The organism is Solwaraspora sp. WMMD791, assembly GCF_029581195.1.
In the GTDB taxonomy this organism is placed as follows: domain Bacteria; phylum Actinomycetota; class Actinomycetes; order Mycobacteriales; family Micromonosporaceae; genus Micromonospora_E.
Window position 1 is genome coordinate 2306652 of record NZ_CP120737.1, and the last position, 230686, is coordinate 2537337.

The window sequence follows — 230686 nt, forward strand, 5'->3', positions numbered from 1 at the left end:
CACCGACATCGCCGACCGGATGCGGTCGATGCGTGAACACCTGCGCCACCACGACATCCGAGCCTGGGTGCACGGCTACCTGACCTCGCTCGACCGGACCGGTTCGCTCGCCGCCCGACTCACCGCCTGAGATCGCACGGCACCGGGCGGGCCCGCGCGGCACCGGCTGAGCCGCGTGGGCTCAGCCGGTGCCGGCGTCCAGCCAGTCGAGGATCGCGTCCACCGGCTCGGTCCAGCGGGCGTCGAGCATCAGGTCGTGTCCCATGCCGGGAAAGAGCAGCGGCGCCCCGCCGAAGCGCCGGGCCACCCGGTTCAGGGCGGCCACCGGCACCACCTGGTCGTCCGGGCTGCCGAGCACCAGCACCGGCGGATCGCCGACCGGCGGTTCGAACCGTTGCCGCGCCAGCAGCTGCCACTGGGCACGCGCCGAGGCGGAGCCGAGGCGGTCCACGTACGACTTGGCCACCTCGTCGGCCAACTCCCGGCTGAACAACTGGCGGGCCCGCAGCCGCAGCCCGGCACCGAACAGCGCCGGTACGGTACCGAACGGGTGCCGCCGCAACGCCGTACCGAGCAGGGGCCAGCCGCTGAGCACCGGCGCGGCCAGCACCGCCGCCCGCGCCGGGTAACGGGCCAGCGCGTGGGCCACCACCAGCGCCCCGGCGCCGTGCCCGACCAGCACCGCCTGGCGGGGCAGTCCGGCGGCTGCCTGCACGACGTCGTGGACGTACGCCCGCAGGTCCGCCCGGGGTGCCGGGGCGCTGGCGCCGTGCCCCCGCAGGCTCACCGCGGCGGCGGGGAAGCCCCGCTCAGCGACCCGGTCCAGCCAGTGTTCGGCGAACACCCACGCGCCGTGGCCGAACCCGGCAACGAACAGCAGCGGTGGCCGACCCTCGTCGCGCAGCACTTCGCCGTGCAGCACCTCACGGCGGACACCCGGGACCGGGTCGGCCCACTCCCGGGTACGCAGGATGCGGGTGGTCGGCGGACGCGGGCTCACCGGGCCGACACCTCCAGACTGTCCAAGGACGATTGCAGGGCACCCAGGTAGCTACGGTGGCCGACCTCGAACCAGTGCCGGGGCGAGTCGTCGTCGCACACCGCCACGTCGTGCCAGTCGCGGCCACCGGCCGCCGACAGCCGCTGGGTCAGCGCGGCGGCGCCCGCCGGATCCGCCGTCCGGGCCCGCAGCCAGCGGGCGAACAGCACGGCCTGCCAGTGGACCAGCGGGAAGATCCCGATGTCCGGCTGTGGCAGGCCGACCACCGACAGGGTCGGCCGCTCGGGTGCGAACAGATGCAGGTGCAGCCGGGGCCGCCCGTCCGGACCGGCGCCGAGCAGCCCCGGGTCGAGGAAGTCGAACCGCGGCCGGTAGCCGGTGGCGAGCACGACCAGATCGGGGTCGATCTCACTGCCGTCGGCGAGTTCGACGGTGTGGCGGCGGAATCTGGCCACGTCCGGCACCGGTGCGACGGTGCCGTGCCCGATGTGGTGCACCAGCTGACTGTTGACGATCGGATGGGTGGCGAGGACCTGGTGGTCCGGTGCGGGTAGCCCGAAGCGGGTCAGGTCCCCCACGGTCAGCCGGAGCACCCGGTGGCGGATCCACTGCCGCAGCCAGCGCGGCAGCGGCAGCGCCGACAGCCGGGCGTGCAGTTGGTCGAGGGGTCGACCAGAGACGTACTTGGGCAGGTACCAGTAGCCACGCCGGGTGGAGTGCCAGCACCGCGCTCCCTGCTGGCCGGCCTCCACCGCGATGTCACAGCCGGTGTTGCCGCCGCCGACCACCAGTACCCGGCGGCCGCGCAGTTGCGCGGCGTCGTGGTAGGCCGCGGCGTGGATCACCTGACCGGTGAAGTCGGACAGTCCATCGTAGGACGGTTCGTGCGGGGCCCAGTTGTGCCCGTTGGCGACGACCACCGCCGCGTACCGCTGGGTGCGGCTGGCGCCGCTGCCGCCGGTGCTGCGGGTGGTCACGTCCCACCGGTCGCCCTCGGCCGGGGTGACCCGGACCACCTCGGTGCCGAACCAGATGTGTCGGCGCAGGTCGAAGTGGTCGGTGTAGCGCTGCAGGTAGTGCAGCAGCTGGCTGTGGTGCGGATAGTCAGGCCAGTCGTCCGGCATCGGAAAGTCGGGGTACTGGCTGAACGGCTTTGACGAGATCAAATGGGTGCTGGCGTACACCGGGCTGCGGTCGTGGCGCCAGTTCCAGGCACCGCCGACGCCGGTTTCCCGCTCGTAGCAGTCGACCCCGAACCCCTGTTCCCGCAGATTCTTCACCGCGCACAGCCCGCTGGCGCCCGCACCGATCACACAGACGTTCTCGCTCTGCTCGGAGATCGAACGGTCGTCACGCCAGTCGGCGGCACCGGCGGCGGGGTGGGCGCGGTCAGCAGAATCAGGCACCGGCAGTCTCCTTCGTACGGCTGCGAAATCCTGCCGGTTAGCCGCCCCGCTTGTCCAGCCCCGTCCCCGGTCCGGCGAGTACCAGATCGGCGACAACCGGGAAATGGTCGCTGGCCCGGCGGGCCGCCGGGGTGTCGACCACCGTGGCGGCGGCGACCCGGATCCGGGGGTCGACGAAGATCGCGTCGATCCGCCGCCGGGGCCCGGCACACGGGAAGGTGCAGATGTCGCCGGCACCGCCGATCACCGCCGCGTCGGTCAACCCGGCCGCGACCTCGCGCCAGACCGGCGAGTCCGCCCCGGCCGCCGGTGGCGTGTCGTTGACGTCCAGGCCCAGAATCAGCGGGTCGTCGACGTCGGCACATGCCTGCCGCAGCAGGCGGGCCTGCGCGGGGCGTTCGGCGGGGTCGGTGGACAGGTGGGAGCCGACGACCACGAACCGCGCCGGGCCGACGGCGCAGCGGGCGAAGACCGCCGCGCGCAGGTGCCGGCCGGGGGTCAGCGGGAACCGTACGGTCCAGCTGTCCAGCACCCGGACCCGCAGGCTGGTCAGCAGCAGGTTGCCCATCCCCGGCAGGCCGCCGGCACCGACCACCATGGCGAACGAGTCGGCCAGCGCCGCGCTCCGGCTGCGCCAGCGCCAGCGCCGGGGTGCCTCCTGCAGGATCGCCACGTCGGGTGCGACGGACCGGACCACGTCGGTCAGCGCGGCCCGGTCGTCACGTTGGCCGTGGATGTTGTACGTCAACACCCGCAGCCGCGGTTCGCCGCTCACAACCGTCGGGCGAGGTCGGCGGCCCCCACCACACCGGCTGTGTTGCCCAGTTCGGCCGCCCGCACCTCGGCGACCGGGATCCGGACCCGCTGAGCCAGGGCTTCGGTGTAGGCCCGCTGGGCCGGGCCGAGCAGCAGGTCGCCGGCTTCCACCACGCCACCGCCGATGACCATGACCTCGGGGTCGAGAATCTGGGCGAGGTCGGCCAGTCCGATGCCGAGCCATCGGCCGATCTGAGCGAACGCCTCGCAGGAGACCGGGTCACCGGAACGCGCCGCCGCCGTCACCATCGGGCCGGTCACCGCTTCGGCGTCGCCGCCGGCCAGGGCGAGCAGAGCGCCGGCCCGGTCCGGTTCCTGGCGGGCCCCGGCCCGGGCGAACCGGACCAGGGCGTTGCCGCTGGCGTACTGCTCGATGCAGCCGTGCCGCCCGCAGCCGCAGAGGTGGCCGTCGGGTACCGCGAGCATGTGGCCGAGTTCGGCGGCGATGCCGTGGGCCCCCCGGATCAGCTCGCCGCCGTAGACGATGCCGCCGCCGATGCCGGTGCCGACGGTGAACATGACCATCGAGTCGGTGGCGTGCCGGGCGGCACCGTACCGGAACTCTGCCCAGGCGGCGACGTTGGCGTCGTTCTCGACGGTGACCGGCAGGTTGACCGCCGCGCTGACGTAGTCGCGCAGCGGTTCGTTGCGCCAGGCGATGTTCGGGGCGAACAGGACCGTGGAGCGCAGCGCGTCGATCCAGCCGGCGGCACCGATACCGACGGCGGTGACCGGATGCGTCGCGGCCAGCTCCAGCACCACCTCGACGATCACGTCCCGCGTCTTGGCCACGTCCTCGGCCGGTGTGTCGTGCCGGGTCTGCGCCACGACCTCCCCGTCCGGATCGACGACGCCGCCGGCGACCTTGGTTCCGCCGATGTCGACTCCGATGGTCAGCGTCACCGCTGCCGCTCCCCTCTGCTGTGTTCCTCGCGCGCCGGTTGTGGCACCCGGTCGGGTCCCTCGACGTGGCGCACCCGCCGGCCCGGTGGGGCCGGCCCGGGTCGCCGTGGTCGGTGTGGGCCTATCCCGGCAGTCCGTGCTCCGGCGCGGCGGGGTCCGACCCGTCCCCGTCGACCGCGTCGGCGCGCGGGTCCCGGGCCGCCACGTCGGCACCGCCGCCGCGGCGCTCGACCGGTGGTGTGTCCGCCCCGGCGACGTCGACGGGGGCGTTCGTAGCGGCTGACCAGACGTCCCGATCACCCGCTGAGTCCGAATCATCCCCGGTGCGGGTGGCCCGGCGCCACACCTCGTCGTCCGAGGTGGTCCGCCCGGACGGGGGATCGTGCTCGTCGCCGCGGGTGTTCCTGACCTGCGGATCGACGCCCGCCGGCGCGGTCGGACCCGGCTGCGGGCCGGTGCCGGTTCCGGCCTCGGCCGCGTCCGGGGCGGTCTCCCACGCACCGGGAGCGGTCTGCTCCGGGGCGGGAGCGGCCTTCCCCGGATCGGGCGAGGTCTGCTCCGGGGCGGGAGCGAAGGCGCGCAGCAGGCTGGCCACCCCGGCGGCGAAGTCACCGGCACCGGTGGCGAGCCGTTCGGCCAGCTCCGGACTCGGGTCACGCAACGCCGTGATCGCCCGGCAGATCGGGCAGATGCAGCAGGCCGGCTCACCGGTGGCCAGTGGGCCGGTGGCACCGCCGAACAGGTCCCGGAGCATGCCGAGCCCGGCGGCGCCGTGGCGCTGCCCACGTGCCGCCAGTTGCGCCATCGCCAGGGCTGTCGCCACCAGGCGTTCCGCCTCGGCGCGTGCCGAGCCGGGATCCGATCCCGCCATCTGCCGCCCCCTACCCGGCTTCCGCCGCGCCGAGCTGCTCCACCCGGCGCTTCAGCTGCGTCAACGCCGCGTCCATGATCATCTTTTCGGCCTTGCGGCGGAACATGCCCAGCATGCCGACGGAGAGGTCGACCTCCAGGGTGTAGGTCACCGTCGTGGTGCCGTCACCATTGTCCTCGATCTCGTACGAGCCGTCCTGGCGGCGCTGCATCCGCGACGGTTGCGCCAACCGCCATTCGATCCGGGAGATGTCCTCGGCGTACTCGTAGATCAGCGTGTACTCGTCGGCGAGCACCCCGGCGTCGAGCACGAAGAAGACCTCGCGGGCGTAGCCGTCCTCGTACTCCTGGCGCACCTCGACCCGCTCCAGCGCCTCGGTCCATTCCGGGTACCGCGCGAAGTCGCAGATCACCGCCGTGACCCGGGACGCGGGCGCGGTGATCACGATCGACTTGGTGGAGGACTCCGCCATGTGGGGCAGGCTACCCGGTGCCGGGCCAAGATCAAGCCGGCGGCCGGCAACGACAGCCACCAAGGTGCGCGTCAGGCAGCCGGCGCAGGTCGTCCGCCGGCCCGGTAGGTTTCGGGTAGCCGGATGCCACACCCGCAGGTCCGGCCCACTCGAGTCCCCCAGCGCAAGGGAGTGCAGGTGCGCGAGTTCTCCGTACCACCGGTCGTCACCGTCGGTGAAGCCGCCAACCTGACCGACCCGGTCTGGGACAACGCCGAGCAGGCCCCGGACGCGGTGCAGTTCACCCGCCCCGGGCCGACCGGGTACGTCGACGTGACCTGCCGACAGTTCCGCGACGAGGTGGTCGCCCTGGCCTGCGGCCTGATCGGGGCCGGCGTGCAGCCGGGTGACCGCGTCGGGCTGATGAGCAAGACCCGGTACGAGTGGACCCTGACCGACTACGCGATCTGGTCGATCGGCGCGGTCACCGTGCCGATCTACGAGACGTCCAGCGCCGAACAGGTCGCCTGGATCCTGGCCGACTCCGGCGCGGTGGCCTGCGTACTGGAGACCAACGCGCACGCGATCACCCTCGCCTCGGTCCGCGACCAGCTGCCCGCGCTGCGCGAGGTCTGGCAGCTGGACACCGGCGGCGTGGACGAGATCGTCGCGCGCGGCGCGACGGTCGACGCCGCCCAGGTGGACCAGCGTCGACGGGCCCGGCATGCCGGCGACGTCGCGACGATCATCTACACCAGCGGAACCACCGGACGGCCGAAGGGCTGCGTCCTGACCCACCGGAACATGTACGCCGACATCGCCAACGCGATCCCCGGTCTGCCGAACCTGTTCCACGAGGGTGCGTCGACCCTGTTGTTCCTGCCCCTGGCCCACTCCTTCGCCCGGTTGATCCAGATCGGCGCGGTGCATGCCCGGGCCACGATGACCCACGCCGCCGACCCGAAGAACCTGGTCGCCGATCTGGCCCAGGTCCGACCCACCTTCGTACTGTCCGTACCACGGGTGTTCGAGAAGGTCTACAACGCCGCCAAGCAGCGTGCCCACGGCGACGGCAAGGGTGCCATCTTCGACCGGGCCGACCGGGTGGCGGTCGCCTACAGCGAGGCCCTGGACGCCCCGGGTGGCCCAGGGTTCGCGCTGCGGGCCCGGCACGCCCTGTTCGACCGGCTGGTCTACCGCAAGCTGCGGGCCGCCCTCGGCGGCCGGTGCCGCACCGCGATCTCCGGTGGCGCACCGCTGGGCACCCGGCTGGCGCACTTCTTCCGGGGCGTCGGAGTCACCGTCTACGAGGGGTACGGCCTCACCGAGACCTCACCGGCGGTCTCGGTGAACCTGCAGCACGCGATCCGGATCGGCACGGTGGGCCGACCGCTGCCCGGGGTCAGTGTGCGCATCGCCGACGACGGGGAGGTGCTGATCTCCGGTGACCTGGTGTTCCAGGGCTACTGGAACAACCCGGAGCAGACCGCTGAGGTACTCACCGAGGACGGCTGGTTCCGCAGCGGCGACCTGGGCCGGCTCGACGGTGACGGGTTCCTCAGCATCACCGGCCGCAAGAAGGAGTTGATCGTCACCGCCGGCGGCAAGAACGTCGCGCCGGCTGTCCTGGAGGACCGGGTACGGGCCCACCCCCTGGTCAGTCAGTGCATGGTGATCGGTGACCGCAAGCCGTTCATCGCCGCGCTGGTCACCATCGACGAGGAGGCCTGGCCGGGCTGGCTGGAACGCAACGGCCACCCGGCCGGGCGTACCGTCGCGCAGCTGTGCGACGACCCGGCGCTGCGGGCCGAGATCCAGCAGGCCGTCGACGACGCCAACCGGGCCGTCTCCGCCGCCGAGTCCATCCGCCAGTTCCGCATCCTGAGCCAGGACTTCACCGAGTCCACCGGCGAGCTGACCCCGTCACTGAAGGTGAAGCGGGCCGTCGTGCTGACCAACCACGACGCCACGATCACCGAGATCTACGGGAGCTGACTACCATCCGTCACGTGTCCGCATCGACGTCCGACGTGCCCCGCCCGCATCCACTCGCGGTCGTGGCCCGCCTGGTCATGCTCGCGCTCGTCGCCGTACTGATTCTGATCACCACCCGGGACGTGGCCGAGCTGTGGTGGGTCGCGTTGCTCGCGGTCGCCGGTGTCCCGGCCGTCGTGGCGCCCCGGCACCCGGTCGTCGCCCCGGTCGGACGGGTCGCCGAGGTGATCGTCGTCGGCCTCGCCACCAGCGAGGTGGCCGCCGCGGCGAACGTCCGCGGCGCGATCGGCGCCGGGCTGGGCGCGTCGGCGATGCTGCCGTACCTGTCGGTGCCGTTGACCGTGGCGGTGCTGCAGCGGCGGACCCGCCAGGCCGCCGGGCTGCTCGCCGTGGCCGCCGGCACGCTGGCCGTCTGCGGGCTGCTCACCGTGATCGACGGTGAGCGGCAGATCACCCAGCTGGGCTACGTGGCGGTCAGCGCGCAGTGGCTGATCCTGGCCAGCCTCGGCATCCTGGCCGCCGGCACCCTGCAACAGGTGATGCAGGCGCGCGGTGACACCAAGCCGGCACCGTACGCCGAGGCCACCCGGCTACTCACCCAGCTGCGCAGCGTCGCCCGGCAGCTGCCCGGTGCCACCCTCGACCCGGGCAGCATCTCCGAACACCTGATCGAGGAGCTGCGGACGGTGGCGCCGACCGGGCGTACCGCCGTGCTGTCCGGCAGTGGCGGTGGCCGGCTGGTGGTCCTGGCCCAGGCCGGGCTGGAGCGGGTGGACTGGGAGACGACGCTGGACGCCGACTCCGCCATCGCCGATGCCTGGGCCAGCCAGTTGCCGCAGACGGCGGCCCGGTCGCAGGCCCGGTCACATCCGGGTGGGGACGTCTCGGCGCTGGTGGTCCCGCTGGTGGCCGGGGTGCGTACCGTCGGCCTGGTGATCCTGGAGACGGACAGCGCCAACGCCTACCCGCCCCCGGTGGTGGCCCGGATCACCGCGCTGACCCGGCCTGCGGCGCTGCGGCTGGAGGCCGCCCTGCTGTTCGACGAGGTCCGCTCGCTGGCGACCAACGAGGAGCGGCAACGGCTGGCCCGGGAGATCCACGACGGGGTCGCCCAGGAGTTGGTGATGGTCGGCTACGGCATCGACAACGCGCTGGCCACGCTGCCGGACGGCGCGGACGAGACGGCCGAGGATCTGCGGACGCTGCGCGGCGAGGTCACCCGGGTGATCACCGAGCTGCGGCTGAGCCTGTTCGAGCTGCGCAGCGAGGTCGACCGGCACGGCGGGCTGGCCGCCGCGATCGCCGAATACGCCCGTACCGTCGGCTCGTCCGGCCGGCTGCGGGTGCACCTGTCGCTCGACGAGTCCGGCGCCCGGCTGCCGGCGGCGACCGAGGCGGAACTGCTGCGGATCGCCCAGGAGGCGATTACCAATGCGCGCAAGCACGCTGGCGCGGCGAATCTCTGGGTCACCTGTGACATAGACCCCCCCTATGCGCAAATAGAAGTGTCGGATGACGGTCAGGGGATCGCTGACCAGCGTCCGGACGGCCGCTACGGTCTTGCGATCATGGCGGAGAGAGCGGAACGTATCCGGGGCCGGTTGGAGATCAGGCCACGACACCCGAGCGGAACGACCGTGGCGGTGGTGCTCGGAACCTCGCCCCGGCGCGATAGCGTGCGCGATAGCGTGACAGCATCAGAAGGGGAGTAGCCAGAGCATGACCACCAGCCCCACACCGACCACCCGGACCAAGGTCCTGCTTGTCGATGATCACGACCTCATCCGCAAGGGCCTGCGGCACGCATTCGAGCGGGACCGGCAGTTCGAGGTCGTCGGTGAGGCCGCGACGGCAGCGGAGGGCGTGCGCCAGGCCGGCGCGCTCCAGCCCGATGTCGTGATCATGGATTTGCGACTGCCGGACGGCAGCGGACTCGAAGCGACACGGGCGCTGCGCAAGTCGAGTTCCACGATGGGCATCGTGGTGCTCACCATGTACGCCGGTGACGACCAGTTGTTCGGGGCACTGGAGGCCGGCGCCAGTGCGTTCGTGCCGAAGACCGCGCCCGCGGACGAGGTCGTCGCGGCGGCACGGCACGCGGCCTCCTCCCCCAGCGCGTTCACCGCCGCCGACCTGGCCGAGGCGATGAAACGCCGGCTCGCGCCGTCGGGTCCGCAGCTGTCGCCCCGCGAGGGCCAGGTGCTCCGGCTGCTCGCCGACGGGATGAGCGTGGCGGGCATCGCCAAGCAGCTGTTCGTCAGCGAGTCGACGGCGAAGACGCACATCTCCAAGCTGTACGAAAAGCTCGGGGCGGCCAACCGTGCCCAGGCGCTGATGACCGCGCTGCGGCTGGGCCTGTTGGAGGCTCCGGACGCACCGAAGTTCTGACTCCGGTCACGTGGTGCCGGCGACGGGTGGGCCGGCCCACGTCACCAGGGGCCCTTGGTCGGGCGACGATCGTCGCAGTTCGGGCGGTCTGGATACCACGGCATCCAGCGGGCAGAATTACTACCGCTGCCAGCCAGGCATCAAACGCCGATTGAGGGACAAAGGGGCAGAAATGGATCGCCCGCACTGGGTATCGGAGGACATCGACGTCGAGCGACCCAGCGTCGCCCGGATGTACGACTACTACCTCGGTGGCTCGCACAATTTCGCCGTCGACCGGGCCGCCGCCCAGGCGATGATCGCCGCCGTTCCGGACGCACCACTGATGGCCCAGGCGAACCGCGCCTTCCTACGGCGGGCCGTGCAGTTCCTCGTCGACGCCGGCGTCCGTCAGTTCCTCGACATCGGATCGGGGATCCCGACCGTCGGCAACGTTCACGAGATCGCGCAGCGACTGGCCCCCGAGTCACGGGTGGCCTACGTCGACGTCGACCCGGTCGCGGTCGCCCACAGTCGAGAGATCCTCGCCGGCAACGATCAGACCACGATCCTGCAGGAGGACCTGCGCAACCCGGAGCGGATCCTGCACGATCCACAGGTGCGCAAGCTGCTCGACTTCGACCAGCCGATCGCGGTGATGGTCGTCGCCGTACTGCACTTCGTGCCGGACTCCGACGACCCCGCCGGCATCCTGCGCACGCTGCGCGACGCGCTCGCCCCGGGCAGCTACCTGGTCCTGTCCCAGGCGAGCGACGACGGCCGCAGCGACGCCGAGCGACGCGAGGCCGACGAGATCTACCGGCGCACCGACAACCCGCTCAATGTCCGTTCCCGGACGGCGTTGACCAGCCTGTTCGCCGGATTCGACCTCGTCGAGCCCGGTGTCGTGTGGGTGCCGCAGTGGCGGCCGGAGACGCCGGACGCCGCCGAGGACGCCGAGCGTGCCGTCTTCATGGGCGGGGTGGGCCGGCTCAGTGGCTGACCGGTCCGATCCGCCGGGCATCGCCGCCGTGGCCCGCGCCTGGGCCAAGGCGGTGACGGGGACCAGTTACCTGCCGATGACGCAGGCTCAACTGGAGGAGTTCCTCGCCGGCCTGGCCCGCCGGCTCGTGGCCGCGCTGCGCGCCGAGCCGTTCAGCGTCCGGCCCGGTCACCAGGTCGGGGTCGAACTGGTCGCCGCCCACATCGCCTCGGCGGAGGGGCTCGGTCGTACCGTCGAGGTGCTCGACCTGCGGCTGCTGCGCGACCTCGACGTCGACCACCCCGACGGCCGCGACCGGATGGCGCGGCTGCTCGGGGCCATCGCCACCGGGTACGCCCGGGCACTGCGCGACCGCACCCTCGACGAGCAGGAGACGATCCGGCGGGCCGCCCTGGTCGCCCGGGCACAGGCCGAGACGGCACTACGCGACAGCGAGGCCCGCTACCGGCACCGCGCCACCCACGACCCGCTCACCGACCTACCCAACCGCAGCCTGTTCACCCAACGGCTGGACGCCGTCTTCGCCGCGCCGGGCGCGGCGACGCGCCGGCTCGGGGTGTGCTTCGTCGACCTGGACGGCTTCAAGGTCGTCAACGACACGCTCGGGCATCACATCGGCGACCTGCTGCTGACATCGGTCGCCGACCGGCTGCGCCGCGGCGTCGGAGATCACCTGGTCGCGCGGATCGGTGGCGACGAGTTCGTCATCCTGGTGGCGGACACCACCTGTACCGACGACGCGCTCAAGGTCGCCGACGCTGCGCTGGCCGCGATCAGCCAGCCGGCCGTCGTCGAAGGGCACGAGTTGCGGGTGACCGCGAGCATCGGCATCGTCGAACGGCCGGTGGCCGGCACCACCCCGAGCGAGGTGATGCGCGCAGCGGACGTGACGCTGCACTGGGCGAAGTCGGCCGGCAAGGGTCGGTGGGCGCTGTTCGACCCGGTCCGCAACGAGCAGCAACTCGCCCGGTACGCCCTGTCCGCAGCCATGCCGGCGGCCCTGGACCGAGGTGAGTTCTTCCTCGACTACCAGCCGCTGGTCTCGCTGACCGGTGGCGCACTGCTCGGCGTGGAGGCGCTGGTCCGCTGGCGGCATCCGGAGCTCGGAGTGCTCGGGCCGGACCGGTTCATCGCGCTGGCCGAGGACTCCGGGCTGATCATCCGGCTCGGCGCCTGGGTCCTGGCGGAGGCCTGCCGCGAGGCCCGGCGGTGGCTGGACCGCAGTCCCGGCGCCCCGTTCGTCAGCGTCAACCTGGCTGTCCGGCAGGTCAACGACCCGCACCTGGTGCAGTACGTCACCTCGGTGCTGGCCGACACCCGGCTGCCCGCAGACCGACTCCAGCTGGAGATCACCGAAAGCACGTTGATGAGCACCGCCGACGGTCCGGTACGGACCCTGCGGGAGCTCGCCGCCCTGGGGGTCCGCATCGCCATCGACGATTTCGGCACCGGGTACTCCAACCTGTCGTACCTGCGGTCCCTGCCGGTGCAGGAGCTGAAGCTGGCCGGCAAGTTCGTCGAAGGGCTACGGGTACCGTCCAGCAGCAACCGTACCGACGAGAGCATCCTGCTCACCCTGGTGCGCCTGGCACACACCCTGCAGCTGACCGTCACCGCCGAGGGCGTGGAGACCGCCGGGCAGGCGGAACGGCTGCGGGCGATCGGCTGCGACGCCGCACAGGGCTGGCACTTCGGCCGCCCTGGCCCGCCGACCGACATCACCGACCTGCTCGGCTGACGACCGTTCCCTGGCCGGCGGACCGGCCCGGGCCTGGCGGCGGACCGGCCCGGTCAGCCGGCCAGCAGCGAGGCCAACCGAGCGGCCTGGGTGTCCCAGCGCCATTCACGCTCCACCCAGGCCCGACCGGCGGCACCCATCCGGCGGGCGAGATCCCGGTCACGCAGCAGGTCGGTGAGCCGGTCGGCGAGCTGGGCCGGGTCGCGGCCGTCCACCACGTACCCGGTCTCACCGTCGCGGACCGCGTCCGGCGCTCCGCCGGAATCGCCGGCCACCACCGGCAGACCGGTAGCCGACCCTTCCAGGTAGACGATGCCGAGCCCCTCGACGTCGAGGCCGCCGCGACGGGTGCGGCACGGCATCGCGTAGACGTCCCCGGCGGCGTAGTGGGCGGGCAGATCCGCCCAGGGCACCGCGCCGGTGAAGACCACGTCGTCGCGCACCCCGGCCCGCGCGGCGAGTCGCGTCAGCCGGTCCCGGTCCGGGCCACCACCGACCACCAGCAGCGCCGCACCCGGCACCCGGCTGCGCACCGACGGCCACGCCCGGATCAGGGTGTCCTGCCCTTTGCGGGGCACGAGCCGGGAGACGCAGACGACCACCGGCCGGTCCGACAGCCGGTGGCGGCGTCGCACCGACGTGCCGTCGACCCCCGGGTGGTAGGTGTCGGTGTCCACCCCGGGCGCGAGCCGACGCAGCTCGGTCAGCCCGCCCACCGCGCGGTCGAGCCGGACCCTGGTGTACTCCCCCAGATAGGTCACCACGTCGGTGGACCGGGCGATCCGGCGCAGCATCGACCTGGCCCCGGGCAACGCCGCCCAGCCCACCTCGTGACCGTGGGTCAGGGCCACCACCCGGTGGATCCCGCCGCGTCGGCGCAGACCCGCGCCGAGCAGCCCGAGAGGTGCTGCCGCGCCGAACCATACGGTGTCACAGCCCCGGGCCCGAGCCAGCGCGGCGGTCTCGCGGGCCACCGCCGGGGTGGGTAGCAGCATGCCGGTCGGGTTGCGGACCACCTCGAACGGCTGCTCGGCGTCGAACCCGGCCGCCCCGGCGTAGCTGGACGCGTAGACGACCACGCTGGACGCCGGCTGGCGCAACGCCAGGTTGTGCACGAACGACTGGATGCCGCCCGGTCGGGGCGGGAAATCGTTGGTGACCAGCAGGACCCGGTTCATCCGCCCGCCCCGTCGGCGGCGGCCGCCCGGGCTGCCGCCATCCGTTGCACGGTGGACGGATGGGTGGCCGAGTAGAGGTACTCCCAGCGCGGCGGATCCGGATCGGCGAGGTTGACCGCCGACAGCCGACGGTGCACCGCCTCGTACGCCGCCGGATCGCCGTGCAGCGTCACCGCGTGGGCGTCGGCCCGCTGCTCGATGCGACGCGACACCAGCGCCTGCGCGGGTGTGGCCACCAGCCCGGCGACCGTGACCAGGGCCAGCAGCAACGCGACCGCACGCGGCTCGGCGATGCTGGCCGCGCCGGAGGCCCGCACCAGCGGGCCGACGCCGCCCAGCAGATAGATCCCGACCACCGCCGTGGCCGCGCCGAGGGCGCCGAGTGTGGTGCCGGTGAGCACGTCACGGTCCTTGGCGTGGCCGAGTTCGTGCGCCACCACGGCCGCGACCTCGACCGGCGGCGCCTCCCGCAGCAGGGTGTCGTAGACGACGATCCGCCGGGTCGGCCCGAACCCGGAGACGTAGGCGTTGACCGCCCGGGTCCGCCGGGACGCGTCGGCCACCAGCACGTCCCGGACCGGTACGCCGTCGCGCTCGGCCAACGCCAGCAGTTCGGCCCGCAACGGGCCGGCCGGCATCGGGGTGAACTTGTTGAACACCGGCTCGACCAGCACCGGCAGGATGAACGACATGAGCACCACCAGCCCAGCGGCACCGGCGGCGGCGAGCGCCCACCACCAGCGCGGCGCGAGCCGGGTGATCGTGTAGAAGCCCAGCAGCGCGACGGCCGCGATCACCGCGCCGACGGCGTACGACTTGACCAGGTCGACGGCCCAGCCGGACCAGCCCTGCGTGGCGAGGCCGTACTCGGTGAGGATGCGGTGCCGCCAGGCGGCGAACGGCAGGGTCGTCAGATCGGCGAGCAGCACCACCAGCAGGCCACCCAGCAGCGCCTGGGCCGCCCAGTGGCCGCCGAACGGCCGACCGGCGAGCTCCACCAGTCGGGCACCGATCGGGGTGAGCCCGAGCAGCAGCGCGACGACGAGCCCGGTCACCAGCGCCGCGTACCGGTGGGGACGCAGGGCCGCACGGAACGCGCGGCCCCGCTCGACCTGGTCGGTGGGCAGGTCCCGCAGCGCGGCCAACTGCTCGGACCGGGGCACCGACGGCTGATGCCAGGGCACCAGCACCGCGGCGGCCACCGCGACCGCGACCAGCAGGACGATCAGGGCGAGCAGCGCCCAGGAACGAGGGGACATGTCCACAACCTCCCGGCAGCCGCTTGCCGGTCATCCTAGGCCGTGCGGGTCGGGGTGCCGGTGGCGACGCACTCAGGCGGCCCGTCTTCGCCGCCGTGGCCGCTGCTGCTGGCGGCCGCGGGCCGACCTCGGTGCCACTGCCAGCACCTCGACGTCGAAGCCGGCGCGGGCCAGCACCTCGATCGCGTAGCGCTCGCCGGCGTCGAGGGCACCCAGCTCGTCCGGGGTGTCGAGCAGCGCGCTGACCAGGCAGCCGTCACAGGCTGTGCCGCGGGCCACCGTACAGCTGCCACAGTCGATGATCATCGTTGACCTCTCGTGTCGACGGACGGGGACGGTCGGCGGCGGTGGCCGGCCCCCGTGCCACGGACCGCTGCCGGCCCGGCCACCGCCAGTGACATCGACGATAGGCAGCGGGTACGACATTCCCGGCCGACACTGTCGGTCGTCCCTCGTAGCCTGTGCCCGCGCGGCCGCACCGGCCGTCGTCCATCCAGTCGGACGGGAGTTCCTCATGTCCAGCACGCCCACCGGTGAACGGGCCGATCTGCTCGCCACGATCCGCACGCACCGGTCCTTCCTGCGGTACACCACCAATGGTCTCGACGACGCGGCCGCCGCCGCCCGGAGCACGGTCAGTGAGTTGACCATCGGCGGCATCGTCAAGCATCTCGCGGCCACGGAGCAGAGTTGGATGCGCTTCGCCGTCGGCGGCGCGGCGGAGATGGAACGCGACCAGGTCGACTGGCTCGACCAGCACCGGATGCACCCCGACGAGACCCTCGCCGGCCTGCTCGACCGGTACGCCGCCGTCGCCGCGCACACCGACGGGCTGATCGCCGACCTGCCCGACCTGGACGCCGCGCATCCGCTGCCACAGGCACCCTGGTTCGAGCCCGGGGCGAGCTGGTCGGTCCGGCGGGTGGTGCTGCACATCATCGCCGAGACGGCACAGCACGCCGGGCACGCCGACATCATCCGCGAGGCGATCGACGGGCAGAAGACAATGGGCTGACCCCGACGCGTCGGCCACCAGCTCCGGTCAGGAGCGGGCCAGCCGGCGCAGCAGGGAGTCGGCGCCCATCGGGTACGCACCGTGTCGGCGGACCCCGTCGGCCACCTCCCGGTCGGAGGAGACCACCACGATCGCCCGCCCCGACGGTTCGGCCCGGACCAGCCGGCGGATCAGCTCATCGGCGGTCTCGCCCTTACGAGAGAACAGCACCCGCACCCCGCGTGGGGCCGGCGGCAGTCCGTGCATCCGCTCCGCGCCGTCGAAGACCACGGTCACCTCGTCACCGGTCTGGGCGGCGATCCCGCCCAGACCGGTGATCAGGCGCTTGCGCTGCTGCTCCAACGGCATCTCACCGAACCCACGTTTCGTCACGTTGTAACCGTCGACGATCAGATGTGCCCGGGGCAGCGCGAGCAGGTCGTCGAGGCGGGCCGGGTCGTCGGTGTCCCGGGCCCGGGTGGTCGTCGCGGCCGCCGGCCGATCGGTGAAGGTGTCCGCCACGTAGTCCGCCGGCAGCTTGTCGGCCGGATCGAGCGCCAGCTCCCGGCGCAGCCCCTGCGCTGCCTGACCGATGGTCTCCAGCAGCAGCCACAGCCGGGCGTCGTCGACCGCCCGGTTCTCCTTGGCGAGCTGGCGGGCGGAACCGGCCGACAGTTCCGCGTCGGCGAGCTTGGCCCGCAGCCGGCGCAGTTCGGCGTCGTGGTCGGCAGCGGCGCGGGCCGCCCGACCACGTTCGGTGGCGAGCAGTTCGGTGGCCCGCCGCTGCTGTGTCTGGCTCTCCCGTAACGCGCGGGCCAGCAGCCGGGACTCCTCGCGTAGCTGGCCGAGCTCCTCGCGGACCCGGGCCAGCTCGTCGCGGAGTTTGTCCGCCTCGACCCGGGCGACGGTCCGGTCGTGTTCGGCCCGGTTGGCCCGCGCCTCGGCCTCGCGGATCGCCGCGGCGACGGCGGCGCTGTCGGCCTCCGCCCGTACCGCCGCTCCGGCCGCCGCGACCAGATCCCGCCAGCCGGCCGGTCGCATCAGGTAGGCCAGCGCCGCGACCTCGACCGGGTCGGCCGCCCCCGGGGTGACCCCGGCGGCGATGGCCTCGCCCAGCTCACCGGCGTCGGCCAGGGCCCGGGCGGCAGCCCGCTGGCGAAACGACGGATCGTTGGTGAGCTGGGCGGCGATCAGGCCCGCGCCGTAGCGGGCCCGCCGGTTCGGCGCGAACTTGGCGACCTTGCGCAGCGGAGGTGGCAGCTCGTCGGCCGGGATCTCCGGTAACGCGGCAGCCGCGAAGGCCACGATCCGGGACCGCACCCCTTCCGGCAGGACCGGCTCGGGAGGCGGTACGGCACCGTCCGAGGGTGCGGTGGTGGGCGAGTTCTGGGCGCCGGTCGTCGGCGCCGCCCCCTCGGGACGAGCGTCGGTCGGATCCGGTGCGGCCATGCACCCCAGTCTCCCACCGGTGGCCCGCCGCGTGCCCGACAGGAAGAATGATCTCTCTGGGTCGATCGGATCGTTACCAACGGTACGGATGGGGTCGGTGTGTCGTACCCGCGCCCTACGGTGTGGGCCGTGGTGACCCCCGACCCCGTTCCCCGGCCCGGCTACACGCAGGGCACCCTCGACGCCCTGCTGGACGACCGACAGGCGGTGCCGCTGCGGGAGACCACGTTCGTGGTGCTCGACCTGGAGACCACCGGCGGCGCACCGGACGGTGGCGGGATCACCGAGATCGGCGCGGTCAAGGTCCGTGGCGGCGAGGAGCTGGGGGTCTTCGCCACCCTGGTCAACCCCGGGCAGCCGATTCCGCCGTTCATCACCGTGCTGACCGGCATCACCCAGGCGATGCTCGTCCCCGCACCCCCGATCGAGCAGGTGCTGCCCAGCCTGCTGGAGTTCCTCGCCGACGCCGTGCTGGTGGCGCACAACGCGCCGTACGACGTCGGGTTCCTCAAGGCCGCGTGCGCCCGGCACGGCTACCGCTGGCCGACGCCGACCGTGCTGGACACCGTCGCGCTGGCCCGGCGGGTGCTCAGCCGCGACGAGGTGCCCAACCGCAAACTCGGCACCCTGGCCGGGTACTTCCGCACCGCCCACCAGCCCACCCACCGGGCCCTCGCCGACGCCCGGGCCACCGTCGACGTGCTGCACGGGCTCATCGCCCGGCTCGGCGGCCATCAGGTGACGACGATCGGCGACGCGGTCGAGTTCAGCCGGGCCGTCAGCGAGGTGCAGCGCCGCAAGCGGCACCTCGCCGAGGGGTTGCCCCGTACCCCCGGCGTGTACATCTTCCGGGCCGCCGACGACCGGCCGCTCTACGTCGGCACCTCCGGCGACATCGCCACCCGGGTCCGCAGCTACTTCACCGCCGCCGAGCGACGCGCCCGGATGTCGGAGATGCTGGCGGCGGCGACCCGGGTGGAGGCGGTCGAGTGCGCGCACCGGCTGGAGGCGGAGGTCCGCGAGCTACGGCTGATCGCGGCGCACGCGCCGCCGTACAACCGTCGGTCGAAGTATCCCGAGCGGGCGGTCTGGCTCAAGCTGACCGACGAGCCCTACCCCCGGCTGTCCACCGTACGGTCGACGTCGCCGCAGGACACCGTGCTCGGGCCGTTCGCGTCCCGGCGCGCGGCGGAGCTGGCGGCGGCCGGCATCCACGACGCGCTGCCGCTGCGCCAGTGCACCCACCGGCTGTCCACCCGGACCCGCTTTCCGGCCTGCGCCCTGGCCGAGCTGGGCCGCTGTCCGGCCCCCTGTGAGCACCGGATCGACCCGGACGGGTACGCCGAGGCCGCCGTCCATCCACTGCGGTCGGCGATCACCGCCGACCCACAGGCGCTGGTGGACACCCTGCTCGCCCGGATCGACGGCCTTGCGGCGGCGCAGCGCTACGAGGAGGCGGCGGTGGTCCGTAGCCGACTCACCGCTCTGCTGCGGACCACCCTGCGGATGCAGCGGTTGACCGCGCTGAGCGTGATCGCGGAGCTGGTCGCGGCCCGGCGGGCCGCCGACGGTGGCTGGGAGCTGGCGATCGTCCGGCACGGCCGGCTCGCCGCCGCCGGTGTCTCGCCGCCGCGGCAGCACCCGCGGCACACCATCGACCTGCTACGGGCGACCGCGGAGACCGTCCTGCCCGGGCACGGGCCGACCCCCCGGGCCAGCGCCGAGGAGTCCGAACGGATCCTGTCCTGGTTGGAGCCGGCGCAGACCCGGCTGGTCAGCGTCACCGGCGGGTGGGCCTCACCGGTACGCGGTGCCGGCCGGTTCCACCAACTGCTGGTCAAGGCCGAGGAGGCCGCGCGGACGACGGGCGGTGGTTGACGGACGGGTCAAAGACTCGACCGATCGCCCACCCGCAAGTAGCCGATAGTACGACGCTCGCTCGCTTAGGCTGTTAGAGAAGTGCAGTCCTGTCAGCCAACGCCCGATTCGTGGCGTGCGGCCCCGGGCCGGGCGACCGGCCGGGGCGGTGGGTGAGGAGGTGTCTCCGCGTGGACGTCGACGCCGGTCCCGGCGCCGCCATCGGACGTTTCCTGCCCACCGCGACACCCCTGTCGGCCCGACTGCGCGCCTGGCTGTCCTGGTCGCCCGGTGCCCCTGACCCGGTCGCCGAGCTGATCCGCATCCACCGGTCGATCCATCCCTCGGCCGACGCGACCGTGCTGCGTCGCGGCTACCAGATCGCCGACAGCATGCACGCCGGGCAGTACCGCAAGAGCGGCGAGCCTTACATCACGCACCCGCTGGCGGTCGCCGAGATCTGCGCCGGCCTGGGCATGGACACCACCACACTGGTCGCCGCCCTGCTGCACGACACGGTCGAGGACACCACGTACGACCTGCCCACTCTCGCCGCGGACTTCGGCGACGAGGTCGCCCATCTGGTCGACGGGGTCACCAAGTTCGACAAGGCGTTCTACGGCAAGGCCGCCGAGGCCGAGACCATCCGCAAGATGATCATCGCCGCCGCCAAGGACGTCCGGGTCCTGGTCATCAAGCTCGCCGACCGGCTGCACAACATGCGGACCCTGGGGGTGCGCTCCCCTGCCTCCCGGGCCCGGATCGCCAAGGCCACCCTGGACGTACTGGTGCCACTGTGTGACCGGCTCGGCATCCAGAAACTCAAACGCGAACTCGACGACATCGTCCTGTTCCACCTCGAGCCGGAGGCGTACCAGCGCATCGAGGAGCACCTGGCCAACCGGCCGGGCTGGGCCGAGTACCTCGACGACGTCTGCCGGCAGGCCCGGGTCGTGCTGCGCCGGGAGAAGGTGACCGCGAAGGTCGACCCGCGCCCACGGCACCGCTACTCGATCTGGAAGGACACCGTCTCCGGTGGCCACCAGGCGCCTTTCGACCTGCCCCGCATCGAGGTCGTGGTGACCGGCCCGGACACCGACTGCTACGCCGCCCTCGGCGCGGTCCACTGCCGGTGGCGGCCGGTGCCGGGCAGGTTCAAGGACTTCATCGCCTCCCCCAAGAACAACCTCTACCGGTCGCTGCACACCACCGTCATCGGCCCCGGTGACCGCCCGGTGGAGGTGCTGATCCGGACCGAGACGATGCACCGCTCCGCCGAGTTCGGCATCGCCGCCCCGTACCACTTCCCGACCCCGGGTCGTAGCAGCGCCGCGACCCGCGCCGACGAACTGGCCTGGCTGCGCCGGGCTCTGGACTGGTCACAGAAGACCACCGACGCCGATCAGTTCGTCCACTCGTTGCGCTGCGATCTGGTCGACGCGCAGATCCAGGTGTTCGCCGAGGGCCGCCCGATCGTGCTGCCGGCCGGGTCGACCCCGGTGGACCTGGCGTACGAGTTGGACCCGACGAAGGGCGCGCACTGTCTCGCCGTACGGGTCAACGGCCGGTTGGCCCCGCTCGCCTCGGAACTGACCGACGGCGACGTCGTCGAGATCTTCACCGAGACCGACGACCCGACCGCCGGGCCCCGGCCGGACCCGCCCGGCCCACGCCGGGAATGGCTGGGCTTCGTCAAGTCGCCGCAGGCCCAGATGCAGATCAACCGGTGGTTCGCCGAGCACTCCGAGCCGGGCATCAGCATCGCCGACAAGGTGCGGCTCGGCCGGGCCACGGTCAGCCTGATCCTGCGCAAACACGACCGGGCACTGTCCAACGACAAGCCGCTGCGCCAGCTCGCCGAGCGGCTGAACTACCCGGACATGGAGACGTTGCTGGTCGCCGTCGTGGACCGGACCATCGCGCCGGAGACGGTGGTCGAGCAGCTCATCGAGATGGTCGACAAACCGAGCTGACCTGACCAGGCGGCAGCTACCGGCTACCTCTAGCCTGGTCCGTATGATCACCCGCCGATCGCCCGCGCGCGCACTGCTGTACGGCGTGTTCTACCGCCTGCCGCACCCGGTCCGTCGGCGCCTGGTACGGATGGCCGTACCCAAGTACATCGTCGGCGCGGTCACCCTGGTGACCGACTCCGAGGAGACCGACCACGGGGCGGGGCGTCTGCTGTTGCTGCGCCAGCCGCCGGGGCGCAGCTGGTCGCTGCCCGCCGGTCTGCTGCGTCGCCGGGAGGAGCCGATCGTCGGCGCGGCCCGGGAGCTCGCCGAGGAGACCGGCATCGAGCTGCCGGCGCATCAGCTGCGTCCGGCGTCGCCGAACGCGGTGGTGCACGCCAAGGGATGGGTGGACGTCGTCTTCGAGGTCGCCGTACCGGCGTCGCGGACCGAGCTCGTCGTCGACGGCGCCGAAGTCTACGAGGCGGCCTGGCACCGGCTCGACGCGCTGCCCCGGCTCACCCCGGCGACCGCCCGGCTGCTGGCCTACTACGGCATGGGGCCGCTCGCCGAGCCGGCAGCGGTCCCGGAGTCCGCGCCGCCCGGACAGGAGTCAGCGGAGCCGGAGCCCGCGCCACCCGGACGGGAGTCAGCGGAGCCGGAGTCCGCGCCACCGTCGGAGTCGCGGTGACCGGGTCGTCGCCGGCCGACCCCGACCAGGTCTGTGCGCTCGTCCTGGCCGCTGGCGAGGGCCAGCGACTGCGACCGCTGACGACGGTCCGACCGAAGGCGTTGTGCCCCGTCGGTAACGTACCGCTGCTGGACCGGGCACTGCGGCGCGTCGGGGCGCTCGGCCTCGTCGGCCCGGCCCGGGTCGCGGTCAACGCCTGCTATCTCGGCGAACAGGTGGTGGCACATGTCGGCGACCGCGCCCACCTGTCCGTCGAACCCGGTTCGCCGCTGGGCACCTCCGGCGGCGTCGGCCGGCTCCGGAGCTGGATCGACGGCCGTGGCGTCCTGGTCGGCAACGCCGACGGTTACCTCGCCCATCCGGACGCGCCACCCGGAGCGGACATCGCGGCGCTGCTCGACGGCTGGGACGGCGACACGGTACGGCTGCTCGGTCAACGGCTGACCGATCCCGCCGAGACAGGCGGATTCGCCGGACACCGGTTCGCCGGGTTCTCCCTGCTGCCCTGGCGGTACGTCAGTCGGCTGTCCGCCGAGTTCGGCAACCTGGTTCGTACCGTGTGGCGACCGGCGGAGGCAGCCGGCGAGCTGGAGGTGGTCACCTTCGACGGGACGTACCTGGACACCGGGACGCCGCGCGACTACCTGGCAGCCAACCTGCACGCGGCCGGGGACGCCAGCCTGGTCGATCCGACAGCGACGGTCACCGGCCTGGTGGACCGGGCGGTGATCGGCGCGGGCGCCGTGGTCCACGGCTCGGCGGTACGGTCGGTCGTCTGGCCAGGCGCCCGGGTGGCCCCAGACGAGCAGTTGACCGGCACGATCCGGGTCGGTACCGACCTGACCGTCTCCGCCGGTTGACCCTGCCCGAGCCGGCACAACGGATGCGGAACCCGGTGCCGAACCCGGTGCGACACCGGCGCGGGACGCCGCTCGGGACCGGCCGGGGGGCGGACGACTAGCATCAGCAGCAGGGCGGGCGTCGCCCGCTGAGGGACGGAGGACCCGGTGATCACCGCGATCGTGCTGATCGACTGCGCAACGGATGCCATCCCCGAGGTCGCCGAGACGCTCGCCGACCTGCCCGGGGTGAGCGAGGTCTATTCGGTGGCCGGGCACGTCGACCTGATCGCCATCGTGCGGGTGCGCGAGTTCGACCAGATCGCCGAGGTGATCGCCGGTCGGATCTCCAAGGTGCCCGGGGTGCTGAACACCGAGTCGCATCTGGCGTTCCGGGCCTACTCCCAGCACGATCTGGAGTCGGCCTTCGCGATCGGGCTGGCTGACGCGGACTGACCCGGCCCCGGCCCTGGTCCAGCCAGCGGCCGCCCGCCCGCCCGACCCCAGGGCTACCCGGCGGTAACATATTTCCGTACGCTGGTCGGGTGACGGAATCCGGACCGGTCGCCGCATACCAGCAGGACCATCTCGATCGCGGCGCCGACCGCCTCGGTCTGCATCTCTACCCGGAGCCCGATGGGCGGCCCGACGCGCCGGCCGTGGTGATCTGCCCGGCCATGGGCGTGCCGGCCCGCTACTACCGGCCGCTGGCGGGCGCATTGCGGGACGCGGGACTCGCGGTCGTCGTCGTCGACCTACGCGGCACCGGGTCGAGCACCCCGCCGGCCAGCCGCGCCTCCCGGTACCGGTACGCCGATCTCGTCGCCGACGTCGGCGCGGTCCTGGAGTCGCTGAAGTCCCGGCTCGACGGCCGGACCCGCCTGCTGCTCGGCCACTCGCTCGGCGGCCAGGCCGCGCTGCTGCACACCGCGCTCACCGACGGCGTGGCCGTCGACGGGCTGGCCCTGGTCGCGGTCGGGCTGCCGTACTGGCGGGTCTACCCCGGCCGGACCGGGTACAGGGTGCTGCCGATGACCCAGACCGTGGCGCTCGCCACCGAACTGCTGGGGGTCTGGCCCGGCTGGGGCTTCGGCGGCCGGCAGGCACGCGGGGTGATCCGGGACTGGGCCTACACCGCCCGCGTCGGCCGACTGCCGCACATCGACGGGGCGGACCCGGCACCGGCACTGCGGCGGATGCGGACCCCGGTGCTCGCGGTGAGCATCGAAGACGACTGGCACACCCCGCCGCAGACCCTCGATCACCTCTGTGGGTTTCTCGACGCGGCTCCGGTCCGGCGTGAGCACGTCACGGCAGCCGAGGCGGGTCGCCGGATGGATCACTTCACCTGGGTACGCAGCCCGGTGCCGCTGGCCCGGCGGATCGCCGCGTTCGCCGACGGGCTGCCCCGGTGAACCAGGCCGCCGGTTCACCTACCTGACCGGCGCGCGCTGGCTGGACGACGCGTCGCGCCCGCCGAACCGGAGTTCGGCGGGCGCGACGCGTCGGTCCTGTCGGTCGATCAGCGGCTGCCGCTGCTGATCTCCTCCCGGTCGTCCTGATCGGCGGCGGTGACGCCGGCCGGCTCCTCGGCCGGGTCGAGCGGGACGTGCGGCGGGGGTGCCGCCTGCACCGGCTTCTCGATCGGGAAGAAGAAGCCCTTGACCGCCGGGCCGAGCGCGCCGAGTCGGTTCATCTTCTTCGGCACCACCCAGCCGACGTAGTCCAGCTGGCCGTGGCCGTGCTCGTCGGTCGGGCCGAGCGGCTGATGCACCTCGACGAACCGACCGTCCGGCAGTCGCCGGATGATGCCGGTCTCCACGCCGTGCGCCAGGACTTCCCGGTCGTGCTGCTGCAGACCGAGGCAGATCCGGTAGGTGACGTAGTAGGCCAGCGGTGGCAGCAGGATCAACCCGATCCGGCCGGCCCAGGTCATCGCGTTCAGGCTGACGTAGAACTTGTCGGCGAAGACGTCGTTGCCGCCGGAGATGGTCAGCACGATGAAGAAGGTCACGGCCATGGCGCCGACGGCGGTCCGGGCCGGAACGTCCCGCGGCCGCTGCAGCAGGTTGTGGCTGGCCTTGTCCTTGGTGTAGCGCGCTTCGAGGAACGGGTACGCCAGAGAGAGCATGACCAGGATGCCGGGGAGCACCACGGTCGGCCAGAACAGCGGCGGGATCACGTACCCGTCACCGATCGGGATGGTCAGCTCCCAGGCCGGCATCAGTCGGGTGCTGCCGTCGAGGAACATGACGTACCAGTCGGGCTGGCTCGCCGCCGACACGACGGCGGCCTCGTAGGGACCGAACAGCCAGACCGGGTTGATCTGGAACACTCCCGCCATCAGGGCGACCACCCCGAAGACGATCATGAAGAAGCCGCCCTGCTTGATGGCGTAGCGGGGGAACATCCGCTCGCCCACCACGTTGGTGTTCGTCCGCCCCGGGCCGGGCCACTGGGTGTGCTTCTGTTTGAAGACCAGGCCGAGGTGGACGCTGATCAACGCCACCAGCAGACCCGGGATGAGCAGCACGTGGGCGATGTAGAACCGGCTGATGATGATCGTGCCGGGGAACTCGCCGCCGAAGATCGACGAGGTCACCCAGGAGCCGATCACCGGGATGGAGAGCATGATCGCCGAGGCGATCCGCAGGCCGGTGCCGGACAGGCCGTCGTCTGGCAGCGAGTAGCCGGTGAACCCCGCCAGGAAGCCGACCCAGAACAGCAGCGAGCCGACGATCCAGTTGGCCTCCCGCGGCTTGCGGAACGCGCCGGTGAAGAAGACCCGCAGCATGTGGACCACGATCGAGGCCATGAACAGCAGCGCACCCCAGTGGTGCATCTGCCGCATGATCAGACCACCCCGGACGTCGAACGAGATGTCCAGCGTCGAGGCGTACGCGGCCGACATGTGCGCCCCGCGCAGCGGTGCGTAGCTGCCGTCGTAGGTGACCTCCTCCATCGACGGGTCGAAGAAGAAGGTCAGGTAGACACCGGTCAGCAGGACGACCACGAACGAGAAGAGCGCGATCTCACCGAGCAGGAACGACCAGTGGTCCGGGAAGACCTTGTTCAGCAGCTTGCGTAGCGGGGTCGCCGCCTGGAACCGGTCGTCGATCTGCCCGGCGGCCTTGCCGGGCAGCGCCCGGGCATCGAACTTACGGCGTTTCATGGCCGCTCCCAGAAGTCGGGCCCGACGATCTCGGTGTAGTCGGAGGTGGCGACGAAGAAGCCCTCGTCGTCGACGGTGATGGGCAGCTGCGGCAGCCGACGGCTGGCCGGCCCGAAGACCGGCTTGGCGTTGTCGGTGATCAGGAACTGCGACTGGTGGCACGGGCAGAGCAGCCGGTTGGTCTGCTGCTCGTACAGGCTCGCCGGGCAGCCGGCGTGGGTGCAGATCTTCGAGTACGCGAGGTAGTTGCCCCACATGTAGTCGGACTTGCCCTCGGCCTCGTTGTTCTCCCGGGCGGTCTGTGCGTCGTCGGCCCGCAGGTGGATCAGCAGGGTCGGCGAGTCGGCGTACCGGTTCGTGTGCCCACCGGGGATGCCGGGGAAGACGGTCATCTGGCCGCCGGCGCTGACGTCCTCGGGCCGGATCGGCGAGCCGTCCTCCCGGGTCAGCCGGACCAGTTCGGTCCCGCCGCCGGCGGTCTCGACCGGCGCCCACCCGGTGGTCGCCATCTGGTTGTCCTCGTGCGGGTTACGGATCAGACCGCCGACCAGTGGTGCGGCGGCGACCGCGGCGACCGGCGCCAGACCGGCCAGCAACGACACGCCGAGCAGCGGCCGGCGCTTCACGCCCAGCTCGTCGGCCATGTAGGCCAGCGTGCTGCCGGTGATCTTGCGATCCTCGGCGCTGGACGGGCCGTCGTGGCGGTCCTGGATCGCGACCTCGTGCGGCAGCAGCTTCTTGCCCCAGGTGAGGATGCCGACGCCGATGGCGAGCAGGGTCAGCCCGAGGCTGACCCCGAGCAGCGGGGTGTAGTACTTGCTCATCCCGGTGCCGAGTTCGTACTGCCAGGGCCACCAGATGTAGACCACCAGGAACGCGGTCGAGGTGAGTCCGGCGAGCAGGAACAGTGCGGCGACGAAGCGACTGATCCGACGTTCCGCCCTGGTGCCGGGCACCGGGAACGGCGGCTCGTAGTGCACGATCTCGATGTCGTCCCGACGGGCACCCTCACGAAGCACGTCGAACGAGGTCAGCCGGGGATCGTCCAGGCTCACCGGCTCCGGCTGCGCACGGTGCGCGGTGCTGGTCTCGATGCTCATGACTTCCCCGCAATCCACAGGCTCGCGAAGACCAACGCGGTGATGCCGACCAGGAAGACGGCGATGCCCTCGGTCACCGGGCCATACCGGCCGAGCGTGGCCAGGCCACCCGGATCCTGGTCGGCCTTGAGCCCGTCCTGGACGAAGGCGATGATGTCGCGCTTCTGTTCCGGGGTGAGCTGGTTGTCGCCGAAGACCGGCATGTTCTGCGGGCCGGTCAGCATCGCGGCGTAGATCTGCCGGTCGGTCGACGGGGCCAGGCTCGGGGCGAACTTGCCAGACGACAGCGCGCCACCGCCACCGCTGAAGGCGTGGCAGGAGGAGCAGTTGATCCGGTAGAGCTGGCCGCCGACGGCGATGTCACCGCCGTTGCGCAGTATCTCGCCGTCGGGCAGCTGCGGACCGCCGCCCAGTTCCTGGATGTACTGGCCGAGCTGGCGGATCTCCTCTTCGGTGTAGACCACCGGCTTACGCTCGGCCTGGGCCTCCTGGCGGGCCATCGGCATCCGGCCCGTGCCGACCTGGAACTCCACCGACGCCGACCCGACCCCGATCAGGCTGGGTCCGCGCCCCTCGACGCCCTGGGCGTTGCGGCCGTGGCAGGAGATGCAGCTCTGGTCGAACAGCGCCTTGCCGTCCTCGGCGGCCCGGGACAGCTGGGGGGTGTCCTGCGCCTGCAGGCCCGGCGCGAACACGGTGTACACACCGCCGGCCAGGAACAGCGCGACGAGCAACCGGACCGCGGTGCCCACCCGGCGGCGGCCCCGGCCGCGTGGCGTGGCCCGCCCGCTGCGCAGCCGGGCGAGGAGACCGCGGGAGCGGTCGGCTCGCCGGTCGGCGGGGGTGTCAGATGTCATGGCCTGTAGTCCTTAACGGTTTTGCGACCTGTCTGAAGGTTGCGACACGGCGTCAGCACTGAGCGTGACCGCAAGTCGATCATTGCAGCCAGTAGATCATGAGGTAGAGGCCGATCCAGACCACGTCGACGAAGTGCCAGTAGTAGGACACGACGATCGCGGAGGTGGCCTGCGCCGGGGTGAAGCGGCCCATCGTGGAGCGGATCATGTAGATCAGGAAGGCGACCAGCCCGCCGGCCACGTGCAGCCCGTGGAAGCCGGTGGTGAGGTAGAACACCGAGCCGTACCCGTCGCCGTTGATCTTGATGCCGTGGTGGACCAGCTCGCGGTACTCGTTGATCTGCCCCAGCAGGAAGATCAGGCCCATCACGAAGGTGATGGTGAACCACCGTCGCAGCGCGTGCACGTCGCCCCGCTCCGCCGCGAACACCCCGATCTGGCAGGTGACCGAGGACGCCACCAGGATCGCGGTGAACACCGTCGCGTACGGGATGTTCAACGAGACGGTGTGCTTCTCCCACATGCTGTAGTCCGCCGCGCGGATGGAGAAGTACATCGCGAACAACGCCGCGAAGAACATGAGTTCGCTGGAGAGCCACACGATCGTCCCGACGCTGACCATGTTCGGTCGGGTCAGCGAGTGGATCCGGCTCTTGTCAATCGCTGGGGCCGCAGTCACGCGGTCATTATTGCTGCCGGTCAGCGCCCACGAACGGCGGGGTGGCAAACCCGACCCGGTAGCGGGCCGGATGACGCCGGCCGGGTGCGTTGACATAGCCTCGACGACGTGGCAGACGGGGAGCTGATCGTCGCTGTGGAGCAGTTCACCGTCTCCGCGTTGTTCACCGAGATCCAGCTGAACAACTGGCTGGCGCTCGGGCTCGTGGTCGCCGCCGGGCTGTACCTCTACGGCGTTCACCGGCTGCGGCTGCGCGGGGACCGCTGGCCGGTGTCCCGGACCGTGCTGTTCATCGGCCCGGGCCTGGGCGGCATCGCGGCGGTCACGGTCAGTGGACTGGGCGCGTACGACACCACCCTGCTGTCGGTGCACATGGTCCAGCACATGGTGCTGTCGATGATCGCGCCGATCTTCCTGGCCCTCGGCGCGCCGGTCACCCTGGCGCTGCGGACGCTCGCCGGCGCTCCACGGCGACGGCTGCTCGCCGTCCTGCACAGCCGGTACGTGCGGGTGATCACGTTCCCGCTGGTCGCGTTCGGCCTGTTCGTGATCAACCCGTTTGTGCTGTATTTCACTGATCTGTACCGGTTGACCCTGGAGAGCACCCTCGCCCACGAGTTCGTACACGCGCACTTCATCATGACCGGCTGCCTGTTCTTCTGGCCGCTGGTCGGGCTCGACCCGCTGCCCGGCCGCTGGCCGTACCCGGCGCGGGCACTGCTGATGGTGCTCTCCGTACCGTTCCACACCGTGCTCGGGCTGACCGTCATGCAGAGCACCACCCTGTTCGGCGGCGACTGGTACCCGTCCCTCGGCCTGGCCTGGGCCGACCCCTGGACGGACCAGAAGGTGGCCGGCGGCGTGCTGTGGGCCGGTGGCGAGTTCGTCAGCGTCACCATGCTCGCGGTGCTCGTCGTGCAGTGGATGCGCCAGTCCGAGCGGGAGGCCCGGCGCATCGACCGCGACCTCGACCGCCAGGAGGCCCGGCGCAGCCGCGACACCGAGGAGAGCCGGCCACCGGTACCGACCACGACCGTGCCGGACGGTACGATCGGCGCGCAGCTACGAGGTGGGAGTCGAGCGAGAAGATGACCGAACGCGTGCACACCGTCCTGCTCTACAGCGACGACCCGCAGGTGCGGGACCGGATGCGTCTGGCCGTCGGCACCCGACCCGCCAGCGACCTGACGGTCGAGTTCGTCGACGCCGCCGACTACGCCGAATGCATCCGGCTGGTCGACGAGTACGAGATCGACCTGATGCTGCTCGACGGTGAGGCCACCCCCGGCGGCGGGCTCGGCATCGCCCGACAGATCAAGGACGACCGCGCCGACTCGCCGCCGACCTGCGTGGTGATCGCCCGGGCCGCCGACCGCTGGTTGGCCGCCTTCGCCGAGGTCGACGCCACGCTGATGCACCCGCTCGACCCGGTGACCACCGGGCAGACCGTCGCGGGCATGCTCCGCCGGCGGGCCGGCAAGCTACCGGCCGCCTGAGCCGCACCCCCGGCGGCCCGCGTACCCGCCTGTCCCGACCCGCCGCACCACCCATCCCCATCGCACCTGGGAGGCCCCCATGGGTGACCGGTCCTGGCCGAACCTGCTCCACGCGCTGATCGCGGGCGAGCAACTCGCCACCGCCGACACCAGCTGGGCGATGGGCGAGATCATGGCGGGCTCTGCCACCCCCGCCCAGATCGCCGGGTTCGCCGTCGCGCTGCGCGCCAAGGGCGAGACCCCGGCGGAGCTGGTCGGGCTGGTGGAGGCGATGCTCGCCAACGCCGTACCGGTCGGTCTGCCGGACGCCCTACGCGGGCAGGCCGTGGACGTGGTCGGCACCGGCGGCGACCGGGCGCACACGGTGAACATCTCCACGATGGCCGCGCTCGTGGTGGCGGCCGCCGGTGCCCGGGTGGTCAAGCACGGCAACCGGGCCGCGTCGTCCTCCTGCGGCGCCGCCGACCTGCTGGAACACTTCGGCATCCCGCTGGATCTGGGCCCTGAGGGGGTCACCCGGTGTGTCACCGAGGCCGGCATCGCGTTCTGCTTCGCCGCCCGGTTCCACCCGGGGATGCGCCACACCGGCGTGACCCGGCGGGAGATCGGCGTACCCACCGTGTTCAACTTTCTCGGCCCGCTGACCAACCCGGCGCGGCCCAGGTCCGGCGCGATCGGTTGCTTCGACGCCCGGATGGCGCCGGTGATGGCGGAGGTGTTCGCCGCCCGCGGCGACACGGCGCTGGTGATGCGCGGTGACGACGGGCTCGACGAGCTCAGTACCGCCGCCCCGACGCAGGTCTGGTTCGCCGCCGACGGCCGGGTCCAGGCGATGGTGGTGGATGCCGCCGCCGACCTCGGAGTGGCCCGTAGCGCACCCGGTGACCTTCGTGGCGGGGATGTCCGCTTCAACGCCGAGGTGGCCCGTCGGCTGCTCGCCGGCGAGACCGGCCCGGTCCGGGACGCGGTCCTGGTCAACGCGGCGGCCGCGCTCGCCGCGCACGCCGTACAGACCGGTGCCGCACCCGCCGACGCGCTGCTGCTCACCATGCGCGCCCAGCTGAACCGCGCCGCTGAGGCGATCGACGACGGGGCGGCGGCGGCGCTGCTGGACCGCTGGGTGCAGGTCGCCCGAGCCGCCCACGACACGACCGGCTGACCGACGGACGCCGCCGGCCGACCCGCGAGGCCATCGACTGTTCCCGGTGTGGCCGACGGGGCCGGGGAGCCTGGGGTGGCATTTTCACAGCAAGTTACGTGGATATTCCCAGTTACGCCCCTTTTATCCGCCAAGTCGGTGACGTAACGTAACCGCTGACCGCAAGGACGCGGCCTCCACCGCCCCCTCCCCCCTTGAGGTCAGCGATGCTGCGGATCTTCCTTACCGCACTGATCGTCCTCGGCGCACTCTTCCTCGTTTCCCTGCTGGTCGCCTTCGGCTACGGCCTGCTACGCCCCGAACGGGTCCGCCGCCGCGATCGGACCGCCGGCACCGGCCATCCGCGCTACGGCCCGGTACGCCACGATCAGGTCGCCATCCTGATCGCCTGCCGCAACGGGGCCGGCACCATCGCCGCCGCGGTGACCGCCGCCCGCCGTACCGGGGCACCGGTCTTCGTCGTCTCCGACGCCTCGACCGACGACACCGCCCGCCGGGCCGCCGACGCCGGCGCCGAGGTGCTCGACCTGACCACGAACGTCGGCAAACCGGCCGCGCTGCACGCCGGCTACCGCCACTTCCGGCTCGGTACGCGGTTCCGGGCGGTCGCGATCCTCGACGACGACGTGATCATCGCCGAGAACTTCGTCACGGAGACGCTGGCGACGATGACCGACCAGGTCGCGATCGCCGTCGGCCACAACGTCACCTGGTGGCCACGCGAGCACCGGTGGAACCCGTGGCTGGCCAAGCGGGCCTACAGCTACTGGAACTACCAGCTCTTCCTGCGCCGAATCCAGAGCCACTTCAACGTGATGAACTGCATTTCCGGCTCCAACTCGCTGTACCGGGTGGAACTGCTCGACCGGGTCCTGCCGCAGCAGCCGCCGTACATCGTCGACGACACGTACTGGGTGCTGGAGACCCACCGTCGTGGACTCGGCCGGGTCGTCTACGCACCCCGCGCCACCGCGCTGCTGCAGGACCCGACCACGCTGCGGGACTGGTACAAGCAGAACCTGCGGTGGCTCTGGGGCACCTTCCAGGGCATCCTCGGTCACCGGGTGGGCCGGCGGGTCAGCACCTTCGACTACGCCTACGTGCTGCTGATCCTGCACTGGGCGCTGTACGTGCTCGGCGCCCCGGTCACGCTGTGGGTCCTGGCCAGCGCCGGACCGGGCCTGGGCACCGGGCTGCTGCTGCTCGCCGCCGGTCAGGGCATCTGGGTGGCGTTGGCCGCCTGGCGGCTGCGCCACCCGCAGCTGCTGCTCATGCTGCCGCTGATCATGGTCGCCGACCTGATCTACCGGGTGATCTTCGTCCACGCGGCGGTGAAGGCGGTCCGGCAACCCACCGTCGACCGCTGTGTCTGGTCCTCACCAGAGCGAATCGGCAGCCCCGCCACCAGCGTCCCGGCCACCGCCGGCACTGTCTGAACCGTTGCCGTACGAACCGCTACCCCCTCGAAGGAGGTGAAACATGTCCGCCAGCCAGGACCTTCCGGTCACCGGGGCGCCGGCCGCCGCCCTCGGGCTGATCGGCGCGCTCTCCCTCGCCATCGGTACGGCGCTGGTCACCGTCGCCCGCTGGGGTGCCGCGCTGCGTCGCCGCCGGGACCGGTGAACCAGTTGTCGGTGTCAGTGCTCGGCGGTACGCCGGGTGCCTGTGTAGTACTCGAAGAGCAGGCCGGCCGCTGCCGCCGTCACCGACACCAGACCGAAGATGATCAGCCACCACTGCCAGAAGACCAGGCCGAGGCCGGCGATCGTGGCGGCCAGCGCCACCCCGAACGGCCAGTAACTGCCGGGGCTGAAGAAGCCGACCTCACCGGCGCCGTCGGCGACCTCGGCGTCCGGCCGGTCCTCGGGCCGCAGATCGATGCGGCGGGACACGAACCAGAAGAACCCGCCGCACATCGTGCAGAGCATAAATGACAGGAACAGAGCGGTCGCGCCGATCCACTCGACGTACCCGAGCTGGAACGCCGTCCAGGTCGGGTAGACCCAGGATGCGACGAACAGGAACGCCGCGACGACGGCGAAGATCCGCCATTCGGTCCTCATGCCCGGCCCCTCAGTTTTCCGCGCCCTGGGCGCTCGCGTTGCCGAAGTTCTGCGCGTCCCGCTTGGTCTCGAACGGGAAGGTGGTGACCGCGTACGGCTCCTCCCCGATCGCCTGCAGCGCATCCTGGGTGGAGGCACCGCTGCGCTTCTCGTCGATGAAGCGGTCGTACTGCTCCGGACTGACCACCCGCATCTCGAAGTTCATCATCGAGTGGTAGGTGCCGCAGAGTTCGGCGCAGCGGCCGACGTAGGCACCGTTCTGCTGAATGGTCACCTCGAACTGGTTGCGGATGCTGCCCGGGAAGACGTCCCGCTTGAACAGCAGCTCCGGCACCCAGAACGAGTGGATCACGTCGGTGCTGGTCTCCTCGAACCGTACGGTCCGCTCGGAGGGGACCACCAGCACCGGAATGATGTCCGACGAGCCGACCGTCGAGGCGATCGTGTTGGCGTCCTCGCCGACCCCGTCGCGGTAGTTGAACTGCCAGTTCCATTTGAAGGCGACGACCTCGACGGTGACGTCCGGGTCCTCGCTGAGCCGGTCGACGTCGGTCTGCACCACGGCCGTGTAGTAGAACAGCACCGACACGACCAGGATCGGGGCGATGGTGTAAAGGAACTCCATCGGCATGTTGAACCGGGTCTGCACCGGCAGTTGGTCGCCCCGCTTGCGGTAGCGGATGATGCACCAGAAAATCAGGCCCCACACGAAGACACCGACGGCGAGCGCCGCGATGACCGACCCGATCCACAGGTCGTACATCTGGTTGGCCTGCGGGGTGATGCCGCCCTGCGGCCAGCCGAAGCCGTCGAAGGCCGCCCCGACGTCACAGCCGGTGAGCAGGGTGAGCAGTGCGGCACCGCCGAGGCCGAGCCCGGCCACCCGCTGCGGCCGGCTGCGCCGACCGCGCCCCTGCCCGGCCCGTGCACGCTCACCGGCGCTGGGCCGTACGCCCGCGCGCCGCGCTGCTGAATCCCTTGCGACCACCTGGTCCTGCCTCCCTGACGGCGTCACCGATGCCACCCTGAGCGCCAGCGCGCGAGCGCCGGGCACGTGTGGCGACATCAGCGACCAAAGGCGTCACCGACGGTCGCAGATTACTCGACCAGTCACGCCGAGATTGGCGAGGGGTCTCGTTTGTCACCTGCCACGACTGCCGACGGTCGTCGAGGTGAGGCGTACCGTCGAGGACTGTGAGCTATCTCGACGCCGCGACCGCCGCGCCGCTGCACCCGGTCGCCCGCGAGGCACTGACAGCGGCGTTGGCCGACGGTTGGGCCGATCCGGCCCGGCTCTACTCTCAGGCCCGCCGGGCAGGTCAACTGCTGGACGCGGCCCGCGCGGCCACCGCCGAGACGCTGCGGGTCCGCGCCGACGAGATCTCGTTCACATCCAGCGGTACGGTCGCCGCGCACGCCGCCGTGCTCGGCGGTCTCGCCGGGCGGCGCCGGGTCGGCCGGACCCTGGTGCACTCGGCGATCGAGCACTCGGCGGTGCTGCACGCCGCACGGCACCACACCGACGCCGGCGGCGAGGCGGTGTCGGTGCCGGTGGACCGGCTCGGCCGGCTCGACCTGGCCGAGTGGTCGACGGCGGTGGCCCGGCCGGGGGTGGCGTTCGCCGCCCTGATCAGCGCCAGCCACGAGGTGGGCACGGTCCAGCCGGTCGCCGAGGCGGCGCGGGTCTGCGCCGCGCACGGGGTGCCGTTGTACGTCGACGCCGCCCAGTCGGTGGGCCGGGTCCCGGTGCCCGAGGGCTGGTCGGTGCTGTCGGCCAGCGCCCACAAGTGGGGCGGGCTACCGGGTGTCGGGGTGCTGGTGGTCCGCAAGGGCATCCGCTGGGAGTCGCCCTATCCGGCCGACGAGCGCGAGTCCGGCCGTACGCCCGGGGTGCTGAACCTGCCGGCGGTGGTGGCCTCGGCGGCGGCCCTGCGCGCGGTGGCCGCCGAGGCCGACGCGCAGGCCGCCCGGCTGTCGGCACTGGTGGACCGGATCCGCGCGACGGTCGCCGCGACCGTACCGGACGTGGAGGTGGTCGGCGACCCGACCGACCGGCTGCCGCACCTGGTCACCTTCTCCTGCCTGTACGTCGACGGCGAAGCGCTGCTGCACGCCCTGGACCGGCGCGGGCACGCCGTCTCCTCCGGTTCGTCGTGTACCGCGTCGACGCTGCGCCCGTCGCACGTGCTGGAAGCGATGGGCGTGCTGTCGCACGGCAACGTACGAGTCTCGCTGCACCGGGACACCACCGAGGCCGACGTGGACCGGTTCCTGGCCGACCTGCCGCAAGTGGTGGCCGACCTGCGGGCCGAGGCCGGGGTGGTCGGGCTGTGACCAGCGACGAGGCGGTAGCGCGGCCCTCGGGTGACGTGGCGGTGGAGACCGTCGACTGCCTGGGCCAGCGCTGCCCGTTGCCGGTGATCGCGCTGGCCCGGCGGCTGCCGCAGCTGCCGGTCGGATCGGTCGTGCGGGTGCTGGCCGACGACCCGGCCGCCGCCCTGGACATCCCGGCCTGGTGCCGGATCCGTGGTCAGGAGTTCGTCGCCGCGTCGACCGTCGCCGGCTCCCCCGCCTTCGACGTCCGCCGCACCCACTGACGTCCGCCGCCTGACGTCCGCCGCATCCCTTGGCGGACGCCACGGGTCGACCGACTGCCCGGACACCTACTACGACTTGGCGGTATTCCTGTGAGGAATGATTATGGGTCTTGTGTTGTTTGTGTGGGTCGGTTCTGGATCGTCATCTGGGTAGTTGTGGTCGGTGGCCGCCGAGGCTGAGCATGGCGAGGGCGATCAGTGCGTGGGGTGAGTGGAAGCCGAACGCGATCCGGGTGATCAGCCGGATCTTGGCGTTGACTGACTCGATGAGTCCGTTGGACAGTTGGTGTTCGATCGCGGCGCGGATCGTGTCGCGGTGGCGTGTGATCCGGCGTTGGAGTTCGACGAAGGCGTCGATACGGCTGCGGCGGGCCCACTCGATCCACCTGTCGAGGGCTTCGAGTGCCGCTGCCGGGCTGTCCTTGGCCATGGCGAACACGGCGCGGAGGCCTTCCTTGAGGGCCCAGGCCCGGTACAGCTGGGGCTGGGTCCTGGCGATCCAGTCGAGTTTTGCCTTCTGTGCCTCGGTGAGGTTGTCCGGGTTCTTCCACAGGGCCCACCGTGCGTTCTTGAGTGTGCGGGCGTCGCCCCGGGCGGTGTTGCGTCGGCCGGTGCCGCGTCCGGCGGCCTGGTTCCACGCCTGTCGGCGTACCAGGTCCAGCGCTTCGGTGGCCCAGGCCACGACGTGGAACGGGTCGGCGCACCGCACCGCCTGCGGGCAGCGGCGGGTGACGACCTTCGCGATCGTGTCGGCGCCGTCGGCGGACACGTGGGTGATGGCCGCGGCGCGCTGCTCACCGAGCTGGTCGAAGAAGGCGTGCAACGTCGCGGCGTCCTTGCCCGGCGCGGCCCACACCAGTCGGCCGGTGTCGTGGTCGACCACGACGGTCAGGTACCGGTGACCCTTCTTGTAGGCGATCTCGTCGATGCCGATCCGACGCAGCCCGGCGAACCGGTCGGTGACCTCGCCGGTGTCGGCCCATACCCTGGCCACGATCGCCCCGACGGTGCGCCAACCGACGCGCATCAGCTGACACACCGTCGATTTCGCGGTGCGCACCGCCAGCCACGCCACGGTGGCGTCGAACGCCCGGGTGTGTCCGGCGTTGTGACGCGCCCACGGCACCGCCGCGACCACCACGCCGTGCTCGGCGCAGGACACCCGTGGCGCGTCGGCCTCGACGACCGCCCTGACCGTGCCCAGATCCAGAGCCCGCCACCGCCGCCGCCCGTGACCGGCGTCGAAACCCGGACACCGCCGGCCGCAGTACGGACACCGCCGCCGCGCCCCTCTACGCACCCGTACATGGACCACCAACAACGCGTCTTCGTCGTCGAACTCGACGTCCTCCACCACCGCCCGCTCGACGCCGAGCAGAGCAGCCCATACGCTGACAGAACGCACGCCGTTCCCCGCCTTTCCCAGTTCTGACCTTCGACAAGCCAGAACCTAGGCAGGGCAACGGCGTGCGCCACCAACGCCGCGCCGAACCACCCACAGACACAACACAAGATCCATGATTATTCCTCACAGGAATACCGCTGGGATCCGTACCTGCCCCGGGCCGGCGGCACCTGCCCCGGGCCGGCGGACGTGCGAAGATGGCGGGCGTGAGTGCAGAGAACGGGTGGAGCAAGCTGCTGGAGTCCAACCCAGGGCACTCACAGTGGTACGTCGACCGGTTCCGGTCGCTGGCGCGCGACGGTGCCGACCTTGACGGTGAGGCGCGGCTGGTCGACGCGATGCTGCCGCGTACGGCACGGGTGCTCGACGCAGGCTGCGGTCCCGGCCGGGTCGGCGCGGCGCTGGCCGCCGCCGGTCACGACGTCGTCGGCGTCGACCTGGACCCGGTGCTGATCGACGCCGCCCGGCAGGACCATCCGGGCCCACGGTGGCTGGTCGGCGACCTGGCCGAGCTGGACCTGCCCGCCCAGGGCATCGCCGACGGCTTCGACGCGATCGTCAGCGCGGGCAACGTCATGACGTTCCTGGCCCCGGACACCCGCCGCGAGGTGCTCCGCCGGATGCGGCGTCACCTGCGCGACGGCGGCCGGATCGTGGTCGGGTTCGGCACCGACCGGGGCTACCCGGTCACCGAGTTCCGCGCCGACGTACGGGCCGCCGACCTGGCCGAGGATCTGCTGCTGGCCACCTGGGACCTGCGTCCGTACCGCGACGACTCCGATTTCCTGGTCGCGGTGCTGCGACCGGCCTGACCCTCGAGCAGTCAGGTCAGCTCGCGACCGTCGGGCGGGTCGACCCACACCAGTCGTACGTCGCGGAGCTTTCCGTACAGCCGCAGTGCTCCCTTGATGCCGCTGAACGGGTTGGGCAGACCGCCGTTGGTCGGCACGACCACGGCTTCGTCGTCGAACGCCAGCCCCCATCCGAGCACCTGACTGTCCTCGCTGCTCTCGGTCTCCTCGCAGATGGCGAAGCGCGCCGGCACCTGCTCGAGTGCCAGATGCGTCATCATCATCTGCCGGAGCCCTACCGACGTCTCCGACTGACGTCCTACCTCGTTGAGCTCCACATCAACCTCCCGCGAACGTGTATGGATACGTATAGGTTAGCGGCTACATGCTCGCCGAGCTAGACTTATCCTGATACTAATCCCAGGGATGGCGACGATGGACGATCAGATAGATCCACTTGCGCTACGTTGGCTGCTCGGCGTGGAGCTGAGTCGGCATCGGCGAACGGCACAGCTCAGCCTCAGCGAGCTCGCCACGACAACCGGAATCGGCAAGCCGAAGCTGGGCCACATGGAATCCGGCCGCTACCACCAAGCGCCAGGCGACGTCCAGCTCGTCCTAAGGGCTTGCGGGGTGCCGCCGGAGTCTGTCGAGCAGCTGGTGGCACTGGCCGACGCACGCGCAGACGCCAAGCCCTGGCTGAGCCGCTGGGCCGATCTGATTCCGGACTTCCTCAGGACGTACGTCGGTTTGATCGGCATGGCCGAACGACTCTTCACGTTCGAGCCGATGATAGTGCCAGGGCTGCTCCAGACAGGCGCCTACGCTCAAGCGCTGACCGTCGCCAACGGATTCTTCCGGCCCGACCAGGCACAGTCGTTCGCCGAGTTCCGGCAGGCAAGGGCGAGCAGGCTGGCCGCCCGGCAGGAACTGGTCTTTCACACCGTGATCGGTGAAGCTGCCATCCGTACGCTGGCGAACGACCCGTCGACTCGCCAGGCACAGCTGGAGCATCTGATCGACGTGTCTCGCGGCGGACGAGTCACCGTGCAGGTGCTTCGGCCCGAGGATGGCCCGCATCAGGCCACCGCCATCGGGCAGTTCGCGCTGCTCGAGTTCGGCCATGGCATCCGGCCGGTGGCCTACACGGAGCTTCTCGACGACGCTGTGTTCGTACACGACCTCGATCGGGTCCGCACCTACCAGTGGGTTGCCGACAATCTCCGCAAGCTCGCGCTCCCGCCAGCCGAGACGCTCAGCTACCTACAGGCAGAGCTGGCTCGGTAGGCCGTGTTCCAAAGGTCATTGGTCCGACGACGGACGGCCGGAAGCCAAACTCTGTCTCAGTCTGACCCCTGCGGGATCAAAATCGGATCTGTCGGGTCACAGGATGAACCCGGAGAACGGTGATGGCGACGGTCCCCGATCACGCTGTGCTCGACTGGGTCGCTGGAATGATCGGCGGCGACGCTACCGTCCGGGTGGTGCGCGGACTGCGGGCAGGCGACAATCCGTGGCTGCTGCGGATCACGCAGCGCGGCCGTACCACCGAAGCGGTGCTCAAGACGGTCGACCCGGCGCGTCCCGCCCGGCTATTCACCGAGATCGCCGCGCTCCGCCTCGCTGAGGAACAGGGTGTAGCGGCACCGAGGATCATCGGATACGACACCGGCGACACAGGATCTGGGAGCGTCGCGCTCCTGCAGACCGTTGTGCCTGGTCGTAGTGCGATACCGATCGAGCCGACCGCCGCCCGGCTACGGGCCATGGGCGCGGTGGCAGGGGCCCTACGCACCATCGCCGTCGAGCCTTCGCCGCAGTTGCCGGTACGCACCCGACCGATCGCGGCCCGGGACTTCGCCCGGGAACGGGCCGTCGGCACCGACCGTACGACCCCGCTGCTGCGCTACGCCGACGAGCGGATCCGGCGGCACCCGGTGCCGGTCGGCGATCTGGTACTGGTACACGGCGACCTGTGGCAGGGCAACCTGATGTGGACCGGCGACGCCGTCACCGGGCTGATCGACTGGGATATGGCAGAAGTCGGCGACAACGGCATCGACCTGTCCGCGCTGCGGCTGGACGCGGCGCTGATGTTCGGCGGGAACGCAGCTGACCAGGTTCTCGCCAGCTGGGCCGACGTCACCGGCGTACGCCCGCAGTCACTCGCCTACTGGGACGCGGTCGCAGCGCAGAACCTGCCCAGTGATCTGGCGCTGTCTCTCGCCACGATCCACGTCCAGGGCCGCCACGACCTGTCGGCGGCGACCCTCAACGCCCGCCGCGACGCCTTCCTCACCGCCGCGCTGAACCGGCTGGGATAGCTGGCCGACCAAGCTGAAGATCAATGTGAGCGCTATGGGTGTCAACCAGCGTGGATGAGACCATGGTGCTCACATTGATCTTGGCACTGACCCACGACGGTCACGTCACGCTGGCAGCCGAGCTGCTACGTACGTCAGGCCGGCAGGAAGGGGCGGACGTCCTCGGCGGCGGCGTCGCCGTACGAGTCGGCGAGACGCTTGAGGAAGATGTCCGGCTTGACGTCGTACTCCTGCGGGCCGGTGGTCTCCAGCACCAGCGCGGCGACCAGGCAGCCGACCTGCGCCGCCCGCTCCAGGCCGAGGCCCCAGCCGAGGGTGGCGAAGAAACCGGCCCGGAACCCGTCACCGACGCCGGTCGGGTCGTCGGCGACGACGTCGCGGGCCACCGGTACGTGGATCCGCTCGATGCCCCGGCCGGTGATCTCCACCCCGTCGGCGCCGAGCGTGGTGACCCGTACCGTCACCAGGTCGAGCAGCTGGTCGCCGGTGAGGCCGACCTTGCTCTCCAGCAGCGACCGCTCGTACTCGTTGGTCAGCAGATACTCTGCCCCGTCGATGAGTTGGCGGACGTCCTCGCCACTCATCCGGGCCAGCTGCTGCGACGGGTCGGCGGCGAACCGGTAGCCCCGGTCGCGGCACTCGGCCGAGTGGCGCAGCATCGCCTCGGGGTCGTTGGCGCTGACCAGCACCAGGTCGAGCCCGCCGACCCGGGCGGCGACCGGGGCCAGCTCGATGTTGCGGGCCTCGCTCATCGCACCGGCGTAGAACGAGGCGATCTGGCACAGGTCGTCGTCGGTGGTGCAGACGAAACGGGCCGTGTGTGCCAGCTCGCTGACGTGCACCGAGTCGCAGTCGACGCCGTGGCGTTCGAGCCAGGAGCGGTAGTCGGCGAAGTCGACCCCGACCGCGCCGAGCAGCACCGGCCGCAGGCCGAGCTGGGCCATCCCGAAGGAGATGTTCGCCGCCACCCCGCCCCGACGCACCACGAGGTCGTCGACGAGGAACGACAGGGAGACCTTGTCCAGCTGGTCGGCGATCAGCTGACCGGCGAACCGGCCCGGGAAGTGCATCAGGTGGTCGGTGGCGATCGAGCCGGTGACGGCGATCTTCATGAGGGCCCTCGTGTGTCGGGGGTATGAAAAACGTGCGTCGGCCAGCTTACCGGCACGGGGGCCACCAGAACCCGTACCAGTCTCAATTCAGCACGATCAGCCACGCGCGACCGTCCGGTGCCGGCGGACCGGCCCGGACGGTGACGCGACCGGCGGGATCAGTGGAAGGAGTCGCCGCAGGCGCAGGAGTTCTGCGCGTTCGGGTTGTCGATCGTGAAACCCTGAGCGTCGATCCGGTCGGCGAAGTCGATCTTCGCGCCGGTGAGGTACGGGGCGCTCATCCGGTCCACCACGACCTCGACGCCGCCGAAGTCGCTCACGACGTCGCCGTCCAGCGACCGCTCGTCGAAGAACAGCTGGTACCGCAGGCCGGAGCAGCCGCCGGGCTGGACGGCGACCCGCAGTCGCAGGTCGTCGCGGCCCTCCTGGTCGAGCAGGGCCTTGACCTTCTCGGCCGCCACGTCGGTGAGGACGATGGTGGTCGAGGCGGCGGTGTCGGCCGTTTCGGACTGGGCTGATGTGCTCACGAGTTGGTCTCCCCTGCGACGGTGCGAATTCGTCCGTATCAGGTAACGCTAACCGGCCCGGCGGCGATTCCCAATCCGGCACCGACAATCCGTCCGCGGCGAGCCACCCGGATCACACTCCTCATGACCGGACGGCCGGTCAGCGGCTCCACTGACCGGCCAGGCGGGCGGCGATCCGGCGCAGTCCTTCGGCCGGGCGGGCAAGCGCCTGCTCCAGCCCGCCCCCGGTCTCCCCGCCGAAGTGGTCGACCAGGGCGTACGTCTCGGTGACCCCGGCTGCGGCGGCCTCCCGCCGGCCGGTGGCCACCTGGCCGGCGAGTACCACGCAGGGCAGCCCCCGGTCCCGGGCGGCACCGGCCACCCCGGCGACCACCTTGCCGCGCAGCGACTGGTGGTCGAACGATCCTTCGCCCGTGATCACCAGGTCGGCGGCGTCCAGCGCGGCGTCCAGCCCGATCAGCCTGGTGACCAGCGCGATGCCGGATTCGCAGCGGCCGCCGAGGGCGAGCAGGGCGGCCCCGAGGCCACCGGCGGCGCCGGCTCCGGGCAGCGCCGGCAACTGCGGCGGGCAGCCGGGCAGGCCGGCGACCAGGACGCTGGCGAAGCGTTCCAGGGCGGCGTCGAGCAGCAGTACGTCGCCCCGGTCGGCGCCCTTCTGCGGCCCGTACACGTTGCTGGCACCGTGCAGGCCGGTCAGCGGGTTGTCGACGTCGGTCGCCGCGACCAGTTCGACGCCACGCAGCCGGGGTGAGCCCTCCAGGGACTCGGCGGCGGCGAGCGCGCCGCCGCCGTACGGCAGGGCGTAGCCGGCGGTGTCCAGCGGGGTGACGCCGATCGCGGTGAGCATGCCGGCCCCGGCGTCGTTGGTGGCCGAGCCGCCGAGCCCGACGACGACCCGGCGGGCCCCGTGCTCGACCGCCGCGAGCAGCAGCACACCCAGCCCGTACGAGGTGGTGTGTTTCGGGTCACGCTCGGCCGGGGTCAGCAGGTGCAGGCCGCACGCCTGGGCGCTCTCCACGTACGCGGTCGGCGTAGCCGGGTCGTCGACCAGCAGGATCTCTCCGTCGACCGGGCGGCCCAACGGGTCGAGCGTCGGTACGGCGACCCGCCGCCCGCCGGTCGGCCCGGCCAGGGCGTCGACGAAGCCCGGTCCCCCGTCGGACAGCGGCAACCGCGTCAGTTGGTCGTGGGGTGCCTGGTCGTGCCAGCCGGCGGCGACGGCGTCGGCAGCTTCGACGGCGGTGAGGGTGCCGGCGAACTTGTCCGGACAGATCAGGACCCGCATGGTCTGGCAGTGTGGCAGGCCACACGCTGGCTGGTCGCAGGCGGGCGGACCTGTGCGAGCATGGATCTCGTGACTTCGACGTGGGTTGAGCCGTCCAGCACCGCGACCGCCCTGTTGCTGCTCGGCCGGGGCGCCGACCCGGCGACCGAGCGCGGCGTGGAGTGTCCCGGTGACCTGCCGGCGCCGAGCGACCCGGGCCTGGTCGCCCGGGCCACCGCCGCCAAGGCGGCGCTCGGTGACCGGGTCTTCGTCCTCGGGCACCACTACCAGCGCGACGAGGTGATCCAGTTCGCCGACGTCACCGGCGACTCGTTCAAGCTGGCCCGGGAGGCCGCCGCCCGGCCGTCGGCGGAGTTCATCGTGTTCTGCGGTGTGCACTTCATGGCCGAGAGCGCCGACATCCTGACCAGCGCCGCCCAGCGGGTGATCCTGCCGGACCTGGCCGCCGGCTGTTCGATGGCGGACATGGCGGTGCTGGGTCAGGTGGAGACCGCCTGGGAGGCGCTGGCCGACGCGGGTGCGGCCGACTCGACGGTGCCGGTGACGTACATGAACTCGTCGGCGGACATCAAGGGGTTCGTCGGTCGCAACGGCGGCGTGGTCTGCACCTCCTCGAACGCCAAGCGGGCCCTGACCTGGGCGTTCGAGCGGGGTCAGCGGGTGCTGTTCCTGCCCGACCAGCACCTGGGCCGCAACACGGCGGTGCTGGAGATGGGGCTGGACGCCGACGACTGTGTGCTCTACGACCCGCACAAGCCCGGTGGTGGGCTGACCGCGCAGCAGTTGCGCGAGGCGAAGATGGTGCTCTGGCGGGGGCACTGCTCGGTACACGGCCGGTTCACCCGCAGCAGCGTCGACGAGGTACGGATGCGGGTGCCCGGCGTGAACGTGCTGGTCCATCCGGAGTGCCGCTACGAGGTGGTCACCGCCGCCGACCAGGTCGGGTCGACGGAGTACATCATCCGGACCATCGAGGCGGCCCCGGCCGGTTCGGCGTGGGCGGTCGGCACCGAGCTGAACCTGGTCCGCCGGCTGGCGCTGGCCCACCCGGACAAGCAGATCATGTTCCTTGACCGGGCGGTCTGCTACTGCTCGACGATGAACCGGATCGATCTGCCGCACCTCGTGTGGGCCCTGGAGGAGCTGGTCGCCGGCCGGGTGCCGAACCAGATCACGGTCGACGAGCGGACGGCGCACTTCGCCCGGGTCGCCCTCGATCAGATGTTGGCACTGCCCTGATCGGATGCACGACACCACAATTCGGTCACTGAAAGTAATGTAGAACCTACATTTACGTACCGTCGTTCCCGAATTCGTGCCAATCGCAGCGCTTGCGGGATCCCACTCTCATCACAGAGCGCTATGCTGCCCCAGGCGACGAACGGGCAACGCGGATTTTCGATGCCCTTGGCGCGCAGCCGGTGACCGGTTGCGTGCCCGAGGGCCACCGACCGCCGACCCCGTACGCGGCACCGGCGGTTTCGCCCACCGCCGACCGGGACACATTTCTCCCCGCACAGCCGGGCAACCGCTCCACCCCATACGACGGCAGCATCGACGCGCTGGAGGTTTCGTTGACCGACGACGTCCTGATCGTGCATGGCGGCACTCCGCTGCACGGACAGATCCGGGTCCGAGGTGCCAAGAATCTCGTCTCCAAGGCGATGGTGGCCGCCCTGCTCGGTGACGAGCCGAGCCGGCTGTACGACGTGCCGCGGATCCGCGACGTCGAGGTCGTTCGCGGCCTGCTCGAGCTGCACGGGGTCAAGGTCAGCGACGGCGCCGAGGACGGCGAACTGCTGCTGGACCCGGCCAACGTGGAGAGCGCCTCCTTCGACCAGATCAACGTGCACGCCGGTTCCAGCCGGATCCCGATCCTGTTCTGCGGTCCGCTGCTGCACCGGCTCGGCCACGCCTTCATCCCGGACCTCGGCGGCTGCCACATCGGCCCGCGCCCCATCGATTTCCACATGCAGGCGCTGCGCGAGTTCGGCGCGGTCGTCGAGAAGACCCCGCAGGGGCTGCACCTGACCGCCCCGAACGGGCTGCACGGCACCAAGTTCGAGCTGCCGTACCCGAGCGTCGGCGCCACCGAGCAGGTGCTGTTGACCGCGGTGCTCGCCGACGGGGTCACCGAGCTGCGCAACGCCGCGGTCGAGCCGGAGATCATCGACCTGATCTGCGTCATGCAGAAGATGGGCGCGATCATCAAGGTGCACACCGACCGGGTCATCGAGATCCACGGAGTGCCCCGGCTCGGCGGCTACTCGCACCGGCCGATCCCGGACCGGATCGAGGCGGCGAGCTGGGCGGCGGCGGCGCTGGCCACCGGCGGCGACGTCAACGTGCTCGGCGCCCAGCAGGCCGACATGATGACCTTCCTGAACGTGTTCCGCTCGGTCGGCGGCGCCTACGAGGTCACCGACGCCCGTCCGCCCCGGGTCGGCAGCACCGGCCAGGAGGGTGGCATCCGCTTCTGGCACCCCGGCAACGAGCTGCGGGCGGTCGCCCTCGAGACCGACGTGCACCCCGGCTTCATGACCGACTGGCAGCAGCCGCTGGTCGTCGCGCTGACCCAGGCCCGGGGGCTGTCGATCGTCCACGAGACGGTGTACGAGCAGCGGCTGGGCTACACCGAGGCGCTCAACACGATGGGCGCGACGATCCAGGTCTACCGGGAGTGCCTGGGCGGCACCCCGTGCCGGTTCGGCCGGCGCAACTTCAAGCACTCGGCGGTCATCGCCGGCCCGAGCAAGCTGCACGCCGCCGACCTGGTCATCCCGGACCTGCGGGCCGGGTTCAGCCACCTGATCGCCGCGCTCGCCGCCGAAGGCACCTCGCGGGTGTACGGCGTCGACCTGATCAACCGCGGCTACGAGGACTTCGAGGCCAAGCTGGCCGACCTCGGCGCCCACGTGGAACGCCCCTGAATCCCGACGATCTTGCGCTTATCGAGGGACATTCGCGACAAATCTTCTCGATAAGCGCAAGATCGTCGGAGCAGGACGCCGGCCGTACGGGTGCAAGGTGCGGCTGACGTCCCTGGTTGGCTACCCTTCACGCGTGCCGTCGCTGTTTCGCCGCAAGTCCGCCGATGTCGTGGAAGCCGACCGACCGGAGGACGACCTCCCCGCGCCCGAGGAGTCCGGCTCGGACCGTCCCCGGGGCTACACGCCGAGCAAGAAGGAGCTCGGGGTGGTCACCCCGAAGCGCCCAGCTGCCGGCCGTCGACCGGCCGGAGACGCGAAGCCGCTGACCAAGCAGGAGGCCCGCGAGCAACGGCGGGCCCGGCGGGCGGCGATCTCCGAGGAGTTCCGGCGGGAGGGCGGCCCCCGCGACCGCGCCCCCGAACGGGGACTCGCCCGGGACGTGGTCGATTCCCGCCGTACCGTCGGCACCTGGTTCTTCGGCGGTGCGCTGCTGGTGCTGATCGGTTCGGGACCGACCATGCCGCCGGCGGTGCAGCTGGGCTCGAACCTGCTCTGGGTGACCCTGGCGCTGGCGGTCGTGGTCGACTCGGTGCTGATCTCCCGCCGGATCCGTAAGCTGGTCCGGCAACGGTTCCCGAAGTCGACCGAGCGGATGGGCGGCCTGTACTTCTACGCCATCATGCGGGCGATGACGTTCCGGCGGATGCGGACCCCGGTGCCCCGGGTGCAGCTCGGCGACAAGATCTGACGGTTCCACCCTGGCTCGACGGCACGCCCCGACCCGGATACGCCCGGCTCACGGCACGCCGAGCAGCCGCAACACCGCCGTGGTCGCGGCGGCGGCCACCACCACCAGCACGAACGGCGCGCGCCGCCACGCCAGGACCACCCCGACCAGCACACCAACGGGGCGGGCGTAGCCGGCGAATCCGGCGGCCTCGGTCAGTGCGGCGGTCGCGGCGAGCGCCGCCAGCAGGGTCGCTGCGGCGATCGGCAGCAGCCGGCGCAGCGGGGCGGACAACGTCAGCCGGTCGGCCAGCAGGACGCCGGTCACCCGGAAGGCGTACGTGCCGACGGCCAGCGCCAGCACGACGGCGATCACCGTCGTGGTCATCGTCGGCTCCCGTCCGGTACGGCCGGGCGGCGACGGCTGCCGGGTAGGGCGAGCGTCGCCAGCCCGACGAGGGCGAGCAGGACCGGCAGACCGGCGGGCAGCACCGGGGTGGCGAGTACGGCGACCCCGGCGCCGGTCAGCGCACACCGGCGTACGGTCGGCTCCCGCAGCGCCGGCAGCAGCAGGGCGAGCAGGCCGGCGGGGAACGCCGCGTCCAGGCCCAGGGCGGCCGGGTCGGCAACGGTGGTGCCGAGCCCGACGCCGAGCGCCGTGCCGACATTCCAACAGACGAAGATCGCCGGCGCGGTCAGCCAGAAGCTGCGGTGTCGCCGGGCCGGGTCGGGCTCGGCGAGCGTGAACGCGACCGCCTCGTCGGTGAGCAGGTGGCTGCCGACCAGCCGCTGCCACCAGCGGTCCCCGACGACCGGGGCGACGGCGAGGCCGAACGGCAGGTGCCGGGCGTTGAGCAGCAGGCCGGCCGCGACCGCCGCCACCGGAGCGCCGGCGGCGAGCAGGCCGATCGCCATGAACTGCGACCCGCCGGCGAAGACCAGGACCGACATCGCCACGGTCAGCCAGCCGGGCAGGCCGGCGGCGGTGGCGATCGCACCGAACGAGGCACCGACGGCGGCGATCGCCACCGCTACGGCGGCGACGTCGCGCAGCCGGGTCGGGCCCGCCACCGTTCGGTGTTCCGGCTTCATGTTCGGCATAATGAACAGACCGCGACCTGTTCGTCAAACCGAACACGAAGACCGATGGAGCGTACGTGTCCTCCGAGACCTCCCCACTGGCGGCGATCCCGCACGCCGTACGCCGGGAACGGGACCGGGCCGGCCTGTCCCTGACCGAACTGGCCCGGCGGGCCGGCATCGCCAAGTCGACGCTGTCGCAACTGGAGTCCGGCAGCGGAAACCCCAGCGTGGAGACCCTCTGGTCGCTCGCGGTCGCCCTCGGGGTCCCGTTCAGCCGGCTCGTCGAGCCCCCCACCCCGGCGGTCCGGGTCGTCCGTGCCGGCGACGGCCCAGGGTTACGCTCCGAGCACTCCGACTTCGTCAGCACCCTGCTCTCGGCGGCGGCCGGCGCGGTACGGCGCGACCTGCATTTGGTCCGCGCCGAGCCCGGCACCGCCCGGGTCGCCACCGCACATCTGCCCGGCAGCGTGGAGCATCTGGTCGTGGCGACCGGACGACTGCGTACCGGCCCCGTCGACCAGCCGGTCGACCTCGACGTCGGCGACTACGTCAGCTTCACCGCCGACCAGCCCCACCTCTACCAGGCGATGACGGCCGGGACCTCCGCCGTACTGATCATGGAGTACCGGTAGGTAGACCGGCGACGGCGACCGGACATCCAGCAGCAAAGAACACTGTTTCGATTCAGTCCGGGCGGTTCGGTAGCGTCGACCGAGCCTGCGCGGCTACCCTCCATCCGCAACCATGCTGCCACCGGGCCGGGGGACTCAATCGGGTTGCCACGGTTGCCGAGCGAGTATTGCGACGAGGTGACATCGCCGTGAGCGAGCCACGTGAACCGTTCACAGGGCTCCCGCCTGCCCGGCGACCGGCATGGACCACCGCTGTTCTCGACGGGGTGCGGGCGTGACGGAAGGCTACTTCGACCGCCGCTGGCAGTCCTGGCGATGGGACGACGACGGGTCCCCGGACGACGCTGACCGCACCGCCGGAGACCGTACCGTCGCCGCCTGGGACGACGACGACCGGTGGGAGGCGATGCGTCGGGCCCGGGACCGCCGTCCCGAGGAGCCGACCTGGGTCACCGACCCCACCAACGAATGGGTCCCGCTGCCGGGCCAGCGCTACCCCGGCGACCAGTCGTCGCGCCACCGCCCACGCCGTGACCCGGACCCGCCGCATTCACCGGCGGCCGGCGTCGGCCGAGCGACCGTGTACCAGCCGGGCCCCGGCCGGGGTCGACCGGGCGTCGAGGATCCGTCCGAGGAGTACCGACGCCGGGAAGCAGCCACCCGCCGCCCCGACGACGCTTTCCGCCAGCGGCCGCACCCCGACGACGTCTTCCACCGGCGGCCGCACCCCGACGACGTCTTCCATCAGCGCGGACCGACCCCGGACCGGTACCGTGGCGCACCACCGCCCGACCGTGGCGCACCACCGCCCGACCGTGGCGCACCACCGCCCGACCACGGGCAGCGACGTGGGCCGGCGGAGCCGTACGCCGCCCGTCGGCTCACCGAGCCGGGCCGACGCCCCGATCCGCAGCCAGGTCGCGAGCCGCAGCAATGGGACAGGCCACGGGAACGTCCAGCGGAGAGCCCACGGCGCGACGACCGTACCCGCCACCAGCCGGACCCCCGGGACGAGCAACCATGGTGGCCGGCCCGGCACACCGAGGCGGCCGGGCCGCCGGCGCGCCCTGAACCTGCCCGCCCGCAGCCGGCCGAGGTCTACCGGGCGATGCCGGCGACGCCGCCGCCTCCCGCCCGGCAGACCGCACCGCAGCGCCCACCGGCGCCACCGCGCGAACAGCTACCGCCAGCGGCACGGGCGACCGCCCCACCGATCGGGCGGACCGACGGTCCCGAACGCCGTCCCACGCCGCCACCGCCGACCAGACCGGTACCGGCCCGGCCCGTGCCCACGGCGCCCGACCAGACCGGCGAGCAGTTGCCAATCCCGGTCTCCGCGCCGGCCGGTCCGCCACCGGAGTTCCGGGTCAGCACGGCGACCGGTGAACATCCGCAGATCCGAGCGGTACGCCGGGAACAGGCAACGGACGCCACCTACGTCGTGCGGGCCAAGCCCGAACCACGCCACGCTCCCCCGCCCTACATCGTGCGTGACCAGCCGGAGCGCGAGGCGCCACCGCCAGTGGTGGTACGCCGTGCCGAGCCCGCGCCGACGCCGACATCGGCACCACCCGCCGCCGAGGCACCCGTACCCGTGTCTGCGGTGCCGCCCGTGGCCGAGCCGCCGGCACCGCCCGTGCCGGTCTCTGCGGCGCCGGCGGTTGCCGGCGCGGAGGCCGACAGCCGCGAACGGGTCGAACATGAGCCGGCGCGGCACCCGGTCGACGACGACCTCGACGCCGACGGCACGACCGGAGCCGACGGACACCGGCGTATCGACGAAGACCGACAGGTCGAGAGCGAGCAGTCGCCGGACGAGCAGCCAGCGGCGAGCCCGGACACGGTCCTGCCGGTCACCGGTACGGCGGCCGGAGCCGCCACCGCCCTCGGCGCACCGACCATGCTGGCACCGCTGGTACGCCCGGACGAACCGACCGCCGACGGCGCCACCGACCAGGCCCGGCCGCCCGCCGACCCGCCGTCGCCGGCCGAACCCGCGCCGGCCGATCCGGAGCAGGTGCTGTCGGCGTACCGGTGGCGGTTCCACCACGAGACCCTGCGGGAGCTGGTGGAGGATCCCGACGATCTGCGGGCGATCCGGGACCGGCTGACCGAGAAGATCGCTCCGGCGACCGACAACGCCACCCGGGCCCGGCTGCTGAGCCTGCGCGCGGTGGTCTCCCGCATCCTCGGCGACCTCGGCAAGGCGCTGGCCGACGCGAAGCTGGCGCTGGCCCACGCGGAAGCCACCGGCGAACTGCGACGGATCGCGATCGCCCAGGCACGGCTGGCGCACGTACTGCAGTGGCGCGGCGACTTCGCCGAGGCGGACCGGTTGTTCGAGGAGGCCAACTCGGCCGAGCTGCCCGACCGGTTGCGGGCCACCATGCACGAACACGCCGGTCGGTCCTGCTACGACCAGGGCCGCTACATGGAGGCGTGCAACCACTTCGAGCGGGCGTTGGAGCTGCGCAAGGTCGAGGACCCGGACCTCATCGCCCGCACCGAGCTGGCGTTGGACGCGGTCTTCGCCAAGGTCGCCGAGAACGGCTGGGGGCCGTATCCACGCCAGCGGGACGAGATCCTCCAGCTGCACCGGGCGCCCCGGCCGACCTTCAGCGACCAGGCCCAGTGCTGGGGGTACGCCGACGCCGACGGTGAACTGGTGATCGCCCCTGCCTTCGCTGACGTGCAACCGTTCCACGAGGGTGTCGCCTGGGTACGCCGCCCCGAGTCCCGGTTCTGGGAGCTGATCGACGAGTCCGGAGCGATCCGGATCGCCCAGACCGCCGGGTACATCAGTGTCGGCTCGTACTCCGACGGACTCGCCTGGGTGACCGCCGACGGCACCGGCAGCTGGATCGCGATCGACCAGGACAACACCGTGGTGATCGGGGCCGGGTTCGACGACGTACGGCCGTTCCGTCGAGGTGTGGCAGTGGTCCGCCGGGGCGGCTGGGGTGCGGTCGACAAGACCGGCCGGCTGCTGCTGCCCACCCGGTACGGCGGATTCCCGACCGCGTTGACCGACGGCCGGTACATCGACGGATTCACCGACGAGGGCCTGGCGATCATCGACGCCGGCGGGCGCAAGGGGGTGGTGGACCGGTCCGGACGGGTGATCGTGCCGCCGGTGCATCCGGCGATGGCGATCCATCCGGTGGCGTTCCTCGTCGCGGTGCCCAGCGGCCGGTGGGGGGCGTTGGACCGACGTGGTGAACCGCTCATCGACCCGGTGCATCCGAGCCGGGCAGCCGTGATGGACGAGATCGACCGGCTGTTGGCGGACACCAAACCGGTGCTGTGACGTGCGTCGCCGGGTAACCGGACAACCGGTCCGCCGCCGGCACCGCGAGATCGATTTACCGCTGTACGTGCGACGGAGCGTGCAGCCGGAACGCGAACCGACGACTAGGGTTGGGCCATGGAATTCCGACACCTAGGCCGCTCCGGCATGCTCGTCAGCGAGATCTCCTACGGAAACTGGATCACCCACGGATCGCAGGTGGAGGAAGAGGCCGCCCACGCCTGCGTACGGGCCGCGCTGGACGTGGGCATCACGACCTTCGACACCGCGGACACGTACGCCGGCACCAAGGCCGAGGAGGTGCTCGGCCGGGCGCTGCGCGGTGAGCGGCGCGAAGGCCTGGAGATCCTCACCAAGGTCTTCTGGCCGACCGGCCCCGGCCCCAACGACCGGGGGCTGTCCCGCAAGCACATCATGGAGTCGATCAACGGCTCGCTGCGCCGGCTGCAGACCGACTACGTCGACCTGTACCAGGCGCACCGCTTCGACCACGCCACCCCGTTGGAGGAGACGATGGAGGCATTCGCCGACGTCGTGCACTCCGGCAAGGCGCACTACATCGGGGTGTCGGAGTGGAACGCCTCGCAGATCCGGCAGGGCCACGCGCTGGCCCGCGAGCTGAAGATCCCGCTGGTGTCGAACCAGCCGCAGTACTCGATGCTGTGGCGGGTGATCGAGGCGGAGGTGGTGCCGGCCAGCGAGGAGCTCGGCCTCGGGCAGATCGTCTTCTCGCCGCTCGGCCAAGGGGTGCTGACCGGGAAGTACCAGCCGGGCCAGCCGCCACCGGCCGGTTCCCGGGCCACCGACCAGTCCGGCGGTGCCACCTTCATCTCCCGGTTCATGACCGACCAGACACTGAGCACCGTGGCGCGGCTCAAGCCGCTGGCCGAACAGGCCGGCCTGACGATGGCGCAGCTGGCCGTCGCCTGGGTGCTGCAGAACCCGAACGTCTCGTCGGCGATCATCGGCGCGACCCGCCCCGAGCAGGTGCGGGACAACGTCAAGGCCAGCGGCGTCCAGCTGGACAGCGGCCTGCTCAAGGCCATCGACGAGGTGCTCGACCCGATCGTCGAGCGGGATCCGGGCAAGACGGTGAGCCCGGCCAGCCGGCCGTGACGGTCCGGCAGTGACGGTCCGGCAGTGACGTGCGGTGGGGCCGGGCGGGCCAACGGGCCGGCCCGGCCCCGCCCGGCGTCGACCACAGCACAGGAAGTTCCGGGGTCAGGTCACTGCGTGGCCGGCAGCAGGCTCATCCGGTACTCCGACCGGTCGTCCTCCAGCAGCTCGACGGAGGCGACGCCCGCCGCCGCCAGCTCCCGCCAGGTCTGGCCGATCCAGGACTCGGCGTCGGCCTGGGTGCCGAACGTCTCGGCCGGTCCCTGCGCGGGCTGGCCGTCCGCGTCCTCGTACCGCCAACTCCATGGCATCTCGCTGCTCCCCTCGGCGATGGACGCTCGCAAGCCTAGCCGCGACCGCTGACATGCGGCCGTACCGGTGACGTGGCCCCCGCGTCGTGACCGCCCGGCCGCCACCCCGCCCGGCTGGTCGCGGTGGTGGGCGCGCGCCGTAAGGTACGGGCATGTCCGTTGACGGGTGGAAGTCCGTGCTGGTGCTCGGTGGAATCCGGTCCGGCAAGTCCGGGTACGCCGAATCCCTGGTCGCCGACACGCCGGGCGTACGGTACGTAGCCACCGGCGCGGTCGACCCGGCCGACCCCGAGTGGCTCGCCCGGGTCGAGGCGCACCGGGACCGCCGGCCGTCGCAGTGGAGCACCGACGAGGTCGCCGGGCATCCGGCCCGCCTGATCGAGCTGATCGGCGCGGCACGGGCGGACGAGACACTGCTCGTCGACGACCTTGGCGGCTGGGTCACCGGGTTGCTCGACCCGGCACATCAGCCGGCCGACGACCGGGCCACCATCGACGAGCTGGTCGCCGCGGTCCGGGCGAGCGCCGCGCGGCTGGTGCTGGTCAGCCCCGAGGTCGGGTTGGCGTTGGTGCCGACGACGCCGGTGGGACGGGCCTTCGCCGATGCGCTCGGGGTGACCAACCAGGCGGTGGCCGGGGTCTGCGACACGGTGGTCCTGGTCGTCGCCGGCCAGCCGGTGCGAATCCGGTCGGCCGCGCGGGTCGTCCCCGCCGCGACCGTCCTCACCCCGACGGTCGCGGAGGCCACCGACACACCCGCTGAGTCCACCGCCACCGCCACCGCCACCGCCGCTATCGCCACCACCGCTATCGCTGCCACCGCTATCGCTGCCACCGCCGTCGCGGCCGCCGCTGAGCCCGCCACCACCCGTGCCACCCTCGCGCCGCCCCCGATCACGCCGGGCATGACGCTGCCGATGCCGGCCGAGCGGGTACGCACCGCCGCTGTCGAACGCCTCGGCACGCTGGACCAGCCCGGGGCCGGATTCGGCGGGTTGGCACGGGTGATCGGCTTCGCCGCCGCCACCCAGGACACCCCGACGCCCCGACCGTGGGAATCCGTACGCGTGGTGCTGGTGCACGGCGACCACGACGGCGGGGTCGCCGCTGGCGACAGCCCGCAGGAGTCGGCCCGCCGCGCCGAGCAGGCCCGCAGCGGCGACGGCGCACTCGCCCGGCTGGCCGCCGCCGCCGGCGCGGACGTCACCGTGGTCCACGCGCCGGTCGCCGGCCCGATCGAGGACGGCCCGGCGCTGCCCGCCGACGAGGTCGAGGCGGCGCTGACCGCCGGCTGGACCGTGGCCCGGCAGGCCGCCGACGCCGGGGTGTCGGCGATCCTGCTCGCGGCCTGCGGCGCCGGCGCGGCCGGTGCAGCCGCCGCCGTGCTCGCCGCCACGACCGGGGCGGAACCGGCGGCGATCCTGGGGCGGGTCGTCGGACCCGGCGCCCGGATCGACGACGCCGCATGGATGTCGCGGTGCGCGGCGGTCCGTGACGCGCTGCACCGCACCCGCCGGGGCACCCGGGGTGCCCACGACGTGCTGGCCGAGTACGGCGGCGGCGACATCGCCCTTGCCACCGGGCTGCTGCTCGGCGCGACCGCGCACCGGATCCCGGTCCTGTTGGACGGACCGGTCGGGGTGGCCGCCGCGCTGGTCAGCCGCGACCTGGCCGGTCAGGCACGGCACTGGTGTCTGCTGCCGGACCACGGCCGGCACCCGACCGTCCGGCACGCCGCCGACGTTCTCGGGCTGACCCCGGTCGTCGACCTGCACCTCGACCTTGGCGAAGGCACCGGGGCGTTGGCCGCGCTGCCGCTGCTGCGCAACGCCCTCGCCCTCGCCGGTGGCCTCGGTGGGCATCCGGGGATCGACACCGCCAGCGACGGTGACTCCGATACCGACGGCGACGGCGACACGTTCGAGGTCACCCCGTTCGTGGAGCCGGAACCGGCCGGCCCGGGACCGACGGACGGCGTCCCGGCCCGGTGACCGGCGGTCGGTCGACCGGGGTGCTGCCCCGGCTGACCGCCGGGGTCCGGCTCGCCGTGACCACCTTCACGGTGCTGCCGATGCGGCCCGCACCGGTGGATCGGTCGACGGCCACGGTCGCGATGGCCATCGCGCCGGTGCTCGGCCTCGGGCTGGGCGCAGGGCTCGGGCTGGCCCTGCTCGCGCTGTCGTCCGTCGGGCTCCCGGCGCTGGTCGCGGCCGCGGTGGTGACCGGGCTGGCCGCCGCGTCGACCCGGGGTCTGCACCTGGACGGACTCGCCGACACGGTCGACGCGCTCGGCTCGCACCGCCCACCCGCCGGCGCGTTGGAGATCATGCGCCGACCGGACATCGGCCCCTTCGGAGTGGTTGCGCTGGTCGTGACGCTGCTGACGCAGGCCGGTGTGCTCGCGGCCGTCGCGGCGGACCGTGACTGGCCGCCGGCGCTGGCCACCGTCGCCACCGCTGTCGCGGCTGGCCGGCTCGCGGTGACCTGGGCCTGCCGGCACGGGGTGCCGGCGGCGCGGCCGGACGGGCTCGGTGCGATGGTCGCCGGCACCCAGGGGCGGTCGACCGTCGTGGCCGGGACGCTGCTGGTGCTGGCCGTCGCGACGTTCGCCGTACCCGGCCGGCCCTGGCAGGGGCCGCTGGCGGTGCTCGCGGCACTGCTGGTGTGGCTGGTGCTGACGCGGCATCTGGTACGCCGGTTCGGCGGGATCACCGGTGACGTGCTCGGTGCCGGAGTGGAGATCACCACCACGCTCGGCTACCTGGGCATGGTGACCGGTGGGTAGTCCGGCCGTGGCCGGCGGCCCGGCGGAGTAGCGTTCAGCTGTCCAGTTCGCACCACACCAGAGACGTACGACCCGGGGAGCGTTGATGGCCAGCTCGGATGACCTGTTGCTGCCGGTCCCGGTGCCGGAGTCACTCACCGCCACCTACCTGGTCCCGGTGCCCCCGGGCGCGACGGCACCGCAGGCCCCGGCGTCCCTCGACCGGCTCGGGGACCGGCTGACCTCACCGGTGGGCGAGCTCGCCCGGCAACTGCTCGGCGGCCCGCTGCTGAGCGTGCAGTCCCGGGCCGTCGACGAACTGCCCGATCTGCCGTCGGAACTGCTGGCCGCGTTCGGCGCCACCGGCGGGCAACTGGCCCGGCTGCGCGACGCGCAGCGGTGTCTCGTGGTGCAGGCCAGTTTCCGGCCCGGCTGGCCGCCGGCGCACGAGTGGGGTGCCCGGGCGGTCGCCGCAGCCCTGGCCGACGCGCTCGAGGTCGACCTGATCGACCTGTTCGGCCTGCAGTTTCTGACCCCGACGGACGCGGTGCGGTCACTGCCTGACGCCGAGGGCCGGATCCGGCTGGTCGACTGGGTCCTGGTCCCCTACTCCCCCGACGAGGGCGGACTCTGGTTCACCACCAAGGGGCTGCGCCGGTTCGGTCTGCTGGAGCTACAGGCGCAGCAGGTGCCGTCCCGGTACGTCCGCGCCTGGGGCGCGATCATGACCGGGGTCGGCCGGCGGCTGCTGCGGATCTGGACCGAGGCACTCAGCGAGCCGGAGCCGCCGGCGTTCGTCCAGTTGCCGGTGCACCTGCCGGTGACCGGGCACGACATCGCGGTCGCGTACGGCAATCAGGACCGGCACGACTCGGCCGGCTCGGCGCTGCTGCGGATCGCCCTGGATCCGTCGACCGATCCCGACGCCGACTCGTTTCTCACGCTCGGACCGCCGCAGCACGCCGACGAGCAGGACCCGACGGCCTACTTCGCCCGGATCTGCGGGGAGCTGTTCGGCGCCGGCCAGCCCGAGATCCACTACGCGCGCCCGAGCGACGCGATGGCCAGGGCGGTCGCGTCGGCACGCCGCTCCCTCGGCGAGATCCGCGCCCGGTTCCTGGCCGATGCCCTGCCCGCCGGGGGCCGGCTGCTGGTCAAGTACGGGCTGGCCGCCGCCGACGGTCACGAGTACGTCTGGGCGGGCGTCACCGGCTGGCCCAGCCCGGGTCGGATCGTCGCCGCCAGCACCGTCGACGCCGTCAGCGACCCGTCGGTACGGGTGGGCAGCCCGGTCGAGGTCGACGCCGCCGACGTGGTCGACTGGGCGCTGCTCGACGGCACCCGGATGGTCGAGGGTGGTTGGACCGAGACGGTGCTGGACTCCGGCGACGGCACCGGCGGCGTCGGCCGACGCTGAACCCGCGCCGACCGGCCCGGCCCGGCGGGCGCGGCGGACGCCACCGACCTGTCCGACGGCAGGCGGCGGGTCAGCGTACCGACGAGGTGACGAACGGCGGCGTGACCACCTCCATCGGTGCCCGCCGCCCGCGCACGTCGACCTGGACCTCGACCCCGGCGGCGCTCACCGCCGCCGTGTCCAGCAGCGCCAGCCCGATGCCGACCTTGCCGGTCGGGGAGAACGTGCCGCTGGTCACCTCGCCGACGGGTACGTCGTCGCGCAGCACCGCCATCCCCGGCCGGGGAATCGCCCGCTGCGTCGCGCGCAGCCCCCACAGCAGCCGGGACGGCCCGGCCTGCTTCTCCGCCAGCAGCGGCACGCGGCCCCAGAACTGTGGCTTGCGCCAGCCCACCGCCCAGCCCAGCCGCGCCTGGACCGGGGTGATCCGCGGGGTCAGGTCCTGGCCGTGCAGGGCGTAACCCATCTCGGTGCGCAGCGTGTCGCGGGCGGCCAGGCCGCAGGCGCGCACCGGCACCGGGGCGTCGGCTGCCAGCACCGCGTCCCACACCTGCCCGGCCTGCGCCACCGGCACCACCAGTTCGTAGCCGTGCTCGCCGGTGTACCCCGTCCGGCAGACCACCACCTCGGCGCCGGCGAGCCGGCCGGTGACGAAGCTCATGTACGCGTGCCCGGTCGGCAGCCCCAGCCCGGCCAGGAGGTCGGCACTGGCCGGACCCTGCACCGCCAGGACGGCATGGTCGGTGTGTTCATTGGTGACGGTGATCCCGCCAGGGGCGGCGGCCCGGAGCCGGTCGACCACGGTGGCGGTGTTCGCCGCGTTGGGGATCAGGAAAACGTGGTCGTCGGCGTACCGGTAGGCGATGATGTCGTCGATGACACCGCCGGTGTCCTCGTCGCAGCAGAGGGTGTACTGGGCCGCCCCGGCCGTGATCCGGTCGAGATCGTTGCTCAGACACGTGTTGACGAAGGTGACCGCGTCCGGGCCGGTGATCCGGGCCTTGCCGAGGTGCGACACGTCGAACAGACCGACCGCGCCGCGGACCGACTCGTGCTCCCGCAGCACGCCACCGCCGGCGTACTCCAGTGGCATCTGCCAACCGCCGAACTCCGCGAACTTCGCGCCGAGGGCGACGTGCCGGTCATGCAGGGGCGACCGGCGCGGGGTGCCGCCGCCGGTCGAGGTCAGCTCGGTCATAGGTCGCAACTTACCGGCGGCCCCGGCTGTGGTTAGCATCGGCGGGACATCACCCCGTCCGGCGATCATGTGGCGCCGGAGACCGACCCGCTGGCCGCTCACGAATCGGCCGGCCCTGCCGCCGGAGACGCCGAGTGACATCATCCACCACCACCCTGGACCTGGTCGACACCGATCCCGCCGAGCTGGCCGTCGACGCGCTCGTCATCGGCGTACACAGTCAGGACCGGTCCGACGCCGATCAGGGCGACCCCGCGGCGGGGCCCGCCCTGCTGCTGGCGACCGGGGCGGAGAGCATCGCCGTCGCCTTCGAGGGCCGGCTGACGCAGACCCTCGCGCTGCTCGGGGCGACCGGCGCGGCCGGTGAGGTGATCAAACTCGCCACGCTCGGCACGGTGGGTCCGCCGCTGCTGGTCGCGGTCGGGCTCGGCCCGGAGCCGGTCGGGGCGGCACCGGCCGCCGAGACGCTACGGCGGGCGGCGGCGGCAGCGGTCCGGGCGCTCGCCGGCACCTCGCGGGTCGCTCTGGCCCTGCCGGTGCCCGACGACGCCGACGGGCCGGCGGCGCTGCGTGCGGTCGCCGAGGGTGCCCTGCTGGGCAGCTACCGGTTCGCCGGCTACAAGACGGGGCCGCAGCCGGGGCGGCGGGCCCCGGTGGCGTCGGTGGTGGTGCACGTGACGGACGCCGGCGACGCGGCGGCGCAGGCCGAGGTGGCCCGCGCGAGGGCCGTGACGGCTGCCGTGGTCGCCTGCCGGGACTGGGTCAACGCCGCGCCGAACGAGTTGCGGCCACCGCAGTTCGCCGAGTCGGTCCGGGCGGCGGCCGACGCCGCCGGGCTGACCGTCGAGGTCCTCGACGAGCAGGCGCTGGCCGACGGCGGGTACGGCGGCATCCTGGCCGTCGGTGGCGGTTCCGCCGCCGCGCCCCGGCTGGTGGTGCTCTCCTACACGCCGCCGGGCGGCGCCGGGCCGGACGCGCCCCGGGTGGCGCTGGTCGGCAAGGGCATCACCTTCGACACCGGTGGTGTGTCGATCAAACCCGCCCAGGGCATGTGGGAGATGAAGTCGGACATGGCCGGCGCGGCGGCGGTCGGTGCGGCGATGCTGGCGATCGCGGCGCTGCGGCCCGCCGTGGCGGTCACCGCCTATCTACCGATGGCGGAGAACATGCCTTCGGGTACGGCGTACCGGCCCGGCGACGTGGTCACCATGTTCAACGGCAAGCGGGTGGAGGTGCTCAACACCGACGCCGAGGGCCGGATGGTGCTCGCCGACGCGATGGCGCGGGCCTGCGCCGACGGTTGCGACTACCTGTTGGAGACGTCGACGCTGACCGGCGGCCAGGTGGTGGCGCTCGGCAAGCGGATCGCCGGGGTGATGGGCAGCACCGAGCTGTGTGAGCGGGTCCGCGTCGGCGGCGAGGTGACCGGTGAGCCGATGTGGCCGATGCCGCTGCCCGACGACGTACGCAAGGGCATGGAGTCGGAGGTGGCCGACATCTGCCAGGTGAACTCGTCGATGGACCGGGCCGGCCACATGCTGCAGGGCGGGGTGTTCCTGCGGGAGTTCGTGTCCGACGGGGTGGCCTGGGCGCACCTGGACGTGGCCGGGCCGGCGTACCACTCCGGGGAGCCGACCGGTCACTGGAGCAAGGGTGGCACCGGTGTGCCGGTGCGGACGCTGGTGCAGGTGGTGGAGGACATCGCGGCGAACGGCTGAGGGCGGGCCGGGCGCGGACCGGTAGACCGGTCCGCGCCCGGCCGCAACCGACGAGCGGGGTTCAGCCGGAACCGACCGGCGGGGTTCAGCCCCGGTCCGCGGGGTTCAGCCCCGGTCGGCGCGTTTGCGCCGCTCGTTGAAGTCGCGCATCCGCTGCGGGTAGCCGACCAGCGCCACGTCGTAGATCGGGATCGCCATCTTGTGGGCGAACCGGCGGGCGGCCTCGGGGCCGTCGACCCGGCGGCGGGTCCACTCACCGTCGTGGGCGATGAGCATCACGGTCGTCTCGGTCACCGTGGTACGCGGCTCGATGAACGCCTCCACACCCCGGCGGCTGCGGATGAACTCCTCGAGATGGCCGAGGTCGGCACGATTCGCCGGCCGTCCTCCCGGCGCCTGACTCGACTGCTTGCGCCGACGGAACCACGCCACCGGTGATCGCCTCCCCAACTGTCGTGCGGCCCCGGGGCCGGGCACCGCGACACCGCCCCGAGCGCTCGTGCACATCGACCGACACGGCAAGCCTACGTTGCGGCCACGTGTCCTTGGGCACCTCGTTGAGCGTTCAGACACTACAAGTGACAAGATGGCCGGGGAAAGTCTGCCCGTTCCATGGGACGACGAATGGGACGGCCCTCCTGTGCAGCGACGCGACCTGGGAGTGAACTGTGAGTGAGCCGAACGGCGGGACCTTCGACCTGGTCATCCTCGGCGGCGGTAGTGGCGGCTACGCGGCGGCCCTGCGGGCCGTGCAGCTCGACCTGTCCGTAGCGCTGATCGAGAAGGACAAGGTCGGCGGGACCTGCCTGCACCGTGGCTGCATTCCCACCAAGGCGCTGCTGCACGCCGCCGAGGTGGCCGACACCGCGCGGGAGTCGGAACAGTTCGGTGTCAAGGCCGACCTGGTCGGCATCGACATGGCCGGCGTGATCAGCTACAAGGACGGCGTGGTCGGGCGGCTGTACAAGGGCCTCCAGGGCATGATCAAGTCCTCGAAGATCACCTACGTGGCGGGCACCGGCCGGTTGGTCGGGCCGGACACCGTCGAGGTCGACGGGGCCCGGTACACGGGCCGCAACGTGATCCTGGCCACCGGTTCCTACTCGCGCACCCTGCCGGGCGTCGAGGTCGACGGTGAGCGGATCCTCACCAGCGAGCACGCGCTGGAGCTGGACCGGGTGCCGACGTCGGCGATCGTGCTCGGCGGCGGGGTGATCGGCGTCGAGTTCGCCAGCGTCTGGCGGTCCTTCGGCGTCGACGTGACCATCGTCGAGGCGCTCCCCCGGCTGGTCGCGGCCGAGGACGAGGAGTCGTCGAAGGCGCTGGAGCGGGCGTTCCGCAAGCGCGGCATCGCGTTCAAGACCGGCAAGCCCTTCGAGAAGGTCGAGCGCACCGAGTCCGGCGTCCGGGTGACCATCGCCGGTGGCGAGACGCTGGAGGCGGAGCTGCTGCTGGTCGCGGTCGGTCGCGGCCCGGTGACGGCCGACGTCGGGTACACCGAGCAGGGTCTGAAGATGGACCGCGGCTTCGTGCTGACCGACGAGCGGCTGCGGACCAACCTGCCGAACGTCTACGCCGTCGGTGACATCGTCCCGGGGCTGCAGCTCGCGCACCGCGGGTTCCAGCAGGGCATCTTCGTCGCCGAGGAGATCGCCGGGCGCAACCCGGCGGTCATCGACGAGAATGGCATTCCCCGGGTCACCTACTCGGACCCGGAGCTCGCCTCGGTGGGGTTGACCGAGGCGAAGGCCAAGGAGCAGTACGGGGCTGACAAGATCAAGACGTACAACTACAACCTCGGCGGCAACGGCAAGAGCCAGATCCTCAAGACCACCGGTTTCGTCAAGCTGGTCCGGGTCGTCGACGGCCCGGTCGTCGGCCTGCACCTGGTGGGCGCCCGGGTCGGCGAGCTGATCGGCGAGGCGCAGCTGATCTACAACTGGGAGGCCGACCCGGCCGACGTCGCACCACTCGTGCACGCCCACCCGACCCAGGGCGAGGCACTCGGCGAGGCCCACCTGGCCCTGGCCGGCAAGCCGCTGCACGCCCACGCCTGACTAGAGGAGTCTTGTAGATATGCCGGTATCGGTCACCATGCCCCGGCTCGGCGAGAGCGTCACCGAGGGCACCGTCACCCGCTGGTTGAAGCAGGAAGGCGACCGGGTCGAGGTCGACGAGCCGCTGCTGGAGGTCTCCACCGACAAGGTCGACACCGAGATCCCCTCACCCGCCGCCGGTGTGCTCAGCCGGATCGTGGTGAGTGAGGACGAGACCGCCGAGGTGGGCAGCGAGCTGGCGGTCATCGCCGGGGAGGGCGAGAGCGACGGGCAGAGCACGTCCGAGCCGGCCGCGCAGGCCGAACCGGAGCCCGAGCCGGAGCAGCCGGCCGCGCAGCCGCAGACCGCGCAGCCGCAGGCCACGTCGGCACCGGCCGCGCCGGCACCGGCCGCTGGTGGCGATGCCACCCCGGTCACGATGCCGGCGCTGGGTGAGAGCGTCACCGAGGGTACGGTGACCCGCTGGCTCAAGCAGGTCGGCGACTCGGTGGAGGTCGACGAGCCGCTGCTGGAGGTCTCCACCGACAAGGTCGACACCGAGATCCCCTCACCGGTCGCCGGCACGCTGCTCGAGATCAAGGTGGCCGAGGACGACACCGCCGACGTCGGTGCCGCGCTCGCCCTGATCGGCAGCCCGTCCGGTGCCGCCACGCCGGCCGAGCAGCCACCTGCCGCACCGCAGCCGCAGGCCGAGCCCGAGCCGACCCCGGCCGCCGAGCCCGCGCCCGAGCCGGCGGCCCAGGCGGGCGCTTCCTACGCCAGCCCGGCACCGGCAGCCGAGACCGCCGCCGCGCCGGCACCGACCGGACCGACCGGACCGCCCGCACCGCAGGCCCCGCCGGCACCGGCCGCCGGGTCGGCGAACGCCAGCGCCAACGGCGACGGCGGTGGTTACGTCACCCCGCTGGTGCGCAAGCTCGCCGCCGAGCAGGGCGTGAACCTGGCCGACGTACGGGGCACCGGCGTCGGTGGGCGGATCCGCAAGCAGGACGTGCTGGCGGCCGCCGAGGCGGCCCGGGCGGCCGCCGCGCAGCCGGCGGCACCGGCAGCAGCCGCGCCAGCGGCCAAGCCGGAGCCGAGCCCGCTGCGCGGCCGGACCGAGAAGATGACCCGCACGCGGAGCGTCATCGCCAAGCGGATGTACGAGTCGCTGCAGAGCTCGGCCCAGCTGACCACGGTGGTCGAGGTCGATGTCACCAAGATCGCCCGGCTGCGGGCCAAGGTGAAGGCCGACTTCCAGGCCAAGCACGGCGTCAAGCTGTCCTTCCTGCCGTTCTTCGCGCTCGCCGCGGTGGAGGCGCTGCGTACCTACCCGGTGGTCAACGCCTCGATCGACATGCAGGCCGGCACCATCACCTACCCGGAGGGCGAGCACCTGGGCATCGCCGTGGACACCGATCGGGGCCTGCTGGTCCCGGTGATCCGCGACGCCGGGGACCTCAACCTCGGAGGGCTGGCCCGGCGGATCGCCGACGTGGCCGAGCGGACCCGGACCAACAAGATCGGCCCGGACGAGCTGTCCGGGGCGACGTTCACCCTGACCAACACCGGCAGCCGGGGCGCGCTGTTCGACACCCCGATCGTCCCGTCGCCGCAGGCGGCGATCCTGGGCACCGGGGCGGTGGTCAAGCGGGCCGCCGTCGTCACCGATCCGGAGCTCGGTGAGGTGATCGCACCACGGTCGATGGTCTTCCTGGCGTTGTCCTACGACCACCGACTGGTCGACGGCGCGGACGCCGCCCGCTTCCTCACGGCGGTCAAGGACCGGCTGGAGTCCGGCGCGTTCGAAGGCGAGCTGGGCCTGTCCTGAGCACCGTCTGATCCACCGTCACCGAGGGCGCCGGCCAGTCTGGCCGGCGCCCTCGCACGTCGTCACCAGCCTTCGACGCGGGCGATCGGCAGCGGTCACCAGCCGGCCGTCAGGCCGACGTACACCTTGATGGGCCACACCGAGTGTCGCCCGGCCGGCGACGGATCGCGCCTACCCGCATCCGCCGGCGGCCCAATAGGCGAAGATGTCGGTATGCGCATCCTTTTGGCCGGCGCGTCCGGCTTCCTCGGCACCCGGCTCGCGGCCCGGCTGCGCGCCGACGGGCACGACACCGTGCAGCTGGTGCGCCGACCGGCGCGCGGCCCGGCGGAGGTCACCTGGTCGCCGTCGTCGGGGCAGCTCGACCCGGCGGCGTTCGACGGCGTCCGGGCGGTGATCAACCTGGCCGGGGCCGGAGTGGGCGACAAGCGGTGGACCGACAGCTACAAGGCGTTGATCCGGTCCAGCCGGGTGGACAGCACCGGTACGCTCGCCACCGCCATCGCCGCGCTGCCGGCGACCGACCGGCCCGCCGTACTGCTGAACTCCTCCGCCGTCGGCTGGTACGGCGACACCGGCGACCAGCCCGTCGAGGAGGACGCCCCGGCCGGGGAGGGTTTCCTGTCCGACGTTGCCCGGGTCTGGGAAGCGGCGACCCGACCGGCGGAGGACGCCGGGGTACGGGTGGTACGGCTACGGACCGGGCTGCCGCTGCACCGCGACGGCGGGCTGCTCAAACCGCAGTTGCTGCCGTTCCGGCTCGGTCTCGGCGGCCGGTTGGGCAGTGGCCGGCAGTGGGTGCCGTGGATCGCGATGCAGGACTGGTTGGCGGCGGTCGTCTTCCTGCTGGAGCGCGACGACGTCGCTGGGCCGGTCAACGTGGTCGGACCGAATCCGGTGACCAACGCCACGTTCGGCACCGCGCTCGGCGCGGCGGTGCACCGGCCGGCGGTCATGCCGATTCCGGCGTTCGCGCTGCAGATCGCCCTGGGCGAGTTCGCGGTCGAGGCGCTGCGCAGCAGTCGGGTGCTGCCCGGGGTGTTGACCGGGGCCGGCTTCACCTACCGGTACCCGCAGCTGGCAGGGGCGCTACAGGCCGCTCTGCACGACGACTGAGCGGCCGGCGGCCAGTGCGGGCAGCAGGTCGTCGCCGATGGCGGTGACCAGCTCGCCGGTGGCGGCCGGCCCGACGCCCTCGACCATCAGCAACTGCCGGTGCACGCCGGTCGCGGCGGCGCTGGCGGCCAGCGCCGCCGCACATTCGACGGCGTCGCCGATCGGATGGATTCGCAGCAGCTGGGCGACGTAGGCGTCGAGGTCGCGGTGCGTCGGTGGCGAGCCGTCGATGCGTACGTACTCCCGGGTGGTGGCCAACCACGGTGGGAGGCCGCGCCGCAGCTGGCGCAGCGCGGCGGACCGGTTGTCGGCGAGCCCGATCAGGTGGACCGAGGCGTGCGGCACCGTCGCCGGGTCGTGGCCGTGGTCGGCGGCGACGTCGGCGTACCGGGCCAGCAGCGCGGCCTTGGCGGCGTCATCGTCGTGGACGCCGAGCAGCAGGGGCAGCCCCCGGGCAGCGGCGAGGGTGACCGTCGCGGGTGACGTCGCGGCCACCCAGATCGGGACCGGCCGGGCGGGCCGGGGCACCACCGGCACCGCACGGAAGTCGAAGAACTCGTCGGCGGCGGCGACCGTCGTCGCACCGGACAGCCAGCGTCGTAGCAGGTCCAGGGAGGTCTCGAAGCCATGCTGGTAGCGGTCCAGGCCGGTGCCGAAGACCTCCAGGTCGACCCAGGGCCCGCCACGGGCGACACCGAGCCGGAACCGGCCGCCGGAGACCGTGTCCAACAGGACCGCCTCCTCGGCCAGCGCGACCGGGTGCCGGTTGGACAGTACGGCGGCGGCGGTGCCGACGGTGATCCGGTTGGTGGCGCCGAGCAGGTAGCCGGCCAGGGTGGTGGCCGACGGGCACTGTCCGTAGGTCAGGAAGTGGTGTTCGGCGAGCCACACGCCGCCGAGACCGGCTGCCTCGGCGGCGCGGGCATAGCCGACGGTGGCCGGCAGTCCGTGGGCCGCCAGCAGGAACAGGTCCACTGCGGGCGGTCGCGGGCCGCCGGCCGCCGGCGAGGTGGTCGGATCAGCAGTCACGCAGCTCGGGTGACTGGTTGCGGATCTGCGCGACCGGGGAGATGAACCGCTGGTAGGTCTCGCCGCCGACGGCGGAGAGCTTGAAGGCGGCCACCCGGTGGCAGTTCTGGAAGGCCAGTTTGACGCCGAAGTGCCGCTCCAGGCCGCCCCGGATCGCGTCGCTGGCCAGGGCCCGCAGCAGCTGACCGCGTTCGGCCTCGCTGGGCGGCGGCACCGCGTGGTCGGCGAACTCGGCCGTGGTGCCCTGGGCCTGGGCGGCCACCTCGGACACCACCGACCAGGCGTACGGCAGGGACTGGCGTACGCAGTCGACGAACTCGGCGTCGTCGATCTGGCCGGCTTCGGCCCGCTCCAGCAGAGCGGCGGGTACGTCGAGGGACATGCTTTCTCCTCACGCAGACGGTCAGCGGACCAGGAGGTCTGGCCCGAGAACGAACTCCGGGTCGACCTGGCCGGCGAGGTCCTCGCCGACCCGGTCGTTGGCCCAGGCGGTGGCGTTGCGCAGGTGGAACTCCACTGCCTGCCGGGTGTAGCTGGCCCAGTCCTTCACACAAGCATCGACGGTTGTACGCATCGTGTCCAGTGCGTCACGGTTGGTTGGCTCCATCGCGGTGATCGGCTGGTGTCGACCGCGTTCGGCCGCCTTGACGAACGCCGACCGGCCGATCCAGGTCAGCAGGTCGTCGCCGACGTGTTCCCGCAGGAAGTCCACGTCCGACTCGTCGTCGATCTTGTTGCCGACCACGTGCACCCGTACGCCGTAGTCGCGGGCGTAGCCGACGTACTGCCGGTAGACGCCGACGCTGCGTACGGTCGGTTCGCAGACCAGGAAGGTCGCATCGAAGCGGGTGAACAGCCCGGAGGCGAACGAGTCGGCGCCGGCGGTCATGTCCACGACCACGTACTCGCCAGGGCCGTCGACCAGGTGGTTGAGCAGCAGCTCGACCGCGCCGACCTTGGAGTGGTAGCAGGCCACCCCGAGGTCGTCGGTGGCGAACGGCCCGGTGACCGCCAGCCGGATGCCGGCGACCTCGCGTACCAGCGCGTCGTAGATCGGATTGGCCCCGGCCACGGTGAGCAGCCGGGAGCCGCGGCCGGGCGGGGTGGTCTTGACCATGGCGGCCGCCGAGCTGATCCGGGGGTTGTCCCCGCGCAGGTACTCCTTGATGTCGGCCATGTGGTCACCGAGCGCCGGCAGCAGCACCGCTTCGTCGTCGCTGGCCCCGAGGGCGGCGGCGAGATGCTGGTTGATGTCGGCGTCGATGGCCAGCAACGGCGACGGCCCGCCGTCGACCCCGACCGCCGTGGCCGCCAGATGGCGGGCGAACAGCGCCGCGAGGGTGGTCTTGCCGCTGCCGCCCTTACCGACAAAACAGATCTTCACCGCAGGTCTCCCAAACATCTCAACAGGTACGCTTACATTGGAAGTCATTTCCAATAACTTCGTCAAGTCCAGGTACGGCACGGGCGTGTCGGGCGAAATTGGTAATCTCCGCCGGTGCCGACCGCCCCGTCCCCGCTGCCCGACACCGCCGCGTCCGACCCGCCGGCGACCGACCGCCGTGCCCGGCCGGCGCTGCCCCGGCTGACCGGTCGACGCGCCGACCTGGCCGTGATGGTGGTCGCGCTGACGCTGGCCGGCTGGGTCACCAGCGGCCTGTGGGCCGCGCCGAACGACCGGGCGATCACCGTCAACTCCAGCGACCAGGCGCTGTTCGAATGGCTACTCGGCTACGGAGCGTACGCGCTCACCCATGGCGAGAACCCGCTGTTCACGTACCTGCTCAACGCCCCGGACGGGGTCAACCTCGCGGTCAACACCTCGATCACCGTCTACGCGGTGCTGTTCGCCCCGCTGACGTTCCTGATCGGACCGCCCGCCACCTTCCTGGTGATCCTCACCCTGAACCTGGCCGGCACCGCCGTCGCCTGGTACTGGCTGCTGTCGCGGCTGCGGACCGGATCCAGCGGCACCGGCACCGGGGCCGGCGACACCGGTACGCCGTTCGTGCCGTCCCGACTGGCCGCCGCCGTCGGCGGGCTGTTCTGCGGCTTCGCCCCGGCGATGGTGTCGCACGCCAACGCCCACCTCAACTGGACCGCCGGCTGGCTGGTGCCGATCATCGTCTGGCGGGTGCTCGCGCTGCGCGGCCGATCCGGCGCCGCTCCCCTGGCCAGTGGCGGCTGGGCTCGCAACGGCCTGATCCTTGGCGCGCTCGTCGCCGCCGCCTTCTCCATCGCCGCCGAGGGCCTGTTCTTCACCGCCCTGGCCTGCGGAGTCTTCCTCGGCGTCTGGGCGCTGGACCGCAGCCGCGCCGCCGAGGTCCGCGACGCGCTCCCCCGGCTGCTGCGCGGTTTGGCGGTCACCGCGGTGGTGGCGACCAGCCTGCTGGCGTACCCGCTGTATCTGCACTTCCTCGGGCCGCAGGTGTTCCACGGCACCGGCTTCGACGCCCGGATCCACAGCGAGGACCTCCTCGCCTACGGGGCGTTCCCGGAGCGGTCGCTGGCCGGGGTGGCCGGGCTGGGCACCTCGCTGGCCCCGAACGAGACCGAGGAGAACAGCTTCTTCGGCGTACCACTGCTGGTGTTGACCCTCGCCTGCCTGGCGCTGCTCTGGCGGGCCGCCGACCCCGGCCGCCGGGCCACCCTACGGGCCCTGGCCGGCACCGCCGCCGTGTTCGCCGTGCTCTCCCTCGGCCCCCGTCTGAAGATCAACGGAACGATCACCGACATCCCGTTGCCGTACGCCCCGTTGGCCGGCGCACCGGTGTTCAACGCCGCCCTGCCCGCCCGGTTGGCCATGGTCGTCACCCCGATCGTCGGCATCCTGCTGGCCCTGGCGCTGGACCTGCTCCGGCAGCGGCGCGCGACGGGCGCGAGCACGCCGCGCCGGCTCCGGCTGTGGACCGCCGGGTACGTCGTGGCACTGCTGCCGGTGGTCCCGGTCAGCCTGCTCACCGTCGAGCGCGAACCGGTCCCGCAGTTCATCACCAGCGGCCAGTGGCGTGACCACGTCAGCCCGGGTGGGGTGCTCGCCCCGGTCCCGTTCACCCTCGACGTGCTGCCCGACGGGCAACGCTGGCAGGCGTACGCCTTCGCCCACCGGCAGGGCGAGTTCGCCATCCCGTCGGGCTTCTTCCTCGGCCCCGGCGGGCCCGACGGCCGGGGCCGGATCGGGCCGGTCCCCCGCGCCACCGACGCGCTGCTGCACGAGGTCGCCCGCACCGGCGTGGTGCCGCCGGTCACCGACGCCGACCGGGCCGCCGCCCGGGCCGACCTGCGCTACTGGAACGCCGAGGTGGTGGTGCTCGCCGACCGGGTGCACGGGGCGAAGTTCCCGGTCGACGCCGACGCCCTGCTGAGGGTCACCACCGACCTGCTCGGCCCGCCGCAGCGGGTCGCCGACGTCTGGCTCTGGCCGGCACCCGACGGCGGCTGGTGACACGATCGGCGGCATGGGCGCCCGGCAGCGGTACGGGTGACCGCCGGCGACGTGGTGAGCCGGGCCACGGATCGGCCCGACCGGCGGGTAACGCACTACGCTGGACGACGTGACCAGCACCGTGTCCCGTCTGCGAAGTGTCCGCGCCGGAGTCGTCGACTACGGCACCGCCTGGCAGGAGCAGCGCCGGCTGCACGCCGCAGTGGTCGCCGGTGAGGAGCCGGACACCGTGCTGCTGCTGGAGCACCCCAGCGTGTACACCGCCGGCAAACGCACCGAGCCGTGGGACCGCCCGGTCGACGGCACCCCCGTGGTCGACGTCGACCGGGGCGGCAAGATCACCTGGCATGGCCCCGGTCAGCTGGTCGGTTACCCGATCGTGCGGCTGCCGGAGCCGATCGACGTGGTCGCCTACGTCCGCCGGGTCGAGCAGCTGCTGATCGACGTCTGCGCCGAGTTCGGGCTGGCCGCCACCCGGCTCGACGGCCCGAACCACAGTGGTGTGTGGGTGCCCGCCGACGAACGCGGGCCGGCCCGCAAGGTCGCGGCGATCGGCATCCGGGTCGCCCGCGGGGTCACCCAGCACGGGTTCGCGATCAACTGCGATCCGGACCTGACGGCGTACGACCGGATCGTGCCGTGCGGCCTGCGCGACGTCGGCGTCTCCTCGCTCACCGCCGAGCTGGGCCGACCGGTCACCGTGGCCGACGTCCTGCCGGTCGTCGAGCGGCACCTGCCGACCCTCGGGTGAGCCAACTCACCGCCGCGGCGGCGTGAGCGGGGTCGCCCACGCACCCCCGCCGACACCGGTCGGCGTAGGCTGACAAGGGTGACCATTGCTCCGGAGGGACGACGTCTACTGCGCCTGGAGGCCCGCAACGCCGAGACCCCGATCGAGCGGAAACCACCGTGGATCAAGGTCAAGGCGACGATGGGGCCGGAGTTCACCCAGCTGCGCGGTCTGGTGCAGCGGGAAGGGCTGCACACCGTCTGCCAGGAGGCCGGCTGCCCCAACATCTACGAATGTTGGGAGGACCGCGAGGCCACCTTCCTGATCGGTGGCGACCAGTGCACCCGCCGCTGCGACTTCTGCCAGATCGACACCGGCAAGCCCGCCGAGTTCGACGCCGACGAGCCACGCCGGGTCGGCGAATCGGTCGCGGCGATGGGGCTGCGGTACGCCACGGTCACCGGGGTCGCCCGCGACGACCTGCCCGACGGCGGGGCCTGGCTGTACGCCGAGACCGTCCGGCAGATCCACGCCCTGCAGCCCGGCTGCGGCGTCGAGTTGCTGATCCCCGACTTCAATGGCGACGACCAGCAGCTCGACGAGGTCTTCGCCGCCCGACCGCAGGTGCTCGCCCACAACGTCGAGACGGTGCCCCGGATCTTCAAGCGGATCCGCCCCGGCTTCCGCTACGACCGGTCCCTCGACGTGCTCACCCGGGCCCGCGCCGCCGGCCTGGTGACCAAGTCGAACCTGATCCTCGGCCTCGGCGAGGAGCGCGACGAGGTCTCCCAGGCGTTGCGGGACCTGCACGACGCCGGCTGTGAGCTGATCACCATCACCCAGTACCTGCGCCCCACCCCGCGCCACCACCCGGTGGTGCGCTGGGTCAAGCCGGAGGAGTTCGTCGAGCTACGGGCCGAGGCCGAGCAGATCGGCTTCGCCGGGGTGATGAGCGGCCCGCTGGTGCGCTCGTCGTACCGGGCCGGGCGGCTCTACCAACAGGCGTTGCGCCAACGCGAGGTCCAGCCGACCGCCGGCTGAACCGACTCGCGTCCGCCAACTAGACTGCCTCGCATGGCGAAACCCCAGGAGAAGGTGTCGTTCGGCCAGCGGCTGAAGCAGATCGGCATGGTGTTCTCGTTCACCGCCAAGCGCGACAAGTGGTTCGTGCCGCTGGCGGTGGCCGCCGTCGTGCTGCCGCTGGCGGTCACCGTGCCGGTGGTGCTGGCCTGGGGTTGGATGTGGCTGCCGATCGGCATCCTGCTCGCCCTGCTCGCCCTGCTGATCGTACTCAACCTGCGGTCGAACACGGCGATGATGAACGTCGCCGAGGGGCAACCGGGTGCGGCCGCCTCGCTGTTGGAGAACATGCGGGGCGACTGGCGGGTGACGCCGGCGGTCAGCTCGACCACCCAGATGGACATGGTCCACCTGGTGATCGGGCGTCCCGGGGTGATCCTGCTCGCCGAGGGCAACCCGCAGCGGGTCCGTGGCCTGCTCGGCCAGGAGAAGCGCCGGCTGGCGAAGGTGATCGGCAGCGCCCCGTTGTACGACTACGTGATCGGTACCGACGAGGGCGAGTTGTCCATCCGCAAGATGCGGATGACCCTGGCCCGGTTGCCCCGCAACCTCACCGGCCGCGACGTCAACGCCCTGGACAAGCGGCTGTCCGCGTTGTCGGCCCGGCCGCAGCTGCCCAAGGGCGCCATCCCGAAGAACATGCGCCCGCCCAAGGGGGCGTTCCGGCAGAGCCGGGGGCGCTGACCACCTGAACAGGGAAGGATCCCGATGGGCCAGGGCGTGCACATGCAGGAGCTGCCGGGCATCGGCCGGCGCTACGACGTCGATCTCGGTTCCAGCAGTCGGCGGGTGTCGGTGGTCGTCCGCCGCGACGGCACCCGCGACCTGTACGTCTTCACCTCGCGCTCGGACGAGCCGACGGCCGTGCTGGAGCTGACCGAGGAGCAGGCCCGCAAGGTCGGCGCGTTGCTCGCCGGCACCTTCTTCGAGGCGTGAGTCCGGGCCGTACATGCACGCTGACCTGATCGGCCTGGGCGCACTGGTGCTCATCGCCGGGCTGCTCGCCCGAGGCGGCCGCCGGCTCGGCCTGCCCACCGTGCCCTTCTTCATGCTCGCCGGGATCCTGCTCGGTCCCGCGACGCCCGGCCCGGTGCTGATCGAGCACCCCGAGGACCTGGCTCTCCTGGCCGCGCTCGGGCTGGTGCTGCTGCTGTTCAGCCTCGGCGTGGAGTTTCCCGTCGAGCAGGTCCTGGCCAGCGGCCGGCGGCTCTTCGTCGCCGCCGGCAGCTACATCGGGATGAACGTCGGTGCCGGCCTGGGACTCGGTTTCGCCCTGGGGTGGGGCACCGCCGAAGCCCTGGTGATCGGTGGGGCGCTGGGCATCTCCTCGTCGGCGATCGCCACCAAGCTGCTGATCGAGCTGCGCCGGCTGACCAACGCCGAGACCCCGGTGATCCTCGGCATCATCGTCATCGAGGATCTGTTCCTCGCCTTCTACCTGGCACTGCTCACCCCGGTACTGGCACCGTCGGGGTCCGCAGCCGGGCTGGTCGTCGACATCGCGGTCAGCTTCGGTTACCTGCTGCTGTTGTTCGCGGTGGCCCGTTTCGGGGCCCGACTGATCGGCCGGCTGATCGGCAGTCACGAGGACGAGATCCTGGTGATCCTGGTCGTCGGGCTGGTGCTGCTGGTCGCCGGAATCTCCGCCGAGGTCGGGGTCTCCGACGCGATCGGCGCGCTGATGATCGGCCTGGTCATTTCGCGGACCACCGTACGGGAGCGGGTCGAGCGGCTGACGCTGCCGCTGCGGGACCTGTTCGCGGCGGTCTTCTTCGTCGCGTTCGGGCTGAGCATCGACGTCGGCGAGCTGGGCGCGGTGGCGGTCCCGGTGGTCGTCGCCGTGCTGATCACGGTGACGGTGAACGTGACGGCGGGGCTGGTGACGGCGGCGCTGTTCGGGTTCAACCACCGGGGCGCGGCCAACGTGGGGCTCACCGTACTGGGCCGGGGTGAGTTCTCGCTGATCCTGGCCACGCTGGCGTTGGCGGCCGGGCTGGACGCCCGGCTCGGGCCGTTCATCGCCCTCTACGTGCTGGTGCTCGCGGTGCTCAGTCCGCTGCTGGCGGCCCAGTCGCGCTACCTGGCCCGGGTGTTCCCGGACCGGCTGCTGCGCTCGCGCTGGCGGTACGTGCGGGAGGAGACGATGAGCACCGCCTGCCGCCACCTCGACCGGGTGGCGGTGACCGAGACGGACACCCGCGAGTGCGCGTACTGCGCGGAGACCGGCGACGACTGGGTGCAGCTGCGGATGTGCCTGACCTGCGGCGCGGTCCGCTGCTGCGACGATTCGGTGAACAAGCACGGTACGGCGCACTTCGCCGAGACCGGGCATCCGCTGATGCGTTCGTTGGAGCCGGGCGAGGACTGGTGGTACTGCTTCGAGGACCGGGTGCTGGTCCGTCAGCCGACCGGCCAGGGCGATCGGGCCGGATCAGCCCGGGACGGTGAGGACGACCGAGCCGGCGGCGCGGTCGTGTAGGCCCCGGCGACGCTCGTCCATGATCAGCGGCGGGATCACCAGGGCGAGCAGCAGTCCGCGCAGCAGGGCCCGGGGTACGCCGATCCGGCCGCCGTCGGCGTCGGCGACACACCGGATCCGGGCCAGCCACATCCCGGGCGTCTGGGCGAACAGGCCGAGGAAGATGCCGTACTCGGCGATCAGCACCACGACGGGCGGCCAACCGGATCGGGCCGGGTCGGCGAAGAGTCCCGAAATGAGCACACAGAGTAACCAATCGATCACCAGCGCTCCGGTCCGCCGGAGCAGACTGGGGACCTGCCCGTCGCCGGTCACCGGGCCCCGGGCCGACCCACCGGCGGGTGTGTTTGCGCTTGCCGCCACGCTGTCCCCCCTCGCGATACCCACGAACGGCCAGAGTAGTCGGGGCCATCTGCCGTATCCTGCGGGGGACGATTGGCCGGGATCACGCTCCGCACGTGACGTAACACGGCGGAAACATTAGAGACATGGTGGGGCAACCCCACGGCCATAGCGTCGCGACCAGCATAGCCATCAGTGCGACGTGCCAGGAGGACGTGTGTTCGCCAATCCCGAGGAACTACTGCGGTACCTCAAAGACGAGGGCGTGAAATTCGTCGACGTACGATTCTGTGACCTGCCCGGCGTGATGCAGCACTTCAATCTGCCGGTCGAGTCCGTCGACGAGGACTTTTTCACCACCGGCCTCGCCTTCGACGGGTCTTCGATCCGTGGTTTCCAGGCGATCCACGAGTCGGACATGCTGCTGCTGCCGGATGTCGCCACCGCCTTCATCGACCCGTTCCGGATCGAGAAGACGCTGGCGTTGAACTTCTTCATCCACGACCCGTTCACCCGCGAGCCGTACTCCCGCGACCCGCGCAACGTGGCGAAGAAGGCCGAGTCGTACCTCGCGGCCAGCGGCATCGCCGACACCGCCTACTTCGGCCCCGAGGCGGAGTTCTACATCTTCGACTCGATCCGTCACGAGACCTCGGCGAACCAGGCCTACTACTACATCGATTCGATCGAGGGTGCCTGGAACACCGGCCGCGAGGAAGAGGGCGGCAACCGCGGCTACAAGACCCCGTACAAGGGTGGGTACTTCCCGGTTCCGCCGGTCGACCACTACGCCGACCTGCGCGACCAGATCGTCCGCAAGCTGATCGACACCGGCTTCACCGTGGAGCGCTCGCACCACGAGGTCGGCACCGCCGGCCAGGCTGAGATCAACTACAAGTTCTCCACCCTGCTGCACGCCGGTGACCAGCTGCAGCTGTTCAAGTACATCGTGAAGAACACCGCCTGGGCCGCCGGCAAGACCGCGACCTTCATGCCGAAGCCGCTGTTCGGCGACAACGGTTCCGGCATGCACACCCACCAGAGCCTCTGGCTCAACGGTGAGCCGCTGTTCTACGACGAGACCGGCTACGCCGGCCTGTCGGACACCGCCCGCTGGTACATCGGCGGACTGCTGCACCACGCGCCGTCGCTGCTGGCCTTCACCAACCCGACGATCAACTCGTACCGCCGGCTGGTGCCGGGCTTCGAGGCGCCGGTCAACCTGGTGTACTCGCAGCGCAACCGCTCCGCCTGCACCCGGATCCCGGTCACCGGCAGCAACGCCAAGGCCAAGCGGGTCGAGTTCCGCGTGCCGGACCCGTCCGCCAACGTCTACCTGGCGTTCTCGGCCATGCTGATGGCCGGTCTGGACGGCATCAAGAGCAAGATCGAGCCGCCGGCACCGATCGACAAGGACCTGTACGACCTGCCGCCGGAGGAGTGGGGCGACGTCAAGCAGGTGCCGGGCTCGCTGCCGGCCGTGCTCGACTCCCTGGAGGCCGACCACGACTTCCTGCTGGAGGGTGGCGTCTTCACGCCGGACCTGATCTCCACCTGGATCGACTGGAAGCGCGCCAACGAGGTCGACCCGGTCCGCCTGCGGCCGACCCCGCACGAGTTCGCCATGTACTACGACTGCTGATCCGGCAGTTCGCGGCGGGGCCGGGTGCGAGCGTGACGCTCGCACCCGGCCCCGCCGCCGTTCCCCCGCCAGCCCTCCCCGCGCGGCCCCTCCCCGACGATCTTGCACTTATCGACGGACAATTCCGACAAATCTCCTCGATAACTGCAAGATCGTCGAGGAACGGGTGGCGGTGCGGACGATGAGAACGGCGAGCAGACCGCACATCGCGACCGTACCGGGCGCCTTGGTCATAGCCGCGACCCCCGAGCCGTCCGGCAGCACCAGAAAACAGCTCACCGCCGCCGGCAGCACGAACCACCGGGTGCGGTACGCGGCGGCGGCAAGCAGCGCCAGCGGCCACACCAGATACCACGGGTAGAACACCGGGGCGGCCAGCACCGTTGCGGCCAACGCGACTCCCGCCCCGTACACCGCCAGCCCCCGGTCACGCACCGGCAGGTACCGACCGTCGACCCGGCTGACCGGCGCACGCCACCGGGCCACCGGCCCACTGCCCCGCCACACCCACCACCACAGAGCCACCAGGAACGCGGCGAGCAGCACCAGCGCCGACATCCGCACGACGCCCACCGCCTGCGGCGCGCCGCCGACCCCACGGGCCAGATAGTCGATCAGCAGACCGACGGCGGTCGGCGGCGACGTCCACTGTCGAGAGTCACCGCTGCGGGTCAGCCCGACCACCCAGCCCCACCCCGACCCGACCAGCAGCGACGTCGCCACGACCGCCACCACGACCCCGGACAGCACCGCCGCACCGGCCCGCGCCAGGGCGGCGGGTCGGCGCGCGCCGCTGACCGCCAGCACCACCGCGAACGGCACCACCACCAGTGCCGTCACCTTCACCGCCACCGCGAGGCCCAGCAGCACCCCGGCGGCCGCCGGGACCAGCACCGCCGCACCGCGAGCCAGCGCCCCGGCAGCGGGCCGGCCGCCGGCGGCGTCCGGCGGTACCGGCCGGGCGACGAGCAGCCACAGCCCGGCCACCAGCAGGCCGACCATCAACGCGTCGTTGTGCGCCCCGGAGACCAGGTGCACCAGCACCACCGGACAGCCCAGTGTCAGCCACAACGCCCGCCCGCCTGGCAGGCCACAGCGCCGGGCCAGCGCGGGCAGGGTGAGCGCCACCAGCACCAGGCCGGCCACGGCCGCCGCCCGCAGGATCAGCACCGTGCCGGTCAGGCCCAGCCCTGCGGCGGCGGCGAGTCCGGCAAGCACGATGAAGACCGGACCGTACGGCGCCGGGGTGTCGCGCCACAGCGGGGCGACCGCGTCGAGCCAGGGGCAGCCCTGCCCGGCGACGCCGGCGTACGGGTCTCCACCGGTGTGGTACGTCCACCCCTGGCAGGCGTACGAGTAGACGTCCCGGCTGGCCAGCGGCGGGGCGAGCAGCAACGGCACCGCCCACAACCCGACGGTGACCAGCGCCCAGCGCGCCGACGGCACCCCGTGCCGCGCCGACCACCACGCCCAGACCAGCGCGGCGGTGCCGACGGCCCAGGCGAGCACGCTGAGCACCCCACGCCCGCTGGTGAACACCGCCCAGCCGGCGGCGGGCGGGTCGGGGGTCGCGCCGCCGAGCACGGCGGCCAGCGCCAACCCGACCGCGCCGAACAGTCCGATCCAGCGGACGAGGTGGTACCGCGCTCCGGTGACCGGGGCGCTCTCAGGCACCGAGGACCCGTTCGGCCGCCGCCCGGCAGCGGCGGGCGGTCCGCAGGTAGCCGTCGAGGAACTGGCCGGCGTCGGAGGCACCGAGCAGCCGCACCACCCCGGCCAACTCCGGTCCGTGCCGGGGCAGCTGGTCGCTGGCCCGGCCCCGGACCAGCATCAGCGCGTCGCGGACCCGGGCGGCGAGGGTCCAGCCAGCCCGCAGCGCGGCGGCATCGGCCGCGTCGACCAGTCCGGCCTCGCGGGCGGCGGCCAGGGCGACCAGGGTACGGGTGTCGCGCAGCGCCGGCACCGCGTGTGCGTGCCGCAACTGGGTCAGCTGTACCGCCCACTCCACGTCGGCCAACCCGCCGCGCCCCAGTTTGGTGTGTGTGGCGGGATCCGCGCCCCGAGGCAGCCGCTCGGTCTCCACCCGGGCCTTGATCCGGCGGATCTCCACGATCTGCTCCCGGCTCAGCCCGCCGGCGGGATAGCGCACCGGATCGGCGACGGCGAGGAACTCCGCGCCCAGCGACGTGTCGCCGCAGACGAACCGGGCCCGCAGCAGCGCCTGTGCCTCCCACACCTTCGACCAGCGGGCGTAGTACTGCGCGTACGCGGCGAGGCTGCGCACCAACGGACCGTTGCGGCCCTCCGGACGCAGATCGGCGTCGACGCCGAGCGGTGGGTCGGGAGCGGGCATGCCGAGCAGCCGGCGCAGCTCCTCGGCGACCGCGCGGGCCGCGGCGCTGGCCTTGTCGTCGGCCAGGCCGGCCGGTGGGTCGTAGACGAACAGCACGTCGGCGTCGGAGGAGTAGCTCATCTCGTACCCGCCGAGGCGTCCCATCCCGATGACGGCGAACCGCAGGCCGGCCGGCGGGGGTACGGTCGCGGTCGCCACCTGCAGCGCGGCGGCGAGCGTACCGTCGGTGACCGCCGACAGCCCGGCACCGATCGCGGCGATGTCGAGCGGACCGGCATCGTCGCGGTCCGGAGCCAACGACCCGGCGCTGCGCAGTACGTCGGCACAGGCCAGTCGGAGCAGTTCCCGCCGGCGCAGGGCACGCACCGCGCGGACGGCCTGCACCGCGTCGGCCGGTTGTCCACCGCCGGTGCCGAGGTGTCGGGCGGCCACGGCGGTGAACCCGGCCGCGAGCTTCGCCGCGTCCTGCGGGGCCAACTCGGCGTCGACGGCGAGCATCCGCAGCGCCTCCGGCTCGCGGGCGAGCAGGTCGGCGACGTACCGGGACAGGCCGAGGGTACGGGCGAGCCGGCCGGCGACCGGGCCTTCGTCGCGCAGCAGCCGCAGGTACCAGGGGGTGCTGCCGAGTTTGTCGGAGACCTGGCGGTAGCTGAGCAGGCCACGGTCGGGTTCCGGGGCGTCGGCGAACTCCTGCAGCAGCACCGGCAGCAGAGTGCGTTGGATCGCGGCGGTCCGGGAGACCCCGCCGGTGAGCGCCTCCAGGTGCCGCAACGCCCCGGCCGGGTCGGCGAAGCCGAGGACCTCCAGGCGACGGCGGGCCGCCTGCGGGGTCATCCGCAGCGATTCGGCCGGCACCCGGGCGACGGATTCCAGCAGCGGCCGGTACAGCAGTTTGGCGTGCAGCCGGCGTACCTCGGTGGCGTGGCTGACCCACTCGGCCCGGAACGCCTCGACGGCGGACGCACCCGGCGTCGGGGTGTAGCCGAGGGCGTGCGCCAGCCAGCGCAGGGCGGCCGGGTCAGCCGGTACCGTGTGGGTACGCCGCAGCCCCTGCAGTTGCAGCCGGTGTTCGACGCCGCGCAGGAACCGGTAGCCGCGCAGCAGCGCCTCCCCGTCGGCCCGCCCGACGTAGCCGCCGGCGACCAGGGCGCGCAGCGCCGGCAGGGTGCCCGGGGTGCGCAGCGTCTCGTCGACCCGGCCGTGCACCAGCTGCAGCAGTTGGACGGCGAACTCGATGTCGCGCAGGCCGCCGGGGCCGCGTTTGATCTCACGCTCCAACTCCCGGGGCGGAACGTTGTCGATGATCCTGCGGCGCATGGCCCGGACGTCCTCGACCGCCTCGGGCCGTTCGGCGGCGTGCCACACCAGCGGCGCGAGCAGCCCGATCCACTCCTGTGCGAGGTCGCGGTCACCGGCCGCCGGTCGCGCCTTGAGCAGCGCCTGGAACTCCCAGGTGCGGGCCCACCGCTGGTAGTACGCCAGGTGGCTGGCGAGGGTACGCACCAGCGGCCCACGGTTGCCCTCGGGTCGCAGCGCGGCGTCGACCGGCCAGGCCACCAGCCCGCAGATGTGGATCAGCCGGGTGGCCAGCGTGGTCGCCACGGTCAGGTCGGCGTCGTCAGCGGCGACGAAGATCACGTCCACGTCGGAGACGTAGTTCAGCTCGTTGCCGCCGCACTTGCCCATCGCCACCACCGCCAGGCGCGGCACCGGCGTGCCGGCCGGCAGTTCGGCCACGGCGATGTCGTAGGCGGCGCCGAGCGTCGCGTCGGCCAACGCGGACAGGGCCGCCATCGTCTGTTCCAGACCACGCCCGCCGGTCAGGTCGGCGGCGGCGATCCGCAGCAGGGCCAGCCGGTACGCCCGGCGTAGCTCGGCGATCGCCGGACCACCGGTCGGTGCCGGACCACCGCTGGGCCCACCGGACGACGCCGACCCCGGGTCGAGGCTGCCGTCGGCGCAGGGGGCGACCCCGTTGCGGCCGGTGGCCAGCTCCGCCCACTGCTGCGGGTTGGCGACCAGGTGGTCACCGAGGCTCGACGACGCCCCGAGCACGGCGATCAGCCGCCGGCGCAGCCCGCCGTCGGCGTACAGGGCGGCCAGCACCGGCGAGACGGTGGCGTCGCTGCGGTGCCGCTGCTCCGCCTCGACGAGCCGGTGCAGCTGCCGCAGCGCCAGATCCGGATCGGCGGCCCGCGACAACGCGGCGAGCAGTTCGCCCGCCGGCGGGTCCACCGGCTGCTGGGCGGTCACGTCCCACAGTCGCAGCCCGTCCGGGCCGAGCAGGTCGTCGGCCCGGACGGTGCCGGTGCCGGTGACGTCGAAGCCGTACCGGGCGAGTCGGCCGGCGGCGCTGGTCGGTCTGCTCATCGGTGCCCTAACCGCCGAGCAGTGGCAGGGTCCGGGGGGCGTCGGCACCCGGCAGCTGGCCGAGGGCGAGCGCGGCGAACCGGGCGGCGAACGGCTGCCAGACGTCCTCGATGTCGCCGAGCACCTCGACGCAGGCGTCCACCACGACGTCGGCGGGCAGCCGCAGCTCGGCGAGGACGGTGGAGCCGGTGGCCCAGCCGCTGATCATGTCGCGGTCGCACTCGATGTGGAACTGCAGCCCCCAGGCCCGGTCACCGAGCCGGAACGCCTGATGCGGGTAGTGCGTGGAGGCGGCCAGCAGCACCGCACCGTGCGGCAGCTCGGTGATCTCGTCGACATGCCACTGCAGCACGTCGGGGGCGAGCGGCACGTACCGGAACAGCGGGTCGGTGCCGGCGGCGTCCCGCTTGCCGACCAGGGCCGGCCCGATCTCCGGCCCGGCCGCGCTGCGTTCGACGGTGCCGGCGTGCGCGGTGGCCAGCAGGTGGGCACCGAGCCCGATCGCCAACGTCGGGATCCGCTGGCGGACGGCCTTGCGTAGCAGTCCCTCCACCGCCGGCAGCCAGCCGGCGTCCGGACCGGGGTCGACCGCGCTGGGCCGACCACCCAGTACCACGACGGCGGCGTACCCGGCCGGGTCGGCGGGGACCGGGTCGTCGGCGTACGGGCGGTGCACCTCGACGGGCAGGCCGGCCTCGGTGAGCCACTCCCCCAGCCGTCGCAGGTCGTCGGTCGGGTCGTTCTCGATCACCAGCGCGCTGCCCACGGGTCGAGGCTATCCAATCGGCGGCGGGTACGGCGGCAGGTGGTGCCCGGCGCCGCCCTGGTCGCCACTCGTACGATCCCGCCGGCGCCCGCGCGTACCCTGACCGGGTGACCGGTCTGCAGTCGGCGGGCGGGGTGTCGCGCCCGCCGGCGCTGCGCCCCGGTGACGAGGTCCGGGTGGTGGCGCCGGCCGGCCCGGTGGCGGCGGAGCCGGTCGAGCGGGGCATGGCGGTCCTGGCCGGGTGGGGGCTGCGGCCCCGGCTGGCCCGGCACTCACTGAGCCGCCACGGTTACCTCGCCGGCACGGACGAGCAGCGGGCCGCCGACCTCGTCGAGGCGCTCGCCGACCCGGCGGTGCGCGGCGTCTTCTGCACCCGGGGCGGCTACGGCAGCCAGCGGATCACCGAACGGATCGACCCGGCGGCGGTACGCCGGGATCCGAAGGTCGTCTGCGGCTACTCCGACGTGACCGCGCTGCATCTGGCGCTGTGGCGGACGGCCCGGTTGGCGAGCCTGCACGGCCCGGTCGTGGCCTGGGACGACCAGCGGTGCCCGGCGGAGTCCGCCGAGTCGCTGCGGGCGGCGGTGATGGACGCCGCGCCGACGGTCGTCGCCCGCTTGTCGCGGGAGGCGAGCGCACCGGTCGTCGTACCGGGCCGGGCGAGCGGCACGTTGCTCGGCGGCAACCTGTCGTTGCTGGCCACCTCGGTCGGTACGGCGGACCTGCCCGACCTGTCCGGCGCGATCCTGCTGATCGAGGAGATCGGTGAGCCGCCGTACCGGGTGGACCGGATGCTGACCCAGCTGCGCCGCAGCGGCGTGTTGGCCGGCCTGGCCGGGGTGGCGCTCGGGCAGTTCACCGGCTGCGCCGACCGGCAGGGGGTCGACGTCGCGCAGGTGCTCGGCGAGCGGCTGGGCGATCTCGGCGTCCCGGTGCTCGGTGGGCTGCCGCTCGGGCACGGGCAGACACCGCATACCGTCGGCCTCGGCGTGCCGGCCACGCTGGACACCGTGGCCGGCACGCTGACGGTCGAGCCGGCGGTACGGCCGGTCTGAGCCGGTGGTGACGCAGTCGCAGGCTCAGGTGACGCCGGCTCAGGTGATGCAGGCGCAGACGATCAGCGCGGCACCGAGGTGGGAGGCGGCGCTGACCAGGGCGGCCGGGTGTGGTTCGTCGGAGCAGATCACCACGCCGAGCCGGCCCGGGGTCAGCCAGTCCAGCACGACGAAGGCCAGCGCCATGACACCCAGGCCGATCAGCCCGAACAGGATGGTGGAGGCGAGTCCCTTCACGAACGACGGGTAGCTGGTGAGAATCGCGGTGAAGACGATCCCGGCCACACCGAGCTGGTTGGCGGCCAGCAGCAGTCCGGCGTTGGCGTTGCGCTGCACCCAGATCAGCTCCCGCAGTTTCCCGGGAGTCAGCCAGTCCACCACCACGAAACCGGCGGCCATCAGCGCGATGCCGGCCACCCCGAACACGATGCTCTGCCAGGCTCCGGTGAGCAGATCCTCCAACACGCGACGTCCCTCCCCCTTCCGCCGCCGGGGCGGCGGCGGTGTCGGGAGGGACGATAGCGGCCCCGCGCCAGCCCTGGCGCGGGGCCGGTGTCAGAGCGCGCCGAGGTAGCGTCGACGCTCGTACGGGGTGACCTCGCGGCGGTACTGCTCCCACTCGGAACGCTTGTTGCGCAGGAAGAAGTCGAAGACGTGCTCGCCGAGCACCTCGGCGACCAGCTCCGAGCGGGCCATCACCTCGATCGCCTCGGAGAGGTTCTCCGGCAGCGACTCGTACCCCATCGCCTTGCGCTCGGCCGCCGACAACGCCGACACGTCGTCCTCGGAGCCGGGCGGCAGCTCGTAGCCCTCCTCGATGCCCTTGAGGCCGGCACCGAGCATGACCGCGAAGGCCAGGTACGGGTTGGTCGCCGAGTCCAGCGACCGGACCTCGACCCGGGCCGAGTTCGGCTTGCCGTACGCCGGCACCCGCACCAGGGCGGACCGGTTGAGGTGCCCCCAGCACACGTACGCCGGGGACTCGGTGATCCGGTCCGGCAACGCCTGCGGGAACAGTCGCTTGTAGGAGTTGACCCACTGGTTGGTGACCGCGGTGTACTCGGGGGCGTGCACCAGTAGGCCGGCGATGAACGCCTTGGCGACCTTGGAGATCTTCATCGGGTCGCTGGCGTCGTGGAAGGCGTTGCGCTCACCTTCGAACAGCGACAGGTGGGTGTGCATGCCGCTGCCGGGCTGGTCGGTGAAGGGCTTGGGCATGAAGGTCGCCGCGACGCCATGCGACAGGGCCACCTCCTTCACCACGTGCCGGAAGGTCATGATGTTGTCGGCGGTGGTCAGCGCGTCGGCGTAGCGCAGGTCGATCTCCTGCTGGCCGGGGGCGACCTCGTGGTGGCTGTACTCGACCGAGATGCCGATCCGTTCCAGGGCCAGCACCGCCTGGCGGCGGAAGTCGCGGGCCACCGCGTGGGTGGTGTGGTCGAAGTAGCCGCCGGAGTCGACCGGCACCGGGGTGGAGCCGTCGGTCGGGCTGCTCTCCAACAGGAAGAACTCGATCTCGGGGTGGGTGTAGAAGGTGAAGCCCTTGTCCGCCGCCCGCGACAGGGCCCGGCGCAGCACGTGCCGGGGGTCGGCCCAGGACGGCGTACCGTCGGGCAGCAGGATGTCGCAGAACATCCGGGCGCTCTCGCCGCTGACGCCGCCCTCGAAGGGGAACACCTGGAAAGTAGTGGGATCCGGCATGGCGACCATGTCGGACTCGAAGACCCGGGCGAAGCCTTCGATGGCGGATCCATCGAAACCGATGCCTTCTTCGAATGCTGCCTCGAGCTCAGCCGGCGCGACCGAGACGCTCTTGAGCGTGCCGAGCACGTCGGTGAACCACAACCGAACGAAACGGATGTCGCGCTCTTCCAGAGTACGGAGCACGAACTCCTGCTGACGGTCCACGTCTACCCCTCGTGACACTGGTCTGCCCGGACCGGTTCCATTCTCCGCGCTGGTGCCCTCCAGCGCAGGACCAGGTGCTGTCGGCTCCCACCTGAGCAGCCCAGTCTTTCCCGACCTCGTTACGCCGACGTTACGGGACCGCCTCGGTCAGGCACGTGCCGGGGCCGACCCACAACCCACACTGTTCCGGCGCGTTAGTCCCAATCGGCACGAAAGGGGATATTAATGCAACGGCAGCACCGCGTACCGAGGGATTCCCGTACGGTGACCAGCTGGTCGGCGCTGACCCGGTACGCGATGAGTCGCTCCGCCCTCGGCGGCGGGCTCGCCGCCGGGCTGGCCGTGGGCACGATGGTGGGCGTACCGCCCGCCGCACCGCCCGACACCACCCCGGCCGCCGCGCCGCCGCGGGTGGTCGCCACCCAGCCTGATCTCGGTACCGTCCTGCTCGCCGCCGCCGATTTGCCGGCCGGCTACCGGCCCGTCGCCGCGGCCGACCCGGCCTCGGCCGACGACGGGCGCGGCACGACCCCCACCGCCGACGGCGACGTCGGCACCGGCTGCCGCCGGCTGTTCGAACGCCCCTGGTCGTCGGCCGACGATGGCGACCGACCAGCCACTGATCAGCTCGTGGCCCGGTACCAGGGCCCCCGCGGCGCGTCGCTGCGCCAGTCGCTGACCCTGCTGGACCCGGCGGCGGCGGGCGCCGCCGCCGCCGACTGGGACAGCGTCGCCCGCCGCTGCGTCAGCTTCGCCGCCCACCTCGACGACGGCACCCCGGTGACGGTCCGGGTGCACCGCCGGGAACGGGTGCCGGTCGGCACCGCCTGGTCGCTGCTGGTGAGCGTCACCGACCGGACGGGTGTCGGCAACGGCCCGCAGACCGGCTATCTCGCGCTGGCCCACGACGGCGGCCTGCTCGCCACCGTGCGCCACCTCGGCCCGATCGGCGCGGTCACGCCGGGTGACGCCGCCGCGCTGCTGACCCGGGCCACCGCCAAGGTGGATCCGGCGGCCCCCCTGCTGCGGCACACCGCCGGGTGACCCGGATGCGGCGCCCCGACGGCCTGTCCGCCGGCGGCGTGACCCCAATGACGCCGCCCGCCGGCGGCGTGATTGAGTGCCGCACCGGTGGGGGAAGATAGCCTCATGCCGACGCTGCGCATCGCCCTCGCCCAGGTCAACCCGACGGTTGGCGACCTGTCGGGCAACGCCCGGCTGGTCCGCGACACCGCCCGTACGGCGGTGGAGGCAGGCGGGCAACTGATCGTCTTCCCGGAGATGATGCTCACCGGCTACCCGGTGGAGGACCTGGTGTTCCGGGAGTCGTTCGTCGCCGCCTCCCGGGCCGCCCTCGGGCGTCTCGCCGCCGACCTCGCCGCCGACGGCCTCGGCGAAGTGCCGGTGCTGGTCGGCTATCTCGATGCCGACGGGCCGGCGGCGATCAGCGCCGAGGCCGACCCGGGGCGTGGGCCACGCAACGCCCTCGCGGTGTTGTACGACGGCGGCGTGGCCGCCACCTACCTCAAGCACCACCTGCCCAACTACGGCGTCTTCGACGAGGACCGCTACTTCGTGCCCGGCACGGCGCTGACCGTCGTGCGGGTCGGCGGAGTAGACGTGGCGTTGACCATCTGCGAGGACCTGTGGCAGGCCGGCGGTCCGTTCACCGCCGCCCGCCGGGCCGGCGTCGGCCTGGTGGTCACGGTCAACGGATCGCCGTACGAGTTGGACAAGGACGACGCCCGGCTGCCGCTGGTGCGTCGACGTGCCGCCGAGGCCGGTGCCACGGTCGCGTACGTCAATCTCGTCGGCGGCCAGGACGAGCTGATCTTCGACGGCGATTCGATGATCGTCGCGGCGGACGGCACGCTGCTGGCCCGCGCGCCCCAGTTCGTGGAGCACCTGCTGCTGCACGACCTCGACCTGCCGGCCGCCGACGCCCCGGCGCAGGACGTCGGCGCCAGCACCGCGACGACCGACGCCGGGGAGGCTGCCGCCGAGGACGGGATGAGCATCGACCGGGTGACGATCGGTGGCCCGCTGCCGGTTCCGGGCGGTGCCCCGGCGCGTGGTGGGATCGCCGCGCCGCTGACGGCCGAGGCGGAGATCTGGTCGGCACTGGTACTGGGCCTGCGCGACTACGTCCGCAAGAACGGCTTCTCCTCGGTGGTGCTGGGGCTCTCCGGTGGCATCGACTCGGCGGTGGTGGCGACCATCGCGGTGGACGCGCTCGGCGCGGACCGGGTCGTCGGGGTGTCGCTGCCCAGCCAGTTCTCCTCCGAGCATTCCCGCGCCGACGCCGCCGAACTGGCCAAGCGGACCGGACTGGACTACCGGGTGGAGCCGATCCAGCCGATGGTCGACCCGTTCCTGGCCAACATCTCGCTCTCCGGCCTGGCGGTGGAGAACCTGCAGGCCCGGGTGCGCGGGGTGATCCTGATGGCGTTGTCCAACCAGGAGGGCCACCTGGTGCTGACCACTGGCAACAAGAGCGAGCTCGCGGTCGGCTACTCCACTTTGTACGGTGACTCGGTCGGCGGCTTCAACCCGATCAAGGACGTGTGGAAGACCCTGGTGTGGAAGCTGGCCCGATGGCGCAACGACGACGCCATCCGGCGCGGCGAGGAACCGCCCGTCCCGGAGAACTCGATCGCCAAACCGCCCAGCGCCGAGCTGCGCCCCGGGCAGCTCGACACCGATTCGCTGCCCGACTACGCGGTGCTCGACGCGGTGCTCAGCGGGTACATCGACGGCGACGCCGGCCGGGACGACCTGATCGCCGCCGGGCACGACCCTCAGCTGGTGGACCGGGTGCTGCGGATGGTGGATCTGGCCGAGTACAAGCGCCGGCAGTCCGCGCCCGGTTCCAAGATCTCCATCAAGGCGTTCGGCCGGGACCGCCGGCTGCCGATCACCAACCGGTGGCGGGAGCCCGGTGACGGCTGACACCCGGATGAGGTGTGAATTCCTGCACTGAAGCCTCTACGCGTCGGTGCGGGCGGTGGCACGATCGGTGCGTACCCCGGGGACCGCGACCGCGGCCACGAGGGTGAGAGGAGACGACGATGTCCCGATCGATGCCAGGTGCCGAGCCCACCGAGGTGGTCGCGCTCTACGGCGGCCCGGTCAGCCGCCGGGTGCGCACCCGTGACCTGATCGCCGCGAAGGAACGTGGCGAGCGGTGGGCCATGCTGACCTCGTACGACCAGTACACCGCCGCGATCTTCGACCAGGCCGGCATTCCGGTGCTGCTGGTCGGCGATTCCGCGGCGAACAACGTCTTCGGCCACGAGACGACCGTGCCGGTCACCGTCGACGAGCTGCTGCCTCTGGTCCGGGCCGTGGTCCGGGCCACCCGGGGCGCGCTTGTCGTCGGCGACCTGCCGTTCGGCTCCTACGAGGAAGGGCCGACCCAGGCGCTGCGGACCGCGGTGCGGTTCATGAAGGAGGGCGGCTGCGGCGCGGTCAAACTCGAGGGCGGCCGGCGGGTCGCCGACCAGATCGCGGCGCTGACCGGGGCCGGCATTCCGGTGATGGCGCACGTCGGTTTCACCCCGCAGCGGGAACACACCATCGGCGGCTACCGGGTGCAGGGCCGTGGCGACGCCGCCGACGAGGTGATCGCCGACGCCCACGCGGTGGCCGAGGCCGGCGCGTTCGCCGTGGTGCTGGAGATGGTGCCCGGCGAGGTCGCCAAACGGATCACCCACGACCTGGCGGTACCGACGGTCGGCATCGGCGCCGGCCCTGAGACCGACGCGCAGGTGCTGGTCTGGCAGGACATGGCGGGGATGCGCTCCGGGCCGACCCAGCGGTTCGTCAAGACCTACGCCGACCTGGCCGGGGTGCTGGCCGACGCGACCCGCCGGTACGCCGACGACGTCCGGGGCGGTCGGTTCCCCGCCGCCGAGCACACCTTCTGACCGTGGCGGCGGGGCCGGGGAACCGGCCCCGCCGCGACGATCTCAGACCTCGGTGATCCGTACCCCGGAGTGGGTCTTGTACCGACGGTTGATCGCGATCAGGTTGGCGGTCAACGCCTCGATCTGGTGGGCGTTGCGCAGCCGGCCGGCGTAGATGCCCCGCATCCCCGGGATCCGGGCGGCCAACGCAGCGACCACCGCGACGGCGTCGCGATCCTCGGCGCAGATCAGCACGTCCAGGTCGATCCGCTCGATCGCCGGATCCGCCAGCAACGGTGCGCTGACATGGTGGAACGCCGCGCAGACCCGCGAGTCCGGCAGCAACGCGGCGGCCTGCTGTGCGGCGCTGCCCTGCTCGACGGGCAACGCGTACGGCCCCTGCTTGTCGAATCCGAGCGGGTTCACGCAGTCGACCACGATCGTGCCGACGAGCTGATCACGCAACGCGACAAGGGTGGCCTCGTGCCCTTCCCATGGCACCGCGATGACCACCACGTCGGAGTCGGCGCAGACCTCGTCGTTGCCGGCCCCGCTGATGGTGCCGGCGGGCACCCCGGGCAGGGCGGCGATCTCGGTAGCGGCGGCGGCGGCGCGGGCCGCGTCACGTGAGCCGATCCGCACCCGCTGGCCGGCCCGGGCGAACCGGTACGCCAACCCGCGCCCCTGGTCGCCGGTGCCGCCGATGATGCCGACCGTCAGCCCCGTGACGTCGGGCAGTGTGCTGGCGTCGTATCCCATCAGGCCATCCTCGCCCATCGGAGCACGTCGTGGGTGGTCCCGTGACGCGTTCCACCCGCGCTGACCAGGAGCATGACGGGAGCCTAGCCGGTGCCGTCCGGCGCGTCGGCGGGTGCGTCGGCCGGATAGCGGAACAGCACCTGCCGGCTGGCCGGATCGGCCGTCACCAGCCTGACCCGGACCCGCTCGCCCACCGGCGGTGCGCCGGCGCACCGGGCGATGACGGCCGGTGCGTCGAGGGCGACGGTGGCACGCGGCGCGCGGGTCGCGGTACCCGGGTCGGCGTCCAGCACCGCGACGTCGAACTCGGCACCGAGGCGGTGCTGCAACAGCACCGCCTCGGTCAGGTCGACCGCCGCGCGGGCGGCGGCGCCTGCGATCCGGTCGGTGCCGGCCATCACCTCCGGTAGCCGGGGCAACGCCTCGACGACCGCCGCCGGGACCTCCCGCCCTGCGGTCACCGCCAGACACACCTCGGTGGCGTACCGGTCGGCCAGCCGCCGCAGCGGCGCGGTGACGTGCGCGTACGGTGCCCCGACGCCGCCGTGGCCGGTCTCGGCCGGCGGCTCACCGGCGAAGGCCGTGTACCGGGCGCCCCGCAGCAGTTCGGCGGCGTGGTCGAGGAACGCGGCTCCGCGCGGCTGGGCCGGGTCGACCCCGGCGGTCACGTCACCGACGGCCGCGCCCGGTGGCCACCAGACGCCGAGGGCGTGGGCGGCGGCCCGCAACCGGCTCACCGCCGCCGGCTGCGGCGCGGGCATGGTACGCAGCAGTCCGGTCCCGGACCGCAGCATGATGTCGGCGGCGGCCATGCCGGTCAGCAGCGAGATCTGCGCGTTGTGTTCCTCGATCGGCAGCGGCGGTCGCAGCACGAGTCGCCAGCCGTCGCCGTCGGACTCGACGTCCTGATCGGGCAGCGGCAGGGTCACCGCGCCCCGGGCCACCGCCCGCGCGGTCAACAGTTCGCCGATCTCCGGCAACAGCGCGATCGGTGCGGCGAGGTCGGCGAGCCGGCCGGCGACCAGCGCGGCATGCGCCGACGGGTAGTCCAGCTGGGCCCGGCTACGCACCCGGGCCCGCTCCAGCCGGGTGTCCACGAGATCACCGTCCGCGGTCAGGTCGAGGGTCCAGACCACGGCGGGCCGTACGGCGTCGGGCAGCAGGCTGGCGGCACCTTCGCTCAGGCTGGCCGGGTGCAGTGGGATCGCACCGTCGGGCAGGTAGATGGTCTGGCCACGACGCCAGGTCTCGGCGTGCAGCGGGCCACCGTCGACGACGAACGGGGTGACGTCGGCGATGGCGTACCGGATGCGGAAGCCGCCACCGGGACGGCGGGCCAGGCACATCGCCTGGTCCAGGTCGCGCGACCCGGGTGGGTCGAGGGTGACGAACGGGACGTCGGTCAGGTCGGTGTCCGGCAACGGTACGCGGGCCGCCGCCGCGTCCGCCTCACGCTGCGCCGCAGGCGGGAACGCCGTGGGCAGTTCCAGCTCGCGGCGCAGCGCGCCGAAGTCGATCCGGGGCGCAGTCAGACGTGGGAGCGGCACGGATCATTCCTAGCAGTTCGCCACCACCGACGGTACGGGCGCTGCCGGTGCCCCACCGGTAGCGCCCGTACCGATGTCGACGCGGTCCGGGACGGTCAGCGACCCGCCTTGCGGGCGGTCTGCGTACCAGCCTTCTTGGTGGTCTTCTTCGCGGTCGTCCGGCTGGCCGCCGCCTTCTTTGCGGTGCCCCGCTGCGCCGGGGTGGCGTTCTTCGGCGAGGTGACCTGCTGCGTTCGACCGGCAGTGCGTGCCACCGCGCCGGCGACCTTCTTCCCCGCCCGGCCGGTGGTGCCCTTTGCCGGGGTCGACGTGCTTTTCGCGGTCGTCGACCGCTTGGCCGTGGTGGACTTCGCGGTGGACTTCCGGCCGGTCGTGGACTTCGCCGTGGCCCGGCTGGTCGCCGGGCCGGTGGCGGTCGACTTCTTCGCCGGAGCGGTCTTGCGGGCGGACGTGCTCTTCGTCGCCGCGTTCGCCTTCTTGGCGGGCGCCGTGGTCTTCTTCGGCGCCGTCTTCTTGGCGGTCGCCGTGGTCTTCTTCGGCGCCGTCTTCTTCGCGGCCGCCGTGGTCCTCTTCGGCGCCGTCTTCTTCGCGGCCGCCGTGGTCCTCTTCGGCGCCGTCTTCTTCGCGGCCGCCGTGGTCCTCTTCGCAGTCGCTTTCTTCGCGGCCGCCGTGGTCCTCTTCGGCGCCGTCTTCTTGGCGGTCGCCGTGGACTGTCCCGTGGTGGTGCGTTTAGCCGCGCCGGTCGACCGCGCGGACGTCGTTCTCGACGAGGTGCCGGTGCTCGACGCCCGCCGAGCGGCGGGGCGGGTCGTGGCCTTGGTGCCAACAACCATGTCTTTCTCCTCCTTGCGGACTTCCTGTGGGTTTGTCTCCTTCGGAGACAATGGAGTCTCCGGATCCGACCCGATCGGGACGGACCGGCCTAGCCCTGCTCCCCAGTCCAGCGGGCGTTCTCGGCGTCCCACTCCTCGTTGCGCTCCGACACCCGCTGCAGCGCCTGCTCAGCGTCGGCCTTCGAGGCGTAGGGACCGAGCCGGTACTTGGCGGCACACAGATCCGCCCCGGACTCCACGCGCTGATGACGCAGGCACCAGTAGTACCCGCCATCAGGTCCGCTGTCGCTCATGAGAACACTGTGCACGGAAAATCAACCAAGCGCCACCGTTTCGCTCAAAAAAATGCTATGTCTCCACGGTGGATCGATTGCATTAGAGCTGCTCAACTTCGGTGGCGAATGATCGATACGACGGATAATGCTTGCCACACAAGGGATTCACTGTGCTGCCGCCGATCATCCGCCAGTGGTAACCGACCCCGGGCAGGGAGAACTGTCATTGTCGGCGACACACCGGGATCACCGGCGACGCGCGCCGCCGAAGCCGGGGCGGGCGCGTCGCCGGGTCACTTCGCCTGGTCGAGCAGCCGGCGCAGGCCGTGTCCGTCCTCGACGGTCACGTCCGGTACGCCGTCGGGCAGCCCGCGTTCCCGCGCGGTGCGCTCCGACACCATCAGTACGGCGGCGCCGGCGCCGGCACGCCGGGCACACGGAACGTCCCGGGCCGGGCTGTCGCCGACGAACCAGCAGCGCTCGACCGGTACGCCGATCGCCTGCGCCGCCAGCCAGGCGACCTCCGGGTTGGGCTTGCGTACCCCGGCCTCGTCGCTGTAGATCTGCACGGCGAACCGGTCGCCGAGACCGACCTCGGCGAGGAAGTCGCGGTGCGCGGCGCCGCACAGCGTGTTGCTGACGATCGCCAGCGGCAGGCCGGCCTCGGCGGCGGTGGTCAGTGCCTCGCGGATCCCGGGACGGACCGCCCAGTCCGGCCGCCGGGTCCACTGGTAACTCAGCGGGGTCGCCTGATCCAGTACGGCGTCACGCGCCTCGGCCGGCCAGCCGACGGTGATGAACTCCTGCCACACCTGCCGGTGGCCGTACTCCCGTGGGCGGTCCTGCTCGCCCACCCGGTCGCGCCAGGCGGCGTACGCGCGCCGCCCGTCGGTCAGCGACCGGGTGATGGCCTCGACGGTCATCCGGTCGCCGGTCAGCTCCCGGAGTCGGTCGACGAGTCCGGTCGGCTGCGGGGATCGGGCCGGGGCGTCGACGAGGACGCCACCGAAGTCGAGCAGCAGGGCGTGGGGGGTAGGCAGCATCCTGCAATCATCGCGGCTGCCGGCCAGCGACCACAGTGCCGGCAGCGCCTACTGGAACTGGAAGGGATGTTTACGCAAACATCGTCTCCACTGATAGTGTCAGCGCCACTACCGGCACCGGCGTCGAGGGTCCGGCCGCTGGCGATCGGTCGCCGGCCGCCGGCGTCGACCGATGAGAAAGGAACGGAAGGAATCCGATGAGCCCTTCCCGCCCCGACCCGTCACAGGGCGACACCGAACCGCCGGCCGGCTCCGCCGGTGACGACCGGCCCCGGGTGCGGCGCCGTCGGGTCTCCATGGCCGACGTCGCCCGGCTGGCCGGTGTCTCCGCGCAGACCGTGTCCCGGGTCTCCACCGGGCATCCAGGCGTCGTGGCCAGCACCCGCGAGCAGGTGATCGCCGCCATGCGCCAGCTCGGCTACCGGCCCAACAGCGCCGCCCGCGCCCTCAAGTACGGCGAGTTCCGCACCATCGGCGTCATCACGTTCACGCTCTCCACCACCGGCAACAGCCGGACCGTCGAGGCGATCGCCACCCACGCCGCCGCAGAGGGGTACGTCATAACCCTGATCCCGGTCGCCGCACCCACCCAGGACCGGGTCCTCGGTGCCTTCACGCGGTTGGGCGAGCTCGCGGTCGACGCCGTCATCGTGATCATGGAAGTGCACCTCCTCGACGCCAGCACCATCGTGCTGCCGCCCGGTGTGCACGTCGTGGTCGTCGACTCCGACGCCGGGCAGCGCTACCGGGTCGTGGACACCAACCAGGCCGACGGCACCCGGCAGGCCGTCCGGCACCTGCTCGACCTCGGGCACCGTACGGTGTGGCACGTCGCCGGCCCGCCAGAGTCGTACGCCGCCGAGCGCCGCGCCGCCGCCTGGCGGGCCACCCTGGTCGACGCGGGCCGGGACGTACCGCCGCTGCGGCGGGGCGACTGGTCGGCCGGGACCGGCTACCGCATCGGCCTGGAGTTGGCCGAGGAGCCGGACTGTACGGCGGTCTTCGTCGCCAACGACCAGATGGCGCTCGGCGTGCTGCGGGCGATGCACGAGCGCGGCCGGGTGGTGCCGCGCGACGTCAGTGTGGTCGGCTTCGACGACATCGCCGAGGCCGGCTCGTTCATCCCGCCGCTGACCACCGTCCACCAGGACTTCGCCGAGGTCGGCCGGCACTGCGTCGAGGCGGCGCTGCTGCAGGTCCGCACCGGCACCACGCAGACCGGCACCACGTTGGTGCCGACCCATCTGGTGGTCCGGGCCAGCACCGCCGCTCCACCCCAGACACACCGACCAGCACCGCCGCCCTGACCAGCACCGGGACAAGGTGCGCCGACGGCGCGCTGACCGGGTCCCACGCCCGGTCAGTGCGCCGCCGGCACCGCCCGTACCGCGACCGCCCGGGGCGGTAGCGTCCGTGCCGGCCCGACCACCGGCTCGCCGGGCAGGTCGGTCAGCGGCACCGGCTCGTCGGTCCGGTTGATCAGGAACCGGTACTGGCCCCGGACCGCCAGCTCGACCCGGCCCCGCAGGTGCTCCGGCAGCTCGCTGCCGACCCCGGCAGCGCTGGCGAACCGGGCCAGGACGTCGACCAGCCCGGTGGCACCGAGCCGGGTCGAGACGTAGCCGGCGGAGCCGGCCCCGACCGGCCGGCGGGTGATCGCCGGGCGGCCGGCGTACTCGCCGCTGCGGTACGTCGCCAGCACCTCGACCTGCGGATCGGTCACCGTGATCCGGTCGGTCCACAGCGTCGCGGGCGCGCCGGTGTCCAGCAGCACCTGCTCGCCGTCGGACAGCGGACCGAACTCCTCGACCCGCACGCCGAGCAGGTCCCGCAGCGCCCCCGGGTAGCCGCCGAGCCAGATGTGGTCGTGCTCGTCGACGATGCCGGAGAAGTAGGTGGTCACCAGGTGACCACCGGCGTCGACGTAACCGCGCAGCCGCTCGGCGAGCGCCGCCGGCATCAGGTGCAGGATCGGGGCGACCACCAGGTCGTAGCCGCCGAAGTCGGCGGCGGCCGGCAGTACGTCGACCCGGATGCCGAGGGTCAGGAACGCCGAGTACCAGTCGAGCGCCTCCTGCTTGTAGCGCAGCCGCGACGTCGGGTGGGAGTCCTGCTCGCAGGCCCACCAGGACTCCCAGTCGAACAGGATCGCCGCCCGCGCCGGGGTGCGTGGGGTGCCGGCGACCCCGGACAGGTCGGACAGCGTACGGCCGAGCGCGGTCACGGCCCGGAACAGGTCGCTGTCGCGCCCGGCGTGCGGCAGCATCGCCGAGTGGTACTTCTCGGCGCCGGCCGCCGACTGACGCCACTGGAAGAAGCAGATTGCGTCGGCGCCGTGCGCGACGTGGGTCAATGAGTCGCGGGCCAGCTCACCGTCGCGTTTGGCCAGGTTGACCGGCTGCCAGTTGACGGCGCTGGTGGAGTGTTCCATCAGGAACCAGGGTCGGCCGCCAGCCAGGTTGCCGGTCAGGTTGGCGGAGAAGGACAGTTCGTCGAGCGCCTGCGGTCCGGGGTGCACGTAGTGGTCGTTCGCGACGAAGTCGACCTCACCCGCCCAGTCGGCGTAGTTCATCCCGGACGACTCCCCCATCACCATGAAGTTGGTGGTGACCGGCACGTCGGGGGTGACCGCCCGCAGGATGTCGCGTTCGGCGCGCAGGTGTTCGCGCAGCGCGTCGGAGGAGAACCGTTTGAAGTCGAGTTGCTGGGTCGGGTTCGGGTACGACGCGGCCTGCCGGGGCGGCAGGATCTGGCCGAAGTCGGTGTACCGCTGCGACCAGAAGGCGGTGCCCCAGGCGTGGTTGAGCGCGTCGATGTCGCCGTAGCGGGCCCGCAGCCACGCCCGGAACGCGTCGGCGGCGTCGTCGGAGAAGTCGTAGACGTTGTGGCAGCCGAGTTCGTTGGACACGTGCCAGGCGGTCAGCGCCGGATGGTCGCGGTACCGCTGCGCGATGGCCCGGACAAGGGCCAACGCGTACGCCCGGAAGACCGGTGAGGTGGGCCGCCAGTGTTGCCGGGCGCCCGGCCAGATGGTGGCACCGTGCCGGTCGACCGGCAGGATCTCCGGGTGGGCGGCGGTCAGCCAGGGCGGCGGTGACGCGGTCGCGGTGGCCAGGTCGACGGCGATGCCGTTGCGGTGCAACAGGTCCATGATGTCGTCGAGCCAGGCGAAGTCGAACTCGCCGGGGCCGGGCTGCAGCCGCGCCCAGGAGAAGATGGCCAGCGAGACGATGTTCACCCCGGCGGCCCGCATCGCCGCCACGTCGTCGTCCCACACGTGTCGGGGCCACTGCTCCGGGTTGTAGTCGGCGCCGTAGCCGATCCGGGGGCCGCCGGTGCCCGGCCAGCGCAGCCAGCGGTAGTCGACGCCGAATGCCACGTACTTCTCCTCGTCGGTCGGGGGGTGGGAACGCCGGGGGCCCGGCACCGCCGTCGCGGCGGTGCCGGGCCACGCGGGTCAACTGATGGTGAAACCCTGGTCGGTGCCGTACGTGGCGCAGGTGTCACGCCAGGCGGCCAGCGCCTCGGTCAGCGGGGTGTCCGACACGTACGCCTGCCCGACGGTGTCGTTGAACACGCTGTTGGCGTAGACCTGGAACGGCAGGTAGGACCAGCCCTCGACGACGTTGCCGGCCGACTCGGCGAAGATCTCGTTGGCCTTCTGTCCGCCGAAGTAGGCGAACTCGGCGCCGAGGAACTCCGGCGACTCCAGCTGCGCGGTGGTGGCGGGGAAGGCGCCGCCGTCGACCCGGATCTGCACCCCGTCACCGGCGTTGGCGTAGTCGATGAAGCCGTAGGCGAGGGCCTTGTTGGTCGCCGCTGACGGGATGGCCAGCGAGCTGCCGCCGTTCTCCGCGCTGGCGGTGCCGCCGGCCTCCCACTGCGGCAGCGGGGCGACCTGCCACTTACCGGCGCCGTCGGCGACGCCGGAGATCAGGTTGGCCGGCATCCAGGCTCCGGTGGCGAGGCTGGCGATGGTGCCGTTGGCCAGGCCCTGGTACCACTGGTCGCTCCACGAGCTGACCGGGGCGAGCAGGTCCTCGCTGATCAGCTGCTGCCAGGTGGCGGCGAAGCGGGCCGAGCCGGGGTCGGTGAAGTCGATGCCCACCGAGGTGCCGTCGACCTGGAACGGCTGACCGCCGGACTGCCAGATCAGGCTGGTGGTGAAGCCGGCGTCACCGACGTCGTTGGTGATGTACACCTGCGGGTCGGCCTGGTGCAGTTTGCGGGCGGCCTCGACGTACTCGTCCCAGGTGGCGGGGACCGCGATGCCGTGCTTGTCGAAGACCTCCTTGTTGTAGAACAACGCCATCGGGCCGGAGTCCATCGGCAGGCCGAAGATGCCGCCGCCGGTGTTCACCGACGACCACGGCCCGGGGGTGAAGGTGCTGGAGAGCGTGTCGGCTCCGTACGCGGTGAGATCGGTGACCGACTCGGCGAGGGCGAACTGCGGCAGCGCGTAGTACTCGATCTGGGCGACGTCGGGCAGTCCGTCACCGGCGGCGATCGCGTTCTGCAGCGCGGTGTACTGGTCGTTGCCGGTGCCGGCGTTGACCAGGTTCACCTTCACCTTGGGGTACTTGGCTTCGAACCCGGTGACGACCTCGGTCAGGGTCGGCTCCCAGGCCCAGACGGTGATTTCACCGCCGGCTTCGAGGGCCGCGGTCACGTCGCTGGCCGAGACCTGGTCGCCGCCGTCGCCCTGGTCGGCGTCGCCGGAGCCGCAGCCGGCCAGGGCCAGGGTGGCCGCCGCGGCGGCCGCGACCGCCCGCAGTGTGGTGCCTTTCATGAGTGTCCCTTTCACAGGTGATGGGGGGGGTGGTCACTCCTTGACGCTGCCGGCGGCCAGACCCGACTGCCAGTAGCGCTGCAGGAGCAGGAACGCCGCCAGCAGCGGCAGGATGGTCAGTAGCGACCCGGTGATGACGAGGTGGAACACCGGCTGCCCACCAGCGGTGGCGGCCTGTTCGTTCCAGGCGTTGAGGCCCAGCGTCAGCGGGTACCAGTCCGGGTCCTTGAGCATGATCAGTGGCAGGAAGTAGTTGTTCCAGGTGGCGACCATGCTGAACAGCGCGACGGTGACGATGCCGGGGGCCAGCAGCGGCAGGCAGATCTGGAACAGGGTGCGGAACTCGCCGGCCCCGTCCATCCTGGCGGCCTCCAGCAGCTCGTCCGGGATGGCCTCGGCGGCGAACGTCCACATCAGGTAGAGACCGAACGGGGTGATCAGCGACGGGATGATCACCGCCCACGGGGTGTTGGTCAGGCCGAGCTGGCTGAACATCAGGAACGTCGGTACGGCCAGCGCGGTCCCGGGCACGGCGACCGCGCCGATGACGATCGCGAAGACGGCCTTACGGCCGACGAAGTCGAACTTGGCCAGCCCGTACCCGCCGAGGGTCGCGAGCAGGGTCGCGCCGCCGGCACCGGCCGCCACGTACAGCAGGGTGTTGCCCAGCCAGCGCAGGAAGATCCCGCCGTCGTAGGTGAGCGTGTCGACGACGTTGTCCCACAGCGCGAAGTCGTCGGCGAACCACAGGCCGAACGAGGAGAACAGGCCCTGCTGCGACTTGGTGGCGTTGATCAGCAGCCAGGCGAGCGGGATCAGGCTGTACACCAGCACGATGCCGGTGAGCAGGGTCAGGGTGACACTGTGGCCGGGCCGGCGCACCCTGGTGGTGGCGGACATCAGCGTCCCTCCCGCATGCCGCGTAGCTGGACGACGTACGCGATGGCCATGGTGATCAGGCCCATCACGATCGCGACGGTGGCCGAGTAGTTGTACTGCTGGCCGGAGAAGCTCAGCGAGTAGGCGTACAGGTTGGGGGTGAAGTAGGTGGTGATCGCGTTGGGCGCCAGGTGCTGCAGGATGCTCGGTTCGTTGAACAGCTGGAAGCTGCCGATGATGGAGAAGATGGTGGCGATGACCAGGGCGCCGCGGATCGCCGGCAGTTTGATCGACCGGATGACCCGCAGCTGGCTGGCGCCGTCGACTTCGGCGGCCTCGTAGAGGGTGGCCGGCACGACCCGCAGCGCCGAGTAGAAGATCACCATGTTGTAGCCGACGAACTCCCAGGTGACGATGTTGCCGATGGCGACCAGGACGAGGTCGGGGCGCAGCGGGTCGGGCAGCGCGACCCCGAACGCGTCGTTGATGTTGCCGATCAGGCCGAACCGGTCGCCGTACATGAAGCCCCACATCAGGGTGGCGACGACGGCCGGTACGGCGTACGGCAGGAAGATCGAGACCCGGAAGAAGCTCTTGCCGTGCAGCCGGCCGCTGTCGATGGCGAGCGCGACGAGCAGCGCGATGGCCAGCATGATCGGCACCTGGACGACGAGGAAGAGGCCGACGCGGCCGAAGGCGGACCAGAACTGGGGGTCGGTCAGCGCCCGCTGGTAGTTGTCCAGGCCGACGAAGGAGTTGCCGCCGATCAGTTGCCGGCGGTACAGGCTCAGATAGATCGAGTAGCCGATCGGCGCGATGAACACGAGCGCGAAGACCAGCATGAACGGACCGACGAACTGCCAGCCGGCCAGGGGACGTCGCCGGCGGGGCCGGCGGCGGACGCCACCGGCGGTGGCCGTCCGGGGCGGTGTCGGTGGGGTTGCCATTGCGTTCGACCTCGGGTCACGTCGGTAATGTTTGCGCAAACATCGAGGCCTGATGGTGGCACCGGGGCCGACCGCCGTCAACCCCACAGCCGCGTCGACCTTGCCCGGACGGCAGCCGCGTCAGCCCGGCCCGGACCGCAGCCGCGTCAGTCTTGCCCGGACGGCAGCCGCGTCAGTCTTGCCCGGATCGGCTCCGCGTCCGGATGCTGCAGGTCGTCGAGGATCTCCACCGCCGCCGACCACCACCGCCGTGCGGCCAGCAGGTCGCCGATCTGCGCCCCGATCTCCCCCAGGCTGCTCAGCACCAGTGCCTCCAGGTGCCGGTCCCCCAGCCCACGGAACAACGTCAGCGCCTCCTGGTAGCAGGCGGCCGCCTCGTCCGGATGCCCGAGATGCTGGTACGCGTACCCCAGGCTGTGCCAGGTGCTGGCCAGCCCCGGCCGGTCGGCGAACCCCTGCAGCACCTCCAACGCCCGGCCGCACCAGCTGAGTGTCTCGGCGTACTCACCGAGCCGGGCGTGCTGCCAGCCGACCACGTTCAGCGCCTTGCCCGCCCCCCGCAGGTCACCGGCCGCCTCGTACAACTCGCACGCGGTCCGCCCGTGCGCCAACGCCTCCCGGTGGCGCTCCTGCCGCTCCCGCAGCAGGGCCAGGTTCATCTGGGTGAGTCCCTGCCGCGCCAGGTCGCCGCGCCGCTGCTCCACCGTCAACGCCGCCAGCAGATGGGTCTCGGCCTCGGCGTGACAGTTCGTCCGGGTGTACGCCCGGGCGATGTTGCGGTGCGCCGCCGCCTGCGCCGCCGTGTCCGCCAGCCGCCGCGCCACCTCCAGTGCCGCCTGCTGCATGACCAGCAGATCCTGCCAGTGGCCCTGCCGGTCCAGGAAGGTGTAGGTCACCTGGGACAGCGTCACCGCCGCCGCGTCCAGCCCGGCCGCCAACGCGACGTCGAACATCGCCACCAGCACCGATTGCTCGGTGGCGAACCAGGCCAGCGCCGCGCCGGCGTCGGTGAACCGCTCGGCGCCGACCCCGGACCCCACCGGCTCCGGCGGCGACGGCACCGGGTTCGGCTGTAGCACCCGGTCGGCCTGGTACGCGCTGTGCGTGTAGTGGTCGACGAGCCGGCGTACCGCCGCCGCCCGGTCCGCCGCGCTCTCCGACCGACGGGCCTGCTCGGCCGCGTAGACCCGCAACAGGTCGTGCAGCCCGTACCGGCCGTCGGCCAGTTCGTCGAGCAGGTGCGAACGGACCAGTTCACCGAGCACCCGCCGAACCTCGGCGGCCGGCCTGCCGGCGAGACTCGCCACCGCCGGCAGACAGATCGTCGGGCCGGGATGGTTGCCCAGCAGCCGGAACAGCTGCGCCGCAGCTGGGCTCAACGCCTCGTACGACCAGGAGAACACCGACCGTACGCCGAGCTCCGGGTCGTCGGCGGCGAGCGCGTCGAGACGTTCGCCGGCGGTCCGCAACTCGGCCGCGAGCGCCGCCAACGGCATCTGCGGCGCGGTCGCGGCCCGGGCGCCGACGACCGCCAACGCCAACGGCAGCCCGACGCACCGGGCCACGATCTCGTCGACCGCGTCCGGCTCGGCGGCGCAGCGCGCCGAGCCGACCCGATGCCGCAGCAGCTCGGCCGCCTGCGACCCGTCGAGCAGGTCCAGCGTCACCGGGAATGCGCCGTGCGCGGCCACCAACCCGGTCAGCTGGTTGCGGCTGGTCACCACGACCAGGCACCGGGGCGCGCTGGGCAGCAGCATCCGCACGTGCCCGCTGTCGCGCGCGTTGTCCAGCACGATCAGCATCCGCCGCCCGGCCAACGTGGTCCGCAGCAACGCCGTACGGGCGTCGAGCTGCACCGGCACCCGGGCCGGTGGCACCCCGAGCCCGTCGAGCAGCAGCCGAAGCGCGGTAGCCGGCTCGGTCACCGCACCGTCCGGGTCGAAACCCCGCAGGTTGAGGTAGAGCTGGCCGTCCGGGAACCGGTCGGCGACCTGGTGCGCCCAGTGCACCGCCAGGGTGGTCTTGCCCACCCCGGCGGTGCCGCTGACCGCCACCACCCGTACCGCACCGGCACCCCGGCCGTCGTCGGTGGCGTCGGCGAACTCGGTCAGCCGGGCCAGTTCGGCCCGGCGGCCACTGAACCGGGCCAGCGCCGGTGGCAACTGCCGTGGCACCGCCCGGTCTGGGCCGCCGATGCCCGCACCGTCGCCTGCGCCCGCACCGTCGCCTGGGCCCGGATCGGCGCCTGGGGCAGCGCCGCCACCGGCCGCGACCGCGACCGGCAGCGGTACCTCGACGCCGCGGCGCTGCTCGTCCACCCGGTCCCGGGCGCTGGCCAACGCCCCCCGCTCGATCGGGCTCGCGCCGAGCAGGCCGACCAGGACGTCGAAGCGGTCCGTCGGCGGCAGCGTCTTGCCGGTGAGGTACTCGGCGACGGCCGTGTGCGACCAGCCGGCGCGGGCGGCCAGCAGCCGGTACGACAACACCCGGTGGCCTTCGCGGCGGGCATGCCGACGCCGCAGGGCACGCAGCAGGCCGGCAAGGTCGTCGACGGTACGGGCGGCGGCGGCGTCACGCAGCAGGCGGTCCGGTGGTCGGGTGTCCACAGCGTGCACCATCGCGACTCGCACGATCCTCCACCGACCGACGTCACGGCGGCGACCTGACGGCCCCCGCTCCACAACGGATGTTAGTCGATGTACGCCGATGTACGGAGATGAACGAGATCACGCCCACAGCGGTCCGCCACCCGGCACCCTGTACGGAGAACAGCCCCGACACCGTACAGGAGGGACGGTTCTGGCCCGCGCATCGTTGCGCCGGCCGGCCGTCCCGGCCGTGCTCGACGATCAGGGAAGGACACTGCGATGTACTGGTCCAAGCGCACCATCCGGTAACTGGCCGACCCCGCCGAACCGTGCCACCGTCGCGGCCCGACGCCGCGGCGACGACCGACGCCGCCACCATTCACCGGTGGCGTCGGCTGGATACGTTCAGGCGGCGGGTGACCGGACGGGGCCCCGGTCACCCGCCCAGCTGCCCGACACCACCGGGCGTCGTTGACATCGTGACGGCGACGACCCGACCCGGTGTGAGGTGGCGATGCGTGAGTCCCTGCCGACGAGGCGCGGTTCCTGGTGGATCCGCTGGCGGGACTGGATTCCGCTGGGCGCGCTGACCATCGTGGTGCTCGCCGGTGGGCTGGCGCAGCTGACCGGTCACCGCACCCTCGCCGACGCCACCTGGGCGACGACGACGCTCGCCGCGCTGGTGGTAGCGCTACGCTGGACCGTCCAGTCGGTACGACGGCGACGCATCGGCGTCGACGTGATCGCCGTACTGGCGCTGATCGGTGCGCTGCTGGCCGGTGAGCCACTGGCCGGCGCGGTGGTGGCGCTGATGCTGGCCTCCGGGCACACCCTGGAGACGTACGCGCAGCGGCGGGCCCACCGGGACCTGCAGGCGCTCGTGGCACACGCACCCCGTACCGCGCGCCGACGGGCCGCCGACGGCACCGTGGACGTCGTCGCCGTCGACGACGTCGCCGCCGGCGACCAGCTCGTCGTCGGCCCCGGCGAGGTGGTGCCGGTCGACGGCGTCGCCGAGGATCCGGCCACCTGCGACGAATCGGTGGTGACCGGCGAGTCGCAGCCGGTGCAGCGGGCCGCCGGGGACCGGATCGCCAGCGGCGTGGTCAACGCCGGCTCCGCGTTCGGCCTGCGGGCCGTCGAAACGGCGAAGGACAGTACGTACGCCGGGATCGTGCGGATGGCCGCCGAAGCCGGTGCCGGCAAGGCCCCCACGGTCCGCCTCGCCGACCGGTACGCCGCCGCCTTCGTTCCGTTCACCCTGGCGCTGGCCGGCGCCGGCTGGATCGTCTCCGGCGAGTTCGTCCGCGCCGTCGCGGTACTGGTCGTCGCCACTCCCTGCCCACTGCTGCTGGCCACCCCGATCGCGGTCGTCGCCGGGCTGTCCCGCGCCGCCCGCCGAGGCGTCCTGGTCCGCGACGGCGGCGCGCTGGAGCAGCTCGGCCACGCCCGTACCCTGCTGGTCGACAAGACCGGCACGTTGACCACCGGCCGGCCGGAGACCGCCGACGTCGTCACCGGCTCCGACGGCGGTGACGCGGCCGAGCTGCTGCGCCTGGCGGCCTCGGTCGAGCAGCTCTCCCCGCACATCCTGGCCGGCGCGGTGGTCCGCGCGGCACGCGAACGCGGCCTGCGGCTCGTCGCCCCGACCGAGGTGACCGAGGATCCCGGCCGGGGCGTACAGGGCCGGGTCGACGGCCGGACGGTACGGGTCGGCCAGCCCGACGACCCGCTGCCGGACTGGGCCGGCGCGGTCCGGGACCGGGCCGAAGCCGACGGGCTCTCGACGGTGTGGATCACCGTCGACGATGTACCCACCGGAGTGGTTCTGCTGCGCGACCCGGTGCGACCCGACGCGGCCGACACGGTCAGCCGGCTGCGGCAGGCCGGCTTCACCCGGCTGGTCATGCTCACCGGCGACCGGCCGGAGGTCGCCCGGCAGGTCGCCGCGCGGGTCGGGGTCGACGACGTCGTGGCACGCTGTTCGCCGCAGGAGAAGACCACCCGGGTACGCGAGGAGTCCGCCCACGCGGTCACCGTGATGGTCGGCGACGGGGTCAACGACGCACCGGCACTGGCCGCCGCCGACGTCGGAGTCGCGGTCGGCGGGACCGGGGCGAGCGCGGCGGCCGGGGTCGCCGACGCCGTGCTCGCCGTCGACGAGTTGGGCCGGCTGGCCGACGCGGTCGACATCGCCCGCCGGTCCCGGCGGATCGCCGTGCAGAGCGCCGCCGTCGGCATGGGCCTGGCCGTGGTGGCGATGGTGGTCGCCGCGTTCGGCCTGCTGCCGCCGGTGGCCGGCGCGTTCACCCAGGAAGGCATCGACGTCGCGGTGATCCTCAACGCGCTGCGCGCCCTGCGCCCCGGCCGCCGCCGATCCAGCACGCCGTCACCTGGCATGCCGTGACCCAGGTCGGGCGGTGATCCCGGATCAGGCCGCCAGCAGGTCAGACAGCGCCGCCATGTGCGGCACCCGATCCCGGTGCTGCCGGGCCTGCAGCACCAGATTGGCCACCACGAGTGACGGGTCGACCTGCGGCACACTGATTCCGAGGTGCCGACCGACCCAGGGGGCGACCTCGCTCCACCGGTAGAACAGCGTGCCGTCGCGGGCCGGATTGACCGGCGGCGGGAACCCGCCTGGGCCACGTTCACCCGTGACGTAACGGCGGATCGATTCCCGGCTCTGCCCGACCCGCTGCGCGATGTCCGCCAGCGTCACCAGGTCCTGGTCGATCAGCCGCAGCGCGGTGAGGCCGACCGACTCGACGGCCCGGACCGCTGTCGCGATCGCATCCGCGATGGTGGCCGCATCCCGGTCGAACTCCGCGACGGGGAGTCCGCCGTCGACGCCGAAGGCCGCGTCGTCACATCCGGCGGCGAACAGGGCGTCGATCTCGTCGTCGGTCGGACTTCGATCGAGCACGAGGGTGAAGGTATATAGGTGGTGGGACATGGACGTAGTGCGGTTCATAGGGGTGCCTCCGGGGGTGGGTGTCCTGCAGCCTAGCGAACGGCGGTGCACTTTTGCACCAGCGTCGGCGATCGATCGGCTGGCGCGGCGGCGGTAGCCTCGGGGCGCGTGGACGCCGACGCGATCATGTCACTGCTGAGCAGGGTGTACGCCCCAGCCAACAGCTACGTCGACGACGCCGGGCGGCACTCCCACCGCGTACCGTCGACGATCCCGGCGCACGCGCTGGCCGCGCTCGCCGCAAACGGCCTCGCCCCGAACACCTTCCGCCGGTTCGACCACGACGACGCGGTCACCGGCCTGCGCCGGCTGGCTGCCGCCGTACCGGAGCGGGCTGCGGCTGACGCGTTCGTCGCCGGGCTGGGCAGCGCGTCGCCGCGTTGGCGGGCGGTGCTGCCGGCGTGGGCACTCGGCACCACGGTGCCGGCGCATCCGGGCCCGACCGACGGCCGCCGCTGCGACATCTGTTTCCTGACCGCCGACACGATTCTCGACACCACCCTGGCCTGGTGGCAGCGGGCCAGGTCCGGGGCGCCGCTGCCCGGCGACGTCTGCGGCTACCTGCTGGCACTGGAGTCGGCCACCCCGCCGCTGCCGGCGCCGCAGCCGTACGACGTCTGGGTGCTGCACGAGATCCTCGACGTGATCCGGTCGCTGCCGGCGACGACCCGGGCCAGCGGGGCGGCGCAGGCACTGCGGGCCGCCGGGCTGCTGCCCGGAGCCGACAAGTGGACCTACCGGTCGCTGCTGGAGGATCTCGCCTTCGTCGGGGTGCTGCAGACCCCGGAGCATCCGGGGATGCTGACCGCGTTCACCACCGCCCGGCAGCGCGACCAGCGGCCCAGCGTACGGGTCGAGGTGGACGCGCCGCTGGCGTTCTGGCGGGCCGCCGACGGGGTGACCGAGCCGCTGGTGCAGCGGCTCTTCGGGCACCTGCCCAGGCCGGCGGAGCGGCCATCCGCACCAGCTACCGCCGCACCGGCACGGCGGGCACGGCCCGGCACCCGGACGGCGCCGCTGCCGGCCGCGCTGCGCGGCGAGCCCCGCGCCGGTGACCTGTACGCCGTACGCTGCCGTGAGGACGCCTGGGTGCTGGCGTACTGCCATCGGATCGACGACCGGGGCGGCCGCCGCTACGGCCTGGTCGAGTACCTCGACGGGGTTTTCACCGCGCAGCCGACCGCCGCCGATGTGGACGCCACGGTCGACCGGCGGTTGCGCGGCCGTGGGCCGGACCGCTGGCAGATGTGGGCGTCACGGTTGGACGCCACCACCGGCGTACGCCGCATCGCCCGCGACGTCGCCGCTCCCGCCGATGACCGGCCCGCTCCAGATCGGATCGGCAGCGGTGCGGCGAAGGACCTCGCGCATCTGGCATCGTGGTGCTTCCCGGACATGTGACTGGATGGAGCATCCCGTGCGTGTGACCCGTACCGTTGTCGCGACCTGCCTGATCCCTGCGGCGCTCGCGCTCGCCGCCTGTGGTGACCCCGAGTCCGGGGCGCAGCCGCCGACCGGCGGGCCGCCGACCGCTGCCAGCGCCGACCCGACCGACGCCGGCTCCGACGCCCCCGGCGACGGCGGTACGGCGGCCTGCGCCAGCGCGGACCTCTCCGTCGACGTGACAATCCAGGACGCTGGGCTGGCCCTGCTGGCGCTGACCAACTCCTCGTCGACGCCGTGCCAGGTCGACGGATGGGCAACGCTGGCGTTCGAGCGGGCCGACCGCAGCCCGGTGGAGGTCGACCAGGAGCAGGTGGAGCAGCCGGGGCCGCCGCTGGCAACCGAGTTGGATCCGGGCGAGTCGGCGTTCGCCGGGGTCAAGTGGGCCACCTGCGAACCGGCGTTGCCCGACTGCGCGGTGGTGACCACGGTCCTGGTCGGTGCCCCCGGCGACAACGCCACGGTGGTGGCCCGGGTCATCGGCATCGACGGCAACGAGTCCGTCGGCGAGCTGCCGGTCGCCGACGTGCAGATCGGCTCGATCCAGCCGTCCACTCAGGGCGTCGTGGCCTGGTAGGCCGAGCTCAGGACCCTGCTCCCCGCTGACGCACGCGGATCGCGTCGCGGGAGGCGGTCACCGTGCGGCGCAGTTCGTCGAGGTCGACGTCGACCAGCTGCCCGGCCGCCTCACGGATCCGGCCGGCCACCACGACGGCGTCGATGTTGCGGGCGTCGGCACCGAGGACCAGGGTGCCGACCGCGTCGTTGAGCGGCATCGTGTTGACGTCGCCGGCACCGCCTGCCGCGATGTGCAGGCCGGGGCCGACCGCGACGATCACGTCGCCGCCGAGCAGCAGGTCGGCCGCCTCGACCTGCTGGCCGGCAACCCGCTGGCGGACGCGTTCTACGCCGACTTCACCGAGCCGGACAACATCGTCCGGATGACCTTCCTCGATCCGGCCGGGTCCACCTTCTCGCCGACTGGCAGCGCGCCGCGCACGCCTGCGTGGCGATCTCCGGCTCGCGCTGGGCCACGACCCACAGGACCGGCGGGTGCACGAGCTGGTCGAGGAGGTGAGCGCGGCCAGCCCGGAGTTCCGCCGGCTGTGGCAGCGCAACGACGTACGGGGCAAGACCCACGAGGCGCAGACGTTCCGGCACGGCTCGGTCGGCGAGTTGACGTTGACGTACCACGTCTTCGACGTGCGGGGTGCCGCTGGTCAGCAGCTGATCGTGTGTTGCTCGGCAGCCTGGCCGTGAGCAACTGGTTGTCGTGATGGACGACGATCAGGTGCAGCACTGGCAGGACCATCGCGCCGCCGGCAACACCGTCGTGCTGCGGGCCGACCGGCGCAAGCTCGACGAAACCTGGCGGCGCAACGACTGGTACGTCGGCAGCGCCGCAGTCGCACTCGTGACCGTCGGCAGCACCAACCTCGCTCTGACCCTCACCGGCCTCGGCCGGGCCACCACGTTCCTGCTGCTCAGTGTGCTGCTGTTGATTCTGGTCGGCGTCCTCGGGCTCGGGCTGTTCATGCGCCGACGGGTGCGCCGCTACCGCACCGCCGGGGATCGGTTCATCAGCGTCGACAGCGCCGGGATCACCCTGGCCGGCGTACCCACAGTGCCATGGGACGGCATGCTCGGCGTACTCGTCTCGCAGGATCCGCCGCCGCAGCACACCAGCCGCTACCGGCGCTGGGTGCACGAGATGACGTTCCGGGCAGGTGGGTCGCGTACGGTCATGGTGGTCGGCATCCGCGAACCACGCCGCTACCGCGACGCCGCTACCGGCTCGCTGCGCAGCTGCGTCAACTCCTCCGGTGGGCGGTTCGGCATGTTGATGGTCGAACCCGACGTGGCCCTCGACCAGCAGACCATGGTGCGGTTACGGGAGGCGCTGCAAGCTGGCGCGACAGTGGCCGGCGTACCCTTCGAGACCACACAGGACGCGCGTCGGGTCGGATCCGCCACGTACGCCATGCTGCAGGGCAACCGCCTCGAACCTGCCCCGTGACGCCCGGCCGGGCCGATGGACCGGTCAGGTCGAGCGGCGCGGCGGCGGATGGCCGGTCGGCGGAAACCAGTCGATCAGGTTGGCGAGCGCGACCATGGCTTCGATGCCGTGCCCCTGTCGCCAGGCCCGGTCCGCGAGCTGGCACATGATCTCGTGGAACTCCCGCTCCCCTGGCGTGTAGTCGCCGGCCCAGCCGGCGGGTGGGCCGACCGGCCCGACCCACCCGCCGCTGCCACCGGCGTCGCTGGTGCTCACCGCTGTCTCCGACGGATCTGCCGTAGCCCGTCGCGTTGCACGAAGATCTCCCTCCGCTCGACGGCCGCACCGTCGCGGTCCAGCACGTAGCCGCCCAACCAGACCCAGCCGACGTAGGTCCAGCGTGTGTCGACGGCGATGACCCTGAACCGGAAACCCCGGTCACCGGCGAACTGGACGCTGGCGGCGGCCCCGATCAGCAGCACGTCACCCGGCTCAGGTGCCGGGGTCGATGTCGAGTTCACCGACGTACGGCAGTCGGGCCTGATCGCTCTGCCATTCCCGCAACGCCTGCTTGAGCAGCGACAACTCGTCGACGAGTTGGGCGATGCTCTGATCGCGGCGGCGTAGCTCGGCGGCGACCTGGGCGACGTACGCCGCGACGTGCCGTGGGTCGAGGCCCCGCCAGCGGGTGCGGAACCGCACCCGGGTCACCTGCTCGGCGGTCAGCGACACCGGTGCGACGTCCCCCTCGTACGTCTCGCCGTTGACGCTGACCATCGGCGGCCGGTGCCGGCCGGACGACCTGGTCACAGCACTTCTCCGTCCGGTGGCGGCGGCGGGCCGGGCCAGGTCAACCGGCCGCACCACGGACACCATCTGACTTTCACTTTGAAGGCGAACAGTCCGGCCAGGAATCCCAGCAGGACCGCGCCGATCAGCGCACCGATTTCCACGAGGACCTACCCCCTCTTCAGGTGGGGGCGCCGGCCGGCCTCCTTGCCGCGACGCCGGCCGGCGCCCAGGTGGGTGGGGATGTGCGAGGCGACGAGGCGGTACGCCGACTTCGGGTCTGCCGGCCCGGCTCTCGCAGCCAGAGACAGATTGACATCTCTGACGTACGGCTACAAGGCTTCAGTGTAAGTTTTCTCCCAGACGTCCGACAGTGTGGAGACAGGTCTTGAAAGTTGCGTGGATGAGAGGGAGACTGCCTTTCGGCCGATCCGAAGAGGATCCTGAGGAGGTCTACATGTCACGAGCAAGCGGACCAACGATCGCCCGATGGCAGCTCGGCAGGCAGCTCAAGACCGCCCGCGAGGCGGCCGGCTTCACCCAGCTCGCCATCGCCGAGGTGCTCGCCTGCAGCGAATCGAAGATCTACAAGATCGAGGCTGGTGACGTCGGCGTCGGCCGTGGCGACCTGATCGTCATGCTCGACCGCTACGGCGTCACCGACGAAGATCGCCGCACCACCATCTTCGACCTGCAGAAGCAGGGCAAGCAGCGCGGCTGGTGGTCCAAGTACGGCAATCTCCCGATGAACTACAGCATGTACGTCGGCCTCGAAGGCGCCGCCCGCGAGGTGCGCAACTTCGAGCTGGCCATCGTCCCCGGCCTGCTCCAGACCGAGGAGTACGCCCGAGCCGTCGTCGAAGCTGCCTGGCCGGACAACCCCGGTGAGGTGGACCGGCGGGTCGAGCTACGGATGGCGCGCCAAGCGTGCCTCACCGACGACCCGCCGCTGAAGTTCTGGGCCATCGTGGACGAGGCCGCGCTGCACCGACGTACGGGTGGCAACGCGGTGATGCGCCGGCAGCTCGACCATCTGGCCGCGGTGAGCACCCAGCCGAACGTCATGTTGCAGGTACTGCCGTTCAGCGAAGGGCACCATCCCGGCACTACTGGGTCGTTCTCAATCCTGGACTTCGACGAGGACGTGCACAGCCCGGTCGCGTACGTGATCAGCCCAGCTGGCGACGTGTATCTGGAACGCCCCGAGGACATGAATCGGGTTACGCTTACCTACACCCACCTGCACGCGGCGGCGCTCAGCCCAGGCAAGTCCCGGGACCTGATCGCCGCGATCGCCAAGGACTTGGCGTAGACCAGAAGGAGGGGCGCGATGGACCTGGCCCGCGCCGTGTGGATCAAGAGCAGCCGCAGCGACTCGAACAGCCAGTGCGTCGAGGTCGCCCGCAACCTGCCGGGAGTCGTCGCCACCCGCGACAGCAAGGACCCGACCGGCCCGGCGCTGACCTTCGCCCCCTCCGCCTGGACCACCTTCACCACCGCGCTCAAGTCGTCCCAGCTCTCCGCGTAACCGCTCCTCCCCCATCCAAGGAGGCACCGCGAATGCGAGACACCGACCTGACCGACGCCACTTGGCGTACCAGCAGCTACTCCGGCGGCAACGGCAACTGCGTCGAAGTCGCCGACAACCTTCCCACCGTCGTCGCCGTACGCGACAGCAAAGACCGTTCCGGCCCTGTACTCGCGTTCCCACCTACCGCGTGGGCGTCCTTCACGGCGTCAGTCGGGACAGCGACTGATCAGAGGTAGCGGAGCCGTGACCGCGTTGCGACTGAAGCGCGGTCACCCAGCCGGTCTGCAGCGCAGCTGAGCCTGACCCGAGATTTGTTTAGGCAAGGTTGACCGAGTGGCCCGGCTGCGAATGGCGGGGCGCACTCATCTGACCGAGGTCTACTTTTATGTGCTGGCCGTCGTCGAATTGCTGCATGCGCCGGTAAAGAAGCAGCAACACCGGCAGATCGGTATCTTAACCATTTTCACGGAGCTCAACTTCCATCACTGACGCCAATACGACAGTTCCTTGACCACCGCGGTTCAATCAGCGATACTTCGTGACCGCATCATGTCCGGCACAGGAACGACACACGGAGCGCCCGTGACCACCCCTCATGACGAAACACAAGAACAGTCACCTGATGCAGAAAGCCAGATAATTGACATAGGACTACAGGACAGATACCGCGAAATTGGGCGAGACTACGAGCTAGCCATTGACCGCTTACGGGCAGCAAAATCAGCGCAGCTCACTTATTCTATTGTACTAATTTCCGCCTTCACGCTCGCCGCACTTCTTGCATACTCCGTTGCCATAGGGTTATGGCGCGATCAACCGGTCGTAACCCGGTACGTCGGCCTGACAGCACTACTCATTCTGTGCGTATCGATAGGCCGACTCGCAATCAAGAATCGACGAAATATCGTCGAACTCGACTTCAACGCACGTAACCTCAACCACGATCGACAAAGCGCAGCGGCCCGGATACCGTCAGATTCGATAGAATCCCTGAGGATCTACCGCGAAGCATCGCAGGATATCGTGGCCCAGTTCCGCACAAGAGCCACCCGCAATCTCAGGACACACAACACAGTTCAAGCGATTATTATTGTCGGCTCCATTACGGCGTCAACCACAACTGCAATCATGGCAGGAGAGCACCCCCTTAGCTGGTTCTCAACCGGCCTCACCGCCTTCGTCAGCATCACTGCAGGACTTGCCGCTTACTTTAAATTCCGGGAACGTGGATACAATCTTCAATCAACCGCAGATGACATCGAGAAACACTACAACGCAATTCAGTTCCGACTCCACGAATATGCAAAGGTTGAACATGAAGAACAGTCGGGGGAACCTGCAGAGGAGGCGGCAGAAGCAGCACGCCTTCGCCTCTTCGCTGAGAATGTCGAACGACTGAGGGAAGAGCAACGCAAGCGAGAACTGCAGCTTGAGCAATCACCCGGACAACGAGAGGAACGCTAGGGAAGCAAACGCAGGATCACTCAATCCTGCGACCAATCAGATCCTGGAAAGCCTTCGCTGCGAGCAAGGCGCTGCGCGCGGATCAGAACCAAGTGCCGCGCGTTCGCGAGCACACAGCTGGGGTTACCGAAGGCAACCCTTGGCGGCCCGGCCATTCAAGGCCCGCCAAACCATGCGGGACCAACTCGGCAAATAGGTCGTACGCGAGGTCAAGATGCCCGGCCTCGGTGGCGAACTCGCCGTCGCCGGCGCCGCCGCGCCTACTCGGCGGCGCCAATGCGGGTGGCGAACTCTCTGATGCCCGGCAAGGTATTACGCGTGTCGGTGGTGAGCAGGTCGTGGGTGAGGCTCTTCGCCCAGGGCCGGTAGCGGACCTCCTGCGGGGTGTCGGCTTCCGCCGCGAGGAGCGCCTGGTATGCAGCTGCGGGTCGACCACGGCCGTGCAGGGCGAGGGCGGTGTCCTGCCAGTAGCGGGCGCGCCGCTCCAGCGAGGTGATGTGGGCGGGGTTGACGTGCCTGGCGTACTCGACGGCGGTGCCGTAGTCGCCGAGCACCCGCGCGACGCTGATCTTATAGACCGCAAGGTCGAGCGAGGTTATCGGGCTACCTTTGGCGGCCCCTGCTCGACCAAGGGCGTCGTCCGCTTCGGCCAGCAGATGCCACGCGGTGTCACGGTGTTCCCGCATGGCGGCGGTGTAGGCGGCAACGGCAAGGAGCTGCCCGTACATGGCGGCGTGGCGGCCGTCGGTCAGACCGGTGTCGGTGTCGAGTTGTTGAGCGGCGTTCAGGACGAGGCGTTGGGCGCCGTCGCGGTGGCGGCTGCGGCGGAGCACCGTCGCGGCGAGTCGCGTTGCTTCCGCGATGACCAGCGGATCGCCGCTGGCGCGCGCCGCCTGCACCGCTCGATCTGACGTGGACCCGGCCATGCCGTCATCGTGCAATTTGATCAGCAGTTGCGTGGCGACGCTGTACGCCTGGGCTACCCAGCTCGATGCCCGCGCGGCCTGGCCGGCTGGGGCCTGGTCGCGTACCGCAGTGGCTTGGGTGAGTAGGCGCGGCAACCGTCGGGCGAGTTGGCTGTAGCGGCAGGCCCGGAAATCCGCTGCGGCGGCGGCAAGCTGGGCACGGAGCTGGTGCTCGGGGATCGCGGGAGCGGTGACCCGCCCGAAGATCACGTCTTCGACGGTGGCGGTAATGGCGTGGGCCGACGTCGGCAGCAGGGCGGCGCCCGTGCTCAGGCCGAGCGTGCCGGCGATCAAGTCACGTCGACGCATCGAATCACCACCACCGTCGTCGGGGTCCTCGACCACATTAGCTGCGCTGCTCCGTGTTGGCGCGGATGACGCGGCCAGGCCGAACAGACGCGGCGGAATTCCGTACACCTTTGCCAGCCGGCGCAGCTCAGTGATGCTCCACTCTCGCCTTCGGCCGTTCTCCCAACGTGACATGGTGGCTGCGGAGCAGCCTGCGCGTCGCCCGGCTTCCTCAAGAGTGAGCCCGGCCGCTGTCCGCGCGATGCGCAGCAGCTTGCCCACGTCGCCAGCAGCGATGGCAGCGTCGGCTGCTGGCATCGCTGTCCAGGTCGGCTCGGTCGGCACAGCTGCCTCCTCGCACCGATGAAGTTGTTCGAGCGTGACCGATGCTTCGCGGATCACGCAAGACGGTTGCAACTAATGCGTCACGGTCTCGGACTACACGCTTCCTCCCGATGCACTGGGACACACGACCCGTCCTGTTCGGGCGATGGTCAAACCCGCTACCTGCAGGAGTGAAGCTGATGCATGCAATTTCCACAATCGGAGCAACCGCCACCGCGACAGACCTGATTCGAGCTGGGCTGTTGGAGATCGGCGACGGCTGCCAGATCCACCCGACCGCCGCGTTCCTGCCGGCTGACCTGCTCGGCACGCTGCGCCCCATCGTTCTCGGTGCCAGAGTCATAGTCGGCGCGTTCGCCATGGTCCACGGTGGTACACGCGTCGGTGCCGACGCACGCCTCGGCCATCGAGTGATCGTCGGCGAGCCGGAGCACGGCTACGCGATGCGGCAGGTCTATCAGGGATCCGGCGGCACTACCGAGATCAGCTCCGGGGTGGTCCTGCGGGCCGGTGCGATCCTCTACGCGGGTGTCCGGGTCGGAGAGGGCAGCACCATCGGCCACCACACACTGCTTCGCACCAACGTTGTCGTCGGCTCAGGCAGCCAGCTGGCGGCCAACCTGACCGTGGAGCGCGGTGCCCGGATCGGCGACGGTGTCCGCTGCTCGCCGGGCTCGCATCTGACGGCCGACACGGTCGTTGCCGACCGCGTGTTCATCGGCGCGGGCGTGCGCACGATCAACGACAAGCGGCTGACCTGGCGCGACCCGGACAACGAGCAGCCGCTCGACCCGCCGGTGTTCGAGTACGGGTGCAAGGTCGGTTCCGGGGTGTGCGTAATGGCTGGAATCACCATCGGCGCTCACGCGCTCATCGGCAGCGGCTCGGTGGTCACCCGCGACGTACCGGCCAACACCATCGCGTACGGCGTCCCTGCCCGATCGCGCTGCCAGGTGACATCGTGACTGCGGCTCTGGCCTGGCTGGAGCCACTGCGCTGCAGCATTCCGGAGATCGATGGGAAGGCGTGGGACGACCTCGAAGTCATCTCCGACGTACTCGCTCGGCGGGTGTCCACCGCACCGCCCTCCGGCGACCCGGCCCGCGCACAGTGGCTGCTGGACCTCCGTCGCGACCTGGCCTGCGACGATCGCCAGGATCCCCCTGCTCCCGGCGGGCTGGTGCGGCAGGCACTCGCGCAGTTCTGCGCCGGCACCTACGACCTGGATCTGCGCGATGTGACCGGCGCCGGCCATGGGGCGATGATCCTTGCTGACGCCGCCGCTACGGTCCGGGACACCTGGCGGACCCGGCTCAGCCGAGGCGATCTGGTGGGAATCGCCGCGACCGAACGGCACGGCGGCTCTCGCATCCAGGAGATCACCACCCAGGCGAGGTCGGACAGCGACGGTCGCTGGCACATCAGCGGAGAGAAGTGCTGGGTGTCCCGGATCGTCGAGTCGGCCGGTTTCGTGGTCTTCTTCCGGGACCCGGACGACCGGATCACCGCTGCGGTCATCGACGCCGCAGCGCACGGTCTGGCGCGTGAGACGCTGAAGCCGTCCGGTCTGGGTGGCTGGTCGTGGGGAGTGCTGCGGCTGCACGACGTGTCGATCGATCCTGCGACTGATCTGCTCGGGCCGGCCGGAGGCGGGATGGGGGTGTTTCGCAGGCACTTCGCCCGGTTCCGGCCGCTGGTCACCGCGACCGCGCTGGGGACCGCAGCCGGTGTCCACACCTTCGTCGCTGAAGCGCTCGCCGCTCGGCGGAAGGTAGGTGTGCTGCCACGGGTCCGCGACAACGCGCTGATTACCCTCGGGCGCACCCACGCCCAGATTGTCGCCGCGCTGCTCGCCGCCATCACCACCATCAGGCTCGCTGCGTCTGACCACCCGCACGCGGACCTCTTCGCACGCGTCGGCAAGGCCGCCGGAGTCGACACCGCGCACCGGGCGGTCACCGATCTGGCTCCGCTGCTCGGGGCGTACGGATTCCAACAGTCCAGCCCTGTCGCGAAAGCGCGAGCCGACCTCACCGGCATGCTCTACGCCGACGGCGTACATGACAGCCTCTACCGATCGGGCGGCACCACGTTGCTCCGCGCGCCCTACGGTCTCCCCACCTGATTGCCGCCCTCAAGGTAGGCAGTCCCGCTGTCCGTCACCGATTCCAGCGCGGCGGCGGCCCGCCGGGCCAGCAGCGGCGAAAGCCGCTGCTGCGCCTGCGGCAAGGTCGACCACGCCCAGCTACGCAACTCCTGCGGCGGGAGGCGGATCTCGTCGGTCTGCGACGTCTCCAGGATTCCACCGTCGTACACGAACATCACTCCTTCGGTACGGCCGGCGCGTGGCGGCACCCAGTCGACCACCAGCAGCCGGCCGGGAGTAACCGCCAGGCCGAGTTCTTCGGCCAGCTCACGGACCGCCGCGTCGTACGGCGACTCGTCGGCGTCCACCGCCCCGCCGGGCAGCTCCCAGTAGTCCTTGTACGTCGGCTCGACGAGCAGGATCCGTCCGTCATGGTCGCGCAGCAGCACGGCCGAGCCCATCCGTTTGCGCGGCAACGTCGCGGTGTAATCGTCAGGCGGGGAGCTCACCACCGGAGGTTAACCGCCTGAATGTCCAGCTGACGGCACCTTCCGCCGGTCAGGGCCCGTGGCGGCGGGCCGTCTGGACCGATCAGGAATCGAGAAGCACCAGCCGCCGCAGCACGGCTAGCGTGACCCTCGGTCACACCCGACAACGGCAAGGAGAGCGACACGATGGGCAAGGCAGGCACAGACGGATTCTCCGAGAGCGAGCGCGCCGCCATGAAGGAACGCGCCGCAGAGCTCAAGAAGGAGACGACCCGCAGTCGTGGTAGCAAGGCAGCCGCCGAGGAGCTCGACGTGCTGTCGAAGATCGCCCAGATGGAACCGTCGGACCGCGCACTGGCCGAAAGCACTCACGCCATCGTCACCACCAACGCCCCCGACCTGTCCCCGAAGCTCTGGTACGGCCAGCCGGCGTACGCGAGGAAGGGCAAGGTCGTGTGCTTCTTCCGCAGCGGACACGCGGACAAGGAGCCCTACTCCACCTTTGGCTTCACCGCTGCAGCCAACCTCGCCGACGACAGCGGCCTGTGGCCGACGTCCTTCGCCGTTACCCAGCTCAGCGAGCAGGCCGCAGAGAACATCGCCGCCCTTGTCAAGAAGGCCGTGAGCTGACCTGCTGGTACGCCTTCGGCCGAAAGCTGAGCGCCGATAGCGGGTGGGCTGCGCTACGATCGCTGCGCCGTGCATGGCTGCTGCCTGAGGAGGTGAGTCCGATCAACGCTGTGACAGGTCGGGACTCCCTCCCCCGCATGGTCTAGGGAGCGCCCGCACAAGGGACTCTCGAAAGGCGCGTACGCGCATGCACACCATCCAGGAAGAACACTTCGCCGTCGACGGCGTACCCGCTGTGCTTTGGACCTCAACCGGCAGCGGCGCCGACCGTCCGCCGCTGATCGTCATCGGCCACGGCGGCGGCCAGCACAAGACCGCTCCCGGCGTCCTGCACCGTGCCCGCCGATTCGTGTCCAGCGGCTTCGCGGCCGTCTGCGTCGATGTGCCGAACCACGGCGAGCGGCCGACCGACGAGCGCTACCAGCGCATCGCCACCGAGATCCAGGCCGCTGCCAGCTCCGGTGGCGACCTGGCCGGGCTGCTCGCCGACTTCCACGCCCTGGTCGCCGAGCAGACCGTTCCGGAATGGCGGGCCGTCCTCGACCATCTCGACGCCGGCCCGGTCGGCTACTGGGGAGTCTCGCTGGGCTGCGGCCTCGGCGTGCCGTTCGTCGCCGCCGAACCGCGCGTCCGCGCGGCGGTCCTCGGCCTCGGCGGAGCCGCCGCCGCTGCCACGCTGGACGCTGCGGCTCGGATCAGTGTGCCGGTCGAGTTTCTGGTCCAGTGGGACGATGAACGGGTGCCCCGGGAGCAGAGCCTGGCCCTGTTCGACGCGTTCGGTTCGACCGAGAAGACGTTGCACGCCAACCCGGGCCGGCACGCCGACCGACTCCCGGACCACGAACTGGACAGCGCGGTCCGGTTCTTCACCCGTCACCTCATGGCGCACTGACACTGCAGGGCTGATCGACGCCCGCTGCCTACCGTCACCCGCTCGGGCAAGATCAATGTGAGCGTCATAGTCCCTAACCTCGCAACTTAAGGGCTATGACGCTCACATTGATCTTGATCCTCGGCTCGATATCCGGCTGTCTCACCCGGCAACCGCTGCGCCCACTCGCGGACGGCCTTCGACACCACCGCCCCGCCGTACCCTCACCGGATGAGCACCAGCGACGAGCCGCGCCCGCCCGCGACCACCGAAGGCTGGGTTCGTGCGACGAATGTCCGCACCCTGGTCGAGTCGCTCGCCGACCTGGTCGGCTACGAGGCCGACAACTGGGACTGGGACGCCGTCGAATCCGGGCTCGATGGCACCGACGCCGACGACCCGCAGGGCTGGTACGAGTATCCCTTCATCGGCACCAGCACACTTAACCTGGAACTGGCCAACGACTCCGGTGCCACCATCACCTCGGTCCGGATCCGCCACCGGGCGGACGAAGTCCTGACCGCTCGCGTCGAGACCGTCGTGTCGATGCTGGCCCGCTATCAGGTCACTCCGTGATGGGACGGACGAGTCGACCTGTACGCCGGATTCTGTCCCGTACGCACCAGTTGCCCGGCTGCGCAGCGGGGGCGGCCATCCATCTCGGCCTACCGTCGCCGGCAGGCTCCAGCGGCCTACCCGCAGGCTCGGGCGGGCAGCCCTCGAACGCCTGCGCAGGTCGGCGTCTCGCGACACCGGCCCTTTTGGCCTTGCTCCGGGTGGGGTTTACCGAGCCATCCCGGTCACCCGGGATGCTGGTGGGCTCTTACCCCACCGTTTCACCCTTACCTGGCGTTTTACCGCCCGGCGGTCTGTTTTCTGTGGCACTGTCCCGCGGGTCGCCCCGGGTTGCCGTTAACAACCACCCTGCCCTGTGGAGTCCGGACGTTCCTCGGCAGCAGGGGACGTATCCCCCGCTGACGCGGCCGCCCGGTCGACTCGTCCGTCCGAGGATCAATCGTACGCAGCCCACGATCACCGCCGAGCGACAGGCTGGCCGAGCCCTTCGGTCAGCGGTGATCTAGAAGGATTGTGGTCGATATACCGACCAGATCCTTCTAGATCCACGACGCGACACTCACCCACGGCCGGACGCTCACCCACAGCCCAGGCTCTGCTCAGCTCAGCAGCTCCACCGGTGGCTGGCCGCGCTCGTCCAGCGGCAGGTGGCCGATGTCGTTGAAGCTCACCAGAGTCGGTGCAGCATCGGCACGCCACTGCACGATGGTCAACCCGCAGTTGAACTGGTTCAGCCCGAGCCACCGCCAGTACGGCGCGTCCAGCGCATGCCGGACGAACCAGCCGATCACGAAGTTGTGCGTCACCACCAACTCGTACCGGTCGACGTCACCGACCCGCCCCAAGCGGTTCACCGCTGCCTGGACCCGTACCGCGCCCGGGTCGCGCTCCAGTTCGGGGACCGCGTCGAGGAAATCGGCGTACCGCTGTGGCACCGCCTGGCCGGCCCGCCCAGGTGTCGGCACGGGCGTCACGTCGGCGGCGAACCGACACTCGTGCACCGGGACTCCCGGCAGGAAGTCGGAGAGCTCCTCGGCGGTCTGCGCGGCCCGCGCGGCCGGGCCGTGGTGGACGGCATCGAACGGCACCGCACGCAACCGGGCACCGAGTCGGCGCGCCTGCCGCCGACCCAGCTCCGACAGGCCCGGGTCCGGCCCGGTCTCATCGCTGTTCTGCTCGCCGTGCCGAACCAGGTACACCAGCGTTCGCGCCATCCGACCATGATCGTGGGTGGCCGGTCGTCGTCGGAGGACGGGCCAGCGGCTCAGCGTAGGGCGCGGACCAGCAGCAGGACGCCGATTCCGATGCCGAAGACGACGATCCCGAAGCGCAGGACGGTCGGCGGGAGTTTGCGTACCACTCGCGCGCCGACGTAGCCGCCGACGATGGTGGCCGGTGCGACCGTCGCCGCCGCCAGCCAGTCGACCGGGCCGAAGATGGCGAACACGGCGACGGTGGTGACCCCGACCGCTGCCGAGAGCAGGTTCTTCAGCGCGACCACGCCGTTGAGGGTTTCGTCGAGCACCAGGGCCAGCCCGGCGACCAGCATCACCCCGAGTGCGGCACCGAAGTATCCGCCGTACGCGGCGCAGAAGAAGGTCATCGCCTGCAGTGACCACTGCTCACGCCCGGCCGGCAGGTGGTGGGGTTCGCCGACGAGTCGGCGCAGCTGGTTCTGAAAGCCGAGCACCGCCGCCGCGCTGATCACCAGGAACGGCACGATCAGTTCGAAGACCCGGGCCGGGGTGACCAGCAGCAGGACGCAGCCGAGGACCGCCCCGGCGACTGCGGTCGGCACCAGGCGCCAGATCCGGCGACGGCGCGGCAGGTCGTCTCGGCTGCCGACGGTGCTGGCGACGTAGCCGGGGCAGACCGCGATGGCGTTGGTGACGTTCGCCGCGACCGGGGGCAGCCCGACGGCGATCAACGCAGGGAAGGTGATCAGCGAGCCGCCGCCGGCGGCCGCGTTGACGGTGCCGGCCGCCAACCCTGCCCCGACGAGCAGGGCCAGCTCGGCGATGTCCACCCGTCGGAGCCTAGCCGCCGCTGATCATCGTGGCCCGCGCCCGTCCAAGATCCCGATGATCTTGCACTTATCGAAGGATATAACGGACAAATCTTCGCGATGAGTGCAAGATCGTCGCGAAAGAGGGGGTCAGGGGGTGGCGATGCCGGCGAGGTGGGCGGTGTCGTTGACGGTGCGTACCGCGACGCCACCGTCAGGCCAGGTGTCGATCACCGAGATGCCGGTCGGGTCGAGGTAGAGCCGGTGCAGCAGCGCGTCCCCGGCCCCCAGCGCGTCCCGCAGCATGATCTTGAGCGGGGAGACGTGCGAGACGACCACCACCGTCTTTCCCCGGTACGCGGTGAGCAGCCCCCGCACCGACCTACGTACCCGCGCTGTCACCTGCACGAACGACTCCCCGCCCGGCGGGGCCAGCGCGGTGGAGCCCAGCCACGCGGTCAGCTCGGCCGGCCAGCGTTCGCGGACCTCGGCGAAGGTGCGGCCCTCCCATTCGCCGAAGTCGCATTCGATCAGGTCGTCGTCGGTACGTACCGGTGGGTCGCCGACCTGCGCGGCGATCGCGGTGGCGGTGGCGACGCAACGCGACAGCGGCGAGCTGACGATCACGTCGACGGCGGAGCGGATCACCGCGATCCGGGCGGCAGCGGCGGCGGCCTGCGCGACGCCCTGCTCAGACAGCGGTACGTCGCCCCGGCCGGAGTAGCGGCTCTGCTTGTTCAGCCCGGTCTCGCCGTGGCGGACCAGGATCAGCCGAGTGGCGGTGGCGGTTGCCGGCGGCTCCCAGGAGGCGGTCGGGGTGGGGCCAGAGCCGGCGGCGTCGAACATGGACCGACCGACTGGCGCCGGCGACACCGGATCGGCACCCACAGCCGGCGACACCGGATCGATACCCACAGCCGGCGACACCGGATCGGCACCCACAGCCGGCGACGCCGGGTCGGCCCCGGCGGCAGCCGGGGCCGGTTCCCCGACGGTCGAGGTCGGTTTCCCGGCGGCCCGGTCCATCGCCCGGTTGGCCAGCGCGTCGGCCCGCTTGTTCTTCTCCCGGGGGATCCAGCCGAAGCTGACCATGTCGAACTCGCGGACGAGGGTGGCGGCCTGCGCGGCGAGCGGACGCAGCCCGGGGTTCTTGATCTGCCAGCGGCCGCACATCTGCTCGACGACCAGTTTCGAGTCCATCCGTACGTCGACCGCGGTCGCGCCGAGTTCGGCGGCGGCGCGCAGCCCAGCGATCAGGCCCTGGTACTCGGCGACGTTGTTGGTGGCGACACCGATCGCCTCGCCCCGTTCGGCGAGCACCGCGCCGCTGCCGGCGTCGAGCACCACGGCCCCGTACCCGGCGGGTCCCGGATTGCCCCGGGCGCCGCCGTCGGCCTCGACGATGACCTTCATCGCGGTGCTCACAGGCCCGACTCGGCGGTCCGCACCATGATCCGGCGGCAGTCCTCGCAGCGGACCACCTCGGCGGGGTCGGCGGCCTTGATCCGGCTCCGTTCGGTGGCGGAGAACTCGAGACGGCAGCCGCCGCAGCGGCCGCCGCGCAGCAGGGCGGCGGCCAGCCCGCCGGAGTTTTCGCGGATCTTGTCGTAGAGGGTGACCAGGTCGGCGGGGAGGTCGTTGGCGAGCGGGGCCCGCGACGAGGTCTTGAACTGTTCCTCGCTGGCGATCTCGGCGAGGGCCCGTTCCCGGGCCTGTTCGACCTCGGCGCGCCGCTGCCGGGCGGCGTCGAGCCGGCCGGTGACCTCGTCGAGGGTCGCCTGGGCGGTCTCCCGCTGCTCCATCAGCTCCAGTTCGGCGTCTTCCAGCTCGGTCTGCCGGCGGGTCAGCGACGCCATCTCGTGCTGCAGGGCCTCCAGTTCGCGGGCCGGGCCGGAGCCGAGGGTGAGCCGCGCCTGGTCCTTGTCCTTACGGTTGCGGACCTGCTCGATGTCACGTTCCAGCCGGGCGATGTCGCGGTCCAGGTCGTCGACGGCGACCTGGGCGCGGACCCGTTCGTCCTCCAGGGACGACAGTTCCCGGGCCAGGGCGTCCAGTTCGGCGTGCTCGGGCAGGGTCCGCCGGCGGTGGGCGAGCTGGGCGAGCGCGGTGTCGATCGCCTGCAGGTCGAGCAGGCGGCGCTGGGCTTGCGGGTCTGCCTTCACGGGTGGTGCTCCTTCATCGGTGGGTGGCGGCGGCGTGTGCCGCGACGACGGGGCGCCCGGCCGACGGCGCGTGCAGCGTCCACGGGTCGGTGTCGAGGTCGGATGCGGTCGCCTCGACCGCCAGATCGGTGCGCAGGTGGGCGGCGAGGTCGTCGAGCCAGGGGCGTTCGGTGGCCCAGTGGGCGGCGTCGAGCAGCGCCGGTCCGGCGCCCGAGGCCTGCTCGCTGACCGGGTGGTGGCGCAGGTCGGCGGTGAGGTAGGCGTCGACTCCGGCGGCGTTCGCCGCGTCGAGCAACGAGCCGCCGGCGCCGCCGCAGACCGCCACGGTGGTGATGGTCCGCTTCGGGTCGCCGGCCGCGCGGACCCCCCAGGCCGTGGGCGGCAGCACCGCGGCGGCGTGCCGGGTCAGTTCGGCGAGGCTCAGCGGTACGGGAAGGGTGCCGATGCGGCCGGAGCCCTGCCCGGCGACGGTGGCGGCCGGGCTGCCGGGGGCGGCCGGTACGAGGGGACGCAGGTCGGTCAGGCCGAGCCGGGTGGCGAGGGCGTCGGAAACGCCCGGGTTGGCCACGTCGGCGTTGGTGTGGGCGGCGTACAGCGCGACACCGGCCCGGATCAGCTGGTGGACGATCCGCCCCTGGTACGTGGTCGGGGCGACGGTCGAGACGCCGCGCAGCAGCAACGGATGGTGGGCGATGATCATGTCGGCGCCGGCGCCGACCGCTTCGGCGACCGATTCCGGTACGACGTCGACGACGCACCACACGCGGCGTACCGGCGCGTCGGGTTCGCCGAGGATCAGGCCGACCCGGTCCCATTGTTCGGCCCAGGCCGGCGGGTACCGCCGCTCGACGGCGGCGATCACCTCGGCGACCCGGACCGACGGCGCGACGCTGGACCGTACCGGTGATGATGCAGTGGTGTCCACGGCGGCCCAGCTTACCCATCTACCGGTCGGGGCCCGCGACGTTCAGCCGGTGGCCAGCTCGTCGTCGAGCGCGTCGAGGGTCAGCTGCCAGGGAATCCGGTCGAGGATCTGCTCCCCGGCGCCCGGTGGCTGCAGCGGCAGGACGTCGTCGCCGAGCAGGACGCGCACCCCCCAGTCGCGCAGTCGGGCGACGCTGGCCTGGAACGCGGGGTGCCTGGCGAGCGCGGTGTTGGTGAACGGCAGCGTGACGATCGGCAGGCCCTTGCCCTGGGCTTCGACCACCAGCCCGAGGGCGAGGGTGTCGGTGATCCCGGCGGCCCACTTGTTGATGGTGTTCGAGGTGGCCGGCGCGACGATGACCGCGTCGGCGGCGGGGAGCACGTCGGGGTCGCCGGGGTTCTTGTAGTCGGCGCGCACCGGGTGGCCGGTCAACGCGGCCAGCCCCGGTACGTCGACGAACTTGCGTCCGTCCGGGGTGACCACCACGCACACCGTCCAGGCGCGCTGCTGGGCGAGCGTGACCAGCCTCCCGACGTGTCGGGAGGCTGGACTGCCGCAGGCGATCACATAGAGGGTCCGGGCACCGGCCGGGGTCACGCCACCACCTCTGCCATCATCGACTGAGATCCTTCGGAGGCCTGGTCACACGCCGACTCCCATGTGCTCGGCGAGTTCGGCGACCGGGGCGGCCGGAGTGCCCCGGGTGCGGCGCAGCACGTCGGACATGACCGCGTGGGCCACCGGACGGCAGCGGATCTCGGCCGGGGCCAGCCGGTCACCCTCCAGCAGCATCTCGGTGGCCTTGTCCAACTCGCCGAACTGCGCATAGCCCCGGGCGATGTCGAGCATGTGGTGGGCCCGCCGCTCCGGCAGCAACGCGTTGAACCCGGGCGCTTCCAGGACGACCCGGTGGGTCTCCACCGCCGCGCGGCCCTCGCCGAGCTCGACCGCGGCCGCCGCCCGGTGCAGTTGCACGTTGGTCGGGCCGAAGCAGGTCCAGTAGTGGTTGTGGTCCTCACCCAGTGCCCGGGCGGCGTCCTCGGCGCCGTTGACCAGGTCGCGGACGGTGGCGCTGTCGCCGATCCGCGCGGCGGCCATGGCCCCCTGCAACAACAGCAGCCCGTACACCGACAGCTGCTCGGGGGTGCTGGACCGGTCGTCGGCCGGGGCCAACCGGTTGGCAATGTTCACGTTCACTTCGAGGGCCGCGCGAGAGCGGCCCAGGGCCAGCAGGGCGTTGCCGACCCGGCAGGTCGCCACTCCGGTCAGCAGGTGGTCACCGGCCCGGTGGGACACCGCGATCGAGCGGTCGGCGGCCAGCCAGGCGAGGTCGTACTCGCCGAGCTTGCGCAGCGTCGACGAGGCGATCTGGTAGAGCTGGCCCAGCAGGCTCGCCACCTGCCGCGCCTCGTCACCGCTGGTGTAGTGCGCGTCGGCCGCCTGCGCGTCGCGTAGCAGTCGGGGCAGCGCCCGCGCCAGTACGCCGTACTTGGCGTGTTGGAAGGTGAGCCAGGCGTGGTTGGTGGCCTTGCGCATCTCGGCCAGCTGCGGTGGTGTCGCCGCCGGCTGGAAGAAGGTGCTGATGGAGTCGTAGCGCTCGAGCGCCGCCCGGATCTCCTCGACCTCCACCTGGTCGATGCAGCTGACGCTCTCCGGGCGCCGTTCCGGGTCCTTGCCGAGCAGCAGCTGCACGTCGATCTGGAGTACGTCGGCGATCTCGTGGACCACCGAGAACTTGTCGAGTCGCCGGACCCCACGTTCGACCTTGTCGACCCAGCTCTTGGATTTGCCGAGCCGGTCGGCGAAGACCTGTTGGGACATCTTCCTGCGGCCCCGCCAGTAGGCGACGCGCCGGCCGATGGGTAACTCCTCCACGCTCACTGTGTTCCCCCCTCGGGTCACCCGGCTCCCCCCGGTGCCGGCGTTTGTGCTGGTCGAAGCGGCATCCCCCCGAACGCCGGACAGCGGACCGTGCTCATCGCACAGCCAGTGCGTTACGTCCATCACAGATGCTCGTAGTTTTCGATGCAAGTTGCAAAGGCCTGGCAGCCAAAAACTTTCCGGCGTGTCGTCGAACGGGTCACCGGTCGACCCACGCCGATCGTGGCTGCCCCCATCCGTTCAGCACGACCACAAGCTTGGGGGAAATTCGATCATGCGGTGGACGGTCCAACCGCCCTCCTTCGGCCGCCTTCGGCTGCGCCGCGCCGCGCTGCGGTACGCCGCGCACGGCTGGCCGGTGACACCCGGAGCGGTTCTGTTCAGGGGCCGATTCCGGTGCGACCGGCTCAGCTGCCCCATCCTCGGTTGCCACCCGGCACAGGAGACCTGGGAGCGCGACGCCAGTGACCGGCCCGACCGGGTGAGCGCCTGGTGGCGTACCCGCCCCCACCCGGTCCTGCTCGCCACCGGGCACGCATTCGATGTCCTGGACGTGCCGGCCCGGCTCGGCCTGCGGGTGCTGTGCACCCTGCGGATGCGCGGCGGGGCCGCGATGCCCGGGCAGGGCCAGCTGCGCGGTCCGGTCGCGGTCACCCCGACCGGGCGATGGATGTTCCTGGTACGCCCTGGCGACACACTGCGGCCCGAACTCGACGACTCGTTGGACGTGATCCAGCACGGGCCCGGATCGTGGATCCCGGCACCACCGACGCTGCTGCCCGAAGGGCCGGTCCGCTGGGCGGTCGGCCCGCAGGAGGTCGGCTGGCATCTGCCGCACTCCTACGCCGTACAGCAGCTCGTCGTCGACGCCCGGGAGCTGGCCGCGCCGGCCGTCCCGGTGCCCCGGTTGCCCCGGCCCCGCACCGCGCCGACCGGGGCGGTCCACGTACCACCGCCGGTCGCCGCCCACGCGCCGGTCGCCGTCCCCCGGCAGGTCTCCACCCTGCGCCGCGCCTTGTAGCCACGATCGGGCACAGCGCCCTCAACCAGGACCGACCGGACGCGGTGCTCGTCCGGGTGAGCGCCGGTGCGGCGGGTGAACCTGCCGCCACCGGCGCTCACCTCGTCCGGGGTAGCCGTACCGTCCCGACAGCTCGCCGCCGCAGGGTCTGCCGCCCTGCGGCGGTGCGGCGTATGCCGGTTCACGCGGGTGCCGCCAGACGCGGCCGGAGTGGGCCGCGGCCGAATGGGTAATGCGCCGATGGTCGTCCGCCCGGCAACCGCACATCGCCGGGACAGCCGACGCGGCACGCCTCGGCGCATCGACGCACCGTCGGGTCAGTTCGGGAAGGGAAGGCACGCCATGCTCAGCAGGGAGGACCAGCGCCGGTTCGACCAGATCGCCCGCCATTTGCGGACGACCGATCCGGAATTCGTCGCCCGCCTGGGCGATCAGCCAGCCACTGTACGCAACCGGGCCGCCATCGTCACCAGTGTGCTGCTGTGGGCGATGATCCCGCTGCTCGCCCTCTTCGGTGGCGCTGTCGCGGCCGTCATCTGCACCATCGCGCTCAGCGCCGCCGGGGTGCTCGCGCTGCGCGCCCGCCGCTGGTGACCGCGTCGTCCGGCGCAAGCCCAGCGGCTGCGGGCGGGCCAGTCTCGGCGGGCGGGCCGGCGAACCGCCGGTACGCCCGGCCGAGCAGCTCCACCAGACCGGGTCCACCGATCGCCGGTGCCGGCGCGCCGAGCTGACGCAGCAGCAGGTCGGCACCGGCCGGCAGGACCGGCTCCCGGGCCGGCAACGGCACCGGCGGACGCCAGAAGTCGACGTCCGCCACCGGCGGCGCCAGATCGGCCAACGCCGCCGCGGCACCGACCGGCGAGCCGGCCACGGCGGGGCCGTCCGCCGCCGGGTCGCCCTCGGGTGCCGGTGCCGTGACGTCACCGCCGGTCCGGGCCCGCCGCAGCTGCGCCAGCAACGTGGCCCGGTCCCGCCCCCGCCAGTGCAGGATCTGGAACGGATCGGTGTCGAACTCCTCCGCCAGGAGATAGCAGGTCGCGGCCAGGTGTTTGCACGGCACCGCCTCGTCCGGGCAGTTGCACCGCATCGTCAACTCGTCGACTCCGCTGGGGAACAGCGGTGCCCCGGCGGCGGCGAACACCTCCTCCAGCTCCGGCGGCAGATCCCCGGCGAGCAGCCGGGCGCTGTACAGCGCCTGACCGGCCAGGGTCTGCTCGACGCGCTGCCACACCGGCGCGCCGAACGGCGTCAGCCCGATCCGCACCTGGTACGGCCGGGGCCGGGAACCCTGCACCTGGGCGGTCACCGCGCCGGGCGCGACCGTCAGGGCGAGCACCTGCCCGGCCCGGGCGTAGGAGCGGCCCCGGGTCAGCCGGGTGCCCAACGCGAACGACTCCAGCACGTCGACGAAGCGTCGCGACCACCAGGACTGCCCGATGGTGCCACGGGTGCTGCGGGCGCGCAGCCCGCCGTCGACCCGCCGGGGCCGCCCGTAGTCGTCGAACCGGCTCATTCGCCCACCGACCCGGCCTCCAACGCGAACAACTCCCGCAGCTGCGCGGTCGACAGCTCGGTGAGCCACTGCTCGCCGCTGCCGACGATCCGCGCGGCCAGGCCACGCTTGTCCGCCACCATCGCCGCGATCTTCTCCTCCACGGTGCCGGCGCAGACGAACTTGCGGACCTGCACCGCCCGCCGCTGGCCGATCCGGAACGCCCGGTCGGTGGCCTGGTCCTCCACCGCAGGGTTCCACCACCGGTCCACATGCACCACGTGGTTGGCGGCGGTCAGGGTCAGCCCGGTGCCGCCGGCCTTCAACGACAGCACGAACAGCGGCGGCCCGGCCCGCCCGGCACCGTCGGCGTGGCCGTCCTGGAACCGGGCGACGAGGTCGTCACGCTCGGCCTTGGCCAGCCCGCCGTGCAGGAACAGCACCTCCCGACCGGTGTACGCCGACAGATGCCCGCGCAGCATCGCACCGAACTCGGCGTACTGGGTGAACAGCAGCGCCTTCTCCCCCGCCGCCAGCACCTCGTCGAGGATGCCGGTGAGCCGGTCGAGTTTGCCGGAGCGCCCGGCCAGGTGCGAGCCGTCACGCAGGAACTGCGCCGGGTGGTTGCAGATCTGCTTGAGTTTCGTCATCGCGGCCAGCACCAGACCACGCCGCTCGACGCCGTCGCTGGACTCGATGCGGCCTATCATGTCGTCGACCACTGCCTGGTACAGCGAGGCCTGTTCGGCGGTGAGGTGGCACAGCACCTCCATCTCCAGCTTCTCCGGCAGGTCGGAGATGATCGACCTGTCGGTCTTGAGCCGGCGCAGCACGAACGGGCCGGTGATCCGGCGCAGCCGCCCGGCGGCGTCGGTGTCGCCGTGGCGTTCCACCGGCTCGGCATAGCGACGGCGGAAACTGGCCGCGCCGCCGAGCAGCCCCGGGTTGGCGAACTCCATGATGGACCACAGGTCGGCGAGGCGGTTCTCCACCGGCGTACCGGTGATCGCGACCCGGTGCCGGGCGGGCAGGGACCGGACCGCGACGGCCTGCCGGGTCGCCGCGTTCTTGATCGCCTGCGCCTCGTCGACCATGATCCGGTGCCAGCCGACCTCGGCCAGGTCGGTGGCGTCACGGGTGGCCACCGCGTAGGTGGTGATCACCAGGCGGGCACCCGACACCGCCGCGGCGAACTGTGCGCCGCGCGGCCGGTCGGTGCCGTGGTGCACGTGCACGGTCAGCTCCGGCACGAACCGGGCCGCCTCCCGCTGCCAGTTGCCGACCAGCGACATCGGACAGACCAGCAGCGTCGGGCCGGCGTCGGGCGCGTCGGCGGCGAGCAGGGCGAGCAGCTGTACGGTCTTGCCGAGCCCCATGTCGTCGGCGAGCACCCCGCCGAGCCCCAGGGACTGCAGGAACCGCAGCCAGGCCAGCCCCCGCTGCTGGTACGGCCGCAACCGCCCCCGGAAACCGGCCGGTTCCGCCACCGGGGTGAGCCGGCGCTCCACCTCGCCGCTGAGCAGGTCACCGAGCGCGCCGGTGGCGTCGATGCCCAGCACCGGCAGCCCCACGCCGTCGTCGTCGGCGCCGAGGGCGACCCGCAGCAGCTCCGTGACGGTCAGCGCACCACCGGAGCGCAGCAGCGCCAACCCGGCGGCGATCCGCTTCGGGTCGACCTCCACCCACTCGCCGCTCACCCGCACCAGCGGCGTCTTGGCCCGGGCGAGGTCGCGCAGTTCCTGCTCGGTCAGCGGCTGGTCGCCGAGGGCCACTTCCCACCGGTAGTCGACCAGGTCGGGCAGGCCGAACCGGCGGTCGACGGCGACGGTGCCCGGCGCGGTCCGGGTAGCGGCCCGCAGCCGGGCGCCGAGCCGGGCCGCCGGCCGCTGCCACCAGGAGGGCAGCAGCACGCCGAACCCGGCGGCGTGCAGGGTCGGCGCCCCGTCGCGCAGGAACCGGTGCGCGCCGGTGACGTCCAGGTCGACGCCCTCGGGGGTGGCGGTACGCAGCGCGTCGTCGATCGCCGGCCAGAGCCGGCTGGCCCGGCCCAGCTCGGCCAGCAGGGTCTCCTGCGGCGCGGCGGTGTGCCGGGCCAGGGCCGGTACGCCGCCGCTGCCCCAGACGAGCGGGGCGTCGACGACCAGGCTCGGTTCGGCGGTGGCCTGCAAGGCGAACTCCAACCGCCAGCCGGCCGACCCGTCGGCGAGGCCGGCCGACCCGTCGGCGGGCTGCTCGTCGGTGGCGGGGTCGGGTTCGCGTAACCGGAACAACGCCCGTACCGGACCGCCGGCCGCGTCCCGCTGCCAGTGCTCCAGCTCGGCGACCAGCGCGTCGAGGGCCCGAGCCCCGGCGGTGAAGTCCCGCCGGGGTCCGGTCAGCGCGGTCAGCCAGGCGTCGCGGGCGGCCAGCGGCCCGGACCGGGCCCGCCCCTCGGCCAGCCGTACGCCGTGCAGCGCGGCGCGCGTGGCGGCGTCGGTCAACGCGTCCAGCGCCTCGGCGACACGCTGGTGCCCGGTGTCGGGCGGCGCGGCGGCCAGCGCCGCCGCCGGGGTGGCCAACGCCAGCGACCGGGCCCACCGCCGGTCGGCGCCGGTCAGCAGCGGCAGCCAGCAGGCGATGGCCGAGCCGGGTGCCGGCCCGGTCCGCACGACGGGCAGCACCCGGCCCCGGGCGACCAGTTCGGCGGCGAACCCGGCGAGCAGCGCCAGGTGGCGCACTCCGGCACCGATCACCAGCCCGTCCGGCAGGCCATCGCCCGGCAGACCGCTGCCGGGTGCGACGTCGGCCGCCGGATCGACGTCGTGCAGGGTGCAGAGCACCGGCAACGCCTCGTCGGCGTCGAACTCCAGGGTGGACACCAGCCAGTCGGCGTGGCCGCCGACGCGGGCCACCCCGGTGGTCGGCGCGTCGGACTGGGTGCGCACCAGCTCCGGTGACTCGACCGGAGCGCCGGCGACGGTCGGCAGCCGGACCGCCGTACTGCCGGTGGCCGCCTTGACCGCCACCGACCCGAGCAGTGGACTCAGCGCGGCGGTCAGGGCCTCGTGTCCCGCGGCGAACGGGTGCGGGCGGCGGCGCGGCGGTCGCCCCGGCCGCCGGGGCGGCGCCGCCGGCAACGTCGAGTCCTCGGCCCAGACGGCGAGCCGACCACCGGGGCCGAGCAGGCCCTGCACCACCAGCACAGCCACTCCTTCACCGTCGGCACCTGCGCCGATGGTACGGCTGACGTCACCGCCGCAGGTGTCAGCCGTGCCAGGAGCGCCACAGCGCGGCGTACGCGCCGTCGGCGGCGATCAGCTCGTCGTGGCTGCCCTGTTCGGTGATCCGGCCCTGGTCCAGCACCGCCACCCGGTCGGCGTCGTGCGCCGAGTTCAACCGGTGCGCGATGGCGATGACGGTCCGCCCGGCCAGCACCGCCGCCAACGCCTGCTCGGTCCGTCGGGCGGTGGTCGGGTCGAGGGCGGCGGTCGCCTCGTCCAGGATCAGGATGTCCGGATCGGCCAGCACCAGCCGGGCGAGCGCCACCTGCTGGGCGTGCCCGGCCGACAAATCGAGCGCGCCGTCGCCGAGGAGGGTGTCCAGGCCGTCGGGCAGCTCGGCGTACCAGTCGGCACCGACCGTGCCCAACGCGGACCGCAACGCCTCGTCGGACGCCTCGGGGGCGGCGAACCGTAGGTTGTCGCGCAGCGTGCCGATGAAGACGTGGTGCTCCTGGGTGACCAGGGCGATCCGGCGACGCCGCTGCGCCGGGTCGAGGTCGGTCACCGGGCAGCCGCCGAGGCGCACCGCGCCGTCACGGGGTACCTCGATGCCGGCGACCAGCCGGGCCAGGGTGGACTTGCCCGCCCCGGACGGCCCGACGATCGCCAGCCGCTGCCCGGCGGCCACCGTCAGGTCGATGCCGCGCAGCACGTCGACGCCGCCGCCGTAGCCGAAGGTCAGGCCGGTCATCCGCACCTCACGGCCGGTCGGGGTGGCACCTCGGCCGCGCGGTTCCGGCGGCACCTGCCCGACGCCGAGGACCCGGGCGTACGACGCCAGCCCGCGCTGGGCCTGTTCGATCCACTGCAGGATGGTGTCCAGCGGGTCGACGGCCTGCTGCAGGTAGAGCGCGGCGGCGACCACCGCGCCGAGGGTGACGGTGTCCCGGTGCAGCAGCAGCCCGCCGACCAGCAGCGCGGCCCCGATCGGCAGCGCGACGCTGGCCTCGGCCACCGGGAAGTACACCGAACGAAGGGCGAGGGTGGCCCGTCGGGCGGCCCACAGGTCGGCGATCCGGTTCCGGGCGGCGCGGATCCGTTCGTCGCCCAGCCGCAGCGCCTCCACCGTGCGGGTGCCGTCGGCGGTGGTGGTCAACGTGTCGGTCAACGCGGCCATCGCCGCGCCCTCGGTCAGGTAGGCCGGGCGGGCCCGGCGCAGGTACCAGCGGGTCACCGCCACGATCGACGGCAGGCCGATCAGGCCGGCCAGCCCCAGCAGCGGATGCAGCCAGAACACCGCGCCGAAGAGCAGGACCAGCTGCGCGGTGGCGATCACCACCACCGGCACCACGTCGCGGACCATGGTGCCGACCGTGGCGACGTCGCTGGAGCTGCGGGTGGCGAGGTCGCCGGTGCCGGCCCGTTCGACCACCGACACCGGTAGCCCGAGGACGCGGTGCACGAAGTCCTCGCGCAGCCGGGCCACCGCCCGTTCGCCGAAGCGCAGCCCGACGTACCGGGCAAAGCGGGTGAGCAGCCCTTGCAGCAGGACGAAGCCGATCAGGGCCGCCGCCAGCCGGTCCACTGTGGCCACCGACGCGCCGCTGGTGACCACGTCGACGATCCGACCGAGCAGCCACGGCCCGGCCAGGCCGGCCAGGGCCGCGCCGACGTGCAGCACCAGGATACCGGCGACCACCCAGCGTTGCTGGCCGAGCAGTTCACCGGTCGCCCGCCGGACGGTGCGTGGATCGGCCACCGGCAGCCGACCGGAGGCGGTCACGACCGCCCCAACGTCGCCGTCGAACCGCCGGCCGGGTCTTGCGACCCGGCCGCGTCGGTCAGTTCGCCGCCCCGGGCGACCAGCGCCCGGTAGCCCGGGTCGCCGGCCAGCAGCCGCGCGTGGCTGCCCATCCCGACGACCCGATTGCCCCGCAGGTACGCGACCGTGTCGGTGGCCGCGAGCAGCAGCGGGGACGTGGTGACCAGCACCGTGGTCCGGCCTGCCCGCGCGGTGCGCAACCGGGCGGCGACCCGTGCCTCGGTGTGCGCGTCGACCGCCGAGGTCGGCTCGATCAGGATCAGCACCTCCGGCTCCACCAGCAGCGCCCGGGCCAGCCGGACCCGCTGACGTTGGCCGCCGGAGAGGGTACGGGCGCGACTGCCGATCGGGGTCGCCAGGCCGTCCGGTAGCGACGTCACCACGTCGTCGGCGGAGGCGACCCGGACCGCCGCCCGCAGCCGCCGGTCACTCACCGGTCCCGGCTCGTCCGCCCGCGCACCCTGCAGGATCTGCCGCAACGTGCCGGCGAACAGGTACGCGTCGTGGTCGGCGACCAGAATCCGGGCCCGCACCTCGTCGAGCGCGACCGCACTCAGCGGCACCGGGCCCCAGGTCACTGCGGACCGACGGAACCGGCCGAGCCGGTCGGCCAGGGCCTGCCCGTCACCCGGGTCGTCGACCGCCACCCCGATCATCCGCCCGGCCGGCACGGTCAACCCGCTGTCGGGGTCGTGCAGGTCGGCCGGCTGCGGCGGGGCGGCGGCGGTGTGCCGCGTCGGCAGGTCGGTCACCGGATCGGGGGTGAGCCGCAGCAGGGCCACGATCCGGCGGGCCGCGACCCGGCCCCGGATGAACTGGTAGCTGCCTTCCTGGAGGAACCAGACCGGGACGGTCAGCGCGGCGACGTACCCGTAGACGGCGACCAGCTCACCGACGGTGATCTCGTCGGCGACCGCCATCCGGGCGGAGAGCCAGACCACGGCGGCGAGGAACAACCCGGGGACGGTGACGGTGAGCGCCTCGATCCAGCTGTTCACCGCCGCGACCCGGTAGCCGTGCCCGCGCAGCCGCTGCGACCCGGTGACGTAGCGGTCGGCGAACAGGGACCGACCGCCGACCCCGGCCAGCACCCGCAGCCCGGCGACGATGTCACCGGCCCGGGCGGTGAGCTGGCCCTGTTCCCGCCGGTAGGTTTGCTCGGCCCGGTCCAAGCGGCGCAGCAGCGGGCCGAGCAGTGCCGCGACCACCGGCACGCCGATCAGGATGACCGCCGCCAGCGCCGGCGAGACCGACCAGAGCAGGACCGCGACCACCAGGTACGCCAGCACCGCACCGACACCCGGCCCGGTCAGGGTGAGCACGTGCGAGGTGTGGGTGATGTCGGTGCCGCCGACGGTGGCCACCTCGCCGGTGGCGAGCCGGCTCGGCAGGACCGCGCCGATGCGCGCCAACTGCCGCGACAGCACCCCGGCGGACCGGGCGGTGGCGTCCTCGCGGATGTAGGTCATCGTGCGGTGCCGCAGCACGCCGACCACGGAGATCAGCACCCCGGCGACCAGCACGGCGCCGACCCACCAGGCCAGTACGGCCCACCGGCCGGGGCGCAGTCCGTCGTCGATCGCCCGGGCCACCAGGTACGGCCGGCCGGCCAGGCCGATCATCCACATCGTACTGAGCCCGGCGCCGCGCAGCACCCGCCACGGTTGGCGGCGCACCAGCCACCACAGGTACCGCACCGGCCCCCGGATGTCCGCCGTCCCCGGATCGGCGTGTGGGATCGACGGCGGCACCTGGCCAGGTTACCGGGACCGACCAGGACGAGCGGGGATCATCCGGCGCGGACGGTCGCGGCGACCTGCTGGAACTCCGACCAGCGCACCGGCGGCGCGGTGCGGCCACGCCGGTCGAGGTAGCTGGCGGTACGGCGATGCGCGGCACGCAACGTACCGACTGCTTCGCGCAGGGTGCCGGTCGCGCCGGGATCGACCAGTCGGTGCGGACGCAGCAGCCAGCCGCCGGCGGCGCGGGTCAGCTCGCCACGCAGCAGGACGTTACGCAGCCCGTCGAGCCGGTCGTCGTGGCGGTGGACCAGCAGACTCGCCGGTCCGGCCACCGGCTGCGCGTCATCCAGGCCGGACAGTGCCCAGGCGTCGTCGGCGGCGACCGGTCGGACCCGGGTCAGTACGGGGCCGCCGGTGGCGTCGCGGAAGCCCAGCACCGCCGTCGGGTACTGGTCAATCACCCCGGCCCCCAGCGGCGCTCCGGACGCGACGCAGGCGGCGCTGCCGGGCGGGTCGGCGGCGGCGGTCGTCACCCGCCACGGGGTGACGCTGATCAGCAGCCGGGTGAAGTACCAGCCCATCAGCCACCGGACCGGTGGCACCAGGTACCGGCGGCTGTGCGGCTGGCGGTCGAACAGCATCGCCCAGTACTCCTCGATGCCCGTCGGGCTGGTGACGATCTCCTCCGGGCAGACCGCCGACCCCTGCACCAGGATCGTCGGCGCGTCGTGCGGCAGCCCGCTCGCCGTCCGGTCGGAGAAGAGCAGCGCCACCCGGCCGTCGCGGCGGACGTTGAGCGCCTTCTGCGCGAACGCCAGCGACGTGGTCACCAGCAGGGTGCCGTCGGGGCGGCGCAGCGCGGCGGTCGGCCAGGCGATCGGCGTACCGTCACGGGCCAGGGTGGCGAACTCGCAGGTGCGGTAGGCGGCCAGGGTGCCGGCCAGGTCGGCATCGATGTCGATCATGCGGGGAGGCTAGTGCCGCTTGGTCTCCGTCGCCCGACGGCAGCGGGCAGGCACCCTGGTGACCCCGCTCACAGCGTACGGAACCGCCTGCTCTGCGCCGACCTGGCGCGGTGGCGGCGATCATGCACAATCAGGCAGGTCAGCGCGGTTCGATCATGGGGGGTGGGCCGGTCATGGGCTGGTCCTGGCTGTGGTGGCTGGGTGGCGGTGTCGTCCTGGCGGCCGCCGGATTCGGCGCGGCGGTGCTGCCCGGCCGCCGCGCGTACGACCACGGCCGGCGGATCACCTGGTCGACGGCGCGGGCCGCGATCGACGCCGCCGAGATCAGCCGCGACGCCGCGCCCCGCCCGGTCGCCGAGGCCGAGCAACTGCTCGCCCGGGCGCAGGCGCTCGCGGCCGACCGGGGCGGCCGGACGGCGGCCCGAGCGGCCACCGACTACGCCCGGCGTGCCGACCGGCTGTGGCGGGCGACCGCCGGACCGCAGGCCCGGCCGTGAGCCGGCGGGTCAGCGCCGAGGCGGTGCGCTGGGGCGCGCTGAGCGTGGCCGTCGCCGTCCTGGTGATCTTCCTGCTGGCGCAGCGGCAGAGCGTCGACGTCAGCTACGGGCAGTCGCCGGCCCGTGCGGCGATCACCGAAGGCTCCGCCGGTGAACTCGGCGACGCCACCGTGCCGTCGGTCGAGGAGATGACCGCGCTGGTCGCCGCCGATCCGGTGGTCCGGCTGCCCGGCGCGGTCGCCGACTGGGACACCGAACGGGTGGCCGCCGTCATCGGCGACGCCGACGTGCGGATCCTGGTCGCCCCGCCCGGCCTGGACGAAGCGGAACGCGACCGGGTCCGCGAGGTCGACAACGCCACCGTACGGATCATCGGCACCCAGGTCAGCGGCGGCTTCTACCAGGCGTACTCCACCGACCTGGACAGCTGGCGCGGACAGTTCGCCACCGGCGACGTCACCGGGCTGCTGACGGTCCTGATCACCGCGCTGGCCGACGAGCCCAAGCCCACCGACGAGGAGGGGTTCACCTGGCGGGACCCGACTCCGGCGGAACTCGCGGAGGTCGTCGGCGACCTGCGTACCGCCGGGCGGCACGCGGCCGACGGCGCGACCCTGGCCGACGTGCCGCGACAGGCCGCGGCGACCGCCTTCCCCGACGGCGCCCTTCGGGTGGTCGCCCTGCCACCGCAGCCGTACGGCGAACCGGTGCCGAACTACGGCCCGGCGCTGGCGGCGGCCTTCCCCGGCGACCCGGTCGTCGTGCAGATCGGCAACTGGATCGAGTACCACGGTCCGGCTGCCGACGAGTTCGCCGAGGTGGCGGCGGCCAGCTTCTACGGCCAGTTCAGTGATCGGCTGAGCCGCTACGACTACCCACAGTCCACGGTGCTCGGCGCCTATCTGAACCGGGTCACCGACGTACGCTACGCCGGGCTGTTCGACCGGCCGCTGCCGTACCAGCCGTTCGACCCGCTACGGGTCGCGTTGCCCGCCCTGCCGTGGCTGTTCGCCGGCTGCGTGGCCCTGTTCCTCGCCCTGTCGGTACGGACCGTGCTGGGCGCCGGCAACCCCGCCGGGCAGCGGCGCACCGTGCTCGGGCACAGCACCGTCGTGGCCCGGGTCGCCGGGCTGACCGCCCTCGCGGTCGAGCTGTCTCCGGCCGCCGCCGGCACCGCCGATGCCCCGCTGACCCGGGGCATCAGCAACCTGCAGGCGGCCCGGGCCGCGCTGGACGAGGAGCTGCCGGACCGGCACGTGCACACCCTGCTCGACGACGCGGAGGACGAGTTGGACGCCGCCGCCCGGTTGGTGGGCATCGACGGTTACCGGCCGGACGTCTACCTACGGAGCAGGATCACGTGAGACGGCTGGTGCGGTTCATCGGTACGCCGTTCGGCCTGGCCACCGTGGCCTGCCTGGTGCTGGCCGGCTGGGCGTTGTGGTCCGGCGGCGTCCTCGACGGGCCGATCGCCCGTGAGGTCCGGGTCTCCTCGGTCTACGCCGCCCCCGGCGTGCAGCTCGACGAGGCAGCTGCCGAGCAGGTCATCGGCAACCGGCGGCTGGTCGTCGTCCTGCTGCCGCCCGGAGCCGATCTGCGCGACGGTTGCCGGGCGACCGAGCGGGCCGCCGACGGGACGCTGGTACTGGCGATGAGCCGGGAGGTCGACGGCGAGGGCTACGACACGTACGGCTGCGCCTGGCTGCCCGGCCGCGACGACGCCAATTTCGGCCGGGCCGCGGTCGCCGAGACGACCATCGCCCGGGGTGCGGACCAGTTCGCCGACGACCCGGTCGAGGCGCTCAAGGTGATCGTGGTCAACTACGACCTGCTGGTGCGGGCCGGCACCATTCCCGACGGTGCCCGCACCATCAGCCCGTCGCTGCCGCGCTACCTGGTCGCCGCCGCCGCCGTGCTGGCGGTCGGCGTCGGCGCGGCGAGCATCTGGCTGGCGGCCTGGCGGGCCGGGCGGCGCGCGGCCCGGCAGCGGGCCCGCCGGCAGGACCTGGCCGACCGTCGCAGCCAACTGTCGGCCGCCGCCGCCGTGCTCGCCCAGCAGATCATCGACCTGGACGGTCGGTACGCACAGGTCGAGCGGGCGTTGGCGCGCGGTGCGCGGGCCAGCGCCGGGGACGGGGCCGGGCGGAGCGCCACCGCGCACCGCGGCTTCGTCCGGCGGTACCGTCGGCTCACCATGGACTATGCCGAGATCCTGCCGGACATTCTCGCCGCCGACGCCGGTCGACCCGCTGTCAGCCGACCCGCTGTCAGCCGACCCGCCGTTGACGAGCCCGACGCCCGCCGGCCCGACGCCCGCCGGCCCGACGCCCGCCGGCCCGACCTCGACCGGCCCGACCTCGACCGGCCCGACCTCGACCGGCCCGACCTCGACCAGCTCGTCGCCCGGTTGGAGCGGTTGAGCGTGCGCGCCAACCAGCTCGCCGCCTCGCCTGCCGACCCGGGGAACTGACGGTGCGTGGGGCGCGGCCGGCGGCCGGCGGTGGCCGGTGGGTGGAGATCTCGCCGGAGCGGATCCGGGGCTGGCTCGACGGCTTCTACGGCCGCCACGACGGTGCCAGCGAGGACGGCCTGACCCTGACCGGGGCCAGCAACGGTGACACCGCGACCCTGCTGCCGCCACCGGGCATCGAGGGGGTGACCGACGTCGACGGGCTGCTCACCGCGCTGATCCGGCCACCGCGCATCGGTCTGCTGCTGGCCCGCAAGGGCGCGGTGGCGGTGGGCGTCGTCGACGGCACCGTCGTCGTGGTGTCCAAGGTCGAGCGGCACTACGTGCAGGGACGCACCGCCGCCGGCGGGCAGTCGCAGCAGCGGTACGCCCGCCGGCGCGACAACCAGGCGACGGCGGCCGCCGGACGGGCCGCCGACATCGTGGCCCGGGTGCTGCTGCCGTACGTCCCAGGGGCGGCGACGCAGCAGGTCGGTGCCGGGGAGGAGCCGATCAACGCCCTGGTCTGCGGCGGCGACCGGTTGATGGTCGACACGGTGCTCGCCGACCAGCGGCTGGCGCCGCTGCTGCCGTTGCGCCATCCGCACCTGCTGGAGTGCCCCGAACCTCGGCTCGCCGTGCTGCAGGACGCCGCGGTCACCGCCCGCCGCGTCCGCATCCATCTCGTGCCCTGACCCGGCCTGTGCCCCGCCCGGGTGGGATCGGTGCCGGTCAGGGGCTAGCTAAACCCGAGGGTAACTTCATAAGCTCCCGTTGGTGGATCATCCGATCGACCAACGGGAGGCCCGATGGCGACACCGACCGCAGCCACGCCGACCGGAGCGATCCTGCCCCGGGTCCGCGCACCGTGGGTGACCGCGTACGTCCTGGCGATGGTCGGCGTCGCGGCAGGCTGGTTCGGACCGATCCAGATCCTGCTGCCGGAGCAGGCCCAGGCCCTCGCGGGTGAGGGCACCATCGGCAAAGAGACGCTGCTCGCGGTCGTCACCGGGTACGGCGCGGCCGCCTCCATGCTGGCCAATCCACTCTGGGGTGCGCTCTCCGACCGGCTACGCACCCGGTGGGGCCACCGTCGCCCGGTCCTCGTCGCCGGTGCCGCCGTCGGGTCGGTCGGGCTCGTCGTGCTCGCCGTGGCCGGTACCGGTCCGGCGATGGTCGCCGGCTGGATTCTGGTCCAGATCGGACTGAACGGCCCGCTCGCGGCGCTCGCCGCGATGATCGGCGACCGGGTGCCGGAGGTCCAACGCGGCACGGTCGGCGCGTTGTTCGGGGTGGCCCAGATCGTCGGAGTGGTCGTGGGCACCGCTGTCGCCGTGGTCGTCGGCGACACCGCCATCGGCTACGCCGCGCTGGCCGTCGCCGCCCCCGCCCTGATGGTCAGCATCGTCCTGGTGCACCGTGAGCCGTCGGGCCGGCCGGCGGAACCGGCGGCGCCGGCAGCGACGCGGGACCCTCGGGCGGTCCGGGCACCCGCCGGGTGGCTGCGGGTGCTGCTGCGCCCGGGTGCCGACTTCGGCTGGGCCTGGCTGATCCGGTTCCTGCTGAACCTGGTCAACGCGCTCGTCCTGCTCTACCTCTACTACTACCTGGCCGACCGGGTCGGCGTCGACGACCCGGGCACCCTGGTGCTGATGCTCACCCTGGTCAACGTCACCATCGCCGGCGGGTGCGCCGCCGCTGGCGGGGTGCTCTCCGACCGCTGGCGTCGCCGCCGCGGCTTCATCGCCGCCGGGGCCGGTGCCCTCGCCGCCGGCACCGCCCTGCTCGGGCTGCTGCCGTACCTGCCGGCGGTGCTGGTCGCCACCGTCTTCATCGGTGCCGGCTGGGGGCTGTTCGTCGCCGTCGACATGGCGGTGATGACGCAGGTCCTGCCCGACGCCGAGACCCGGGCGATGATGCTCGGCGTGGCGAACGTCGCCGCGTCGCTGCCGCAGCTGGCGGCACCCGTACTGGCTGCGCCGATCGTCACCTCTGCCGGCGGTTACCCGGTGCTGTACCTGGTCACCGCCGGGGTCGCGCTGCTGGCCCTGGCCTGCCTGCCCCGACTGCGCCGCATCGGATGAGCCGCCCGCACCCGGCGCACCGCCACCTGGAAGGAGCACCCGTGTCCGCCACCGTCCCGCTGCTGCCCGCCGGATTCCGCTTCGGCATGTCCACCTCGGCGTTCCAGATCGAAGGCGCCACCGATGTCGACGGCCGGGGGCCGAGCATCTGGGACACCTTCACCGCCCGAGCCGGCACCGTCCGCCACGGCGAGAACGCGACCGTCGCCGTCGACCACTATCACCGGTACGCCGAGGACGTGACGCACGTCGCCGACTGCGGGGTGCACGACTACCGGTTCTCGTTCGCCTGGCCCCGGGTGCTGCCCGACGCCACCACCGTCAACCCGGCCGGGCTGGATTTCTACGACCGGCTGGTCGACCGGCTGCTCGCCGCCGGGGTACGGCCGGTGCCGACGCTGTACCACTGGGACCTGCCGCAGGTGCTGGAGGACGCCGGCGGCTGGCTGTCGCGCGACACCGCGTACGCCCTGGCCGACTACGCCACCGTGCTGGTGGAACGGCTCGGCGACCGGATCCGCGACTGGATCACCATGAACGAGATGAGCGTGCACGCCCTCTACGGCTACGCGCTCACCGAGCACGCCCCGGGGCGTGGGCTCGGGTTGGCCGCGCTGCCGGCGGCGCACCACCAACTGTTGGCGCACGGACTCGCCGTACAGGTGCTGCGCGAGCACAGCGCGGCGGCCGTCGGGGTCGCCAACCAGCACTTCCCGGTGCTGCCGGCCAGCGACGACGTCGCCGACCAGATGGCCGCCGCGCTCTTCGCCGACCTGACCAACTGGTGCTACTCCGACCCGATCCTGCGCGGCGAGTACCCCAACCCGCTGATTCGCGACGGCATCGGTACGCCGGACGCGGTCCTGGACCGCGACCTGGCGGTCATCGGCACCCCGCTGGACTTCTACGGGGTCAACTACTACGAGCCGACGATGATCGAATCGCCCCGGGCCGGCAAGGACTACCGGGGAGTGCTGGAGGTCGACATCCCCGACGGGCTGCCGTTCTCGCCGGTGCCGGTGCCGGACGTGGCGCGGACCGACTTCGGCTGGGCGATCGCGCCGGGCGGGTTGACCGACATCCTGCGGACGCTGCACGAGCGCTACCCGGGCATGCCGCCGGTGGTGGTCACCGAGAACGGCGCGTCGTTCCACGACCCCGGGCCGGACCCGACCGGGCGGATCGCCGACGACCGCCGGATCGCCTTCCTCGACGCGCACCTGCGTGCCGTGGGCGACGCGGTCGCCGCCGGCGTCGACGTACGCGGCTACTACGTCTGGTCCGCGATGGACAACTTCGAGTGGGCCGCCGGCTACGACGAACGTTTCGGCCTGGTCCACGTCGACCGCACGACCCTGGAACGGACCCGGAAGGACTCGTGGTACTGGCTGCGGGACGTGATCGCGGCTCAGCCGGCGGGTGCCCGCAGCTGATCGACGAAGGCGGTGGCGACCCGGTCGAGCCGGTCGGCGCGGCCCTCCTCGGGGAGGCCGTCGACGAGACTGAGCAGGGTGCTGCCCTCGACCAGGATGATGAAGTCGTCGAGCACCTCGTCGTCGGCCACGCCGGCCCGCAGCTCGCCCCGGTCGCGGGCCTCCCGCAGGCAGACCTGCAGCAGCGGGCGGATCCGCTGGTGTGCCTCGCGGCGGGCGGCGGCCAGCCGGGGGTGCGACAGCGCGGCCCCGGCGAAAGCCACGTTGACGTGGGCGTCGGCGGCCCGCTCGGCGTCGAGCGGCAGAACGGCGTCGAGCGCGGCCCGCAGCGCGGCCAACCCGTACAGTCGTCCGCCGATGCGGAACGCCCGGGCGACGATCCGGTCGTAGATCGCCCGCTGCGCCGCGACCAGGATGTCGTCCTTACCGCCGAGAAAATGCGCCAGTACGCTGAGCGAACAGCCCGCTTCCTGGGCGATCGCCCGGGTGGTGGTGCCCTCGACGCCCCGCTGCCGCACGACCTGCCAGGTCGCGGCGAGCAGCTCGGCCCGCCGCTGCCCGTGGTCGACGAGTCTGGGCACCCGGCCAGCTTAGTGACCGCCGGTGGCCGGCGCCGGTCCTGGGCGACCGCCGGCGCCGCCCCGGGTCAGTACCGCAGCCCGGCGTGGGCCGCCGACACCCCGGCCGCCGTGATGTCCCGGGTGGGCCAGCCGGCGTACAGATCGCTGTACGCCGGCACCGGTGCCGGGTCGTCGCCCGGGGTCTCGGCGTCGAGCACGAAGGTGCGCACCAGCCGCCCCACCCGATAGCTGCCGGGCCGGTCGCCGTCGCGTAGCAGACCGGCGTCGATCAGCTCCTCGGCGAGGTCCTGCCCGTCGCGCATGACCGCTTCCGGGTCGCATCGGAAGGACAACCGGGCAATCCGGCCGAGCAGCGTCCGCGCGTCGGCGCTGAGTCCCTGGTACGCCGAACGCAGCGCGGCGCGCAGCGACAGGTCGCCGACGCGCAACCAGTCCAGCGCCGTCGCGGGTCGCGCCAGCCGGGCCGTCACCTCGCACAGCGACAGGTCCGGTCGGGCGGTCAGTTTACGCAGCGTGATGTCCAATGCCAGCGGCAGATCGCCGCAGAGCGCGGCGAGCCGTTCGCATTCCCTCGGCGCGGTGGCGACGCGGTCCGGTACGGAGGCGGCTATCATCGCCAGCGCCTCGGCCCGGGACAGCACGTCGAGCCGGATCCGGGCGACACCGTCGAGTCCCAGCAGCCGGCTGCGGCTGACCAGGATCGTCCGGCTACGCCGCGACGCGACCAGCAGTGGACGGACCTGTCGCTCGTCGCGCACGTTGTCGAGCAGGACCAGTAGTCGGCGGTCGGCCAGCAGCGACCGGTAGAGCCCGGCGCGCTGGTCGACGGTGTGCGGCACCTGGTCGGCCGGTAGGCCCAGGGCGTGCAGGAAGTCCTCGAGCAGCTGCCCGATCTCCGAGGAGGTGCCGCGCAGCGTGCCAAGGTCGGCGTACAGCTGTCCGTCGACCAGATCGGCGGCGACCTGGTGGGCGTACTCCAGGGCGAACCGGGTCTTGCCGACCCCGACCGGGCCGGTGACCAGCACCGGGGTCGCCGGCTGCGTCGTGATCGGGGCCAGTTGTTCCTGGACGGGTGCCAGTTGTTCCTGAGCAGGGGCCTGGTGGTCCTGGACAGGGGCCAGGTGTTCCTGGATTCGGGCCAGTTCGGCCGCGCGGCCGACGAACTCGCCGCACCGCCACGGCAGGTGGGCCGGTCGCGGCAGGTCCGCCCCGGTCGGCCGGCCGCAGGGACGGGTGCGCGACGGCGGGTCCGCGGCGGCCGTCCGGGCGACCTGCATCCACCGTCGCCGCCACTGTTCGCGATCGCCGCCGCAGGCCGCGACGAATCCCAGGGTGACCTGCAACGTCGGTAATCGGGTGCCGCTGGCCGCGCTGGACAGCACCGACGGGGAGTACAGCGCCGACCGGGCCATCTCGCGGTATGTCGGCTTTCCAGCTAGGGCGCGGAGTTTGCGCAGTTCACTGGCAAAGGCAGCAACCTCTCCTCCTGCGACGTCCACGGGCTTCTCCGGTCTCGCCATGAGGGAATCCCCTCCCACGTCGACCCGATTGAATCTTTGTAGAACATTCGAGTGCCTTCGGGAATCGGGCATCCGCTGGGTACAGCGGGACGCCGTCAGGACACCGTCACCGGTTAGCCATTTCAGCCGATGGGGGCGTTGAACGGCAGGGTTGATCTGCCCGAACAATCAAAGTTGGCGGAAGTCGGACATCGACCCGGCACCCCTGCTGTCCGGGTTGGACGGACGCCCCGATCGCTTGCATCTGGAGACGATCGCGGCGGTTGGCTGATGGGCGTGCCGGCGCACCGTACCGTGGTGGGTGTTCTATCGTACGTGGACTGAAATTCCCACCGGTACGGCCGGGCCGGGAATCGTCGACCGGACCGACCGAGGCGCGATCAATGGGGAGGACGCGATCAACCACGCAGGCCAGCCGTGCCGGTCCGGCACCTGACATCTCGCCCGAATCGCCGCTGCGCACCGGTTGGAAGCACCGCAATCAGCACAGTTATTGACGCACGGGGCGAACCGCCCCGTGCCCGAACACCGAGGAGCGACACCGTGGTAGACAGCACGCAGCAGGGCCGGGCCGAGTCGTTGCGGTCGATGCACAGCGGCGGGATCCTCGTGCTGCCCAACGCGTGGGACGCCGGCAGCGCGGCCGCGATCGCGGCCGCCGGGGCCAGGGCGATCGCCACGACCAGCGGCGGCGTCGCCTGGTCGGTCGGACGCACCGACGGGCACGGGATGAGCCGGCAGGAGATGGTCGACCAGATCCGGTGGATCGCCGACGCGGTCGACGTCCCGGTCACCGCCGACATCGAAGGCGGCTACGGGCCGACGCCAGGCGACGTCGCCGACACCGTCGAGGCGGCGATCGCCGCCGGGGCCGTCGGAGTCAACATCGAGGACTCGCGGGCACCGGGCGGCCCCCTGTTCGACCTGCCGGAACAGGCCGACCGGGTGAGTGCGGCGCGCGACGGCGCGACCCGCGCCGGCCTGCCGGGACTGGTGATCAACATCCGTACCGACGTGTTCCTGTTCGGCATCGGCGAGCCGGACGGCCGGCTCGCCGACGTGATCGAGCGGGCCGAGGCGTACGCGCAGGCCGGCGCGGACTGTCTGTTCGTCCCCGGGCTGACCGACCTGGCCACCCTCGCCACGCTCACGAAGTCGGTCCCGCTTCCGGTGAACGTGATGGCCGGCCCGGGAGCCCCGACGGTGGCCGAGTTCGAGGCGGCCGGCGTGCGCCGGGTCAGCCTCGGCACCGCCGTCAGCCAGGCCGCGTACGCCGTCGCGCAACGCGCCGCCATCGAGGCCCTGACCAAGGGCACCTACGACGAGCTCGACGGCGGCCTCGACTACGGCACCCTGAACGGCTACTTCACCCGCTGACCCGGGCGCCCGCCACTGTGGTGGCCGGGCCGGTGACCACCGGCCCGGCCACCGGTGTGCGCGGGCCGCCACCGGCGACCGTCCTGACCGGCGTTGATTGTCCGTGCCGGACAACCCTTTCGGCCAACCGATCCGCTGACTTCAATCGGTGGCATCAGCACAGCCGAGGGGAAGCGATCGAATGACAGCAGAACATGTGCCACGTGAACCGGTCGGAAACGATGTCGACGCCACCGGGTCGGCATCGTCGGCGGCCGAGATCCTGGCCCGGGCCAGAGCCGTCGCACCGCTGCTGCGGGAACGCGCAGGCGAGATCGAACAGCACCGGCGATTGCCCGCCGACGTGGTCGAAATGCTGCGCGGCACCGGCGTTTTCCGGATGACCTTCGGGCGCAACTGGGGCGGCCCGGAGTTGAACTCGATGGAACAGACCGAGGTCATCGAGGCGTTGTCGTACGGCGACACCGGTGCCGGCTGGTGCGCGATGATCGGCTCGGACTCCGGGCTGTACGCCCAGTTCCTGGACGAGTCGGTCGCCAAGGAAATGTTCACCAGTCTCGACATGGTGACCGCCGGACTCCTTTTTCCGACCGGGCGGGCCGAACGGGTTCCCGGCGGATACCGGCTCAGCGGCCGCTGGCCGTTCGGCAGCGGCATCACCCACGCCGACTGGGTCATCTCGGGGGCGTTCATCTACCGCGACGGGCAGCCGGAGCCAGGCCCGGACGGTGACCCGCACGACTCGAAGCTGTTCTTCGTCCCCCGCGCCGACGTCGAGGTCGTCGACACCTGGCACAGCACCGGCCTGGCCGGCAGCGGCAGCTGCGACTACACGATCGACGACGTGTTCGTCCCGGACGGGCGCACCGTCACCTTCGACACCGTCCGCAACGGCGCGGGACCGCTCGCCCAGCCGGAGGTCCACATGCGCAACATGCCGGGTGTCCCGCTCGGTGTGGCGCGGGCCGCGCTGGACCACGTCGGCGACACCGTCGCCGGTCGGGGCGGCCCGACGTCGCGGTCGATCGCCGACGACTACCGTACGCAGGTCGTGCTGGCCGAATGCGAGGCCGACTACGCCGCGACCCGGCACGCCGTGTACGCGGCCCTGCGCCGCCAGCACGAGGTGCTCGCCGCCGGCGGCACCCTGGACGACCTGACGCCACGGGAGCGGGCCGCGCTGCCGCTGTCGCGCTGGCACGCGTTCCGGACCGCCCGGTCGATCGTGACCCGCCTGTACGACCTGTTGCAGACCGCGTCGATCTACCGGCGCTCCCCGATGGATCGGTGGCTGCGGGACACCACCACGATGTGTCAGCACGTCGTGGCCCAGGAACGGATCCTGCAGTCGGCCGGCGCGTACCTGCTCGGCGGCACCCCGTCGTTCGCGCTCTCCCTCGGCGTCATCCGGCCCGGCGGTGCCGGCCGGCGCGCCTGACCCGCCCCGGAGCAGGTCCAACCATGCAACTCGTACGCCGCCCGGAGGGCGACCGTACGCCGCCCGGAGGGCGACCCGACCCCCAAACAGCGAGGTGGAGACACGTGTCTGGACAAGATGTCGATGTCCTGATGATCGGAGCAGGCCCGGCGAACCTGGCGCTCGCGGTCGCGATCGAGGAGTCAGGTGCGCCGCACCTGGCGAGCAACGCGCTGATCCTGGAGCAGTATCCCGACGTCAAGTGGCAACGCAACCTGCTGCTGCCGTGGGCGCGCAGCCAGGTCTCGTTCCTCAAGGACCTGGTCACGCTACGCAACCCGAAGAGCCGGTTCTCGTTCCTGAACTATCTGCACGAGCAGGGTGAGCTCGACGACTTCGTGAACCTGTCGACGTTCAACCCGTACCGCTGGCAGTTGTCGGCGTACCAGCAGTGGGTGGCCGACAACCTGGAGCAGGTGCGGATCCGGTTCAACGCCCGGACCGAGCGGATCGATCCGCGCACCGACGCCACCGGTGCGATCGTCGGCTGGACGGTCACCCTGGCCGGCGGCGACACGGTCACCTGCCGGGACCTGGTCGTCGGCGTCGGCCGGGACGCGCACGTGCCGGACGTCTTCCGGGACCTGCCGGCCGACCGGGTGGTGCACAGTACGCAGTACAGCAGCCGGGTGGCCCAGGTGCCGTCCACCGGGCGGCCGCTGCACCCGGTCGTCATCGGGGCCGCGCAGAGCGCCGCCGAGATGTTCATGGCGCTGCACCAGGACATCCCCGACTGCACCCCGACGATGATCATGCGGTCGATCGGTCTGCAGAACTACCAGACGAGCAAGTTCGTCAACGAGCTGTTCTATCCGTCGTTCGTCGACGAGTTCTACGACATGCCGCCGGAGGCGCGGACCCAGGTGCTCAACGAGATGCACGTGACCAACTACGCCGGGCTGGCCCCGCCGTTCCTCGACGAGATCTACTCGATGTTGTACCAGCAGAAGATGCTGGGCCAGCAGCGGTCCACCGTCCGGCACCTGACCGAGGTCGTCGGCGCCCGGATGGACAACGGCGAGGTCCTGCTGGACCTGCGCAACCGCAAGAACGGCAAGATCGAGCCGTTGCGCTGCGACATGGTCTTCCTCGGCACCGGCTACGACCCCCGGATGCCGGCCATGGTGCGGGCGATGGCCGACCGGATCGGGTTGAGCGACATCACGGTGAGCCGCCGCTACCGGGTGGACCTGGCGGAGACCGCGTGGGGCGCGATCTACCTGCAGGGCGTCAACGAACGGACCCACGGCATCGCCGACTCGCTGATCAGCGTGCTGGCGCACCGCTCGCAGGAGATCACCGAGGACATGCTGGACCGACGGGCCGTGGCGCCGGCCGCGGCGCAGGGGTGAGTGCCATGGTCGAGATCCGTCCGCTGGACCGCGACAACCTGACCAAGGCGTACGGTCTGGACTCCCAACGGCTGCTGCCCTGGCCGGCGCTCAACGCTCCGTTCGAGGGCGCGTGGTGCATCCTGCGCTCCGGCGACGAGTCCACCCCGCACTCCCACCACGAGTACGAGATCTTCATCGCGATGGCCGGGCGCGCCGAGCTGGACGTCGACGGGGTACGCCAGCCGTTCGTCGCCGGCGACATCGTGCACCTGCCGCCGGGCTGCACCCACAAGGTCGTCAACGACGGCCCGGACGACTTCGAGTACTACGGCATCTGGTGGGACGCCGCGATGTCGGCGACGTTCCTCGCCCGGCACTGGGAGCAGCCGAGGTGAGCCGCCGTACGTTGATCATCTCGCCGGCGCCGACGGCAAACGGTGACCTGCACCTGGGCCACCTCGCGGGGCCGTTCCTCGCCGCCGACGTCCACGCCCGGTACCTGCGGGCCACCGGCCGCGAGGCGCTGCTGGCCACCGGCTTCCAGGACACTTCCACGTACGTGGTGACCACGGCCAGGCGGCTGGGCGTGACGCCGAAGGAGCTCGTCGCGCGGTCGGCGGCACAGATCGAGACCACGCTGGCCGCGGCCGGGGTCGACGTCGACGGGTTCACCGGCGACGAGGACCAGTTCGTCAAGCAGGTGCTGCGCTTCATGGAGCAGCTGCACGCCGCCGGACGGTTCGAGCTGCGTACGGTCCGGCTGCCCTACTCGCCGGCCACCGGCCAGTACCTGGTCGACGGGTTCGTCCGGGGCGGCTGCCCCCGGTGCCTGGCCGACGGGTGTGCCGGGCTGTGTGAAAGCTGTGGTCACCTGCTCGCCGCCGGCGACCTGATCGATCCCCGCTCGACCGCCGACCCGGACGACCCGGTCGAGCTGCGCGACGTCCGCGTGCTGGTGCTGCCGCTGGAGCGCTACCGGGAGCGGATCCGCGAGCACTTCACCCGGTACGGCGCCGCGATGCGCCCGCACATGGCCCAGGCGATCGACGAGATGCTGTCGCGGCCGCTGCCGGACTACCCGGTCACCTACCCGATCTCGTGGGGCATCCCGGCGCCGTTCCCGGAGGTCGCCGGTCAGGTGATCAACCCGAACGCCGAACCGGCGGCGTGGAGCATCTACTGTGGCACGGTGGCGGCGCGCGGCCGGGGCATCGCCCTGGCCGGTGACGACGAACTCTGGCGGGCCGGGGCCGACACGAAGGTGGTCTACTTCCTCGGCTTCGACAACACCTACCCGTTCGCCGTGGCGGCGGTGGCGATGCTGCTCGCCGCCGACGGCCGCTACCTGCTGCCCGAGGAGTTCGTGACCAACGAGTTCTACGAACTCGACAACGCGAAGTTCTCCACCAGCCGGGGCCACCTGGTGTGGGGCCGGGACCTGGTCGCCGAGGTACCTCGCGACCTGGTCCGCTACCACCTGGCCGCGACCAGTCCGGAGACGCAGCGCACCGACTTCAGCCGGGCCGCGTTGACCCGGGTGACGACCACCCGGCTGGTCGACCCGTGGAACCAGGTGGTCGACCGGGCGCAGCGAGTGCCCCAGGGGGCGCCGCTGCCGGTGTCGGCGTTCTCCCGGTCCGTGGCGGCCCGCGTCGTCGAACGCTTCGCGGCCTGCTACGAGCTGGAGTACTTCAGTCTCACCCGGGCGGCGGAGACCCTCACCGAGCAGTTGCAGCGGCTGGCCGGGCGCGAGGTACGGCCGGGCGAGGAGGGCGACTTCTGCCACGAGGTGGACGTGGTGCTGCGCTGCGCCGCGCCGATCCTGATCGACCTGGCGGCGGCGGCCCTGCCCGAGCCGGGCATCCCGGCGGCGGGCGCCGGCCCGACGAGTGTGCTGCCGAGGGCGTTGCCCCGGTTGACCGGACCGGTGGGCTGAGATGGGCACCGGCACCCGGTCGGCCCGGCGGGTGGTCGTCGTCGGGGCCGGGGTGACCGGCCTGGTCACCGCGGTCGCCTGTGTGCTCGCCGGACACCAGGTGACGGTGCTGGACCGGGGGGCGATCCCGCATCCCGGGTCGAGCTCGTTCGACCAGCACCGGGCGATCCGGGCGCTCGACCCTGAGGACCTGCCGGGCACCCGGCGGGCGGCGCTGGCCCATCAGCGGTGGCTGGAGCTGGAGACCCTGCTCTGTGGTTCCCGCCCCGGCGTCGGCTTCTACCGGCGGGTCGGGGTGCTGACCGGCTGGCCCGGTGGGCAGGTCGAGCAGGTCGCCCAGGTCGCCGCCGACGCCGGCCTGTCGGTCAAGCTGGTCGAGCCCGACGAGGTCGGGCAGATCCGGTTCCCGGCCGGGGCGCGGGCGGTGCTCGAACTCGACGCCGGTGTCCTGCTGGCCGACCGGGTGCTGTGGGCGGCGGCGCGCTGGTTGGCCCGCCACCCGGCCGCCCGGCTGCGCGCCTGGTCCCCGGTGGTCTCGGTGGACACCGACCGCGCGCAGGTGGTGCTGGCCGACGGCGGCTGCGAGCAGGGCGATCTGGTCCTGGTCGCGGGCGGGCCGTGGACGAGGTCGCTGGTGGACGTGCCGACCGTGCTGTACCGGCAGACGATGGTGTACCTGCGTCCGCCCGCCGACCTGGCCCGCTGGTGGGACACCGCGCCCAGCGCCGGGCGGGTCGGCGCGGACGGCCGTGCCTGGCTGCTGCCCTCCGGTGCCGGCGCGCTGCTGAAGGTCAGCACGGACGCGGCGTGCCGGGTGGTGGCCGACCCGGACGACGACGAGCCGGCCGACGAGCGCCACTGGGCCGACCGGATCATGGCGGCGGGGATCCTGACCGGCATGGACCGGTACACGGTCGCCGCGGTCAAGCGGTGCCACTACGCGGTGGACGCCGCCACCGGCGGTGCCCACCTGGTCCGTCTCGGTCCTGCGGTGTTCGCCCGGGCGGCCAGCGGCGGCGACGGGTTCCGTACGGCGCCGTTGGTCGCCGACCGGATCGTGGCCGCGCTGCGGCCCACGGCCACCGCCGGCCTGCGGCCCCTGGCCACGGACCGTCGCGCCTCACTCGACATTTTCTGAACTGCACTCCCCCGATCGGAAGGAACACACGATGAGCAGCTCCCCGAACGTGCTGCTGGTGATTGGTAGCGGGCTCAAGCTCTACCGGGAGTACCTGGTCCGCTCGGCGGCGGCCCGCGCCCGGGCGGCGGGTCACCAGCTGGTGCTGATCAACAACCTGCAGCCGACCTGGCAGCACGAGTACTTCGCCGAGATCGCGGTGGTCAACGTCTTCGACCACGCGCTGCTGGCCCGGGCCGCCCGCGAGATGGCGACCCGCTACACCGTCGCCGGCGTGCTGTGCTGGGACGAGCCGCTGGTGATGCCGGCCGCCGAACTGGCCGCCGAGTTCGGCGTACCGGGACTGAGCGTCCCCGGCGTGCAGGGTTGCCGGGACAAGTACAGCGCCCGGACCCGGCTGACCGAGGCCGGCCTGCTGCAGCCCGGCTTCGCGATGACGGCCGACCTGGCGCAGGCGCGGGCCGCCGCCGAACGGATCGGCTACCCCGTCGTGGTCAAGCCCCGGGCCCTCGGCGCCAGCATGGGTGTGGTGCTCGCCGAGGACGAGGCGCGACTGACCGAGGCCTTCGAGGTCGCCTCGGGGGCCAGCCTGGTCGGCGACGAGCCGTTCCGGGGCGGTGCCATCGTCGAGCAGTACGCCGTGGGCCCGGAGATCAGCGTCGACGGCGCCGTCCACAAGGGCGAGTACCTGCCGATGTTCCTGGCCCGCAAGCGCACCGGCCCGCACCCCTACTTCGAGGAGATCGGGCACGTGGTGGACGCGGCCGATCCGCTGATGCACGACCCGGTGCTGATGGAGACCCTGGCCCGGGCGCACCGGGTGCTCGGTATCGAGGACGGCATCACCCACTCCGAGGTGCGGTTGACCGAGCAGGGGCCGCTGATCATCGAGATCAACGGCCGGGTCGGTGGCGACCTGATTCCGTACCTCGGCAAGATCGCCACCGGGATCGACCCCGGTGAGGTCATGGTGGACGTCGCGCTCGGCCAACGCCCGGAGATCACCCGGTCGCACCGGGGCGCGGTCGGCATCCGGTTCGGCTACCCGGCGACCGACTGCCTGGTCCACTCGGTCGAGGTGCCGCACGAAGCACCCGGCCTGGTGACGGCGTCGCCGATGGTCGAGCCCGGCACCACGCTGCGGCTACCGCCGGGCGGCTACATCGCCCGTCACTCGTTCGTGGTGTGCCAGGCCGACGACCCGGTGACCTGCGAACAGCGACTCGACGCCGCCGCCGCGCTGGTCGTGGTGGACGCCGAGCAGGTCGCGGCGAAGCCACCGGGCGCGGTGCTGGAGATGCCCGCCGGGCTGCTGGACGTGGACGAATGATCAGCTACGAGGGGCGGCTGTTCCGCAAAGCGGGCGGCGGCGACGGCACCGTCGCCCGCTACCGTCAGGACGGCGACCTGGTCTGGGCCGAATTCGGCGGCGGCGCGGTCCGCCGGGGCACCGTCACCGGCACCTGCGCGCCCGACGGCACCCTGCGGTTGGCGTACACCATGGTGCTGGCCACCGGAGAAGTGATCGCCGGGCACACGGTGAACGTGCCACAGTTGCAGCCGGACGGCCGGCTGGTGCTACGCGAGCAGTGGCAGCGGTACGGCGAGCACGCCACCAGTGGAGTGTCCTACCTGGAAGAGGTCGCACCGGGTGGACGGGAGGGGTCCGATGACTGACTGGGACGGGCTGCGTACGGTCGTCGACGGGCGGCTGCGGCTGCCCGGCGACGACGGATTCGACCAGCGCACCAGGTCGTTCAACGAACGGTTCCGCGACGTGGTGCCGGCGGCGGTGCTGTCGGCCACCACCGGCGCCGACGTCAGCCGGGCGATCGGCTGGTCCCGCGACGCCGGGATCCCGGTCGTCGCCCGGGGTGGTGGCCACAGCTACGCCGGCTACTCGACCAGCCGGGGGCTGGTCCTCGACCTTCGGGAGCTCGACAGCGTGCACGTCGACGCGTCGACCGGGCTGGTCACCGTCGGCGGCGGCACCCAGATGCGCACGCTCTACGCGGCGCTGCGGAAACACGACCTGATCTTCCCGCTGGGCAACTCCGACGACGTCGGCATCGGCGGCCTGGTCCTGGGCGGCGGCGTCTCGGTGGTGTCCCGGGCGACGGGGCTCACCTGCGACTCGTTGGTCCGTACCGACGTCGTCCTCGCCGACGGCAGCGTCGTGACCTGCGACGCCGACCACCATCCGGACCTGTTCTGGGCGTGCCGTGGTGGCGGTGGCGGCAACTTCGGGGTCAACGTGTCCTTCACGTTCCAGGCCCGGCCGGTGCCGGCCACCGCCACCTGCCTGGTGCTGTGGGACTGGCCGCACGCCGTCGACGTGCTCGCCACCATGCAGGAGGTGATGCGCCGCGCGCCGCGTGAGTTCGCCGCCCGGATCGGGGTGAGCCGCGCGGTGGGCGGCGACGCCGTGGTGTCGGTGATCGGGCAGCACCTGGGCTCGGCCGACGAACTGCGGGAGCTGCTCGCCCCCGCGTTGGCCGCCGCGCCGGCGACCCGGGTCGACATCGCCGACCGCAGCTACTGGGACGCGGCGGAGTACCTGCACCACACCACCGCTGGCGGGGCCTTCGCCGTACGGACCCGCTGCGTCAGCGAGCCACTGGCCGAGGCGGGGCTGCGGGCCATCGTGGCGGCGCTCGACAAGTGGCCGGGCAGTGCCAACCCCGACGGCGCCGGCGTCGCCCTGTTCACCTGGGGCGGGGCGATCGCCGACGTCCCGGCCGACGCGACCGCCTTCGCCCACCGGGACACCCTGTTCCTGGTGTCGATGGACACCTCGTGGCAGCCCGACGAGCCGGCGACGGTGGTCCGGGACAACCTCGACTGGCTGGCCGCACTGCACCGGGAGATGGGCGACTACGCCTCCGACGCCGCCTACGTCAACTTCACCGACCCGGACCTGCAGCAGTGGCGCACCGCGTACCACGGTGCCAACGCGCAGCGGTTGGCGCAGGTCAAACGCCGCTACGACCCGGACCGGATCTTCTCCTTCCCGCAGGCGCTCTGATCGGCATGGATGCGGACCTGCGGGCGGTGATGCGCAACTTCGCCACCGGCGTCGCCGTGGCGACGACGTACAGCGACCGGGCGGACGGCAGGCACCACGACGCGGTCACGGTCAACTCGCTGACCTCGGTCTCGCTCGATCCGCCGCTGGTGTCGCTGTGCCTGCGACTGGATTCGGCGTTCCTGGCCGATCTGCTGGCCACCAAGAAGTGGGCGGTGTCGATCCTGCCCGATGCGGCCCGCGACCTCGCCCGACGGCTGGCGGTGGACCGGGCGCGCCGGGCCGACACCGTCGGCACGCTGCCGGCGACGGCCGGGGCACGCACCGGTGCGCTCGTGCTCGACGCGTCCAGCTGGATCGAGTGTGTGCTGTGGGACAGCTTCGACCTCGGCGACCACACCCTCGTCGTCGGCGAGGTGGTCGCCGTGGACGACCGAGCGCACGGCCCGGCGCTGGTGTTCCTGCACGGCCGCTACCACACCCTCGACGATCCGACGCAGTGACCGATGTCCGTCCGTCCCGTGACACACGAAAGGTCAGCAGCATGAGCAAGATCCGCCAGGTATCCGGCGACGAGCGGTTGCACACCGCGTTCACCCTCTACCCGTACGCCTTCGACGCGACCCCGTCGCCGACCGCCGCCGACGAGCTGCGCGGGGTGCTGCCCTACCACGAGGACAACCACACCCTGATCGTCGAGCAGGACGGTCAGACCCTGGCCACCCTCGGGGCGATCCCGATGCGGCAGAACCTTCGGGGCAGGGCGATGGGGATGGCGGCGCTCGCCTGGTTGGCCACCCGTCCCGGTGCCCGTCGGCAGGGCCACGGACGCCAGCTGATGCACCAGATGCACCGCGACATGCTCGACAAGGGACACTTGCTGGCGGTGCTCTACCCGTTCCATCCCGGCTACTACAGCAGGTTCGGCTACATCGGACTGCCGCTGAACCGGACCGCGTCGTTCACCCCGCACGGGCTGGCTCCGCTGCTCGACGTCACCCTGCCCGGCGAGGTCTCCTGGCAGAGCATCCGCGAGGGCTTCGACACCTACCGGGCCTTCCAGCGACAGCTGTTGGAGCACCGACACGGCTACATGTTCACCCCCGACTTCCGGGCCGCGCGGGCGTCGAACGCCGACGACCGCTGGCTGGCCTGCGCCACCGTAGACGGGGAGGTGGTCGGCCTGCTCACCTACCGCGTCGACGGCTACGGCGGCACGCTGCACGCCGACGAGCTGCTCTACACCGACCCGCTCGGTCGGGCGCTGCTGCTGCAGTTCCTCGCCCAGCACGCGTACCAGGTCAGCCGGATCGAGATCACCGTCGCGCCGGACGAGTTCCCCGAGACCTGGGTGACCGGCCTCGAGGTACTGACCTCGGCCGAGGCGACGTTCCCCGCGTCGCCGCCGATGATGGGACGACTGCTGTCGATGGACGCGCTGCGCGGCCTGCGCTGCGCCGCCGGCCGGGTCGAGATCGACGTCGTCGACGACGACCTGCTCGCCGGCCGGTACCTGCTCGACGGCACCGACGGCACGATCACCGTGGGCACGACCGACGGTGCCGGCCCGGCACCACGGGCGACCCTGACCGCCGCTGGGCTCTCCGGGCTGGCGTACGGCGTCCTCGACCCGCTCGACCTCGTCGCGCGCGGGCTCGGCGAGGTCGACGTCGAGGCGGCGGCGCAGTTGCGCACCCTGCTGCCGCGCTGCACGCCGCACGCCTTCGGCAAGGGCTGACCGCCCAGCCGCGCCCCGGGCAGGCCAGGCCGGGTCCGACAGGTGTCACACCGGTCGGACCCGGCCGTTGCCGTCAGGTGGACCCCGGCACCGTCCTCGGGTGGGCTGGACGCGGCGGTCGCGGTCAGATGATGTCCGATGTGGGGACCGGGGCCGCCCAGGGGTTGACCCGGTGCAGGCCGGCGGCGGCCCGGCGGGCCCGGCGACTGGCCAGGTCGACCGGGGCCGCGGCGATGTCTCGCCGCACCTCTTCGGCGAACGCGCCGACCGGCACCGGCACGTCGTAGCTGCCCGGTACGGCGCAGTGCCGGACCAGCCCGGCGTCGACCAGCGACTCGAGCAGCTCGTCGGCGCTGTCGGTCGAGACGTTCATCGCCCGGGCCACCCCGGTCACGGTCATCGACCGGGCGCCGTCGCCGGCCAGCCGGCAGAGCAGGTCGCGCGCCGTGCGGGCCAGTCCCTGGTACGCCGACCCGATCCGGTCCCGTACGGTGACGTCGCCGACCGCAAGAACGTCGAGCAGCCGCCGCCGATCGGTGAGCTGCCCCGCCGTGTAGCCGAGGGTCCGGCCGGGGCGCGCGGCGATGCGGCGGCCGACGACGTCGACGGCGAGCGGCAGGTCACCGCAGGTTTCGGCGATCGCGTCGGCGGCGGCGTACTCGGCCCGCACCCGCGCCTCGCCGACGAGCCGACCGAGCAGGTCCAGTGACTCCGCACGGGTGAAGACGTCCAGCCCGATCCGATGGGTGCCGCACAGGCCCAACAGCCGGGGCCGGCTGGTCAGGACGACCTGGCTGAACGCGCTCTGCGCCAGCAGCGAACGGACCTGGGCCTCGTGCTGGACGTTGTCCAGCACGACGAGCAGCTTGCGCTGTGCCAGCAGGGACCGGTAGAGACCGATGCGCTGCACCGGGCTGTCCGAGATCTGGTCGGCGGGCACCCCGAGGGCCAGCAGGAAGTCCCGCACGATCGTCGGGACCGCGTCGCCGTCCGGGCCGTGGGTGGTGAGGTCGACGTACAGCTGTCCGTCGGGGAAGTGCCGCCCGGCCTGCTCCGCCAGGCGCAGCGCCACGGCGGACTTCCCCACCCCGGCCAGGCCGGTGATCAGGATGGGTGCGCGCGCGTCGGTGGGTGGGGCGATCAGGCGGCTGAGGGCGGCGATGACGTCGGCCCGGCCGACGAAGGCACCGGGAGCCATCGGCAGCTGCGCCGGGCGCGTGGGAACCGGGGGGCCGGGGGCGTCGCCGCCGTACGGGCGGTCGGTCCACCCCGCCGCCGGTACGCCGGACTGCTCGGCGATGTCGCGCCACCGCCGCTCCCAGGCACCGAGGTCGCCGCCGCAGGCGGAGACGAACGCCAGGGTCACCGCCAGCGTCGGCAGCCGTCGCCCGTCCGCCGCGCTGGACAGCACCGACGGCGAGAACAGCGCCCTGCGGGCGAGCTCGCGGTAACTTGGATTGCCCGCCCGGCGGCGCAGCAGTCGGAGATCATGCGCGAATGCCGGGATCGGTCCGCCGGAGGCATCCAGCGGACGTTCGGGTCGTCCCATTTGTTCCTCCCCGATGGGTCTTGCCGTCCAGCCGAATGCTACCTGCGAACTGATCATCTGGGCAGTCCTCAGGACCTCGGTGCGGTAAGTAGAAATTGATTTGGTTGATTGTTTTGTTATCTGACGATGGCAGCCAATCCTAGCGTCTGTTGGACTTCGATCAGCGCAAACGCCCTGGCGACTGTGCCCAAATCCAGTGTCATCGGCCGGACAGGTTCAACGGAGGAAGCGTGCGATCATCCCATACCGCCCAAACAACGGCAATGCCCAGCACAACGGGTGGGTTCACCGCCACCGACGACACCGTCGCGGACGCTGGCGACGGCGTGATCATCAGCTACCACGGAACCGAACCGGAGAACGCCCTGATCCCCGGACACACGACCGAGTCCGGCGGAGTCAAGGTGATCGCCGCCCTGTTCCGCGGCCTGGTCTCGTACGATCCGATCGACGCCAGCCCCCGCAACGAGGTCGCCGAATCGATCGAGACCACGGACTCCACCCGGTTCGTCGTCACACTGCGACCCGGCTGGACGTTCCACGACGGCTCGCCGGTGACAGCGCGTAGTTTCGTCGACGCATGGAACTACACCGCCTACGGCCCCCACAGGATGCAGGCAGCCAGCTTCCTCTCGCACATCGAGGGATTCGACGAGGTGAATGCCGCCGACGCCACCGTCCGGGAATTGTCCGGACTGGAAGTGATCGACGACCACACGTTCGTGGTCACCTTGTCCGCACCATTCTCCGAATTCCCGGTCACCCTGGGATGCAGCGCATTCTTTCCACTGCCCGCGATGTTCTTCGCCGACCGGGAGGCGTACGAGGCGCACCCCATCGGGAACGGTGCCTTCCAGTTTGTTTCTCGGGAACCGGAGAAGTACATTCTTCTGCGCCGCTACGACGGGTACGCCGGGGCCGAGAAGCCACACGTCGGCGGCGTCGAGTTCCGGATCTACGCCAGCCTGGAGGACGCCTACCACGACGTGATGGCCGACAAGCTCGACTACCTCGACGTCACCCCGTTCTGGGCCTTGACGGACAACCGGTACCTGCGGGACCTACCGAACCGCACGCACGACCGGACATATCTCGGGATCCAGACGATATCCTTTCCGCTGTACGATTCCCGCTACGCAGATCCCCGACTGCGCCAGGCGATCTCCATGGCGATCGACCGGGTCACGCTGATCGACCGGATCTTCCAGGGCCATCAGGTCCCGGCCGACGGGCTGGTGCCACCGGCCGTCTCCGGCCGGGCCGAGAACCAGGGCGGCGAGCTGTGCAGCTACTCCCCCGTACGGGCCAAGGAACTCTTCGACGCCTGTGACTTCACCGGCGAGATCGAGCTGACCTCCAACGTCGACTCGCCCAATCAGCCGTGGATGGAGGAGGTCTGCGCCTCGGTCACCGCGACGCTCGGCGTACCGTGCCGATTCGTGCCGATCCCCACTCTCGGGGAGTTCCGTCGGCGGCTCAACGCTCAGGAGATCGTCGCGCTGTTCCGATCCGGCTGGATCGCCGACTACCCGTCGATCGAGAACTTCCTCAGCCCGATGTTCCGCACCGGCGCGTCGGACAACGTCGGCAAGTACAGCAACCCCGAGGTGGACGCCCTGTTGTCCGCAGCGGACCGTGCGCCGACCAGCGCGCAGGCGTGGGATCTCTATCAGCAGGCGGAACGGCTGATCCTGCAGGACATGCCGACGATTCCGATCTGGTACCAGAGCACCCTGTCTGCGTGGTCCACCCGGATGCGCAACGTCCAACCGAACCCGTTCCGGGAGCTCGACCTGTTCAGCGTCACCGTGGCGGGACCGGACACCACAACGGACTGACACCCGGGCGGGGCGTCGGTGCGGCCGGCGCCCCGCCCGACCGGATCGACACGTCGGGTGGGACACCCCGACGATGGGAAGGCGTAACGTGAACCGCGAACTGCTGATGTCCGACGCGACCCATTTCCGCGTCGACTACGAAATCAACCCGTACATGTGCACCGGGGTGCAACCGGACCCGGCGGCGGCGGTCGCCGAGCACGCCGCGATCGCCGCGGCGCATCTGGCGGCCGGCCGCAAGGTGGAGTACCTGCCGTCCGCCCCGCAGTGCCCGGACATGGTGTTCACCGCCAACGCAGCCGTGGTCCGTGGTGGCCGGGCGGTACTGGGCGACCCGCCCGCGCAGCGGCAGGCAGAGCTGCCGTACTTCCGCCAGTGGCTGACCGAGCAGGGCTACGACGTCGTCGCCGCGCCGTACCCGTTCAGTGGTCAGGGCGACGCGTTGGCCTTCGGTGACCTGCTGCTGGCCGGCTACGGCTACCGCACCGACCGGCGGATGCACCCGGTGCTCGCCGCCGAACTCGGCTACCAGGTGGTGCCGGTACGCACGGTGAGCCCCCGCTGGTACGACCTGGACCTCGCGGTCGCGGTCGTCGGCGGCCCCACGAACACCCTTGCCTGGTGCCCGGCGGCGCTCGACCCGGTCAGCCAGGGGCGGCTGCGCGACCTCGGCGTCGACCTGATCGACGTCGACGTCGCCGAGGCCGCCCGGTTCGCGCTCAACCTGGTCAGCGACGGCACCACGGTGACGATGACCCGGGGCAACCCGGGTCTCGCCGGTGCGCTGCGCGACCGTGGCCTGCAGGTCGTCGAGCTCGACACGACCGAACTGGCCAAGGGCGGTGGCGGAATCCGCTGCACCGCCCTGACCCTGGACAACCCGCCGGCTACGACCGGCTGAGACGCGGCCCCGCCGGTCAACCACGGTTCGGCTGCGGCTCCCGCTCGTCGTCGGCGACGGCGTCCACCGCAGCCGGCACCGGCGGTGTCGCCGTCCCGACCGGTGGCGTCTCGACAGTCGGCCGCATGATCTTCATCGACAGGACCGCCGCGCCGATGCTGAGGAAGCCGGCGACGTACCAGACCGGCGCGTAGTTGCCGAAGCCGTCCCGGGTCATGCCGGCCACCGTGGCCGCGATCGCGGCACCGATCTGGTGGGAGGCGAAGACCCAGCCGAACACGATCGGAGCGGACATCCCGAAATGCTCCCGGCACAGGGCGACCGTCGGCGGCACGGTCGCGATGAAGTCCAGACCGTAGAAGACGACGAACACCATCATGAATCCGGTCACCGTGTCGTCGAAGACGTGCGGCAGCGCCAGCAGCGAGATCCCCCGCAGCAGGTAGTAGATCGCCAGCAGCAACCGGGAGTCGACGCGGTCGGTGAGCCACCCGGACAGGATCGTGCCGACCAGGTCGAAGACGCCGATCAACGCGAGCAGCCCGGCGGCGGTGACGCTGGGCATGCCGTGGTCGTGGGCCGCCGGGATGAAGTGGGTGGCGACCAGGCCGTTGGTGGTGGCGCCACAGATGGCGAAGCCGGCGGCGAGCAGCCAGAAGGGCCTGGTCCGGGCGGCGTTCTTCAGCGTGGTCACCGCGAGCCGGGCCGCGTTGCCGGAGGCCGGCCGCGGTGGCACCACCTCGGTCGCCCCGTGCGGCGGGATGCCGATGTCCGCCGGATGCTCGCGGAAGAAGAGCAGGACCAACGGGACCGTCGCGAACGCCACCAGGGACACCACGATCGCGGCGGAACGCCACCCGGCGGAGGACTCCGCCATCGACGCCACCAGCGGCAGGAAGATCAGGGAGCCGGTCGCGCCACCGGCCGACAGGATGCCGGTGACCAGGCCGATCCGCTTGGCGAACCAGCGGGTGCCGATGGTGGCCACGAAGCCCAGCGAGATCGAGCCGGCGCCGAGGCCCACCAGCACACCCCAGAGCAGGACGAGTTGCCAGGCCGCCGTCATGAACACGGTCAGGCCGCTGCCCAGCGCGATCAGCGCCATCGCGCCGGCGGTGACCTTGCGGACACCGAACCGTTCCATCAGCGCGGCGGAGAACGGTGCGGTGACCCCGTACAGGGCGAGGTTGACCGACATGGCGAAGCCGATGGTGCCGGTCGACCAGCCGAACTCCTGCTGCAGCGGCTCCACCAGCGCTCCGGGTGTGGCCCGGAAACCCGCCGCGCCGACCAGGGCGACGAAGCCGATACCCGCGATCATCCACGGCCACAGATGCTTGGTGCGAATCATGCGGCAAGCGTCGTCGATCACCGCCGGCACGAGGAAGTGGCTCTAGAGCCAACATGTGAAAGAATCAGGCCATGGATCGTCCTCACCTGATTGCGGTGCTCGCGTTGGACGGCGTGGTCGCCTTCGACATCGGCACTCCGACGCAGATCTTCCACTCCGCCCGCGACGACCGTGACCGACGCCTCTACCAGGTACGGATCTGCACCCCCGGCGGGGCACCGGTGCGCAGCGCCGCAGGGTTCACCGTCGCCGCCGACCATGGACTGGAGCTGCTGTCCGAGGCGGACACCGTGCTCGTCGCCGGGGTGCAGGACCAGGCTCAGGTCCTGATCGACGGCACAGTGGACGAGAACGTCCGCAATGCCCTGCACGCGGCCGCGGACCGCGGTGCCCGGATGATGTCCACCTGTACGGGGGCCTTCGTCCTGGCCGGCGCCGGCCTGCTCGACGGCCGCCGGGCCACCACGCACTGGGCGCACGCCGACGACTTCCGCCACCTGTTCCCCCGCGTCGATCTCGACCCGGACGTGCTGTTCGTCGACGACGGCGGCATCCTCACCTCGGCCGGCGTCGGCGCCGGCATCGACCTGTGCCTACAGGTCGTGCGCGACGACCACGGCAGCGAGATCGCCAACATGGCCGCCCGCCGCTGCGTGGTGCCGCCGTGGCGCCCGGGTGGCCAGTCGCAGTACATCGTGCGCCCGGTCCCCCAGGTCACCGACACCTCCACCGCCGCGGCCCGCGCCTGGGCGCTCGAACACCTGCACGAGCCGCTGGACCTGCGGGTGCTGGCCGCGCACGCCCGGATGAGCGTACGCACCTTCACCCGCCGGTTCCGCGAGGAGACCGGGCTGAGCCCCGGCAAGTGGATCACGCAACAGCGCGTCGAGCGGGCACGGCACCTGCTGGAGACGACGGAGATGGTCATCGACCAGGTGGCCCGCCACTCCGGCTTCGGTACGGCGGCGGCCCTGCGGCAGCAGATGAGCGCCACGGTCGGCGTCCCGCCCAGCGCGTACCGCACCACGTTCCGGTCAGCCGACGCCACCCGCGCGCACCGGGTCTCCGCCCTCGTCCGCTGACCTCCGGAGGTCCTGCGGCGCGCGCCAGCCCGCCGCCCTGACTGGTGCCGACCACCACCAGCCCGCGCCTTGACTGGCCGACCCCGGCCAGTCCCCACAGGCACATTCGGGTTTGCGCGGTATTCCTGTGAGGAATAATCATTCCCTACAGGAATACTGTCAGGTCGCGGTACCTGTTCCGGCTGTGGCCCTGCCCGGACGCACCGACGACCGACCGAAACTGAGACGACACAGGGCACCGGTGATCCGGTGCCCTGTTCGCGTGCTGGCCAGATCGTGGGCGCGGCAGGTTTCGAACCTGCGACCCCTCGCTTGTAAGCTCTGCGCGGCGCGTCCGGCAAGACCCGCGTACGTCTCCGACCTCGGGCGCGGGTCCGTCGTCTACCATCCCCGACTCCCCTGGTCCGGCCCGGTTGCTGTCATCGCTGCTGTCAACAGCAACCGGGCCAGACGCGTCACGAGGCCGCGCGGCCGTACTGACAGCTTGGGAATCGGGTTGATCTACACCCTGAGTAGCCGTATCAGCTTATGAGCGGACACGGAGCGTGTTCCAACACGCGCAGTCGGGGCGCGACATGGGCCAGTGTTTACCGGCGTACCGGGCACGCGTCGGGCACGGTTAACTGGGGCCTGAGGGCGAACGGGGAGCCTGCGCAGGACCGGCTTGCGCTACTTCCTCAATAGATGGCAGGTTGTCGGTTTCGGCCGTTCGGACTACGCGTCGCACCATCTCTACATGCTCTAGATATTTCTGGACCTGCTCAGCCTCAGTTGCACCAAACACTTCTGGACGGTCTAGCATTCGTCGATAGAGGTCATAGAAGTCCGACTCTCCGCTGCGAAAGGCTTTGTAGTTCGCCTCCACCCTAAACCCTCGACTGAGCCCTAAAGTGAGAGCGGCATGGGCAGCGATAACTGTTACCAGTGCCTTCGACCACGGATCGGGCGTTATCGCTTGGGCCAAGATAGGCAAACTGACCGTCGATACAGTCACCCAAACTAGAGAATAAATATGGAACCGGCGGTATCGTTCGGCCTGAGTCTTCCAAAATACAAGGGTTCCTTGGATTCGCTCGAAATTCTGAGAGAGCCGTTTCTTGGCTTCGTCTCCGAAGCGGGAGGAATCCGCAAAGGAAGGTCCGCCAGGGTTCAGGTTCACCACTCGGAACAGCGTTCGAAGTGCCGGATACAAGGTGACCATCGCAGCACCTACGTACCCGGACAGAGCGACAGCCCAGCCGTTGATGTCGACCTCCCACGAAAGCCCGGCGATCAGGGGATGGTACGTGTTGTCAGACGTCAAGCGCACCTTGACGTCTACGCCGGCCACGGCGACAAGGCGCAGTATGCACAGCGCCGCAACCCAGCCATCCCGTCTGCCGTCGACCCGCACTCCCGTGGAGCGGGCCGCCGCCCGGCCCGCCACGTCAAGACGGCCTTGACGCCCGTACGGACGCTGGCGGGTCGGGCGGTGGTCTGCTCGGCTCTGCCCGGGTCGACGGCGGGCGGGATGGCTCCCCCACCGCCACCACCCACGGCCCGGCACTCGCCGACGGCGGTCCGCCCATCCCCGGAGCCGGAGCGCCCCCGCCGGAGGCGCAGTAACCGCAACCCTGTATGCACCCGGCTCCCGCGCGATCGGCGCGGCGTGCGCTCGGCCACGCCGCGCCCCGGCCGGCGGCCGGCCCAACACCACACATTCGGAACGCTGGCAGTCGGCGGCGGCCCGGTTGGTGTCCGCTCTCCGCGCCAGCCGCCGGGCGTGTTGCGGGGCCGGAGCGGAGCGGCAGCGGAGTGCAGGCCACGCGCCCAGGCGGCGGCGCGTGCGGCCCGCTTCGCGGGCCGCCTTGAAAGACGTACAGAAAGTTCTCACAGGGCCGCCGGCAGCCGGCCTGGCAACCAGGAACCCGTACCGGTGGGTGACACTAGAAGGATGGGCCACGGACCTGATACGGACGCGGAGTGGTGGACGACGTCAGAGGTAGCAGCCTACCTGGGGGTACAGGTCGCTACCGTCACCAACTACCGTAAGCGCGGTCAGATGCCGGAGCCAGACGCCACTTTCGGCCGGACGCACGTATGGCGGCCGGTCCGGATCGTGGACTGGCACAGCGGACGGCCTCGGCCAGGTGTTGGCGGCCGCCCCGTGGCGGGGCCGAAGGAGCTAGGGTCAGAACCGGAGACTCCGTAGCTTCTCCAGGTAGTCGGCCGCAGTCGGCTCGTAAGGGTGATCGCGGGCGAGAAGTCTGCTCAGCTCGTTGGAACAGAGAATTAGCGAAGGAAGCGACTTACGATCGCCATCGAGGGCGCGGTGGCCGTAAGCGGTTGCCTGCTCAACGTCGCCGGAGCGGGCAGCAACGACGCCGAGCGTGACCTGAGCCTCAGCAACACGCATTGGCTTCCTGACCGTTCCGTCGGGGGCCGTCGACGATCGTATAACCTCGCGAGCGTACATCTCGGCAAGCGAGTCTTCACCGACAATCCGATAGCAGTCCATGGCGTAAAAGTCGAACTTTGCTGGATCGACCACGAAATGGTGGTCTGTGTCTTCGGGGTACGGAAGCGATTCCAACAGTTTTCGGCCCCGGTCTAGCGCCGTTTCAACCTGGCGTCGATCCCCCATTCGCGCCCACGCCTTGGCGCTCTGCGCTTCGAGCTGGACTGCTACGCCCTGGCGGGGCGCGGCAGTCGTGCCAGTCCTCGCAGCGACGACTACCCCTCGGTAGTCGCCCTGGGTAAGCGCGTACCAGGCTCGCATCTCGTGCGCCCACGCGACGACTTCACCGTTCCCCGATTCGTTGCCAAGCGTCAAGGCGGCCTTGCGCGTCGCCTCGGCTTCTCGCCTCATACCCATGTCGTACTCGACGCAGCCAACGAGAAGCGCGATCCAGCCCGCGACGTTCAAAATCTCGCGATGTTGTGCAAGCGTCAGGCGTCTGCCAAGTAGGGCGGTCACTCGGTTCAGCCACGATCGGCCTTCAACCTGTAGCTGCTCCGGAGACATATATGGGTACTCGCAGCACAGTCGGTCGGCCGCGATCTTCAGCGCGTCAAGTGTGCTCTGGGACACGTCTGACGCACGTATCCGGGCAAGGATCTCCAGCGTTCCCATACCGGTGCCCTGCAGAAGATGGCCCTCGGTCTCAGACCGCCCCTCCCTGGGGAAGAAGGCGGCGGTAACGGTACCAAACGTCTTGGCGATCAGCGTCTTGTAGAACTGATCAGGCTCGGAGTCTCCAGCTTCCCACCTCTTCCAGTTGCGGATGAGCGTGCTGTCGGACGGCAGTGGCTCCCCAGCGTGGGTACGCATGGCACGAGTCGCGTCGCTCTGGGACCAGCCGCGCGCCGTGCGCTCCCGCCTGAGCCTTACCGCCCACGCGGGTCGATCTTCGCTGCTCAACATATCGGCGTCCACGCCTCCAGTATCCCTCCGGACGGGGGCACGCAGTAGGGGACTTCGACCTGTCACCAGAGTGACACCTGTCGTTGTGCTGCCGGGCACGCGACAGTCGATCCAGGCATCGACCGATGCAAACCTTCCCATCGGGAGGGATGGCGAGATACCAACTCAGTTGGTACTCTCTGGTTGAGCAGTCGCCCACAGGGGGCGCGCTCTGGACAGGAGGTCTGTTGTGAAGCTGTACGTGGACATCACGGGCAAGCAGGTGACGGTGTCGAAGGACCCGGAGCCGAAGAACGACCAGAACGGCAGTCAGCGGTCGGAGAAGGGTACGGGCCGGCTCATGTGGTCGACCCAGGTCTTCGTGCTGGACGAGACCGGGGGCGAGGTCATCACCATCACTACGGCGGGTGAGAAGCCGAACGTGACGGTGGGACAGCTCGTCAACCCCGTTCAGTGGGAGGCCATCCCGTGGGCGACCAACGGGCGTTCCGGCGTGGCGTACCGCGCGACCGAACTGAAGCCGGCTACTGGCGCTTCGGCCAAGTAGGTTCCTCGCACATCGTGCTGTGTCCGCCCCACGATGTCCGGGGCTCCTCCGGCGGCTTGAAGCCCGTCGTCACTGATCCCACCTTGTCGAGACCGGGAGTGGTTCTGACTCCTGCATTCCTGGTCTCGCGGTCACCGATGGTGGCCGCAACTCTGTAGTACCTGCGGGGCCGGTCTGACTCCTACATCACCCGGCCCCGCATTTTCCAACCCGTTCATCCCTCATGTATGGGAGTGGTTGTCGTGCTCGTTTCCGCTGTCGTGTTCGCGGTGGTCGCCGCGACTTTGCACGCCGCCCACCAGTTGGCGGATCACGTTTTCGGCCAGACTGACGCTCAGGCCACCAACAAGGCCGCTGCCGGTCTGTCCGGCTGGCGGCATCTGGCGGGCCACGTGGCCGCCTATCACCTGGTGGTCGCCGTGATGCTGGGCGTCACGGTGTGGGTGCTGGATCTTCCCGTCTCGGTCGCCGGTGTGGCAGCCGGTTTGGCGTTCTCAGCGGTGACGCACGCCATTCTGGACCGGCGTTGGCCGGTGCGGTGGATTCTGGCCCGCACCGGATCGGAAGCGTTCGCTGACCGGGTCGCGCCGATCTGCGGGATGTACCTGGCGGATCAAGCCTTGCACTACGGCTGCCTGTGGGTGGCTGCGCTGCTGATCGCCGCTCTGTAGCACCTGGCGGGCACTGTTCCCGCCGCGCGATGTCGAGCGTGGGGCCGGTCTGACTCCTACATCACCCGGCCCTACGCCCTTCCAACCCATCCAACCCAATCGCTTGGGAGGACGTGTCGTGTCCAAGTCTAGCCCTCGCCCGTTCGGGCGGAAGTCAACCGGAACGGTGACGGTCATCGAGACCCAGGTTCACCGTTCCTCGGCGCGTAACGCCCGGCTGTCGTTCGTCCTGACCGCCATCGTCGTCGGCCTGGCCGCGATGGCTGTCGCCGCCGACTACATGCATCCGATCCTCGCCGGCCTGGCCGGCTTCGCGATCGGCGTCGCGGTCGGCTCCGTCGTCTGGACGCTGGTCCGGATCTGGCCACTGATCCGCATCGTCTGGTGGTGGCTGCCGGAAATCGTGCTGTCCCTGGCCCTGGTGTACGGCTGGATCGCCCTGGCCGCACACACCAACCTGGCCGCCCGTCTGGCGGTCATCGCCGTCGTCGTCGGCGTTCCGGCCGCTGTGCCGGCTGTGCGCCGTCGGATCGTGGCGCTCGCGTGGTGCGTCATCGTGCGTCACCGGCTGCGGGTGTGCTTCGCGCAGTTCATCATCGCCAACCGGTCCGGATCGCTGCCGCTGATCCTGTGGGCCGCGCCGACACAGGTCGGCGAACGCGTCTGGATCTATCTGCGGCCAGGGCTGTCGCACTCGGATCTCAACAGCCGGTTGGACAAGATCGCGGTCACCTGCCACGCGGCGGCCGTCACGATCGAACGCGCCTCGGAGCGCAACGCCGCCTATCTGCGGGTCGACGTCAAACGCCGTGACGTGCTCGGCGCGACCGTCGATTCCCCGCTGGTCGACCTGGTCGACCCGGACACCCCCGCCGACACCACCAGCCGCGACGGCGGCGACGCGCCGACCGCGCTGGACCTGCCCGACGTGGCAGAGCCGACCGGCACGCCGACCAACGGCAAGCCGGCCCCGTCACCGCGTACCGCGAATGGCCGTACCCCCGCCACCGCGACAGCGGCCCCGGCGACGGCCACCAGCTCCGACGGTGACGACGTCACCGACTGGATCTGACCCCTACCCATCCGATCAGGGGCGCGGGACAGGTCCCGCTTGTCGCGGCTCTACCCGCGCCCCTTCCACCTTCCTATTCCTAGGAGCGCTCGCCATGACCACCACACCGATTCCCGCAGCGGGTAACCCGCTGGTGCCGGTCGGGCCGTCCCTGTCGATGTTCGACCCCATCTATCTGGGCATCGACGAGTTCGGGGAGCCCGTCTACCTCAACATGGTCTACCGCAACCTTCTCGCCGGTGGTGAACCCGGCGGCGGTAAGTCCGGACTGCTCAACACCGTCTGCGCGCACGCGGCCCTGTCCACCGACACCCGCCTCGTTCTGTTCGACGGCAAGCTCGTCGAACTGGGCATGTGGGAAGACGTCGCCGACGAGTTCATCGGCCCCGACATCGATCGGGCGCTCACCGTCCTGCGCCGCCTCCAGGTCGTCATGAACAACCGGTACGCCTGGCTCCGGGCACACGGACGCCGCAAGGTCACCCGTGCCGACAAGCTATCGATCATCACCGTGATCTGCGACGAGATCGCGTTCTACTCCGCCACCATCGGCAGCAAGCCCGAACAGGAGGAGTTCGTCACGCTGCTGCGTGACCTGGTCGCCCGAGGCCGCGCCGCCGGTATCCCCGTCGTCGCCGCGACGCAACGGCCGTCGTTCGACATCATCCCCACCAGCCTGCGGGACCTGTTCGGCTACCGGGCCGCGTTCCGCTGCACCACCCCGAACAGCTCGAACATCGTTCTCGGCCACGGCTGGGCCGAACAGGGCTACTCCGCTACCGACATCTCCCCCACCAACCAGGGCGCCGCGTACCTCCTCGCCGAGGGCGGCATGCCCCGCCGCATCAAGGTCGCCTACCTGTCCGACCAGCAGATCCAAGCCATCGCGGACTACGCCGCCTGGATCCGGCGACCCACCAGCTTAGACACCGTCAACCAGCGGTACGCCCCACTGGACTGGGGGATGGCCGCATGAACCGGCGAACCGGCAACACCGGACCGAAGGTGCCGTACTGCGATCTGGTCGTCACCGGCACCCACGCCGACGTCACCGCTCTACGCGACGCGGTCCGCGCCAGCGGCCGACTCGTCTACATGTCCGCACCCGCCCAGGTCAGCGCGGACGACCCCCGCATCCGGATCGTCATCCGGCTGACTCCCACCCACTGAAGGGAACCGTCTTGGAGCACATGAACACTCAGGTCGTGGCGGTGTGGGCCGTCGGCCCCGATGCGCCCGGCACCCAGGTCTTCACGGCGGACGAGTACGCCGACTGGGCCGAAACCAACACTGTGGCCGACGCCTACCCCTGGCCAGCCCGATTCTTCGGTCCCACCGACGACGGGCGGCTCGTCGAACTGACCCACACCGCGACCGCCGACGACTTCAACGCCGACGGCTACGCCGTCGTCACCCACACCTGGGACTACCCCGATCCGAGCACCGTCCGGATCACCGGGCGTGCGCACCGCCACGGTCAAGCCTGACCCCGGTAGCGCTCGCTACGCGGAACGACCGGCAGGACCGGCCTCAAGCCCTGGAAAGCTGTCCGGTCCTGCCGGCCACCACCACACCCATCCATGGAAGGACGTGGCCGTCATGAAGGCTACCCACACTCCCCCCACGATCGCATCCGTCGAGCCGACCCCGGCTGACGTCCTGCGCGCCGCTGCCATCTACCTGGAGCGGTACGACTGGGCACAGGGCGAGTTCTTCGCCCGCCCCAACCCCGCCGGATCGGCGCTGTTCCAGCCTGCCTGCGCCGTCGGTGCCATCTGCGCCGCCGCGAGCGGCCGATCCATCGCCGCTCTGGGTGACATCCCGTCCGGTCCGGACGGCTACCTCATCAACCGGGCGCTACACGTACTGGCCAGCTACCTCGACGGCAGCGATGTCGAGTCCGGTGCCGCTGACCTGATCGCCGACTGGAACGACGAACAGGGCCGCACCCTCGTCGACGTCATCCTCGCCCTCACCGACGCCGCCCGCGACTGGGACCGCCACTACCCGCGTGGCGGTGAGAGCTCGTGAACACCGTCGAGACCCCGTTGACGCCTGCCGTGCCACGGCAGAAGCGTCGGGGCGTCGTCGAGAACGACGAGTTCGCCGCCTTCGCCCGCCGGATCATCCGCGCTCACGGCCGCCGTGTCGCGAACGGAGACGTCGAGGCACTCCGTGACCTCACCGCGCTCGCCTCGGTGCTGGACGACACCATCGGGCAGGCCGTCACCGGCCTGCGTGCCTTCGGCTACTCCTGGGCCGAGATCGGCGCGCGGCTCGGCATCTCCCGCCAGGCCGCCCAGCAACGCTGGGGAGGCGACCGGTGAACGCTCGCCTCGACCCCCGGCTCACCACCGCCGGACTCACCATCACCGTTCCGACACTCATCGAACTGTGGGCAGCGCACACCCCGGCCGACAACCCCGCACCGGCCACCTGCCCGGCCTGCGGCCACACCTACGCCCCGGACGCGCCGCTGTGCCCCACCGCCGCCACCGTGCGGCCCTTGCTGCGCCGTCGCCGCAACGAGGTCGCACCCGCCGCCTTCGGGCGGCTGACCGTCAACCAGCACGAGGACCTGTTCGGTAAACGGCTGTCCACCCAGGTCCCCGCCTCCCGCGACCACCAGCCGGACAAGCCCGGCTACATCAGCGCACCGCTGTTTCCCATCGCCAGCGCGCCGACCGGAGGTGCCCGATGACGTCGACAGACTCCAACACCATCACTGAGCAGTTCGCCGCCGAGTACGCCCGCAACGCGGTCCCGGCGATGCTCAAGGCCATCAACTCCATCAAGCGGTACAACCGGTTCGTTCTCCTCGGCGCACTGCTGACCAGCTACCTGCACCAGGCCCACTACCTGTGGACCCAGGGTGCCAGCTACTTCGCCTACCTGGTACCGCTGATCTTCGACGCCGCGATGGTGTCGATGCTCACCGTCGTGCGTACCTCCGGCATCGCCAAGGACGCCAAACGCGGAGCCCTGATCGTCTTCGCCGCCGCCGCTCTGCTGTCGGCAACCATCAACTTCGCCTCACCCGGCAGCCTCGGCCTACGCCTCGTCTTCGCCCTGGTCGTCGTCCTCGTCATCGGCGTCGAACTCGTCGCCGGACGCATCCGCCCAGACTTCGCCGCCATCGAGGCCGAAGCCGCCGCCCTGCTCAACGCCGCCAACAACCTCAAGGCCAAAGCCGAACCCGAACCCGGCCCGGCGGCACCCCCGGCACCTGCGCCGGACACCGAACACCCGCCGACACCGACGCCGGTCGCCGAACCCGTATCGGCACCCATCCCCGCTGTCACCCTCCCGCCGACCCTGGCGATGACGGCCGCCGACCCGGCCACCCCGGTCGACGCGACACCGTCGATCCCTCAGCACCTGGTCCCCACGGCGCGCTTCGCCGCCGCCCAACACCTACAGGCCACCGGCCACCGGATCAGCCCTGACGGACTGGCCGCCCGACTCAACATCAGCCCTGCCGTCGCCGGCGCGCTGCTGACCGTCGTCGACCCCGACACTCCGGCCGTCAACGGCCACCACCTGACGGGGGACCGCCGATGAGCATTCACCTCGTCGACGTCGTCCAGGTCCTGCACACCTGCCCGGCCGACCCGCAACCCCACCCGTACGACATCCGCCGCACCCTCGTGCACGTCACTCCTGGCGGACCCTGCCGCGCACCGGTCACCATCCGCTGCGGCAACACCACCACCACGATCGACTGCGGACGGCACCGCCCCGCCGCCCACCAGTGCGGCGCATGCCGCACCACCGTGGTCGAACGAACCATCACCCACCGCACCCCACAGCAGGGACAGCGGTGACGGTTTCGACGCTGGACGCCGCACCCCGAGCCACCACGGCCCGGGGTGCGGTCTCGAACGCCGAACCCAGCACCCCCGCCGCCTGGTACACCGCACCCGCACACGCCTTCCACCGCGCCACCCAACCCGACTACTTCACCTGGCTCGACCACATCCGCCCCGCCGCCGGCTGCACCCGACCCATCCGCCTGGCCGGCACCCTCACCACCGTCGACCGCACCACCGGCCGCATCCTCGACCACACCCCCACCGGCGACCTACCCGACGCCGTCATCTACAAAGCCTGCGGCAACCGCCGCGCCACCGTCTGCCCCTCCTGCGCCACCACCTACCAGCAAGACGCCTACCAGCTCCTCCGCGCCGGCCTCACCGGCGGCAAAGGCATCCCCGACACGGTGGCCACCCACCCGGCCGTGTTCGTCACCCTCACCGCCCCATCGTTCGGCACCGTCCACACCCGCGCCGTCCGCCGCCACACCTGCACCAACCGACGCCGCTGCGACTGCCGCCCCGACCCCTGCCGCCCCCGCCGCGACACCCCCACCTGCCCCCACGGCCGCCCCGCCGTCTGCTGGGCACGCCACGAACCCACCGACGCCAACCTCGGCCGGCCGCTGTGCCTCGACTGCTACGACCACGACCACCACGTGGTGTGGAACCTCTACGCCGGTGAACTCTGGCGACGCACCAAACAAGCCGCTGAACGCCACCTCGCCGCCCTCGCCCGACGCCGCGGCATCCCACCCGTCGAGGTCGCCACCAGCACCGGCAAGACCCGCACCGTCCCCCCGGTACGGATCTCCCACGGCAAAGCCGCCGAGTTCCAGACACGCGGAGCCGTCCACTTCCACGCCCTCATCCGCCTCGACGGCGTCCACCCCGACGACCCGACAGCCGTCGCCCCACCGCCGCCCGGCTTCACCACCACCGATCTCGACCACGCGCTACGCCACGCCGCCACCCAGGTCGCCTACACCACCCCCACCCACCCCGACCAACCCGCCGGCTGGTCGATTGTCTGGGGCGAACAACTCGACATCCGCCCCATCAACCTCCCCACCAGCGGCGACGTGACTGACCAGATGGCCGCCGGCTACCTTGCCAAGTACGCCACCAAGAGCACCGAGGCCACCGGGCACCGGTCCACCCGTCTCGACGCCGACACCGTCGGCACCTACGCCGACCCCGACGGGGACCACACTGCCCGCCTCATCGACGCCTGCTGGCGACTCGGCCGGCCCACCGCCACCCCCGCACCACTGACTGACCGGCCACGCGCCGACCACCCCACACCCGGCTTCCGTGCCCGCTGGCAGTGCCCCGACTGCGGCACCCACACCCGTTACCCGGCCTGCCCCACCTGCACCGCCCGCCGTCAATCCGACCTTGACGGCGAACCGGGCGACAGTCGACCCGCCAACCCGTACGCCCGGCTACGCCGCTGGGCACACATGCTCGGCTTCGGCGGCCACTTCCTCACCAAGGCCCGCCGCTACTCCGTCACCTTCCGGCACCTGCGCGACAGCCGCGCCACCTACCGCCGCGAACACGACACCCACCACACCGGCCACCCCGCAGACGTAGTCCAGGCCGCCGACCACACCGACGCCGACACCACGCTCGTCATCGGCGCACTCACCTTCGCCGGAGCCGGCTGGCACAGCAGCGGAGACGCCCTGCTCGCCAACACCGCCGCCGCCCTCGCCCGCGAACGACAACGCACCGCCCGCGAAGAACTCGCCCACGAACTCTGGTCCACGACCCGGCCCACCCCCGCCGCCGCGTGACCACCCCGCCAACCGCAGAGAAAGGAACACGTTGGAACCCACCCCCGCTACCCGGCCCCGTGTCCTGCGCGTCGAGGAAGCCGCGCGTGAACTCGGCATCGGCCGGTCACTGGTCTACGACCTGATCCGTTCCGGCCGGCTGCGGTCGTTCAAGGTCGGAAGCCGCCGACTGATCCCGGCTGCCGCCATCGACGAAGCAATCGACCGACTCTCCCAGGAGGCAGCCTGATGGTCAGCGACAATCCCCGCCGCCGCTCCGGCGGCCCCGGCCGCAACCCCAACGGTGAAGGCTCGATCTACCAACGGGCCAGCGATGGCCGGTGGGTCGGTCAGGCATACGTGCTGACCACCGACGGCACTCGCAGACGCAAAGCCGTCTACGGCGCGACCTGGCAGGAAGCACACGACAAACTGACCGCACTCAAGGCTCAGTCTCGGCAGGGCATCCCCATCCCGGACCGGGCGTGGAAGCTCGCCGACTACCTGCCGTACTGGCTCGCCGGGTACGTCGCCGACCTCAAGCCGACCACCGCCCGAGGCTACGAGAGCGCCATCCGGCTCCACCTAATCCCCGCGCTCGGCACCAAGCGGGTCGATGGGCTCCAGGTGCAACACGTGCGCACGTTCCTCGACGAGTTCCGCCGCAAGTGCCTCTGCTGCACGGCCGGGACCGACAAGAACCGGCCGGCTGATCGGCAGTGCTGCTCTGCCGGTCGCTGCTGCGCGCACTACCCGAGCGCGCGTCAGATTCAGTTCGTGCACGCCGTGCTGCGAAACGCGCTGCAGCACGCGATGCGGGAAGAACTCGTTTCCCGCAACGTCGCCAAGCTGGTCCGCGTCCCGTCGCCGCGATACAAGGTCGGCAAGGGACTGCCGGTGGAACAGGCGCGGACGTTGCTCGCCGCCGCAGAAGGGCACCGGTTGTACGCGCTGTACGTCGTCGCCGCCACGATGGGACTACGACGCGGGGAACTGCTCGGACTCCGCTGGTCGGATCTCGACCTCGACAACGGCACGGTCAGCATCGCGCAGACTGTCCAGCGGGCCGGCGGCAAACTGCATCTGCAGGACACCAAGACGGAGGATTCGGAAAGCGTGCTGCCACTGCCGGACTGGACCTGGATGGTGCTGCTCGACCACCAGAAGGATCAGCAACGGGAGCGGGATCGGCTCGCCGAGGTCTGGGAGGATCACGACCTGGTCTTCCCATCCGAGCGGGGAACCCCGATGGAGCCGCGCAACCTGAACCGGCACTTCGCCGCGCTGCGGGACAAGGCGGGGCTACTCGATGTCCGGCTGCACGACTTCCGACACACGGTCGTTTCGCTGCTGATGGAGTTGGGCGTACCGCCGCACGTCGTCCAGGCCATCGCCCGGCACGCGGACGTAAAGATCACGCTGAAGATCTACGCGCATGCGAACCTCGACGTGATGCGCCAGGCGCTCGGCAAGCTCGACGGGCGGCTGTCGTGAACGCGGTTGCTGTCACCGTTGCTGTCAGCGGGCCGGCTGGCTGGCCCTCGACGACGCTCCGTCGCTGGTCGGGATGGGTGGGCGCGGCAGGTTTCGAACCTGCGACCCCTCGCTTGTAAGGCGAGTGCTCTTCCACTGAGCTACGCGCCCGGGCATGGCGGACGTACCGCCCCGGCGGCGGCTAGCTTACCCTGCCACGGTCGCCGGCCCGGCGGCCCCGTCCCATGCTGCGGAACGCGGCGTACCGGACCGGCCGGCACGAACAGCGGGAGCTACCCGGCAGGGACAGCGGGACCTGCCGGACGGTGGCTGGTCCCGCTGCGTACCGCCGGGGTCCGCCGGTCCGGGTGGTCAGTCGGACAGCTCGGCGATGGCCTTGCGCCAGACTGCCTGATCGCGGGCCTGGCCGGGGCCGTTCATCTCGGCGAACCGGACCACGCCGGCCTTGTCGATGAGGAAGGTGCCACGGTTGGCGATCCCGGCGGCGTCGTTGAACACCCCGTACGCCTGGGCGACGGCACCGTGCGGCCAGAAGTCGGCGAGCAGGGGGAACTGGAACCCTTCCTGCTCGGCCCAGATCTTGTGGGTGTAGACCGAGTCGACGCTGACCGTCAACGTCTGCACGTCGTCGTTGACGTACGCCTCGAGGTTGTCCCGGACCTCCTGCAGCTCGCCCTGGCAGGTGCCGGTGAACGCGAGCGGGTAGAAGATCAGCAGGACCGCCTGCCGACCTCGGAAGTCGGCCAGCCGGACCTCCTGGTTGTTCTGGTCCTTGAGAGTGAACTCCGGTGCCTGCGTACCGACCTCGACTGCCATGTCCGCTCCTTCGCTCACTTCTTCGCCTTGGCCCCACGGCGCAGGACCAGCCGGGCGGCGCTCCAGTCCTTGCCGGCGTTGACCATGGAAGTCTGCTGGAGTCCGGCGCTGGGCGCGGACTCGTTGATGTCGCTCGGTTCGACGTGGCCGTCGCGCCCGGCCTTGGGCGTCAGCAGCCACACCACGCCGTTGTCGGCCAGCGGGCCGAGGGAGTCGACGAGCAGTTCGAACAGGTCCCCGTCCCCGTCGCGGTACCACAGCAGCACCGCGTCGACGACCTCGTCGGTGTCCTCGTCGACCAACTCGCCGCAGCGGTCGGCCAGGGCGTCGCGGAGATCCTGGTCGACGTCGTCGTCGTAGCCGATCTCCATGACCACCATGCCCGGCTCGATGCCGAACCGGTCCGCCAGGCTCCGTACGCCGTCGGCGGCCTGACCAGCGGTCGCGCTCACTGTTGCTTGCCTCCTCGTCTTGAGCTGCCGGTATCCATCAGACACCGATAGCGGGTAGTTCACACAGTTGTGCCGGCCGGCGCAAGTGGCGCACCGAGTTCACCGGAATTTACCGCGCCAGCAGCGCTCGGGCACCCTGGGTGATGGCATCTTCGCTGACCAGCACCTGATGGGCGGCGGGGCCCAGCGGGATGAGCGAGTCGAGCGCGGCGATGCGGGCGGCGGCACCCACGTACCCGGCTTCGACGAGCGCGGCGAGCACCCCTTCGCCGACTCCGCCGGAGCGGCGGGTCTCGTCGACGATGAGCACCCGGCCGGTGGCGGTGGCCTCCCGCGCGATGTCGGCGACCGGCAGCGGGGCCAGCCAGCGCAGGTCGACGACGCGGCAGCCGATCCCCTCGGCGGCCAACCGGGCGGCGACCCGCAGCGACATCCGTACGCCGTTGCCGAAGGTGATCACGGTCAGGTCCTCGGCGCTGCCGATCGGGTAGCTGCGGGCCCGTCCGATCGGAACGTGTCCGGTGCCCCACTCGCCGGGCGGCGGGTAGGGTGCGAGCCACTGCCCGTCGTCGGCGGCGTACAGGTCGCGGGTGGCGTACCCGGCGACGGGTTCGACGAAGACGCAGACGCTGCCGTCGACGGCGGCGCTGGCCAGGCAGGACCGCAGCAGTCCGGCGGCGTCGGCGGCCCGGGCGGGTACCGCCAGCACGATCCCGGGGATGTCGCGCAGCACCGCGAGGGAGTTGTCGTTGTGCCGGTGTCCGCCCAGTGCGTCCTGGTACGCCAGGCCGGGCACCCGCAGCACGAGTGGGTTGCGGTAGCCGCCCCGGGAGAGGAACTGCAAGGTGGCGGCTTCGCCGCGCAGCTGGTCCTCGCCGCCGTGCAGGTAGGTCAGGTACGGCAGCTCGACCACCGGCAGCTGCCCGGCCAGGCCGGCGCCGAGCGCGTGGCCGAGGACGGTGGTGGCGTCGCCGGTGGTGTCGAACACCCGGTTGCCGCCGAAGCGCTCCCGTAGCCCGGCGGTGACGCCGTACCGGCCGCCCTTGGCCGCCACGTCGGCGCCGAGAATGATCATCCCGGGGTAGGCGAGCAGCCCGTCGGCGAGGGTCGCGTTGATCGTCTCGGCGAGGGTCATCGGGCCGCGTTCCTCGGGCAGCCGGGTGCCCAGGACGTTGGCGCGGGCGGTGGCGGCGGCGCCGGCCGCGCGGGCGCCGGTGTCGGTGACCACCCGGGCGACCCGGATCGGCCGACGCGGCGCGGTGGTGGCGACGACCTGGGCGGCGGTGGCGAGTTTCGGCTCGCCGATGACCTCCTCGGCGACCTTGCGGACCTGCCAGCCGACCTCGTCGTACCGGGAGATGATCTCGTCCGGGGTGGCCAGGCCGGCCGCGACGAGCAGCCGCGCGGTGCCGACCAGCGGGTCGCGGTCGACGTCGCGGTCGATCTCCTCGGCGCTGCGGTACGCCGATTCGGCGTCGGTGCCGGCATGCCCCATCAGCCGTACGGTGGACAGGTGCAGCAGCGCCGGCCGGCGCTGCTCGCGGACCCAGGCGGCGGCCTGCGTCGCGATGTCGTAGGTCTGGGCGAGGTCGCAGCCGTCGGCGGCGAAGTAGTGCAGTCCGGGTCGGGAGCGCAGCGTCGCGGCGACCCAGCCCTCGGGCGACCGTACGCTGACGCCGAGCCCGTTGTCCTCGCAGACGAACAACACCGGGGCCTTCTGTCCGGTGTGGTCGGCGTGGCCGGCGGCGGTGAAGGCGGCGGTGGCGGCGGCGTGGTTGACCGCGGCGTCGCCGAAGCTGCAGACCACGATCGCGTCGTCCGGCCAGGGCAGCCGTGGTTCGAGGTACGGGCGGCTGGCCGCGGCCGAGCGGGCCAGCCCGGGTTGGCGTTGGCGCACCGTCGGGACCAGCCGGCGCATCCGTTCGATGGCGAGCGCCAGGCCGACCGACCGGGGCAGGTGCGCGGCGACGGTGCCCGAGGTGGGGACGACGGCGATCCCGGTGTTGCCGAAGACCGTGGCCCGGCCGCCGGTGATCGGGTCGGCGGCGGAGGCGACCGCGCCGCGCAGTACGTCGCGGGCGGCGTCGGAGACGGGGTCGGTCTCCGCCTCGGCGGCCCCGGCGTCAGCGTCAGCGTCGGCGTCGGCGTCGGGTCCGGCCATGCCGGGGGCGTGTCCGACGGGCAGCGCGGCCCGGGCGACCCGGGCGCAGTAGAAGCCGCCGGACCGGTAGTGCAGCAACGCGGGGTCGGTGACCCGGACGGCCGCGGCCACTGCCGCGTTTCCTTCGTGTCCGGACGATCCGAGGGTGTCGAAGCCTTCGCCGAAGCTGCGCAGCCAGCGCTTGGCCAGGTCGAGGTGGCGGCTGGTGAGTTGGGCGTCGAACAGGGCGAGCGCGGTCTGGCCGGTGAGGACGGTGTCGTCGCGGACCGGTTCCTGGGGGGCGCGGCGGTCGGTCGGGCCGGTCATCTGGGCGACCGCGGTGCGGAACCGCTCGTCGAGGTCCTGCGGGGTGGTCACGTCGGACAGCATTACCGACGCTCGCCAGGGACGGCCACCGGGCGGCGGGCGGGCCGCGGGGCCGGGTCGGGGCAGGCGGCAGCGCCGCTGGTGGCCGGGGAGGTCATGGTCGCGATGCTACGCGGCGTCGCGGCGAACGGCAGGACAGCCGCGCCGCCGGGTGCGGCTGGACGAGGGGGACGGCCGTTGCGGCAGCGGTATATCATCGAGTTCAGTACGTTCTGAACGTTCGCAACGCGACGAAATCAAGATCGATCCGCGAAGCAAGATCGACAGCGAGGAGTGCCATGGTTGCCGACCTGCCCGTCGAACGGCGCTACGCCGAACACGCCGGGGTGGTCCTCGGTGGGATGGGCCTGCCGCCGGCCGCCGGCAAGATCCTCGGCTGGCTGCTGATCTGCGATCCCCCGAGTCAGACCAGCAGCGACCTGGCCGCCGCCCTCGATCTGTCCAAGGGCTCGGTCAGCACCAACATCCGACTGCTGGAGCAGGGCGGCCTCATCCTGCGGGTGCCCGTTCCCGGCCGGCGCGGGGTGGCGTACCAGGTCGAACCGGCCGGCCTCGCCAAGCCGGACATCGCCAAGTTCCGGATCTTCCGGGAACTGCTCGACCAGGGAGTGGAACTGGCCGGCGGTCCGCAGGCGCGCACCAGCGAACGGCTCGTCTACCTGCGTGACTTCTACGCGTTCATCGAGCGCGAGATGCCGTTGATCGTCCGACGCTTCGAAGCGGAGCGTCGAAGCAACCAAGCCAAGGAGGCGAGGTCCGATGGCTGACCCGGCCATCCGTACCGAACGACTCGTCAAGACCTACGGCCGCAACCGCGGCCTGACCGGCCTCGACCTTCAGGTCGAGACCGCCGAGGTGTACGGCTTCCTCGGCCCGAACGGGGCCGGCAAGTCCACCACCATCCGACTACTGCTGGACCTGATCCGGCCGACCAGCGGCACCGTACGGGTGCTCGGGCTCGACCCGCGCACCGACGGCGTGGCCCTGCGGCGGAGGATCGGCTACCTGGCCGGCGACTTCGTCGTCGACGGCCGGCAGACCGGTCACGAACTGCTCACCTACCTGGGCAACCTGCGCGGCGGCGTACCCCGGGCCCGGATCACCGAGCTGGCCGAGCGGCTCGACCTCGACCTCAGTCGACGGATCAAGGGCCTGTCCAAGGGCAACCGGCAGAAGGTCGGCGTCGTGCAGGCGTTCATGCACTCCCCGGAACTGCTCATCCTCGACGAGCCGACCAGCGGGCTGGATCCGTTCCTGCAGCAGGAGTTCGTCACGATGGTCCGGGAGGCGAAGGCCGCCGGGCAGACCGTCTTCATGTCCTCGCACGTGATGAGCGAGGTCCAGCAGACCGCCGACCGGGTCGGCATCATCCGCGACGGACAGCTGGTCGCCGTCGACGGGGTCGAGCAGCTGCGCGACCGCGCGGTCCGGCAGATCGAGATCGTCTTCGACGCCCCGGTGCCCGCCACCGAGTTCGAGGCGGTGCCGGGCGTCAGCGACCTCACGGTCAGCGGCCACCGGCTGCGGTGCCGGCTGGACGGGCGGGCCGATCCGCTGATCAAGGCGGCGAGTCGGCACACCGTGATCAGCCTGCTAGCCGAGGAGCCCGACCTGGAGGAGCTGTTCTTCACCTACTACCGGCGGGAGGAGGCCGACCGTGCTGCTGTCTGACCCGTTCACCAAGGCCCTACGTGACACCAGGCGGTCGATGCTGACCTGGGCGGTGGCGATCGCCGCGGTCGGCGCGATGTACGCCTCGTTCTGGCCGACGATGCAGACCCCGGAGATGGCCGAGGCGATGGCGGCCTACCCGGAGGGAATGCTGGAGGCGTTCAACTTCAACGACGTCACCAGCCCGGCCGGCTACCTCGGCAGCGCCGTGTTCGGCCTGCTGATCCCGCTGCTCGTCGCCGTCCTCGGCATCACCGCCGGTGCCCGGACGATCGCCGGCGACGAGGAGGCCGGCTCGCTGGATCTGCTGCTGGCCCACCCCGTCGGGCGGGCCCGCGCCGCGCTGCAACGCTTCGCGGCGGTGGTGGTGTGGCTGGCGTCGACCGGCGCGTTGCTCTGGCTGGCGCTGGTCGCCATCCGCGGCCCCGCCGGGTTCACCGCTGTCGGGATCGGCGCGTTGGCCGCGATGAGCCTGCACCTGGTGCTGTTCGGGACGGCGTTCGCTGCCCTGGCGTACGGCGTGGGCGCGGCGACCGGCAGCCGGGCGGCGGCGCTCGGCGTCGGTGCCGTGGTAGCCGTGCTCGGCTACCTGGCCAACGCCGTACTGCCTCAGGTCGACGGGCTGGCCTGGGCCCGGCACCTGTCCCCGTTCCGGTGGTATCTCGCCGGTGATCCGCTGGTCAACGGCGTGCAGGTCGGCGGCGTACTGCTGCTGGTCGGCTTCGGCGTCGTCGGCGTCGCCGCCGGCACCTGGCGCTTCACCCGACGCGACATCGCGGTCTGAGCAGGTCCGCCGGTGGGTGGCTGCGGCGGTCGCCGCAGCCGCCCACCGCTCGGCCGCCCACCGCTCGGCCACCCACCGCTCGGCCGCCCACCGCTCGGCCGCCCACCGCAGGACGACCTGGCAGACTGGCCGGCATGGACTCCGAGGTCATCTCGATCCGCACCGGCTCCCGGCCGGTCGTGCGGGACATCACCACGCAGGCGCAGCGGTTCGTCGCCGGTCGCGGCGACGGGTTGCTGCACGTGTTCGTGCCGCACGCCACCGCCGGCGTCGCGATCATCGAGACCGGGGCCGGGTCCGACGACGACCTGCTCACCGCGCTGGACGCCCTGCTGCCCACCGACGACCGGTGGCGGCACCGGCACGGCTCGCCGGGCCACGGGCGCGACCACGTGCTGCCGGCGTTCGTCGCGCCGTACGCGAGCCTGCCGGTCCTCGGCGGCCAGCTCGCCCTCGGCACCTGGCAGTCGATCTGCCTGGTCGACCCGAACGGCGACAACGCCGAGCGCTCGGTGCGGTTGTCCTTCCTCGCCGGCTGACCGGGCCGCCAACCCGGCCGGCGGCGACGCGTGGCGGTACGGTTGACGTGAAGTTACCGCCTGGTACCTGTGTCCCAGATCGCCTCTATGGCGACCACGCGTGACGCAACCGCCCCCCAGGGGGCAGGATGGTCGGTAGAGACCTATCCCACACACAACTGAGGGAACGCCTGTGGCCACGGAACGCAAGCGCCCGGTGATCAGCGACGGCCTGCCGAGCCAGCTTCCGGACATCGACCCTGAGGAAACCAGCGAATGGGTCGAGTCACTCGACGGAGTGATCGACGAACGCGGCGCCAAACGCGCCCGGTACGTCATGCTGCGCCTGCTCGAACGGGCTCGGGAGCGCCAGGTCGGGGTGCCGCCACTGACCACCACCGACTACATCAACACGATCCCGCCGGAGCGGGAACCCTGGTTCCCCGGCGACGAGATGATCGAGCGGCGGATCCGTGCGTACATCCGGTGGAACGCCGCCGTGCTCGTGCACCGCGCGCAGCGGCCGGAGATCGGCGTCGGCGGCCACATCTCGACGTACGCCAGCGCCGCGTCGCTGTACGAGGTGGGCATGAACCACTTCTTCCGCGGCAAGAACCACCCCGGCGGCGGTGACCACATCTTCTTCCAGGGCCACGCCTCCCCCGGCATGTACGCCCGCGCCTTCGTCGAGGGCCGGCTGTCGGAGCAGCGCCTGGACGGTTTCCGGCAGGAGCTGTCGCACGCCGGGGCCGGCGGCGGGCTGCCGTCGTACCCGCACCCGCGGCTGATGCCGGACTTCTGGGAGTTCCCCACCGTCTCGATGGGTCTCGGCGCGATCAACGCCATCTACCAGGCCCGGTTCAACCGCTACCTGCAGCACCGGGGCATCAAGGACACCTCCGACCAGCACGTCTGGGCGTTCCTCGGGGACGGCGAGATGGACGAGCCGGAGTCGCTGGGCGCCATCGGCCTGGCCGCCCGCGAGGAGCTCGACAACCTCACCTTCGTCATCAACTGCAACCTGCAGCGGCTGGACGGCCCGGTACGCGGCAACGGCAAGGTCATGCAGGAGCTGGAGTCCTTCTTCCGGGGCGCCGGCTGGAACGTGATCAAGGTCGTCTGGGGCCGGGAGTGGGACCCGCTGCTCGCCGCCGACACCGACGGCGCGCTGGTCAACCTGATGAACACCACCCCGGACGGCGACTACCAGACCTACAAGGCCGAGTCCGGGGCGTACGTGCGGGAGCACTTCTTCGGCCGCGACCCGCGCACCCGCAAGATGGTCGAGCACCTGTCCGACGACGAGATCTGGAACCTCAAGCGCGGCGGGCACGACTACCGCAAGCTGTACGCGGCGTACAAGGCGGCCACCGAGCACACCGGCCAGCCGACGGTGATCCTGGCCAAGACGATCAAGGGGTGGACGCTCGGGCAGCACTTCGAGGGTCGCAACGCCACGCACCAGATGAAGAAGCTGACCCTGGACGACCTGAAGACCTTCCGGGACCGGCTCTACCTGGACGTACCGGACGAGCAGCTGGAAGCCAACCCCTACCTGCCGCCGTACCTGCGCCCGGCCGACGACTCCCCGGAGATGACCTACCTGCAGGAGCGCCGCAAGGCACTCGGCGGGTACGTGCCGACCCGCCGGACCGTCGCCCGACCGCTGCCGATCCCGTCGAGTGAGCGCTTCGGCGACGTCAAGCGCGGCTCCGGCAAGCAGAAGGTCGCCACCACGATGGCCTTCGTCCGGCTGCTCAAGGACATCATGAAGGACCGCGAGTTCGGCAAGCGGTGGGTGCCGATCATCCCGGACGAGGCCCGCACCTTCGGCATGGACTCGCTGTTCCCGACGCAGAAGATCTACTCGCCGCACGGGCAGAAGTACACCGCGGTGGACCGGGAGCTGTTCCTGTCGTACAAGGAGTCCACCGCCGGGCAGATCCTGCACGAGGGGATCAACGAGGCCGGTTCGGTGGCGTCGTTCACCGCCGCCGGCACGTCGTACGCCACCCACGACGAGCCGATGATCCCGCTGTACATCTTCTACTCGATGTTCGGCTTCCAACGCACCGGCGACGCGTTCTGGGCGGCGGCCGACCAGATGGCCCGCGGCTTCGTGCTGGGTGCCACCGCCGGGCGGACCACGCTCAACGGCGAGGGACTGCAGCACGAGGACGGTCACTCCCAGTTGCTCGCCGCGACCAACCCGGCGGTGGTGGCCTACGACCCGGCGTTCGCCTTCGAGATCGCGCACATCGTGGAGAACGGCCTGCACCGGATGTACGGCGAGTCGCCGGAGAACATCTTCTACTACCTGACGGTGTACAACGAGCCGATCCTGCAGCCGGCCCAGCCCGACGGGCTCGACGTCGAGGGCCTGCTCAAGGGGCTCTACCGGTACTCGCCGGCACCGCAGGTGAGTCGGGCCGACGGTGGCGAGGCGCCCCGGGCGACGATCCTCGCCTCCGGCACCGGCATGCAGTGGGCGCTCAAGGCGCAGCAGTTGCTCGCCGAGGACTGGGGGGTTGCCGCCGAGGTGTGGTCGGTGACCTCCTGGACCGAGCTGCGTCGGGACGCGGTGGCCTGCGAGGAGCACAACCTGCTCAACCTGGGCGGTGAGGCGCGGGTGCCGTACGTGCGCACCGCGCTGGCCGACGCGCCGCCGTCGGTGGTCGCGGTCAGCGACTGGATGCGGGCGGTGCCGGACCTGATCGCCCGCTGGATCCCGGGCGACTACACCTCGCTGGGCACCGACGGGTTCGGTCTGTCCGACACCCGGCACGCGTTGCGGCGGCACTTCCACGTCGACGCCGAGTCGGTGGCCGTGGCGACGCTGCGGCAGTTGGCGTTGCGCGGCGAGGTGCCGGCCGAGGTGCCGGCGGGGGCCGCCAAGAAGTACGCGATCGACGACGTCAACGCCGCTCCGGTCGGGGAGACCGGCGGCGACTCCTGACCGGTTTCCCGTATCCGACAGTAGGGCCCCGGCGGATCACCGCCGGGGCCCTACTGTCGGTCGACGCAGGCCGGTAGGGCGGCCACGATCGTCCGGGCCGGTCAGCAGACGTCGGCGGAGTGCCGGGCGGCGGCCAGATCCGACAGCCGTCCCAGGGAGGTCTCCAGGTCCGCGCCGACCCGGTGTTTGCCGAGCCGCAGCAGGGTCGCGCTGACCTGGCCGGCCGGCCACCGTACGACGGTCAGCCGGACGGCCGTGCCGTCGCCTTCCGGGGTGAGCTCGACCTGCACCTCGGTGCGGGCCTCGGCGCGGATCCCCGGGCCGGCGGCGCGTTCCCGCCAGGCGATCAGCTTCGGCGGCTGGAACTCGATGACCTCGGCCTCCGCTGCTGCGCCGTCGGCGGTGTGCACCCGCATCCGGCGGGTGTCGGTCCCGATCACCTCGGCCTGGCGGACCCCGGCGAGCCAGTCGGGCAGCAGCGCGGCCTGTCCCACCACCTCCCAGACGGTGTCGATCGGTGCCTCCACCCGCCCACTGCGTTCGATGAGGATCATCTGCCCTGCCTGTCTGCCTGCTCGTCGGGACAGGCGCAGCGTAAATCACATTAACCGCAAAAGGTGCAGACTTCGTGGTTCAGGTAGATGCGGACAACACCGCGAAGCCGACAGCCCGGGCCCCTGACCACCGGTCGGCCACCCGCCGGCCGTAGGCTGGAGGACGTGACGGTACGCGTACGCTTCGCCCCCTCCCCCACCGGTATGTTCCACGTCGGCGGGGCCCGCTCCGCGCTGCAGAACTGGATCTACGCCAAGCAGCACGGTGGTGTGTTCGTGCTCCGGGTGGAGGACACCGACGCGGCACGCAACCGCCCGGAGTGGATCGACGGCATCCTCACCGCGCTGGACTGGATCGGCATCCAGCGGGGCTCCTACGAGGGCCCGTACTTCCAGTCCGCCAACGCCGAAGAGCAGCGGGCCGCCGCCGAGCGACTGCACCAGTCCGGTCGGGCGTACTACTGCGACTGCGCCCGGGCCGACGTGCAGGCCCGCACCGGCAGCGAACACCGGGGGTACGACGGTTTCTGCCGCGACCGTAACCTCACCGCCGGTGCCGGCCGGGCGCTGCGCTTCCGTACGCCGGACACCGGGGCCACCACGGTGATCGACCTGGTCCGGGGCGAACCGACCTTCGACAACAAGTTGATCGAGGATTTCGTCATCGCCCGGGCCGACGGGTCACCGGTGTTCCTGCTGGCCAACGTGGTCGACGACATCACCCAGGGGATCACCCACGTGATCCGCGCCGAGGAGCACCTGCCCAACACGCCGAAGCAGCAACTGCTCTGGGAGGCGCTCGGCGTCAAGCCGCCGATCTGGGCGCACGTGCCGGTGGTGGTCAACGAGAAGCGGCAGAAGCTGTCCAAGCGCCGCGACAAGGTGGCGTTGGAGGCGTACCGGGACGAGGGCTACCTGGCCGACGCGATGCGCAACTACCTGATGCTGCTCGGCTGGGCGCCCAGCAACGACCGGGAGATCGTCGCATGGTCGGTGATCGAGCAGGAGTTCCGACTGGAGGCGGTCAACCCGTCGCCGGCCTTCTTCGACGAGAAGAAGCTGCGGGCCTTCAACGGCGAGTACATCCGGGCGCTGTCGGTCGACGAGTTCATCGCGGCCTGCCAGCCCTGGCTGACCGGGACGCCGCCGGAGCCCGGGACGCCGGCGGGCACCGGTATCCCGGTGCCCCCGTGGCGCCCGGCGGACTACGACCCCGCCACGTTCGCGGCGGTCGCGCCGCTGGCCCAGACCCGGATCGCGGTGCTCAGCGAGATCGTCGCCAACGTGGACTTCCTCTTCCTCGACGCGCCGGCAGTCGACGACGCCGCGTGGGCGAAGGCGATGAAGGAAGGTGCCGCCGACCTGCTGGACGCGGCGATCATCGCCTTCGATGCCCTGCCGCAGTGGTCGGCCGAGCCGCTGAAGGCGGCGCTGGAGCAGGTCGGTGCCGCGCGCGGCCTCAAACTCGGCAAGGCCCAGGCACCGGTACGGGTGGCCGTGACCGGTCGGTCGGTCGGGTTGCCGCTGTTCGAGTCGTTGGAGGTCCTCGGTCGGGACCGGACGCTGCGCCGCCTTCGCGACGCCCGCGCGACGCTCGGCTGACCCGCGTCCGGACCCGGCTGACCCGGGGTCAGTTGCTGTGGCGGCGGACGAAGAACGCCCCGGCCCCTGCGGCGGCCAGGACCACCAGCCCACCGACCAGCCACGGCCACCAAGGGGTGCTCTCCGTGGAGCTGGTGGCCTGCGGCGTCGCCGGTGCGGCGGACGACTCGGTCGTGGCCGGCGGCGACGGGGCGTCGGTCGGGCTCGGCTGCGCACTCGGTGTCGGGGCGGCCGTCGGCTCGACACCGACCGTCACGGTGAACGCGAGCGTCCCCTTGACCCAGTGCCCATCGGTCGACAACACGTTGTAGTTCACTGTGTACTCACCGGCAGGACCGGGCTGGAACGCCACGCTCACGGCCGAGCCGTCCACGACAGGTGCACCGGTCGACGCCGCAGCACCGTCCGGGCCGGTCACGCTCAGTTCGGTCTGCTCCTGGTTGAGTCGTGCCAGGAAGGTCAGCTCGACCGTCTCCGGGGCCTGCGCCAGCTCGGCCCCATCAGCCGGGTTGCTCCCGGTCAGCACGTTGTGCGCGTACGCCGCCGACCCTCCGAACAGCACACTCAGCAGCCCAACCACCACCGCGAGCAAAACCGCTGGTACGCGTACCACCCTGTCCCCCACATGTTGCGTTCGCCGGATACCATCTGACGCCAGATACGTGCTGGGCCGCCGTTCGGTCGACCTCCCTAGTTGGTCGGCCACCGGCCCGCGATGGTTCCCGAAAAATCCGTCCGGTAGGTGCAACCGTCCAGGGTCGCGCGGAGTCTCTCACAGTGAGGGTCCATGGCCCCGCACACACCGTCGGATTGCGCCGGGCCGCCATCGGGTAGTGAGCACGTCGACGACGTACATGACCTCCGCGGGGGCGAGGGAGTTGACCATGAGACAGCGGGCCATCGGCCGACTCGTCGCGGCCACTGCGCTGCTCCTGGCGTTCGGTGCGGCCACGCTGACGGCTGGCCGGGCCCAGGCGGCACCACCAGCTCCAACGAGCGTCACCGTCGAAGGTGACGACCTGCCGGAGCCGTTGACCGTGACCGCCGAGGCCGACAGTGAACTGTTCACCGCGATGCTGGGGCAGGTCAACTGGCTCACCGGGCCGGGCCAGACCAGTTCGCCGGAGCCGGCCGCGCTCGGCCCGAAGTATCTGGTCGTGGTGCTGATCGACGACGATCCCAGTCGCAGCTACGAGCTGTACCCGCTGGCTGAGGGCGGCCCTCGGGCGTTCCGGCCGGCGGAGCAGCCCGACGGCAGCAAGACCACGGCCGCCTGGTTCTTCGGCCGGCTGACGATGTCGGAGACGCTGCGGGCGGCCGGCGCCCCACTGCCGGCCCGCCCGGACAGCATCAGCGGCGGCATCGGCGGCGGCGAACGAGTGATCCCGCAGGACGCGCTCAATCCGGGCGAGGACCTGGACAAGATGTTCGCCGAGCTGCGGCACGTGCTGCTGCTCAACGGGGCGGTGGTGGTCAGCATCACCCTCGGGCTGGCCGCGATCGCGCTACTGGTGCGGCGCCGGACCCGCTGAGCGGTCATCACACCGCGACCCGACTACCGGCCCGGTGGCGCCCCCGACCCGGTCAACACCAGCGGTGCGGGGGACGTTCGCGGCGGGCGCTGCGTTGGCGTGGTCGCACCCCGAGGTGCCGGTGGGCGCCGGCCCATCCGCGCTGGTCGGCACAGCACCCCGAGGTCGGGTATGGCCGGGGCACCTCGGCATGCTCCTCGCCCGGGCCGGCGAAGGACCGCCCGGCCACGGGCTGATCGTGCTCCGCCTGCTGATCATGACCGGTACCGTTGCTCTGCCCCGCCTCCACGTGCGCCATCACGATCTCCTCACCTCGCACGGGCCGTCCCGAGACGACACCTTGCCAGGTGTGGTCACCGGCGGTGCCGGCGGACCCGGTGGTCCGGGCGCCCAGCGTGCGACCAGTGACACGAGCAGCACGGCGAGCAGGCAGCCGCCGATCACGTCGACCGGCCAGTGGGCCAGCAGCAGCAACCTCGTCGCCCCGATGAAGCCGGCGCCCAGGCAGACCAGCGTCACGACCAGCAGCCGGCCCCGACGACTGACGCTGGGCCAGGCCAGCAGCAGCACGGCCACCGCGACGGCGGCGGCGTTCGTCGTGTGGCCGCTGGGAAAGCCGTTGGCGGCCACGGTGATGAATCCGTCCACCGGTCGCGGCCGGTGCAGCAGCCACTGCCCGGTGAACCAGCCGGCCGGAACGACGGCGGTGACCACCCCGCAGAACCAGGCCCGGGGGCGCTCCCGCCGGAGGGCGAAGACCACGGTCGCGGCCACGCCCGCCGCGACGAACGACACCGTGGCGGCCAGGTCGGTGGCGTACCGCAGCACCGTCACCAGGGCCGGACGGTCCGCCGCGTACCCACGCAGCCGCTCGCTCAGCGGCCCGTCGACCTGGGCGACGATCGCCGGCTCCACGATCAACAGCAGGGTCAGCACCGCCAGGACCAGCCCGGCGGACAGCGGCACCGCGATGGGGGGACGGGCGATCATCCGCCCATGGTGGCACGGCTGCTGTCCCGGCGCAGGCGGAGCGTGACAGGCTGGCAGCGTGGGCAGCAGGAACAACGACCGGGCCGATGCGTCGCCGGCCGGCACGTCCGGTAGCGGTGACGGTCGGCTCACCGCCACGGTGCGTCGGATCGAGCGGTCCGCCGGCGCGCTCGCCACCGCCAGCGTGGCCCGGATGGACGAGGCGCTGCCCTGGTTCCGGGAACTCCCGGCCGACCAGCGGTCCTGGGTGATGGTGATCGCCCAGGCGGGCGTACGGTCGCTGGTCGACTGGCTCCGCGACGGCGGCGGGGCCTCCGGCAGCCCTCAGGCGGTCTCCGACGAAGTGTTCGCCACGGCCCCCCGGGCGCTCGCCCGGTCGATCAGCCTGCAGCACACGGTGGCCCTGATCAAGGTCACCATCGACGTCGTCGAGGCACAGGTGCCGCATCTGGCGGCCGCCGGCGAGGAGTCGTTGCTGCGGGAGGCCGTCCTGCGGTTCTCCCGGGAGATCGCGTTCGCCGCGGCCCGGGTGTACGCGCGGGCGGCGGAGTCCCGGGGCGCGTGGGACGCCCGGTTGCAGGCGCTGCTGGTGGACGCGTTGCTGCGGGGCGACTCGTCGGACGTCCTGGCGAGCCGGGCCGCCGCACTGGGCTGGACCGACGCGACCCCGGTGTCGGTCGTCGTCGGCCGGTCGCCCGGTGGCGAGGTGGCCGCGGTGTTGCAGATCGTCTACCGGGCGGCCCGGCGCCTCGGGGTGGAGACGATCGGCGGGGTGCACAACGACCGGCTCGTGGTGGTCCTGGGCGGCGCGGCGGACTCGTTGGCGGCGACCCGCAACCTGCTGGACGCCTTCGGTACCGGCCCGGTGGTGGTCGGTCCGATGGTGGCGAGCCTGGACGAGGCGACCGAGTCGGCCCGGGCGGCACTGGCCGGCTACCGGGCGGCACCGGCCTGGCCGGGGGCGCCCCGCCCGGTCGCGGCGACCGATCTGCTGCCCGAACGGGCCCTGGCCGGTGACCCGGAGGCGCGCCGCCGGCTGCGCCGGGACGTGTACGCCGAGTTGGTGCGCGCCGGCGGTGAGCTGCTGGACACGCTGGACGCGTACTTCGCCGCCGGTGCGGTGCTGGAGGCGGCCGCCCGGGCGTTGTTCGTGCATCCGAACACCGTGCGGTACCGGTTGCGCCGCATCGGTGAGATCACCGGGCTGTCGCCTTTCGCCGCACGCGACGCGTACGCGCTGCAGATGGCGTTGGCGATCGGTCGGCTCGACCCGCCACCGCCGGTACGCACCGTCCGCCGACCGGCAGGCCCGAGCATCGACTGAACGGCCCTAACCGACAAACCGGGCCGAATCATCGCCACCGGGCCGCTCGTTGTAGGGTTCCTCCAACAGCGGTAGTGCGGATTGGTACCTCACCGCACCCAGTTGAACCGTGGGTATCAGGGAGAGTCATAGCCGTGCTCGCCGTACTCTCACCTGGCCAAGGGGCCCAGAAGCCTGGCTTCCTGACCCCTTGGCTCGACCTGCCCGGTGCCGAGGCCCGCCTTCGATGGTGGTCCGCGCTCGCCGGTGTCGATCTGGTCCACCTCGGCACGGCCGCCGACGCCGACGAGATCAAGGACACCGCCCGGACCCAGCCGTTGCTCGTCGCCGCCGCACTGCTCGCCGCCGAGCATCTGCCCGGTGGCTCCCCCACCGGCCCCCGCCCTGGCGGGCTCTACGACGTCGCCGTCGTCGCCGGGCACAGCGTCGGCGAACTCGCCGCCGCGTCGCTGGCCGGCGCGCTGCCGGCCGAGTCGGCGATCACCCTGGCCGCTGTCCGGGGCCGGGAGATGGCCGCCGCCTGCGCGCTCGAGGCCACCGGCATGGCCGCCGTCCTCGGTGGCGACCGTGACGAGGTGCTCGCCGCCATCGACAGTCACGGGTTGCACGCGGCCAACCACAACGGCGCCGGCCAGATCGTCGCCGCTGGCGCCAGCGGCCAGTTGGAGAAGTTCGCCGCCGAGCCACCGGCCCGGGCCCGGGTCGCGGTGCTGCAGGTGGCGGGCGCGTTCCACACCCCGTACATGGCCACCGCCGAGGAGGCGTTGGCCTCGGTCGCCGCCGGCATCATCCCGGCCGACCCCAACCGCATCCTGTTGTCCAACCTCGACGGCACCGCCGTCGACCACGGACGGGAGCTGCTGCAGCGCCTCGTCCGCCAGGTGACCGCGCCGGTGCGCTGGGACCTGTGCATGCGTACGCTGGCCGAGCTCGGCGTGACCGGGGTCCTGGAGCTCCCGCCGGCGGGGACCCTGGCCGGTCTGGTCAAGCGGGAGTTCAAGGAGCGCGGCGCGCCGGAGATCGTCACCCTGCGTACCCCCGACGACCTGCCCGCCGCCCGCGACCTGATCGCCCGGCACGGCGTCGCGCCCCGACACGAGCCCACCCGGCAGTTCCGCGTCGTGGTCTCGGCCAGTGCCGGCACCTTCGAGCCGGCCGCCGGGCTGGCCGAGGGTGACCTGCTCACCGCCGGCCAGGTCATCGGACACGTCACCACCCGGCAGGGTCCGGTCGAGGTCGCCGCGCACGACGCCGGTGTCCTCACCGAATGGCTCGCCCACCACGACGACCCGGTCGCGCCCGGCCAGCCGTTGGCCCGGATCAGCGGGTCTCCACTGTGATCGCGCACCGCGACGGGAAGGCACCATCATGACCGGATCACGGATCGTAGCCCTCGGGCACTACCAGCCGTCCCGGGTGGTGACCAACGACGAACTTGCCCAACTGGTCGACACCAACGACGCCTGGATCCGCGACCGGGTCGGGATCGTCACCCGACGCATCGCCGACTCGGAGACCGTCTCCGACATGGCGGCCGCGGCGGCGGACAAGGCGCTGGCCAACGCCGGCCTCACCCCCGACGACATCGACCTGGTGGTGGTGGCCACCTGCACGGCCATCGACCGCAGCCCCAACGTGGCCTGCCGGGTCGCCGCCCGGCTGGGCATCCACGCCCCCGGTGCCTACGACATCAACACCGCCTGCTCCGGGTTCAGCTACGCACTCGGCACGGTCGACCATGCGGTACGGGCCGGCGCGGCTCGCAACGCCATCGTCATCGGCGCGGAGAAGCTCTCCGACTTCACCAACTGGACCGACCGTTCCACCTGCATCATCTTCGGCGACGGCGCCGGTGCCGCGGTGGTCACCGCCACCAGCGGCAGCGAGCCCAGTGGAATCGGCCCGGTGGTCTGGGGCTCGGCCCCGGACAAGAGCGACGCGGTCCGGATCGAAGGCTGGCGGCCCTACGTCGAGCAGGAAGGCCAGTCGGTGTTCCGCTGGGCGACCACGGCGCTGGCGCCACTGGCCCTGCAGGCCTGCGAGCGGGCCGGCGTGGACCCGGGCGACATCGCCGCCTTCGTCCCGCACCAGGCCAACGCCCGGATCATCGACGGCATCGCCAAGCGGCTCGGCATGCCCAACGCGATCGTCGCCAAGGACATCGTCGAGTCCGGCAACACCTCGGCGGCCAGCGTACCGCTGGCCTTGTCCAAACTGGTCGAACGGCGGGAGATCCCGTCGGGCGCCCCGGTGCTGCTGTTCGGCTTCGGCGGCGGCCTCACCTACGCCGGGCAGGTTGTCCGCTGTCCCTGAGCGCCAACCGCACCCGTGCGGTACGGCGTCGCCCGCCGATCGGGCGCACGCCAGTGTCAACCCATCCGAGAGGAAAGCAGAAACCCATGACCCGTGACGAGATCACCGCAGGCCTCGCCGAGATCCTCGAAGAGGTCGCCGGAGTCAACCCGGACGACGTGGCCGGCGACAAGTCTTTCACCGACGACCTGGACGTCGACTCCCTGTCCATGGTCGAGGTCGTGGTGGCCGCCGAGGAGAAGTTCGGCGTGAAGATCCCGGACAACGAGGTGCAGAACCTCAAGACCGTGGGCGACGCCGTCGCCTACATCGAAGCGCAGGCGTGACGATGGTCGACGTCGTCGTCACCGGACTCGGCGCGACGACCCCGCTCGGCGGGGACGTCGCGTCGACCTGGGATGCCATGCTCAACGGCAAGTCCGGAGTCGGCCCGCTCACCCACGAGTGGGCCGCGCAGCTACCGGTCCGGATCGCCGCCGAACTGGCGGTGGATCCCGCCGAACGGCTGGACCGGGTCAAACTGCGCCGACTCGACCGCTCCGAGGCGATCGCGCTGATCGCCGCCGGTGAGGCGTGGGCGGACGCTGGGCTGGCCGACGCCGACGTCGACCGGGAACGCCTCGGCGTCACCGTCGGCTCCGGGATCGGCGGCGCGCTCACCCTGCTGGCCCAGGACGACATCCTGGAAGCCTCCGGGCCGCGCCGCGTCTCGCCGCACACCGTACCGATGCTGATGCCCAACGGCCCGGCGGCCTGGGTCGGGCTGGAGCTCGGCGCCCAGGCCGGGGTGCACTCGGTGGCCAGTGCCTGCGCCACCGGTGCCGAGGCCATCGCGTTGGGGCTGGACATGATCCGCGCCGGTCGCGCCGACATCGTGGTGGCCGGCGGCACCGAGGCGGTCGTGCACGGCCTGCCGATCGCCGGCTTCGCCGCGATGCGGGCGATGTCCACCCGCAACGACGACCCGCAGCGGGCGTCCCGGCCGTGGGACCGCGCCCGCGACGGGTTCGTTCTCGGCGAAGGCGCCGGCATCCTGGTGCTGGAGCGCGCCGAACACGCCGCCGCGCGCGGTGCCCGCGTCTACGCCCGGCTGGCCGGGGCCGGGATCACCTCCGACGGGTACGACATGGTGCAGCCGCACCCTGAAGGGCTGGGTGCGGCGCGGGCGATCCGGCTGGCGCTGGCCGACGCCGGCGTCTCCGGCACCGACATCGCGCACGTCAACGCGCACGCGACCTCGACCCCGGCCGGTGACCTGGCCGAGTTGGTGGCCCTGCGGTCGGCCGTCGGTGACCACCCGGTGCTGACCGCCACCAAGTCGATGTCGGGTCACCTGCTCGGGGCGGCCGGCGCGTTGGAGTCGATCGCCACGATCCTGACGATCCGCGACAGCGTGGTACCGCCGACGGTCAACCTGGACGACCCCGACGAGCAGCTCGACCTCGACGTGGCCGCGCACAAGGCCCGGCCGCTGGACGTACCCGCCGCGCTGAACAACTCGTTCGGCTTCGGTGGCCACAACGTGGCGCTCGTCTTCACCCGGCCCTGACCGATCCCTGGTCGGCCCCGGCCCAGTCGAAACTGGGCCGGGGCCTCGTCGTCGTCGGACGTCGGTGCCCGGACCGGTGCCCGGACCGGTAGCGGACCGGTTCCGTCAGCCGGTGCAGCTGGTCGCGGGAAGGCCCTCGACCGGCACCGGCAACCGGCCCGGGGCCGGTGCCGCCCCCCGCAGCACGTCCGCCAGGGCCTCCATCGACGCCGGGCTCGACGAGTACGTCGCCAGCAGCGACGGTGACCGGGAACTGGCGAGCAGGTAGGGGGTGTCCATCGCCACGGTGACCGCCGCGCCGGCGCTCAGGTCGGCGGTGCCGTCGCCGTAGCCGACCAGGTGCACCACCGTTCCGCCCCGGTCGACGACCTCGACCCCGCCGGCGCGCAGCGCCTCCACCAGCAATGCCCGGGTCCGGTCCCGACCCTCCGACGCGGTGACCGTGACCGGGCCGTCGACGCCGGAGCAGGAGCCGCGTACCTGGGTGATCGCGGCCGCCGCCAGCTGGCGGGCCGCAGCGTAGTGCCCGGCCGCGCCGAGCACGGTCATCGGCGGTGCGGCAGCCCCGGCGAGGCGCTGCTTGAGGGTCAGGACCCGGGTGACCGCCTGCTGCAGGCGTTCCCGGGGCAGGGATCCGTCGCGGAGCGCGGCGAGCAGCCCGTCGTAGGCGGCGGAGACGTTCGGCGGCATCAGGATCAGGTCGTTGCCGGCGTTGATCGCGGCGACCGCCGCCTCGCCCGGCGGCAGCACCTGGGCCGGGGCCATGTTCATCCCGTCGGTCACCGCGACACCGTCGAACCCGAGTTCGCCCCGGAGCAGGTCGGTGAGCACCTTGCGGGAGAAGGTGGCGGCGACCCCCGGATCCACGGCGGTCACGTCGAGGTGGCCGGACATCACCAGGCCGGCCCCGGCGTCGATACCGGCGACGAACGGCGGGAGGTCGGCCGCACCGAGTGCGTCCCGGTCCTGGTCGAGCACGGGCAGGTCGCCGTGCGAGTCGACGGCGGTGTGCCCGTGCCCCGGGAAGTGTTTGAGGGTGGCGGCCACCCCAGCGGCCTGCAGCCCCCGCACGGCGGCACCGACCTGTGCGGCGGCCACGGCCGGGTCGGCGCTGTAGGAACGGGACCCGATCACCGTGCTGTCGACGCCGAGCACGTCGGCCACCGGAGCGAAGTCGACGTTGACCCCGAGCGCGGCGAGTTCGGTACCGGCCGCCCGCCAGGCCGCCTCGGTCAGTTCCGGCCGCCCGGCAGCGCCGGCCGCCATGGCGCTGGGCAGGATCGTCACGCCCTGGGTGATCCGGGTGACGATGCCGAACTCCTGGTCGGTGCCGATCAGCAGGGGCAGCTCGCCACCGCCGTCGGGCAGCGCCGCGGCGGGCAGCCGCCCGGCCGCCTGCTGCAGCCCGGTGGTCAGCTGTCGGACCTGGGCCGTGTCGTCGACGTTGGTGGTGGGCTGGTTGCTGCCGGTGGGGTCGTCAGCGGAGAACCCGACCAGGATCAGACCGCCGAGCCGGTACCGCTCGATCATCTCGGCGGGGGTGTCCACTCCGGCGAGCTTGCGGTTGCCGGCCGCCGAACCCGTCGAGACCTCCGTGGCGGAGGCCCCGTAGGCGTACGGCATGAGCACCTGCCCCACCAGGTCCTCGTCACTGAGTGTGGCGGCTAGTCGAGCGGCGGGGGTCGCCGGCTCGGCCGTCGACGTCGGCGCGGCGGACGACTCGTCGGCACTGCTGGGGGTGGTGTTCGGGGTCCCGGTGCCCGCTTCGGCGCAGCCGGTGGCGACGCCTACGGCAGCAAGCAGCAGCGCAGCGATTGTTACTCGGGGTGAGGGGAGCACACCGGTCATCACACCAGGCTACGACCACGCCGGCAAGCGGCGGCCGACGCGAGCGCCGAACTGCCCCTGTGGGTGAGCCGGCTTTCCTGACCAGGCGGCACGGCTGCGCCGGCCACCTCCGTCCTCACCCTACCCGGGTGAGCAACGTCACCGGCGCTCCCTCGCCGGCGTGCCGGTACGGCTCGAGCTCGGTGTCCCAGGCGGTCCCCAGGGCCTTGTCCAACGCGTGGGCGACCGCCTCCGGTGCCGGGGAGGCAGCCATGATCGCCCGGATCCGGTCCTCGCCGAGCTGGATGTCGCCGGCCGCTCCGGTCGTCGCCCGGAACAGCCCCCGTCCGGGCACGTACATGAAGCGCTCCCCGTCGGCACCCGGGCTGGGCTCCTCGGTCACCTCGAACCGGATCATCGGCCACTGGCGCAGGGCAGCAGCCAGCTCGGCCCCGGTCCCGGCGCGGCCGGACCAGCCGCATTCGGCGCGCCGCCCGTTCGGGTCGAGCGGTTGCGCCGTCCACTGCAGGTTGACCGGCGCGACGAGGACGCGCGATATCGCCCATTCGACGTGTGGGCACACGGCGAGCGGGGTCGAGTGGACGTATACGACGCCACGCGTTGGCACGGTGACCTCCCGGAGAGCGAGGTGCGTCTTCCCCTACGACCTCGGCCACCGAGTGGTGTGACCCATGATGACTGCTGTGACGGGTGGTGCGCCAGTGAATCGACGAACTCGTCGCCGACATTTGTCACGCCGGCCATCCCGGCGACCGGCCGACGCCCTCGCAGCCGGGGAATGGCCGGCACCGGGGCGTCGTTGTCCCTGCTGGCCGGCCAGGCCAGCAACGGCCTCCGGTCGACCGTCCGGTACGATGGACCTGCCGTCTGTCGGCGCGCCGGGCAGTTGCTCAGCATCTGCGCTGGGCAGTACGCACATGCATCAGGCAGTTTGGCCCAACACCAGACTGTTTGGCTCAATTGTCCGTTTCCGTCAGTCCTACAAGGGAGTCCCCCCGTGGCGAGCAACACCTCCAAGACCGCGCGCGCGTCAGTCCGCGCCGGCCAGGCCGGTCAGGGTGGTGCCCTGAGCGTCCTCGGCGAGTTCAAGTACCTGATCCCGCTCAACAGTGGCAAGCACGCCTACGTCCGCAACCTGACGACGGGCAAGACCGCCCACCTGCGTACCGACTCGGCAGCCTTCGTCGAGGAGATCCGGTCGCTGGCCGGTGCCGGGCACGCCGCGAAGATCCGCGCCGAGCTCAACGCGCTGGCCACCTCCCACCCCGAGCATGGCTGGGAGCTGACCGAGAAGCGGCTCGTCGAGGCCGGGGTCTTCGAGGCCTGACCACCCGCCCCGGGCCGCCGCGCCCGTACGGACGACCTGACGACGGCCCCGCCGGGACTTCCGGCGGGGCCGTCGCGTGTCCGCTGCCGTCCCGACGACGAGCGCGTGCCCGTCGGCCACGCCGGGGTACCGTGGCCGGGCCGGGCGCGTCGGGCCGTACTGGCCGACGTCAGTCGAGGATCTCCACCTGTCCGTTGCCGAGGTCGTAGACGCCGCCGGCCACGTCGATCCGCCCGGCGGCCAGGGCCGCGGCGAGCGCCGGTACCTCCCGCAACGCCCGTACGGTCCGCTGTACGTGGGCCCGGACCGCGAGCGGCTGCACGTCCGGATCGTCCAGCCCGACCTGGGCCACCGCCGGGGCGATCTGCTCGACCAGGTAGCCGACGTTGCCCGACGGTCGGGCACCGGAGCGCTCGGCGGCGATCGTCGAGGCCACCGCGCCACAGCGTTCGTGCCCGAGGACGACCACCAGCGGTACGCCGAGCGCACCGACCGCGAACTCGATCGAGCCGATGATCGCCTGATCCAGCACCTGGGCACCGGACCGGCCGACACAGATCGAGCCGAAGGTCTGGTCGAAGATCGCCTCCAACGGCACCCGGGAGTCGATGCAGCCCAGCACGAAGGCGATCGGATGCTGCTCACCGAGCGCGGCGCTGGCTGCGGCGGCGGAGATGTCGTGGCCGTGCCGGGGCTGTCCGGTAACGAACCGACGGTTCCCGGCGAGCAGTTCGGCCAGCGCCTCGGCTGGTCCGGGGTGATCCGGCGGTGGTGGGCCGCTCGGGCGCGGTGTCCGCGACCGCGGCGACTGAGGTGGCTGAGGTGGCGGTGGCGGTGGCGGTGGCGGTGGCGACATGGTTGCAGCCTGGCGTGCTACCGGCCGGTCGGGAAGGATGTTGCGAATCTTCTCACGGTGGCGGTTCGGCGCCGGGCCCGCCGGGGTACGTCGATCGATGCGGTACGCAGGGCACGGACGACCGGCGGAGGTGGGTGTGACCGACGTTGACGGGCGGCGGGAGTTCGCCGTACGGCTGCCGGACGCGGCGGTGCTGCACGGCGAGATCTCCGGGCCGCCGGACGCCCGGCTGACGGTGATCCTGCTGCACGGCTGGACCCTCGACCTGCACACCTGGCACCGCCAGGCCGCCGTACTGGCCGGGTGCCCCGGCGTACAGGTGGTGGCCTACGACGCCCGCGGCCACGGTCGGTCGACGTCCACCTGTCTGGCCACGATGACCCTGGAACGCCTCGGTGACGACCTGGCCGAGGTGGTCCGCCGGGTGGGTGGCGCCGGCCCGGTGGTCCTGGCCGGGCATTCGATGGGCGGCATGACGATCATGGAGTACGCGCACCGGCACCCGCAGGAGTTCGCCGATCGGGTGGCCGGGCTGGTGTTCGTGGCCACCACCGCACAGGGGCACACCCACACGGTCTACGGACTGGCTCCGCCGGTCGCCCGGCTGGTGCGGATCTGTGAGTTGGCCGGCGCGGGTGTGCTCGCCCGGTGTGGCACCTGGCGACCACACCAGGACCTGCTGCGTCCGCTGCGCCCGACGCTGCGGTGGCTGCTGTTCGGCGATTCCTGCGATCCGGATGACCTGGCGCTGACCACGACGGCGGTGAGCCGGGCCACGCTGCGGGCGATCGGCGGCTACCGGGCGTCGATCGGTGCCCAGCAGCGGCTGTCCACCCTGGCGGCGATCGGCGACCTACCGGCCGCGGTGCTGGTCGGCGACCGCGACCGGTTGACCCCCCCGGTCTGCGCCGAGTCCATCGCCGAGGCGCTGGTCGATACCGACCTGACGGTGTGCCCGGGCGGCGGACACATGCTGATGATGGAGCGGCCGGACGAGATCACCGCGGCCCTGCGGGGCGTCCTCGACCGGGTCGGCGTCGGGACCGGGTCGGCGGGGGCCAACGAGGCGGTCGGTGCCCTACACGGCGCCGTGGTCGGTGGCCCTACACGGCATCGAGGTGGCGCGCGGACGGTAACGTCGTAAGGCTGCCGGGATCGGCCGGACGTCACGGGGAGCGCCCCGTGCCCGCCGCGTCCCGCAGTCGTGACCGTACCGCTGACGGTCCGCCGGACACCGGCCGGACCGCCCCCGTTCAGGAGCCACTGCGTTGACCGACGCCACCACGCTGGACCAGGAGATCGCCGTCGAGCAACGGCACGTCGACCGGGTGTACGCCCGGTTGGCGCAGATGCGCTCCGACGCGGTGCGCGCCGAACGTGACGGCTACCGGCTGGCCGGCGTCGGCAACGTCGGCGCGCTGGTGGAGCGCGACGCGATGGTGTTCCACGCGGCCCGGCGGCGACACCTGCTCGACGCCGAGCACGAAGGACTGGTCTTCGGTCGGCTGGACCTGCGCGGAGGGACCGTACTGCACGTGGGCCGGCTCGGGATCCGCGGCGAGCGGGCCGAGCCGTTGCTGATCGACTGGCGGGCGCCGGCGGCGGCGGCGTTCTACCGGGCCACCCCGGCCCGGCCGCAGGGGGTCGTACGCCGACGCACCATCTCCTCCCGGGGCGAACGGGTCACCGGGGTGTCGGACGACCTGCTCGACCCCGGATCCGCGCCGGCGGGGATGCGGGTGGTCGGTGACGGGGCGCTGCTGGCCACCCTGGCGCGGGCCAAGGGGCGGGGGATGCGCGACATCGTGGCCACCATCCAACAGGAGCAGGACCAGGCGATCCGGTCACCGGCGTCGGGGGTGACGGTGGTATCCGGCGGGCCCGGCACCGGCAAGACCGCAGTGGCGCTGCACCGGGCGGCGTACCTGCTCTATGCCGACCGGAGCCGGTTCGCCGGCGGCGGCATCCTGGTGGTCGGGCCGACGGCGGTGTTCGTCGAGTACATCGCCGCCGTACTGCCCGCGCTCGGAGAGGAGAGCGCCACCTTGCGGTCGTTGGGTTCACTGGTGCCGCACGTGTCGGCGACCCGGACCGATCCGGCGGCTACCGCCGTGGTGAAGGGATCGCTACGGATGCGGCGGGTGCTGGAGCGGGCGGTCCGCGACGCCGTACCCGACGGGCCGACCGAGCTGCGGCTGCTCTACCGGGGGCAGCTGCTGCGGCTGCGCGAGGCCGAACTGAACGGGATCCGGGCGCGGGCGCTGCCCCGGGGTGCCCGCCGCAACGAGGTGCGCCGGGCCGGCATCGACGGACTCTTCGACGCGCTGTGGGCACAGGCACGCCAGCTCGTCGCGGCGGCGCGGCTGCCGAGTCAGGCCGAGTTCGAGGACGAGCTGTCCGACCGGGACGATTTCCGGGATTTCATCAAGGCCTGGTGGCCACGGCTACTGCCCCGGCACGTGCTGGCCTGGCTGGCCCGTCCAGAGCGGCTGCGCCGTTACGCGCAGGGGATCCTCGAGCCGGCGGAGGTCAGGTTGCTCGGTGAGTCGTTGCGGGACCTGGCCGAGCAGGGTCCGACGATCGCCGACGTCGCGCTGCTCGACGAGTTGGCCGAGTTGCTCGGTCGACCGCCGCAGCCCAAGCGCCGCCAGCAGGATCCGTTCCGGCTCGCCGGTGGGGTACGCGAGGTGACGACGTTCGCCGACCGGGAGCGCGCGGCGCGGGCGGCGGCGCGGGAACGGCCGACGGACTACCGGGAGTACGCCCACGTGGTGGTCGACGAGGCCCAGGACGTCTCGCCGATGCAGTGGCGGATGATCGGCCGTCGGGGACGGCTCGCCTCGTGGACGGTGGTCGGGGACCCGGCGCAGACGGCGTGGACCGGGGATCCCGCCGAGCTGGCTCAGGCCCGCGACCGGGCGTTGGGTCGCCGACCCCGGCAGGAGTTCCAGCTGACCACCAACTACCGCAACCCGGCGGAGATCTTCGAGCTGGCGGCCGAGGTGATCCGTACCGTCGCTCCGGACGCCGCGCTGCCGACGGCGGTGCGCTCGACCGGGGTGCCGCCACGCCGCGAGCAGGTCGACGCCGCCGCGCTACCGGCGGCGGTCCGCCGGGCGGCCGCCGCGCTGCTCGCCGAGGTGGAGGGGACGGTGGGGGTGATCGCCGCAGTGGCCCGAAGCGACGAGGTCGCCGGCTGGCTGGCCGCCGAACTGGCCGACCCGCGCCTGCAGGTCGTGTCGAGTCTGCAGGCAAAGGGCATGGAGTACGACGGGGTGGTGCTGGTCGCGGGAGCGGAGATCCGTGCCGAGTCGGCCGCGGGCGTACGGACGTTGTACGTGGCGCTGTCCCGGGCGACCCAACGGCTGGTGACCATCGATCCGGCGCCGGTCGTCGGCTGACAGGGCCGTTGCCGACAGCGCCCGACAGGGGTGCCGCCCCTTGGCCCATCTATTGCAAATATCGCTATGTGAGCATTAGTCTGCCGTCGGGACACCGGGCGACGGAAGGTGACCGGGATGGGTGCGGGACACGATCACGGTGCGGGCACCGCCGGGCAGCGACACTACGGGCGGTTGTGGGTCGCGTTCGTCCTGCTGGCGGTCTTCATGGTCGTCGAGGCGGTGGCCGCGCTGCTCACCGGCTCCCTGGCACTGCTCTCCGACGCCGGACACATGTTCACCGACGTCCTCGGCATCGGCATGGCGCTGGCCGCGATCGCCGCCGCCCGCCGCGCGTCCGACGATCCGCAGCGCACCTTCGGCCTCTACCGACTCGAGGTGCTCGCCGCCCTGGCGAACGCGGTGCTGCTCGCCGGGGTCGCCGGCTACGTCATGGTCGAGGCGGTCCACCGGTTCGCCGACCCGGAACCGGTGCCCGCCGGCCCGATGCTGGTGGTGGCGGTGGCGGGACTGGTCGCCAACCTGGTCGCGTTCGGGCTGCTGCGCTCCGGCGCCAAAGAGAGTCTCAACGTCCGGGGCGCCTATCTGGAGGTGCTCGGCGATCTACTCGGCTCGGTCGGGGTGATCGTGGCGGCCCTCGTGATCGCCACCACCGGCTGGTGGTACGCCGACCCAGTGGTGGCCGTCGCCGTCGGAGCGTTGATCCTGCCCCGGACCTGGCGGCTGGCCCGCTCCGCGCTGCGGGTGCTGGTCCAGGCCGCACCGGAACACGTCGACGTGCCCCGGGTGCGGGCCCGGCTGGCCGCCGTACCGGGCGTGTGCGACGTGCACGACCTGCACGTCTGGACTCTCACCCCGGGGATGGAGGTGGCTTCGGCGCATCTGGCCACCGTGGCCGGTGCCGAGGTCGGCGGAGTGCTGCGCGACGCCCGGCAGGCACTGCACGAAGAGTTCGGGATCGACCACGCAACGCTGCAGGTCGAGCCACTGTCACCTGCGGACCCCTGCGGACCGGCGGACTGGTGATTAGCGGATGCTTAAGTTTCGTGACCTTCCCGCGACACAAACAACGATGATGTACCTTTATTTCCGATTTATCTAGACATAATATGGTCATCGATCTCGCGACAGATGGCGACCGGACCGGTAGCCTCAGCCTCGGTCTTCGTCCGGGCGGCGCCCCTCCGGCGCCCGCGAAGGCCGTCGCCTAATCGCCATACGGCGAGCCGGGGAACCATGTTCCTGGGGTGCATCCGCGTCAGCGGTAGGGATCTTCCGTCCCGAACCCGTCAGCTAACCCGGTCGGCGGCTGACGGAAGGAACCTGCACGGTGACGTACCCGCTCCCCGAACGGCCCCGGCGCGCGACGCCGGGGCGGAAGAACCGCTTTGCCCGCCTGGTGCCGCTGGCCGCGATCCTGATCGCCGTCACCGGAGCGCCGGTTGGTGCACCGGCGCCGGCCGGCGCCGCGCTACCCGCCTACGCTCCCGCCGACGCCGACGACGAAGGCGGCACCCCGAGCCTGCGCAAGGAGCTCGAGGCGGCCTCGCGCGGCTGGATCGACGCCAAGGCCGCGCTCGACAACTCCGGCAAGCGGCAGAAACAACTCACCGCGCGGCTGGCCGAGGTCGAGACCGAACTCGAGGTCCGCAACACCAACGTCGGCCACCTCGTCGACCGCGCCTACCGCAACGGCCGGCTCGGTCCGGTCTCGGCGCTGCTGAACAGCACCTCGCCGGAAGGATTCATCGACCGCGCCGCCGCGTTGAGCGCGGTGACCGCCAACGAGGAGAAGCAGCTGCGCGAGCTGTACCAGACCCGCGACCAGGTGACCCGGTCGAAGGCGGCCATCGAGAACGAGATCCGCGAGCAGCGCAAGCAGCTGACCATCATGGACCAGCGCAAGAAGCAGGCCGAACGGGCCCTGGCGGTGGCCGTCGCCGCCGAGGAGCAGGCCCGTGAGCAGGCCGAGCGCGAGGCGGCGAACAGTTCCGGCTCAGGTTCGTCCGGCTCAGGTTCGTCGGGATCGAGTTCGTCCGGATCCGGGTCGGCCAGCGCGTCGGCGACGCCGGCACCCCGCAACGCGAACGGCTCCTGGCCGAGCGAGTCCTGCAACGTCGACGACCCGACCACCTCCGGCTGCATCACCCCGCGTACGTTGCACGCGCTCAACCAGGCCAAGGCGGCCGGCTTCACCCGCTATGTCTCCTGCTTCCGCAACGGCGGCTCGGGTGAGCACCCGAAGGGCCGGGCGTGCGACTTCGCGGCCCAACCCAACGGCTTCGGCGGGGTGGCCAGCGGCGGGGACAAGACCTACGGCGACAACCTGGCCAACTACTACATCGCCAACGCCGACCGGCTCGGCGTGCTCTACGTGATCTGGTTCAAGCGGATCTGGCTGCCCAGCAGCGGCTGGAAGGCGTACAGCGGCGCCGGCGGCGACCCGTCGAGCGACCACACGAACCACGTGCACCTGTCCGTGTACTGATCCTGGCGGGAACGACGGCGGTCACCGAACGGTGGCCGCCGTCGTCGTGTCCCGGCCCGCGCTATGTGCCGGCTCGATCCCGCGACGCAATGGTCGGCAAATGGCACCGGCGACATGCAGGCACACGGAATCGACTGATTGCGGAAAAGCGCCGACGCCGACCGAGGTTCGGGCCGACAACGGCACCGGACAATCATGGAGAGCGCTCTTTCAGCCCACCGTCACCCCTGCCCTACCCCGTGTTGCCGGAGCCCTGGAGAGTGAGAGAGCGCTCTCACGAAGGTAACGAGTAACCCGTACGGCTGTCAACTGGGACGCCCGACGCCTACCTGATTCACGAAAGTTCATGTCCGGACATTGACAGCAGGGCCCGGTCTCTGGTGACCTCCTGGCAATAACTCATTAATGGGCGTGAAACAGTTCGCGATCTTGGACCACGCCCGATCTGACCGGAGGCACCATGACACTGTCGATCCGAGGCGGGCGCCGAAGCCGTACGCCGCGCCGGATCCTGGCAGCCACCACCGTGACGGCGCTGGCGGCCGCCGGACTGATCTTCGGCGTGCTGCGCACCGCCGACGCCGCCACCGTCGGTGCCGGCAGCTACACCACCACCCGCCCGGCCGGTGCCGCCGCCCCGACCGCCTGCGGCAACATCTCCGCCAACCCCCGGCAGTACGTGACCGGCAACGCGCCGACCGGTGCCGTACCCACCAACGACTGGTGGTCGTCGCTACTGTTCAAGCGCTACAACTGCGCGTACTCCGACCCGCTGCACGCCCACCCGATGTCGTTCCAGCCGGCCTCCGGCGGTCTCGGGGTCTCCTACACCACCGAGGCGGCGATCTCCGGCACGTCGACCGGCGTCGGCGAGTACCACTACCCGTACACCCGGGAGTTCACCCTCGGTGTCGCCGGGCTCAACGCCCCGGACGTCAAGGTCGACGGCTGGACCGACTGGACCGTCAGCCCGTACTGGTCCGACGGTGCCCGCACGCTGCGCGCCACCGTCGGCCACGGCCTGCCGTTCGTGTACGCCCAGGTCACCGGAGGTAACGCACAGCTGTCGTTCCCCGGAACCCCGACGGTCTGGCACCACAGCGGCACCCGCGTCGGATTCTCGATGCGCGGCCACGACTACGTCGCCTACGCTCCCAGCGGCGCGAACTGGACCGTCTCCGGGACCACGATCAGCTCCACCCTTGCCGGTCGGGGGTACTTCTCGGTGGCGCTGCTGCCCACCGGAGCCGGCACCAGCGCCGCGCGACGTACCGCCCTGATGGACAGCTACGGCCAGTACGCCCACGCCCACGTCACCGGCACCCGGGTCAGCTGGAGCTACGACCAGGCCAGCAGTACGGTGAACGCCACCTACGGCGTCACCACCACGGCCCGTGAGGGCTCCGCCACCGGTACGGTCGTCTCGCTCTACCCGCACCAGTGGAAGCACCTCGACGGCGGCAGCCCGATCGCGGAGACCTACGTGTCGGCCCGGGGACCGATGCGCAACCTGGTCGGCGCGACGTCGTTCCGGACCGCGATGCGCTTCCACGGCGTACTGCCGGAGGTGCCGGCGGTGGCCACCAGCGCCGGCGCCGACCTCGCGACCCTCACCGCCCACCTCGACCAGGCCGCCTCCGGAGACCCGTTCGCCGGGTTCAACAACGACACCTACTGGACCGGCAAGGCGCTCGGCCGGGCCGCCCGGCTGGCCGAGATCGCCGACCAGCTCGGCCGGACCGCCCAACGCGACCACCTGCTCGCCGCGATCCGTACCCGGCTGACCGACTGGTTCACCGCCAGCCCCGGTAAGACGCAACGGGTGTTCTTCTACGACCAGGCGTGGGGCACCCTGGTCGGCTACCCCGCCTCGTACGGCTCCGACACCGACCTCAACGACCACCACTTCCACTACGGCTACTACATCGCCGCCGCCGCCACGCTGGCCAAGTTCGACCCGACGTGGGCGTCGACCAACCAGTACGGCGGCATGGTCAACCTGCTGATCCGTGACGCCAACAGCTGGGACCGCAACGACCCGATGTTCCCGTTCCTGCGCGACTTCGACATCTACGCCGGTCACGACTGGGCGGCCGGGCACGGCGCGTTCTTCGCCGGCAACAACCAGGAGTCCTCGTCGGAGGGGATGAACTTCGCCAACGCCCTGATCCAGTGGGGTCTGGCCACCGGCAACACCGCGATCCGCGACGCCGGCCTGTACATCTACACCACCCAGTCGGCCGCCATCCAGGAGTACTGGTTCGACTCGTCCGACACCAACTTCCCGGCCACCTTCGGGCACCGGTCGGTCGGCATGGTCTGGGGTGACGGCGGTGCGTACGCCACCTGGTTCAGCGCCGAGCCGGAGATGATCCAGGGCATCAACATGCTGCCGATCACCGGTGGCTCGCTCTACCTCGGCTACCGGCCGGACTACATCGCCACCAACTGGAACGCGCTGGTCACCAACAACGGTGGACCGCCGACGGTCTGGCAGGACGTCCTCTGGTCGTTCCAGGCACTCGGCGACGCCAACGCCGCCCTGACCAACCTGCGGGCCAACCCCAACTACCCGGTCGAGGAAGGTGAGAGCCGGGCGCACACGTTCCACTGGGTGCGCAACCTGGCCGCGCTGGGCCGGGTCGACACCGGCGTCACCGCGAACACCCCGCTGTACGCGGTGTTCAACCGCGACGGTGCCCGCACCTACGTGGCGAGCAACATCACCGCAGCACCGGTCACGGTCACCTTCTCCGACGGCACCCGGCTGACCGTGCCGGCCGGTCGGACCGCCACCACCGGCGCACACACCTGGAGCGGCGGCAACGCCACCGGAGCGCCGACCACGCCGAACCCGTCGCCGAGTCTGTCCCCCACGCCGCCGGCCTCGCCCACGCCGGGTCCGACCACCCCACCGGTCACCTCGGACCTGTTCCACCTACGGTCCGCCGGGGTGCTGAGCAACACCGCCGGGACGGCCGCGACGACAGTGACGGTGCCGTCGGCCGGCGGGGCGAACCACGACGGTACGCCGCACAACCCGGTCACCTTCCGGGCCTGCGGGTTGACCGGGTCGTACCGGTCGGCCGGCACCACGTTCGCTCTGCAGGTGGACGCGGGGACCACGGTCGGCGCGGGTATCCAGGCCCGGGTGTCGTACGACTTCACCGGCTCGGGCACCTACAGCCGTACGGAGACCTACCACTACTTCGCCACCGACCCGGTGCCCGGCACCGAGACGTACCGGGACAGTGCCGGACTACGGTCGGTCTCGGGTGAGTTCCGAGCGATGAGCAACGGCTGCGTCCGGCTGGAGTTGTGGAACGCGATCGGCAACGCCGCGACGACGGTACGGGTGGACGCCGCCACGGCGGCCGCCGGTCAGTCGACCGTACGGGTGCCGTTCCAGCTCGGCTGAGGAGGCGCGACAGGTCGTTGCCCCGGGCGGACCACCGCCCGGGGCGGCGACCCTCCGGGAGCGTCAGGCCGAGCAGCGGCCGGCCCGGCGGTGTCAGGCAGAGGACCGGCCGGCCAACACGGCTTCGGCGGCCGGTCGGTCCAGCAGTTCCCACAACGCGAAGGCCGCTTCGCTGCTGCTCGGTCGGTTGTCAGCCCGTTTGCCCATCAGCGCCCGGCACAACTCGGCGACTGCGCGCGGCATCCCGGTGACGTTCAATACAGGGGTCGGGGCCAACGCGCTGAACCGTACGTCGGCCAGCGACCGGCCCGGGCGAGCCGCCGGGTAGGGCGAGCTGCCGGTGACCATCTGGTAGAGCAGCACCCCGAGCGCGTACACGTCGTCGCTCGGCCGGCCGGGTCCGCCGACCGGATGCGCGGGCAGGTCGGGTCGGCGCGGGCCGGAGATCCACCCGGTACGGTGACCCGGGCCAGGCCCTGGCCGGTCCGTGACCGTCGCCAGTCCGAAGTCGATGATCTTCGCACCCGCACCTGTCAGCATCACGTTGCCCGGGGTGAGATCGCGGTGCACCACGCCACGGCGGTGCGCCACCGCCAGCACGTCGGCGGCGGTGGCGGCGATCCGCACGGCATCGGACCACGGCAGCGGACCGTCGCGCAGGCGAGCCGTCAGCACCCGGCCGGTGAGCAGCTCCATCGCGACGTAAGAGGCGGTGTCACCACCACCGAGCGGCATCTCGCCGACGTCGTACACCCGGGGCACGCTCGGGTGCCGTAGCCGGTCGGCGATCATCGCCTCCCGGCGGATGTCGGCGTGGGCACGGCGATCACCCCGGACGGCCGGGGCCAGCAGCTTGACGGCGATGGGACGGGCGTTCTCGATGTCGATCGCGCGGTAGACCACCGAGACCCCGCCGCGACCGATCGGACGAAGCAGGACATAGCGCCGGAGAATGGTGGTACCCACCCGCAACCATGTCACGAACGACTATTTTCCAGCAAGATCGATAACCCGACAAGCATTGCGGTCGAGTGTTAACCGAGCGCTAACGTGACCGACCGCAGGCCAGGTCGACCAGGTCACGGAGCCGGCCTGCGGGCTGCAGCCGGCCGGTTCGGGTCGACGGCCGGCGCACCCTCGGTCGTCAGCGCAGTGGCACCTCACGCTCGGCCCCGTCACCGACGTACGGCTCAGGAGCGCCGAACAGCCCGAGCAGACCGGTCACCCACAGCTGCCGGTGCACGAACCGACTCGGCTCAGTGACCACGAGCTTGATGCCGCTGACCTCGGCGGCCTGGAAGCCGGCGACCATGGCGCTGATGCCGACCGAGTCGATGAAGGTCACCAGACGCATGTTGAGCTGGATCCGGGTGGGCCGGTCCTTGGTCAACACGGCCTGGACCGCCTCGCGCACCTCGTGTGCTGTATCTACGTCGATCTCACCTTGCGGCGCGATCTCCACAATTCCACCGGGCAGGGTCGATGTCACAACCGACAGGCTCACGCGAGCACCTCCACTCGCCCACCAGGGCGTCTCGTCAGTACGCGGGCCGGGACCGAGCGTATTCCCCAGCGCGGGTCGCCGCCAGCCTTCGACCGGCCGGATCCGCATCCGACGGGCATAACAATCACTCACAGCATGACATTCCGCATCATAGCGCCCGACACAGTGAGCTATGCAGCGCGTACCGGGTGCAGGGCGCCACCTGGCCCCCGCCGCCCGGGCAGCTCGACAAAAAGCCCAGATCGCGACAGATCGCCAAGTGCCGACGCATGACCGGCTGTCGCCCCTACCTTAGCCGCCCCGTGCGACAGACATCCGGCTACGACGACCAACCATCGGTCGGCGATCCGACCGATGATCCGGCCAGTGGGCACAGGACGATCCGGCTAGTGGGCACAGGACGATCCGGCTAGTGGGCACAGGACGATCCGGCCAGTGGACGCAGGATGATCCGGTGGTCGGCGCAGCGACCGACCAACGCCGCCCGCCCGGCACGTTTGCCCAGGCTGACCGCTGGGCACGAGAAGGCATCGCAGCGCGCCGCGCCGGTCCGGCACCGTCCGGTCGTCACGGCGCTGAAGGAGGTAGCAGCATGTTCGCGACCCACCTGATGGAGCGCCGCCGCAAGCCGCAACGAATGACCGACCAGGCATGGGCTCAACTGGTCTCGGCGGTCGGCTCCGCCGGAGACACCGCTCGGCTGGCCGGGCGGCGCACCTCATACCTGGCCAACGGTGCCGGCCACCGGATGGGGCCGGCCACCGAGGAAGCCCGGCAACGGGCGATGGCCGCCGTCGACGCGCTCGCCGGCCGTGGACGCCCCGGGACGCCCTGGGCCTGGATCGCCGGCGCGGCAGCAGCCGGCGTCGCAATCGGCTGGCTCGCCGGGGCGATGACCCGCTCGGTCATGCGTCCCCGCGACGGCCTCGGCGACGACACCCGGATCGAATTCGTCGACGTCGACGAACCGACCGGCACGCTCCGACGCTGAACGCGCCGAGCACGGCGGCAGGGTCGTACGGGTGGCACCGAGATCGGTGCCACCCGTACCGAAAGCTGTGCCGACCGAGCCCCGCCGGGGGCGGCGCCGGTCAGCTCGCGGTGCAGGTCACGCTGGCCGGTACGCCGTTGCGGGTCGTCCAGTCCGCCAGAAAGCCCAGCGTGGTACTGCCGCCGCTGCCGAGACCGCCGTTCCACGAGACGTTGCCGACCGTCACGGTGGCACCCGTCTGGGTGTACTGCCCGCCCCAGAGCTGAGTGATCCGCTGGCCGTCCGGAAACATCCAGGTCACCGTCCAACCGCCGATCGGTGCCGGACCAGTGTTGGTCACCCGTACCTCGCCCTGGAACCCGCCCTGCCAGGAGCCCACCACCTGGTAGGTCGCCGTACAGCCACCGGGGCCGCCCGTGGTCGGAGCAGGCGTGGGGCTGCGGGTCGGACTCACCGACGGGCTCGGACTCACTGAGGGGCTCACCGACGGACTCACCGACGGGCTCGGACTAACTGAGGGGCTCACCGACGGGCTGGCGGTCGGCGACGGCGCACCGCCGAGCCGGTCCGCCATCAGGATGCCCCGGCCGTTGGTGCCCAGGTACACCCGGCCGTAGACCCGGGGATCGCCGGTGATCGCGTCGCCCATGTTGCCGTACTGGTGCTGATCGTCGTTGATCCGGACCCAGCTGGCACCGGCGTCGTCAGAGCGGAACACCCCGGTGATGCCGTCGATCGTGCCGACCAGGAAGACGGCGTGGTAGGTCGCGCCGGGCGCGGCCTTGCCGAACCCGACGTTGCGGGCTGCCGTGACCCCGGCGACCCGGCTGAAGGTGGCACCGGAGTCGGTCGACCGGAACAGGCCGGAGTCGCCGGCCAGCCAGACGTGGCCGGCGTGCCCGGCGACCGTGGCGAACCGGCCGTGCTCGGCCGGCAGGTTGGTCGCCGCCGACGCGGTGAAGCTGCGGCCCCCGTCGGTGCTGACGTAGAACCGGCCGTCCGCGTAGGCGTAGAACGTCTCGCCGTCGACCCGGTCGGCCACCACGAGCGCCCCGGCCGGGACGCCGGTGGACGGGCTGAACCCGCCACCGAAGCTGGTCGCGTGGTGCACCCCGACACCCCCCGGGCTCCACACCACCGCGCCGCCGTCGGCCGCGACGGCGACGGTACCGCCCGAGGTGACGCCGGCGGGCTCGCTGCCGGCGTACCAGTTGGCCCCGGAGCTGTACGAGTAGGCGATGTGGCTGACTCCGGAGTCACCGTTGCCGACCCGGACCATCTGCTGCGGATTCAGCTCGGCGTAGTCGATGCTGGTGTTGGCACCCAGGTTGGGCTGATCGTGCATCATCGCTGGCGCCGTGTCCGGATCGGTGTGCCGGAAGCCTCCGATGTCGCCGAGCCCGGAGAGCAGGAACGCGTCGCCGGTCGGTGGGCTGACCAGGTCGAGCACCGCGGTCTCCTCCAGGCCCTCGACCATGGTGTGGATGGCGACCGTGCCGCCGTCGTCGAGCGCGGTGAGGTTGGTGGAGCCGTAGATGGTGGCACCGGTGCCGTACATGAACCGGTCCGGGTCGTGCGGGTCGATCGCCAGGGCCTCGGTCATCCAGCCGAGCTTCGGGGTGACCTCCGGCGGCTGCGGATGGGCACCCCAGGACAACCACGGCGAGTCGCTGACATCCATCGTGTACCGGTTGGTCCGGTTGGGATATGCGATGTCGTAGAACGACGTCCAGGACGCGCCGCCGTCGGTGCTGCGGTAGATGAAGGTGTCCGGCCACCACGAGCTGTACCCGGTCACCATCACCGTGCCCGGGTTGCTTCGGTCCACGCTCAGCCCGGAGTAGCCGTACCAGTTGTTCGCGGTGTCGTCCGACGGCGTCGGACTGATCCGGGTCCACTCACCGGTCGCGGTGGCGTACTTCCAGACGTCGCCGTGGTCCCCGGCGTACGGCCCGCCGTTGTCGCTGGTGGCGATGTAGAGGGTGCCGGTGGCGTGGTCGATCTTGCCCTGGTGGGCGATGAAGCCGGTCGGCTGCCCGGCGAGCCGCTGCCAGGTCGCTCCGGCGTCGGTGCTGCGGTAGACGGTGTTCTGCAGGTCCGCCACCCCGACGTAGATGTGCGGGGTACGGCTGCCGGCACTGCCCGTGGACTCGTCGAAGGTCACCCAGACCACTCCCGGCTGGTGGTCGAGGTACCCGTTCGGGTCGGCGGGATCCTCGGCCCAGTTGCCGGGATTCGGGAAGCTGGTCACCTCGGCCCAGGTCTGCCCGTGGTCGGTGCTGCGCCACAGGCCGTTGCCGTTCTCGGCACCGAAGTAGACGACCCGGTTGTCGTTCGGGTCGACCGCAAGCCGCTCCCCCATCCCCCGACCGGGCATGTTGCCGCCCACCTTGAACGGCAGCTCGGTCACCTGCCAGGTGTCGCCCTTGTCGGTGGAGCGCAGGATCGCGCCGTTGTTCGGATCCCAGTCGTTGGTGTACATCCCGACCGCGGCGTAGACCCGGTTGGGCTGCACCGGGTCGGTGGCGAGGCTGGCAACGCCGTTCCAGCCCCAGTTGTCCCAGCCCACCCAGTCCAGCAGCGGGGTCCACGACTGGTCGGCCTGGTTCCAGCGGTAGGCGCCGCCGATGTCGGTACGGGCGTAGACGAGGTCGGGTTCGGTCTCGTTGAACACGATGCCGGGAACGAATCCGCCACCGTCGATCCTGACGTTTCGCCAGGAGTACGGTTCGGCGGCGACGGCGTGCGCGATTGACGACGCGCCACCGACGACCGTCTGGGTGGCGACGGCCGCGACGCCGACGAGTACGGCGGCCGCCAGTGTGCCGGCGAGGGTTCTGCGCATGGGACCGGCGTCCTTTCTCTCTGCGGGGGTCTCCGCATGTCTCTGCGGGGTATCTGCGGGGGTCTCTGCATGGGGAGGCGAACTGCCCACCTGGGTGACGATCCGACGCGGCGGGTGGCCCATGCCCGCACGTACAGCGCGCCGACTCCCGCAGCCGCCACGAGGAACCGACGGTCACATATCCCGGTGACGGCTGTCAATAGTTGGCAATCTAAACATAAGAATGCCCGTTCGAGGGGGCGGTCCGGAGATCACCGGACCGCTCCGCCGCCGGCCGACAGGTCGGCCCGGCGACACGTAAGGTGACCGGGTGGGACAGGACGAGCAGGACTGGGCGCGGCAGCGACAGCGGGCCATCGCCGCGCACGCGGCCGACCAGCACCAGCGCGGCACCGCCGAACAACGACAGGCCGCCGCCCAGGTCGCCGACTTCGTGGCCGCCGCCCGGGACCGGGGCCTGACACCGCAGCCACTGACCGCCCGGCCACACCGCGGCTGGGGACGCTACCGGACCGGGCTGTACGGCTGGTACCTCAAGTCTGACCGGTCACTGGCCGTCGGTACCGACGGAAACCTCTACCTGTTGGAGGTTCCGGCGAGCCTGCGAGGGCGAATCGTCGGCGCCCAGGTCACGCCGATGCGCCCCCGCCTGGTGATCGGTGCCGGCGGGCGCGACGGCGAGTCGATCCCCCTCGCGATCCTGCTCGAGCGGCGTCTCGCCGTGCCCGACCAGCAACCCTGACGCCCGACCCGCCCGTTGTCCTCGATTGGACAACACCGCACTTAATTACTCTCCGGATTTATATATACACTCTTAGTTACATCGCCATCTGGTGGGCCCCCGGACGACGATCCATCACCCCCGGCGCGTCACGACCACGCCGCTGCGCGCCGTACCCCGAGGAGTCACCATGTCCGAGTCCATCAGCGCGGAACAGGGCACCGCCGTCACCGAACAACCACCGACCACCAAGACCGACCGCGAACGCGCCAGCATCGCACTCGTCCCCGCCACCAGCGCCGGCATGCCGCCGACGGCGCAGACCTTCTTCGCCGTGGTCAACGCCAGTGGCGGCCTGGTCCGCGGGTTCGGAGCGGTCTCCGCCACCCGGCTGGCCGCCGGCACGTACCAGGTGGTCTTCAGCCACGACCTGACCGGTTCGGCCTACATCGGCACGATCGGTCTGCCCGGCAGTGTCGGCGCGTCCGCTCCGGGTGAGATCACCGTCGTCGGCCGGGCCGGCATCCCGAACGGGGTGTTCGTCCAGACCTTCACCAGCGCAGGGGTGCTCGCCGACCGCGCCTTCCATCTGGCGGTCGTCTCCTGAGTCGTGCCCCCCGCAGGGCCGACACCGGCCCGACTGGACCCCGGGGGCCGGTACGCCCGCAGCCGCAACGACGCGGTTCGTAGCCCCGAGGCGGCGCGTGCCGGTCCCCGGCCAGTCACCGGGCCGACAACGCCGTGACGGGCGTGGACTCCGTGGAGTCCACGCCCGTCACAGGCGGGGGATCGATGCTTTCAGTAGCGGGTGATCAGTTCACCACGATCCGGACCGAGTCGAAGGCCGGGGTCTGGTTGGCCCGCTCCGACATCGGCACCCGGTGCGAGCCGTCGCCGGCCCAGACCGAACACTGCACGGTACCGGCCTGCGGCATACCCGAGACCTGGATCGTCACCTGGTCGGGCTGAGCGCCGCCGCCGCCGTCCTCGGTCGCCACGAAGAACTCCGGAACCGGGGCCGGGTCCGGCGCGACATCGGTGGACTGCAGCAGACGGCAGGCGGTGTGGAAGTGGCCCCGGGTCAGGCCCTGCTCGTTGAGCAGCGAGCTCTCGATGTAGTAGCCACCCTGACCGGCCGGCAGGAAGCGGTCCCGGATCAGGTTGCGGGTGCTGACCCGGATGGTGAACGGCTCGTTGACGTTGACTTCCTGCGGGAACTCGGTGATCAGCAGCGACGGGTTGTTCCCGGCCGAGCCGACCTCACCCATCTCGGTGTCGACGCAGCGGTTACCGATCTGGAAGCCGTCGTGGTCGTCCAGGTTGCTGTTCTCACAGCTGTTGGCCAGGATCTCCAGGCCGTTGTTGCCGCCGTCGTTGTTGCCGCCGTCGTTGTTGCCGCCGTCGTTGTTGCCGCCGTCGTTGTTCCCGCCGTCGTTGTTCCCGCCGTCGCCATTGTCGCCACCGTTGTTCCCGCCACCGTTGTTGTCGCCGCCGTTGCCCGGACGGTTGACCAGCTGGCAGGTGGCCAGCTCATCGAGGTTGCGGGGACGTGGGGCGACCCGGCCGATCGAGATCGCGATGCGGTCCAGCGTGGCGACCCGCTTGCTGGCCAGCGGCCCGAGGATCGCGTTGTTGATGAAGTTCGGCCCGCCCTCGCCGACGCTGTTGGCCAGCCGGTTGTTGGCCTCGTCGATCTGGGTCTGCAGCAGCTGCAGGTTGCGGGTCACCTCGTTACGCGCCGCCGCCGGGATCTCCGGCAACTTGTCCTCCACCGAGGGACACTCGATCGTGGGCGCGGCGAGCACCGTCGTGCCGCTCTCGCACTCCTCCAGCGTGGTCTGACCGTCACCCCAGTGGTGACGCACCTCGCGTCCGTTCTCCCTGGTGACGGTCGTGGTGACGCCGCCCTCGGCGGTCGATCCCGGGCTGGGGGCGATGCATTCGGATGAGGTCCTCAGCTGATCGTTGGCCGAGGACACCTGGGTGACCGCGACGATCCCCGCGAAGACCGTGACCGTGCCGAGAACAGCGATGATCCGCTTGTTCCGGCCGCTGACGCCGCGCTGGCCTCGGCCACGCGGGGTCGAACTGCGCCGTTGTGCCGACCTGTACATGGGGGTTTACCTACTCCTTCTCGTCGAGGGCGGCGCGGTTGACAGGCGTCGTCCGGTGGAGGCAGCCGTACTCTGTTGTGCTGGTCAAACGGGTGCCTTCAACACGCCCACTTCCTATGCCGGAACGAGATCGCACCACGTTTACGCGATCACACGCTAAAAGCGGGTTTCCGGCACTGTCAAGCAACACCAACCCACGACTGGGTCGACTCACAGTTAGTGGAAAATTGGCGGACATCCCTCAACCGGCCGACATCATACTTTCGGTCAATGCTGGGGGTTCAACGTCGCACCAGAAAACTTGTTTCCGCAGGTCAGGGCCGTACAGGACCGGTCATCGGCATTCACCCCGTTCGACCATCCCGAACCGGCATTTCACCCCCCGCGACCGACCGGAGACGGAACGGATACGACGCAGGTCCGCGCAGTCGAGCAGTGAGAAAATCCACGCCGGCGACCCCGATTCGCCCAAGCGGAGAGCGCCGACAAGTCGATGTCACCGGTAGCGGCAATCGTCGACGCAGAGTGCAACCGGACACAACATCCGAACGGCTGGAGCTGACTCGACGCGTCCGCGCGGGCCGGCACACCCGCCCGCGCAGACAGATGCGCCGTGCCGGGCGGACCGGCACGGCGCACCTGGTGGTGTCGACGATCAGGCAGGCAGGCCGCCCACCTGGGTGTTGATCCAGCTCCGGATCGACGACAGGTCGCCGTAGATCGACGGAGCGGTGGCACAGGTCGAGCTGTTGTTGCCGGCCCGGCTGGTCGCACCGATCAGATGCCAGCGGCCGGAGATCATCCGCACCTGCGGGCCACCCGAGTCGCCGTAGCAGGCGCCCGCGTTGCCATTGGTGTTGTTGGTGCAGATCTCGTAACTCCCGTCGATGCCGAGGCACCGGCTGTCCGCCACGATCGACGTGTCGAGTTCGTGCGCGATCGTCGGCGCCGAGCCGCAGCCGCGCGGCGCACAGGTCTGACCCCAGCCGATGATCCGGGTCGCGGTACCGACCGCGCCGGAGGTGGTCGGAATCGGGGCCGGCGCATAGCTGACCGAGCTGGCCAGCTGCATCAGCTTGACATCGATCCTCGGGTGGTTGACCGCCCGGATCACGGAGACGACGGTGCCGCCGCTGCTGCGGTTGACGCTACCGACCCGTACCGAGCTGGGCGTCGGGCAGTGCCGGGCGGTGACCACCCAGTTCGCCTTGATCAGCGAACCGGTGCAGCCCGAGGTGTAGACCAGGAACGGGTAGTTCTCGGTCGCCTGGCGGCCGTTGACCACCAGGATGCCGATGTCGTCGGCGGTGCTCGACGGGGGCGCGGCCTGAGCCGCGGCGGGCATCGCCAGAGTCGCGGCGGCCAACCCGGTGGCCAGCAACAGCCGGGACAGGAGCGGGAATACCTTCATCGTGCGGTGTCCTCATCGTCGGGGGGTTCCCGCGACCACCTTGTGGGCGGCGCGGCGAAACGACAGGTGGTGCGCCTGAGCGACAGGCACTTCGGGTACCCGGCACGAACACTATCGACAAAAACAACAACTTCAATATGTACGGGGATACCGGTCCTGCCCTATTACGGCGTGATGAGGCATCCGCAGTCGGACGTCACAACGCCTCACCGGGACGGCGTACCGTCCAGCAGGGACCGCAGCCGGGCGACCGCCGCCGCCCGATGACGCACCCCGAGCCGGGCGAACACCGCTTCCAGGTGCTTGCGTACCGTCGCCGGGGCGATGCCCAGCTGGCGGGCGATCTGCTCGCCAGTGGCCCCGGCCGCCAACTCGACGGCCACCTGGCACTGCCGGGGAGTCAGACCGACCGCCGCCAGACGTTGCGGGCCGTCCGGGCGGGGCCGCAGCAGCACCACGTGCGGGCCGACCGCACTCGGCACCACCACCGCCTCCAGGGTGCCGGCCGGCCCGGTGACCGGCAGCGGCGCGGACCGGGTGGCCGGGGTCGCCGGATCGTATCCGGCGAGCACCGCGCGGACCGCCGCCAGCGGCCCGTCCGGCAGCAGCGTGCCGTCGGCGACGTCGAGTCCGTACCGGGCGGCGCAGGGCACCGCGCCCGGGGAACTCGTGGTCACCCGGCCGTCGTCGTCGACCAGCACCACCGCCCAGCCGTGCGCGCCCAGCGTGGAGCCGAGCATCGCCGAGTCGGCCCGCAACTGCACCGCCCGGTAGGCGTGCACCAGGTGCGGGCGCAGCAACGCGAAGATCCGTCGGTCGGCCGGGTCGAAGCCTTCCTCGCCCCGGTTGACGCCGAAGGCGACGAGCACCCCGGGTGGGGCCGGCAGCACCACCGCCAACTGGCTGCGGATGCCGTTGGGCTGGTAGAACTCCCGGTCGAGAGTGGTGCCGTGGACGGTGCCGAGACCGTCGTCGCCCCACCCGAGCACCCTGGTGTCACCGGTGCTCAGCGCGTGCCGGACCAACGGGTTGTCCATCATGTACGCCTCGAACGGCGGTTGGTAGCGGCGGAACCAGCCAGGGCCGGGGTCCGGGTCGATCAGGGCGAAGGCCCGGCCGGCGGGCGGATTCAACTCGTTGTACGACACGCTCAGCGCCGGGATCAGCTCCCGGATCCCGGCGCAGGCGGTCCGCGCGTAGCTGTCCAGGTCGGCGGCACCGATCATCCGGTCGACCAGGTCCAGCAGGATCTCCGCGCCCGGCGCCGGCGACGTCGCGGTGGTGGTCACCAACTGACCGTACGACGGTACGTCAAACGTCGTATTGCCCGGCCACGACGGGTCCGGCCACGCTGGGCAGATGTCAGCAACGGTCACCGTCCGCCGTCGGCGACCGCTACGCGGTCCCCGGGTGACCGGCGTACCGGTGCTCGTCGCCACCCTGGTGCTGGCCGGCTGCGGCTGGTTCGACCGCGACCCGGACCCGGACCCGGCCGCCGGTCCGCCCGCCGCCAGCGGCTACAGCGCCCGGCCGGTCACCGATTTCCTGCCCGCCGGGGTGACCGTCGCGACGGGCACCGGGTCGCCGCGACCGGCGGGGACGGCAGGCGGCTACCGGGTCCGCGCCTGGGACGGCTTCACCGGACCGTGGGGGGACGGGGTGCCGTGGTCGGGCACCCTGCGGCTGGCGCTGCCGGATCCGTCGAGTCGGCCGACCGCGTACCCGGTGACCTCGGCCGGCGGCATGCCACTGCCGCAACCCGCGATCCACGTGCTCGACCTCGACGGCGGCGGCACCGCGAAGGTGCTCACCGACCCCGCCGGACGTCGGGTGGGTGCGCTGGCCGCCTCGCCCGGCCGGTATGCCAGCCTGCTCGACCTCGACGGTGACGACACCGTCGACGTCCTGGACGTGATCACCCTCGACCCGCCGGGGCGGCTGGTGGCCTACACCGCGACCGGCGAGGCCTACCACGCGGCGGTGGCCGCCGGCGGCGCCGACTGCACCGGTGCCGGCCCGGATGGCTGGGACCTGCGGGTACGGCTGGTGCTCGACTGCTCCGGCAGCCCGGTGCCGGCCACCGCCCGACCGGCGTTCGCGCCGGTCGGTCACCACCGGGCGGTCGGTCACCCCTGGGCGGTCGGGAGCCTCCGGACGGCGGGTCATGCCCAGCCGGACCCGGGGGCCGCCGCCGAGATCGTGGTCACCGCGCGGGACGCGGCGTCGGCGGTGACCGACGCCGGCCGGCCCCCGACCGCCGACGACATCGCCGACGCCACCCGGTTCGCCGAGGACCTCGACCGGTACGGCGGGGCCGTCGTCGCCGGGGCGGTGCTCAACGACCTGCTCTCCGACTCGATGCCGTCCTGGCTGCCGGACGTGCTCGCCTGGGTCGGCGACCAGACCGGGTCCGAGGTCGACGCCGGAGCCGCCGGACGGCTGCTGTCGCGCTCCACCGACGACCTGCTCGAGCTGGCCCGGATCCAGATCCTGCTGCTCGGCGGCGAACCGACCGGAGTCGACGAATCCGACGCCGACGCCACCGGCGGGTGCGCGTTGCGTGACGCGCAGACCGGCACCTGCTACGACGGGTCCGACGGCGTCGGCCAGTCCTGGGGCGACCCACACCTACGGACCTTCGACGGTCTCGACTACGACTTCCAGGCCGTCGGCGAGTTCGTCCTGGCCCGTTTCACCGACGACGACGCCGAGGTGCAGGTGCGCTACCGCCCGTACCGGGACTCGGACCGGCTGTCGACGACCGGCGCGGTCGCGGTCCGGCTGCCCGGCGGGGTGGTCCGGATCGACCACCCCGGGACCGGTGCCGACGCCGTCACGGTCACCGTTGCCGACGGGACCACCGGCCCAGGCGAAGCGCTCGGCCCCGACGGACGGCGAACCGTCGGCGACCAGCAGGTGGTCCGCGCCGGCCGCCTCCTCCAGATTGGACTCCCGGGCGGTGGGCGGGTCTTCGTGGCCGCCCGCGCGTCGGTGCTCGACGTCGCCGTCGTGCCGGCCGGGCGGCCGGTCACCGGTCTGCTCGGCGACGCCGACGGCGACCGCACCGACGACCTACGGACGGCTGCCGGGCGGACCCTCGACCCGGCCACACCGGCCGCCGCCGACCTCTACGGCGGGTATGCCGACAGTTGGCGGCTCACCGACGCCACGTCGGTGCTGCCGTACCCGGACGGGACCGGCACCGACGACTTCACCGACCGGGCCTTCCCCGCCGGGCCGACGACGCTCGCCGGGCTACCGGCCCGGCAGCGGGCGGCGGCGACGGCGCTGTGCCGCCACCGGGGCGTCACCGACCCGGCGCTGCTCGCCGGCTGTGTGCTCGACGTCGCCGGCACCGGCGAGGCGGACTTCACCGCCGGTGCGGCCGCAGCGCAGCGGGCCACCGGACGTGCCGCCGACGACCGGGTCCTGGCGGTCGCCGACCGGCGCTACCCGGTGCGCGGCTGGGCGGACGGGGTCGAGCGGGCCGCCGCCGTCGACGCCGGCCTCGTCGGCAAGGACCCCGCCGACGCGCTCGGCCCACGCGACGTCCGCAACGTGCAGCTCGGCGAAGGCGACACCGAGTGCGAGTTCCCGCTGGTGCTGCGCCTGTCGGCGACACCGCTGACCGACGGTCCCGGCGCCGACCTCGGCGTGGTGCAGATCGGCGCGGGCGACGCCCGCTACCAGGTGTGGATCGCGGCCACCGGCTCCGACCGCTGGCGGTGGGTCGGCACCGGCGACGGACCGACCGTGTTCGACCTGGCCGGAGTGCTCGACGCCGACCAGCGGGCCGACCGGATCCGGCTGTGCGATCCGCCGGCCGACGTCGACGGATCCCGACGCGACGACCGTCAGCTCGGGCCGGCGATCGACGCCGTCGCCGCGCTCGGCATCACCGACGCGGTGACCCTCGCCCGGTGAGGCGCAGAAATACGCACAGTCGAGGAGGAGACCGGATGTCGACGAGGTGGCGGACCGGCGCGGTGACGGGTGCGCTGGTGATCCTGGTTTCCGGCTGCGGCTCCAGCGATGCCGCCGCCCCGCCACCGGACGGGCCCGGCCCGTCCGCACCGGCCGCCACGGAGGCGTCGGCGGCACCCCGATCGGGTGGCGCGCCAGCGGCCGGCGGGTAGCTGCCCGACGAACAGACGCTGTGCGGAGCGGTCGACGAGGCCCCGGTGGTCGACGTGCTCGGCGGGCCGGTCGCGGTACGCGCGGTCAACCCGCCCTCCGGCAGCGCGGTGAACGTCTCCTGTGTCTGGGAGAACGGCAGCGGCACCCGCAGTGTCACGATCCGCGTCGGCAGTACGCCGGACTTCCGCGACGCCGTCGACAACGACCTGCTCGCCGAGTACGGCGAGGGAGAGTTCACCGGGCTCGGCGTCGAGGCGCACCGTACCGTCTACAAGGGCGTCATCCTGGCCGGCCCGCACGGCTGGGCGGTCGAGGTGGCGATCGCCGGCACCGTGACCCCGACCGACGGGCAGCTCACCGCGCTGGGCCGGGCCGCGCTCACCGCCGCCGAGGCGACCTCCTGACTACGTGACCTGGCCGCGCACCCGGACCGCACGGCTCGGCAGGTCGCCTCGGCGCTCGCGCACCGCCGACGCCACCGCACCGCCGACGCCACCGCACCGCCGACGCCGCCGCGCCGACGACGCGATTTCTACACGGCATACCAATTGGCGCGTAGTCGACGTCTGCCAGGTAGAAAACGCGGTGCCACGCCAACTGTCGTCCAGGGTGCCGGCGGTCACCGCTGACCGGTCAGGGTGCGCCGGACGAACTCCAGCAGCAGCGCCCATTTGAACGCCGCCTGGCCGTTGTCCGCCGCCGCAGAGTGTCCACCTTCGATGTTCTCGTGGTAGGTGACGTCGTAGCCGTACTCCCGCAGCCGGGCGACCATCTTTCGGGCGTGACCGGGGTGCACCCGGTCGTCGCGGGTCGAGGTGAGAAACAGCGACGGCGGGTACCCCCGGGCGGGCCGGACGTTCTGGTACGGCGAATACTCCCGCAGGAACGCCCAGTCGTCCGGGTCGTCCGGGTCGCCGTACTCGGCCATCCAGGACGCCCCGGCGAGCAGCTTGTGGTAGCGGCGCATGTCCAGCAGCGGCACCTGGCCGACGATCGCGCCGAACAGCTCGGGATAGCGGGTCAGCATCACCCCCATCAGCAGCCCGCCGTTGCTGCCGCCGTAGCAGCCCAGCCGGTCCGGGGTGGTCAGGCCCCGGGCGACCAGGTCGGTGGCGACGGCGGCGAAGTCCTCGTACGCCCGGAGCCGTTCGGCCCGCAGCGCGGCGGTGTGCCAGCGTGGTCCGTACTCGCCGCCACCCCGGATGTTGGCGACCACGAAACTGCCGCCCCGGGCCAGCCAACCGGTGCCGATGACCCCGCTGTAGGCCGGTGTCCAGGAGATCTCGAAGCCGCCGTACCCGGTCATCAGAGTGAGCCCGGCGGCGGACCCGGACCCGGAGGAATCCGCAGACCCGGAGGACCCGGCGGAATCGGCGCCGGTGACCAGGAAGTACGGCACTTCGGTGCCGTCGGCGGACACCGCGAAGAACTGCCGGACGGTCAACGCGTCGGCGTCGAAGAACGCCGGCCCGGTCTTGACCGGATGCACCGGACCGTCGACGCTGCCGTGCAGCAGGGTCGGCGGGCGGGTGAACCCGGAGGTGTCGAGGAGGAACTCGTCGCCGAGATCCGGTTCGGTGTCGGAGATGTCGGTGTGGTCGAAGCCGCCGGCGTCGGGCAACGTCCGCCGCTGCCAGCCGTCGTCGCCCGGCGTCAGTACGGTGATCTCGCTGCGGACGTCGGTGAGGGTGACCAGCAGCAGATGGTTGCGGGTCCAGGCGTGGTAGCTGAAGGCGGTGTGCTCGGTCGGGGTGAAGAGTGTGGTGAGCTCGCGCTTGCCGGCGAGGAACTCGTCGACCGGGGTGACCAGCACCGCCCCGGCCGGGTGGGTGACGTCCCCGGCCAGCCAGGGGCTGCGCAGCTCGATCAGCAGCCACTGCCGGTGCAGGTCGATCTCGGCGTCGTCGGGTACGTCGAGCGGCTCCCACTCGCCGTCGCCGCGCAGCAGGTAGGTCCGGCTGCGGAAGAACTCGGTACGCCGTACCGCCAGGTCGCGTTCGTAGCCGGGGGTCGGGTCGTGCACGGCGGAGACGGTGACGTCGTCGGTCTCGCCGGCGAAGGCCACCGGCGCGTCGGCGAGCGCCGTGCCGCGTCGCCACCGGCGGACGGTCCGGGGGTAGCCGGAGGTGGTCAGGGTGCCCTCGCCGAAGTCGGTGCCGACGTAGATGTGGTCGATGTCGATCCAGCAGACGCTGCTCTTGGCCTCCGGCACGACGAAGCCGTCCGGGACGAAGCCACGGGTGGTGAGATCGAACTCGCGGACCACCGCGGCGTCGGAGCCGCCCCGGGACAGGGTGATCAGGGCCCGGTCGTACGCCGGCCGCAGCACCTGGGCGCCCTTCCAGACCCAGCTCTCGCCTTCGACGCGGGCAAGCTCGTCGAGGTCGAGCAGGATCTCCCAGTTCGGCCGCGCCGCCCGGTACTGCGCGAAGGTGGCCCGTCGCCACACGCCGCGCGGGTGATCGGCGTCCTGCCAGAAGTTGTAGAGGTACTCGCCGCGCCAGGTCGGGTCGGGAATCTTCTCGGCGGAGTCGAGCACCTGTTTGATCCGGTCGCGCAGCACCCCGAATCCCGGATCGTCGGTCCAGGCGGCAGCGGTGGCGGCGTTACAGGCCCGGACCCAGTCCAGCGCCGCGTCGCCGTGCACGTCCTCCAGCCACAGGTACGGGTCGTCGCCGCCCGCCACGTCGTGGTCCTGCTCCGCCACCGGTCCGCCCTCCCCTGCCCCGGCCCGCTCTCCGAGGTACGCACCAGGATAGGCAAACCCGTCGTACGGCACGGAACGCCCGGGCGGTGGAGACTGGACGCTACCGTGACGGTCGGACAAGATTGACGCACGTCCAGTGATGGGCCGGCGCGATGATCGGGGTCGACAATGAGCAGCATGCGGGAGGCACAGCGGGCGCACGCACAGCAGGTGCACGCCCAGCACCGCACCCAGGCCTTCGCCTACCGGCAGCACCAGCAGATGCTGTGGGAGGCGGAGAACGCCCGGCAGGCCGCCGAACGGGCCGCCGCCGATGACGAACGCCACCGCAAACGCCTGTACACCGAGGCCCGGGCGGCCAAGGTCGCGGCGGCCAACGCGAATCTGCGCTCCCGGGTGGCGGAGCTGGAGGACCTGCTCGCCGACACCCTCGCCGTCGACGACCACATCGATCTGAACCGGCTCAAGCGCACCGCCGCCCCGCCGCCGTTCGACCCGGGCCCGCTCGCCGTGGCGCTGACCCCGCCGAAGTGGTCCGACTTCGCGCCACCGGCACCGGCCGGGCTGGGCAAGATGTTCGGCGGCGAGGTCCGCCACCAGCAGCAGGTCGCCGAGGCGCAGCAGGCGTTCGCGCAGGCCACCGCCGACCACGAGGCGGCGGAGGCGCAACGGCAGCGGCGGCTCGCCGCCGCTGAGCAGCGCTACCGTGAGCAGTGCGAGAAGCTGGCCGCCAAGGCCGCCGCGCACAACGCCGCGATCGACCGCTTCTCCGCCGTCTTCGCCGCCGCAGATCCGAAGGCCGTCGTCGAGTACTTCGGACTGGTACTGGGCAACTCGGTCTACCCGGACGACTTTCCGCAGCGGTACCGGCTGGCGTACCTGCCGGAGTCACGGCAACTGGTGGTGGAGTACCAACTGCCCACGGTCGAGGTCATACCCCGGGTGCGCGAGTACCGCTACCAGCCGGCCGAGGACGAGGTGACCGCGGTCGGCCGCCCGGCGGACGAGATCGCACAGCGGTACGCCGACGTGGTCACCCAGATCACCCTGCGCACCGTGCACGAGCTGTACGAGGCCGACCGTACCCGGCTGGTCGAGACGGTCTGCCTCAACGGCATCGTCGACACCCTCGACCCGGCCACCGGGCGACGGGCCCGCCCCTGCCTGGTCAGTCTCCGGACCACCCGCGACGAGTTCGTCGCGATCAACCTCGCCAAGGTCGATCCCGCCGCCTGCCTGCGCCGGCTCGACGCCCGGCTCTCCGCCCGCCCGGCCGAGCTGGCACCGGTGTCGGCCGTGGTCGACTTCGACCAGGTCGACAAGCGGTTCGCCGACGAGATCGACGTCCTCGCCGACCTCGACCAGCGGCCCAACCTGCTGGCCATGCCGGCCGAGCAGTTCGAGCAGTTGATCGCCGACTTGTTCGTCAAGCTCGGACTGCAGATGCGGCAGGTACGCACCACCGACGACGGCACGGTGGAGTGCCTGGCGCACGACCCGCGACCGTTGTTCGGTGGCACCGTGGTCGTGCTGGCCCGACGCGGTGGTGGCACCGTCGACGTCTCGGCGGTACGTGACCTGTTCGGCGTCGTCCAGGCGGAGAACGCCTCGAACGGCATCCTGGTGACCACTGCCGGTTACGCGCCGGCAGCGCACGACTTCGCCTCCGGCAAGCCGCTGGAGCTGATCGACGGTTCCGCGTTGCTGCACATGCTCGCCGAGGCCGGCGGGGTCAAGGCACGGATCGACAGCCGGACCTGAGCACCACCGTCGGGACGGCCCGACACCGGATCAGGCGGTGTGGCCGCCGTTGACGGTGATCCGCTGCCCGGTGACGAAGGCGGCGCCGGGCGAGGCCAGGTAGCAGACCGCCGCCGCCACGTCGTCCGGCGTACCGATGCGCCGCAACGGCACTTCGGCGGCGTACCCGCGCAGCGCCTCGTCGGTGGTGCCGGCGTGCCGCTCCACCGGGATCCATCCCGGGGCGACCAGGTTGACCGTGATGTTCGACGGGCCCAGCTCCCGGGCCCAGGTACGGGTGAGGCCGACCTGCGCGCCCTTGGCCGCGGCGTACGCCGACCAGCCGGGGGTCCCCCGGTCGAACATGTCCGAGCCGATCTGGACGACCCGTCCCCCGCCGGCCGCCCGCATGCCCGGCAGCACCGCCTGCACCAGCAGGGTCGGGCTCTTGACGAAGAAGGTCAGCTGGTCCAGGTGGTCCTGCCAGGTCAGCTCCTCGACGGCCCGTTGCGGCTGCGGTCCGGTGGCGTTGGCCACCAGCACCCGGACCGGGCCGAGTCGCGCGGCGACCGCCGCCACCAACTGCGCCACCTCGGCTTCGTCGGTCACGTCGGCACCGAACGCGGCGGCGCTCCCACCGGCAGCCCGGATGTCCGCCACGACGGCGGCCGCGCCGGCCGTGTCCGACCGGTAGTTGACCGCCACCGCCCATCCGTCGGCGGCCAGTGCCCGGGCCATGACCGCCCCGAGCCCCCGGGACGCCCCGGTCACCAGCGCGGTACCCCTGCGTTCGGTCCTGTCGTCTGTCACCGGCCCATCCTCCCCTGCCAGGTCGATGGGCCCGACGCCTCCCCTGCCCACGTCGATGGGCCCGCCGCCTCCCCTGCCCACGTCGATGGGCCCGCCGCCTCCCCCTGCCCAGGTCGGTGGGCCCACCGGCGACGCCGGTGGACCGCCCGTCGGCTGCGTCACGGTCGACACCGGTGGTCCCGGCGACGCGTTACATTTGTCGGCATGTCAGGCGACGCCGCACACCGCGCACCACTGTGGTGGGTGGCACGGTGGTGCGGCCGGGCCCTGACCTACCTGGCCCTCGCGGTCCTGGCACTGTCCGCCGGCACCGCCGATCAACCGTACGGGTGGTCGCCGGCGGTCACCCCGGTGCAGGTGAGTGCCCTGCCGACGCCGACCGGCGGTGGTGCCGCCACGCCGCACCGGGTGTCGGCGAACGGCCAGAGCGTCCCTGTCACCCGGCAGGCGACGCCGGTCCACGGCGGTCCGGCCGCCGATGGCGCACCGGAACGCCTGCTGTCGAGGCCCACCGACGCCGGCGCGACCTCGGCGTACGCCGCAGCGCCGGCACCGCCGCGCGCCCCGCCACGCCACGCCGACAGCCCGCGACCGCAGGCCGGTTGACTCCCGCTCGCCCGCTGGCCGGCTGAATCCGCGACGACGCCACGGCGCTGCGACGACGCGACACCGCGTTCCGCGCCGGCATCGATCCGTGTCGACGTACGCCCGCCAGTGACGCCACCCCTCTTGTTCAACCTGACCGACGAGGTGACCGATGACCGACATGGCGCTCCACCAGTTCCTGTTCGAGGTACCCGGGGCGACCGTCACCGGGATCGCACTGCTGCTGGCCGCCGCCGGTGCGCTGGTCCTGCTGACGATGCGTACCCGGCGGACCGGCGGGGTCGGTCGTCGCCCGGGGCGGCGGAGCCAGCGGATGGCGCAGGCCCGCGACGCCTACCGCTACGCCGGCGAGGTCGCCGTCGCCGCCGCCCGGGCCGAGCGGACGGTACGCCGCCGACACGACCAGTGGCAGCAGGCCCACGCCGCACTCGACCTCGCCTGGCAGGACTTCGACGCGGCCGACCGGGCGGTACGGCGGCTGGCCGCAGCCGCGGCCCTGCCGGTGCCGACCACCGACCGGACCCCGGCCGAGTACGCCGACCGGGAACGTCACCTGCACCGGGCGGCGATGGCCGCGTACTGGCGCCGAGAGCTGACCGTACGGCAGCTGACCGACGCGTTGGCCAACCGCAACGGCTGGGATCCGCGCCGGCACCCGGTGGAGCAGGAGCTGGCGCTGCGCAGGATGGTCCGCGACGAACGCTACCGGCAGTACCGGTCCGTCGGCGAACGGGAACGCGCTGCCTGGCAGGCGGTGGAGTCGGCCCGTACCGCCGCGCGCTGCCTGCGGGCGGAGGCGATCGTCGCCGAGGCCCAGGCGTGGCGGTTGCGCCGGTGGCGGCCACGGGTCACCGGGCCGGTCACCGCCGCCGCCGGCGGCGGCGCGACCGCCGCGATCGGAGCCAACGGGTGGCAGCCGGCGTGAATCCGCCGATTGGCGCGGCGATGCCCGACCCCCGACGGCCGGGCGGTCAGCGGGGGAAGTAGCGGTCCAGGAAGTCGTTGTGGAACACCCCGGCCGGGTCGTAGCGGACCAGCAGGTCCGCGAAGTCGGACCACCGCTCGTAGCGGCCGGCGAGCACGTCGGCGTCGACGGTGAACAGTTTGCCCCAGTGCGGCCGGGGCGCGTACGGCGCGAGTGCCTGCTCCACGGCGGTGACCACCGGCAGCACCGCCGCGGTGTCGGCCACCCAGGTGAAGTGGATCGCGACGGCGTCACGCCGGTAGTTCATGCTCAGCCACAGCTCGTCGGCGGCGACCGTACGGATCTCGCAGACCTGCAGCACCGGGGCGATCCGCTCACGAAGCCCGGCCACCGCGTCGAACGCGGCCACCACGTCGCCGGCCGGCACCAGATACTCCGACTGCAGTTCGGCACCGCTGCTCGGCGTGAAGTCCAGCCGGAAATGCGGCAGCCGGTTGTGCCACGGGCCGGCCACCCCCAGCTGGCTGGTGCAGTTCTCGGCCGGCATCCCGGGCACCGGATGACGCGGCCCGTCGGCCGCCGTCAGTCCCCACCCGTCGGCGTCCACCGGGGTGGCGTCGCCGTCGGTACGCCGTTTCACCCACACCTGGTCGACGTCGGTGCTGCTCCAGTCGGTGAACAGGCTGACGCTCCAGCCGCTGGCCGCGATCTGCTGCCAGTGGGCGACGAGGGACTCCCGGGTGAGCCCTTCGTAGACGTACTGCGCCACGTCGAAGCTCGGCTGGATCGCGAGCGTGACGCTGGTGACGACGCCGAGTCCGCCGAGGCTGACCACGGCACCGGCGAAGTCCGGATGGGTGTGGTCGAGCCGGACCAGGTCACCGCCCGCGGTCACCAGCTCCAGCGCGCGCACCGCTGTGGCGAGGTTGCCGTTGCGGCGGCCGGAGCCGTGGGTGGCGGTGGCGCAGGCCCCGGCGACGGAGATGTGCGGCAGCGAGGCCAGATTGTGCAGCGCGTAGCCGTGGGCGTGCAGGTGTCCGGCGAGTTCGCCGTAGCGGATGCCGCCGCCGGCGGTCACTGTCGACGACGCGGCGTCGATCGTCACCTCGGTCGGCAGGTTGGCCAGGCTGACCAGGTCGCCGTCGGTGTCGGCGAGCCGGTTGAACGAGTGCCCGGTACCGAGCACCCGCAGCCGGTCCGCCCCGGCCACGATCCG

Annotated in this window: 215 protein-coding genes, 1 tRNA gene, 1 other RNA gene, 2 pseudogenes and 1 riboswitch (2 of these 220 only partly in view); of the genes and pseudogenes, 127 read left to right on the plus strand and 92 right to left on the minus strand. The window is 71.8% G+C overall.

Annotated elements, in window-relative coordinates; translation table 11 throughout:
- Positions 1-130, plus strand: the 3' end of a protein-coding gene (locus O7623_RS10045) for a trehalose-6-phosphate synthase (protein ID WP_282228341.1). 1283 nt of this gene lie to the left of the window's left edge; only the last 130 of its 1413 coding nucleotides appear in the window; the start codon falls outside the window, past its left edge; the stop codon is at positions 128-130.
- A gap of 51 nt (positions 131-181) precedes the next feature.
- Here O7623_RS10045 and O7623_RS10050 read toward each other — a convergent pair whose 3' ends face one another.
- The 6 genes from O7623_RS10050 to O7623_RS10075 form a co-directional block, all read right to left on the minus strand.
- Positions 182-1000, minus strand: a complete 819-nt coding sequence (locus O7623_RS10050) for an alpha/beta fold hydrolase (RefSeq protein ID WP_282228342.1) — start codon at positions 998-1000, stop codon at positions 182-184.
- Positions 997-2406 (minus strand): NAD(P)-binding domain-containing protein, encoded by a 1410-nt coding sequence (locus O7623_RS10055; protein WP_282228343.1) that lies wholly within the window; start codon positions 2404-2406, stop codon positions 997-999. The genes O7623_RS10050 and O7623_RS10055 overlap by 4 nt, the downstream gene beginning before the upstream one ends.
- Positions 2407-2443: 37 nt before the next feature.
- The gene (locus O7623_RS10060; protein ID WP_282228344.1) at positions 2444-3181 is read right to left on the minus strand and encodes an endonuclease/exonuclease/phosphatase family protein; all 738 of its coding nucleotides are present in this window, start codon (positions 3179-3181) and stop codon (positions 2444-2446) included.
- The gene (locus O7623_RS10065; protein ID WP_282228345.1) at positions 3178-4125 is read right to left on the minus strand and encodes an ROK family glucokinase; all 948 of its coding nucleotides are present in this window, start codon (positions 4123-4125) and stop codon (positions 3178-3180) included. Before O7623_RS10065 ends, O7623_RS10060 begins: the two co-directional genes overlap by 4 nt.
- A gap of 121 nt (positions 4126-4246) precedes the next feature.
- Positions 4247-4996: a hypothetical protein gene (locus O7623_RS10070; RefSeq protein ID WP_282228346.1), complete on the minus strand. Its 750-nt coding sequence runs from the start codon at positions 4994-4996 to the stop codon at positions 4247-4249.
- Positions 4997-5006: 10 nt separating this feature from the next.
- Positions 5007-5468, minus strand: coding sequence for an SRPBCC family protein (locus O7623_RS10075; RefSeq protein ID WP_282228347.1), 462 nt, complete (start codon positions 5466-5468; stop codon positions 5007-5009).
- Between the two features lie 177 nt (positions 5469-5645).
- Between O7623_RS10075 and O7623_RS10080 the strand changes: the two genes are divergently transcribed.
- The 5 genes from O7623_RS10080 to O7623_RS10100 all read left to right on the plus strand — a co-directional run bounded on the left by O7623_RS10080 (position 5646) and on the right by O7623_RS10100 (position 12550).
- Positions 5646-7442 carry an AMP-dependent synthetase/ligase gene (locus tag O7623_RS10080; protein ID WP_282228348.1) on the plus strand — a complete coding sequence of 599 codons (1797 nt, stop codon included), beginning with the start codon at positions 5646-5648 and terminating at the stop codon, positions 7440-7442.
- 14 nt (positions 7443-7456) lie between these two features.
- Entirely contained in the window at positions 7457-9154 is a 1698-nt protein-coding gene (locus O7623_RS10085) for a GAF domain-containing sensor histidine kinase (protein WP_282228349.1), read from the plus strand.
- 7 nt (positions 9155-9161) lie between these two features.
- Positions 9162-9830, plus strand: coding sequence for a response regulator transcription factor (locus O7623_RS10090; RefSeq protein ID WP_123602728.1), 669 nt, complete (start codon positions 9162-9164; stop codon positions 9828-9830).
- Positions 9831-10002: 172 nt separating this feature from the next.
- The gene (locus O7623_RS10095) at positions 10003-10812 is read left to right on the plus strand and encodes an SAM-dependent methyltransferase (RefSeq protein ID WP_282228350.1); all 810 of its coding nucleotides are present in this window, start codon (positions 10003-10005) and stop codon (positions 10810-10812) included.
- A 76-nt stretch (positions 10813-10888) separates the two neighbouring features.
- The gene (locus tag O7623_RS10100; RefSeq protein WP_282229365.1) at positions 10889-12550 is read left to right on the plus strand and encodes a bifunctional diguanylate cyclase/phosphodiesterase; all 1662 of its coding nucleotides are present in this window, start codon (positions 10889-10891) and stop codon (positions 12548-12550) included.
- Positions 12551-12603: 53 nt separating this feature from the next.
- On the opposite strand, the gene O7623_RS10105 is transcribed toward O7623_RS10100, so the two are convergent.
- From O7623_RS10105 to O7623_RS10115, 3 genes are all read right to left on the minus strand, one after another.
- On the minus strand, positions 12604-13728 hold the full coding sequence (locus O7623_RS10105) for a glycosyltransferase family 4 protein (protein WP_282228351.1): 1125 nt from the start codon (positions 13726-13728) through the stop codon (positions 12604-12606).
- Positions 13725-14987, minus strand: a complete 1263-nt coding sequence (locus O7623_RS10110; protein WP_282228352.1) for a M48 family metalloprotease — start codon at positions 14985-14987, stop codon at positions 13725-13727. Before O7623_RS10110 ends, O7623_RS10105 begins: the two co-directional genes overlap by 4 nt.
- Before the next feature lie 72 nt (positions 14988-15059).
- Complete coding sequence (locus tag O7623_RS10115) at positions 15060-15293, minus strand: hypothetical protein (protein ID WP_282228353.1); 234 nt, start codon at positions 15291-15293, stop codon at positions 15060-15062.
- A 208-nt stretch (positions 15294-15501) separates the two neighbouring features.
- On the opposite strand from O7623_RS10115, the gene O7623_RS10120 reads away from it, so the two are divergent.
- On the plus strand, positions 15502-16002 hold the full coding sequence (locus O7623_RS10120; protein ID WP_282228354.1) for a DinB family protein: 501 nt from the start codon (positions 15502-15504) through the stop codon (positions 16000-16002).
- Positions 16003-16029: 27 nt separating this feature from the next.
- Here the strand turns inward: O7623_RS10120 and O7623_RS10125 are convergent, their stop codons facing one another.
- Entirely contained in the window at positions 16030-17430 is a 1401-nt protein-coding gene (locus O7623_RS10125; protein ID WP_282228355.1) for an NYN domain-containing protein, read from the minus strand.
- A gap of 186 nt (positions 17431-17616) precedes the next feature.
- Here O7623_RS10125 and O7623_RS10130 point away from each other — a divergent pair, with 186 nt between their 5' ends.
- The 6 genes and pseudogenes from O7623_RS10130 (at position 17617) to O7623_RS10155 (ending at position 24184) form a co-directional block, all read left to right on the plus strand.
- Positions 17617-19308 (plus strand): DEDD exonuclease domain-containing protein, encoded by a 1692-nt coding sequence (locus O7623_RS10130; RefSeq protein ID WP_348775157.1) that lies wholly within the window; start codon positions 17617-17619, stop codon positions 19306-19308.
- A 170-nt stretch (positions 19309-19478) separates the two neighbouring features.
- Positions 19479-21260, plus strand: a complete 1782-nt coding sequence (locus tag O7623_RS10135) for an HD domain-containing protein (protein ID WP_282228356.1) — start codon at positions 19479-19481, stop codon at positions 21258-21260.
- A gap of 43 nt (positions 21261-21303) precedes the next feature.
- Positions 21304-21831: pseudogene (locus O7623_RS10140) on the plus strand (NUDIX domain-containing protein); the annotation flags it as partial.
- 95 nt (positions 21832-21926) lie between these two features.
- A complete protein-coding gene (locus O7623_RS10145; protein WP_282228357.1) occupies positions 21927-22790 on the plus strand; it encodes a sugar phosphate nucleotidyltransferase in 864 nt (287 codons plus the stop codon).
- Positions 22791-22937: 147 nt separating this feature from the next.
- Positions 22938-23225: an Lrp/AsnC ligand binding domain-containing protein gene (locus O7623_RS10150; protein WP_282228358.1), complete on the plus strand. Its 288-nt coding sequence runs from the start codon at positions 22938-22940 to the stop codon at positions 23223-23225.
- 89 nt (positions 23226-23314) lie between these two features.
- Entirely contained in the window at positions 23315-24184 is an 870-nt protein-coding gene (locus O7623_RS10155) for an alpha/beta fold hydrolase (RefSeq protein ID WP_282228359.1), read from the plus strand.
- A 107-nt stretch (positions 24185-24291) separates the two neighbouring features.
- Here the strand turns inward: O7623_RS10155 and O7623_RS10160 are convergent, their stop codons facing one another.
- From O7623_RS10160 to O7623_RS10175, 4 genes are all read right to left on the minus strand, one after another.
- A complete protein-coding gene (locus O7623_RS10160; RefSeq protein ID WP_282228360.1) occupies positions 24292-25941 on the minus strand; it encodes a ubiquinol-cytochrome c reductase cytochrome b subunit in 1650 nt (549 codons plus the stop codon).
- Positions 25938-27041: a Rieske 2Fe-2S domain-containing protein gene (locus O7623_RS10165; protein ID WP_282228361.1), complete on the minus strand. Its 1104-nt coding sequence runs from the start codon at positions 27039-27041 to the stop codon at positions 25938-25940. Before O7623_RS10165 ends, O7623_RS10160 begins: the two co-directional genes overlap by 4 nt.
- The gene (locus O7623_RS10170) at positions 27038-27898 is read right to left on the minus strand and encodes a cytochrome c (RefSeq protein WP_282228362.1); all 861 of its coding nucleotides are present in this window, start codon (positions 27896-27898) and stop codon (positions 27038-27040) included. Before O7623_RS10170 ends, O7623_RS10165 begins: the two co-directional genes overlap by 4 nt.
- 79 nt (positions 27899-27977) lie before the next feature.
- A complete protein-coding gene (locus O7623_RS10175; protein WP_282228363.1) occupies positions 27978-28577 on the minus strand; it encodes a heme-copper oxidase subunit III in 600 nt (199 codons plus the stop codon).
- Positions 28578-28685: 108 nt separating this feature from the next.
- Between O7623_RS10175 and O7623_RS10180 the strand changes: the two genes are divergently transcribed.
- The 5 genes from O7623_RS10180 (at position 28686) to O7623_RS10200 (ending at position 32855) form a co-directional block, all read left to right on the plus strand.
- Positions 28686-29669, plus strand: a complete 984-nt coding sequence (locus tag O7623_RS10180; RefSeq protein ID WP_282228364.1) for a cytochrome c oxidase assembly protein — start codon at positions 28686-28688, stop codon at positions 29667-29669.
- On the plus strand, positions 29666-30073 hold the full coding sequence (locus tag O7623_RS10185; protein ID WP_282228365.1) for a hypothetical protein: 408 nt from the start codon (positions 29666-29668) through the stop codon (positions 30071-30073). Before O7623_RS10180 ends, O7623_RS10185 begins: the two co-directional genes overlap by 4 nt.
- Positions 30074-30152: 79 nt before the next feature.
- Complete coding sequence (gene trpD, locus O7623_RS10190; RefSeq protein ID WP_282228366.1) at positions 30153-31232, plus strand: anthranilate phosphoribosyltransferase; 1080 nt, start codon at positions 30153-30155, stop codon at positions 31230-31232.
- 194 nt (positions 31233-31426) lie between these two features.
- On the plus strand, positions 31427-32668 hold the full coding sequence (locus O7623_RS10195; RefSeq protein ID WP_282228367.1) for a glycosyltransferase family 2 protein: 1242 nt from the start codon (positions 31427-31429) through the stop codon (positions 32666-32668).
- A gap of 43 nt (positions 32669-32711) precedes the next feature.
- The gene (locus O7623_RS10200) at positions 32712-32855 is read left to right on the plus strand and encodes a hypothetical protein (protein WP_282228368.1); all 144 of its coding nucleotides are present in this window, start codon (positions 32712-32714) and stop codon (positions 32853-32855) included.
- A 14-nt stretch (positions 32856-32869) separates the two neighbouring features.
- On the opposite strand, the gene O7623_RS10205 is transcribed toward O7623_RS10200, so the two are convergent.
- Positions 32870-33295: a cytochrome c oxidase subunit 4 gene (locus O7623_RS10205; protein WP_282228369.1), complete on the minus strand. Its 426-nt coding sequence runs from the start codon at positions 33293-33295 to the stop codon at positions 32870-32872.
- 10 nt (positions 33296-33305) lie between these two features.
- Positions 33306-34283, minus strand: a complete 978-nt coding sequence (coxB, locus tag O7623_RS10210; protein WP_282228370.1) for a cytochrome c oxidase subunit II — start codon at positions 34281-34283, stop codon at positions 33306-33308.
- Positions 34284-34489: 206 nt separating this feature from the next.
- Between coxB and O7623_RS10215 the strand changes: the two genes are divergently transcribed.
- Together O7623_RS10215 and O7623_RS10220 are read left to right on the plus strand one after the other, a co-directional pair.
- Positions 34490-35629, plus strand: coding sequence for an aminotransferase class V-fold PLP-dependent enzyme (locus O7623_RS10215; protein WP_282228371.1), 1140 nt, complete (start codon positions 34490-34492; stop codon positions 35627-35629).
- Positions 35630-35670: 41 nt separating this feature from the next.
- Positions 35671-35892, plus strand: a complete 222-nt coding sequence (locus O7623_RS10220; RefSeq protein WP_282229366.1) for a sulfurtransferase TusA family protein — start codon at positions 35671-35673, stop codon at positions 35890-35892.
- Positions 35893-36034: 142 nt separating this feature from the next.
- On the opposite strand, the gene O7623_RS10225 is transcribed toward O7623_RS10220, so the two are convergent.
- Positions 36035-37297: an ISL3 family transposase gene (locus O7623_RS10225; RefSeq protein WP_282223817.1), complete on the minus strand. Its 1263-nt coding sequence runs from the start codon at positions 37295-37297 to the stop codon at positions 36035-36037.
- Between the two features lie 197 nt (positions 37298-37494).
- On the opposite strand from O7623_RS10225, the gene O7623_RS10230 reads away from it, so the two are divergent.
- A complete protein-coding gene (locus O7623_RS10230; protein WP_282228372.1) occupies positions 37495-38109 on the plus strand; it encodes a class I SAM-dependent methyltransferase in 615 nt (204 codons plus the stop codon).
- An 11-nt stretch (positions 38110-38120) separates the two neighbouring features.
- Here O7623_RS10230 and O7623_RS10235 read toward each other — a convergent pair whose 3' ends face one another.
- Positions 38121-38372 (minus strand): hypothetical protein, encoded by a 252-nt coding sequence (locus O7623_RS10235; RefSeq protein WP_282228373.1) that lies wholly within the window; start codon positions 38370-38372, stop codon positions 38121-38123.
- Between the two features lie 142 nt (positions 38373-38514).
- On the opposite strand from O7623_RS10235, the gene O7623_RS10240 reads away from it, so the two are divergent.
- Both O7623_RS10240 and O7623_RS10245 read left to right on the plus strand, forming a co-directional pair.
- On the plus strand, positions 38515-39375 hold the full coding sequence (locus O7623_RS10240; RefSeq protein WP_282228374.1) for a helix-turn-helix transcriptional regulator: 861 nt from the start codon (positions 38515-38517) through the stop codon (positions 39373-39375).
- 122 nt (positions 39376-39497) lie between these two features.
- Complete coding sequence (locus O7623_RS10245) at positions 39498-40412, plus strand: aminoglycoside phosphotransferase family protein (protein ID WP_282228375.1); 915 nt, start codon at positions 39498-39500, stop codon at positions 40410-40412.
- Positions 40413-40546: 134 nt separating this feature from the next.
- On the opposite strand, the gene O7623_RS10250 is transcribed toward O7623_RS10245, so the two are convergent.
- The 3 genes from O7623_RS10250 to O7623_RS10260 form a co-directional block, all read right to left on the minus strand.
- A complete protein-coding gene (locus tag O7623_RS10250) occupies positions 40547-41524 on the minus strand; it encodes a carbohydrate kinase family protein (protein ID WP_282228376.1) in 978 nt (325 codons plus the stop codon).
- Between the two features lie 158 nt (positions 41525-41682).
- Entirely contained in the window at positions 41683-42051 is a 369-nt protein-coding gene (gene erpA / locus O7623_RS10255) for an iron-sulfur cluster insertion protein ErpA (RefSeq protein ID WP_282228377.1), read from the minus strand.
- Between the two features lie 139 nt (positions 42052-42190).
- The gene (locus tag O7623_RS10260; RefSeq protein WP_282228378.1) at positions 42191-43336 is read right to left on the minus strand and encodes a glycerate kinase; all 1146 of its coding nucleotides are present in this window, start codon (positions 43334-43336) and stop codon (positions 42191-42193) included.
- Between the two features lie 69 nt (positions 43337-43405).
- Here O7623_RS10260 and nadA point away from each other — a divergent pair, with 69 nt between their 5' ends.
- The 3 genes from nadA (at position 43406) to O7623_RS10275 (ending at position 47014) form a co-directional block, all read left to right on the plus strand.
- Entirely contained in the window at positions 43406-44575 is a 1170-nt protein-coding gene (gene nadA / locus O7623_RS10265; protein WP_282228379.1) for a quinolinate synthase NadA, read from the plus strand.
- 335 nt (positions 44576-44910) lie between these two features.
- On the plus strand, positions 44911-46266 hold the full coding sequence (gene murA / locus O7623_RS10270) for a UDP-N-acetylglucosamine 1-carboxyvinyltransferase (protein WP_348775158.1): 1356 nt from the start codon (positions 44911-44913) through the stop codon (positions 46264-46266).
- Positions 46267-46399: 133 nt separating this feature from the next.
- Positions 46400-47014, plus strand: coding sequence for a DUF3043 domain-containing protein (locus O7623_RS10275; RefSeq protein WP_282228380.1), 615 nt, complete (start codon positions 46400-46402; stop codon positions 47012-47014).
- 48 nt (positions 47015-47062) lie between these two features.
- Here O7623_RS10275 and O7623_RS10280 read toward each other — a convergent pair whose 3' ends face one another.
- Both O7623_RS10280 and O7623_RS10285 read right to left on the minus strand, forming a co-directional pair.
- Complete coding sequence (locus O7623_RS10280; protein ID WP_282228381.1) at positions 47063-47380, minus strand: AzlD domain-containing protein; 318 nt, start codon at positions 47378-47380, stop codon at positions 47063-47065.
- Complete coding sequence (locus O7623_RS10285) at positions 47377-48084, minus strand: AzlC family ABC transporter permease (RefSeq protein WP_282228382.1); 708 nt, start codon at positions 48082-48084, stop codon at positions 47377-47379. Before O7623_RS10285 ends, O7623_RS10280 begins: the two co-directional genes overlap by 4 nt.
- A 65-nt stretch (positions 48085-48149) precedes the next feature.
- Here O7623_RS10285 and O7623_RS10290 point away from each other — a divergent pair, with 65 nt between their 5' ends.
- The 3 genes from O7623_RS10290 (at position 48150) to O7623_RS10300 (ending at position 53130) form a co-directional block, all read left to right on the plus strand.
- Positions 48150-48707, plus strand: coding sequence for an XRE family transcriptional regulator (locus tag O7623_RS10290; protein WP_282228383.1), 558 nt, complete (start codon positions 48150-48152; stop codon positions 48705-48707).
- A 274-nt stretch (positions 48708-48981) separates the two neighbouring features.
- Positions 48982-52014 (plus strand): WG repeat-containing protein, encoded by a 3033-nt coding sequence (locus tag O7623_RS10295; RefSeq protein WP_282228384.1) that lies wholly within the window; start codon positions 48982-48984, stop codon positions 52012-52014.
- A 117-nt stretch (positions 52015-52131) separates the two neighbouring features.
- Positions 52132-53130, plus strand: coding sequence for an aldo/keto reductase family protein (locus O7623_RS10300; protein WP_282228385.1), 999 nt, complete (start codon positions 52132-52134; stop codon positions 53128-53130).
- Between the two features lie 110 nt (positions 53131-53240).
- On the opposite strand, the gene O7623_RS10305 is transcribed toward O7623_RS10300, so the two are convergent.
- Positions 53241-53441: a hypothetical protein gene (locus O7623_RS10305; protein WP_282228386.1), complete on the minus strand. Its 201-nt coding sequence runs from the start codon at positions 53439-53441 to the stop codon at positions 53241-53243.
- Between the two features lie 152 nt (positions 53442-53593).
- Between O7623_RS10305 and O7623_RS10310 the strand changes: the two genes are divergently transcribed.
- The 3 genes from O7623_RS10310 to O7623_RS10320 all read left to right on the plus strand — a co-directional run bounded on the left by O7623_RS10310 (position 53594) and on the right by O7623_RS10320 (position 57622).
- Positions 53594-55432, plus strand: coding sequence for a bifunctional adenosylcobinamide kinase/adenosylcobinamide-phosphate guanylyltransferase (locus O7623_RS10310; RefSeq protein WP_282228387.1), 1839 nt, complete (start codon positions 53594-53596; stop codon positions 55430-55432).
- On the plus strand, positions 55429-56226 hold the full coding sequence (locus tag O7623_RS10315; protein ID WP_282228388.1) for an adenosylcobinamide-GDP ribazoletransferase: 798 nt from the start codon (positions 55429-55431) through the stop codon (positions 56224-56226). Before O7623_RS10310 ends, O7623_RS10315 begins: the two co-directional genes overlap by 4 nt.
- Positions 56227-56311: 85 nt before the next feature.
- Positions 56312-57622, plus strand: a complete 1311-nt coding sequence (locus tag O7623_RS10320) for a DUF2314 domain-containing protein (RefSeq protein ID WP_282228389.1) — start codon at positions 56312-56314, stop codon at positions 57620-57622.
- A 70-nt stretch (positions 57623-57692) separates the two neighbouring features.
- On the opposite strand, the gene gcvT is transcribed toward O7623_RS10320, so the two are convergent.
- The gene (gene gcvT / locus O7623_RS10325) at positions 57693-58820 is read right to left on the minus strand and encodes a glycine cleavage system aminomethyltransferase GcvT (protein WP_282228390.1); all 1128 of its coding nucleotides are present in this window, start codon (positions 58818-58820) and stop codon (positions 57693-57695) included.
- A 134-nt stretch (positions 58821-58954) separates the two neighbouring features.
- On the opposite strand from gcvT, the gene O7623_RS10330 reads away from it, so the two are divergent.
- Positions 58955-60538: a leucyl aminopeptidase gene (locus O7623_RS10330; protein ID WP_282228391.1), complete on the plus strand. Its 1584-nt coding sequence runs from the start codon at positions 58955-58957 to the stop codon at positions 60536-60538.
- A gap of 105 nt (positions 60539-60643) precedes the next feature.
- Here the strand turns inward: O7623_RS10330 and O7623_RS10335 are convergent, their stop codons facing one another.
- Positions 60644-60970 carry a hypothetical protein gene (locus O7623_RS10335; RefSeq protein ID WP_282228392.1) on the minus strand — a complete coding sequence of 109 codons (327 nt, stop codon included), beginning with the start codon at positions 60968-60970 and terminating at the stop codon, positions 60644-60646.
- A 236-nt stretch (positions 60971-61206) separates the two neighbouring features.
- Here O7623_RS10335 and lpdA point away from each other — a divergent pair, with 236 nt between their 5' ends.
- The 3 genes from lpdA (at position 61207) to O7623_RS10350 (ending at position 65521) form a co-directional block, all read left to right on the plus strand.
- Positions 61207-62595, plus strand: a complete 1389-nt coding sequence (gene lpdA, locus O7623_RS10340; protein WP_282228393.1) for a dihydrolipoyl dehydrogenase — start codon at positions 61207-61209, stop codon at positions 62593-62595.
- A gap of 19 nt (positions 62596-62614) precedes the next feature.
- A complete protein-coding gene (sucB, locus tag O7623_RS10345; RefSeq protein WP_282228394.1) occupies positions 62615-64405 on the plus strand; it encodes a 2-oxoglutarate dehydrogenase, E2 component, dihydrolipoamide succinyltransferase in 1791 nt (596 codons plus the stop codon).
- A gap of 213 nt (positions 64406-64618) precedes the next feature.
- Positions 64619-65521 (plus strand): TIGR01777 family oxidoreductase, encoded by a 903-nt coding sequence (locus O7623_RS10350; RefSeq protein WP_282228395.1) that lies wholly within the window; start codon positions 64619-64621, stop codon positions 65519-65521.
- Here the strand turns inward: O7623_RS10350 and O7623_RS10355 are convergent.
- From O7623_RS10355 to O7623_RS10365, 3 genes are read right to left on the minus strand one after another with little or no spacing between them, the layout of a single operon-like run.
- Complete coding sequence (locus tag O7623_RS10355) at positions 65495-66550, minus strand: LLM class flavin-dependent oxidoreductase (RefSeq protein WP_282228396.1); 1056 nt, start codon at positions 66548-66550, stop codon at positions 65495-65497. The two genes, O7623_RS10350 and O7623_RS10355, sit on opposite strands and share 27 nt — an antisense overlap.
- Entirely contained in the window at positions 66540-66932 is a 393-nt protein-coding gene (locus O7623_RS10360; protein WP_282228397.1) for an SCO5389 family protein, read from the minus strand. The genes O7623_RS10355 and O7623_RS10360 overlap by 11 nt, the downstream gene beginning before the upstream one ends.
- 21 nt (positions 66933-66953) lie before the next feature.
- On the minus strand, positions 66954-67934 hold the full coding sequence (locus O7623_RS10365) for an ATP-binding protein (protein ID WP_282228398.1): 981 nt from the start codon (positions 67932-67934) through the stop codon (positions 66954-66956).
- A 231-nt stretch (positions 67935-68165) separates the two neighbouring features.
- Here O7623_RS10365 and O7623_RS10370 point away from each other — a divergent pair, with 231 nt between their 5' ends.
- The 6 genes from O7623_RS10370 (at position 68166) to O7623_RS10395 (ending at position 74284) form a co-directional block, all read left to right on the plus strand.
- Positions 68166-69995 (plus strand): DUF2079 domain-containing protein, encoded by a 1830-nt coding sequence (locus O7623_RS10370; RefSeq protein ID WP_282229368.1) that lies wholly within the window; start codon positions 68166-68168, stop codon positions 69993-69995.
- Positions 69996-70104: 109 nt separating this feature from the next.
- Positions 70105-70746, plus strand: a complete 642-nt coding sequence (gene lipB, locus O7623_RS10375; protein ID WP_282228399.1) for a lipoyl(octanoyl) transferase LipB — start codon at positions 70105-70107, stop codon at positions 70744-70746.
- 78 nt (positions 70747-70824) lie between these two features.
- Entirely contained in the window at positions 70825-71766 is a 942-nt protein-coding gene (gene lipA, locus O7623_RS10380) for a lipoyl synthase (RefSeq protein WP_282228400.1), read from the plus strand.
- Positions 71767-71799: 33 nt separating this feature from the next.
- Positions 71800-72489 (plus strand): DUF4191 domain-containing protein, encoded by a 690-nt coding sequence (locus tag O7623_RS10385; protein ID WP_282228401.1) that lies wholly within the window; start codon positions 71800-71802, stop codon positions 72487-72489.
- 24 nt (positions 72490-72513) lie between these two features.
- Entirely contained in the window at positions 72514-72741 is a 228-nt protein-coding gene (locus O7623_RS10390) for a potassium transporter TrkA (RefSeq protein WP_282228402.1), read from the plus strand.
- A gap of 13 nt (positions 72742-72754) precedes the next feature.
- Positions 72755-74284 (plus strand): cation:proton antiporter, encoded by a 1530-nt coding sequence (locus tag O7623_RS10395; RefSeq protein WP_282228403.1) that lies wholly within the window; start codon positions 72755-72757, stop codon positions 74282-74284.
- Here O7623_RS10395 and O7623_RS10400 read toward each other — a convergent pair.
- Positions 74237-74599, minus strand: coding sequence for an RDD family protein (locus O7623_RS10400; protein ID WP_282229369.1), 363 nt, complete (start codon positions 74597-74599; stop codon positions 74237-74239). The genes O7623_RS10395 and O7623_RS10400 overlap by 48 nt on opposite strands.
- A 244-nt stretch (positions 74600-74843) precedes the next feature.
- On the opposite strand from O7623_RS10400, the gene glnA (O7623_RS10405) reads away from it, so the two are divergent.
- Positions 74844-76268, plus strand: a complete 1425-nt coding sequence (glnA, locus tag O7623_RS10405) for a type I glutamate--ammonia ligase (RefSeq protein ID WP_282228404.1) — start codon at positions 74844-74846, stop codon at positions 76266-76268.
- Between the two features lie 108 nt (positions 76269-76376).
- Here the strand turns inward: glnA (O7623_RS10405) and mptB are convergent, their stop codons facing one another.
- Genes mptB through O7623_RS10420 form a run of 3 tightly spaced genes read right to left on the minus strand, consistent with a single transcriptional unit; the run spans position 76377 to position 81757 of the window.
- A complete protein-coding gene (mptB, locus tag O7623_RS10410) occupies positions 76377-77942 on the minus strand; it encodes a polyprenol phosphomannose-dependent alpha 1,6 mannosyltransferase MptB (protein WP_282228405.1) in 1566 nt (521 codons plus the stop codon).
- Entirely contained in the window at positions 77935-80991 is a 3057-nt protein-coding gene (locus O7623_RS10415) for a bifunctional [glutamine synthetase] adenylyltransferase/[glutamine synthetase]-adenylyl-L-tyrosine phosphorylase (RefSeq protein WP_282228406.1), read from the minus strand. The genes mptB and O7623_RS10415 overlap by 8 nt, the downstream gene beginning before the upstream one ends.
- A 7-nt stretch (positions 80992-80998) precedes the next feature.
- Positions 80999-81757 (minus strand): type 1 glutamine amidotransferase, encoded by a 759-nt coding sequence (locus O7623_RS10420; protein ID WP_282228407.1) that lies wholly within the window; start codon positions 81755-81757, stop codon positions 80999-81001.
- Positions 81758-81864: 107 nt separating this feature from the next.
- Here O7623_RS10420 and O7623_RS10425 point away from each other — a divergent pair, with 107 nt between their 5' ends.
- Complete coding sequence (locus O7623_RS10425; RefSeq protein WP_282228408.1) at positions 81865-82812, plus strand: LD-carboxypeptidase; 948 nt, start codon at positions 81865-81867, stop codon at positions 82810-82812.
- A gap of 39 nt (positions 82813-82851) precedes the next feature.
- Here O7623_RS10425 and O7623_RS10430 read toward each other — a convergent pair whose 3' ends face one another.
- Both O7623_RS10430 and glnA (O7623_RS10435) read right to left on the minus strand, forming a co-directional pair.
- The gene (locus O7623_RS10430) at positions 82852-83277 is read right to left on the minus strand and encodes a DUF350 domain-containing protein (RefSeq protein ID WP_282228409.1); all 426 of its coding nucleotides are present in this window, start codon (positions 83275-83277) and stop codon (positions 82852-82854) included.
- Positions 83278-83367: 90 nt separating this feature from the next.
- The gene (gene glnA, locus O7623_RS10435) at positions 83368-84720 is read right to left on the minus strand and encodes a type I glutamate--ammonia ligase (RefSeq protein ID WP_282228410.1); all 1353 of its coding nucleotides are present in this window, start codon (positions 84718-84720) and stop codon (positions 83368-83370) included.
- 264 nt (positions 84721-84984) lie between these two features.
- Here glnA (O7623_RS10435) and O7623_RS10440 point away from each other — a divergent pair, with 264 nt between their 5' ends.
- From O7623_RS10440 to panB, 3 genes are all read left to right on the plus strand, one after another.
- Complete coding sequence (locus tag O7623_RS10440; protein WP_282228411.1) at positions 84985-85764, plus strand: hypothetical protein; 780 nt, start codon at positions 84985-84987, stop codon at positions 85762-85764.
- A 105-nt stretch (positions 85765-85869) separates the two neighbouring features.
- Positions 85870-87669: an NAD+ synthase gene (locus tag O7623_RS10445; protein WP_282228412.1), complete on the plus strand. Its 1800-nt coding sequence runs from the start codon at positions 85870-85872 to the stop codon at positions 87667-87669.
- A gap of 131 nt (positions 87670-87800) precedes the next feature.
- Positions 87801-88646, plus strand: coding sequence for a 3-methyl-2-oxobutanoate hydroxymethyltransferase (panB, locus tag O7623_RS10450; RefSeq protein WP_282229370.1), 846 nt, complete (start codon positions 87801-87803; stop codon positions 88644-88646).
- 42 nt (positions 88647-88688) lie between these two features.
- On the opposite strand, the gene npdG is transcribed toward panB, so the two are convergent.
- The 5 genes from npdG to O7623_RS10475 all read right to left on the minus strand — a co-directional run bounded on the left by npdG (position 88689) and on the right by O7623_RS10475 (position 93082).
- Positions 88689-89384 carry an NADPH-dependent F420 reductase gene (npdG, locus tag O7623_RS10455; RefSeq protein WP_282228413.1) on the minus strand — a complete coding sequence of 232 codons (696 nt, stop codon included), beginning with the start codon at positions 89382-89384 and terminating at the stop codon, positions 88689-88691.
- An 83-nt stretch (positions 89385-89467) separates the two neighbouring features.
- Positions 89468-90931, minus strand: coding sequence for an RNB domain-containing ribonuclease (locus O7623_RS10460; RefSeq protein WP_282228414.1), 1464 nt, complete (start codon positions 90929-90931; stop codon positions 89468-89470).
- A 95-nt stretch (positions 90932-91026) separates the two neighbouring features.
- Positions 91027-91815 (minus strand): histone H1, encoded by a 789-nt coding sequence (locus tag O7623_RS10465; protein ID WP_282228415.1) that lies wholly within the window; start codon positions 91813-91815, stop codon positions 91027-91029.
- A 38-nt stretch (positions 91816-91853) separates the two neighbouring features.
- Positions 91854-92057, minus strand: a complete 204-nt coding sequence (locus O7623_RS10470) for a hypothetical protein (RefSeq protein WP_282228416.1) — start codon at positions 92055-92057, stop codon at positions 91854-91856.
- A gap of 275 nt (positions 92058-92332) precedes the next feature.
- Entirely contained in the window at positions 92333-93082 is a 750-nt protein-coding gene (locus O7623_RS10475; protein ID WP_282228417.1) for an HAD family hydrolase, read from the minus strand.
- A 197-nt stretch (positions 93083-93279) separates the two neighbouring features.
- Between O7623_RS10475 and O7623_RS10480 the strand changes: the two genes are divergently transcribed.
- Positions 93280-94389 carry a LacI family DNA-binding transcriptional regulator gene (locus O7623_RS10480; RefSeq protein WP_282228418.1) on the plus strand — a complete coding sequence of 370 codons (1110 nt, stop codon included), beginning with the start codon at positions 93280-93282 and terminating at the stop codon, positions 94387-94389.
- Positions 94390-94442: 53 nt separating this feature from the next.
- Here O7623_RS10480 and O7623_RS10485 read toward each other — a convergent pair whose 3' ends face one another.
- The 5 genes from O7623_RS10485 to O7623_RS10505 all read right to left on the minus strand — a co-directional run bounded on the left by O7623_RS10485 (position 94443) and on the right by O7623_RS10505 (position 102303).
- The gene (locus O7623_RS10485; protein WP_282228419.1) at positions 94443-96461 is read right to left on the minus strand and encodes a beta-galactosidase; all 2019 of its coding nucleotides are present in this window, start codon (positions 96459-96461) and stop codon (positions 94443-94445) included.
- 78 nt (positions 96462-96539) lie between these two features.
- Positions 96540-97871: a sugar ABC transporter substrate-binding protein gene (locus tag O7623_RS10490; RefSeq protein ID WP_282228420.1), complete on the minus strand. Its 1332-nt coding sequence runs from the start codon at positions 97869-97871 to the stop codon at positions 96540-96542.
- 33 nt (positions 97872-97904) lie between these two features.
- Entirely contained in the window at positions 97905-98771 is an 867-nt protein-coding gene (locus O7623_RS10495; protein ID WP_282228421.1) for a carbohydrate ABC transporter permease, read from the minus strand.
- Positions 98771-99697: a sugar ABC transporter permease gene (locus O7623_RS10500; protein ID WP_348775137.1), complete on the minus strand. Its 927-nt coding sequence runs from the start codon at positions 99695-99697 to the stop codon at positions 98771-98773. The genes O7623_RS10495 and O7623_RS10500 overlap by 1 nt, the downstream gene beginning before the upstream one ends.
- 146 nt (positions 99698-99843) lie before the next feature.
- Positions 99844-102303: a tetratricopeptide repeat protein gene (locus O7623_RS10505; protein WP_282228422.1), complete on the minus strand. Its 2460-nt coding sequence runs from the start codon at positions 102301-102303 to the stop codon at positions 99844-99846.
- A gap of 496 nt (positions 102304-102799) precedes the next feature.
- Here O7623_RS10505 and O7623_RS10510 point away from each other — a divergent pair, with 496 nt between their 5' ends.
- On the plus strand, positions 102800-104692 hold the full coding sequence (locus O7623_RS10510; protein ID WP_282228423.1) for a heavy metal translocating P-type ATPase: 1893 nt from the start codon (positions 102800-102802) through the stop codon (positions 104690-104692).
- A gap of 24 nt (positions 104693-104716) precedes the next feature.
- Here the strand turns inward: O7623_RS10510 and O7623_RS10515 are convergent, their stop codons facing one another.
- Entirely contained in the window at positions 104717-105259 is a 543-nt protein-coding gene (locus O7623_RS10515) for a hypothetical protein (RefSeq protein WP_282228424.1), read from the minus strand.
- A 108-nt stretch (positions 105260-105367) separates the two neighbouring features.
- Between O7623_RS10515 and O7623_RS10520 the strand changes: the two genes are divergently transcribed.
- Both O7623_RS10520 and O7623_RS10525 read left to right on the plus strand, forming a co-directional pair.
- Entirely contained in the window at positions 105368-106660 is a 1293-nt protein-coding gene (locus tag O7623_RS10520; RefSeq protein WP_282228425.1) for a hypothetical protein, read from the plus strand.
- Between the two features lie 16 nt (positions 106661-106676).
- Positions 106677-107279 (plus strand): DUF4232 domain-containing protein, encoded by a 603-nt coding sequence (locus O7623_RS10525; protein ID WP_282228426.1) that lies wholly within the window; start codon positions 106677-106679, stop codon positions 107277-107279.
- A 7-nt stretch (positions 107280-107286) separates the two neighbouring features.
- Here the strand turns inward: O7623_RS10525 and O7623_RS10530 are convergent, their stop codons facing one another.
- On the minus strand, positions 107287-107541 hold the full coding sequence (locus O7623_RS10530) for a hypothetical protein (RefSeq protein ID WP_282228427.1): 255 nt from the start codon (positions 107539-107541) through the stop codon (positions 107287-107289).
- Between O7623_RS10530 and O7623_RS31345 the strand changes: the two are divergent.
- The 3 genes and pseudogenes from O7623_RS31345 to O7623_RS10540 all read left to right on the plus strand — a co-directional run.
- Positions 107512-107624 (plus strand): annotated as a pseudogene (locus O7623_RS31345) (hypothetical protein); the annotation flags it as partial. The gene O7623_RS10530 and the pseudogene O7623_RS31345 overlap by 30 nt on opposite strands.
- A gap of 104 nt (positions 107625-107728) precedes the next feature.
- On the plus strand, positions 107729-107962 hold the full coding sequence (locus tag O7623_RS10535; protein WP_282229372.1) for a hypothetical protein: 234 nt from the start codon (positions 107729-107731) through the stop codon (positions 107960-107962).
- Between the two features lie 16 nt (positions 107963-107978).
- Positions 107979-108719 carry a hypothetical protein gene (locus O7623_RS10540; RefSeq protein WP_282228428.1) on the plus strand — a complete coding sequence of 247 codons (741 nt, stop codon included), beginning with the start codon at positions 107979-107981 and terminating at the stop codon, positions 108717-108719.
- A gap of 24 nt (positions 108720-108743) precedes the next feature.
- Here O7623_RS10540 and O7623_RS10545 read toward each other — a convergent pair whose 3' ends face one another.
- From O7623_RS10545 to O7623_RS10560, 4 genes are read right to left on the minus strand one after another with little or no spacing between them, the layout of a single operon-like run.
- Positions 108744-108974 carry a hypothetical protein gene (locus O7623_RS10545; protein WP_282228429.1) on the minus strand — a complete coding sequence of 77 codons (231 nt, stop codon included), beginning with the start codon at positions 108972-108974 and terminating at the stop codon, positions 108744-108746.
- A complete protein-coding gene (locus O7623_RS10550) occupies positions 108971-109219 on the minus strand; it encodes a hypothetical protein (RefSeq protein ID WP_282228430.1) in 249 nt (82 codons plus the stop codon). Before O7623_RS10550 ends, O7623_RS10545 begins: the two co-directional genes overlap by 4 nt.
- A complete protein-coding gene (locus tag O7623_RS10555; RefSeq protein ID WP_282228431.1) occupies positions 109191-109508 on the minus strand; it encodes a DivIVA domain-containing protein in 318 nt (105 codons plus the stop codon). The genes O7623_RS10550 and O7623_RS10555 overlap by 29 nt, the downstream gene beginning before the upstream one ends.
- Positions 109505-109651 (minus strand): hypothetical protein, encoded by a 147-nt coding sequence (locus tag O7623_RS10560; protein WP_282228432.1) that lies wholly within the window; start codon positions 109649-109651, stop codon positions 109505-109507. Before O7623_RS10560 ends, O7623_RS10555 begins: the two co-directional genes overlap by 4 nt.
- Before the next feature lie 293 nt (positions 109652-109944).
- On the opposite strand from O7623_RS10560, the gene O7623_RS10565 reads away from it, so the two are divergent.
- The 5 genes from O7623_RS10565 to O7623_RS10585 all read left to right on the plus strand — a co-directional run bounded on the left by O7623_RS10565 (position 109945) and on the right by O7623_RS10585 (position 112482).
- Positions 109945-110799 carry a helix-turn-helix transcriptional regulator gene (locus O7623_RS10565; RefSeq protein ID WP_282228433.1) on the plus strand — a complete coding sequence of 285 codons (855 nt, stop codon included), beginning with the start codon at positions 109945-109947 and terminating at the stop codon, positions 110797-110799.
- 18 nt (positions 110800-110817) lie between these two features.
- On the plus strand, positions 110818-111015 hold the full coding sequence (locus O7623_RS10570) for a DUF397 domain-containing protein (RefSeq protein ID WP_282228434.1): 198 nt from the start codon (positions 110818-110820) through the stop codon (positions 111013-111015).
- A 32-nt stretch (positions 111016-111047) separates the two neighbouring features.
- The gene (locus O7623_RS10575; RefSeq protein WP_282228435.1) at positions 111048-111254 is read left to right on the plus strand and encodes a DUF397 domain-containing protein; all 207 of its coding nucleotides are present in this window, start codon (positions 111048-111050) and stop codon (positions 111252-111254) included.
- Between the two features lie 97 nt (positions 111255-111351).
- Entirely contained in the window at positions 111352-111507 is a 156-nt protein-coding gene (locus O7623_RS10580) for a hypothetical protein (RefSeq protein ID WP_282228436.1), read from the plus strand.
- A 93-nt stretch (positions 111508-111600) separates the two neighbouring features.
- A complete protein-coding gene (locus tag O7623_RS10585) occupies positions 111601-112482 on the plus strand; it encodes a DUF4231 domain-containing protein (RefSeq protein WP_282228437.1) in 882 nt (293 codons plus the stop codon).
- A gap of 260 nt (positions 112483-112742) precedes the next feature.
- Here the strand turns inward: O7623_RS10585 and O7623_RS10590 are convergent, their stop codons facing one another.
- The gene (locus tag O7623_RS10590; protein ID WP_282228438.1) at positions 112743-114080 is read right to left on the minus strand and encodes a helix-turn-helix transcriptional regulator; all 1338 of its coding nucleotides are present in this window, start codon (positions 114078-114080) and stop codon (positions 112743-112745) included.
- Positions 114081-114121: 41 nt separating this feature from the next.
- Between O7623_RS10590 and O7623_RS10595 the strand changes: the two genes are divergently transcribed.
- Both O7623_RS10595 and O7623_RS10600 read left to right on the plus strand, forming a co-directional pair.
- Positions 114122-115045 carry a hypothetical protein gene (locus O7623_RS10595; RefSeq protein WP_282228439.1) on the plus strand — a complete coding sequence of 308 codons (924 nt, stop codon included), beginning with the start codon at positions 114122-114124 and terminating at the stop codon, positions 115043-115045.
- Positions 115042-116205 (plus strand): acyl-CoA dehydrogenase family protein, encoded by a 1164-nt coding sequence (locus O7623_RS10600; protein WP_282228440.1) that lies wholly within the window; start codon positions 115042-115044, stop codon positions 116203-116205. The genes O7623_RS10595 and O7623_RS10600 overlap by 4 nt, the downstream gene beginning before the upstream one ends.
- Here O7623_RS10600 and O7623_RS10605 read toward each other — a convergent pair.
- The gene (locus tag O7623_RS10605) at positions 116187-116675 is read right to left on the minus strand and encodes an NUDIX hydrolase (protein ID WP_348775138.1); all 489 of its coding nucleotides are present in this window, start codon (positions 116673-116675) and stop codon (positions 116187-116189) included. The two genes, O7623_RS10600 and O7623_RS10605, sit on opposite strands and share 19 nt — an antisense overlap.
- A 165-nt stretch (positions 116676-116840) precedes the next feature.
- Here O7623_RS10605 and O7623_RS10610 point away from each other — a divergent pair, with 165 nt between their 5' ends.
- The 3 genes from O7623_RS10610 (at position 116841) to O7623_RS10620 (ending at position 118731) form a co-directional block, all read left to right on the plus strand.
- Positions 116841-117284 carry a DUF1801 domain-containing protein gene (locus O7623_RS10610; protein WP_282228441.1) on the plus strand — a complete coding sequence of 148 codons (444 nt, stop codon included), beginning with the start codon at positions 116841-116843 and terminating at the stop codon, positions 117282-117284.
- A gap of 187 nt (positions 117285-117471) precedes the next feature.
- Positions 117472-118176: a dienelactone hydrolase family protein gene (locus tag O7623_RS10615; protein ID WP_282228442.1), complete on the plus strand. Its 705-nt coding sequence runs from the start codon at positions 117472-117474 to the stop codon at positions 118174-118176.
- Between the two features lie 210 nt (positions 118177-118386).
- Positions 118387-118731 carry a hypothetical protein gene (locus O7623_RS10620; RefSeq protein WP_282228443.1) on the plus strand — a complete coding sequence of 115 codons (345 nt, stop codon included), beginning with the start codon at positions 118387-118389 and terminating at the stop codon, positions 118729-118731.
- A gap of 5 nt (positions 118732-118736) precedes the next feature.
- On the opposite strand, the gene rnpB is transcribed toward O7623_RS10620, so the two are convergent.
- The 8 genes from rnpB to O7623_RS10660 form a co-directional block, all read right to left on the minus strand.
- Positions 118737-119154: RNase P RNA component class A (gene rnpB / locus O7623_RS10625), an RNA gene on the minus strand.
- A 176-nt stretch (positions 119155-119330) separates the two neighbouring features.
- A complete protein-coding gene (locus O7623_RS10630) occupies positions 119331-119945 on the minus strand; it encodes a histidine phosphatase family protein (protein ID WP_282228444.1) in 615 nt (204 codons plus the stop codon).
- 50 nt (positions 119946-119995) lie between these two features.
- Positions 119996-120757: a sulfite exporter TauE/SafE family protein gene (locus tag O7623_RS10635; protein WP_282228445.1), complete on the minus strand. Its 762-nt coding sequence runs from the start codon at positions 120755-120757 to the stop codon at positions 119996-119998.
- A gap of 129 nt (positions 120758-120886) precedes the next feature.
- Positions 120887-122149, minus strand: a complete 1263-nt coding sequence (locus O7623_RS10640) for a bifunctional RNase H/acid phosphatase (RefSeq protein ID WP_282229374.1) — start codon at positions 122147-122149, stop codon at positions 120887-120889.
- A gap of 8 nt (positions 122150-122157) precedes the next feature.
- The gene (locus tag O7623_RS10645; protein ID WP_282228446.1) at positions 122158-122898 is read right to left on the minus strand and encodes a C4-type zinc ribbon domain-containing protein; all 741 of its coding nucleotides are present in this window, start codon (positions 122896-122898) and stop codon (positions 122158-122160) included.
- A gap of 13 nt (positions 122899-122911) precedes the next feature.
- Entirely contained in the window at positions 122912-123823 is a 912-nt protein-coding gene (locus O7623_RS10650) for a Nif3-like dinuclear metal center hexameric protein (RefSeq protein ID WP_282228447.1), read from the minus strand.
- Between the two features lie 42 nt (positions 123824-123865).
- Positions 123866-124420 carry a flavoprotein gene (locus O7623_RS10655; RefSeq protein WP_282228448.1) on the minus strand — a complete coding sequence of 185 codons (555 nt, stop codon included), beginning with the start codon at positions 124418-124420 and terminating at the stop codon, positions 123866-123868.
- 45 nt (positions 124421-124465) lie between these two features.
- Positions 124466-125698, minus strand: coding sequence for a helix-turn-helix domain-containing protein (locus tag O7623_RS10660; RefSeq protein ID WP_282228449.1), 1233 nt, complete (start codon positions 125696-125698; stop codon positions 124466-124468).
- A 280-nt stretch (positions 125699-125978) separates the two neighbouring features.
- Here O7623_RS10660 and O7623_RS10665 point away from each other — a divergent pair, with 280 nt between their 5' ends.
- Positions 125979-126725, plus strand: a complete 747-nt coding sequence (locus O7623_RS10665) for a bifunctional DNA primase/polymerase (protein ID WP_282228450.1) — start codon at positions 125979-125981, stop codon at positions 126723-126725.
- Between the two features lie 342 nt (positions 126726-127067).
- Complete coding sequence (locus O7623_RS10670) at positions 127068-127319, plus strand: DUF3040 domain-containing protein (protein WP_282228451.1); 252 nt, start codon at positions 127068-127070, stop codon at positions 127317-127319.
- On the opposite strand, the gene O7623_RS10675 is transcribed toward O7623_RS10670, so the two are convergent.
- The 5 genes from O7623_RS10675 to O7623_RS10695 form a co-directional block, all read right to left on the minus strand.
- The gene (locus O7623_RS10675) at positions 127276-128238 is read right to left on the minus strand and encodes an SWIM zinc finger family protein (RefSeq protein ID WP_282228452.1); all 963 of its coding nucleotides are present in this window, start codon (positions 128236-128238) and stop codon (positions 127276-127278) included. The two genes, O7623_RS10670 and O7623_RS10675, sit on opposite strands and share 44 nt — an antisense overlap.
- Positions 128235-131399, minus strand: a complete 3165-nt coding sequence (locus tag O7623_RS10680; protein ID WP_282228453.1) for a DEAD/DEAH box helicase — start codon at positions 131397-131399, stop codon at positions 128235-128237. Before O7623_RS10680 ends, O7623_RS10675 begins: the two co-directional genes overlap by 4 nt.
- A 61-nt stretch (positions 131400-131460) precedes the next feature.
- A complete protein-coding gene (locus tag O7623_RS10685; protein ID WP_282228454.1) occupies positions 131461-133200 on the minus strand; it encodes an ABC transporter ATP-binding protein in 1740 nt (579 codons plus the stop codon).
- A complete protein-coding gene (locus O7623_RS10690; protein ID WP_282229375.1) occupies positions 133197-134894 on the minus strand; it encodes an ABC transporter ATP-binding protein in 1698 nt (565 codons plus the stop codon). The genes O7623_RS10685 and O7623_RS10690 overlap by 4 nt, the downstream gene beginning before the upstream one ends.
- 134 nt (positions 134895-135028) lie before the next feature.
- Positions 135029-135946 carry a pyridoxamine 5'-phosphate oxidase family protein gene (locus O7623_RS10695; RefSeq protein ID WP_282228455.1) on the minus strand — a complete coding sequence of 306 codons (918 nt, stop codon included), beginning with the start codon at positions 135944-135946 and terminating at the stop codon, positions 135029-135031.
- 122 nt (positions 135947-136068) lie between these two features.
- Here O7623_RS10695 and O7623_RS10700 point away from each other — a divergent pair, with 122 nt between their 5' ends.
- The 6 genes from O7623_RS10700 (at position 136069) to O7623_RS10725 (ending at position 142409) form a co-directional block, all read left to right on the plus strand.
- A complete protein-coding gene (locus O7623_RS10700) occupies positions 136069-136443 on the plus strand; it encodes a DUF6403 family protein (RefSeq protein WP_282228456.1) in 375 nt (124 codons plus the stop codon).
- The gene (locus tag O7623_RS10705; RefSeq protein WP_282228457.1) at positions 136440-137807 is read left to right on the plus strand and encodes a hypothetical protein; all 1368 of its coding nucleotides are present in this window, start codon (positions 136440-136442) and stop codon (positions 137805-137807) included. Before O7623_RS10700 ends, O7623_RS10705 begins: the two co-directional genes overlap by 4 nt.
- On the plus strand, positions 137804-138913 hold the full coding sequence (locus tag O7623_RS10710; RefSeq protein ID WP_282228458.1) for a hypothetical protein: 1110 nt from the start codon (positions 137804-137806) through the stop codon (positions 138911-138913). Before O7623_RS10705 ends, O7623_RS10710 begins: the two co-directional genes overlap by 4 nt.
- Positions 138914-138915: 2 nt before the next feature.
- Positions 138916-139587, plus strand: coding sequence for an acVLRF1 family peptidyl-tRNA hydrolase (locus O7623_RS10715; RefSeq protein WP_282228459.1), 672 nt, complete (start codon positions 138916-138918; stop codon positions 139585-139587).
- Between the two features lie 114 nt (positions 139588-139701).
- Positions 139702-140976 (plus strand): MFS transporter, encoded by a 1275-nt coding sequence (locus O7623_RS10720; protein ID WP_282228460.1) that lies wholly within the window; start codon positions 139702-139704, stop codon positions 140974-140976.
- 41 nt (positions 140977-141017) lie between these two features.
- On the plus strand, positions 141018-142409 hold the full coding sequence (locus O7623_RS10725; RefSeq protein ID WP_282228461.1) for a GH1 family beta-glucosidase: 1392 nt from the start codon (positions 141018-141020) through the stop codon (positions 142407-142409).
- Here O7623_RS10725 and O7623_RS10730 read toward each other — a convergent pair.
- Complete coding sequence (locus O7623_RS10730; RefSeq protein ID WP_282228462.1) at positions 142385-142990, minus strand: TetR/AcrR family transcriptional regulator; 606 nt, start codon at positions 142988-142990, stop codon at positions 142385-142387. The two genes, O7623_RS10725 and O7623_RS10730, sit on opposite strands and share 25 nt — an antisense overlap.
- A gap of 65 nt (positions 142991-143055) precedes the next feature.
- Entirely contained in the window at positions 143056-144489 is a 1434-nt protein-coding gene (locus tag O7623_RS10735) for an NB-ARC domain-containing protein (RefSeq protein ID WP_282228463.1), read from the minus strand.
- A gap of 564 nt (positions 144490-145053) precedes the next feature.
- Between O7623_RS10735 and O7623_RS10740 the strand changes: the two genes are divergently transcribed.
- The 11 genes from O7623_RS10740 to O7623_RS10790 all read left to right on the plus strand — a co-directional run bounded on the left by O7623_RS10740 (position 145054) and on the right by O7623_RS10790 (position 156535).
- Positions 145054-145887 (plus strand): isocitrate lyase/phosphoenolpyruvate mutase family protein, encoded by an 834-nt coding sequence (locus O7623_RS10740; protein WP_282228464.1) that lies wholly within the window; start codon positions 145054-145056, stop codon positions 145885-145887.
- Positions 145888-146083: 196 nt separating this feature from the next.
- Positions 146084-147325: an acyl-CoA dehydrogenase family protein gene (locus tag O7623_RS10745; RefSeq protein ID WP_282228465.1), complete on the plus strand. Its 1242-nt coding sequence runs from the start codon at positions 146084-146086 to the stop codon at positions 147323-147325.
- Positions 147326-147429: 104 nt separating this feature from the next.
- Positions 147430-148716, plus strand: coding sequence for a SidA/IucD/PvdA family monooxygenase (locus O7623_RS10750; protein ID WP_282228466.1), 1287 nt, complete (start codon positions 147430-147432; stop codon positions 148714-148716).
- A gap of 5 nt (positions 148717-148721) precedes the next feature.
- A complete protein-coding gene (locus O7623_RS10755; protein ID WP_282228467.1) occupies positions 148722-149093 on the plus strand; it encodes a cupin domain-containing protein in 372 nt (123 codons plus the stop codon).
- Complete coding sequence (locus O7623_RS10760; RefSeq protein WP_282228468.1) at positions 149090-150634, plus strand: class I tRNA ligase family protein; 1545 nt, start codon at positions 149090-149092, stop codon at positions 150632-150634. Before O7623_RS10755 ends, O7623_RS10760 begins: the two co-directional genes overlap by 4 nt.
- A 1-nt stretch (position 150635) precedes the next feature.
- Positions 150636-151772, plus strand: coding sequence for an FAD-dependent oxidoreductase (locus O7623_RS10765; RefSeq protein ID WP_282228469.1), 1137 nt, complete (start codon positions 150636-150638; stop codon positions 151770-151772).
- Positions 151773-151803: 31 nt separating this feature from the next.
- Positions 151804-153102 carry an ATP-grasp domain-containing protein gene (locus O7623_RS10770; RefSeq protein WP_282228470.1) on the plus strand — a complete coding sequence of 433 codons (1299 nt, stop codon included), beginning with the start codon at positions 151804-151806 and terminating at the stop codon, positions 153100-153102.
- Positions 153099-153449 (plus strand): hypothetical protein, encoded by a 351-nt coding sequence (locus O7623_RS10775; protein ID WP_282228471.1) that lies wholly within the window; start codon positions 153099-153101, stop codon positions 153447-153449. The genes O7623_RS10770 and O7623_RS10775 overlap by 4 nt, the downstream gene beginning before the upstream one ends.
- Positions 153442-154797 carry an FAD-binding oxidoreductase gene (locus O7623_RS10780; protein WP_282228472.1) on the plus strand — a complete coding sequence of 452 codons (1356 nt, stop codon included), beginning with the start codon at positions 153442-153444 and terminating at the stop codon, positions 154795-154797. The genes O7623_RS10775 and O7623_RS10780 overlap by 8 nt, the downstream gene beginning before the upstream one ends.
- Before the next feature lie 5 nt (positions 154798-154802).
- Positions 154803-155300: a flavin reductase family protein gene (locus O7623_RS10785; RefSeq protein WP_282228473.1), complete on the plus strand. Its 498-nt coding sequence runs from the start codon at positions 154803-154805 to the stop codon at positions 155298-155300.
- A 41-nt stretch (positions 155301-155341) separates the two neighbouring features.
- Complete coding sequence (locus tag O7623_RS10790) at positions 155342-156535, plus strand: GNAT family N-acetyltransferase (protein WP_282228474.1); 1194 nt, start codon at positions 155342-155344, stop codon at positions 156533-156535.
- 124 nt (positions 156536-156659) lie between these two features.
- On the opposite strand, the gene O7623_RS10795 is transcribed toward O7623_RS10790, so the two are convergent.
- On the minus strand, positions 156660-158084 hold the full coding sequence (locus O7623_RS10795; RefSeq protein ID WP_282228475.1) for an ATP-binding protein: 1425 nt from the start codon (positions 158082-158084) through the stop codon (positions 156660-156662).
- A 263-nt stretch (positions 158085-158347) separates the two neighbouring features.
- On the opposite strand from O7623_RS10795, the gene O7623_RS10800 reads away from it, so the two are divergent.
- Positions 158348-159922, plus strand: a complete 1575-nt coding sequence (locus tag O7623_RS10800; protein WP_282228476.1) for an ABC transporter substrate-binding protein — start codon at positions 158348-158350, stop codon at positions 159920-159922.
- An 88-nt stretch (positions 159923-160010) separates the two neighbouring features.
- Entirely contained in the window at positions 160011-160823 is an 813-nt protein-coding gene (locus O7623_RS10805; RefSeq protein WP_282228477.1) for an amidinotransferase, read from the plus strand.
- 16 nt (positions 160824-160839) lie between these two features.
- On the opposite strand, the gene O7623_RS10810 is transcribed toward O7623_RS10805, so the two are convergent.
- Positions 160840-162174: an MFS transporter gene (locus O7623_RS10810; RefSeq protein ID WP_282228478.1), complete on the minus strand. Its 1335-nt coding sequence runs from the start codon at positions 162172-162174 to the stop codon at positions 160840-160842.
- A gap of 71 nt (positions 162175-162245) precedes the next feature.
- Between O7623_RS10810 and O7623_RS10815 the strand changes: the two genes are divergently transcribed.
- Entirely contained in the window at positions 162246-163256 is a 1011-nt protein-coding gene (locus O7623_RS10815) for a helix-turn-helix domain-containing protein (RefSeq protein ID WP_282228479.1), read from the plus strand.
- 619 nt (positions 163257-163875) lie between these two features.
- Here O7623_RS10815 and O7623_RS10820 read toward each other — a convergent pair.
- A complete protein-coding gene (locus O7623_RS10820; RefSeq protein WP_282228480.1) occupies positions 163876-164586 on the minus strand; it encodes a hypothetical protein in 711 nt (236 codons plus the stop codon).
- Between the two features lie 840 nt (positions 164587-165426).
- Positions 165427-166566, minus strand: coding sequence for an XRE family transcriptional regulator (locus O7623_RS10825; protein WP_282228481.1), 1140 nt, complete (start codon positions 166564-166566; stop codon positions 165427-165429).
- 322 nt (positions 166567-166888) lie between these two features.
- Here O7623_RS10825 and O7623_RS10830 point away from each other — a divergent pair, with 322 nt between their 5' ends.
- From O7623_RS10830 to O7623_RS10895, 14 genes are all read left to right on the plus strand, one after another.
- A complete protein-coding gene (locus O7623_RS10830; protein WP_282228482.1) occupies positions 166889-167206 on the plus strand; it encodes a hypothetical protein in 318 nt (105 codons plus the stop codon).
- A gap of 242 nt (positions 167207-167448) precedes the next feature.
- Entirely contained in the window at positions 167449-167877 is a 429-nt protein-coding gene (locus tag O7623_RS10835) for a DUF3307 domain-containing protein (protein WP_282228483.1), read from the plus strand.
- Between the two features lie 166 nt (positions 167878-168043).
- The gene (locus tag O7623_RS10840) at positions 168044-168949 is read left to right on the plus strand and encodes a hypothetical protein (protein WP_282228484.1); all 906 of its coding nucleotides are present in this window, start codon (positions 168044-168046) and stop codon (positions 168947-168949) included.
- A gap of 94 nt (positions 168950-169043) precedes the next feature.
- A complete protein-coding gene (locus O7623_RS10845) occupies positions 169044-169925 on the plus strand; it encodes an FtsK/SpoIIIE domain-containing protein (protein ID WP_282228485.1) in 882 nt (293 codons plus the stop codon).
- Complete coding sequence (locus O7623_RS10850; protein ID WP_282228486.1) at positions 169922-170119, plus strand: hypothetical protein; 198 nt, start codon at positions 169922-169924, stop codon at positions 170117-170119. The genes O7623_RS10845 and O7623_RS10850 overlap by 4 nt, the downstream gene beginning before the upstream one ends.
- 20 nt (positions 170120-170139) lie before the next feature.
- Entirely contained in the window at positions 170140-170436 is a 297-nt protein-coding gene (locus O7623_RS10855; RefSeq protein ID WP_282228487.1) for a hypothetical protein, read from the plus strand.
- Between the two features lie 112 nt (positions 170437-170548).
- Positions 170549-170980 carry a hypothetical protein gene (locus O7623_RS10860; RefSeq protein WP_282228488.1) on the plus strand — a complete coding sequence of 144 codons (432 nt, stop codon included), beginning with the start codon at positions 170549-170551 and terminating at the stop codon, positions 170978-170980.
- Positions 170977-171276, plus strand: a complete 300-nt coding sequence (locus tag O7623_RS10865) for a hypothetical protein (RefSeq protein WP_282228489.1) — start codon at positions 170977-170979, stop codon at positions 171274-171276. The genes O7623_RS10860 and O7623_RS10865 overlap by 4 nt, the downstream gene beginning before the upstream one ends.
- Positions 171273-171650, plus strand: coding sequence for a hypothetical protein (locus tag O7623_RS10870; protein ID WP_282228490.1), 378 nt, complete (start codon positions 171273-171275; stop codon positions 171648-171650). The genes O7623_RS10865 and O7623_RS10870 overlap by 4 nt, the downstream gene beginning before the upstream one ends.
- Positions 171647-172510 carry a DUF2637 domain-containing protein gene (locus tag O7623_RS10875; RefSeq protein WP_282228491.1) on the plus strand — a complete coding sequence of 288 codons (864 nt, stop codon included), beginning with the start codon at positions 171647-171649 and terminating at the stop codon, positions 172508-172510. Before O7623_RS10870 ends, O7623_RS10875 begins: the two co-directional genes overlap by 4 nt.
- On the plus strand, positions 172507-172773 hold the full coding sequence (locus O7623_RS10880; RefSeq protein WP_282228492.1) for a hypothetical protein: 267 nt from the start codon (positions 172507-172509) through the stop codon (positions 172771-172773). Before O7623_RS10875 ends, O7623_RS10880 begins: the two co-directional genes overlap by 4 nt.
- Positions 172770-174560, plus strand: a complete 1791-nt coding sequence (locus O7623_RS10885; RefSeq protein WP_282228493.1) for a replication initiator — start codon at positions 172770-172772, stop codon at positions 174558-174560. Before O7623_RS10880 ends, O7623_RS10885 begins: the two co-directional genes overlap by 4 nt.
- Before the next feature lie 31 nt (positions 174561-174591).
- Positions 174592-174789: a helix-turn-helix domain-containing protein gene (locus O7623_RS10890; RefSeq protein ID WP_282228494.1), complete on the plus strand. Its 198-nt coding sequence runs from the start codon at positions 174592-174594 to the stop codon at positions 174787-174789.
- On the plus strand, positions 174789-176033 hold the full coding sequence (locus O7623_RS10895; RefSeq protein WP_282228495.1) for a site-specific integrase: 1245 nt from the start codon (positions 174789-174791) through the stop codon (positions 176031-176033). The genes O7623_RS10890 and O7623_RS10895 overlap by 1 nt, the downstream gene beginning before the upstream one ends.
- 78 nt (positions 176034-176111) lie before the next feature.
- Here O7623_RS10895 and O7623_RS10900 read toward each other — a convergent pair.
- From O7623_RS10900 to O7623_RS10915, 4 genes are all read right to left on the minus strand, one after another.
- A tRNA-Val gene (locus O7623_RS10900) sits at positions 176112-176183 on the minus strand.
- Positions 176184-176384: 201 nt separating this feature from the next.
- Positions 176385-176849 (minus strand): peroxiredoxin, encoded by a 465-nt coding sequence (locus tag O7623_RS10905; protein ID WP_282228496.1) that lies wholly within the window; start codon positions 176847-176849, stop codon positions 176385-176387.
- Between the two features lie 14 nt (positions 176850-176863).
- Complete coding sequence (locus O7623_RS10910; RefSeq protein WP_282228497.1) at positions 176864-177301, minus strand: DUF3052 domain-containing protein; 438 nt, start codon at positions 177299-177301, stop codon at positions 176864-176866.
- 109 nt (positions 177302-177410) lie between these two features.
- Positions 177411-179831, minus strand: coding sequence for a transketolase C-terminal domain-containing protein (locus tag O7623_RS10915; RefSeq protein WP_282228498.1), 2421 nt, complete (start codon positions 179829-179831; stop codon positions 177411-177413).
- A gap of 275 nt (positions 179832-180106) precedes the next feature.
- Here O7623_RS10915 and O7623_RS10920 point away from each other — a divergent pair, with 275 nt between their 5' ends.
- The 5 genes from O7623_RS10920 to aceE all read left to right on the plus strand — a co-directional run bounded on the left by O7623_RS10920 (position 180107) and on the right by aceE (position 185757).
- The gene (locus O7623_RS10920; RefSeq protein ID WP_282228499.1) at positions 180107-180595 is read left to right on the plus strand and encodes a helix-turn-helix domain-containing protein; all 489 of its coding nucleotides are present in this window, start codon (positions 180107-180109) and stop codon (positions 180593-180595) included.
- Positions 180588-181499 (plus strand): ABC transporter ATP-binding protein, encoded by a 912-nt coding sequence (locus O7623_RS10925; RefSeq protein WP_282228500.1) that lies wholly within the window; start codon positions 180588-180590, stop codon positions 181497-181499. Before O7623_RS10920 ends, O7623_RS10925 begins: the two co-directional genes overlap by 8 nt.
- Positions 181486-182283 (plus strand): ABC transporter permease subunit, encoded by a 798-nt coding sequence (locus O7623_RS10930; protein WP_282228501.1) that lies wholly within the window; start codon positions 181486-181488, stop codon positions 182281-182283. The genes O7623_RS10925 and O7623_RS10930 overlap by 14 nt, the downstream gene beginning before the upstream one ends.
- A 134-nt stretch (positions 182284-182417) precedes the next feature.
- Positions 182418-182822: a YjbQ family protein gene (locus O7623_RS10935; protein WP_282228502.1), complete on the plus strand. Its 405-nt coding sequence runs from the start codon at positions 182418-182420 to the stop codon at positions 182820-182822.
- Positions 182823-182994: 172 nt separating this feature from the next.
- A complete protein-coding gene (gene aceE, locus O7623_RS10940; protein WP_348775139.1) occupies positions 182995-185757 on the plus strand; it encodes a pyruvate dehydrogenase (acetyl-transferring), homodimeric type in 2763 nt (920 codons plus the stop codon).
- A 101-nt stretch (positions 185758-185858) separates the two neighbouring features.
- On the opposite strand, the gene O7623_RS10945 is transcribed toward aceE, so the two are convergent.
- Complete coding sequence (locus O7623_RS10945; protein WP_282228503.1) at positions 185859-186311, minus strand: SRPBCC family protein; 453 nt, start codon at positions 186309-186311, stop codon at positions 185859-185861.
- 165 nt (positions 186312-186476) lie between these two features.
- Between O7623_RS10945 and gltX the strand changes: the two genes are divergently transcribed.
- A complete protein-coding gene (gltX, locus tag O7623_RS10950; protein ID WP_282228504.1) occupies positions 186477-187913 on the plus strand; it encodes a glutamate--tRNA ligase in 1437 nt (478 codons plus the stop codon).
- A gap of 28 nt (positions 187914-187941) precedes the next feature.
- Here the strand turns inward: gltX and O7623_RS10955 are convergent, their stop codons facing one another.
- A complete protein-coding gene (locus tag O7623_RS10955) occupies positions 187942-188493 on the minus strand; it encodes a copper resistance protein CopC (RefSeq protein WP_282228505.1) in 552 nt (183 codons plus the stop codon).
- Positions 188494-188797: 304 nt separating this feature from the next.
- Here O7623_RS10955 and O7623_RS10960 point away from each other — a divergent pair, with 304 nt between their 5' ends.
- Complete coding sequence (locus O7623_RS10960) at positions 188798-189445, plus strand: hypothetical protein (RefSeq protein WP_282228506.1); 648 nt, start codon at positions 188798-188800, stop codon at positions 189443-189445.
- 52 nt (positions 189446-189497) lie between these two features.
- On the opposite strand, the gene O7623_RS10965 is transcribed toward O7623_RS10960, so the two are convergent.
- Together O7623_RS10965 and O7623_RS10970 are read right to left on the minus strand one after the other, a co-directional pair.
- Complete coding sequence (locus O7623_RS10965) at positions 189498-189743, minus strand: hypothetical protein (protein ID WP_282228507.1); 246 nt, start codon at positions 189741-189743, stop codon at positions 189498-189500.
- Positions 189743-190435, minus strand: coding sequence for a phosphatase PAP2 family protein (locus tag O7623_RS10970; protein ID WP_282228508.1), 693 nt, complete (start codon positions 190433-190435; stop codon positions 189743-189745). Before O7623_RS10970 ends, O7623_RS10965 begins: the two co-directional genes overlap by 1 nt.
- 139 nt (positions 190436-190574) lie before the next feature.
- Here O7623_RS10970 and O7623_RS10975 point away from each other — a divergent pair, with 139 nt between their 5' ends.
- The 5 genes from O7623_RS10975 (at position 190575) to fabF (ending at position 195621) form a co-directional block, all read left to right on the plus strand.
- Positions 190575-191759 carry a helix-turn-helix domain-containing protein gene (locus O7623_RS10975; RefSeq protein ID WP_282229377.1) on the plus strand — a complete coding sequence of 395 codons (1185 nt, stop codon included), beginning with the start codon at positions 190575-190577 and terminating at the stop codon, positions 191757-191759.
- Between the two features lie 134 nt (positions 191760-191893).
- On the plus strand, positions 191894-193099 hold the full coding sequence (locus O7623_RS10980) for an acyltransferase domain-containing protein (RefSeq protein ID WP_282228509.1): 1206 nt from the start codon (positions 191894-191896) through the stop codon (positions 193097-193099).
- A gap of 28 nt (positions 193100-193127) precedes the next feature.
- A complete protein-coding gene (locus O7623_RS10985; RefSeq protein WP_282228510.1) occupies positions 193128-194072 on the plus strand; it encodes a beta-ketoacyl-ACP synthase III in 945 nt (314 codons plus the stop codon).
- 86 nt (positions 194073-194158) lie between these two features.
- Positions 194159-194398 (plus strand): acyl carrier protein, encoded by a 240-nt coding sequence (locus O7623_RS10990; protein ID WP_282228511.1) that lies wholly within the window; start codon positions 194159-194161, stop codon positions 194396-194398.
- On the plus strand, positions 194395-195621 hold the full coding sequence (gene fabF / locus O7623_RS10995; RefSeq protein WP_282228512.1) for a beta-ketoacyl-ACP synthase II: 1227 nt from the start codon (positions 194395-194397) through the stop codon (positions 195619-195621). Before O7623_RS10990 ends, fabF begins: the two co-directional genes overlap by 4 nt.
- A 105-nt stretch (positions 195622-195726) precedes the next feature.
- Here fabF and O7623_RS11000 read toward each other — a convergent pair whose 3' ends face one another.
- Together O7623_RS11000 and O7623_RS11005 are read right to left on the minus strand one after the other, a co-directional pair.
- Positions 195727-197469, minus strand: coding sequence for a glycoside hydrolase family 3 N-terminal domain-containing protein (locus tag O7623_RS11000; RefSeq protein WP_282228513.1), 1743 nt, complete (start codon positions 197467-197469; stop codon positions 195727-195729).
- A 115-nt stretch (positions 197470-197584) separates the two neighbouring features.
- On the minus strand, positions 197585-198076 hold the full coding sequence (locus O7623_RS11005; RefSeq protein WP_282228514.1) for a DUF3145 domain-containing protein: 492 nt from the start codon (positions 198074-198076) through the stop codon (positions 197585-197587).
- Between the two features lie 390 nt (positions 198077-198466).
- Here O7623_RS11005 and O7623_RS11010 point away from each other — a divergent pair, with 390 nt between their 5' ends.
- Positions 198467-198796: a hypothetical protein gene (locus tag O7623_RS11010; RefSeq protein ID WP_282228515.1), complete on the plus strand. Its 330-nt coding sequence runs from the start codon at positions 198467-198469 to the stop codon at positions 198794-198796.
- 169 nt (positions 198797-198965) lie between these two features.
- On the opposite strand, the gene O7623_RS11015 is transcribed toward O7623_RS11010, so the two are convergent.
- Entirely contained in the window at positions 198966-199652 is a 687-nt protein-coding gene (locus tag O7623_RS11015; RefSeq protein ID WP_282228516.1) for a carbonic anhydrase, read from the minus strand.
- Positions 199653-199788: 136 nt separating this feature from the next.
- Here O7623_RS11015 and O7623_RS11020 point away from each other — a divergent pair, with 136 nt between their 5' ends.
- The 5 genes from O7623_RS11020 to O7623_RS11040 all read left to right on the plus strand — a co-directional run bounded on the left by O7623_RS11020 (position 199789) and on the right by O7623_RS11040 (position 208959).
- The gene (locus O7623_RS11020; protein ID WP_282228517.1) at positions 199789-200796 is read left to right on the plus strand and encodes an alpha/beta hydrolase; all 1008 of its coding nucleotides are present in this window, start codon (positions 199789-199791) and stop codon (positions 200794-200796) included.
- 124 nt (positions 200797-200920) lie between these two features.
- Positions 200921-203053: an AAA family ATPase gene (locus tag O7623_RS11025; RefSeq protein WP_282228518.1), complete on the plus strand. Its 2133-nt coding sequence runs from the start codon at positions 200921-200923 to the stop codon at positions 203051-203053.
- A 117-nt stretch (positions 203054-203170) separates the two neighbouring features.
- Positions 203171-204079, plus strand: coding sequence for a cation diffusion facilitator family transporter (locus O7623_RS11030; protein WP_282228519.1), 909 nt, complete (start codon positions 203171-203173; stop codon positions 204077-204079).
- A gap of 168 nt (positions 204080-204247) precedes the next feature.
- A riboswitch (cyclic di-AMP (ydaO/yuaA leader) is annotated at positions 204248-204377 on the plus strand.
- 72 nt (positions 204378-204449) lie between these two features.
- On the plus strand, positions 204450-205541 hold the full coding sequence (locus tag O7623_RS11035; RefSeq protein ID WP_282229378.1) for a hypothetical protein: 1092 nt from the start codon (positions 204450-204452) through the stop codon (positions 205539-205541).
- A 460-nt stretch (positions 205542-206001) separates the two neighbouring features.
- Positions 206002-208959 carry a glycosyl hydrolase gene (locus O7623_RS11040; RefSeq protein WP_282228520.1) on the plus strand — a complete coding sequence of 986 codons (2958 nt, stop codon included), beginning with the start codon at positions 206002-206004 and terminating at the stop codon, positions 208957-208959.
- A gap of 93 nt (positions 208960-209052) precedes the next feature.
- Here O7623_RS11040 and O7623_RS11045 read toward each other — a convergent pair whose 3' ends face one another.
- Together O7623_RS11045 and O7623_RS11050 are read right to left on the minus strand one after the other, a co-directional pair.
- On the minus strand, positions 209053-209925 hold the full coding sequence (locus tag O7623_RS11045; RefSeq protein ID WP_282228521.1) for a serine/threonine-protein kinase: 873 nt from the start codon (positions 209923-209925) through the stop codon (positions 209053-209055).
- 178 nt (positions 209926-210103) lie between these two features.
- Positions 210104-210463, minus strand: coding sequence for an STAS domain-containing protein (locus O7623_RS11050; protein WP_282228522.1), 360 nt, complete (start codon positions 210461-210463; stop codon positions 210104-210106).
- A 592-nt stretch (positions 210464-211055) separates the two neighbouring features.
- On the opposite strand from O7623_RS11050, the gene O7623_RS11055 reads away from it, so the two are divergent.
- Positions 211056-211454, plus strand: a complete 399-nt coding sequence (locus tag O7623_RS11055; protein WP_282228523.1) for a hypothetical protein — start codon at positions 211056-211058, stop codon at positions 211452-211454.
- Between the two features lie 100 nt (positions 211455-211554).
- On the opposite strand, the gene O7623_RS11060 is transcribed toward O7623_RS11055, so the two are convergent.
- Positions 211555-214299, minus strand: coding sequence for a cellulose binding domain-containing protein (locus O7623_RS11060; protein WP_282228524.1), 2745 nt, complete (start codon positions 214297-214299; stop codon positions 211555-211557).
- A 310-nt stretch (positions 214300-214609) separates the two neighbouring features.
- On the opposite strand from O7623_RS11060, the gene O7623_RS11065 reads away from it, so the two are divergent.
- Positions 214610-215041: a hypothetical protein gene (locus O7623_RS11065; protein WP_282228525.1), complete on the plus strand. Its 432-nt coding sequence runs from the start codon at positions 214610-214612 to the stop codon at positions 215039-215041.
- Positions 215042-215210: 169 nt separating this feature from the next.
- On the plus strand, positions 215211-215627 hold the full coding sequence (locus O7623_RS11070) for a hypothetical protein (RefSeq protein ID WP_282228526.1): 417 nt from the start codon (positions 215211-215213) through the stop codon (positions 215625-215627).
- A 205-nt stretch (positions 215628-215832) separates the two neighbouring features.
- Here the strand turns inward: O7623_RS11070 and O7623_RS11075 are convergent, their stop codons facing one another.
- The 3 genes from O7623_RS11075 to O7623_RS11085 all read right to left on the minus strand — a co-directional run bounded on the left by O7623_RS11075 (position 215833) and on the right by O7623_RS11085 (position 219834).
- Positions 215833-217134 carry a hypothetical protein gene (locus O7623_RS11075; RefSeq protein WP_282228527.1) on the minus strand — a complete coding sequence of 434 codons (1302 nt, stop codon included), beginning with the start codon at positions 217132-217134 and terminating at the stop codon, positions 215833-215835.
- 655 nt (positions 217135-217789) lie between these two features.
- Positions 217790-218545 carry a trypsin-like serine protease gene (locus O7623_RS11080; protein ID WP_282228528.1) on the minus strand — a complete coding sequence of 252 codons (756 nt, stop codon included), beginning with the start codon at positions 218543-218545 and terminating at the stop codon, positions 217790-217792.
- Between the two features lie 206 nt (positions 218546-218751).
- Entirely contained in the window at positions 218752-219834 is a 1083-nt protein-coding gene (locus O7623_RS11085) for a LuxR C-terminal-related transcriptional regulator (protein WP_282228529.1), read from the minus strand.
- A 70-nt stretch (positions 219835-219904) separates the two neighbouring features.
- On the opposite strand from O7623_RS11085, the gene O7623_RS11090 reads away from it, so the two are divergent.
- The 3 genes from O7623_RS11090 to O7623_RS11100 are packed head-to-tail and all read left to right on the plus strand — an operon-like array spanning position 219905 to position 223086.
- On the plus strand, positions 219905-222469 hold the full coding sequence (locus O7623_RS11090) for a VWD domain-containing protein (RefSeq protein WP_282228530.1): 2565 nt from the start codon (positions 219905-219907) through the stop codon (positions 222467-222469).
- Between the two features lie 35 nt (positions 222470-222504).
- A complete protein-coding gene (locus tag O7623_RS11095; RefSeq protein ID WP_282228531.1) occupies positions 222505-222681 on the plus strand; it encodes a hypothetical protein in 177 nt (58 codons plus the stop codon).
- A gap of 45 nt (positions 222682-222726) precedes the next feature.
- The gene (locus O7623_RS11100; protein WP_282228532.1) at positions 222727-223086 is read left to right on the plus strand and encodes a hypothetical protein; all 360 of its coding nucleotides are present in this window, start codon (positions 222727-222729) and stop codon (positions 223084-223086) included.
- A gap of 215 nt (positions 223087-223301) precedes the next feature.
- Here the strand turns inward: O7623_RS11100 and O7623_RS11105 are convergent, their stop codons facing one another.
- The gene (locus tag O7623_RS11105) at positions 223302-225389 is read right to left on the minus strand and encodes a prolyl oligopeptidase family serine peptidase (RefSeq protein WP_282228533.1); all 2088 of its coding nucleotides are present in this window, start codon (positions 225387-225389) and stop codon (positions 223302-223304) included.
- A 177-nt stretch (positions 225390-225566) separates the two neighbouring features.
- On the opposite strand from O7623_RS11105, the gene O7623_RS11110 reads away from it, so the two are divergent.
- A complete protein-coding gene (locus O7623_RS11110; RefSeq protein ID WP_282228534.1) occupies positions 225567-227150 on the plus strand; it encodes a restriction endonuclease in 1584 nt (527 codons plus the stop codon).
- 30 nt (positions 227151-227180) lie between these two features.
- On the opposite strand, the gene O7623_RS11115 is transcribed toward O7623_RS11110, so the two are convergent.
- Positions 227181-227939 (minus strand): SDR family oxidoreductase, encoded by a 759-nt coding sequence (locus O7623_RS11115; RefSeq protein WP_282228535.1) that lies wholly within the window; start codon positions 227937-227939, stop codon positions 227181-227183.
- Between the two features lie 204 nt (positions 227940-228143).
- Between O7623_RS11115 and O7623_RS11120 the strand changes: the two genes are divergently transcribed.
- Positions 228144-228545, plus strand: a complete 402-nt coding sequence (locus tag O7623_RS11120; protein ID WP_282228536.1) for a hypothetical protein — start codon at positions 228144-228146, stop codon at positions 228543-228545.
- Positions 228546-228696: 151 nt separating this feature from the next.
- Positions 228697-229470, plus strand: a complete 774-nt coding sequence (locus O7623_RS11125; protein WP_282228537.1) for a hypothetical protein — start codon at positions 228697-228699, stop codon at positions 229468-229470.
- Positions 229471-229516: 46 nt separating this feature from the next.
- Here the strand turns inward: O7623_RS11125 and O7623_RS11130 are convergent, their stop codons facing one another.
- Positions 229517-230686, minus strand: the 3' portion of a protein-coding gene (locus O7623_RS11130) for a D-arabinono-1,4-lactone oxidase (protein ID WP_282228538.1). The gene runs 87 nt beyond the window's last position; only the last 1170 of its 1257 coding nucleotides appear in the window; its start codon lies off the right edge, out of view — the gene reads right to left on this strand; it ends in the stop codon at positions 229517-229519.

What these genes read in the sequence shown, in the direction of transcription:
- O7623_RS10770 (WP_282228470.1), top strand. Translation starts at nt 151,804, where the DNA reads ATGAGCAGCTCCCCGAACGTGCTGCTGGTGATTGGTAGCGGGCTCAAG.
- O7623_RS10985 (WP_282228510.1), top strand. Translation starts at nt 193,128, where the DNA reads ATGACCGGATCACGGATCGTAGCCCTCGGGCACTACCAGCCGTCCCGG.
- O7623_RS10700 (WP_282228456.1), top strand. Translation starts at nt 136,069, where the DNA reads ATGCACAATCAGGCAGGTCAGCGCGGTTCGATCATGGGGGGTGGGCCG.
- O7623_RS10905 (WP_282228496.1), bottom strand. Translation starts at nt 176,849, where the DNA reads ATGGCAGTCGAGGTCGGTACGCAGGCACCGGAGTTCACTCTCAAGGAC.
- O7623_RS10200 (WP_282228368.1), top strand. Translation starts at nt 32,712, where the DNA reads ATGTCCGCCAGCCAGGACCTTCCGGTCACCGGGGCGCCGGCCGCCGCC.
- O7623_RS10110 (WP_282228352.1), bottom strand. Translation starts at nt 14,987, where the DNA reads ATGTCCCCTCGTTCCTGGGCGCTGCTCGCCCTGATCGTCCTGCTGGTC.
- O7623_RS10480 (WP_282228418.1), top strand. Translation starts at nt 93,280, where the DNA reads ATGAGCCCTTCCCGCCCCGACCCGTCACAGGGCGACACCGAACCGCCG.
- O7623_RS10860 (WP_282228488.1), top strand. Translation starts at nt 170,549, where the DNA reads ATGAAGGCTACCCACACTCCCCCCACGATCGCATCCGTCGAGCCGACC.
- O7623_RS10795 (WP_282228475.1), bottom strand. Translation starts at nt 158,084, where the DNA reads ATGGGACGACCCGAACGTCCGCTGGATGCCTCCGGCGGACCGATCCCG.
- gcvT (WP_282228390.1), bottom strand. Translation starts at nt 58,820, where the DNA reads ATGACCGAGCTGACCTCGACCGGCGGCGGCACCCCGCGCCGGTCGCCC.
- O7623_RS10630 (WP_282228444.1), bottom strand. Translation starts at nt 119,945, where the DNA reads ATGGCGCGAACGCTGGTGTACCTGGTTCGGCACGGCGAGCAGAACAGC.
- O7623_RS10100 (WP_282229365.1), top strand. Translation starts at nt 10,889, where the DNA reads ATGACGCAGGCTCAACTGGAGGAGTTCCTCGCCGGCCTGGCCCGCCGG.
- panB (WP_282229370.1), top strand. Translation starts at nt 87,801, where the DNA reads ATGCCAGGTGCCGAGCCCACCGAGGTGGTCGCGCTCTACGGCGGCCCG.
- trpD (WP_282228366.1), top strand. Translation starts at nt 30,153, where the DNA reads ATGGGTGACCGGTCCTGGCCGAACCTGCTCCACGCGCTGATCGCGGGC.
- O7623_RS10235 (WP_282228373.1), bottom strand. Translation starts at nt 38,372, where the DNA reads ATGATGATGACGCATCTGGCACTCGAGCAGGTGCCGGCGCGCTTCGCC.
- O7623_RS10415 (WP_282228406.1), bottom strand. Translation starts at nt 80,991, where the DNA reads ATGAGCAGACCGACCAGCGCCGCCGGCCGACTCGCCCGGTACGGCTTC.
- O7623_RS10230 (WP_282228372.1), top strand. Translation starts at nt 37,495, where the DNA reads ATGGCGGGCGTGAGTGCAGAGAACGGGTGGAGCAAGCTGCTGGAGTCC.
- O7623_RS10570 (WP_282228434.1), top strand. Translation starts at nt 110,818, where the DNA reads ATGGACCTGGCCCGCGCCGTGTGGATCAAGAGCAGCCGCAGCGACTCG.
- O7623_RS11015 (WP_282228516.1), bottom strand. Translation starts at nt 199,652, where the DNA reads ATGTCGCCACCGCCACCGCCACCGCCACCGCCACCTCAGCCACCTCAG.
- O7623_RS10850 (WP_282228486.1), top strand. Translation starts at nt 169,922, where the DNA reads ATGAACCGGCGAACCGGCAACACCGGACCGAAGGTGCCGTACTGCGAT.
- O7623_RS10515 (WP_282228424.1), bottom strand. Translation starts at nt 105,259, where the DNA reads ATGAACCGCACTACGTCCATGTCCCACCACCTATATACCTTCACCCTC.
- O7623_RS10675 (WP_282228452.1), bottom strand. Translation starts at nt 128,238, where the DNA reads ATGAGCCGGTTCGACGACTACGGGCGGCCCCGGCGGGTCGACGGCGGG.
- O7623_RS11125 (WP_282228537.1), top strand. Translation starts at nt 228,697, where the DNA reads ATGACCGACATGGCGCTCCACCAGTTCCTGTTCGAGGTACCCGGGGCG.
- O7623_RS11070 (WP_282228526.1), top strand. Translation starts at nt 215,211, where the DNA reads ATGTCCGAGTCCATCAGCGCGGAACAGGGCACCGCCGTCACCGAACAA.
- O7623_RS10095 (WP_282228350.1), top strand. Translation starts at nt 10,003, where the DNA reads ATGGATCGCCCGCACTGGGTATCGGAGGACATCGACGTCGAGCGACCC.
- O7623_RS10845 (WP_282228485.1), top strand. Translation starts at nt 169,044, where the DNA reads ATGACCACCACACCGATTCCCGCAGCGGGTAACCCGCTGGTGCCGGTC.
- O7623_RS10300 (WP_282228385.1), top strand. Translation starts at nt 52,132, where the DNA reads ATGGAATTCCGACACCTAGGCCGCTCCGGCATGCTCGTCAGCGAGATC.
- O7623_RS10815 (WP_282228479.1), top strand. Translation starts at nt 162,246, where the DNA reads ATGGATCGTCCTCACCTGATTGCGGTGCTCGCGTTGGACGGCGTGGTC.
- O7623_RS10250 (WP_282228376.1), bottom strand. Translation starts at nt 41,524, where the DNA reads ATGAAGATCGCCGTCACCGGCTCGATCGCCACCGACCACCTGATGCAC.
- O7623_RS10475 (WP_282228417.1), bottom strand. Translation starts at nt 93,082, where the DNA reads ATGCTGCCTACCCCCCACGCCCTGCTGCTCGACTTCGGTGGCGTCCTC.
- O7623_RS11000 (WP_282228513.1), bottom strand. Translation starts at nt 197,469, where the DNA reads ATGACCGGTGTGCTCCCCTCACCCCGAGTAACAATCGCTGCGCTGCTG.
- O7623_RS10385 (WP_282228401.1), top strand. Translation starts at nt 71,800, where the DNA reads ATGGCGAAACCCCAGGAGAAGGTGTCGTTCGGCCAGCGGCTGAAGCAG.
- O7623_RS10495 (WP_282228421.1), bottom strand. Translation starts at nt 98,771, where the DNA reads ATGTCCGCCACCACCAGGGTGCGCCGGCCCGGCCACAGTGTCACCCTG.
- O7623_RS10755 (WP_282228467.1), top strand. Translation starts at nt 148,722, where the DNA reads ATGGTCGAGATCCGTCCGCTGGACCGCGACAACCTGACCAAGGCGTAC.
- O7623_RS10370 (WP_282229368.1), top strand. Translation starts at nt 68,166, where the DNA reads ATGGTGGTCGCGCTGACGCTGGCCGGCTGGGTCACCAGCGGCCTGTGG.
- O7623_RS10620 (WP_282228443.1), top strand. Translation starts at nt 118,387, where the DNA reads ATGAGCACCAGCGACGAGCCGCGCCCGCCCGCGACCACCGAAGGCTGG.
- O7623_RS10240 (WP_282228374.1), top strand. Translation starts at nt 38,515, where the DNA reads ATGGCGACGATGGACGATCAGATAGATCCACTTGCGCTACGTTGGCTG.
- O7623_RS10810 (WP_282228478.1), bottom strand. Translation starts at nt 162,174, where the DNA reads ATGATTCGCACCAAGCATCTGTGGCCGTGGATGATCGCGGGTATCGGC.
- O7623_RS10575 (WP_282228435.1), top strand. Translation starts at nt 111,048, where the DNA reads ATGCGAGACACCGACCTGACCGACGCCACTTGGCGTACCAGCAGCTAC.
- O7623_RS11060 (WP_282228524.1), bottom strand. Translation starts at nt 214,299, where the DNA reads ATGCGCAGAACCCTCGCCGGCACACTGGCGGCCGCCGTACTCGTCGGC.
- O7623_RS10500 (WP_348775137.1), bottom strand. Translation starts at nt 99,697, where the DNA reads ATGGCAACCCCACCGACACCGCCCCGGACGGCCACCGCCGGTGGCGTC.
- O7623_RS10925 (WP_282228500.1), top strand. Translation starts at nt 180,588, where the DNA reads ATGGCTGACCCGGCCATCCGTACCGAACGACTCGTCAAGACCTACGGC.
- O7623_RS10695 (WP_282228455.1), bottom strand. Translation starts at nt 135,946, where the DNA reads ATGATCGACATCGATGCCGACCTGGCCGGCACCCTGGCCGCCTACCGC.
- O7623_RS10775 (WP_282228471.1), top strand. Translation starts at nt 153,099, where the DNA reads ATGATCAGCTACGAGGGGCGGCTGTTCCGCAAAGCGGGCGGCGGCGAC.
- O7623_RS10305 (WP_282228386.1), bottom strand. Translation starts at nt 53,441, where the DNA reads ATGCCATGGAGTTGGCGGTACGAGGACGCGGACGGCCAGCCCGCGCAG.
- O7623_RS11040 (WP_282228520.1), top strand. Translation starts at nt 206,002, where the DNA reads ATGACACTGTCGATCCGAGGCGGGCGCCGAAGCCGTACGCCGCGCCGG.
- O7623_RS10935 (WP_282228502.1), top strand. Translation starts at nt 182,418, where the DNA reads ATGGACTCCGAGGTCATCTCGATCCGCACCGGCTCCCGGCCGGTCGTG.
- O7623_RS10285 (WP_282228382.1), bottom strand. Translation starts at nt 48,084, where the DNA reads ATGAAGCCGGAACACCGAACGGTGGCGGGCCCGACCCGGCTGCGCGAC.
- O7623_RS10765 (WP_282228469.1), top strand. Translation starts at nt 150,636, where the DNA reads ATGGGCACCGGCACCCGGTCGGCCCGGCGGGTGGTCGTCGTCGGGGCC.
- O7623_RS10470 (WP_282228416.1), bottom strand. Translation starts at nt 92,057, where the DNA reads ATGAGCGACAGCGGACCTGATGGCGGGTACTACTGGTGCCTGCGTCAT.
- O7623_RS11110 (WP_282228534.1), top strand. Translation starts at nt 225,567, where the DNA reads ATGCGGGAGGCACAGCGGGCGCACGCACAGCAGGTGCACGCCCAGCAC.
- O7623_RS10540 (WP_282228428.1), top strand. Translation starts at nt 107,979, where the DNA reads ATGGACGACGATCAGGTGCAGCACTGGCAGGACCATCGCGCCGCCGGC.
- O7623_RS10565 (WP_282228433.1), top strand. Translation starts at nt 109,945, where the DNA reads ATGTCACGAGCAAGCGGACCAACGATCGCCCGATGGCAGCTCGGCAGG.
- O7623_RS10875 (WP_282228491.1), top strand. Translation starts at nt 171,647, where the DNA reads ATGACGTCGACAGACTCCAACACCATCACTGAGCAGTTCGCCGCCGAG.
- O7623_RS11090 (WP_282228530.1), top strand. Translation starts at nt 219,905, where the DNA reads ATGTCAGCAACGGTCACCGTCCGCCGTCGGCGACCGCTACGCGGTCCC.
- O7623_RS10395 (WP_282228403.1), top strand. Translation starts at nt 72,755, where the DNA reads ATGCACGCTGACCTGATCGGCCTGGGCGCACTGGTGCTCATCGCCGGG.
- O7623_RS10945 (WP_282228503.1), bottom strand. Translation starts at nt 186,311, where the DNA reads ATGATCCTCATCGAACGCAGTGGGCGGGTGGAGGCACCGATCGACACC.
- O7623_RS10390 (WP_282228402.1), top strand. Translation starts at nt 72,514, where the DNA reads ATGGGCCAGGGCGTGCACATGCAGGAGCTGCCGGGCATCGGCCGGCGC.
- O7623_RS10360 (WP_282228397.1), bottom strand. Translation starts at nt 66,932, where the DNA reads ATGTCCCTCGACGTACCCGCCGCTCTGCTGGAGCGGGCCGAAGCCGGC.
- sucB (WP_282228394.1), top strand. Translation starts at nt 62,615, where the DNA reads ATGCCGGTATCGGTCACCATGCCCCGGCTCGGCGAGAGCGTCACCGAG.
- O7623_RS10350 (WP_282228395.1), top strand. Translation starts at nt 64,619, where the DNA reads ATGCGCATCCTTTTGGCCGGCGCGTCCGGCTTCCTCGGCACCCGGCTC.
- O7623_RS11075 (WP_282228527.1), bottom strand. Translation starts at nt 217,134, where the DNA reads ATGTACAGGTCGGCACAACGGCGCAGTTCGACCCCGCGTGGCCGAGGC.
- O7623_RS10855 (WP_282228487.1), top strand. Translation starts at nt 170,140, where the DNA reads ATGAACACTCAGGTCGTGGCGGTGTGGGCCGTCGGCCCCGATGCGCCC.
- O7623_RS11030 (WP_282228519.1), top strand. Translation starts at nt 203,171, where the DNA reads ATGGGTGCGGGACACGATCACGGTGCGGGCACCGCCGGGCAGCGACAC.
- O7623_RS11080 (WP_282228528.1), bottom strand. Translation starts at nt 218,545, where the DNA reads ATGAAGGTATTCCCGCTCCTGTCCCGGCTGTTGCTGGCCACCGGGTTG.
- O7623_RS10800 (WP_282228476.1), top strand. Translation starts at nt 158,348, where the DNA reads ATGCCCAGCACAACGGGTGGGTTCACCGCCACCGACGACACCGTCGCG.
- O7623_RS10160 (WP_282228360.1), bottom strand. Translation starts at nt 25,941, where the DNA reads ATGAAACGCCGTAAGTTCGATGCCCGGGCGCTGCCCGGCAAGGCCGCC.
- O7623_RS11055 (WP_282228523.1), top strand. Translation starts at nt 211,056, where the DNA reads ATGTTCGCGACCCACCTGATGGAGCGCCGCCGCAAGCCGCAACGAATG.
- O7623_RS10185 (WP_282228365.1), top strand. Translation starts at nt 29,666, where the DNA reads ATGACCGAACGCGTGCACACCGTCCTGCTCTACAGCGACGACCCGCAG.
- O7623_RS11095 (WP_282228531.1), top strand. Translation starts at nt 222,505, where the DNA reads ATGTCGACGAGGTGGCGGACCGGCGCGGTGACGGGTGCGCTGGTGATC.
- O7623_RS10070 (WP_282228346.1), bottom strand. Translation starts at nt 4,996, where the DNA reads ATGGCGGGATCGGATCCCGGCTCGGCACGCGCCGAGGCGGAACGCCTG.
- O7623_RS10105 (WP_282228351.1), bottom strand. Translation starts at nt 13,728, where the DNA reads ATGAACCGGGTCCTGCTGGTCACCAACGATTTCCCGCCCCGACCGGGC.
- O7623_RS10445 (WP_282228412.1), top strand. Translation starts at nt 85,870, where the DNA reads ATGCCGACGCTGCGCATCGCCCTCGCCCAGGTCAACCCGACGGTTGGC.
- O7623_RS10320 (WP_282228389.1), top strand. Translation starts at nt 56,312, where the DNA reads ATGGCCAGCTCGGATGACCTGTTGCTGCCGGTCCCGGTGCCGGAGTCA.
- O7623_RS10280 (WP_282228381.1), bottom strand. Translation starts at nt 47,380, where the DNA reads ATGACCACGACGGTGATCGCCGTCGTGCTGGCGCTGGCCGTCGGCACG.
- O7623_RS10120 (WP_282228354.1), top strand. Translation starts at nt 15,502, where the DNA reads ATGTCCAGCACGCCCACCGGTGAACGGGCCGATCTGCTCGCCACGATC.
- O7623_RS10115 (WP_282228353.1), bottom strand. Translation starts at nt 15,293, where the DNA reads ATGATCATCGACTGTGGCAGCTGTACGGTGGCCCGCGGCACAGCCTGT.
- O7623_RS10990 (WP_282228511.1), top strand. Translation starts at nt 194,159, where the DNA reads ATGACCCGTGACGAGATCACCGCAGGCCTCGCCGAGATCCTCGAAGAG.
- O7623_RS10510 (WP_282228423.1), top strand. Translation starts at nt 102,800, where the DNA reads ATGCGTGAGTCCCTGCCGACGAGGCGCGGTTCCTGGTGGATCCGCTGG.
- O7623_RS10640 (WP_282229374.1), bottom strand. Translation starts at nt 122,149, where the DNA reads ATGAAGGTCATCGTCGAGGCCGACGGCGGCGCCCGGGGCAATCCGGGA.
- O7623_RS10915 (WP_282228498.1), bottom strand. Translation starts at nt 179,831, where the DNA reads ATGCTGTCCGACGTGACCACCCCGCAGGACCTCGACGAGCGGTTCCGC.
- O7623_RS10665 (WP_282228450.1), top strand. Translation starts at nt 125,979, where the DNA reads ATGCGGTGGACGGTCCAACCGCCCTCCTTCGGCCGCCTTCGGCTGCGC.
- O7623_RS10615 (WP_282228442.1), top strand. Translation starts at nt 117,472, where the DNA reads ATGCACACCATCCAGGAAGAACACTTCGCCGTCGACGGCGTACCCGCT.
- O7623_RS10965 (WP_282228507.1), bottom strand. Translation starts at nt 189,743, where the DNA reads ATGGCGCACGTGGAGGCGGGGCAGAGCAACGGTACCGGTCATGATCAG.
- O7623_RS10610 (WP_282228441.1), top strand. Translation starts at nt 116,841, where the DNA reads ATGGGCAAGGCAGGCACAGACGGATTCTCCGAGAGCGAGCGCGCCGCC.
- O7623_RS10960 (WP_282228506.1), top strand. Translation starts at nt 188,798, where the DNA reads ATGAGACAGCGGGCCATCGGCCGACTCGTCGCGGCCACTGCGCTGCTC.
- O7623_RS10165 (WP_282228361.1), bottom strand. Translation starts at nt 27,041, where the DNA reads ATGAGCATCGAGACCAGCACCGCGCACCGTGCGCAGCCGGAGCCGGTG.
- O7623_RS10260 (WP_282228378.1), bottom strand. Translation starts at nt 43,336, where the DNA reads ATGCGGGTCCTGATCTGTCCGGACAAGTTCGCCGGCACCCTCACCGCC.
- O7623_RS10125 (WP_282228355.1), bottom strand. Translation starts at nt 17,430, where the DNA reads ATGGCCGCACCGGATCCGACCGACGCTCGTCCCGAGGGGGCGGCGCCG.
- O7623_RS10880 (WP_282228492.1), top strand. Translation starts at nt 172,507, where the DNA reads ATGAGCATTCACCTCGTCGACGTCGTCCAGGTCCTGCACACCTGCCCG.
- O7623_RS10170 (WP_282228362.1), bottom strand. Translation starts at nt 27,898, where the DNA reads ATGACATCTGACACCCCCGCCGACCGGCGAGCCGACCGCTCCCGCGGT.
- O7623_RS11120 (WP_282228536.1), top strand. Translation starts at nt 228,144, where the DNA reads ATGTCAGGCGACGCCGCACACCGCGCACCACTGTGGTGGGTGGCACGG.
- O7623_RS10970 (WP_282228508.1), bottom strand. Translation starts at nt 190,435, where the DNA reads ATGATCGCCCGTCCCCCCATCGCGGTGCCGCTGTCCGCCGGGCTGGTC.
- O7623_RS10825 (WP_282228481.1), bottom strand. Translation starts at nt 166,566, where the DNA reads ATGCGTACCCACGCTGGGGAGCCACTGCCGTCCGACAGCACGCTCATC.
- npdG (WP_282228413.1), bottom strand. Translation starts at nt 89,384, where the DNA reads ATGGGATACGACGCCAGCACACTGCCCGACGTCACGGGGCTGACGGTC.
- O7623_RS10670 (WP_282228451.1), top strand. Translation starts at nt 127,068, where the DNA reads ATGCTCAGCAGGGAGGACCAGCGCCGGTTCGACCAGATCGCCCGCCAT.
- O7623_RS10090 (WP_123602728.1), top strand. Translation starts at nt 9,162, where the DNA reads ATGACCACCAGCCCCACACCGACCACCCGGACCAAGGTCCTGCTTGTC.
- O7623_RS10780 (WP_282228472.1), top strand. Translation starts at nt 153,442, where the DNA reads ATGACTGACTGGGACGGGCTGCGTACGGTCGTCGACGGGCGGCTGCGG.
- O7623_RS10720 (WP_282228460.1), top strand. Translation starts at nt 139,702, where the DNA reads ATGGCGACACCGACCGCAGCCACGCCGACCGGAGCGATCCTGCCCCGG.
- O7623_RS10245 (WP_282228375.1), top strand. Translation starts at nt 39,498, where the DNA reads ATGGCGACGGTCCCCGATCACGCTGTGCTCGACTGGGTCGCTGGAATG.
- O7623_RS10790 (WP_282228474.1), top strand. Translation starts at nt 155,342, where the DNA reads ATGAGCAAGATCCGCCAGGTATCCGGCGACGAGCGGTTGCACACCGCG.
- O7623_RS10595 (WP_282228439.1), top strand. Translation starts at nt 114,122, where the DNA reads ATGCTTCGCGGATCACGCAAGACGGTTGCAACTAATGCGTCACGGTCT.
- O7623_RS10205 (WP_282228369.1), bottom strand. Translation starts at nt 33,295, where the DNA reads ATGAGGACCGAATGGCGGATCTTCGCCGTCGTCGCGGCGTTCCTGTTC.
- O7623_RS10785 (WP_282228473.1), top strand. Translation starts at nt 154,803, where the DNA reads ATGGATGCGGACCTGCGGGCGGTGATGCGCAACTTCGCCACCGGCGTC.
- O7623_RS10920 (WP_282228499.1), top strand. Translation starts at nt 180,107, where the DNA reads ATGGTTGCCGACCTGCCCGTCGAACGGCGCTACGCCGAACACGCCGGG.
- O7623_RS10075 (WP_282228347.1), bottom strand. Translation starts at nt 5,468, where the DNA reads ATGGCGGAGTCCTCCACCAAGTCGATCGTGATCACCGCGCCCGCGTCC.
- O7623_RS10310 (WP_282228387.1), top strand. Translation starts at nt 53,594, where the DNA reads ATGTCCGTTGACGGGTGGAAGTCCGTGCTGGTGCTCGGTGGAATCCGG.
- O7623_RS10490 (WP_282228420.1), bottom strand. Translation starts at nt 97,871, where the DNA reads ATGAAAGGCACCACACTGCGGGCGGTCGCGGCCGCCGCGGCGGCCACC.
- O7623_RS10895 (WP_282228495.1), top strand. Translation starts at nt 174,789, where the DNA reads ATGGTCAGCGACAATCCCCGCCGCCGCTCCGGCGGCCCCGGCCGCAAC.